177 protein-coding genes, 4 tRNA genes and 1 CRISPR repeat array (1 of these 182 cut by a window edge) are annotated in these 230686 nt (G+C 60.2%); of the genes, 79 read left to right on the top strand and 102 right to left on the bottom strand.

Annotation, left to right across the window (positions count from 1 at the left end; all coding sequences use genetic code 11):
* Nucleotides 1-252: 252 nt before the first annotated feature.
* The 4 genes from M2103_RS03235 to M2103_RS03250 form a co-directional block, all read right to left on the bottom strand.
* Nucleotides 253-993, bottom strand: a complete 741-nt coding sequence (locus M2103_RS03235) for an energy transducer TonB (RefSeq protein WP_277508718.1) — start codon at nt 991-993, stop codon at nt 253-255.
* A 64-nt stretch (nt 994-1057) separates the two neighbouring features.
* Complete coding sequence (locus M2103_RS03240; RefSeq protein WP_277508719.1) at nt 1058-11242, bottom strand: InlB B-repeat-containing protein; 10185 nt, start codon at nt 11240-11242, stop codon at nt 1058-1060.
* Nucleotides 11243-11341: 99 nt separating this feature from the next.
* Complete coding sequence (locus M2103_RS03245; RefSeq protein ID WP_277508720.1) at nt 11342-17626, bottom strand: calcineurin-like phosphoesterase C-terminal domain-containing protein; 6285 nt, start codon at nt 17624-17626, stop codon at nt 11342-11344.
* Between the two features lie 129 nt (nt 17627-17755).
* Nucleotides 17756-18883: an SGNH/GDSL hydrolase family protein gene (locus tag M2103_RS03250; RefSeq protein WP_277508721.1), complete on the bottom strand. Its 1128-nt coding sequence runs from the start codon at nt 18881-18883 to the stop codon at nt 17756-17758.
* 267 nt (nt 18884-19150) lie between these two features.
* Here M2103_RS03250 and M2103_RS03255 point away from each other — a divergent pair, with 267 nt between their 5' ends.
* From M2103_RS03255 to M2103_RS03265, 3 genes are all read left to right on the top strand, one after another.
* Nucleotides 19151-19525 (top strand): NADH-quinone oxidoreductase subunit A, encoded by a 375-nt coding sequence (locus tag M2103_RS03255; RefSeq protein ID WP_277508722.1) that lies wholly within the window; start codon nt 19151-19153, stop codon nt 19523-19525.
* A gap of 42 nt (nt 19526-19567) precedes the next feature.
* Nucleotides 19568-20929, top strand: coding sequence for a PTS sugar transporter subunit IIA (locus M2103_RS03260; protein ID WP_277508723.1), 1362 nt, complete (start codon nt 19568-19570; stop codon nt 20927-20929).
* Between the two features lie 286 nt (nt 20930-21215).
* A complete protein-coding gene (locus tag M2103_RS03265) occupies nt 21216-24077 on the top strand; it encodes a type IA DNA topoisomerase (protein WP_277508724.1) in 2862 nt (953 codons plus the stop codon).
* A gap of 229 nt (nt 24078-24306) precedes the next feature.
* Here M2103_RS03265 and M2103_RS03270 read toward each other — a convergent pair.
* Nucleotides 24307-24383, bottom strand: a tRNA-Asp gene (locus M2103_RS03270).
* A 108-nt stretch (nt 24384-24491) separates the two neighbouring features.
* On the opposite strand from M2103_RS03270, the gene M2103_RS03275 reads away from it, so the two are divergent.
* From M2103_RS03275 to M2103_RS03285, 3 genes are all read left to right on the top strand, one after another.
* Nucleotides 24492-24568, top strand: a tRNA-Arg gene (locus M2103_RS03275).
* A 36-nt stretch (nt 24569-24604) separates the two neighbouring features.
* A complete protein-coding gene (locus M2103_RS03280; RefSeq protein WP_277508725.1) occupies nt 24605-25015 on the top strand; it encodes an OsmC family protein in 411 nt (136 codons plus the stop codon).
* Nucleotides 25016-25038: 23 nt separating this feature from the next.
* Nucleotides 25039-25677, top strand: coding sequence for a phosphopantothenoylcysteine decarboxylase (locus M2103_RS03285; protein WP_277508726.1), 639 nt, complete (start codon nt 25039-25041; stop codon nt 25675-25677).
* Between the two features lie 68 nt (nt 25678-25745).
* Here the strand turns inward: M2103_RS03285 and M2103_RS03290 are convergent, their stop codons facing one another.
* On the bottom strand, nt 25746-26198 hold the full coding sequence (locus tag M2103_RS03290; RefSeq protein ID WP_277508727.1) for a DoxX family protein: 453 nt from the start codon (nt 26196-26198) through the stop codon (nt 25746-25748).
* 83 nt (nt 26199-26281) lie between these two features.
* Nucleotides 26282-26734, bottom strand: coding sequence for a MarR family transcriptional regulator (locus M2103_RS03295; protein WP_277508728.1), 453 nt, complete (start codon nt 26732-26734; stop codon nt 26282-26284).
* 209 nt (nt 26735-26943) lie between these two features.
* Here M2103_RS03295 and asnS point away from each other — a divergent pair, with 209 nt between their 5' ends.
* On the top strand, nt 26944-28332 hold the full coding sequence (asnS, locus tag M2103_RS03300; RefSeq protein WP_277508729.1) for an asparagine--tRNA ligase: 1389 nt from the start codon (nt 26944-26946) through the stop codon (nt 28330-28332).
* On the opposite strand, the gene M2103_RS03305 is transcribed toward asnS, so the two are convergent.
* The 3 genes from M2103_RS03305 to M2103_RS03315 all read right to left on the bottom strand — a co-directional run bounded on the left by M2103_RS03305 (nt 28329) and on the right by M2103_RS03315 (nt 30267).
* Nucleotides 28329-28652, bottom strand: coding sequence for a Smr/MutS family protein (locus M2103_RS03305; protein WP_277508730.1), 324 nt, complete (start codon nt 28650-28652; stop codon nt 28329-28331). The genes asnS and M2103_RS03305 overlap by 4 nt on opposite strands.
* Before the next feature lie 2 nt (nt 28653-28654).
* On the bottom strand, nt 28655-29257 hold the full coding sequence (locus M2103_RS03310) for a twin-arginine translocase TatA/TatE family subunit (protein WP_277508731.1): 603 nt from the start codon (nt 29255-29257) through the stop codon (nt 28655-28657).
* A gap of 83 nt (nt 29258-29340) precedes the next feature.
* The gene (locus tag M2103_RS03315) at nt 29341-30267 is read right to left on the bottom strand and encodes an aldose epimerase (RefSeq protein ID WP_277508732.1); all 927 of its coding nucleotides are present in this window, start codon (nt 30265-30267) and stop codon (nt 29341-29343) included.
* 134 nt (nt 30268-30401) lie between these two features.
* Here M2103_RS03315 and M2103_RS03320 point away from each other — a divergent pair, with 134 nt between their 5' ends.
* From M2103_RS03320 to M2103_RS03335, 4 genes are all read left to right on the top strand, one after another.
* Complete coding sequence (locus M2103_RS03320; protein ID WP_277508733.1) at nt 30402-31895, top strand: hypothetical protein; 1494 nt, start codon at nt 30402-30404, stop codon at nt 31893-31895.
* Nucleotides 31892-32359, top strand: a complete 468-nt coding sequence (locus M2103_RS03325; RefSeq protein ID WP_277508734.1) for an NfeD family protein — start codon at nt 31892-31894, stop codon at nt 32357-32359. The genes M2103_RS03320 and M2103_RS03325 overlap by 4 nt, the downstream gene beginning before the upstream one ends.
* A 9-nt stretch (nt 32360-32368) precedes the next feature.
* Entirely contained in the window at nt 32369-33376 is a 1008-nt protein-coding gene (floA, locus tag M2103_RS03330; RefSeq protein WP_108825995.1) for a flotillin-like protein FloA, read from the top strand.
* 120 nt (nt 33377-33496) lie between these two features.
* Nucleotides 33497-34084 carry a hypothetical protein gene (locus M2103_RS03335; protein WP_277508735.1) on the top strand — a complete coding sequence of 196 codons (588 nt, stop codon included), beginning with the start codon at nt 33497-33499 and terminating at the stop codon, nt 34082-34084.
* Nucleotides 34085-34121: 37 nt separating this feature from the next.
* Here M2103_RS03335 and M2103_RS03340 read toward each other — a convergent pair whose 3' ends face one another.
* Genes M2103_RS03340 through M2103_RS03350 form a run of 3 tightly spaced genes read right to left on the bottom strand, consistent with a single transcriptional unit; the run spans nt 34122 to nt 36408 of the window.
* Nucleotides 34122-34679 carry an NUDIX hydrolase gene (locus tag M2103_RS03340; protein ID WP_277508736.1) on the bottom strand — a complete coding sequence of 186 codons (558 nt, stop codon included), beginning with the start codon at nt 34677-34679 and terminating at the stop codon, nt 34122-34124.
* 26 nt (nt 34680-34705) lie between these two features.
* Nucleotides 34706-35293, bottom strand: coding sequence for a TIGR00730 family Rossman fold protein (locus M2103_RS03345; protein ID WP_277508738.1), 588 nt, complete (start codon nt 35291-35293; stop codon nt 34706-34708).
* A 50-nt stretch (nt 35294-35343) separates the two neighbouring features.
* On the bottom strand, nt 35344-36408 hold the full coding sequence (locus M2103_RS03350) for a DUF481 domain-containing protein (RefSeq protein WP_277508740.1): 1065 nt from the start codon (nt 36406-36408) through the stop codon (nt 35344-35346).
* Between the two features lie 248 nt (nt 36409-36656).
* On the opposite strand from M2103_RS03350, the gene M2103_RS03355 reads away from it, so the two are divergent.
* Entirely contained in the window at nt 36657-36965 is a 309-nt protein-coding gene (locus M2103_RS03355; protein ID WP_108826003.1) for a YbaB/EbfC family nucleoid-associated protein, read from the top strand.
* A 57-nt stretch (nt 36966-37022) separates the two neighbouring features.
* Nucleotides 37023-37640, top strand: a complete 618-nt coding sequence (recR, locus tag M2103_RS03360) for a recombination mediator RecR (protein WP_277508742.1) — start codon at nt 37023-37025, stop codon at nt 37638-37640.
* 26 nt (nt 37641-37666) lie between these two features.
* Here recR and M2103_RS03365 read toward each other — a convergent pair whose 3' ends face one another.
* Nucleotides 37667-38173, bottom strand: a complete 507-nt coding sequence (locus tag M2103_RS03365) for a hypothetical protein (protein ID WP_277508743.1) — start codon at nt 38171-38173, stop codon at nt 37667-37669.
* 176 nt (nt 38174-38349) lie between these two features.
* Between M2103_RS03365 and sucC the strand changes: the two genes are divergently transcribed.
* The 8 genes from sucC to M2103_RS03405 all read left to right on the top strand — a co-directional run bounded on the left by sucC (nt 38350) and on the right by M2103_RS03405 (nt 46189).
* Nucleotides 38350-39537: an ADP-forming succinate--CoA ligase subunit beta gene (sucC, locus tag M2103_RS03370; protein ID WP_277508744.1), complete on the top strand. Its 1188-nt coding sequence runs from the start codon at nt 38350-38352 to the stop codon at nt 39535-39537.
* A gap of 12 nt (nt 39538-39549) precedes the next feature.
* Entirely contained in the window at nt 39550-39933 is a 384-nt protein-coding gene (locus tag M2103_RS03375) for a VOC family protein (protein ID WP_277508745.1), read from the top strand.
* Between the two features lie 114 nt (nt 39934-40047).
* Nucleotides 40048-40971 (top strand): succinate--CoA ligase subunit alpha, encoded by a 924-nt coding sequence (sucD, locus tag M2103_RS03380; RefSeq protein WP_277508746.1) that lies wholly within the window; start codon nt 40048-40050, stop codon nt 40969-40971.
* A 138-nt stretch (nt 40972-41109) separates the two neighbouring features.
* Nucleotides 41110-42003: a TIM barrel protein gene (locus M2103_RS03385; protein ID WP_277508747.1), complete on the top strand. Its 894-nt coding sequence runs from the start codon at nt 41110-41112 to the stop codon at nt 42001-42003.
* Between the two features lie 70 nt (nt 42004-42073).
* The gene (locus M2103_RS03390) at nt 42074-42946 is read left to right on the top strand and encodes a sugar phosphate isomerase/epimerase (protein ID WP_277508748.1); all 873 of its coding nucleotides are present in this window, start codon (nt 42074-42076) and stop codon (nt 42944-42946) included.
* A 159-nt stretch (nt 42947-43105) separates the two neighbouring features.
* Nucleotides 43106-44011 carry a TIM barrel protein gene (locus M2103_RS03395; RefSeq protein WP_277508749.1) on the top strand — a complete coding sequence of 302 codons (906 nt, stop codon included), beginning with the start codon at nt 43106-43108 and terminating at the stop codon, nt 44009-44011.
* A 322-nt stretch (nt 44012-44333) separates the two neighbouring features.
* Nucleotides 44334-45491 carry an RsmB/NOP family class I SAM-dependent RNA methyltransferase gene (locus M2103_RS03400; RefSeq protein WP_277508751.1) on the top strand — a complete coding sequence of 386 codons (1158 nt, stop codon included), beginning with the start codon at nt 44334-44336 and terminating at the stop codon, nt 45489-45491.
* A gap of 116 nt (nt 45492-45607) precedes the next feature.
* The gene (locus M2103_RS03405; RefSeq protein WP_236919046.1) at nt 45608-46189 is read left to right on the top strand and encodes a YqgE/AlgH family protein; all 582 of its coding nucleotides are present in this window, start codon (nt 45608-45610) and stop codon (nt 46187-46189) included.
* 50 nt (nt 46190-46239) lie between these two features.
* On the opposite strand, the gene M2103_RS03410 is transcribed toward M2103_RS03405, so the two are convergent.
* Together M2103_RS03410 and M2103_RS03415 are read right to left on the bottom strand one after the other, a co-directional pair.
* Entirely contained in the window at nt 46240-47145 is a 906-nt protein-coding gene (locus tag M2103_RS03410; protein ID WP_277508752.1) for an alpha/beta hydrolase, read from the bottom strand.
* 24 nt (nt 47146-47169) lie between these two features.
* Nucleotides 47170-47703, bottom strand: coding sequence for a DUF5069 domain-containing protein (locus tag M2103_RS03415; protein ID WP_277508753.1), 534 nt, complete (start codon nt 47701-47703; stop codon nt 47170-47172).
* 149 nt (nt 47704-47852) lie between these two features.
* Between M2103_RS03415 and M2103_RS03420 the strand changes: the two genes are divergently transcribed.
* Nucleotides 47853-49031: a DNA polymerase IV gene (locus M2103_RS03420; RefSeq protein ID WP_277508754.1), complete on the top strand. Its 1179-nt coding sequence runs from the start codon at nt 47853-47855 to the stop codon at nt 49029-49031.
* A 42-nt stretch (nt 49032-49073) separates the two neighbouring features.
* On the opposite strand, the gene M2103_RS03425 is transcribed toward M2103_RS03420, so the two are convergent.
* The 6 genes from M2103_RS03425 to M2103_RS03450 all read right to left on the bottom strand — a co-directional run bounded on the left by M2103_RS03425 (nt 49074) and on the right by M2103_RS03450 (nt 54707).
* Nucleotides 49074-49748: an exopolysaccharide biosynthesis protein gene (locus tag M2103_RS03425; protein WP_277508757.1), complete on the bottom strand. Its 675-nt coding sequence runs from the start codon at nt 49746-49748 to the stop codon at nt 49074-49076.
* 61 nt (nt 49749-49809) lie between these two features.
* Nucleotides 49810-50625 carry a 3-deoxy-8-phosphooctulonate synthase gene (kdsA, locus tag M2103_RS03430; RefSeq protein ID WP_277508758.1) on the bottom strand — a complete coding sequence of 272 codons (816 nt, stop codon included), beginning with the start codon at nt 50623-50625 and terminating at the stop codon, nt 49810-49812.
* Nucleotides 50626-50759: 134 nt separating this feature from the next.
* A complete protein-coding gene (gene cysK, locus M2103_RS03435) occupies nt 50760-51743 on the bottom strand; it encodes a cysteine synthase A (RefSeq protein ID WP_277508759.1) in 984 nt (327 codons plus the stop codon).
* Nucleotides 51744-51778: 35 nt separating this feature from the next.
* Complete coding sequence (locus M2103_RS03440; protein ID WP_277508760.1) at nt 51779-53278, bottom strand: porin; 1500 nt, start codon at nt 53276-53278, stop codon at nt 51779-51781.
* 45 nt (nt 53279-53323) lie between these two features.
* Nucleotides 53324-54106 (bottom strand): MBL fold metallo-hydrolase, encoded by a 783-nt coding sequence (locus tag M2103_RS03445; RefSeq protein WP_277508761.1) that lies wholly within the window; start codon nt 54104-54106, stop codon nt 53324-53326.
* Nucleotides 54107-54173: 67 nt separating this feature from the next.
* Nucleotides 54174-54707: a dihydrofolate reductase family protein gene (locus tag M2103_RS03450; RefSeq protein WP_277508762.1), complete on the bottom strand. Its 534-nt coding sequence runs from the start codon at nt 54705-54707 to the stop codon at nt 54174-54176.
* A gap of 129 nt (nt 54708-54836) precedes the next feature.
* On the opposite strand from M2103_RS03450, the gene M2103_RS03455 reads away from it, so the two are divergent.
* From M2103_RS03455 to M2103_RS03465, 3 genes are all read left to right on the top strand, one after another.
* Nucleotides 54837-55487, top strand: coding sequence for a LysM peptidoglycan-binding domain-containing protein (locus tag M2103_RS03455; protein WP_277508763.1), 651 nt, complete (start codon nt 54837-54839; stop codon nt 55485-55487).
* A 30-nt stretch (nt 55488-55517) separates the two neighbouring features.
* The gene (locus M2103_RS03460) at nt 55518-56468 is read left to right on the top strand and encodes a ParB/RepB/Spo0J family partition protein (RefSeq protein WP_277508765.1); all 951 of its coding nucleotides are present in this window, start codon (nt 55518-55520) and stop codon (nt 56466-56468) included.
* Between the two features lie 126 nt (nt 56469-56594).
* Entirely contained in the window at nt 56595-58487 is a 1893-nt protein-coding gene (locus M2103_RS03465; RefSeq protein ID WP_277508766.1) for a SulP family inorganic anion transporter, read from the top strand.
* Nucleotides 58488-58494: 7 nt separating this feature from the next.
* On the opposite strand, the gene M2103_RS03470 is transcribed toward M2103_RS03465, so the two are convergent.
* The 3 genes from M2103_RS03470 to M2103_RS03480 form a co-directional block, all read right to left on the bottom strand.
* Nucleotides 58495-58968: a rhodanese-like domain-containing protein gene (locus M2103_RS03470; RefSeq protein WP_345783535.1), complete on the bottom strand. Its 474-nt coding sequence runs from the start codon at nt 58966-58968 to the stop codon at nt 58495-58497.
* Between the two features lie 172 nt (nt 58969-59140).
* Nucleotides 59141-59455, bottom strand: a complete 315-nt coding sequence (locus M2103_RS03475; RefSeq protein WP_277508769.1) for an AzlD domain-containing protein — start codon at nt 59453-59455, stop codon at nt 59141-59143.
* 2 nt (nt 59456-59457) lie between these two features.
* Nucleotides 59458-60135, bottom strand: coding sequence for an AzlC family ABC transporter permease (locus M2103_RS03480; RefSeq protein ID WP_277508771.1), 678 nt, complete (start codon nt 60133-60135; stop codon nt 59458-59460).
* A gap of 323 nt (nt 60136-60458) precedes the next feature.
* Here M2103_RS03480 and M2103_RS03485 point away from each other — a divergent pair, with 323 nt between their 5' ends.
* The 10 genes from M2103_RS03485 to ilvN all read left to right on the top strand — a co-directional run bounded on the left by M2103_RS03485 (nt 60459) and on the right by ilvN (nt 73510).
* Nucleotides 60459-61634 carry an efflux RND transporter periplasmic adaptor subunit gene (locus M2103_RS03485; RefSeq protein WP_277508772.1) on the top strand — a complete coding sequence of 392 codons (1176 nt, stop codon included), beginning with the start codon at nt 60459-60461 and terminating at the stop codon, nt 61632-61634.
* Nucleotides 61635-61788: 154 nt separating this feature from the next.
* On the top strand, nt 61789-64953 hold the full coding sequence (locus M2103_RS03490) for an efflux RND transporter permease subunit (RefSeq protein ID WP_277508773.1): 3165 nt from the start codon (nt 61789-61791) through the stop codon (nt 64951-64953).
* A 119-nt stretch (nt 64954-65072) separates the two neighbouring features.
* Complete coding sequence (locus M2103_RS03495; RefSeq protein WP_277508774.1) at nt 65073-66134, top strand: glycosyltransferase family 9 protein; 1062 nt, start codon at nt 65073-65075, stop codon at nt 66132-66134.
* Nucleotides 66131-67219, top strand: coding sequence for a glycosyltransferase family 9 protein (locus tag M2103_RS03500; protein WP_277508775.1), 1089 nt, complete (start codon nt 66131-66133; stop codon nt 67217-67219). The genes M2103_RS03495 and M2103_RS03500 overlap by 4 nt, the downstream gene beginning before the upstream one ends.
* Nucleotides 67220-67295: 76 nt before the next feature.
* Complete coding sequence (locus M2103_RS03505; RefSeq protein ID WP_277508776.1) at nt 67296-68036, top strand: glycosyltransferase family 25 protein; 741 nt, start codon at nt 67296-67298, stop codon at nt 68034-68036.
* A 64-nt stretch (nt 68037-68100) separates the two neighbouring features.
* Entirely contained in the window at nt 68101-69069 is a 969-nt protein-coding gene (locus M2103_RS03510) for a glycosyltransferase family 8 protein (protein ID WP_277508777.1), read from the top strand.
* 33 nt (nt 69070-69102) lie between these two features.
* A complete protein-coding gene (locus M2103_RS03515) occupies nt 69103-70284 on the top strand; it encodes a glycosyltransferase family 4 protein (RefSeq protein ID WP_277508778.1) in 1182 nt (393 codons plus the stop codon).
* A 107-nt stretch (nt 70285-70391) separates the two neighbouring features.
* On the top strand, nt 70392-71153 hold the full coding sequence (locus M2103_RS03520) for a glycosyltransferase family 25 protein (protein ID WP_277508779.1): 762 nt from the start codon (nt 70392-70394) through the stop codon (nt 71151-71153).
* 254 nt (nt 71154-71407) lie between these two features.
* On the top strand, nt 71408-73147 hold the full coding sequence (ilvB, locus tag M2103_RS03525) for a biosynthetic-type acetolactate synthase large subunit (protein ID WP_277508780.1): 1740 nt from the start codon (nt 71408-71410) through the stop codon (nt 73145-73147).
* 84 nt (nt 73148-73231) lie between these two features.
* Complete coding sequence (gene ilvN, locus M2103_RS03530; protein ID WP_345783536.1) at nt 73232-73510, top strand: acetolactate synthase small subunit; 279 nt, start codon at nt 73232-73234, stop codon at nt 73508-73510.
* A gap of 55 nt (nt 73511-73565) precedes the next feature.
* Here the strand turns inward: ilvN and M2103_RS03535 are convergent, their stop codons facing one another.
* On the bottom strand, nt 73566-74633 hold the full coding sequence (locus tag M2103_RS03535; RefSeq protein WP_277508782.1) for a hypothetical protein: 1068 nt from the start codon (nt 74631-74633) through the stop codon (nt 73566-73568).
* A 189-nt stretch (nt 74634-74822) separates the two neighbouring features.
* Here M2103_RS03535 and fabG point away from each other — a divergent pair, with 189 nt between their 5' ends.
* From fabG to M2103_RS03575, 8 genes are all read left to right on the top strand, one after another.
* Nucleotides 74823-75563, top strand: coding sequence for a 3-oxoacyl-[acyl-carrier-protein] reductase (fabG, locus tag M2103_RS03540; protein ID WP_277508783.1), 741 nt, complete (start codon nt 74823-74825; stop codon nt 75561-75563).
* 31 nt (nt 75564-75594) lie between these two features.
* Nucleotides 75595-75855, top strand: a complete 261-nt coding sequence (gene acpP / locus M2103_RS03545) for an acyl carrier protein (RefSeq protein WP_108826084.1) — start codon at nt 75595-75597, stop codon at nt 75853-75855.
* A 158-nt stretch (nt 75856-76013) separates the two neighbouring features.
* On the top strand, nt 76014-77558 hold the full coding sequence (locus M2103_RS03550) for a radical SAM protein (protein WP_277508785.1): 1545 nt from the start codon (nt 76014-76016) through the stop codon (nt 77556-77558).
* A gap of 92 nt (nt 77559-77650) precedes the next feature.
* Nucleotides 77651-77735 (top strand) — tRNA-Leu (locus tag M2103_RS03555).
* A gap of 213 nt (nt 77736-77948) precedes the next feature.
* On the top strand, nt 77949-78299 hold the full coding sequence (gene cutA / locus M2103_RS03560; protein ID WP_277508786.1) for a divalent-cation tolerance protein CutA: 351 nt from the start codon (nt 77949-77951) through the stop codon (nt 78297-78299).
* A gap of 27 nt (nt 78300-78326) precedes the next feature.
* Nucleotides 78327-78482 carry a small basic protein gene (locus M2103_RS03565; protein ID WP_108826087.1) on the top strand — a complete coding sequence of 52 codons (156 nt, stop codon included), beginning with the start codon at nt 78327-78329 and terminating at the stop codon, nt 78480-78482.
* A gap of 142 nt (nt 78483-78624) precedes the next feature.
* Nucleotides 78625-79278, top strand: coding sequence for a YqaA family protein (locus tag M2103_RS03570; RefSeq protein ID WP_277508787.1), 654 nt, complete (start codon nt 78625-78627; stop codon nt 79276-79278).
* An 85-nt stretch (nt 79279-79363) separates the two neighbouring features.
* On the top strand, nt 79364-80374 hold the full coding sequence (locus M2103_RS03575) for an SAM-dependent methyltransferase (RefSeq protein WP_277508788.1): 1011 nt from the start codon (nt 79364-79366) through the stop codon (nt 80372-80374).
* Nucleotides 80375-80397: 23 nt separating this feature from the next.
* Here M2103_RS03575 and M2103_RS03580 read toward each other — a convergent pair whose 3' ends face one another.
* From M2103_RS03580 to M2103_RS03660, 17 genes are all read right to left on the bottom strand, one after another.
* Nucleotides 80398-81102, bottom strand: a complete 705-nt coding sequence (locus tag M2103_RS03580; protein WP_108826091.1) for a response regulator transcription factor — start codon at nt 81100-81102, stop codon at nt 80398-80400.
* A 10-nt stretch (nt 81103-81112) separates the two neighbouring features.
* Nucleotides 81113-82336 carry a serpin family protein gene (locus tag M2103_RS03585; RefSeq protein ID WP_277508789.1) on the bottom strand — a complete coding sequence of 408 codons (1224 nt, stop codon included), beginning with the start codon at nt 82334-82336 and terminating at the stop codon, nt 81113-81115.
* Entirely contained in the window at nt 82333-83457 is a 1125-nt protein-coding gene (locus tag M2103_RS03590) for an FAD-binding protein (RefSeq protein ID WP_277508790.1), read from the bottom strand. Before M2103_RS03590 ends, M2103_RS03585 begins: the two co-directional genes overlap by 4 nt.
* 27 nt (nt 83458-83484) lie before the next feature.
* Nucleotides 83485-85611, bottom strand: a complete 2127-nt coding sequence (locus M2103_RS03595; protein WP_277508791.1) for a HAMP domain-containing sensor histidine kinase — start codon at nt 85609-85611, stop codon at nt 83485-83487.
* A 166-nt stretch (nt 85612-85777) separates the two neighbouring features.
* Nucleotides 85778-87208 (bottom strand): VWA domain-containing protein, encoded by a 1431-nt coding sequence (locus M2103_RS03600; RefSeq protein WP_277508793.1) that lies wholly within the window; start codon nt 87206-87208, stop codon nt 85778-85780.
* 124 nt (nt 87209-87332) lie between these two features.
* The gene (locus M2103_RS03605; RefSeq protein ID WP_277508794.1) at nt 87333-87728 is read right to left on the bottom strand and encodes a hypothetical protein; all 396 of its coding nucleotides are present in this window, start codon (nt 87726-87728) and stop codon (nt 87333-87335) included.
* 134 nt (nt 87729-87862) lie between these two features.
* Nucleotides 87863-89332 carry a two-component system sensor histidine kinase CreC gene (creC, locus tag M2103_RS03610; protein WP_277508795.1) on the bottom strand — a complete coding sequence of 490 codons (1470 nt, stop codon included), beginning with the start codon at nt 89330-89332 and terminating at the stop codon, nt 87863-87865.
* Nucleotides 89333-89339: 7 nt separating this feature from the next.
* Nucleotides 89340-90071: a two-component system response regulator CreB gene (gene creB / locus M2103_RS03615; protein ID WP_277508797.1), complete on the bottom strand. Its 732-nt coding sequence runs from the start codon at nt 90069-90071 to the stop codon at nt 89340-89342.
* A 71-nt stretch (nt 90072-90142) separates the two neighbouring features.
* Nucleotides 90143-90724 carry a phosphoribosylglycinamide formyltransferase gene (gene purN / locus M2103_RS03620; protein ID WP_277508799.1) on the bottom strand — a complete coding sequence of 194 codons (582 nt, stop codon included), beginning with the start codon at nt 90722-90724 and terminating at the stop codon, nt 90143-90145.
* 46 nt (nt 90725-90770) lie between these two features.
* Entirely contained in the window at nt 90771-93353 is a 2583-nt protein-coding gene (locus tag M2103_RS03625) for a DUF3516 domain-containing protein (RefSeq protein WP_345783537.1), read from the bottom strand.
* Between the two features lie 167 nt (nt 93354-93520).
* Nucleotides 93521-94645: an aminopeptidase gene (locus M2103_RS03630; RefSeq protein WP_277508801.1), complete on the bottom strand. Its 1125-nt coding sequence runs from the start codon at nt 94643-94645 to the stop codon at nt 93521-93523.
* A gap of 163 nt (nt 94646-94808) precedes the next feature.
* Nucleotides 94809-95759 (bottom strand): ketose-bisphosphate aldolase, encoded by a 951-nt coding sequence (locus M2103_RS03635; protein ID WP_277508802.1) that lies wholly within the window; start codon nt 95757-95759, stop codon nt 94809-94811.
* A 195-nt stretch (nt 95760-95954) separates the two neighbouring features.
* Nucleotides 95955-100668: a CRISPR direct-repeat array (repeat unit 37 nt; unit sequence GCTTTGCCTTGATTCCAAAACCTCGGTGGAGAATATC).
* A 39-nt stretch (nt 100669-100707) separates the two neighbouring features.
* Nucleotides 100708-101043 carry a CRISPR-associated endonuclease Cas2 gene (cas2, locus tag M2103_RS03640; RefSeq protein WP_277508804.1) on the bottom strand — a complete coding sequence of 112 codons (336 nt, stop codon included), beginning with the start codon at nt 101041-101043 and terminating at the stop codon, nt 100708-100710.
* The gene (gene cas1 / locus M2103_RS03645; protein ID WP_277508805.1) at nt 101004-101927 is read right to left on the bottom strand and encodes a type II CRISPR-associated endonuclease Cas1; all 924 of its coding nucleotides are present in this window, start codon (nt 101925-101927) and stop codon (nt 101004-101006) included. Before cas1 ends, cas2 begins: the two co-directional genes overlap by 40 nt.
* A 17-nt stretch (nt 101928-101944) precedes the next feature.
* Nucleotides 101945-105250, bottom strand: coding sequence for a type II CRISPR RNA-guided endonuclease Cas9 (cas9, locus tag M2103_RS03650; RefSeq protein WP_277508806.1), 3306 nt, complete (start codon nt 105248-105250; stop codon nt 101945-101947).
* Between the two features lie 166 nt (nt 105251-105416).
* A complete protein-coding gene (tsaD, locus tag M2103_RS03655) occupies nt 105417-106466 on the bottom strand; it encodes a tRNA (adenosine(37)-N6)-threonylcarbamoyltransferase complex transferase subunit TsaD (protein WP_277508807.1) in 1050 nt (349 codons plus the stop codon).
* Complete coding sequence (locus M2103_RS03660; protein WP_277508810.1) at nt 106463-106660, bottom strand: hypothetical protein; 198 nt, start codon at nt 106658-106660, stop codon at nt 106463-106465. Before M2103_RS03660 ends, tsaD begins: the two co-directional genes overlap by 4 nt.
* On the opposite strand from M2103_RS03660, the gene M2103_RS03665 reads away from it, so the two are divergent.
* A complete protein-coding gene (locus M2103_RS03665) occupies nt 106659-108815 on the top strand; it encodes a DUF6259 domain-containing protein (RefSeq protein ID WP_277508811.1) in 2157 nt (718 codons plus the stop codon). The genes M2103_RS03660 and M2103_RS03665 overlap by 2 nt on opposite strands.
* A gap of 38 nt (nt 108816-108853) precedes the next feature.
* Nucleotides 108854-109819, top strand: a complete 966-nt coding sequence (locus M2103_RS03670; protein WP_277508812.1) for a hypothetical protein — start codon at nt 108854-108856, stop codon at nt 109817-109819.
* A gap of 96 nt (nt 109820-109915) precedes the next feature.
* Here M2103_RS03670 and M2103_RS03675 read toward each other — a convergent pair whose 3' ends face one another.
* Together M2103_RS03675 and M2103_RS03680 are read right to left on the bottom strand one after the other, a co-directional pair.
* Nucleotides 109916-110305, bottom strand: a complete 390-nt coding sequence (locus M2103_RS03675) for an Hsp20/alpha crystallin family protein (protein WP_277508813.1) — start codon at nt 110303-110305, stop codon at nt 109916-109918.
* A gap of 48 nt (nt 110306-110353) precedes the next feature.
* Entirely contained in the window at nt 110354-110809 is a 456-nt protein-coding gene (locus M2103_RS03680) for an Hsp20/alpha crystallin family protein (RefSeq protein ID WP_277508814.1), read from the bottom strand.
* Between the two features lie 269 nt (nt 110810-111078).
* Here M2103_RS03680 and pdxA point away from each other — a divergent pair, with 269 nt between their 5' ends.
* The 6 genes from pdxA (at nt 111079) to M2103_RS03710 (ending at nt 116326) form a co-directional block, all read left to right on the top strand.
* Complete coding sequence (gene pdxA, locus M2103_RS03685) at nt 111079-112020, top strand: 4-hydroxythreonine-4-phosphate dehydrogenase PdxA (protein WP_277508816.1); 942 nt, start codon at nt 111079-111081, stop codon at nt 112018-112020.
* A gap of 165 nt (nt 112021-112185) precedes the next feature.
* Entirely contained in the window at nt 112186-114141 is a 1956-nt protein-coding gene (locus M2103_RS03690) for a M48 family metallopeptidase (RefSeq protein WP_277508817.1), read from the top strand.
* A gap of 66 nt (nt 114142-114207) precedes the next feature.
* The gene (locus M2103_RS03695) at nt 114208-114768 is read left to right on the top strand and encodes a hypothetical protein (protein ID WP_277508818.1); all 561 of its coding nucleotides are present in this window, start codon (nt 114208-114210) and stop codon (nt 114766-114768) included.
* Between the two features lie 90 nt (nt 114769-114858).
* The gene (locus tag M2103_RS03700; protein ID WP_277508819.1) at nt 114859-115182 is read left to right on the top strand and encodes a hypothetical protein; all 324 of its coding nucleotides are present in this window, start codon (nt 114859-114861) and stop codon (nt 115180-115182) included.
* A gap of 146 nt (nt 115183-115328) precedes the next feature.
* Nucleotides 115329-115805, top strand: a complete 477-nt coding sequence (locus M2103_RS03705; RefSeq protein WP_277508821.1) for a DUF6714 family protein — start codon at nt 115329-115331, stop codon at nt 115803-115805.
* Nucleotides 115805-116326 carry a hypothetical protein gene (locus M2103_RS03710; RefSeq protein WP_277508824.1) on the top strand — a complete coding sequence of 174 codons (522 nt, stop codon included), beginning with the start codon at nt 115805-115807 and terminating at the stop codon, nt 116324-116326. The genes M2103_RS03705 and M2103_RS03710 overlap by 1 nt, the downstream gene beginning before the upstream one ends.
* Here M2103_RS03710 and M2103_RS03715 read toward each other — a convergent pair.
* From M2103_RS03715 to rnhC, 4 genes are all read right to left on the bottom strand, one after another.
* Nucleotides 116295-117314, bottom strand: coding sequence for an L-threonylcarbamoyladenylate synthase (locus tag M2103_RS03715; protein ID WP_277508826.1), 1020 nt, complete (start codon nt 117312-117314; stop codon nt 116295-116297). The genes M2103_RS03710 and M2103_RS03715 overlap by 32 nt on opposite strands.
* 191 nt (nt 117315-117505) lie before the next feature.
* The gene (gene rpsR, locus M2103_RS03720) at nt 117506-117712 is read right to left on the bottom strand and encodes a 30S ribosomal protein S18 (RefSeq protein WP_108825708.1); all 207 of its coding nucleotides are present in this window, start codon (nt 117710-117712) and stop codon (nt 117506-117508) included.
* A gap of 270 nt (nt 117713-117982) precedes the next feature.
* Complete coding sequence (locus M2103_RS03725; RefSeq protein ID WP_277508827.1) at nt 117983-118708, bottom strand: hypothetical protein; 726 nt, start codon at nt 118706-118708, stop codon at nt 117983-117985.
* Nucleotides 118709-118800: 92 nt separating this feature from the next.
* On the bottom strand, nt 118801-119814 hold the full coding sequence (gene rnhC, locus M2103_RS03730) for a ribonuclease HIII (protein WP_277508828.1): 1014 nt from the start codon (nt 119812-119814) through the stop codon (nt 118801-118803).
* A 139-nt stretch (nt 119815-119953) separates the two neighbouring features.
* Between rnhC and glmM the strand changes: the two genes are divergently transcribed.
* Together glmM and M2103_RS03740 are read left to right on the top strand one after the other, a co-directional pair.
* Nucleotides 119954-121327 (top strand): phosphoglucosamine mutase, encoded by a 1374-nt coding sequence (gene glmM, locus M2103_RS03735; protein ID WP_277508829.1) that lies wholly within the window; start codon nt 119954-119956, stop codon nt 121325-121327.
* 95 nt (nt 121328-121422) lie between these two features.
* Nucleotides 121423-122184 (top strand): sulfite exporter TauE/SafE family protein, encoded by a 762-nt coding sequence (locus tag M2103_RS03740; RefSeq protein ID WP_277508830.1) that lies wholly within the window; start codon nt 121423-121425, stop codon nt 122182-122184.
* Nucleotides 122185-122243: 59 nt separating this feature from the next.
* Here M2103_RS03740 and M2103_RS03745 read toward each other — a convergent pair whose 3' ends face one another.
* The gene (locus tag M2103_RS03745) at nt 122244-122729 is read right to left on the bottom strand and encodes a hypothetical protein (RefSeq protein ID WP_277508831.1); all 486 of its coding nucleotides are present in this window, start codon (nt 122727-122729) and stop codon (nt 122244-122246) included.
* Between the two features lie 66 nt (nt 122730-122795).
* Nucleotides 122796-124148 (bottom strand): MFS transporter, encoded by a 1353-nt coding sequence (locus M2103_RS03750; RefSeq protein ID WP_277508832.1) that lies wholly within the window; start codon nt 124146-124148, stop codon nt 122796-122798.
* Between the two features lie 313 nt (nt 124149-124461).
* Between M2103_RS03750 and M2103_RS03755 the strand changes: the two genes are divergently transcribed.
* Complete coding sequence (locus M2103_RS03755) at nt 124462-125196, top strand: sigma-70 family RNA polymerase sigma factor (protein ID WP_277508833.1); 735 nt, start codon at nt 124462-124464, stop codon at nt 125194-125196.
* A 70-nt stretch (nt 125197-125266) separates the two neighbouring features.
* The gene (locus M2103_RS03760) at nt 125267-128500 is read left to right on the top strand and encodes a protein kinase (RefSeq protein WP_277508834.1); all 3234 of its coding nucleotides are present in this window, start codon (nt 125267-125269) and stop codon (nt 128498-128500) included.
* Nucleotides 128501-128512: 12 nt separating this feature from the next.
* On the opposite strand, the gene M2103_RS03765 is transcribed toward M2103_RS03760, so the two are convergent.
* Entirely contained in the window at nt 128513-128851 is a 339-nt protein-coding gene (locus tag M2103_RS03765) for a P-II family nitrogen regulator (protein WP_277508835.1), read from the bottom strand.
* A 179-nt stretch (nt 128852-129030) separates the two neighbouring features.
* On the bottom strand, nt 129031-129369 hold the full coding sequence (locus M2103_RS03770) for a P-II family nitrogen regulator (protein ID WP_108825702.1): 339 nt from the start codon (nt 129367-129369) through the stop codon (nt 129031-129033).
* Nucleotides 129370-130022: 653 nt separating this feature from the next.
* On the opposite strand from M2103_RS03770, the gene M2103_RS03775 reads away from it, so the two are divergent.
* From M2103_RS03775 to M2103_RS03785, 3 genes are all read left to right on the top strand, one after another.
* Nucleotides 130023-131594, top strand: a complete 1572-nt coding sequence (locus M2103_RS03775) for an MFS transporter (protein WP_277508836.1) — start codon at nt 130023-130025, stop codon at nt 131592-131594.
* A 53-nt stretch (nt 131595-131647) separates the two neighbouring features.
* The gene (locus M2103_RS03780) at nt 131648-133159 is read left to right on the top strand and encodes an MFS transporter (RefSeq protein WP_277508839.1); all 1512 of its coding nucleotides are present in this window, start codon (nt 131648-131650) and stop codon (nt 133157-133159) included.
* A 62-nt stretch (nt 133160-133221) separates the two neighbouring features.
* The gene (locus M2103_RS03785) at nt 133222-133527 is read left to right on the top strand and encodes a GNAT family N-acetyltransferase (RefSeq protein WP_277508840.1); all 306 of its coding nucleotides are present in this window, start codon (nt 133222-133224) and stop codon (nt 133525-133527) included.
* 257 nt (nt 133528-133784) lie between these two features.
* On the opposite strand, the gene M2103_RS03790 is transcribed toward M2103_RS03785, so the two are convergent.
* The gene (locus M2103_RS03790) at nt 133785-134474 is read right to left on the bottom strand and encodes a hypothetical protein (RefSeq protein ID WP_277508841.1); all 690 of its coding nucleotides are present in this window, start codon (nt 134472-134474) and stop codon (nt 133785-133787) included.
* Nucleotides 134475-135435: 961 nt separating this feature from the next.
* Here M2103_RS03790 and surE point away from each other — a divergent pair.
* Nucleotides 135436-136227: a 5'/3'-nucleotidase SurE gene (gene surE / locus M2103_RS03795; RefSeq protein ID WP_277508842.1), complete on the top strand. Its 792-nt coding sequence runs from the start codon at nt 135436-135438 to the stop codon at nt 136225-136227.
* Nucleotides 136228-136321: 94 nt separating this feature from the next.
* On the opposite strand, the gene M2103_RS03800 is transcribed toward surE, so the two are convergent.
* The 13 genes from M2103_RS03800 to M2103_RS03860 form a co-directional block, all read right to left on the bottom strand.
* Nucleotides 136322-136579 carry a hypothetical protein gene (locus M2103_RS03800; RefSeq protein ID WP_277508843.1) on the bottom strand — a complete coding sequence of 86 codons (258 nt, stop codon included), beginning with the start codon at nt 136577-136579 and terminating at the stop codon, nt 136322-136324.
* Between the two features lie 12 nt (nt 136580-136591).
* Entirely contained in the window at nt 136592-138253 is a 1662-nt protein-coding gene (locus tag M2103_RS03805; protein WP_277508844.1) for a sodium ion-translocating decarboxylase subunit beta, read from the bottom strand.
* 64 nt (nt 138254-138317) lie between these two features.
* On the bottom strand, nt 138318-138443 hold the full coding sequence (locus M2103_RS03810) for a hypothetical protein (protein WP_277508845.1): 126 nt from the start codon (nt 138441-138443) through the stop codon (nt 138318-138320).
* Nucleotides 138444-138959: 516 nt separating this feature from the next.
* Nucleotides 138960-140522, bottom strand: a complete 1563-nt coding sequence (locus M2103_RS03815; protein ID WP_277508846.1) for a sulfatase — start codon at nt 140520-140522, stop codon at nt 138960-138962.
* A gap of 105 nt (nt 140523-140627) precedes the next feature.
* A complete protein-coding gene (locus M2103_RS03820) occupies nt 140628-142106 on the bottom strand; it encodes a sulfatase-like hydrolase/transferase (RefSeq protein WP_277508847.1) in 1479 nt (492 codons plus the stop codon).
* A gap of 22 nt (nt 142107-142128) precedes the next feature.
* Nucleotides 142129-143679: an arylsulfatase gene (locus tag M2103_RS03825; protein ID WP_277508848.1), complete on the bottom strand. Its 1551-nt coding sequence runs from the start codon at nt 143677-143679 to the stop codon at nt 142129-142131.
* 204 nt (nt 143680-143883) lie between these two features.
* Nucleotides 143884-144936 carry a metallophosphoesterase gene (locus M2103_RS03830; protein WP_277508850.1) on the bottom strand — a complete coding sequence of 351 codons (1053 nt, stop codon included), beginning with the start codon at nt 144934-144936 and terminating at the stop codon, nt 143884-143886.
* A 54-nt stretch (nt 144937-144990) separates the two neighbouring features.
* Entirely contained in the window at nt 144991-145920 is a 930-nt protein-coding gene (locus M2103_RS03835) for an endonuclease/exonuclease/phosphatase family protein (RefSeq protein WP_277508851.1), read from the bottom strand.
* 135 nt (nt 145921-146055) lie between these two features.
* Nucleotides 146056-146976 (bottom strand): endonuclease/exonuclease/phosphatase family protein, encoded by a 921-nt coding sequence (locus tag M2103_RS03840; RefSeq protein WP_277508852.1) that lies wholly within the window; start codon nt 146974-146976, stop codon nt 146056-146058.
* 133 nt (nt 146977-147109) lie between these two features.
* Nucleotides 147110-148033, bottom strand: coding sequence for an endonuclease/exonuclease/phosphatase family protein (locus tag M2103_RS03845; protein WP_277508853.1), 924 nt, complete (start codon nt 148031-148033; stop codon nt 147110-147112).
* Nucleotides 148034-148167: 134 nt separating this feature from the next.
* Nucleotides 148168-149094, bottom strand: coding sequence for an endonuclease/exonuclease/phosphatase family protein (locus M2103_RS03850; protein WP_277508854.1), 927 nt, complete (start codon nt 149092-149094; stop codon nt 148168-148170).
* A 134-nt stretch (nt 149095-149228) separates the two neighbouring features.
* On the bottom strand, nt 149229-152570 hold the full coding sequence (locus M2103_RS03855; RefSeq protein WP_277508855.1) for a family 78 glycoside hydrolase catalytic domain: 3342 nt from the start codon (nt 152568-152570) through the stop codon (nt 149229-149231).
* Nucleotides 152571-152766: 196 nt separating this feature from the next.
* Nucleotides 152767-153933: an aldose epimerase family protein gene (locus tag M2103_RS03860; protein WP_277508856.1), complete on the bottom strand. Its 1167-nt coding sequence runs from the start codon at nt 153931-153933 to the stop codon at nt 152767-152769.
* A gap of 401 nt (nt 153934-154334) precedes the next feature.
* On the opposite strand from M2103_RS03860, the gene M2103_RS03865 reads away from it, so the two are divergent.
* Both M2103_RS03865 and M2103_RS03870 read left to right on the top strand, forming a co-directional pair.
* Nucleotides 154335-155840, top strand: coding sequence for a Gfo/Idh/MocA family oxidoreductase (locus M2103_RS03865; protein WP_345783538.1), 1506 nt, complete (start codon nt 154335-154337; stop codon nt 155838-155840).
* 60 nt (nt 155841-155900) lie between these two features.
* Nucleotides 155901-156380, top strand: a complete 480-nt coding sequence (locus M2103_RS03870; RefSeq protein ID WP_277508858.1) for a hypothetical protein — start codon at nt 155901-155903, stop codon at nt 156378-156380.
* Between the two features lie 67 nt (nt 156381-156447).
* On the opposite strand, the gene M2103_RS03875 is transcribed toward M2103_RS03870, so the two are convergent.
* Complete coding sequence (locus M2103_RS03875) at nt 156448-158358, bottom strand: S9 family peptidase (RefSeq protein ID WP_277508860.1); 1911 nt, start codon at nt 158356-158358, stop codon at nt 156448-156450.
* A gap of 164 nt (nt 158359-158522) precedes the next feature.
* Nucleotides 158523-161324 (bottom strand): TonB-dependent receptor, encoded by a 2802-nt coding sequence (locus M2103_RS03880; RefSeq protein ID WP_277508861.1) that lies wholly within the window; start codon nt 161322-161324, stop codon nt 158523-158525.
* Nucleotides 161325-161640: 316 nt separating this feature from the next.
* Here M2103_RS03880 and M2103_RS03885 point away from each other — a divergent pair, with 316 nt between their 5' ends.
* Nucleotides 161641-162240, top strand: coding sequence for a hypothetical protein (locus tag M2103_RS03885; protein WP_277508862.1), 600 nt, complete (start codon nt 161641-161643; stop codon nt 162238-162240).
* 104 nt (nt 162241-162344) lie between these two features.
* The gene (locus M2103_RS03890) at nt 162345-163739 is read left to right on the top strand and encodes a hypothetical protein (protein WP_277508863.1); all 1395 of its coding nucleotides are present in this window, start codon (nt 162345-162347) and stop codon (nt 163737-163739) included.
* A gap of 115 nt (nt 163740-163854) precedes the next feature.
* On the opposite strand, the gene M2103_RS03895 is transcribed toward M2103_RS03890, so the two are convergent.
* Nucleotides 163855-165288, bottom strand: coding sequence for a nitronate monooxygenase (locus tag M2103_RS03895; RefSeq protein ID WP_277508864.1), 1434 nt, complete (start codon nt 165286-165288; stop codon nt 163855-163857).
* A 237-nt stretch (nt 165289-165525) separates the two neighbouring features.
* On the opposite strand from M2103_RS03895, the gene M2103_RS03900 reads away from it, so the two are divergent.
* A complete protein-coding gene (locus M2103_RS03900; protein ID WP_345783539.1) occupies nt 165526-166515 on the top strand; it encodes a tRNA-dihydrouridine synthase family protein in 990 nt (329 codons plus the stop codon).
* Nucleotides 166516-166533: 18 nt separating this feature from the next.
* Here M2103_RS03900 and M2103_RS03905 read toward each other — a convergent pair whose 3' ends face one another.
* Nucleotides 166534-167058 carry a hypothetical protein gene (locus M2103_RS03905; RefSeq protein ID WP_277508867.1) on the bottom strand — a complete coding sequence of 175 codons (525 nt, stop codon included), beginning with the start codon at nt 167056-167058 and terminating at the stop codon, nt 166534-166536.
* A 131-nt stretch (nt 167059-167189) separates the two neighbouring features.
* On the opposite strand from M2103_RS03905, the gene M2103_RS03910 reads away from it, so the two are divergent.
* The 5 genes from M2103_RS03910 to M2103_RS03930 all read left to right on the top strand — a co-directional run bounded on the left by M2103_RS03910 (nt 167190) and on the right by M2103_RS03930 (nt 172619).
* Nucleotides 167190-167690, top strand: coding sequence for a YhcH/YjgK/YiaL family protein (locus M2103_RS03910; protein WP_277508868.1), 501 nt, complete (start codon nt 167190-167192; stop codon nt 167688-167690).
* A 57-nt stretch (nt 167691-167747) separates the two neighbouring features.
* Nucleotides 167748-168608 (top strand): 23S rRNA (adenine(2030)-N(6))-methyltransferase RlmJ, encoded by an 861-nt coding sequence (gene rlmJ / locus M2103_RS03915; protein WP_277508870.1) that lies wholly within the window; start codon nt 167748-167750, stop codon nt 168606-168608.
* Between the two features lie 196 nt (nt 168609-168804).
* Entirely contained in the window at nt 168805-169677 is an 873-nt protein-coding gene (locus M2103_RS03920; RefSeq protein WP_277508871.1) for a hypothetical protein, read from the top strand.
* A gap of 61 nt (nt 169678-169738) precedes the next feature.
* Complete coding sequence (locus tag M2103_RS03925) at nt 169739-171715, top strand: metallophosphoesterase (RefSeq protein ID WP_277508872.1); 1977 nt, start codon at nt 169739-169741, stop codon at nt 171713-171715.
* A 97-nt stretch (nt 171716-171812) separates the two neighbouring features.
* The gene (locus M2103_RS03930) at nt 171813-172619 is read left to right on the top strand and encodes a Cof-type HAD-IIB family hydrolase (protein ID WP_277508873.1); all 807 of its coding nucleotides are present in this window, start codon (nt 171813-171815) and stop codon (nt 172617-172619) included.
* 119 nt (nt 172620-172738) lie between these two features.
* On the opposite strand, the gene M2103_RS03935 is transcribed toward M2103_RS03930, so the two are convergent.
* Nucleotides 172739-173674: a DMT family transporter gene (locus M2103_RS03935; RefSeq protein ID WP_277508874.1), complete on the bottom strand. Its 936-nt coding sequence runs from the start codon at nt 173672-173674 to the stop codon at nt 172739-172741.
* 151 nt (nt 173675-173825) lie between these two features.
* Nucleotides 173826-175601 (bottom strand): proline--tRNA ligase, encoded by a 1776-nt coding sequence (locus M2103_RS03940; protein ID WP_277508875.1) that lies wholly within the window; start codon nt 175599-175601, stop codon nt 173826-173828.
* A gap of 222 nt (nt 175602-175823) precedes the next feature.
* On the opposite strand from M2103_RS03940, the gene nrfH reads away from it, so the two are divergent.
* The 4 genes from nrfH to ccsA are packed head-to-tail and all read left to right on the top strand — an operon-like array spanning nt 175824 to nt 180150.
* The gene (gene nrfH / locus M2103_RS03945; protein ID WP_277508876.1) at nt 175824-176480 is read left to right on the top strand and encodes a cytochrome c nitrite reductase small subunit; all 657 of its coding nucleotides are present in this window, start codon (nt 175824-175826) and stop codon (nt 176478-176480) included.
* Nucleotides 176481-176484: 4 nt separating this feature from the next.
* Nucleotides 176485-177993 carry an ammonia-forming cytochrome c nitrite reductase gene (gene nrfA / locus M2103_RS03950; RefSeq protein WP_277508878.1) on the top strand — a complete coding sequence of 503 codons (1509 nt, stop codon included), beginning with the start codon at nt 176485-176487 and terminating at the stop codon, nt 177991-177993.
* A gap of 43 nt (nt 177994-178036) precedes the next feature.
* Complete coding sequence (locus M2103_RS03955) at nt 178037-179335, top strand: cytochrome c biogenesis protein ResB (RefSeq protein WP_277508880.1); 1299 nt, start codon at nt 178037-178039, stop codon at nt 179333-179335.
* On the top strand, nt 179332-180150 hold the full coding sequence (gene ccsA, locus M2103_RS03960) for a cytochrome c biogenesis protein CcsA (protein WP_277508882.1): 819 nt from the start codon (nt 179332-179334) through the stop codon (nt 180148-180150). The genes M2103_RS03955 and ccsA overlap by 4 nt, the downstream gene beginning before the upstream one ends.
* Before the next feature lie 57 nt (nt 180151-180207).
* Here the strand turns inward: ccsA and M2103_RS03965 are convergent, their stop codons facing one another.
* Complete coding sequence (locus tag M2103_RS03965) at nt 180208-181605, bottom strand: acetylxylan esterase (RefSeq protein ID WP_277508884.1); 1398 nt, start codon at nt 181603-181605, stop codon at nt 180208-180210.
* 194 nt (nt 181606-181799) lie between these two features.
* Between M2103_RS03965 and M2103_RS03970 the strand changes: the two genes are divergently transcribed.
* On the top strand, nt 181800-183653 hold the full coding sequence (locus tag M2103_RS03970; protein WP_277508886.1) for a hypothetical protein: 1854 nt from the start codon (nt 181800-181802) through the stop codon (nt 183651-183653).
* A gap of 150 nt (nt 183654-183803) precedes the next feature.
* A complete protein-coding gene (locus M2103_RS03975; RefSeq protein ID WP_277508887.1) occupies nt 183804-184379 on the top strand; it encodes an RsmD family RNA methyltransferase in 576 nt (191 codons plus the stop codon).
* Nucleotides 184380-184398: 19 nt separating this feature from the next.
* On the opposite strand, the gene M2103_RS03980 is transcribed toward M2103_RS03975, so the two are convergent.
* Nucleotides 184399-186087 (bottom strand): tetratricopeptide repeat protein, encoded by a 1689-nt coding sequence (locus M2103_RS03980; RefSeq protein WP_277508888.1) that lies wholly within the window; start codon nt 186085-186087, stop codon nt 184399-184401.
* A gap of 149 nt (nt 186088-186236) precedes the next feature.
* On the bottom strand, nt 186237-188672 hold the full coding sequence (locus tag M2103_RS03985) for a hypothetical protein (protein WP_277508889.1): 2436 nt from the start codon (nt 188670-188672) through the stop codon (nt 186237-186239).
* Nucleotides 188673-189437: 765 nt separating this feature from the next.
* On the opposite strand from M2103_RS03985, the gene M2103_RS03990 reads away from it, so the two are divergent.
* Nucleotides 189438-190763, top strand: coding sequence for a class I SAM-dependent RNA methyltransferase (locus tag M2103_RS03990; protein ID WP_277508892.1), 1326 nt, complete (start codon nt 189438-189440; stop codon nt 190761-190763).
* Between the two features lie 145 nt (nt 190764-190908).
* Nucleotides 190909-192549: a peptide chain release factor 3 gene (locus tag M2103_RS03995; protein ID WP_277508894.1), complete on the top strand. Its 1641-nt coding sequence runs from the start codon at nt 190909-190911 to the stop codon at nt 192547-192549.
* 124 nt (nt 192550-192673) lie between these two features.
* On the opposite strand, the gene M2103_RS04000 is transcribed toward M2103_RS03995, so the two are convergent.
* The 4 genes from M2103_RS04000 to M2103_RS04015 all read right to left on the bottom strand — a co-directional run bounded on the left by M2103_RS04000 (nt 192674) and on the right by M2103_RS04015 (nt 196272).
* Entirely contained in the window at nt 192674-193210 is a 537-nt protein-coding gene (locus M2103_RS04000; RefSeq protein WP_277508895.1) for a bifunctional adenosylcobinamide kinase/adenosylcobinamide-phosphate guanylyltransferase, read from the bottom strand.
* Between the two features lie 127 nt (nt 193211-193337).
* Nucleotides 193338-194387 carry an adenosylcobinamide-phosphate synthase CbiB gene (cbiB, locus tag M2103_RS04005; RefSeq protein WP_345783540.1) on the bottom strand — a complete coding sequence of 350 codons (1050 nt, stop codon included), beginning with the start codon at nt 194385-194387 and terminating at the stop codon, nt 193338-193340.
* A gap of 80 nt (nt 194388-194467) precedes the next feature.
* Complete coding sequence (locus M2103_RS04010) at nt 194468-195493, bottom strand: aminotransferase class I/II-fold pyridoxal phosphate-dependent enzyme (protein WP_277508896.1); 1026 nt, start codon at nt 195491-195493, stop codon at nt 194468-194470.
* Between the two features lie 512 nt (nt 195494-196005).
* Nucleotides 196006-196272 carry a GlsB/YeaQ/YmgE family stress response membrane protein gene (locus M2103_RS04015; RefSeq protein WP_277508897.1) on the bottom strand — a complete coding sequence of 89 codons (267 nt, stop codon included), beginning with the start codon at nt 196270-196272 and terminating at the stop codon, nt 196006-196008.
* Nucleotides 196273-196481: 209 nt separating this feature from the next.
* Here M2103_RS04015 and M2103_RS04020 point away from each other — a divergent pair.
* A tRNA-Ser gene (locus M2103_RS04020) sits at nt 196482-196571 on the top strand.
* 161 nt (nt 196572-196732) lie between these two features.
* Nucleotides 196733-197800 (top strand): LacI family DNA-binding transcriptional regulator, encoded by a 1068-nt coding sequence (locus M2103_RS04025; RefSeq protein WP_277508898.1) that lies wholly within the window; start codon nt 196733-196735, stop codon nt 197798-197800.
* Between the two features lie 108 nt (nt 197801-197908).
* Here M2103_RS04025 and M2103_RS04030 read toward each other — a convergent pair whose 3' ends face one another.
* From M2103_RS04030 to M2103_RS04135, 22 genes are all read right to left on the bottom strand, one after another.
* Complete coding sequence (locus M2103_RS04030; RefSeq protein ID WP_277508899.1) at nt 197909-200158, bottom strand: sialate O-acetylesterase; 2250 nt, start codon at nt 200156-200158, stop codon at nt 197909-197911.
* A 96-nt stretch (nt 200159-200254) separates the two neighbouring features.
* Entirely contained in the window at nt 200255-201595 is a 1341-nt protein-coding gene (gene xseA, locus M2103_RS04035) for an exodeoxyribonuclease VII large subunit (protein WP_277508901.1), read from the bottom strand.
* Nucleotides 201588-202358, bottom strand: coding sequence for a VTT domain-containing protein (locus tag M2103_RS04040; RefSeq protein ID WP_277508902.1), 771 nt, complete (start codon nt 202356-202358; stop codon nt 201588-201590). The genes xseA and M2103_RS04040 overlap by 8 nt, the downstream gene beginning before the upstream one ends.
* A gap of 144 nt (nt 202359-202502) precedes the next feature.
* On the bottom strand, nt 202503-203216 hold the full coding sequence (locus M2103_RS04045; protein WP_277508904.1) for an HAD family hydrolase: 714 nt from the start codon (nt 203214-203216) through the stop codon (nt 202503-202505).
* 92 nt (nt 203217-203308) lie between these two features.
* Nucleotides 203309-205159, bottom strand: coding sequence for a YgiQ family radical SAM protein (locus tag M2103_RS04050; RefSeq protein ID WP_277508905.1), 1851 nt, complete (start codon nt 205157-205159; stop codon nt 203309-203311).
* Nucleotides 205160-205372: 213 nt separating this feature from the next.
* Nucleotides 205373-208153: a hypothetical protein gene (locus tag M2103_RS04055; protein WP_277508906.1), complete on the bottom strand. Its 2781-nt coding sequence runs from the start codon at nt 208151-208153 to the stop codon at nt 205373-205375.
* Nucleotides 208154-208281: 128 nt separating this feature from the next.
* Nucleotides 208282-209622, bottom strand: coding sequence for an MFS transporter (locus tag M2103_RS04060; protein ID WP_277508907.1), 1341 nt, complete (start codon nt 209620-209622; stop codon nt 208282-208284).
* Nucleotides 209623-209813: 191 nt separating this feature from the next.
* Nucleotides 209814-210680 (bottom strand): hypothetical protein, encoded by an 867-nt coding sequence (locus M2103_RS04065; RefSeq protein ID WP_277508908.1) that lies wholly within the window; start codon nt 210678-210680, stop codon nt 209814-209816.
* Nucleotides 210681-210783: 103 nt separating this feature from the next.
* A complete protein-coding gene (locus M2103_RS04070) occupies nt 210784-211644 on the bottom strand; it encodes a hypothetical protein (RefSeq protein WP_277508910.1) in 861 nt (286 codons plus the stop codon).
* Nucleotides 211645-212031: 387 nt separating this feature from the next.
* A complete protein-coding gene (locus M2103_RS04075; RefSeq protein ID WP_277508912.1) occupies nt 212032-213369 on the bottom strand; it encodes a sn-glycerol-1-phosphate dehydrogenase in 1338 nt (445 codons plus the stop codon).
* Nucleotides 213370-213559: 190 nt separating this feature from the next.
* Complete coding sequence (locus M2103_RS04080) at nt 213560-214813, bottom strand: MBL fold metallo-hydrolase (RefSeq protein WP_277508913.1); 1254 nt, start codon at nt 214811-214813, stop codon at nt 213560-213562.
* Nucleotides 214814-214846: 33 nt separating this feature from the next.
* The gene (locus M2103_RS04085; RefSeq protein WP_277508914.1) at nt 214847-216196 is read right to left on the bottom strand and encodes a hypothetical protein; all 1350 of its coding nucleotides are present in this window, start codon (nt 216194-216196) and stop codon (nt 214847-214849) included.
* Nucleotides 216197-216246: 50 nt separating this feature from the next.
* On the bottom strand, nt 216247-217500 hold the full coding sequence (locus tag M2103_RS04090; protein WP_277508915.1) for an MBL fold metallo-hydrolase: 1254 nt from the start codon (nt 217498-217500) through the stop codon (nt 216247-216249).
* A 347-nt stretch (nt 217501-217847) separates the two neighbouring features.
* Entirely contained in the window at nt 217848-219107 is a 1260-nt protein-coding gene (locus tag M2103_RS04095; protein WP_277508916.1) for an MBL fold metallo-hydrolase, read from the bottom strand.
* Nucleotides 219108-219147: 40 nt separating this feature from the next.
* A complete protein-coding gene (locus M2103_RS04100) occupies nt 219148-220389 on the bottom strand; it encodes an MBL fold metallo-hydrolase (protein ID WP_277508917.1) in 1242 nt (413 codons plus the stop codon).
* A 151-nt stretch (nt 220390-220540) separates the two neighbouring features.
* On the bottom strand, nt 220541-222502 hold the full coding sequence (locus M2103_RS04105) for an FAD-dependent oxidoreductase (protein WP_277508918.1): 1962 nt from the start codon (nt 222500-222502) through the stop codon (nt 220541-220543).
* 39 nt (nt 222503-222541) lie between these two features.
* Complete coding sequence (locus M2103_RS04110; protein ID WP_277508919.1) at nt 222542-224107, bottom strand: calcineurin-like phosphoesterase family protein; 1566 nt, start codon at nt 224105-224107, stop codon at nt 222542-222544.
* Nucleotides 224108-224156: 49 nt separating this feature from the next.
* Nucleotides 224157-225704 carry a calcineurin-like phosphoesterase family protein gene (locus tag M2103_RS04115; protein WP_277508920.1) on the bottom strand — a complete coding sequence of 516 codons (1548 nt, stop codon included), beginning with the start codon at nt 225702-225704 and terminating at the stop codon, nt 224157-224159.
* Between the two features lie 49 nt (nt 225705-225753).
* Nucleotides 225754-227295 carry a calcineurin-like phosphoesterase family protein gene (locus M2103_RS04120; protein WP_277508921.1) on the bottom strand — a complete coding sequence of 514 codons (1542 nt, stop codon included), beginning with the start codon at nt 227293-227295 and terminating at the stop codon, nt 225754-225756.
* A 20-nt stretch (nt 227296-227315) separates the two neighbouring features.
* Nucleotides 227316-228872 carry a calcineurin-like phosphoesterase family protein gene (locus M2103_RS04125; RefSeq protein ID WP_277508922.1) on the bottom strand — a complete coding sequence of 519 codons (1557 nt, stop codon included), beginning with the start codon at nt 228870-228872 and terminating at the stop codon, nt 227316-227318.
* Between the two features lie 338 nt (nt 228873-229210).
* Nucleotides 229211-230281, bottom strand: coding sequence for a hypothetical protein (locus M2103_RS04130; RefSeq protein WP_277508924.1), 1071 nt, complete (start codon nt 230279-230281; stop codon nt 229211-229213).
* A gap of 193 nt (nt 230282-230474) precedes the next feature.
* A protein-coding gene (locus M2103_RS04135; protein WP_277508925.1) for a glycerophosphodiester phosphodiesterase family protein crosses the window boundary here: on the bottom strand, nt 230475-230686 show its 3' end. Its footprint extends 1555 nt past the window's final position; only the last 212 of its 1767 coding nucleotides appear in the window; the start codon falls outside the window, past its right edge; the stop codon is at nt 230475-230477.

Below are 230686 nucleotides of genomic sequence, written 5' to 3' on the forward strand. Positions count from 1 at the left end.
GAGCCGCGCTGCGGCCCGCCAAGCCGGGCCTACGCGCGGCTCTCAACCCTCACGAAAGAACCAACAACAAAACAACACATAACCTTCCTCCGCCGGCTATATGCTTTTTAAAATGTGCGAAACTTGACGGACACTACCCAACCGAACACGCATTTAACCGTTTGTATATATTTGCTTGAGTTCGATGCGTTGGAAGAACAGGCCAGTGTCGTTAAAAGACGGACGATGCAAGAACTGCATACAGTCAATCACTTATTGCGAAATATGATTAAAATAAATAGGATCTGATATCATTCTGCAACATACTGGTTTTCCGTTTATTTTTCCCGGTGAAAACTTCCATTGGGAAACTGCGTCCATGGCCGCCTTGGCAAATTCGTTGTTTGTTGCTTCCATTACCTGTGTCTTCACAACATTGCCTTCTATATCCACTACATATGCGATCATGGCATGTCCTGATATTCCGAGTTTTTTCATCTCGTGAGGATATTGAGGTTTTGCTTTTTTACCTTTGGACTTTGGCCTGTCTTCCAGATGTTCCGCATCCACAATCACAGAGGCTTCGGGAGTGGGGTATAATGGAAGGTTGAAATATGCGGGTTCTGCCAGCATTCTGAAATTTACAGGCTTCCCCTTTATTTTCCCTGGTGAAAACCGCCACTGTGAAACCGCTACCATGGTAGCCTTAGCAAATTCGAGGTGTGTGGCCTCAAGTATTTGCGCGTCGACAACCTTACCTTTTGTATTCACCACAACTGCTATTACAACGTGCCCCGCCTCCCCTCGCACCTTCATCTCATGGGGATATACTGGCATGCCAAGTATGCCTTTGGGTCGCGGTATTTTGTCCAGAGCTTCTACATCAAAAATTTCGGAAGAAGATATATCAGCAGTATTGGCAGATGAAGAGGAGGACTGCTTTGCGGCCCGACTGTCAATCGAAGTAAAAAAGACTAATGCTATCAGCACTGTCAGATGTAGGATATTTTTCATGATATTTTTTGATATGAAAACGTGGCTTTGTCACTAATGACGCTGACAAGCTAATGTTCAGTATTCACTCCCAAGGGATGTTCTTTTTTCGCTTTATGGCAAACATCAGAATGAGAACCGGAACGAGGAACAAGGAGGGCGCGCCGCCTCCACCGCCGCCGGAGCTCGCGTCGTTGACCGTGAGCGTGGCGGGGTTGCTGGTTTTGGAACCGGCGGGATTGGTAACGACAACGGTGTAGTTGCCGGCGTCGGATTTTTGGGCGTTGGTTACCACCAGGTTCGCATTGGTCGCGCCGGGAATATCCGTTCCGTTTTTCTTCCATTGGTAAGTCAGCCCGACGCCGGTCGCCGTGACTGAGAAGGTCGTGCTGTCGCCCACTTTGATTGTCTTTGACGCGGGTTGCGTTGTGATAACCGGCGCGGTGAGCTCGCCCACTGTCACCGTGAACGCGCCGGAGGTCACGATTTCGCCCGTGGCAGCCATCAATGCCACGGCATACGTTCCGGCGTGCGTTTCCTTGTCCGCGCTGGTCACTGCGTAGCTGGCGGAGGTCGCGCCCGCGATGGCGAAGTTGTCGCGATACCATTGCCATGCGTCGGGTGTGAATCCGGTTGCGTTTGCCGTGAGCGTGAAGCCGCCCATCGCGGGCACATTGGCGCTGACGCTGGTTGTGCCCGAGCCGACGCCGGTCACGGTTGCGCTGATTGCGACGGTGCCGTTGAACGCGGGAGGCGTCACCGAGCCTTGGCCCGCGGTGTTGCCGGCGTTCGCCGCGATGAGGGTCGCAAGCGTGTCGACGGGAGTGATGACGTGCGAATACGCGGGGACAAACACATCGTCGTCGCCAGTCGCGGTCGTGCCGGTGGTCGTGGTCGTGTCATTGCCCGAGGCGTGCAGCTTGCCGGTGGGCTCTGTGGTGAGCGGGTTGTTGGTGCCTTCGTAGAGGTTGTTGACCGAGAGGATTTGCGCGCCCGCGCCGGCGACGGTCGCGGTGGTGTTGCCCGTCGCGGTGATGTGGTTGTTGAACATGTAAACCTGCGCGTTGGTTACGCGTGGCATGTCGGATTTGAGTCCGTCGCCCCACAGGTTGTTGTGCAGGAGGATGCCGGTGGAAGCGCCGGCGTTGGCGATGGTCATTGCCGAGCCGCTGCCACCAGACGTTGCGGTGAATTCATTCCAGGCGAAGGCGACGTTGTCGGCGTTGCCGGTGATGGCGACGGGCGTGTCGGCGAAGGTGCAATGCGTGACCTCCACGTCGTTCGCACCGTCGATTGTCAGCGTGCCGCCGGTGAAGTTGACGCCGAGGATGACGGTGCCGCTCGCACTTTCCGGGATGGTGAGGTTGCCGGTAATAGTTGAGGTGTCGTCCGCACCGACGATCGTCTTGCCGGGAGCGAGGGTCGCGCCGCCGACCAGCGAGAGGTCAACCGTGCCGTTTATGGTGACGGTTTCCGTGCTGGGCGATTCGAGCTGGTTTTTGAGGGCTTGCGCATCAGCGAATGCCTGACTGGTGACGGTGAGTGTGGCGACGGTGCTGATGGCGTTCGGGCTGATGCCGTTGGTGGCAACGCAGCGGTATTGCGTGCCGTTTTGCGCGGTGGTGGCGGCGGGGACGGTCAGCGTAGTGGAGGTTTCGCCGGAGATGGGTGCCCAAGAGCCGCCTACGGGCAACGATTGCCACTGGAGAGTCGGCGTCGGGTTTCCGGTGACCGCGATGCTGAAGGTGGCGTTCTGGCCTTCGATGACACTTTGATTGGAGGGCTGCGTGGTGATGGCGGGCGCTTGGTTGACAGTGAGCGTGGCGGCGGCGCTGTTCACGAAACCTTGGGAGTTTGTGACAACGCAGCGGTATTTCATGCCGTTTTGCGCAAGGGTGGCGGCATCGAATGTTAGTGTAGCGGAGGTCGCGCCTTCGATGGGCGTCCATGTGTCGGTGCCATCGGGAGCGGATTGCCATTGGTAGGTTGGCGCGGGGTTGCCGGTGGCGGCGACGGTGAAGGTTGCGGCCGTTCCGGCAAGAACAGTCAGGTTGGAAGGTGGCGTGGTTATTGTCGGCGCCTCAAGCGGGATGATGCCCGCGAGCGCGGTGGGGGCGCTGATGATTGTGCCGGCGGCGTTGGTGATGATGACGCGGTAGTGTTTGCCGTTGTCGACGGAATCGAGGCCGGTGAGCGCAAGGCTCGACGCGGTCGCGCCGGAGACGTCGATCCAGTTCGCGCCGGAATCGGTTGAGACTTGCCACTGGTAGGCGCAGGGCAGCCCGTCGGTCATGGTGACGGAGAGCGTGGTGGCATTGCCGTCCACGTTGGTGGTCGCGGGGAGGTCGTTGCCGGACGGGATGGCGGGAATCAGGGAGGTGAGAACGAGGTGGATGCCGTCGGCGCGGCGTTCGGGGGTGTAGATGGCCGTGCCGAAATTGAGCGCGCCGGGCAGGACGAGCGCGTTGGCGGCCATGGCGCCGGTGGCGTCGCGGATGATGTGGATGTCGGCCTGGCCAAAGACGGCGGGCGAGATGGACTCGATGGTGAGTTTGCCGGAGCCGGTGATGCCCTTGGCCAGGACAATGCTGTCGGCGGTGGCGTCGGCGATGGCGAGGACGGAGCCGGCGTTGGTGATGGCAAGGGTGCCGGAGATGGCTGCCTTGCCGCGCACGCGCAGGGTGTCGCCGGCGTGGGCGACGTTGCCCGCGATGTTGGCGGCGGCGGAGCAGGCCTGGATTTCGAGCGTGGCGTTGCCGTTGACGGCGATGTCGCCCGCAAGGGTGTCGCCGCCGTCACTGACAATCGCGAGCGTGGTGTTTTCGTTGAGCGAGATGCCGCCGCTGACGGCGGAGGTCTCATCCAGGGTGACAGTGGCGGATGCGTCGCCGTCAAGGGTGATGCCGCCGAGGATCGAGGAGCCTTCGAGGAGGGTGATGCCGGCGGTGGCGGCATCGGCAAGGGCAAGCGCGCTGGCGACGGTGGCGCGAGTGTGGCGGGCGACGAGCCCGGAATCGCCGGTGAGAATGTAGTGCCCGTTGATGGAGCTGTCGGTGAACGTGGCATTGATGAAGCCGCGGTTCACGATGGCGATGTTGCCACTGATGGTGGAGCCGTTGAGCATGATGATGGCGTCGTGGGGATGGAGCGCGGCGGGGGAGCCGTCGATGTGGACGCCGCCGTTGAGCGTGGCGCCCGCGCCGGTGAGTTCGAGGGTCGCGCCGGTGGTGGAGGGGAACGCGCCGCCGGGGAGGCCGGCGGTCATTTTAACAGGGCCGTCGAGCGTGGTGTCCCGGAGGCGGATGCGGATGTTTTCGGCGTAGGGGGCGTTGAGGGCTCCGGCGGCGGCGATGCGGATGGAGCCGAGCGCGCCGGAGACGCGGGAGTTGGCGAGGTGAATCTCGTAGGCGCCGCCCGCGCCGGCGGGTTTTGGCAGCACGGCCTGATTGTCCGGCATGCCGACGCTCGAATAGTTTTCCTGAAAATTCCAGTCAATGCCCGCGCTGTAGGCGGCGTTGATGGTGATGTTCTCAAGGAAGGCGTTGATGTCGGTCCGGCCGTTGTTGGCATTGCCTGAGAGGAAAAGCACTCCGGGCGAGAACAGGCCCCCGGTGGTGATGGAGCCGCCGGAGTAAGCGAGGGTGGCCAGGCCGCCGTGGATTTGCAGGCCGGGCGCGCGACTTTCGGACGTGGTCGCGATGGCGACGTCCTCGAGTGTGACGGCGCGATTGACGGAGCCGCTGTTGACGAGGAACGCGGGCACGCCGATGCCGTCAACGGTGGTGTTTTCGGAGAGGATTTCGCCGCGCTTGAGCGTGAAGGATGCCTGCCCGCCGCCAATCGTGACGGCCTTGGAACGGGAGTCGCGGGCGAGAATGGAAAGGTCTTCGCCGTGGAACAGCGCGGGCGCTCCCGTGGCGCTGCCGTTGAGGAGGACGGTTTCGGACGCGCCGCCACCGGTGCGCGAGAGCGAGCCGCCGTAGAGATAAACGCCGGCGTCATTGCCCGCGGCGACGGCTTGGAGGGAATCCTGATTGCCGGAAAGCGTGACGCTGACGCTGACGTTTTTGCCGACAAAGGTGACGGGGTGCGCGCCGGCGGGGGATTCGCCAAGGGCAAGGATGCCCGCGCCATCGGCGGCGGAAAGGCCGCCCTGCGCGATGAGGAAGCGGGTGTCTGCGTAGGACCAAACGCCCGAACGGGCCGCAGCAGCGGCGAGCGCGGGGTCGGCGCTGGTGTTGTGGAATTGATAGGCAATGGTCTCGCCGCCGGTGATGATTTGGCGGATTCCCGGCTCGGGATAGAATGTGCCGCTGGTGGCAACGCTTTCGACCGCGCCGGTGTGCGCCGCGGCGGACGCCGTCCATTTGGCGTAAAGCGTGTGGCTGACGGCCGCGGGGGCGACGAGGGTGGCCGCGGTGACTTGATCGCCCGTGCCGCCGGGGTTTGCAAACCAGCCGGCGAAGAGATGGCCGGCGCGCGACGCAACCGGCAGCGAGCCGTAGGCCGCGCCTTGCGCGACCGTTTTGCCCGCCGCGGAAACTTCGCCGCCTTGCGGATCAAACGTCACGGTGATGTTTTCGGCGGAGCCGCCGCCGCCAATCGAGCCGTCCCCGGCCCACTTGGCGTGGAGGGTTTGGTTGGTGGCGCCGGACGGGACGATGGTCGCCGCGGAGATTTGCGAGCCGGTGCCGCCCGCGCCCGTCCACCATCCGGCAAAGGCGTATCCGGCGCGCGCGGGCACGGGCCACGAGCCGTCCGCTCCGTAAGCGGCACCTTTCGCGGCGGTTTTGGTCGAGGGCGATACGGTGCCGTCGCCGGCGTTGAATGTGATGGTGATTGTCTGCGGGGCCGTGCCAACGGGGGCGGTGGAGCCGGAGAGGATTTGGCTGGCGACGGAGCCGATGCGCGCGCTGGTGCCGGTGGTGGTCACGGCGCCGGTGGCGAGGTTGATTTTGCGAACGACGGCGTTGCCCGTGTCGGCCACGTAAAGGGTGCCGCTGGCGAGGGCGAGCGCGGTGGGCGTGTTGAAGCGGGCCGTCGTGCCGGCGCCGTCGGCCGCGTAGAGTTTGGGCGTGGCGGGAACGACATACGTGTTCGCGCCGGTGATCGTGGTGGTTGCGTAGGTGATCGCCCGCGTGTCGGGATTTCCGGCGACGAGTGTCAGGGAGCCGGTGGCAAGGGCGAGCGCGCGGATGGCATCACATCCCGTGTCCGCGATGTAGAGCGTGCCGGAGCCGAGGGCGAGACCGGCGGGCGCGGTGAGAGGCGCGGCGCCGGCGGCGGCGGGATAAATCGTGGTCACCGCGCCGGTGTCGAGGACGAGTTTGCGGATGGCGTTGTTGCCGGTGTCGGCGATGTAGAGGGCGCCGGCGGCGTCGTGGGCAAGCGCGCGGGGCGCGTTGAAGCGGGCCGCGGAGCCGGCGGCGTCAACGAGGCCGGAGGCGCCCGGATTTCCGGCGAGCGTGGTCACCGCGCCGGCGGGGGTGATTTTGTAGATGGCGTGGGTGCCGGCGTCGGCGACATAGGTGTTGCCCTCGGCGTCGGTGGCAATGCCGGAGGGTGCGGCGCCGAGCGTGGCGAACGTGGATGCGGCCGCGCCGGAGGTGAGTTTGCGAATGGCGGCGTTGGCGGAGTCGGCGACATGGAGCGTGCCGTTTGCGAAGGCGAGGCCGAGCGGGGTGTCGAACCGGGCGGCGGCGCCGGTGCCGTTGATCAGGCCGGAGGCGGAACCGGTGCCGCCCGCGAAAACGGAGGCTGCGGCGGTGGAGGCGAGGGCGGCGGCGCGGATGTTGTGGTTTTCCGAATCGGAGATGAACAGGGTGCCGCTGTTGATGGCGAGGCCGGAGGGCGCGGCAAAGGGCGTCTGGTCGATGGCCACGAGATTTGCGGGCGCGGGCGAGGTGTCGCCCGCAAAGGAAATGTCGGCGGAGACGAAGTAGTGGTCGCTGGGATAGCGTTTGACGCCCTCGACGGTTTTGTAATCGCGGATGATTTCGGAGGAGTGGGTGACAACGGCGCCGCGGGCGAAGATGAAGTCGATCTTTGTGTTGCTGGAGGTGTTGAGATCGTGACCGGAGAACCCGTGATGGGTGTTGCCCGGGTTGGCCTCGGGGTTGACACGGGCAAAGGTGTCATACCATCCGGCCTGATAGATTTGGGTGATGGCGATGTCGGTGTAGCCGACATTAAAATCGCCGAAGAGGAGCTGGGGCGTGTCGGGGTGATGGAGCGAGGCGGCCTGGAGAACGAGGCGGATTTCGTGGAGGCGGGCCTCGTTGTTTCCGGTGGGGCCGTATTCGGCGGGGTTGTGCTGAAGGTGGGTGTTCCAGACCACAAACTCGCGCCCGGTTTTTTTATCGCGGAGCTTGACCCAGCTTGCGTCGCGATGGGAGTTGATGGTCGGGTAGAGTCCCGGCGTCCTGGGATGTTTGTTCGACCAGAAATGATCCTTGTCGAGAAGCTCGAATTTCTCGGTGGAATAAAGAATGCCGTTGCCCTGGGTGAAGGTGCTGGGGGAGGTGTTGTTTATGGGATATTTGAAGGCGGCGTAGCCGGGCATGACGGCGAGAAGATCATCGAGTTGTTCCCATGTGACCTCCTGGCAGCAAACGATGTCGGCGTTTAGGGCGAGGATGGTTTCGCGGAGAACGGCGCGACGGGGATAGAGGTTTCTTGTATAGGGCGTGTTTTCGCCGTGATAGATGGAAGCCTCGCCTCTCCACCAGATATCCTTGGTTTTGCTCGGCTCGGCGTCGCCTCCGGCGTTGCCGCGGAGGTTGGCGCTGACGACACGGTAGACGCCGGGGGCGTTGGGCACGGGGCGGACGTGAATTTCAGCCTCGGGGGATGGGGTGACGGACGTGGTTGCCCAGCGCGCGTAAAGAATGTGGTCGGTGGAGGCCGCCGGGACATTGGTGGCGGCGGTGACTTGCGTGCCGCCGCTGGGCGCGGTGAACCAGCCGGAGAAGGTGGCTCCGGCGCGGGTCGGCGCGGGCAGCTCGCCGTAGGCGGTGTTTTGGTGAACGGTTTTTTCAAGCGGGGAAACGGCGCCACCTTGCGGACTGAACGTGACGGTGAGGGCGGCGGTGGAGGGTTGTGCGCCGGAGGATATCCAGCGCGCGTAGAGGGTGTGCGCGATGGAGTTGGTGACAATGGTGTCGGGCGAGACGAGCGAGCCGCCGCCACCGGAGCCCGTCCACCAACCGGAGAAAACGTAGCCGGCGCGCGAAGGGCGCGGGAGCGGGCCGTAGGGCTGGCTTGGCGGGACGGCCTTGGAGGCGGGCTGGCCGTTGAGCGCGCCGCCTTGCGCGTCGAAGGTCACGGCGATGGTGGCGTTGGAGACGGAGACGCCGCCATCGGGTTGCTGGGTGAAGGAGTGGGTCTCGCCGTTGTAGGTGAAATTGCCGGTGAAAATGGCGTTATTGACGCCTTGGACGGTGATGAGGTTTGCGAGCAGCTCGGGGGCGAGGGGGCCGGTTTGCGAGCCGTCGATGGTGATGTGAACGCCCTGCGCGCCGGAGGCGTTGCCGCGAATGACGAGGCGGTCGCCAATGCCGGAGGAGGGGTTGATGGCGAGGCGGATGACACCGGAACCGGCGAGGGACGCGGCCTCGGCGGTGTGGTAGCCGCCGGCGGCGCCGCCGCCGAGGTCGAGGGTGGCGTTGTTGACGAGATTGCCGAGGGCAACGGACGGCGTGGCGACGCGCAGCGTGCCGGACTCGATGGTGGTGTCACCAGTGCGGGTGCCGGCGGCGGCGAGGACGAGGGTGCCGGGGCCTTTTTTGGCGAGTGATTTTCCGTCCCAGCCCGTGGCGAGCGCGGCGGCATCGGCGCGGTTGGCGAGCGGCGTGTCGATTGTGAAAGTCTTGCCGGAGGCGATGGTGAAAGTGCCGTGGGCGTTGGCGGCGGGAGCGCGCCACGCGAGGAGATGGCCGATGTGGTATTCGGTGGCGTTGAGGATGTTTTTACCGTGGAAAATGTAATCAGGCATGCCGTTGGTTCCCGTGAGCGCGGTGGCGGTCGTGACACTGGCAAAGTTTCCCTTGATGCCGCCGGTGGCGCGCAGGATGACGGCGGAAGGCAAATCGGAGGCCTTGGTTGCGGAGGCCGCCGTGGCGTAGCCGGTCATGTTTTCAAGGCCGTCGACACGGAGCGCGCCGTCGAGCGCGGCGGCGGATGAAACCGTGACGCAGGGCGTGTCGCGCGAGCCGCCGAGTGTGACGGCGAGCGAGGATTGCGCGTTTTGCGAGTAGTCTCCCCCGACAATGACGGAGCCGGTGGGGGCGACGTGGATGTGCGCGTCGCCAAGCTGCCCGAGAATAAGTTTTCCGGTGATATTAAGGAGTCCCGCGACGCTGGCGGTGCCGGTGGAGGTGACGCCGGCGGCGGTGTTTTTGCCAGCATTCGCATCAGCGGCGGCGATGAAATTCCCCCCAACGGTGACAATGCCGGTGGGGAGGATATTGAGGATGCCGGTTCCGCTGGAGGTGACGTCGACGGTGGGGTTTCGGCCAAGATAGAAGTGCGTGGTGTTGGCCCAGATGCCAGCGACATTGGCGGTGCCGTGGCTGTTGTTTGTGCTGCCGAGCGCGGAATAGGTTTTCACAATGACTGCTCCGGTTTCGGAAATATCGAGCGTTCCCTTCCCTCCATAGCCCGTCTGGAATGACCCGCGAAGGTCGAAGAGACCATCGACTTTCATGGTGCCGCTGCCTGCGGCATTTCTCCCGAGGTGGACATAGCCGTTGGATCCGTTGAGCCCGGTGACGATGGTGCCTGTTTGCGCGATGTGGACGTTGGCTGTGCCGACGCCCATGTAGAAATGGTCGCCAATACCCATGTAACCGCGAATGATCGCCGTGCCGCTGCTTTTGGTGCCTTGGGCGATGCTGATGTAAGTGCCGGCGAGGAGGGTGCCGCTTTCGAGCACCTCAACATAGCCGTTGGCGCTGTTGCCGATATTTATGTGGGCGGATCCCGACCAAAGGCCGGCAAGTCGGAGTGTGCCGCGTCCAGTGGGCTGATTGTAGGTGGGCGAAGCAGTGCTGGAATCCAACTGGTCGCCGATCTGGCTGTAGGTTCCAACATGGACGGCGGCGCCGGGAGCGACAGTCATTTCAGCGGAGCCCTGCCGTCCAAGAAGAAAATAGGAGCCGGTGACGAAGAGCGCGCCGGGCTCCATGTTGACGGTGGCGTTTGCACCGGCGACATAGGCAAGGTAGGTGCGCCGCGCGCCAACGGTGTTGTTGAGAAGGGTGCCGGAGATTTTAAGCGTTCCATTTGCAGCGTTGGCGTTGGAGACGCGGATATCGCCCGAGACCGACATGAAACCTTCGACATTGAGTGTGCCTGTGGATTGGGCGACATGGGCGATGGAGGTTGTCGCCGCGGAATTGGTGCCGATGAATGTGCCTGTGGGCTGGATGTTGAAGACGCCCGTGCCGCTGGCACCGACACGCAAGATGTCCCCGGCGCTTTCCCAGTATCCGCCGAGGTTGGCGGTGCCGCTGGCGCCACCGTGGTCGCCAACGTAGATGTTGTTATTTTTTATGGTGCCGGTGGTGGTTACATCCATGCGCCCCTTGCCGTCAAAACCGACGGCGATGGTGCGACTGAGTCCGGAGACCATGCCCTCTATGCGAGCAATGCCATTGCCTGCGCCCTTGATAAAATTAGGATTGGGGTTGGGGTCGGAAGTGGCGGAATTGTAACCGCCCACGCGAAACGACGACTGGAGATAAAGCGTGCCAGTTTGCCCGACAATGAGCGTGCCGTCACCGACACCGCCAACATAGAGCATGCCAACACGATTGTTGAGGTAGCCGTCAACAATGACCGTGCCCGACGAGGTGGTATCCTTCGCGGCAATTTGCAGGTAGTTGGTGTTTGCCACGCCACCTTGGTCGATTTTAAGCACGCCCGTGCCTTCGTAACCAATGTAGGTGTTATTACTGGTGGTATTCGTCCATACGCCGCCACCGGCAATGGCGAGCGTGCCGGACGCCCCTGCGCCGTAACCGATGAAGGATGAACCACTGACAGCGGTAATGCCGTTACTGATGGCAATGTTGCCATCGGTAACGAAGGCGGCGTCGTTCTCAGTGGGAGCATTTTGCGCGGCCCCAGAAGGCGAACCAGTGCGCCAGCCATTAGGCGTAAACCAAGAACCACTAACGCCGGTATCCCAATAGACATCGGTGGCGCGGATCGCGGGCGCGAAGGAGATCGCGAGGATGAAGGCAATGAGCAGTGTTAGGGTGGATTTCATTGACAGTATATTTTTAAAATTCTCGCAGGAAGAGGAGGAAATCGATCGGAGGTGATGCGAAAGATCGTTTCTTTTCGTGGTGCGGCGGAAGGCGGCGGGTTATTGTTTTCGGCGCTGCCGGAGGCCTCGCCCTGCCAGAAGAATCAGTAGGGAGGAGAGAAGGAATAGCGAAGGCGCGCCACCTCCGCCTCCACCGCCGCCGGAGCTCGCGTCGTTGACAGTGAGCGTGGCGGGATTGCTGGTTTTGGAACCGGCGGGGTTTGTCACGACAACGGTGTAGTTGCCGGCGTCGGATTTTTGGGCGTTGGTTACCACAAGGTTCGCATTGGTCGCGCCGGGAATATCCGTTCCGTTTTTCTTCCATTGGTAGGTCAGTCCGGCGCCTGTCGCCGTGACCGTGAAGGTTGCGCTGCCGCCGACGGTGATTGTTTGCGCCGAGGGATGTTTCGTGATGACCGGCGCGGCGAGTTCGCCCACCGTCACCGTAAACGCACCGGAGGTCACGATTTCGCCCGTGGTGGCCGTCAATGCCACTGCATACGTTCCGGCGTGCGTTTCCTTATCCGCGTTGGTCACGACGTAGGTCTCAGCGGTCGCACCCGCGATGGCGAAGTTGTCGAGATACCATTGCCGCGATTCGGGAGTGAAACCGGTTGCGTTCGCCGTGAGCGTGAACCCTCCCAGTGCGGGGACATGGGCGCTGCTTGCGGTCGTGCCCGAACCGGCGCCGGTCACGGTTGCGCTGATGCTGGCGGTGCCGTTGGTTTGCGCGGGCGGGACGGAGTTTTTGCCATCGGTGTTGCCCGCGTTTGCCGTGATGAGGAGAGCAAGCGTGTCGGCGGAGGTGATGACGCGCGAATACGAGGGGACAAACACCTCGTCGTCGCCAGTCGCGGTCGTGCCGGTGGTCGTGCTCGTGTCATTGCCCGACGCATGCAGCTTGCCGGTGGATTGTGTGGTGAGCGGATTGTTGGTGCCCTCGTAGAGGTTGTTGACCGAGAGGATTTGCGCGCCTTCGCCAGCAACGGTCGCAGTGGTGTTACCCGTCGCAGTGAAGTAATTGTTATACATGTAAACCTGCGCGTTGGTCACGCTCGGCATGTCGGACTTCAGTCCGTCGCCCCACAGGTTGTTGTGCAGGAGGACGCCGGTGTCCTTGCCCGCGTTGGAGATAGTCATCGCCGAGCCGCTGCCGCCGGATGTTGCGGTGAATTTATTCCACGAGAAGGCGATGTTGTCGGCGTTGCCGGTAATGGAGACGGGGGCGTCGGCGAAGGTGCAATGGGAAACGTCCACGTCACTCGCGCCGTTGATGGTCAGCGTGCCCTCCGTGAAATTGACACCGGTGATGACGGTGCCGCTCGCACTTTCCGGAATGGTAAGGTTGCCGGTGATGGTGGAGGTGGCACCCGCGCCGACGATGGTATTGCCGGGGGCGAGGGTTGCTCCGCCAACCAGCGAGAGGTCAACCGTGCCGCTCACCGTGATGGTTCCGATGTCGGGCGTTTCGATCTGGGTTTTGAGGGCTTGCGCATCGGCGACCGCCTGGCTGGTGACGGTGAGCGTGGCGGCGGCGCTGGTGGCGTTCGGGTTGATGCCGTTAGAGGCGACGCAGCGGTATTGCATGCCGTTCTGCGCGGTGGTGGCGGGAACGGTGTAGGCGGCGGAAGTCGCGCCGGAGATGTCGCCCCATGTGGTGCTGCCGGCGGGCGCGGACTGCCATTGGTATTGAGGCACGGGGTTTCCGGTGGCGGTGACGGTGAAGGTGGCGTTCTGGCCTTCGATGACACTTTGATTGGAGGGATGAGTGGTGATGGTGGGAGCTTGGTTGACGGTGAGCGTGACGGCGGCGCTGGTGGCATTGCCGCGCGCATTGGTTGCAACAAAGCGATATTGCACGCCGTCCATCGGGACGGCGGCAGTGAGTGTGAGCGCGGCGGCGCTGGCTGCGGGGACATCGGTCCAAGTGGCGCCATCGCCGGAGGACTGCCATTTGAACCAAGGGGCCGGGGCGCCGCCGGCGGCGGCAGTGAAGGTAACAGACTGGCCGACATTCGCATTGGCGTTCGCCGGTTGCACGGTGATTTCGGGCGAGGCGAAGTTGGCGGGGAACTCGTCGAGGTCGGTGGTGAAGTCGGACAGGGTGTAGGTTTTCCCGAAGCGGTCGGTGGCGCGGATCTCAACCTGGGCGTCGGACTTCTTCAATGTGTGGATATAGAGGTGCTTGTTATTGTTGGAACTGTAACTGGATGAGGTGCCTCCGCGGACGCCCTTGTGGTAACCGTTAGCGTAGGCGTCCGGCATCGCGGGGATTTTGCTCACCGCACCGGCGGCGACGCCGTTTTCGTAAGCGATGATTTCCCAGTTGGAGTCGGAGTTCCAAGCATCAACGACAATGTCGTTTGCGGTTTTATTATAGGAAAAGCTGCCACTGAAGACGACATTTCCGCGATACATGCGCATTTGGTAGGTGTCGCTGTAGCCGGTGGGCTTGTAATACCAGTCGGCGAGCTTGGTGCCGGAGACGGTGAAGACGCCGTAGCCGTTTGGCGCGCCGTCGGTGTTGACCAAGGAATTCCACCACGCGCCGCAGGCTCCGCCGTGAATGTGCTCGTAGGCGGTGATGTTTTTGGTGGAGCCGCTGATGGTAAAGGTGATGTTTTCCTGGTAATGGGTGTGGCCGGAGAAGAAATGCACGTCGGCGTAGTCCTTGAGAAGGTTGTAGAGGTTGTGCGCGTTTTGGTAGTTGTAGTTGTAACCGCGCAACGGGATGTGGAAGGCGACGATGATGGTTTTTGTCTTGGGGACAAAACTGAGGTCCTGACGGACCCACTCGAGGATTTCGTTGGTAAGACCGGCGACATATTTTTGGTTGCCGTTGTAGAGGATGTCGTCGAGGCCAATGATGTGGACGTCGCCGCGGTTGAAGGAGTAGTTGGCCGGGCCGTATGTTTCCTCGTATTGCGCGCTGGCGTTGTGGTCGTTGCTAATAGTCTGATCGTGGTCGTGGTTTCCGATGACGCCAAAGTGGGGGATACCCGCGAGATTGGTGGCATCGCGGATGGATCCGAGCAAGGGCAGGCTGTCGTAGCAAATATCGCCGAGGAGGATGGCGTAGGCCGGCAGGGTGGCGGTCTTGGCGAATTGGGCCATGTCGGCGACAGTTTCGTTTTTGTAGCGAGCGAGATTGCCGGTATTTTTCACCTGGGGATCGCCGACTGCGAGGAGGATGAAGTCTTTTTCGGGCGCGGGGAGTCTCACGAGGTCGAAGTCATAGCGCTGTTGGCTGGTGAGTTTTGCGTGAAACATGGCCATGCCGGGCTTGCCAAATGCGTCCATCGTGTTGATGGCGAAATTTTCCGGCGTGGAATAATAGACCATGCGGGCCTTGGCGTTGCGTTTCATTTGGTAAACGCCGTTGGCATCGGTTAGCACGCATTGGAATCCATCGCTCACAACAACACCCGCGACGGGCGCGCCGGTTTCATCCATGATGGAGCCGTAGAGATCGTTTCCGACTTCGGGGATGATGTCTTGGTGCCCGGTTTTCCAACGTGCGTGGAGAATGTGGCTGGTTGCGTCGGAAGCGACCATGGTGGCCGAGGTGACTTGCGTGCCTCCGGTGGGAGCGGTCCACCAGCCGTCGAAGACGGTGCTGCCGCGCACGGGTGTCGGGAGCGCGCCATAGGCGGTGTTTCGCTGGATGGCCTTGCTGGCGGGGGAAACGGTGCCGCCTTGCGGGTTGAATGTAACGGCGAGGCCGGCGGGGACGCCGGTGCCGTCGAAAGTGGCGGTGTTGCTGCCCGCGACAGTGATGCGGGCGGCGATTTGAGCGGGGGTGGCGGCAACGGGCGCGGCGCCATTGATGGAGACATAAGTGGCATGCGTGCCGGAGGCGTCGCCATTGATGATGAGTTTGTCGCCGGCGGCGCCGGGGGCGGCGCTTTCGAGGGCGAGGATGATGGTGCCGGAGCCAACGAGAGTGAGGGCTTCCGCGGTGTGATAACCGCCGACGGTGGAGCCACCGAGGTCAAGGACGGCGGTGTTGATGAGGTTGCCAAGGGATACGGCGGGGGTGGCGACACGGAGCGTGCCGGACTCGATGGTGGTGTCGCCGGTGCGCGTGTCAGCCGCGGCGAGAACGAGCGTGCCGGCACCGCGTTTGACGAGCGATTTTCCATCCCAGCCCGAAGTGAAGCGGGCCACGCCAGTGCGGTCGGCAAGCGGAGTGTCGATGGTAAAGCTCTTGCCTGCGTCAATGGTGAATGTGCCATGGGTGCCCTCGGCGGCGGCATGCCATGTGAGAATGAGACCGACACGATAGTCGGTGGCATCGACAATGTTTTTCCCGAGGGAGATGTAATCAGGCAGGACGGTGCCGGAGAGGATGGGCGTGGGGGCGGTGATGTTTGTAAAATCGCCGGCGAAACCACCGGCTGCGCGTATGACGGTGGCGGCGGGCAGATCGCCGGACTTGACGATGGTGTCAGCGGTGACGAAGCCGGGCATGCTTTCAAGGTCCGTTACTTGGAGTGTGCCGGAGAGCGTGGCTCCACCGGCGACGTCAATGAAAGGACTTACTCTCGTGGCCCCGACTGTAACGGCGAGCGTGGAATTCGCATTCTGGGAATAGTTGCCGCCGCCGGTGACGTTGCTGGTATTCGCCAGATTAAGATAGCCGATGTTCATTGAGTAAACGCCCAGTGTTATGTCGGTGCCCACATCGAGACGGCCATCGATATTGGCGGTGCCGGAGGAAGCGATGCTGGCGTTTTCACTAACGGCAAAATAAGTATCGGTTTTGATTGTGCCGGAAGCGGCGAGGTTGAGCACGCCGGTGAGCCTGTTGGCAACCCTGAGGTAGGTGCCGGCTTCCATGTAGCCGAACACATCCACAGTGCCGCTGGCCGTGAGAGGATTTGTCACCCCGCCGTCGGCGGTGTCGCCCTGTCCGATGGATATGTAGCCGCCAGCTTTGACCCTGCCAGTGGCACCGACACGCATGTAACTGTCCCCGTAATGGGCAACTATGATGTAAGCGGTGCCTGCCGCCTCCATATAACCGTCAACATTGACATAGGCGGTGGAATCGGGGTGGGTATAGGTGATACGAATGCCTGTGGCGCGGGCGATGACAGTGCCAGTTGTGGCAATATCGAGTATGGAATGGCCGGTGTTGTTGCCTAAAACAAAATATCCACCAGTGTCCCATACGCCGGCGACATAAGCTTTGTTGGTGCCGCTAACCAAGCTGGTGGACTTGCTGTAATTTCTGGCAAACCAAGTGTTGGCGGTGGTCTCCAAGTAGCCTCCATCGTTAATAATAAGGGTGTTATCGTTGGTGCTATTATTGCCAACATAAAAGGTGTTCACATTTAATACGCTCCCACTTATGACCGCCGTGCCGCTGGCGCTATTGGCATCACCAAGATAAAGGTTCTTATTGTTAAAATACAATGTGCCGCCTTGCTGAACCTCAAGATAACCGGTGGAAGTGCCGGACGTGCCGACGGTCATGCCGCCTCCAAGGGATAAGTGCCCCCCATCTTCTATAATAAGCGTTCCCTTGCCCGCGCTACCAACCCGGGTGTATGAGGCGGAGGCGCTGGACCAGTCGCCTTTGATGATCGCCGTGCCAATGGAGCCGGCACTCATGCCAATGCTGAGATAACCAGTGACGGCCGTGCCGGTGGCCCCAAGAATAAATGAGCTGTTGGCCGTGCCGTTTTTCCCGACGGGTTGGTAGGTGGTGCCATTGTTGCCGGAGCGAAAATAACCGTCAATGATCGCTGTGCCGCTGCCCGCGATGCGCTCGCCGAGATAAAGCGACGCGCCGGCGGCGATAGTGAGCGTCCCCCCGGTTTCAACATGGAGACGCCCGGTGCCATGGTTGCCCGTATAGATGCCCCCGTAGCTTTCCCAAGAGCCGCCGTTTTTAATGATCACGGTGCCGCTGGAACCGAGTTGGCCGCCAATTTGGTTGGCGTAGATATATCCCCCGGTTTGAAGTTTGCCGCCGGTTCGAATTTCCATGTAGCCATCACCGGAATCGCCAATGGCGAAGACTGTGTTGGACGTGACCAATTGTCCGCCGTTTTCGATGATTAAGGATGAGGACAGCCCCGCGGTGAGGCCGATGGCCGTGGTGCCGGCGGTTGCCAAGGTGCCGCTGACGCCGGCCGTGATACCATTGGCAATGGTGATGGTGCCGGAATCCACCAAGACGTTGTCGTCAGCGGCAGGAAGAATGCCTCCGATCCAATTGCCAGTGTTGTCCCAACTACCGGCGGAACCGGCTTGCCAAAAGACGTCGGCGGCGCGGGTCGCGGGCGCGAGTGCGAGCGCGAGGATGGAGGCAATGAGCAGTGCGGGGGTGTTTTTCATGGGATAGTGTGGGTTGGGTGTGGGCGGGCGCGCCTTGCGGGCGCCTTGATGGGTTTGTGAAAGACTGTTTGCGCGCGTTTGCCTTGGGAACACGCGCGAGAGGGCGCGTGCGGGGCGCGCCCGTTCGGTTCATTTCCCCAATGTCCGCTTGAGCACGGGCAGGAGGATTTCGGCCTGGCGATACATGCCGAGGTCGGAGGGGTGCGAGCTGTCAACGGTGCCTTCGTCGTCGTCGCCGAGCAACTGGCCGCCGGTGACGTAGGTGATGCCCTTCACGCCTTCGGCAGTGAGGCTGTCATAAACGGAGCGCACCGCGGCGCGGGCGGTTTCGTTTTTCTTGAACTGCCGGGGGATTATCCACGCGTTCGCGTAGCTGCGGTCCTCCATCAATATGATCGGGGTCTGCGGGTGTTTTTTGCGGATGGCGCGGATGCAATTTTCCGTGCGCTTGATGATTTCGGACGGGGCGAGCGCGCTCATGTTGGGCAGGCAGTCGAGCACAAAAACAGCGGCGTCGATTTCCGCGAAGAGCTCGGCCATGGCCGGTTCCATTTTGCCGTTGCCCGAGAAGCCGAGATTGATGACGGGCATGTCGAGTTTGCGGCCGAGTATTGCCGGCGTGGTCATGCCGGGGCGCGACGCGGAGCAGCCGTGCGCGATGGAGGTGCCGTAATAAGCGATTGGCTTCGCCGGGGGCGGCGCGACGGGCTCGAATCCGCTGCCCTCGGGGATGCCGATTTCGACCGAGGTGGTGTTGTTATAGAGCGGCAGGTAGAGCATGTAATCGCGCCATTCGGGGGTCGCGCCGTTGAGGATTTTTTCCTCGTGGATTTTGTTCTTGGGTTTCGACGAGCCCGCCCAGCGCCACTGGCCGTTCGGGGCGCGCGCATACAGGTCGAGGCCGCTGACGCCGGTCGCGCTCATGTGCGGCTTGGCCAGCTCGCCCGAGACTTCGTGACGCGTGTGGATTACCGGCGCGTTTGTCCTGAAATAGACAACGAGGCCCGCCGAGTTGCGCGAGAGTCGCCAGACGGACTTGGTGACCTTGCCCTCGGCGCGTTGAGGGAGGCGCGAGTAGTGCGAGGGCGTGTCGTCCCAGGCGCGGCCGCCTGGTTTCCACTGCGCGGCGTCGTGCCACACGATTTCCTTTTGAGGCGCTTTTTTGGGCGCGTCCGCGGCGAAAAGTCCGGCGGCGGAAAACAGCAGCAATGCCAAAAATACGGGCAGCGCGCTCATGGAATGGAATAAGCGAGGCATGGGTCTAGGGTTTTGCATAGGGCGGCTAAAAGGGGGAGAAGGTGATTGGATAGAAATCCAAAGCCCAAGACTCAAGAATGAAAACTCATATTATTTTTACGCCCTCCTGATTTGGCGGCATCCCGGGCAGGCCATCATCTTGCGCGAATGGCCTTTAGCGGCACTTAACGGCGCCAACACGCAACCATCCAAAAAATCCCTTGTCTCCACGGCTGTTCTGCGGCCATGTAACAGGCTGCGTTTTTCGCTTCTCAAATTTATCTCACCATGTCCTCCGCGGCTTATTTTCCCATCCTCGTCCAAATCTGCCTCGCCATCGCGCTCACGGCGGGCGTGCTCCTCACCTCGCAGTTGCTGGGACAGCGCGCGCGCAGAAACGCCATCAAGGACACCCCCTACGAGTGCGGCGTCAAGTCGGACGGCAACCCGCACACGCGTTTTTCGGTGAAGTTTTACGTCACCGTGATGCTGTTCATCCTTTTCGACATCGAGGTCGTTTTTCTCATCCCCTGGGCGTTCATCTATCGCGATTTCCTCGCCAACAACATTGAAATTGTCGCGCCGATCCTGGTTTTCATCGGCGTGATCGTGCTCGGCCTTTTCTACGAGGTGAAAAAGGGCGCGCTTAAATGGGAAAAGTAACACGGCCCGTCCGCCCTCCCCTTCCCCCACTAGATTCCTTCCATGCGGCTAGAAAAAATCATCGCCCGGAGCAGAATTGTTGAACTCGGCAGCCCCGACATCACCAGCGCGCTGGAGGAGTTGCTCGAGGTTTCCATCAACCGGTTTCCCAACCTGAAGCAGGACGTTCTGCTCAAGGGCCTGCTCCAGCGCGAGAGCACGATGACCACCTATCTCGGCAACGGTGTCGCGCTCCCGCACGTGCGTGTGAAACTCGGAGGCGAGCGCCGCTACATTCTCGCCGTGGGCCGCAGCGTCGCGGGCATACGTCACGACGGCACGAAGGCCGACGAGGCGATCAACCTGATTTTCATGCTCCTGGCGGACGACCGCGCGCGCGATTACCTGCAAGTGCTCGCCGCCTTGGCGCGCATCATTGACGACGCGGATTTCGTAAAAACGCTGCTCACCGCGCCCAAGCTCGATGATGTTTACGAACGCCTCTACTCGGCCTTCGGCGGCATGACCGCGCGCCCCGTGCAAGTGCAGCAAAACAGCATGAACCGCACGATGATCGCCGAGGCGGAGCGCGTTGCGAAAGGCACGGCTTGCGGCATGATCATGGTGTTCGGCGACACGTTCAACAGCGGCGTCGAGCTCGGGCATTGGTCCTCCAAGGTCAAATCGCTGCTTGTGACTCGCAACTTGGTCGACTCCTCGCAGGCGCAGGGAAAATTTGCCGAGGTCATACAAGTGCGCTCCTTTTCGAGCCAGCGGCTCGCGCAACTGCGCAGCGCGATCGTCGTCGGCCTGACTCGCGGCATTATTTCATTCGACGACCGCATCTGCTGCCTCGCCGGGCTGACCGGCAACAACCAGTTCGACACCATCGTGGTTGTCGATGTGGGACGCGAATTCCAAACGCTGCTCACGCAAAACACCGACCTGCTGCCCGATGACGTGAAACCCGAGGTGTTTGAGCGCGTGATCGCCGTCGCGAGCGAGCTCGCCATCGAGGGGCGCGAGGGCAAGCCCGTGGGCAGCCTCTTCGTCCTCGGTGACAACGCGCACGTGGAAAAACTTACCAAGCCGCTCGTGTTGAATCCATTCTATGGATACAAGGAGGAAGATCGCAACATCCTCAATCCGTTCATGGACGAAACCATCAAGGAGTTTTCGTCGATCGACGGCGCGTTCGTGATCCGCGGCGACGGCGTGGTGATCTCCGCCGGAAGCCTGATTCAGGCGGCGGACAGCCATGCGCTCCCCGGCGGACTTGGCGCGCGCCATTCGGCAGCCGCGGCGATTTCGGTCGCCACCAACTGCATTTCAATCGCGATTTCGTCGAGCACCGGCCAGGTGACACTCTTTCGCCGCGGCGTCATGCTCACGTTGATGGAAAAAGGCAAGATGGCCAAGGTGTGAGGCCGCCCATCGCACGCCGTCAAGAGCCGGGCTGCCACCAGGCGGACGGCGCGGCGGTTTTGCCGTTCCGCGCACGGCGACGTTCTGCAAACCGCCGCGCCCGGCCCTCGGAAAAAAATTATTGCCGGAATATTCGCCCATCGAACGGCGGCCATTTTGCATGCGCATCCCATTGCAATTTCGTGACTTTGCGCTTTGTCAAAAATCCGTGTTTTTCACACCCCCCAAAAAACAAAACCTTGAAATCCTTGCGCCACCCCCATAACCGCTCGCCTCTTAAAACATCATGAAGTCACTCATCATCGCGGAAAAGCCCTCCGTCGCCGCCGACCTCGCGCGCGCCCTCGGCAAGGTGCCCAAAAAGGGCGATCATTACGAAAACGACCAATACGTCATCGCCTCCGCCGTCGGCCACCTTGTGGAACTTCAGATGCCCGAGGACATTGATAAAAAGAAATACGGCTTCTGGCGCCTCGAAACCCTCCCCATCATTCCCAACCGCTTCGAACTCAAACCCATCGACAAAACCAAGGACCGTTTCGGCGCCCTCAAAAAACTCCTCGCCCGCAAGGACATCGACGAGGTCATCAACGCCTGCGACGCCGGTCGCGAGGGCGAGCTCATCTTCACTTATATATACCAGCTCGCGAAATCCAAACTCCCCGTCCGCCGCGCCTGGATGCAAACCATGACGCCCGCGGGCATCCGCGCCGCCTTTGAGGAAAACCACCTGCGCACCGCCGGGCAAATGTCCGGCCTCGCCGACGCCGCCCGCTGCCGCTCCGAGGCCGACTGGCTCATCGGCATCAACGGCACCCGCGCCCTCACCAAGCGCATGTTTGGCAAACGCGCCGGCAATGTCGCCAGCGTCGGACGCGTGCAAACCCCCACCCTCGCCCTCGTCGTCGCCCGCGAGCTCGAAATCCGCAACTTCGTCTCCCGCGACTACTGGCGCATCACCGCGCAATTCGGCATCGCCAACGGCTCCTACGAAGGCGTTTACCAGCGCCCCGGTTACAAGAAAAACGACGCCGATCCGCACGACCGCATCGACCGCCTCTGGGACAAGGCCGACGCCGAGGCCGTCCTCGCCGACTGCCGGGGCAACCCGCCCGCCGCCGTCACCGAGGAGAAAAAAGCCGCCACGCAAATCGCCCCGCGCCTCTACGACCTCACCACCCTCCAGCGCGAGGCCAACAACCGCCTCGGCCTCTCCGCGCGCCGCACGCTCCAAATCGCGCAGGCGCTCTACGAGAAGCACAAAATGATCACCTACCCCCGCACCGATTCGCGCGCGCTCCCCGAGGACTACATCCCCACCTGCAAAACCACGCTCCAAGCCCTTGAGGGCAACCTCGCCCCGCACGCCCAAAAAGCCCTCGCCGAGGGTTACGTGCGCCCGAACAAACGCATCTTCAACAACGCGCAAATCTCGGACCACTTTGCGATCATCCCCACCGGCTCCGAATACAAAAATCTCGACGACATGGAGGCCAGGGTCTTCGACATGATTGCCCGCCGCTTCGTCGCCGCCTTCTATCCCGTCGCCGAATACGACGTCACCACGCGCATCAGCACCATCGCGCAAAAGCACAACTTCAAAACCGAGGGCAAAGTCCTCACCAACCCCGGCTGGCTCGCCGTCTACGGCCGCACCAGCATCGACGAGGAAAACGCGTCCACCTCCGACTCCCAATCCAAAATCCAAAATCCAAAATCCAAAATCGCGCCCCCTCTCCCCGCGCTCACGCCTTCGGATAATAACCAGGCCAAAACGATTTCCACACAACTCCACGCCGAAGCCACCAAGCCGCCCCCGCGCTACACCGAGGCCACGCTCCTCTCCGCGATGGAAAGCGCCGGCAAACTCGTTGACGACGAGGACATGGCCGACGCAATGAAAGAACGCGGCCTCGGCACCCCCGCCACCCGCGCCGACACGATCGACGGCCTCATTTACCAAAAATACATGGAACGCAACGGCCGCGAACTCTCCCCCACCCCGAAAGCCGAGGGCCTCCTTGAGTTTCTCTCCGTCGTCGGCGCCGAGGCGCTCACCAAACCCGACATGACCGGCGAGTGGGAATACAAGCTCCGCCTCATGGAGCACAACAATTACACACGCGACAAATTCATGCGCGAAATCGTCGATGTCACCAAGGGCGTCGTCGAACGCACAAAAAACTTCGAGGAGGACGAAACCACCGCGCGTGTCACCGACATCATCTCCCCGACCGACAACCAGCCGATGAAAGAAACGCTCCGCGCCTACAAGTCGCAGGACGGCGCGCTCGCCATCTACAAAGTCATCACCGGCCGCAAAATCGAGGAGGACGAAATCCGCCAGCTCGTCGCCGCCGGCGAAATCGGCCCGCTCGACGGCTTTGTTTCGCCCCGCACCGGCAACCGCTTCCCGTCGAAACTCCGCATCATCGACGACCCGAAAAACGAAGGCCAAAAAAAGGTCGAGCTCGATTTCGGCAACAAAGTCGATCTCTCCGCGCTCACGCCCGTCTGGACCGACCCGAAAACCGGCGAAGAACTCTGCGAAGCGCCCACCAACTACATCCTCCGACGCCGCAACGAAAAAGCCGACGGCGGCTGGGAGCAGACCTTCTCGGTCGGACGCCTCATGTGCCAAAAGCCCATCGAACTCGACCAAGCCATCAAGCTCGTCACCGAAGGCAAAACCGACCTCATCCAAGCCTTCATATCGAAACGCGGACGCCCCTTCGACGCGTATCTCCTGCGCAAAGGCGCGCGCATTGCATGGGAGTTCCCGCCCCGCGCCCCTAAAGTCGGCAAGGACGGCAAACCCGTGGCCCGCAAAACCAAGGCTGCGCCCGACCTCACCAAGGCGACCAAAATCGGCGACAGCAAGGCGCACGAAGGCGGCACGCTCTACGAGACGGCGGACAGCTACATCGTGGCCAAACCCGGCGCGAACGACGAACCCCGCATCGTGTTTGAGTGCAAAAAGAGCATCTGCCAAAAAGACATCGCCCTTAACGACGTTCAGCAAATGCTCGCCGACGGCAAAAGCCCCTTAATTGAGGGTTTCGTAAGCAAGCGCGGCAGCCAGTTCAACGCCTATCTGGTATTGTCCAAGGACAAGAAAAAAGCCGATTTCGAGTTCCCGCCGCGGTGATGCGCAAATCGCAAAACCGGGGCGAAGAAACCCCGTCCGTTTTTTAAAGCCCCCTTTGGGGAGAAACAGTGTTTCTTTTTTGCGTCACCGAGGGCCGCGTTTTTACGCGGCTCTCTTGTTTTGCGGACAGCCCTTTAAGCCAGTGCAAAAACCCCATTGGAAAAGCCCTAAACCGGGAGTTCATCGAAACGGGGAAAAAAAAGAACTCCCTGTTGCCAAGGAGTTTAAATGGCGGGATGGACGGGACTCGAACCCGCGGCCTTCTGCGTGACAGGCAGACGCTCTAACCAACTGAGCTACCACCCCAAAAAGTGGGAAAGGTCGCAAAAGCTACGTTCCGCGGCAGTCATGTCAAGCGTCTGTTTTTACCCTTGTCGAAAAAAGTTTTCCGCGCATATCAATCTTCCGTTCCACGCGGTGGTAGCTCAGCTGGATAGAGCATCGGTTTTCTAAACCGACGGTCGTGGGTTCGAGTCCCGCCCACCGTGCCATTTTTTATTTCTCCGCACCTCAGCCAATTTTTTATCATGGTCAAAATCACCGGCGAATACCAAGGCGAGCTCCATTGCGTCGCAAAACATGAACAGTCGGGCAACACGCTCGTCACCGACGCCCCGCGCGACAACAACGGCCGCGGCGAGGCGTTCTCACCCACGGATCTCGCCGCCACCGCGCTGGGCACCTGCATGCTCACCATCATGGCCATGGCCGCGCGCAAGCATGGCGTCGAATTGAAGGGCACGCGCTTCGAGGTCGTGAAGGAAATGTCCACGAACCTGCCCCGCCGCATCGCCTCCGTGGACACAAAATTCTGGGTGCCGTTCCGCAAAGACGCGCTGCCCGGGGGCACGCTTGAGCGCGCCGCGGAAAGCTGCCCCGTTCATCAGAGCTTGCATCCGGATATCAAAAAACAAATCACGTTTTATTGGGCCGAATAACATCCGGCGGAAAAACGAACCTCATGACGCGCTGCCTGATCACCGCCGGCCCCACCCGGGAGCACATCGATCCGGTGCGCTACCTGAGCAACGGCTCCAGCGGGCGCATGGGCTATGAAATCGCGGCCGCGGCCGCGGCGCTCGGCTGGGAGGTCGATCTGGTTAGCGGCCCCGTTTCGCTCGACACTCCCAAGGGCGTGCGCGTGACGCGCGTGGTGTCGGCAGCGGAGATGTTTGCCGCATGCGAACCGCTTTTCACCGGATGCGATGTGTTCATCGCGGTCGCGGCGGTCTGCGATTACAAACCGCGCGTGGTTTCCGCCGAGAAGACAAAAAAAACGATGGACGAAAGCGCGGGCATGACGCTCGAATTGGTGCGCACCGTTGATATTTTGAAAACGCTCGCGGCGCGAAAAACAGCGAGTCAATGCGTGGTCGGGTTTGCGGCGGAGACGCGCGATGTCGAAATTTATGCGCGAAAAAAACTCGCCGAAAAAAATCTCGATTGGATTGTCGCCAACGACGTCGGAAAACCCGGCATCGGCATGGATGCGGCGGATAACGCGGTCATCATGATTTCACGTGATGGCGCGCGGTTTGAGTTTGGCCCCGCGCCAAAACGCGATGTGGCCGGGTTTATTTTGACGCGGCTTGAACATTAAAAGCCGCGCTCCCTTGCGGGGTTGGCGCGGCTGGTATGGAGAAAAAATGTTTGCGACTTTGCCCGGGCTCACCCCGCGTTTGATTTGCGAGCGATGAGCGAGTCGGCTGAAAAGGCGCCTCCACCGCTGATCACCAACGCAAACGAGGCGAGCATAAGCACGAGGGCATATTCCATTCCGTTGTTCGCGAGAAAGAACGCGCTGTTGTGCACCGTGTAAATGGCGGTCGCCATGATGATGGTCGTCACAAGGCCAAAGAAGCGCGTGGCGAGGCCGAGCAGGATGGCGACACCGCCAAAAAACTCGCCGCCCGCCGCAAGCGAGGCCCACAAAATTCCGGGCTTCATGTGAAGCGTGCCCTCCAAAAAGCCCGCCGTGCCCTGCAGTCCATGCCCGCCCCAGGCGCCGAAAAGCTTTTGGGCTCCGTGCGCAAGAAACACGCCGCCCGCGGCGAGACGAATGGGCAGGGCCGCCCAGTTGGACGAATTGGTCGAGAAGACTTTTCGAATGAGTTTGTTCATAATGTGGTGTTTGGATGAAATAATTAATTTAATATTAAAGTATTATTAGGGCCGGCATCCCCTCTTGCGGAGAGTCGAGCTTCTCAGTCCGCCGTATTTTGGAGGCCGATCTTTTTGCAGATTTCCGCGAGCATGGTTTGCTCGCCGGGAGTGAGGACCGAGAATTCCCTGCCGACCGAGGCGGCGATTTTCGGGAAAAGGCCGGCGATGTATTTGGAGCCCTGGGGCGTGAGGCTGACGCGGATGCGCCGCCGGTCAGTGGCCTCGCGCGTGCGCCTCACATGCCCATCCCGCTCCAGATTGTCGACCACCATGGTGAGATTTCCCGCGCTCTTGAGAACCTTGGCGGCGATTTCGGACTGGATCATCGGCCCCTTGTGGTGAAGCGCCTCAAGAACGCCGAACTGCGCAATGGTCAAACCGGCGGGCAAAACCGTGTGGACACGCGCGGTCACGGTCTCGGCGGCGCGCACGAGCTTCACATAGGCTCGGAGTGCGTTTTTTTCCGCGTTGGCTGTTTTGCGTCGGGTGGTCATGGCTCGTCGGTTGTTTTTTATTGTTCAACATCAAAGCGCTTATTATTTTAATGTCGAATTAGTTTCGGGCTTCCGGGCCATTTTAACAGGGTTGTTACAAGCAACGCGAGCCGGCGCGCGGCCGCCACTCTGGATTTGCCAAACGGGCGGCATGTCTGTGATTTGGGCGCAAATCAAAACACCAACTTCAACCCACACGACTCCAAGCCATGCAACGCACTCTCGTCAAAGACGCCCACAATTCCACCGAACCTCGCGACTCGATCCTGCTCCAGGGATGGGTGCGCACGAGGCGGGATTCAAAAACATTTTCGTTCGTGGAGCTCAACGATGGCTCGTGCCTCAAGGGCATGCAGATTATCGTGCAAAACACGCTGCCGGATTATGAGGCGCTCATGCACAAGGCGGGCACCGGCGCATCGATTTCCGTGGGCGGCAAACTCGTCGCCTCGCAAGGCGCGGGTCAAAAGTGGGAGGTGCTGGCGGACACATTCGAAATCATCGGCGAGGCGGATGCCTCGTATCCGCTGCAGAAGAAGGGGCACACACTTGAGTTTTTGCGGGAGATCGCGCACCTGCGCCCGCGCTCGAATCTTTTCGGCGCGGTGTTTCGCGTGCGCAGCCGGCTCGCCTATGCGATTCATCAATTCTTTCAGGAACGCGGCTATTTTTACGTGCACACACCGATCATCACGGCGAGCGATTGCGAGGGCGCGGGTGAGATGTTTAGGGTCTCAACACTCGACGCGGACAAACCGCCGCGCGCGGAGGACGGAAGCGTTGATTTCGCGAGTGATTTTTTTGCAAGGCAGAGTTTTCTGACCGTGTCGGGGCAACTGGAGGCGGAGACATTTGCGTGCGCGCTGTCGAATGTCTACACGTTCGGGCCGACGTTTCGCGCGGAGAACTCGAACACCTCGCGGCACGCGGCGGAGTTTTGGATGATCGAGCCGGAGTCGGCGTTCCTCGATCTTTTCGGCAACATGGACCTGGCGGAATCGTTCGTGAAATACCTCGTGGCCGACGCTCGCGAGCATTGCGCGGCGGACCTGGAGTTTTTCGGCAAGTTCGTGGACAAGGAACTGAATGCGCGGCTCGACTTCGTGCTGCAGCGGCCGTTCCAGCGGTGCAGCTACACGGAGGCGATTGAGATTTTGGAAAAGAGCGGCCGCAAGTGGGAGCATCCCGTGAAATGGGGCGACAACATGCAATCGGAGCACGAGCGTTTTCTCGCCGAGGAGCATTTCAAGTGCCCGGTGACGGTTTACGACTACCCGAAAACACTGAAGCCATTTTACATGCGCGTGAACGATGATGGCAAAACGGTGCGCGCGATGGATGTGCTCGTGCCGGGCATCGGCGAAATCATCGGCGGCAGCCAGCGCGAGGAACGGCTCAATGTGCTTCGCGAAAACATGGCCGCGCACGGACTCGCCGAGAAGGATTACTGGTGGTATCTCGACCTGCGCAAATACGGCACGGTGCCGCACAGCGGTTTCGGAATGGGCTTCGAACGCATGCTGATGTTCGTGACGGGCGTCGCCAACATTCGCGACGTGATCCCGTTCGCGCGCACGCCGGGCAGCGCTGATTTTTAAACCTTTTTCAGCCGTGCCAGCGTCGCGCCCCAGCCGCCGCTGGTTTCATCGCCGAGGCGAAAACTTTCCACGCACGGATGTTTGCGCAAATGCGCGCGCACCGTTTCGCGCAGCGCGCCCGTGCCTTTGCCGTGTATAATGCGCACGGTGCGAATGTCGCGATCAAGGCAGGCATCTATGTAGGCGTCGATCACCCGCGCGGTTTCGCGCGGCAGAAATGTGTGCAGGTCAAGTTCGCCATTAATCGGGATTTGCACCGGCTCGGCCCCGGCGGATTCGTGCGTGGCTGAACCATCGCGCGTGTCGCGGTTGTCGCTCACGGTTAGATTCCGCCGCCGTCCGCGGCCTGTTCGCCTGCGTCAGGTTGTTTCTTTGCCGGCGGAGCGTCATCAGGAGTTTCGGGAGCGGATGCCTCCGCCGCCGGCTCGGATTCTTGCGCGGCATCGGCGTCCGCCTCGGATTCAACACCATGGGCAAGCGCGTCAGATTCCGCGGTGCCTCCGATGTATTCATCCTCATAGGGATCGACCTCATAATCGTCCTCGATTTCGAGGTCGTCGGCATTTTCGGTTTCGTCGGACTCGGACGCGCCGCCATCATCCGGGGCATCTTCGCCCCCGGTTGCGGCGGCGGTTGTCGCGGCACCGGCGGCTTCATCATAAACGCTCGTGTCTTCGGGCGTGGTTGTGGCGGAGTCCGCCTTCATGCGTTTTTTGGCGGGCGCGGGCTCTTCCTCAAGCGCGCGCTTGATCTGGTCCTCGACTCCCTCGCGGGCGCGCTTGAAATCGCGCAGCGACTTGCCCAGTCCGCGCGCGAGTTCGGGCATGCGTTTGCCGCCGAACAGAACCAGTATCAGCACGAAGATGAGAAGCATCTCCGGGCCGCCTACATCGAGAAACGCAAGGACTGGTGTTAAATTGGGCATGGTTAGGTAAAATGGAAACATGGCATTCATGTCGGGCGCTTGTAACGAAAAACAAATGCCCGGTTCGCGAAGTGCCGGGAAAATCAGCCCACGTCAACCTCGACAACAAAACTTTGCGTCTGGCCCGGCATGACCCAGTGCATGCCCACGCCATGCGTCGGCGCATTCGGCGGCCCCATCCACGGCTCGACGCAGAAGTAGGGCGCCTTGTCATCGAGAGTCCATGTCACAAAAAGCGCGTCGGGCTCGGGCACTTTGCCCGTGCCGAGTTTCACGCTGATCCGCCCCGGTTGTTTTTTGGGGCCAAACGTCACCGTGTTGCCTGTCAGCGCGGTGTGAAACGTGTCGAGCAGCATCGGGTTCGCCATCGATTCCTCCGCCTTGAACTTGGGGCCGGGCTCGATGAGTTTTCCATCCGTGAAATTCTGCTTCATCGTTTTTCCAGCGGGAATGCGAATCGCATAATCCTCGCGCTCGAGCCCCTCGTTCCAGGGGAGCGTAAAATAGAAATGGTGCCCGGCGCTCCATGGAAGCGGCTGCGTGTCGAGGTTGCGCAGCGTGTATTCGCAGGAAAGCTTGAGCGGCTCGAATCGATAGGTGACGACAAACTCGTAGTCGAACGGATAGCTCGCGCGGTTTTCGTCATCAAGGATGAGCTGCGCGGCGAATCCGCGCTCATCGCAACGCAGCACGTCAAATTTGCCCTGGCGCGCGATGCCGTGGATGGGCATTGGCCGGCGCACGCCATCGGCGGCCTTCCAGAAATGGATGTCGCCGCTCTCAAAAGTGCGCCCGCAAAACGGAAAGAGCACGGGATTGCCGCCCTTCACGACCGCGAAGTCCTTGAGGTCGTTCATCTCGGGCCAGTAAAGCACGTCGCGCACCGTGCCGTCGCCAAGGGTAACGTGCCAGTTCATGAGGCGCGCGCCCATTTCGGGCATGCCGAGAAACGTCGAGTTGCCAACCTGCCAGCGCGTGAGTTCTTTGCCGAGATAGGGGACTTTTTCCATGGGCGTATTTGTTACGCCCCCGGCACGACGGCTGGCAAAATATTTCTGTAAAAAAAACCTTTCTGTCCGACCACAAATATGCGGCACGGGGCTTGCGTTGTGCTGCGCGGCCACACAACATCCGCGGCACGTTCATGCTTCGCACCCTGCTCACAGCTCTCCTCGCAACACTGGCGCTCGCAACCGCCTGCCCCGCGCTCACAAACCGGTCGTCGAAACCCGCGACGCCCGCGACGAGATCCCAGCCGGTCGCCACACCCGCCGCCGACGGCGGAAAAATTCGCGCGATGGTGATCGAGGTTCGGGACGTGATCGACGCACCGGTGCTCTACATATTGCGCCGCGGACTCAAGGAGGCCGAGGAAAACAAAACCCAAGTCGTCGTGCTCAACATGAAAACGCCCGGCGGCGCGGCCGGTGTTGCGATGGAAATGATGGAGGCGCTGTCAAAGTTTTCCGGCGAAACAATCACCTACGTGAACGACGAGGCCATCTCCGCGGGCGCGTTTATTTCCGCCGCGACGGACGAAATCTGGTTCGCTCCCGGCGGCGTCATCGGCGCGGCCGCCGCCGTCAACTCCGACGGGCAGGACATTCCCGAGACGATGCGCCTCAAGATAAACAGTTTCTTCCGCGCCAAAATCCGCGCCGCAACGGAGGCGCATTCCTATCGCGGCGAAGTCATCTCGGCGATGATCGACAAGGACTACGAGCTCATCATCGACGGACAAACCCTCAAGGCCAGGGGCGAGCTCCTCTCGCTCACCGCCACCGAGGCGATGAAACGCTACGGCAATCCGTCCGAGCCGCTTCTCGGCGCGGGCATCGCCAAGAGCATCGAGGACCTGCTCCAGCAAAAATACGGCTCGTCCAATTTCAGCATCACCCACCTCGAAGTCACCTGGTCGGAGCGCCTCGCGCAATGGCTCAGCATGGTCAAGCCGCTCCTCCTCGGCCTTGGAATGCTCGCGCTGTTCATCGAATTCAAAACACCCGGCTTTGGTTTCTTCGGCATCGCGGGAATTGTGCTCCTGGCGGTTGTGTTTCTCAGCAGCTATGCCGCGGGACTTTCCGGATACGAACCCATGATCGTGTTTTTGATCGGCTTTGCGCTTGTTATATTTGAACTGATCTTTTTTCCCGGAGTCATTGTGCCCATGGTCACCGGCCTGCTCATGATGATGGGCTCGCTTGTTTGGGCCATGGCCGACTTCTGGCCGGGCGACCCGATCTCGGTCGCGTGGACAACCGACGCGCTCGTCGCCCCGCTCGTCAATCTCGGCATCGGCCTTGCCATCGGCGGCGTCCTGATTCTCGCGCTTTTGCGCTACATGCCCAAAAGCTGGTTCTGGGACCGCATCGAACTTGCCAGCGAAATCTCAGGGGCCGCGCAAATCGCCGGCCTTGATCCCGAGGCCGCCGGCGTGCTCGGCGCGCTCGTGGGCCGGCGCGCGCGAGTCACCACGCCGCTGCGCCCGTTTGGGCAAATCGAAATTGACGGAAAAATCTACGAGGCGCGGCTCCCGCTAGGCTCCGCCGAACGCGACACCGCCGTCATCGTGCGCGGACACAATGACTTTTCGCTCGATGTTGAATCCGTCGATAAACCAGGGGGAGGCAACGCATGACGCTCATCGTCACCCTCTTTCTAATCGGATTGGTTTGCCTGTGCTTTGAAGTCATCACGCCCGGGGGAATACTCGGCGCGATCGGCGGCATCTTCATGCTCATCGGCTGCGTGCTCGTCTGGAGCACCTATGGCGCGACCGCCGGCCTGACCGCAATTGTCTCCGTGCTCATTCTGGCCGGCATTCTTGTTTACATCGAAATCTTCGTGCTTCCAAAAACGCGCATTGGCCGCGGCATTTTTAACAACGCGGCAATCACAGGCGCGAGCCAGCCCCCGCCCGCCAGCGAGAAGGATGTCGTCGGTCGCGAATGCGTCGCCCTCACCACGCTCGCCCCCACCGGCTATGTGCTCCTCGACGGCAAACGCTACGAGGCGCGCAGCCTCAGCGGCTACATCGAAAAAGACGCGACCCTGGTCGTTTCCTCACTCGACACTTTCACACTGCAAGTAACCAAAAAATAAACACACACAATGCAATCCATCGGTATTCCCATCCTCATTGTCCTGATCGTAATTGGCATCATCCTGATCGCCATTATCGGCTCATTCTTCTCCGTGTGGCTGCGCGCCCTCCTTGCCAAGGCGCCCGTCAAAATGTTCGGCGACCTCGTCGCCATGCGCCTGCGCCGCGTGCCCTACGCGCTCATTGTTGACGCCCGCATCACTGCCAAGAAGGCCGAAATCGAGATTCCCGTTTCCGACATCGAGGCGCACTACCTCGCGGGCGGCAACGTCGTCCCCACTGTGCAGGCTCTCATTGCCGCGCAAAAGGCCAACATCAAGCTCGACTGGCGCCGCGCCTGCGCCATCGACCTCGCAACCAAGGGCTCCGGCAAATCCGTCGTCGAAGCCGTGCGCACTTCCGTTGACCCCAAGGTCATCGACTGCCCCAATCCCGACCAGGGCCGCGTCACCATCGACGGCGTCGCCAAGGACGGCATTCAGGTGAAAGTCCGCGCGCGCGTGACCGTGCGCACCAACCTCGACCGCTTCGTCGGCGGCGCGAAGGAGGAGACGATCATCGCCCGCGTCGGCGAGGGCATCGTCAACACCATCGGCTCGGCGGAATCCTACAAGGCCGTGCTCGAATCGCCCGACTCCATTTCCAAAAACGTGCTCGCCCGCGGTCTCGACGTCGGCACCGCGTTCGAAATCCTCTCCATCGACATCGCCGACGTGGACATTGGCGAAAACATCGGCGCCAAGCTTCAGGAGGCGCAGGCCATGGCCAATAAATCCATCGCGCAAGCGCAGGCCGAAATCCGCCGCGCCGCCGCCGTCGCGCTCGAACAGGAAATGAAAGCCAAAGTGCAGGAGATGCAGGCCAAGGTCGTCGAGGCGCAAGCCGAAGTCCCGCTCGCCATGGCCGACGCCTTCCGCAAAGGCAACCTCGGCGTGATGGACTACTACCGCATGCAAAACGTCCAAGCCGACACCGACATGCGCTCCACCATCGCGAAACCCGAACAGAAGAAGTGATCGAATTTTGGATTTTGGATTTTCGATTTTGGATTGCGCGCTTCCGCGCGATGCCAAAATCGAAACAGGAGCGTAAATTCTCCAATCCAAAATCCAGAATCGAAAATCCAAAATACCCACATGCTCGACTGGCTCCTTAAAAATCCGCAGATCGTAATCTTCCTCCTTTTCGGTGTGATCGCGCTCTTTGGACGCGTTGCGCAGATGCAGAAAGAGGCAAAGGAAAAACGCGAACGCCAGATGCGCTCCGGCAGGCAGCCGCCGGAGCAGTCGCGCTCGCGCGATGATGTCGCGGAGGAAGCCGAGCGCACGCGCCGGCTTCAGGAGGAAATCCGGCGCAAAATCCTCGCCCGCATGGACCGCGCCCAACCCCCGCAATCCATGCCGCAAGACTCGGCGCCGCCCCTCTTCCCGCAAGAGAGGCAACCCGCCGCAACCAGACCGCCGCCCATTCCCTCCGCGCCCGCCCAACCGGCATTCAGCGAATCGGCCGGCGCCTATCAATCCGCGATGGACAGGCTCGCGGAAATGCAGGCAACCTCCGCCGCCGCCAGCGCAAACATGGAGGAGATTTCCGCATCGCAGGAAACAAACCGCGTCACATCGCCGGCGGTCAGCGAGGCACTCGCCTCCCTGCGCGACACAAACTCCCTGCGCAAGGCCTTCATCCTCCGCGATATTTTGGACAAACCCGTAGGGCTGAGGTGAGGAAGCCGGGGGCGGACGGCTGGCCTCACGCAATTTTTTAGCACCCGCCGCGCGCGCCCTGCCCCGCCGGTGTTTTTCGCACCATACGCAGCATCGACTCGTCGGGGTTGAGCCGCGCCACATCCGCGAGATCGACCCACGCCAGTTCCTTCGACTCGCTCGTTATCACAAGCGGCTCGTCCGGATCGCCCTCGACCAGAAAACGCACATCGTAATGCCAGTGCTCCGGCTCCGCGCCGCGGCCGGGAATGCGATGCCGGTCCACGTCGAAAATTTTCACCGCGCCGTCCGCGTCCGTGACGAGTTGCAATTTTGACAGCCCCGATTCCTCGCGCGCCTCGCGCATCGCGACCGAGGCAAGGTCAAGCTCGCCGTCGGCGTGCCCGCCAAGCTGCAACCACATGCCGAGCTTGCGGTGATGGGTGAGCAAGGTGCGTCGCCTCGCCGCATCCACAATCCACGCCGAGCCGGTCAAATGGCCAATGAGCAACGAGCGCTCCGCGCAATTCTCGCGCGTCTCGACAAACCGGATCATGTCAGCCGCCATCGCAGCCTCGTGCGCGTCGATTCCAGTGGACGCATGGGCTCCGAGCATTTTCAAAATCGGCGCGCGCTTCATCGTCAGCTTTTTTTGTCGTTGGTCCAAAGACTCTCCGCCTCGAACGCCGGCGCGTTTGCAATCAGCGGCCAGATTTCATCGGCCGAGTTTGCCACCGAATAAAGCGTGCTCATTCCCGGACGCTTGAAATTTTCCCGCACCATGCGCTCAAAGAAGCGGAGCAGGTCGTCATAAAATCCGTCCTGGTTAAAAATCACGACGGGCTTTTGCGACAGGTTCAAGTAGCGCTCCGTGAGCACCTCGCTCAGCTCCTCCAGCGTGCCGATGCCGCCGGGCAGCGCGAGAAACGCATCCGCGCGCCCGGCCATGATGCGTTTGCGCTCGCGCATCGTCTTCACAACCACGAGCTCGTCGGCCTCGCGATAGGCGAGTTCGCGCTCGATCATAAAATCCGGAATGATGCCGACGACGCGCCCGCCGTCACCCTTCACCGCGCGCGCCACCGAGCCCATGAGCCCGGCGTTGCCGCCTCCATAAATCAAATCCCATCCCTCGGCCGCCATCGCATGCCCGATTTGCCCGGCGGCGGCATAATACTTCGGGTCAAGTTTTGTGCTCGAGGCGCAATACACACAGAGGAGTTTGGACATGGCGTCGGACATGCTTGCGAAGGAAACCCGCCGGCGGCGCGCCCCGCAAATCAAAATATGTAGCCAAGCGTCGTCGTGATGCGCTGGAAGTAACGAAGGTCGCTTGCGAGCAATTTGTTGTATTCCAGCTCAACGCGCGTGGTGATGTTGAATGTGTTCGTTATTTTCCCCGTCAGCCCCGCGTTAAAATTGTATTTCTGGTCATTGGTGTCGTTGGTGTTCAGCACGGCGACAAAATCCTGCGTCAGGGAAAACCGCCGGTTGATAGTCCAGCTTACGTCCTGAAATACATTTATCACCGCCGAGGTGTCAGTGGGAGTTTTGGCGGCGCCACTACTCGGGCTCATGTATTCCCTGTGTCGCATGGCCGCGTCCAGGCCCGAGGCGATCACGAGCTGCTTGCCCGAAAGCACATTGTAACCCATGCCAACGCCCTGCTCCACATCGCTGCCAACAAGCGTTATCCGGTTTCGATCATAGCGGGTGTTGCTCTGGAAAAAGAGCCGGCCCGAAAGCGTGCGGCGGAAACGGAGGTTGGATGAAATCGAATCGGCGGTGCGCTCGTCATTCGTTTCTCCATAGGTGTAGCGATTCAGGAAACGCGTTTCCGTCTTGGGCGTGCGCCGGTTGTTTTCAGTGCGCAAATAGATGTCCAGCTTGTCAACGCGCCCGGTCTGGCTGGTCAGCCCGAACTCGATGCGATTGACCCAGCCGGTATCGTCAACCTTGGTGCTGCGAGTTTTTTTTGCCGCGTTACGCATGTCCCTGAAATCGATGGCGTCGAATTTGGCCGCCGTCTTGTCGATTTTCGGTTTCTTTTTGGCTGTTTCCGCCGCCTTCTTTGCGTCCTCCGCGGCCTTGGCCTCGGCGAGGCGTTTTTCCTCGGCGGCCTTGGCGGCAAGCGCAGCCTGCTGCTCGGGCGTCAACTCAACCTCCACACTGGCCTTGGTCGTCGGCACTATGATTTCGCCGAGAATGTCCGACTTGAACGTGATCATGCCGTCAAGGTTCTTGATGAGTTTGCCCTTGAGCTTGTCGCCGTTTGCCAGAGTCAGGATGTCCGCGCGCACGACCGCGCCCGTTGTGCAAAACAGGACGGCAAAAATGGCCAGCATGCGCGAAAAAGAAACCATGTCGTTCGTGTGACAATGCTTCGAGGTGAATGTTTGAAAAATCTCCACGTCTTGGAAGCAACGTCAAGCGCGACGGCTGAAATATTTGCGCGCGCACAAACCCAAAGCATCTCGCGCCGAATACACAAGCGCGCCTCCGGCGAACTTGAAGCTTGAAGAGGGCGGACGATTCCGCGCACTTTTGACGCTCATCAACATCCTTTCAACGACAACAAACACACTCACCCACTATGGCAGGTCTCGGAAAATTCCTTAAACAAGCACAGAAAATGCAGCGCCAAATGGAGTCGCTCCAGGCGCAGCTCGAAGCGAAGGAACTCGATTTCACGCACGGCGGGGGCGCGATCAAAATCAAGGTCAACGGCGCGGGCAAATTTCTCGCGCTCGATCTCGACCCCGAATTCCTGAAGGAGGACGCCAAGTTCGTCGCCGACACAATCCTCGCCGCCGTGCAAGACGCCGCCAAGCAGGCAAAGGATTTTAACGACGAGGAGGTGAAAAAAATCACCGCCGCAATCCAGATGCCCGGAATGATGTAATGCCGCGCCGCCGCCGCTCGCCGCGGCCGACGGGTTCACCAGCGCAAAGCGCGTGTCATGACTCCCGCATTTGAAAAATTGCAAAGGCAGCTCAAGCAACTGCCCGGGCTCGGATTCCGGTCGGCGGAACGGATTGCGCTGCACCTGCTCGTTGAAAAACCGGGGCAACTGCCCGGGCTCGTGGGCGCGCTCGAGGAGGCCTCGCGCTCGGTAAGGCGCTGCGCGCGTTGCGGCAATCTCGCCGAGGGTGCCGGCGACGAGGCGCTGTGTCCGATCTGCGCCGACGACCGCCGCGACCATTCAGTGGTGTGCGTGGTCGAGCATGTTCCCGACCTCGTGGCGATGGAGCGCTCGGGCGCGTATCGCGGTGTGTATCACGTGCTCCACGGGAAACTCTCGCCAATCTCCGGCGTGGGCCCCAAGCAACTCAATTTCGCGCCGCTGCTTGAGCGCGTAAAAAACGGCGAGGCGCGCGAACTGATCCTGGCATTGTCAAACGATGTCGAGGGCGAGGCGACGTGCCACTACATCACGCAGCATTTGCCCGCGACCGATGGCGCGGAAACCGTAAAAACAACACGCATCGGTTTTGGCCTGCCAAGCGGCGGCGGCGTTTTGTATGCGGACTCGATAACGCTCAAAAGCGCGCTCGAAGGCCGTCGCGAGTATTTGTGAACCCGCCCCGCCCGGGTTTTTGGGCGTTAGGCGGATGGTTTTTTCTCCGCGGGGTCCTCCCTGAAATGCCCCTTTTCAGCGGCACGCACAAACCCCTCCGTCACACTTTTTAAGCCCTCCCAGCGCCTGCGGATGTTTTTTGCCTCGGCCAGGCTCACCTGCAAATCGGCCGACGCGCTCGCGATTTCATACAACATGTCGGCGAATTCCTGCACAATCGCGTTGGTTGCGGGAATGAGATTCGTCCCCTGCCCCTGGGGAAGCGTCGGGGCGTTTTTAATGAAAAACCCGCCCGCCTGCTCACACACCCATTGCGCGATGCGCATGTCGCCATGCGGCGCGGATTGACTGCGCGTCGCCGCCAAAAGCTGCGCCACACGATCCAGCGGATTATTTGACGAATTGGTGTTCGCCCCTTGCGGCACGGTCTCCGTCCAACGATAAATCAATGAAAGCGACAGCCCCATGTCTGCGGCAATCTGCTTGGCACTCGTTGTTTTCAGGATTTCTTTGAGGACTTCGTAGGACTGCATGGAAATTATGTAAAAATGAGATTTTTGCAAGATTGGGCAACATTTGAGTCATCTCAAACGTAAATTTTTTATAATAGGTCAAAATGTGCGCGTATTTTGCCCCAAAGTGCGCGCCGATTTCTCACTTTTGGCGTGCGTCCTCTTTTTACAATCGATAGCTTCAGTTACTTTTTTTCATGAACATCCACGAATACCAAGCAAAAGCCCTTTTTGAAAAGTTCGGCGTTTACGTTCCCAAAGGCGTCGCCGCCAAATCCGCCGCCGAGTTTGACTCCGCGCTCGCCCAGCTTCCCGAGGGCAAAATCGTCGTCAAATCGCAAATCCACGCCGGCGGCCGCGGCAAAGGCACCTTCACCGACGGCTTCAAGGGCGGCGTAAAACTCTGCCAGTCGCGCGCCGAGGCGAAGGAAATCGCCGGCAAAATGCTCGGCAACACACTCGTCACCCTCCAAACCGGCCCCGCCGGACGCAAGGTGCAGACCGTTTATTTCACCGGCGCCGACTCCATCAAAAAGGAATACTACCTCGCCATCCTCCTCGACCGCGCCACCTCGCGCCCCGTCATCGTCGCCTCCACCGAGGGCGGCATGGAAATCGAAAAAGTCGCGCACGAAACGCCCGACAAAATCTTCAAGGTCTTCATCGACCCCGCCTACGGCCTCGCCGACTACCAAGTGCGCGAACTCTGCTTCGGCCTCGGCTTCAACCCCGCCGAAATGAAAAACGCCTCCAAGCTCATCCGCCAGCTCTACACGATGTTCTGGGAGTGCGACGCCTCGATGGTCGAGATCAACCCCCTCATCAGCACGCCCTCCGACGAAGTTTACCCGCTCGACGCCAAAGTCTCCTTCGACGACAACTCCCTCTACCGCCACCCCGAGATCACCGCCCTGCGCGACCTCAACGAGGAGGACCCCAAGGAAATCAAGGCCTCCGAGCACAACCTCAGCTACATCGCGCTCGACGGCAACATCGCCTGCCTCGTCAACGGCGCCGGCCTCGCCATGAGCACGATGGACATCATCAAGCACTACGGCGGCAACCCCGCCAACTTCCTCGACGTCGGCGGCGGCGCCTCCAAGGAGCAAGTCATGGCCGCCTTCGAAATCATCCTCACCGACCCGAACGTGAAAGGCATCCTCGTGAACATCTTCGGCGGCATCATGGACTGCGACGTCATCGCGCACGGCGTGGTCGCCGCGGCCAGGGAAATCGGCCTCAAGCTCCCGCTCGTCGTCCGCCTCGAAGGCAACAACGCCGACGCCGGCAAGGCCACCCTCGCCGCCTCCGGCCTCACCATCACCTCCGGCACCACCATGGCCGACGCCGCCCAAAAGATCGTCGCCCTCGTATCCGGGAAATAACCACGCGCCGCCATGCTTAAAATCTCCGACATCGCCTTCACCGGCACACCCGTCACCGACATGAAAGCGGCCCGCGCCTTTTACGAAGGCGTGCTCGGCCTCGCCCCCTCCCACGTCTTCGAGTGGGACGGCAAATCGTGGATCGAATACGACATCGGCCCCGGCAAAAACACGCTCGCCATCACCGACAGCGCGCCCGACTGGAAACCCTCCGCCGCCGGCACCGTGGTCGCGCTCGAAGTCGCCGACTTCGACGCCGCCATCGCGCACCTCAAGGCGAACAACGTCACCATCCACGGCGAGCCCTTCGAAACGCCCGTCTGCCGCATGGCGCACATCGCCGATCCCTCCGGCAACACCATCACCCTCCACCACTGCAAAAAAGGACATCACTGATATTAAATGCGGAATTCGGAATACGGGGTGTGGAAATAAAAAACACGCACACGAATCCACGCCTCCGCGCACCGCATTTCACCATTCACACTTCACCCTTCACTCTTTCCAAAAATGGCTATCCTCATCAAACCCGACACCAAAATCCTCATCCAAGGCATCACTGGCTCCTTCGGCGGAAAACACGCCAAGCTCTCGATCGACTACGGCACGCAAGTCGTCGCCGGCGTCACACCCGGCAAAGGCGGGCAAGTCTTCGAGCACAACGGCCACAAAGTGCCCGTCTTCAACACCGTCGCCGAGGCCGCGGCTAAAACCGGCGCGACCGTCTCCGCGGTGTTCGTGCCGCCGCCCTTCGCGGCCGACGCCATCCTCGAATGCGCCGACGCCGGGCTCGACCTCGTCGTCGTCATCACCGAAGGCATTCCAATCAAGGACATGGTCCGCGTTAAACGCGCCATCGCCGGAAAGAAAACCCGCCTCGTCGGCCCCAACTGTCCCGGCCTTGTCTGCCCCGGCCCCGGCGAGCAATCGCACGGCGGCTGCCGCATCGGCATCGCCCCCGGCTACATCAACAAACAAGGCCACGTCGGCGTCGTCTCCCGCTCCGGCACCCTCACCTACGAGGCGGTTTACCAGCTCACCGAAAAAAACATCGGCCAAAGCACGACCGTCGGCATCGGCGGCGACCCGGTCAACGGCACCTCGCATCTCGACGTCATCAAAATGTTCGCCGCCGACCCCGACACGCACGGCATCATCATGATCGGTGAAATCGGCGGCAACGCCGAAGTCGAGGCCGCCCGCTGGATCAAGGCCAACTGCGACAAACCCGTCGCCGGCTTCATCGCCGGGGCGACCGCGCCCGCCGGACGCCGCATGGGCCACGCCGGCGCGATTGTCGGCGGAGCCGAGGACACCGCCGCGGCCAAGATCGCGGTCTTCAAGGAATGCGGCATCGAAGTCGCGGAAACCCCCAGCGACATGGCCGACGCCCTCCTCCGCGCCGCCAAGGCAAAGGGAGTGACGCTGAGCTGACGCGCAACTCTCAAGAACAACCACTCACCAAACCCGGAACGCTTTTGTGCTTCCGGTTTTTTTGCGTCGCCCCCGCGCGCAATTCACCTCACATTCCGCCCCATTGTTTTCAATTCAGCACTCCCGATTTCACATCCCATGAACCGACGCCAAGCCCTCAAAACCATAGCGACAACCGGCGCACTCGCCGCGCTTTCCCGCGTGATGCCCTCCGCCCGAGCCGGCGCGGCATCTGAAAATTCAAACCCGAAACCCGACATGTCCCCCGCCCTCCGCCACTCCGTCTGCGCCTGGTGTTACATCAAAAAAATTCCGCTTCCCGAATTCGCCCCCGCCGCAAAAAAAGTCGGCATCGAATCCATCGAGCTCCTCAACCCCGACCAATGGCCCGTCGTCCAAAAACACGGTCTCGCGTGCGCCGTCGCCAACGGCCCAAAATCCAGCTCGATCAAGCGCGGCTTCAACCGTCGCGAACACCACTCCAACCTCGTTCCCGATTTCCTCGCGCGCATCAAGGAATGCGCCGCCGCCGGCATCCCCAACCTCATCTGTTTCTCCGGAAACCGCGACGGACAATCCGACGAGGAGGGTCTCGAAATCTGCGCCGAGGGCTTGAAAAAAATCGTCTCCGCCGCCGAGAAGGCGCGCATCACGATCATCATGGAGCTCCTCAACAGCAAGGTGAACCACAAGGACTACCAATGCGATCACACCGCCTGGGGCGTTGAGCTGGTCAAGCGCGTCGGCTCCGAGCGCTTCAAGCTCCTCTACGACATCTATCACATGCAAATCATGGAGGGCGACGTGATCCGCAACATCCGCGAAAACGCGCAATACATCGCCCACTACCACACCGCCGGAAATCCCGGCCGCAACGAGTTCGAGCCAACCGATACGCAAGAACTCAACTACCCCGCCATCATGCGCGCCATCCGCGACACCGGCTACCGCGGCTACATCGGCCAGGAGTTTCTCCCCAAGCGCGATCCGTTAACATCCCTCGCCGCCGCGGTGAAAATTTGCACCGTGTAATAAAACAACTCCGCGCTCGCGCCCATTAATTCTCCATTAATAACCAATAGTTCATTCCACCAAACACATCATGAAAAAAATCCTCATCCTCCTTTGCGCCATGACTCTCGCCGCCGTGCACACAAACGCCGCCGAAAAAAACATCGGCCTCCAAATGTATTCCCTTCGCACCGAGATCGCCAAGGACTTCAGCAACATCGACACCATCATCGCCGCCATCGCCAAGGCCGGTTACAAATACGTCGAAACCGCCAACTACAGCGGCGACGGCAAGATATACGGCATGGAGCCCGCCGTCTTCGCCGAAAAACTCCGCGCCCACGGCCTCCACGCGCTCTCCTGCCACGTCCAAAAACGTTTCAAAAAGACGCCCACCCGCGCCGAGCTCGACGAAGCACTCCCGTGGTGGGACAAGTGCATCGCCGACCACAAGGCCGCCGGCATGAAATACGTCATCATGCCCTCCATGCCCCGTCTCACCAAGGTCGAGGACATCCAGGCCTTCTGCGAATACCTCAACAAAATCGGCGACAAGTGCAACGCCGCCGGGCTCAAGTTCGGCTACCACAACCACGCCTTCGAATTCGAAACCAAGCTCCCCGGCAAGCTCACCAAGTATGAATACATGCTCCAAAACACCGACCCCGGAAAAGTCTTTTTCGAAATGGACGTCTACTGGACGGTCATGGGTCGCTTTTCCCCCGTCGAACTTTTTAAGAAATACCCGGGCCGCTTTCTCGTCCTGCACATCAAGGACCAAAAGGAACTCGGCCAAAGCGGCATGGTCGGCTTCGAGGCCATATTCAAGAACATCGGCGCCTCCGGCGCCAAATACCTGATTGTGGAAGTTGAAAAATACAACATGCCCCCCATCGAGTCCGTCACCGCCAGCCTCAAATACCTCAACGACGCCCCCTACGTTAAGGCCGACTACTCAAAGTAATTAAAACCCGCCCCGGGAACGCTTCGGCGTTCCCGGCTCCACGTTTCTTATTTGCCACAACAAAAACCCACGCGGAACATATTCCCCGCATCCACCACCCACAATCTCCCGCATTTTCAGCCCTTCAGTCCTTCAGCCTTTCAGCCCTTCCCTTCCACCATGACCCGACGCCAAGCAATCAAAACCATCGCCGCCACCGGCGCTCTCACCGCCCTCTCCCGCATCGCGCCGCAAGCCCGCGCCGCCACCACCCTTCCCACCCGGAATTCCTTCCACCACTCCGTATGCCCCGGCCCCTACCTCAAGAAAAACGCGGATGATAAACGCCCCGGACGCCTGCCGCTGCCCGAGTTTGCCCAAGCCGCGAAAAAACTCGGCATCGAGTCCATCGAGCTCACCGGCCCCGAACAATGGCCCGTCATCCAAAAAGCCGGACTCACCTGCGCCGTCTCAACCTTCCCCAGAAAAGTCACCTCGTTGATGCGCGGACTCAATCGCCGCGAGCATCACATCGAAATCGTTCCGGCCTACCTCCAGCGCATCCGCGAATGCGCCGATGCCGGCATTCCCAACCTCATCTGTTTCTCCGGACGCCGCGATGGACAATCCGACGAGGAGGGCCTTGAAATCTGCGCCGAGGGTTTGAAAAAAATACTTCCCGCCGCCGAAAAGGCCCGCGTCACACTCATCATGGAGCTGCTCAACAGCAGGACCAAGGGACACGTTGACTATCAATGCGACCACACCGCCTGGGGCGTCGAGCTGGTCAAGCGCGTGGGCTCCGAGCGCTTCAAGCTCCTCTACGATATTTACCACATGCAAATGATGGAGGGTAACATCATCCAAACCATCCGCGAAAACCACCAATACATCGCCCACTACCACACCGCCGGAAATCCCGGTCGCAACGAATTCGAGCCCGGCGACATGCAGGAACTCAACTATCCGGCCATCATGCGCGCCATCCACGACACCGGTTTCCGCGGCTACGTCGGTCAGGAGTTCTCCCCCAAGCGCGACCCGCTCACCTCCCTCGCCGCCGCAGTAAAAATTTGCACGGTGTAAATTGCTCGGAGAAAGTGAATATCCTTTTGAGATACATACTATTCATAGCACCAATTCTCACTGGATTTTTGATTGGGTTGTTTTTTGCCGACATTCTTGAAAATGGACATTATGACAATTCAACCATTGATCTCCTAATCAACATCTTACATTTGCCTGCCTCTATATTATTTTGTGCATGCGTGATATGTGGAATTGGGCCGAATGGAGATGCTGGATGGATAATGCTTCCCTTATGCATGATTGCCCAATGGACAATCACAGGAGTTTTAATCGCGATAATTTTATTACGACACCACAAGAAGAAAAAGAGCACAAACGCATGACCAAATCCGCCAACACGCCTGACCGCGCCACTGCCTCCGCCATTTCGCACACTGCGCGCGTGCTCGATTCCCTCCGTCCCGGGCTCCACGCCGACACCGCGCTCCGCAATTATTTCGCCTACTGGCACCGCCTCGGTCCGCGCGAAAAACGCGCCATCAGCCGCGCCACCTTCGCCTATTTTCGATGGTTCGGCTGGCTCGACCGCAAGGATTCTCCGCAAAAACAAATCGCCGGGGCCCTTGATCTCCAATCCCGCTTCGACAACAACCCCGCGTCGATCAAAACCGAGGCCATCGCCGCGCGCGCCATTCCCGAATGGTCGCGTGACGAGGTCGCATGGCCCGCCGAAACCCTCCGGCTTCTCCAGCACGATCCCGTCCTCTGGCTCCGCGCAAAAACATCCGGCATCGACACGCTCGCCGCGCAACTCGGCGACTGCGAGCCCGCCTCAAACACGCCCGTTCCCGCGCCCGACGCGCTTCGTTACACCGGCAGGCAGGATCTTTTCCGCACACCGCAATTTCACGAGGGCCTTTTCGAAATCCAGGACCTCGCATCACAACTCACCGGTCACGCCTGCGCGCCAAAACCCGGCCAAACTTGGTGGGACGCCTGCGCTGGCGAAGGCGGCAAGACGCTCCACCTCGCCGAGCTCATGCAAAACAAGGGCATGCTCTGGGCGAGCGACCGCTCCTTCCGGCGCCTGCAATCACTCAAGCGCCGCGCCGCGCGCGCAAAGGTTTTTAACTACCGCGCCGCCGCGTGGGACGGCTCCGCCAAGCTTCCCACCAAGGCCAAGTTCGACGGCATCCTGCTCGACGCCCCTTGCAGCGGACTCGGCACCTGGCAGCGCAACCCGCACGCGCGCTGGACAACCACGCCCGACGACGTCCGCGAACTCGCCGCCGTGCAAACGCAGCTCCTCGCCAATGTCGCGGGTTCGCTGAAACCGGGCGGACGCCTCATCTACGCCGTCTGCACGCTCACGCGCAGCGAAACGACCGCCGTCGCCGACGCCTTCACCACCGCGCACGCCGATTTTGAGCCCGCGTCCGTTTTTGCCGCCTCCGGAAATCCGTCCGCGCAAACCACCCTCTGGCCGCACGAGCACGACTGCAACGGCATGTTCATCGCCGCATGGCGAAGGAAATAATTTTCCCCGCGCGTTCCCCAAAACACCGGCATCCTTCGCACGCATCCACGCGCATTTCCACAAAGTGTGTTATGTGATTGCGCCGGATTAAAACAGAATCGTTTAATTGCGCCACAATGAGCCGGGAAGGCAAAATCACGTCCGATGAAAAACGTCCGCTGGCAGGATCGCTTCTGCTGGCGCATCCGTCGTTGAACGACGGCATTTTCAGGCGCTCCGTGATTCTGCTCCCCGCGCACGATGAAAACGGCTCCATGGGCATCGTGCTCAATCACCCGCTGCGCAAACGCATGGCGGACATCAGCAACGACCTGGCGTTCAGCCCGCTGGCCGATGTGCCCGTTTACCAGGGCGGCCCGGTGGCGAGCGACAAGCTGCTCATCTGCGCATGGCGCATGCACCCGCAAGGGCTGGGATTTCAACTGATGTTCGGCATCGAGCCGGACAACGCGATCAAGCTCCGCGAGGAACAGGGCATGGAATTGCGCGCGTATTACGGTTACGCGGGCTGGTCGGCCGGACAACTGGAAGGCGAGTTGCGGCGCGACACCTGGGTTGTCACTCCGCTCCTGCCGCACCTGCTGGTCAACGAGGACGGCGGCGAATACGACGAGAGCATGTGGCGAAAAATCCTTGGCGACATGGGCGACGAATGGCGTCTCGCCGCCGGCGAGCCCGACGACCCCGCGTTGAATTGAACACGCGGGGGGACGCCGCTTGCGCCGCCCCGCGCGAACGCAACATGTCCTCACTTGCCGGCTGCCACCAAGTGCGTCGAAAGAAACGCGGCGATCTCGTTCATGAGTTCCTCATTGGAAAATCCGCGCAATCCATGACCCGCGTCCTGAACCCGCCGCAATACCGTTGGAACGCCGGCCGACTTCAAGGCGTCGTTGAGACGTTCGCTTTGCGAAATGGGCACGCGTGTGTCCTTCGTGCCATGGCAGATTAAAAAGGGCGCGGCTCCCGTGCCCGCATGCGTGACGGGGCTCGCGGCAACCGCCACATCCCGTTTTTCCGCCAGGCTGCCTCCGAGCAGTTTCACGCGGGTGTCGTAAGCAGGCTCCCACATTTCTTTCGCAGTGAAATCCGCGGGGCCATAAAAATCCACCACCGCTTGAACACGACTGGAGGTTTGCAGGTTTTCGCCAACGTCAAATTTCCGAACATGCCCGGTCACTCCGAGCAGGGCTGCGAGGTGCCCGCCCGCCGAGCTTCCCCATGCGGCAAAACGATTGGGATCGAGATTATATTCCCCGGCACGGGAGCGCAGCCAGCGCACCGCCGCCTTGCAGTCCTCGATTTGGGCGGGAAAGGGCGCGGACGAGGTGTAGCGATAATTGATGCTGGCGATTGCGTATCCCCGTTTCGCGAAATCCATCCGCAGGGGAAAGCATGATGTCTTGCTCCCCTTTTCCCAGCCGCCGCCGTGAATCCAAATGATCAGGGGAAACGGTTTTTTCGCGCCGGCATTTTTCGGAACATAGAGATCGAGTGTCTGGCGTTTGCCGCCCCCGGTCACGTAAGGCATGTCTCGATAAGCGGTGACATCGGGCGGTGTCGCGCCAGCCTTTTGCGCGGACAACCCGGCGGGGGCGCATATTCCCGCGATCAATGCCGCGGCGATTACAGGGACGGCTCGTTTCGATTTCATGGGGATCGGGGTAACGCCGATGGTTTACGCGCCCGTGTTACCGCGCGCCGCGACCCAGTCGATGATCATCCTGTCGTTGTCGCCCGCGCGCCAGACGAGGCCCAGGAATTCCTGCGGCAAAATATCGTGCTGCATGAAAAACCGGCGGTCGCCGCCGCAGCAATACATGAGCGATGACGGCAGCTCGCCGCGCAGCTTCGCGCGCGCTTTCGGCATCAGGCGCGGCAGCCATTCAATTCCGTCGACGGCGTCGGTTTTCGCGGGCATCGAGTCCATGTCGAGCACGACCGTCGACGGCTTGCCGCCCTGCGCGTTCAGGAAGTAGTCGCGCCGCACGAGTTCGATGCCGAGCGCGATGTCGTAGCCGGGCTGTCCGTCGTAGTTGTTATGATCCTCCGCGTAGTCATACATGTTTTGCGCCGTGATTCCGCTGGCGGAAAGAAACGCAATCTCATCGCCGGAAAAAAACGCATCCGCTCCGCGCCGGCCCTCCGCGTAGAGCGAAACCGCCTTGTCGTAAATCGCGCGAAATTGTTTGGGGAAGTCGTAGTGTTTCATGGGAGTCTGGATAAATTGTTTACCGAAAAACAAAAGACAAACCAAACGATGCCTCCCTTGTCTTGGATTTTGCCACGGGCGCCGGGTTTGTCAGCCGGCCCGGGACAGATGTGTTGCGGATTTTCGATTCGCGTTTTCAGATTTTGAAAATGCCGCCGCTCCCCACAATCGTCCACCTCGATGCCGATGCGTTTTTCGTGTCGGTAGAGCAGGCGCTTGACCCGACGCTCAAGGGAAAAAAAGTCGCGGTCGGCGGGCGCGAGCGCGGCATCATTTCATCGGCAAGCTACGAGGCGCGGGCATGCGGCGTCTACACGCCGATGCCAACGGCGCGCGCGCTAAATGTCTGCCCCGATTTGATTCTTGTGCGCGGCTGCGGCAGATACGGCGAGTTCTCGCGGCGGCTTTTTGACCTGTGCGAGGAACTCACGCCGCTGGTCGAGCGCCGCTCAATCGACGAGGGTTACATTGACCTGACTCCGTGCGGTTTCAAAACGCGGGAGGCCGTCGTCGCGGCGGTGCGTGGATTGCAAAAAAAAATCACCGACACGATTGATGTGCCGGTGTCGTTCGGCCTGGCGACAAACAAGCTCGTCTCGGCCCTTGCGAGCAAACTTTACAAACCGCGCGGTTTCATCGTCGTGGACCCGGGCGACGAGGCGGCGTTTGTCGCGCCTCTCGCCATCGGCAAGCTGCCGGGCATCGGCCCGAAGACGGAAAAGGCGCTCAAGGAGCAGGGCATCGCGCGCGTATCCGACGTGCTGGCCCTGCCGGAGGGACGGTTGCAGGCGATCTTCGGCGACGGATGGCGCGACATGCTCGCGACGTGCCGCGGCGAGGACGACAGTCCGGTCGTCACGGAATTCGAGGACGCGAAATCCTACTCCCAGCAAGAAACCTTCGCGCGCGACATCGGAGATTTTGCCGAGATCGAACGCGTCGCCAAGGGAATGATCGACGCGCTCATGCGCGAGATTCGCGCCGACGGCAAACGCGTGCGAACAATCACCGTGAAGGTGCGCCATCCGAATTTCGAGCAGGCCTCGGCGGGCCACTCGCTGCCGCAATCGACCAACCTGGAGCAACCGTTCTACCCGTGGGTCGCGCCACTGTTGAAACAGGCGTGGCAGAAACGCCGCGCGCCCTTGCGCCTGGTGAGCGTGAAGCTGTCCGGCGTGGACAACGGCCCCGAGCAGATGGATTTGTTCGGGGCGCAAACCGACGAAAAACGCCAGCGCCTCGCCGGAGTCGTCGACGCGCTCAACGCCGCCACGCGCCGCCACGGCACACCGGCTGTGATTCACGGCAGCCAGCTGAAAAAACCGTGACCGCGGGCTTCGCGACGCCGCTTCCGCGCGGCGCTCCCCTCATCAAAACAGCCCCGTAATCCAATCCCACAACTGGTTCATCACAACGGCCATCGTCGCGCCGAGAAACACAAGATAAAACACGCCCGCCACGAGCACCGCGTGCCCCAGCATGACAAACACGCCGTCGCGCCCGATGAGCCCGCTCGCCACAAACATGATCGCCCACGCCGGAAATGTGTTCGAAAACGGCACCGGCAGCGGCAGCAGCAAATACACCCCCGCGAGCAACAACCCGAACACATGAAGCCGCTCGCGCGCCGGCGTGGCGAGGATCACCGCGGCGCGCCCCGGATGCAGCCAGCGCTCAATGCCCTTTGATATTCGCGCCGAAAAACGCACGAGCTTGTCGTGCACCGACGGCGAAAAACGGGCGTTGAGAATTTTTTCCGAGAACCGCGGCTCGCGCCCGCGCAAGAGCGAAATCGCGACCACCACAATCGCGAACCCAAATGGCGCCGACACGGGAATCGGATTGGGAACGGTAAAAAGCAGTGCGAGCAAAATGATGAGCAGCAGCGGCGCATGCGCGCCAAGCACGCCGACCATGTCTCGAAACAACATTGGCTTGCCCGCAAACACATTGTGCAGGTAGGCCAGTTGCTCGGACAACTTGGCGTCCTTCGGAAACGGCGGATGCGGCGCAGCCTGCGGTTGTTCTGCGGATGCCTCGCTCATGCCGTGGCCATCGAATGCGCGCCAAAAAAAAACGCGCGCGCCTGTTGTGTGAGGTGTGTTTTCACGCGTTGCCGCGCGCGACACGCCAGATTGCAAGGCAGCGGTCGAGCAAGGCCGCCAGTTCGCCCAATGGCACCATGTTGGGACCGTCGCTGATCGCCTCGTCGGGATTCGGATGCGTTTCGAGGAACAGTCCGTCCGCGCCGGCGGCGAGCGCCGCGAGCGCAAGCGGCCGCACAAACTCGCGCTGCCCCCCGCTTTTGCCCCCGCCGGCGCCGGGCAGCTGCACGCTGTGCGTGGCGTCAAAAATCGCGGGCAGCCCGTTGGCCTTCATGATCGCAAACGAGCGCATGTCCACGACGAGGTTTTGATAACCGAATGTCGTGCCGCGCTCCGTCTGCCAGATTTCGCGCCCGGGATGTTGCGCGCTTTTTTCGCCGCGCAGCTTTGCAACCACATGAGCCATTTCCTGCGGCGAAAGAAACTGCCCCTTTTTCACATTCACAACGCGCCCCGTTTCGGCGGCGGCTGCGAGCAAGTCGGTCTGGCGGCAGAGAAACGCCGGTATCTGCAACACGTCGCACACCTCCGCCACGGGCCGCGCCTGTTCGCGCTCGTGGATGTCGGTGAGCACGGGAAAACCGTATTCGCGTTTGATGAGCGCGAGCAAACGCAATCCCTCGTCCATGCCGGTGCCTCGCGGACCGGAAATCGACGTGCGGTTGGCCTTGTCGAACGACCCCTTGAACACGATCCGCAAATCGGGCCGCGTCTTTTGCATGCGGGCCAACTCCTCCGCGACCGCGCGGCAAACGCCCTCGCTCTCAAGCGAGCACGGTCCGGCAATGAGCAATAGTTTTTCAGGATCAAAAATCATGACCACAAACCTCGGAGCAACTTGGGAAAAAACGCAAGAGCCGAGCCGCGGCGGTCGCGCGGATGCGCCTTTTCGAGCGTTGGCGACAATCCGCCAACCACCCCGCCCTTCGCACCACTTCGCGGAAAAGCGCGCTACCAGCCGGCGCGCAGCAAGTCGTCAATGTTGTCCGACTCGGCGGTGATGTCCGTGAACAACCATGTCGAAAGGTAACGCTCGCTGCACGAGGGCACGATCACGACGATCAGTTTGCCTTTGTTTTCAGGGCGTTTCGCGACTTCCAGCGCCGCCCAAATCGCCGCTCCCGATGAAATGCCCACGGGGATGCCATCGGTGGTGTTCACCTCCTTCGAGATGGGCGCGGAATCGGTGTCCTTCACGCGAATGATTTCGTCGTAAACTTTTGTGTTGAGCACCGAAGGCACAAACCCCGCGCCCAAACCTTGCAGCTTGTGCGGGCCGGGCTGGCCGCCGGACAAAACAGGCGACGCATCCGGCTCGACCGCGATTATCTTCACGCCGGGTTTGCGCGACTTGAGCGTCTCGCCGATGCCGGTGATCGTGCCGCCGGTGCCGATGCCCGCCACGACAATATCGACCGCGCCATCCGTGTCGCGCCAGATTTCCGCCGCGGTCGTTTTGCGATGAATTTCCGGATTCGATGGATTGGAAAATTGCTGGAGAATCACGCTGTTTGGAATCTTCGACGCGAGCTCCTCTGCCTTTGCAATCGCGCCCTTCATTCCCTTCGGCCCCTCGGTGAGCACCACGCGCGCGCCAAGCACTTTCAACAGCTTGCGGCGTTCGAGCGACATTGTCTCGGGCATCGTGAGAATGAGCTTCAGGCCCTTGGCGGCGGCGACAAACGCGAGCGCGATGCCGGTGTTGCCCGAGGTCGGCTCGATGAGCACGCTGTCCTTGTTGATGCGCCCGCTCTTGAGCGCGTCGTCGATCATCGCAAACCCGATGCGGTCCTTGACGCTGGCAAGCGGATTAAAAAATTCGAGCTTGAGCACGATGTCCGCAAGCGCGCCATGCGCCGCCGCCGTCCGGTTGAGGCGGACGAGCGGAGTGTTTCCAATGGTCTCGGTGATATCGTTGTGTATTTTTTTTGCCATGAGTATGTTTTCCAGAACAGCCGATCATCCTACACTCAAAACGTGATTTGCGCGCGCGTCAGGATCACTTTTTCCCCTTTTTTAAGAACGGTGCCGGTGGGCGCGGCGAGGCCGCTGTCCTTGGGATCGGTCTGGTTGTAGTCGACCGAAAAGCGCACGGCCCTTGTCAGATACCAATTAAGCCCCACGCCCCACGACGACGCCTCCGTGGCGCTTTCCGCGGGGTTGGCGAGAATCGGAAAAACATCGTTGTCGACATCGATGTGATCATAGCGCGCAACCAGCTCGAACGCGCCCCATGTGCCGCGATCCACGCTGAACGGACGCGCGGGAGTGACGCCGTCGTAGCCGGCATTTTCCCCCGTGAGCACCCAGCCCGACGTGACCTGCCAGGCCTTGTTTGTGATTCGCATGGCGTCCTGCCCGGCGCCGGGACGGATGTGCGTCGTGGATGTCACATACTCAGCGAGAAGCCCGAACGGGCCGTAATAATAATACGCCTGCGGCGAAACGCGCCAAATTTCGCCGGTGTGCGTTGGAAGCGACGTGTCGTAATTGCCCGCCCCGTTGTCCGACGCATACATGAAAAGCGTCTGCAGCCCGCTGGTGCGGTATCCGGCGGTGAGGCCCTGCCTGGTATTCTGCCGCCCGTGGCTGCCCGCGATGCCAATGCCGAGCCCCGCAAGCGGCGAGTCTTTTAACGATTTAAACGGATGCGCAAAAATCCGCGCGTAGACATCCTTGTCGTCATCGGAATCCGTGTTGTCCTGATTGCTGCGCCCGTCGCCAACTCCATTAAAAACGCCCACTTGATAATCAAGCGCGCCGCCAAAAAAACTGCCGCCGAGCTGCACGCCGATGTCGCGGCTCGGCGCGATCTGCGCGATAAACGACGGCTCGGTGAGCGCAGCCCACGAGTCGGACTGCAACCGTGCGAGGCCGAAAGGCGCCTTGAATTTACCGATCTTCAATTGAGCGGCGCGGGCGAAATCCACACTCACGTTCGCATCCATCAAAGTGAAAGTGCTGCCGCCGTATTCCGGGACGAACTGGAACCGGAAAATATTGGAAAATTGCCCCTCGAGCATGACACGCGCGCGCCGCAGCACAAAACTGTCGCGCCCCTTCGCGCCGCCGTCGCCATACCAGCGCGAATCGGCCTGCATGAGCCCGCGCAAACGCAGGCGATTGGAATCGTCCGCCGACGCCAGCGTGAACCCCTTGTCGTCCACAATGACCTTCGCCTTTGCCGCGGACTCGGCGGCGGGTTGTGCGGGAGCTGCTTGCGAAGCCGCGGCCGGTTGCGCGGCGACTTGTTGTGTTGCCGCAGCCTCCTCCTTGCGCAATGCCTGCTCGCGCTCTAGCACCTGCAACTTTTGGTCGAGCGCGTTGATCATCGCCCGCAGTTGCTTGATTTCCTCGTCGCGCGAATCCGCGAACGCTTGCGAAGGCCCAAAAACGGCAACTGCAAAAAATGCGAGCGCCAACGCGCACGGCATGCCAAAAACCGATTGTTTTCTGAGGGAGGTAATCATTTTTGTGATAAAACGAACTTAGTTTGATGGGGAATGGTAACGATGTCACAACACCACCCGCAAGCCATCGTGCGCGGGGGCGACGTTTTTCGGCAACTGCGACGCCAACTCTTCGTGACCGACCAGATGCGTAAGATGCGTCAGGTAAGTTTGCGGCGCGCCGATTTGCCGCGCCACGGCGACGGCCTCGGCGGTCGTCATGTGCGAGGGATGCGGACACGGACGCAACCCGTCCAGCACCACCACGCCGGCGCCGCGCGCCAGTTCAATCGCCGCCGCCGGCACCTCCTTGCAATCCGTGTAATAAACAAACTTCCGTCCGCTGCTGCGCTCCGTAAAAACCAGGCCGAGCGTGTTCAGCGCGCCATGGGGCAGCGGCACGCTTTCGATCACTCCTTGAGGCAATTCCATCCTCGCGGGCATTTCCCTTAAATCGAAGGCGGCATAACCAACGGCGGCGGGACGGTCGCCGATTGCATAGGGGAAAATGCTGCGTATCCGCGCCATCCCGTCCTCGCGCGTCGTGTAAACCGGCAGCGCCGTGCCGCCGCGCAAATCACAAAACCTCCGCAAATCATCCATGCCGGCGATGTGGTCGGCGTGGCCGTGCGTAAGGATGAAAAAATCCATCCGGTTGATATTTTCCCTCAGGCACTGCACGCGAAATTCCGGCGACGCGTCCACCTGCACATGCAACCCGTCCATGACCACATGAATGCTTGAGCGCGCGCGCCGGTCTCGCGGATCGTCCGACGCGCAAACCTTGCAATCGCACGCGATCATCGGAACCCCCTGCGAGGTGCCTGTGCCTAGAAAAATGACTTCCATTCGCTCAACGCAGTTCGCCAACCCGAAAACAGTCAAGCCTCCGCGCGACGGCCCGCCCCAAAAAGAATCACGTCACTTTATATTTCAGCAACAGCGTGTCGGACGAAAGCCGCTCGCAATCCAGCAAGGCCAGCTTCACATCCACCGCCTGCGTTGTCAGTGGCACGCCCGCGCCAAAAATCCTCGGCTCCACGGTCAGCCAAACTTCGTCAACAACGCCCGCGGCCAAAAACGCGCCGTAGATTTGTCCGCCTCCGAGCAGCGCGCATCGCGTCTTTCCCCGCGCTTTCAGCCCCGCGATGATTTTTTCCGGCGACTCGCGGGAAAACTCCAGCACGCCTGAAACGCTCTCCCGCGGGTCTGTCGCGCCCGACCGCCGGGTCATGATTATTTGCAGGCGGCCGTCGTCCTTGCGCCCGCGTATTGCCTTTTCGGACACACGAAAGGTCTCCCCGCCCATCACGCTGCAATCAAACCCGCGCAACACCTCGCGAAAATACCGCCGATCCGCCGACGAGGCAAACGTCGCCCCTTTCACATCATGAAAAGTGATGCGCCCGTCCAGCGACTGCGCCGCGATTAAAATGACCCTCAAAGACATGCCCGCAACGCTGCCGCCTCGCGCGCTTTTGCACAAGCGCGCGTTTTCGGAGCCCGCTTTTCGCCGCCAAAAACACTTTTACCTCCCCTCTTGTTTTCCACCGCGTTTTTTCCCAACATGTGCGCAATCATGTTTCAACCGACCAAACTCATCCGCGCCGGACTCCTGCTCGCGGCCGCCATTTTTGCGATCAATTTCGCGCCCGCGCAAAGCCTCAACGTCGAAGTCGCCAACATGCGCCAGGAACTCATCCGCCTCCGCGAGCAGGTCGGCGAACTCCAGCTCGAAGTCGAGTCGCTCCGGCGCGAAGTCAGCGAAACGCGCGCCTCGGCCGCCGCCGGCAAACAAAGCTACGCCACCGTCAACCAGCTCCACGACGCCATCGCCGAGATCAACCGCCTCATCAAGGACTCCGGCGTCGCGACCAAGGCCGACACACTCCGCACCGTCAGCTCGCAAATGGACAAGCTCGTCAAGCAAACCAACGACGCGCTCAACACCATGGCCAAAAACATCAACAGCGGGCGGCGCGGCGGCAACACCGCATCCGCCACCGTGCCCACCTTCTCCGACAACTATCCCAAGGACGGCATCAGCTACACCGTCCAGCCCGGCGACAACCTGAGCGTCATCGCAAGAAAAACCGGCGCCAAGACCGGCGACATCATCAACGCAAACCGCATCGCCGACCCCACCAAACTCATGCCCGGCCAGAAGCTTTTCATTCCCGGCGCCAAGGAACCCGCCCCGCCCTCCCCCGTCGCCCCCGCGGCCAACTAAAACACATTTCGCAACCCAACTCACTTTAACATGGCAGCATCAAAATCACGTTTAGGCCGCGGACTCGGCGGACTCATTGCCAAGGCCGCCCCGAAAAATCCGCCCGCCACAACCGCGGCGGCAAAAACCTCCGCGCCGGCAACCGCCGCGCCCGCCGCGCAACACCAAGGCATTCCCGGCTTCATCGAAATCGCCGTCAGCAGCGTCGTCCCCAGCCCCACGCAAGCCCGCCAGGACATCACGCCAAACGAATTGCAGGAACTCGCCGACAGCATCCGCGCCGAGGGGCTCCTCCAGCCAATCGTCGTGCGCAAGCAAGGCGACAAATACCAGCTCATCGCCGGCGAGCGCCGCTGGCGCGCGTTCCAGGTTCTCAAGCTCAAAACCATTCCCGCGCGACTCACCACCGCGAGCGACACCTCCGCCGCCGTCCTCGGCCTCATCGAAAACCTCCAGCGCGAGGGCCTCAACCCGATCGACGAGGCGCAAGGTTACGCCAGCCTCATTCGCGACTTCAAACTCACCGCGGAAATCGTGGCCGACCGCGTCGGCAAAAAACGCCCCACAATCGCAAACGCGCTCCGGCTCCTCCAACTCGACGCCGAGCTGCAGGGCTATGTCGCCACCAACCGCCTCAGCGTCGGACACGCCAAGGTGCTGCTCGGCGTTGACGACGCCGCGCAACGCTCCCTGCTCGCCCGCCGCGTCATCGCGGAGGCGCTCAACGTCCGCGACACCGAGCTACTCGTTCAAAAACACAAGCACGCCGCCGCCGCGACCGGCAAGGGCTCGGCCGCCGCCAAAAACAAAACCGCGCCCGCCGACGCCGCCACCGTCGCCACCATCGAGCGCAAGCTCACCTCGCATTTCGGCTCGCGCGTCGCCGTCCACCACACAGCCAAAAAAGGAAAAATCGTGATCGAATACGCCGGCAACAGCGACCTCCAGCGCATCCTCGAAAAACTCGGCGTGGAAGCCTGAAAATTAAGAATTAAGATTTGTGAATTAAGAAATTCAAACCCACGCATTCCGACACGCTCCACAGCTGCGGCGCGCGATGACGCGCCCTGATCTCACTTCTTAATTCTCAACTCTTAATTTTATTCCATGCCTGACGCGCCCGACACACTTCTCGAAGCCACGCAGGCATACGGCGCCAAGGTGTTCAAACTGCGCCTGCCCTTTGTCGGCGAACTGCGCAAGTATTCGCTCGCCAAGTTCAAGCGCGACCTGATCGCGGGCGCCACGCTCACGCTTGTTTCAATCCCGCAGGCAATCGGTTTCGCGCTCATACTCGGACTGCCGCCCGGCCCCGTCATCACCTCCGTTGTCATCGGCGGTTTCGTCGGCTCGCTTTTTTTCACGTCACGCTACCACGTTTTCGGCCCCACGAGTTCGATCAGCCTTATCACCGCCGCGACCATCACGACCGTCATCGCCGCGAATCCGGGGCTGGAACTTTCCGCCATCCAGCTCGCCGTGCTGATGGCGTTCATGATCGGTGTGATTCAGTTTCTTGCGGGGCTGTTTCAGTTTGGCGAGGTCACTCGATTCATTTCGCTCGCCGTCGTCGTCGCCTATGGCACCGGCATCGGCCTGCTCCTCATGTCGAGCCAGCTGCATCATCTCTTCGGACTTCCCTCGGCGCGGGGCGGCACCTTCGGCGCCAACATTTGGGGCGTGGTCAAGGGCATCGCCCAGGGGCATGCGTCATGGATTCCGCTCGCCGTGGGACTCGCCACATGGCTCGTCTTTGAAATCCTGAGCCGATTGAAACCCAAATGGCCCGAGGCGCTGTTTGGCCTCGTGATAATGGGTTTCGCCGGCTGGATATTCTCGCGCGCAATGATCATCGTGCCCTTCGCCCTCATCAGCGGCGAGGGCGCGCTCGCCGCTCAACTCCCCGCCTTTGCCGGGCTGCATATTTCCGCGGCGGAGGTTTCCGTCATGCCATCGCTCTTCGGCACCTGCGTCGCCATCGCGATCCTCGGCATGCTCGAGGCCACGTCGATCACCAAGAACCTCGCGGCCAAAAGCGGCCAGTCCGTCGAACCGCGACAGGAACTCGCCGGCATGGGCGCGGCCAACATCGCCTGCGCGCTCTTCAGCGGGGTGCCGGGCTCGTCGTCGTTCGCCCGATCCGCAACCAACTACCAGAGCGGCGCGGCCACGCAGCTGGCCTCCATGTTCAGCAGCGTCATTGTGATCGTCATCGTGCTCTTCATCACGCCCGCGTTCGGATACATCCCCGTCGCCGCGCTTGCCGCGCACCTCATTCGCGTCGGCCTCAAAATGATCAATCCCTCGCAAATCCGCATTGCGTTTCGCTCCACCCGCGCCGACGCGATCGTGTTCGCGCTCACGCTCCTTTCCTGCCTCTTCCTCCAACTCGACACGGCAATCTACATCGGCATCGGCGTTTCGCTCGCGCTCTTCCTTCGCAAGGCCAGCGCCCCCTCGCTCGTCGAATACACCTTCACCGAGGAGGGCGCGCTCACCCAGCTCGAGGAGGGCGAAAAACGGCGCAACGACGCCATCTCCATCGTGCACGTCGAGGGCGAGCTCTTCTTCGGCGCCGCCGACCTCTTTCAGGAGCAAGTGCGCCTCATGTCCGCCGACAGCAACATCCGCGTCGTCATCCTGCGCATGAAAAACGCGCGCCACCTCGACGCCACCTCGGTCATGTCGCTCCTCCAGCTCCACGAGTATCTGCAAAAAACGCACCGCCACCTCATCGTCAGCGGCATCAACCCCGACGTGGAGGACGTCCTGGTTTCGAGCGGCGCAATCAAGGAAATCGGCCGTGAAAACGTCTTTCCCGCCGAGGCCAACCTCACCGCCAGCACCAAGAAGGCGCTTCTGCGCGCCTCGCACCTCCTGCAAACCACTTCCCCCGACCTGCGTCTCTTCTACGACAAGCGCCGCGAGCAACTCAAGGCCGCCGGCACGCCCAACGCCCCCGCAAACGGCTCTTCGCCGACAAGCGATTATTCGATTTAAAATCGCATCAGCGGTTGTTCCACGGCATTCGAGCGAGCAGGATGCCCATCCCGCACGTGTCGGTGATTCCCGCAAAAATCAGCCCCGCGCCAACAAACACCGGCAGCGCAATCCACGCCGGATGGACAAAATACCCAAGCACCGCGCCGATGAACACCAGCGCGCCCGCGGCAATCCGCACCTGCCGCTCCAGCGAAATCGCCTTGCGCCCGCGAACGAGCGGCAGTCCGGCCGACTCCCAAGCCGCAACGCCTCCGTCGAGAACGCAGGTTGCCGCGAATCCGTTCGCCGCCAGTTTTTCAGCCGCCTTCCGCGCCCGTCCTCCTGAGCGACAAATCAACACGCACGTATCCTTGCCCTCGGCAAGTCTCGCGATGATTTCGGCATCCAGTGAGGAAAGCGGACTCAGGATTGAGCCCTCGATATGCGCCTGATCAAATTCGGCGGGCGTGCGCACATCGAGGAGAAGCGATGTTGTCAGTTGGACGTCATTCGGCGCGACGGCCCGCGAGCCGGATGCGCTTGACGCCGAATTGGCGAAAAAAGCTTTCATGGGCCGCAGGGTGAAACTTGGTTGCGATATGTTCAATCAAACCGATGCAAACAAATTATAAAAAAACTCAATACTTTCACCAAATAGCAAAGCTTCGAAATCACATCACCCGTATCAAAATCATATACAACGCGGTGCCGGTGAATATGCTGATGAGCGGATTGCGTTTCCAGAAATGCAGCGCGGCGGTCACGACCACACCCACGACCACTGGGATCGCGCGCGCGATGTCATGCCACTCGACATCCTTCAGGCAATACGCGACGAGAATCACCATTGTCATCGGCGGAATGTAGCGCTGCAGATACGCGATTCCGGGAGAGGGCGGCCGGTTTCGGAAAAATAGAAACGGCACGAGCCGCGTGAAGAGCGTCACCCCGGCGGCCACAAAGGTCGCAATAATGACTTGGGTCATGTTCAGCATGGCTCAACCCGCTTTCTGAAAATCATGATGCCCGCAACCGCCAGCACGAACGCGAGGATAAGCATGTGCCGCGGCCCGGCGATGAGGATCGCGGCAACCGCGCACACGGCGGCGATTAGAAACGGCAGTTTGTTGGCGCAATGTTTCCATTGCTCGACGAGCAACACCGTGAACAACGAGGTGAGCGCAAAATCGACGCCCTCAAAATCAAACGGAATCGCCGCGCCGATGAAGTAGCCCGCCAGCCCGCCGAGAATCCAATAGAGCTGGTCGAGGAGCGTGATGTAGAAATACGTCTTTGGCCGGTCGAGCGACGCGGGCACGTTGACGGTGCTGAGCAATCCGAAAGTTTCGTCCGTGAGCCCGAAAATCAAGTAGGGCGTGTAGGGTTTGGCGCCCTTGAATTTTTCAAGCAGCGAAAACCCGTAAACCATGTGGCGTGAATTGATGAGAAACATGGCGATGGCGATATCGAGATAGCCGGCGCCGGCGGCGAACATGCCGGCGATGGCGTATTGCGCCGCGCCCGCGTAGATCAACACGCTTGTGAGCAGCACGACATACCACGGATACCCGCAATTGTGCACAATCAACCCGAACGCGCAGCCAATCGTGGAATAGCCGAGCAGGATCGGAATGGTGGTTTTTGCGGCAAAGGATTTTTCGGACATTGAGTGAAAACATCCATGTCCTCCAAATCGCGGCGAAAATTCAAACATCAAAATTATTCCGCATCAAAACTCGGAACCGCGAAGCCCGCATGCCGCGATTTTCGATTCTTCAAATATTGCACGTCGCGTTCGCCGTGATGCGCGTGAAAATTTACACATTTTTTCGGTTCGTGACATCCGCGAATGCAGTTTGCCGACGGGCTGAAAACTCCGCTTGTTTTCTTCAAACAAAAAAGCAACTTTTCATGCCGCTTCCCGTCTTGCCGCTATTCGCATTTTTCACACGCATGAATATGCGATCTCATTTTGCGTAATTTATTCCAATGTCCCTCAATCGTTATCTCACTCGTTACAAAGCAGTTATATTTAGCGTCGCGGTCGCCGTGATGTTTACCCTTGCCGGGTGCGGCGGGAAAACCAAACAGGAGGGGGCGACAAAATCGGGAGCCAAGGGAGGCGGCCAAACCCGGGTGCAACCCGTCGAGGTCGCAAAAATCCAACGGCGCGACCTTGTCGAGACGCTCAACCTCGTCGGCTCGCTCGCGGCCAACGAAACCGCGCAAATACGCGCCGAGATCGCCGGCCAGATCCGCGAGGTGCTTTTTGACGAGGGCCAGTTTGTGAAACAGGGACAGTTGCTCGTGAGGGTGGACGACGCCGAACTGCGCGCCCAGCTCGCCCAGTCCGAGGCCAAGCGCGCCCTCGCCTCGCAAAACCTCAAGCGCATCCAGAGCCTCGTCGCCCAGCAACTCATCTCCGAGGCCGACGCCGACCAGGCCCGCTCCGACTTTGACGCCGCAACCGCCGAGGCCGAATACCTGCGCGTGCGCGTCAGCAAAATGGAAATCAAGGCGCCCTTCGACGGCATCGCCGGCGCGCGCACCGTTTCACCGGGCGATTACGTGACCGCGTCGGTCACCGCCACGGCAATCACCACAATCGACGACTTGAGCCGCCTGAAAATCGAGTTTCAAGTGCCCGAGCGCTACAGCTTGCGCGTAAAACCCGGCACTAAATTCCGCGTGCGCGCTCGCACGACCGAGGGCGAGGCGCAGGCGGATGGCGAGGTGTATTTCGCATCGGTCATCATCGACCGCGCCACGCGTTCCACGCAGGTCAAGGGCTACCTCGACCAGATGATCGATGGCCTCCGCCCGGGCATGTTCGTCAATATCGAGCTCGAGCTTTCCACGCACAAAAACGTGCTCGTCGTGCCCGAGGGCGCCATCCTTGTCACCGCGTCCACCGGCCCGCAAATCGTCGTCGTGCGCGAGCGCGGCGGTGAATATTTCGCCGACTTCGTGCCCGTCGAGATCGGCCTGCGCACCCGCGGCCTCGTTGAGATCAACATAATCAAGGAGGGCAACAACAAGGCGCCCGTCGATGAGAGCTCCCGCGTCGTCGCCTCGGGCGTGGGCGCGTTGATTCTTTATCAGGACGGCAGGCTCGATCCCCGTCCGTTGCGCAAGGAATTCACGCTCGGAGGGGACGAACTGTGATCATTTTGGATTTTCGATTTTCGATTTTTGATTGGGAGCGACTGCTCCATGTTGCGAATCCGGAATCGCGCGGTAGCGCGCAATCGAGAATCGAGAATCGAGAATCGAAAATCGAAAATTTAAGCCGCAATCAGCCCGCGTCACCGCATTACCAATGATCATTTCCGACACATCCATCAAGCGCCCGGTCGTCAGCCTGGTCGCCTCAATTTTTGTCGTGCTGCTCGGCGTGCTCAGCTTCGTGAGCCTGCCCGTGCGCGAATACCCGATGACCGACACCGCCGTCATCTCGGTGCGCACAAGTTACCGCGGCGCGTCCGCCGAGGTCGTCGAGACCAAGATCACCGAGCCCATCGAAAAGGAGCTGGCGAGCATCGACGGCATCCGAAACATCCAGTCCACCTCGCAGGAGGAAAGCTCGCGAATCACCATCGAGTTCAACCTGGACCGCAATATAGACGAGGCCGCCAACGACGTGCGCGACCGCATGAGCCGCGCGCGCCGCCGCCTGCCCGACGACATCGACGAGCCGGTCATCACCAAGGCCGACCCCGACGCCACGCCCGTCATCACGCTCTCCTTCAACTCCGACCGCTATTCGCGCCTCGAGCTCGTCGAGCTCGTCGAGCAGCTCGCCATCCAGCGCATCCAGACCGTGCCCGGCGTCGGCTCCGTGACCGTGCGCGGCCCGCGTTTCGCGATGCGCATGTGGATTGATTCCGACCGGCTCGCCGCCTACGAGCTCACCGTCGCCGATGTGGAGGCGGCGCTGCGCGCGCAAAACGTCGAGGTGCCCAGCGGACGCATCGAGTCGAGCGCGCGCGAGTTCCCCCTGCGCATGGAGGGCCGCATGCAGGAGGTCGTGGATTTTGAGAACCTCGTCCTCGTCACGCGCGGCGATTACCAGGTCAAGTTTTCCGACATCGGCCGCGTCGAGCTCGGCCCCGAGGACTACCGCTCCGAGACTTATTTCAAGGGGCACCTGACCGTGAGCGTCGCCGTCGTGCGCCAGCCCAACGCCAATCTGCTCGACGTCGTCAACGGCGTGAAGGCCGTGATCCCCGCCGTGCGCACCGACCTGCCGCCCGGCGTGAACGTGCAGGTGGCGTTCGACAACTCCACCTTTGTCGAGCGCTCCGTGAAGGAGGTTTACAAGACGATCCTCGAGGCCTCCGCGCTCGTCATCCTGATCATCTTCCTCTTCCTGCGAAACTGGCGCGCCACGCTCGTGCCCCTCGTCGCGATTCCCGTCTCGATCATCGGCACGTTCACCGTGATGTCCATCCTAGGCTTCTCGATCAACATCCTCACGCTGCTCGCGCTCGTGCTGGCGGTCGGCCTCGTGGTGGACGACGCCATCGTGGTGCTTGAAAATATTTACCGGCGCATGGAGCACGGGGAGAACGCGATCCACGCGGCGATCTTCGGCACGCGCCAGGTGGCGTTCGCCGTCATCGCCACCACGCTCACACTCGCCGCGGTGTTCCTGCCCGTCGCGTTCCAGTCCGGCCAGACGGGGCGTTTGTTTTACGAGTTCGGCATCACGCTCGCCGTCGCCGTGCTCGTGTCGGCGTTCGTCGCGCTCACGCTAACGCCCATGCTTTGCTCGCGGGTGCTGCACCCCGTGAAAGTCGTCAACGGCGTCAAGAAACACGGCTGGCTCTACGACAAAACCGAGCCGTTCTTCGTCTGGTTCAACAAATGCTACGAGCGGCTCCTGCGCGTTGCCACGAACAACAAGACGCTCGTGCTCCTCGCCGCGCTCGCCTTCTCCTGCGCGGGATTCTGGCTTTACACAAAACTCCAGCGCGAACTCACGCCCGCCGAGGATCGCGGCGTGTTCACCGCGCGGCTCATTTCCCCTGTCGGCTCCACCGCCGAATACCTGCGCCTCTACTCCTACGACATGGAGCAAATGGTCCTCAAGGTTCCCGAAATCGACCGCACCTATCACCGCACGGGCGACGGCGGGCGCGCGTGGATCTACACCACGCTCGTGCCCTGGGAGGATCGCAAACGCAAGACGCAGGATGTCAGCGCCGACCTGCGCCGGCAGTTCGCCCGCGAAGTCACCGGCGGCCAGGCCATCGTCAGCGCCGTGCGCTCCTTTGGCGGCGGGCGCGGCGCGGCGGGCGTGACCATGGTTCTGCTCGGGAGCGAATTCAACGAGCTGCAACGCCTCGGCGCGCTGTTCGTGAAGGACATGCTGGAAAGCGGGCATTTTGTGCAGCCGCGCGTGGACCCCTCGCCGACCAAACCCCAGCTCCAGTTGCGCATTGACCGCGCCAAGGCGGCCGACATGCGCGTGAAAGTGAGCGACATCGCGACGACGCTCGAATCGCTCCTCGGCAGCCGCCGTGTCACCGAATTCCAGCGCGGCAACCAGCAGTATTACGTTGTTGTGCAAATCGAGGACGCCAAGCGCGCCACGCCCTCCGACCTCGCGCGCCTCTATGTGCGCTCGACCGAGGGCAACCTTGTCCAGTTGAGCAACCTCGTCAGCTGGACCGAGGACACCGTCGCGGAAAGCTACCGCCACTTCGACCGCATGCGCTCGGTGGTCATATCCTCTCAACTCTCCCCGGGCTTCACAATCGGCGACGCGGTTGATTACCTCAACGCAAGGGGCGTCGATCTCCTCACGCCCGGCTACACCATCGCGTGGGACGGCGAGACGCGCGAATACATCGAGAGCGGAAACGACACCTACATGCTCTTCGGCCTCGCGCTCCTGTTCACGTTCCTGATTCTCGCCGCGCAATTCGAGTCGTGGATCCACCCCATCACAATCTTCAGCGGCGTCGTGCTCGCCATCGCGGGCGGGCTGATGGTGCTCTGGTCAACGCGCTTCTGGTTCGCCACCCCGATGACGGACAACCTCTTCTCGCGCTTCGGCCTCATCATGTTGATCGGCCTCGTGGCGAAAAACGGCATTCTCATCGTCGAGTTCGCCAACCAGCTCCAGATTGAGGGCAAGGACGCGTTCACGGCGGCGTTCCAATCGGCCACGATCCGCTTTCGCCCGATTCTGATGACCTCGATCGCAACGATCCTCGGCGCGGTGCCGATCGCGTTTGCGACCGGCGCGGGCGCGGAGACGCGCAACCCGATGGGCATCGTGGTCGTGGGCGGGCTTACGCTTTCGACGGTGATCACGCTCTTCGTGATTCCCGTGCTCTACATTTTGCTGGATCGCATCTGCGTGAAAGTCACCGGCAAATCGAGCGCCTACGGCCTCAAGCGAGCCGAGGAAATCGACCGCGAAACCCGCTCGCTCGAGTCCGGCGTCCACGAGTTCGAGCACGCCGACAAGCAGTAAACCCAAAAGCGAAAGCATGTTTTCGTTTTTGAACAAGGGGGCGCAACACACGCCCCTTCTTGTCGATTGATGCGACCTTGCACAAACGCGGCGCTTGTGAAATGAACGCCTGTTTTCAAATGACCGATTCTGGCGACACACCTGATGCAAAACCAACCGGCCCGGCCGGCGATCCTCGGCCCAAAACCGTGGTGCTGCAGCAATATGCGGGCATCGGCGACCTGATCTGGCACATTCCCTATTTTCGCGAAATCGCGCGGCAAAGCCGCGGTGGCAAGGTATCCGTCATCTCCCAGCCATCCTCGCTCGCGCGCGAAATCCTGTCCGTCGAACCGTGGCTTGACGAGGTGATCTATTATGATCACCGCCGCCGCAAAAACGACCGCGCAACCAAGCGCAAACATGGCGGACTCTCCGGCATGTGGAAAATGGCGCGCGAACTTCGTGAGCGGCACTTTGACCGAGCAATGCTTTTCACGCACAGGCCGAATCGAGCCATCATCGCCTGGCTCGCCCGCATCCCGCGACGCACTGCCTATGGTTTCGGCTGGCTGCAGCGCCTCTTTCTCAACGAAGGCCCATACATCAAACCCTACAAGGGGCCGTCGCTCGAAGTATATAAAAACGCCACCGCATTTGCCGTCGCGCATGGCGTGTGCGACGGACCGATCGTGCCGCGCATGACCATCCCCAACGAACTGGTGGAAAAGGCGCGCGAAGTCGTCGCGCGACTGCCGCGGACATTCTACGCATTCTCAATCGGAACATCGGAACCCGACAAACAATGGGGCAAGGACAACTTTGCCGCGCTCGCCACTGAGATCGCCAGGCGCGGCCAGGGTGTGCTGCTCTCCGGCGGACCAAATGAGGATGCCTTTGCGCGCGCAATTATCGAAGCCGTGCCGGAAACGCTTCGCGGAAACATCATGCAACTCACGCATGCGCCCATTTTGGAAAGCGCCGCGGCATTGAGTTTGGCGCGCGCATGCATCGGCAACGACACAGGCGCCGTCAACATGGCCGCCGCCTGTGGGCGTCCGGCAATTGTCGTGCTCGGCGCCCGCAAACGGATCGACCACGATCCCTTGGTGCGCATGCTCGCCGCGCCAACGGTGGCGGACATTTCGGTGGCCGACGTTCTCGCACAAATGGAAAAACTTGAATCGGAACAAACCAAGTGACCTCCCCCGCAACCAACACCCGGCCAGATGCCGCGCCCGGCTCGGTCTGCATCGTCCGGCTCTCGGCGCTGGGTGATGTCGTAATGGTCGCGCCGCTGATAAAAATGATCCGTCGCGAATGGCCATCGACGTCAATCACATGGATCATCGGCAAGGCCGCCCACCCCGCCGTGGCCTCGCTGGAGCGATTGGGCGTCGAGTTTGTTGTCATCGAAAAACCGCGCGGCATCGGCGACTACCTCGCACTTCGCAGGCAAATGAAGGGACGCTGTTTCGACGCGCTGTTTTGCCTGCAAGCAAGCTGGCGCGCCAATTTCATTTACCCGTGCATTCGCGCGCGCCGCAAAATCGGCCACGGCAAAGGCTCCAGGGACATGCACTCGCTCTTCGTCCGCGAAAGCGTGCCCGAGCCGTCCGAGCCTTCGCATATCGCGGATCGCTTTTTACAATTCGCCGGGGCGCTCGGCGGCAACCTCAACGACGCGGACACCAAAGGTTCGTGGGGATTGGAGCCGCCGCCGGACGCGGTAGTATGGGCGCAAGCCGCGCTCCCGGCCGGACGCTGGCTCGCCGTTTCGCCCTGCTCCAGCAAGGCCGAGCGCGACTGGCCCGCCGAATCCTACGCGGAAGTCGTCAACGCCACATGGCGCGCGCACGGCCTGCCCGCGGTTTTGCTGGGCGGCCCCTCCGCGCGCGATCGCGCCATGGCGGACGCCATCCGCGAAAAACTCTCTCCTGAAACACGCGTGCTCGACCTGACCGGGCAAACAACCGTGCCGCAGCTGCTCGCGGCGCTCAGCCGTTGCGCGGCCCTGCTCGCCCCCGACACTGGCGCGGTGCATATCGCGCGCGCCTTTGCCCGGCCTGTTGTCGGCCTGTATGCGGTGGCTCCCGCGAGCCGCACGGGTCCGTATCGCGCCGCGGAGTTTTGCGTGGACAAGTTCGCCGAGGCCGCGCGCCTCGTGCATGGTCGCGATCCCGAAACCTTGTCGCGAAGCGCGCGCGTGCACGACCCGCGCGCCATGAAGCTCATCACCCCGCAGGAAGTGCTGCGCCAAATTGACCGCGCGCTGGCTCAGGTTTGAACTCGCGCCCGCGCTCCATGCTTCCAAAATAAACACGATAAACTCTGCATCCTCATCCAATACTCACATAAAAATCATGAGAATCTTTGTGGTAAACCTTCCCCACCGCACAGACAAGCGCGCCGAAATACTCGCGCAAGGCGAAAAATACAACCTGCCCCTTGAAATCTTCGATGCAGTGAACGGAAACGCCATTCCCGACGAGGAGATCAAAAAAATCGTTTATGATTACCCGGCCTGTTACATGACCAAGGGCGTCATCGGCTGCTCGCTCAGCCACCTGAAAATATACAAAAAAATGTGCGACGAGAACATCGACCTCGCACTTGTGCTGGAGGACGACGCCCTGCTCACGGACGACCTTCCGCTCATTCTCGGCGAATTGGAGAAAATCGACAAAAACGAAGTTCCGAAAATCTACTTTGTCTCCTCGCAATATTACAAACAGTCATCCGGTCAAAAAATTGCCGGTGGCTACGCCATCCGGGATTACATAGACGGCGGAAACAGCCACGCCTATGTGGTGAACAGAAAGGCGGCCGAGTCGCTCCACGCAAACCTGTGGCCCATCAAGTGGGAGGCCGACAAATGGTATTATTTTCAGGAAATGGGACTGGTTTCGTTTTCCTGCGTCGTCCCCCATGTGGTCGGCGTCGATGGCGTGCCGGAAAAATCCGACCTCTACACCGAGCGCGCGCTGACAAACAGAAAACGCCGCCACTATTTGAACGGATTAAAGCATGTGGTTCGCCGCCGCCGCCGCCTTGTCAAAATACTTTGGAAAATATTCAGAAAACCGTTTGTGAAAAAAAGTTAATGTAGTTTTTACAGTTGCGGAGTTCCGTCGCAGGCAAGCGTAAGATAAAAATCAAAAACAGATTATGACATCCTCCATTCCGTGTTTTCTGGCAATCAATGACGCGTATGTCAGGCACGCCTGTGTCATGATCGCCTCGGCGGCGTGCAATTCCAAATCCCTTCTCAAATTTTATATATTAAACGCCTCGCTGTCCGCCGAATCAAAAAGCGAAATCGAATCAGTCCGGAAAATCCACAACTTCGAGGTTGAATACGTCCGGATAGACAAGCGTCTCATTGAGGACGTGCAGATAAGGGATGAGCATATAACCATCGAGACATGCTACCGTCTTTTGATCCCGACCATATTTCCCGAAATGGAGAAGGCTATATACTTGGACGCGGACATGGTGGTGCGGCACGATCTGGCGGAGTTATGGGCGGAGGATGTCGGGGATTCTTACGCGGGCGTCGTGGAGGATTTCATTCATGTTAAAATAAAAAACTACGACTCCATCTTTCCGTCGCGGCGCTATTTCAACGCCGGTGTTCTCCTGCTCAACCTGCGGAAAATACGGGAGGATATTCCCTTTGCCCGGTTTGTCGCAATTGAAAGCCGCCACCGGGATTCGCTCAGGCACCAGGACCAGGATGTGCTGAACATCGCGCTCGGAAACAATGTCAAATACCTCCCGTTGAAATGGAATGTCACGTTTCTCTACTTCAATCCGCGCCGCAGATTCCCCAAAACACTCGGCTTCACAAAGACGGAAGTCGTCGCGGCCCGGGAGGATCCGGCGATCGTGCACTATATCGGTTCCTTGAAACCATGGCGCGTGCCTTGCGGGTTCATGGCGCCGCCTTATGTGAAGGAGTATTTCAAGTATTTGGACATGGTCACGGGACGAAAAAATTACTCAGAGGCCGTTAAAAAATTCCCCCGCGTGCGCGACTTTTTTTCATACTGGTGGCGGCATCCGTTTTTTTTCATGCGCCCCAAAACCTACGCCCTCATGAGGGCGCGACGGAAGTTTCCCATTGAAAGTGTTTAAAATCCCGGCATATCCGGCATGCCTCCATTGCACATGAATTCAAAAAAAACAATCCGACTGGCTCTCCTCGTTGACGAGTATTTTGGCGCCCTTGGCACCGCCTTTGGCGGCTACGGGTTTCTAGCCCGGCGTTATGTGGCCAAATACCTGCCCTGCGAGGATATTCATGTGGACGTTTTGATACGGCGAAAAAAGAGCCTGCTATTCGCAAAAAAAGATGTCGTTGACGGCGTGAATGTCTGGCATCTTCCCCGCTATGCCTGGCTGGCGAGGCGCTGGTTGAAAAAACAGAACTACGATGTTTATTTGAGCATAGAACTCACATCGGCCTCCGCCCGGATAATGAAGATCGCCCCCGATGGAAAACTGATTCTTTGGATTCAGGATCCCCGGCCCAAAGCCAGGTGGGATGATGAAATCGGCACGATGAGCATGATCAAGGATCCATGTTTTTATGACAGTCGCATCGCGCCACTGGTCAACCGCCTGAACAACGAAAACCGGCTTGTTTGGATTTCGCAAGGACGCTCGCTTGTGCCGCTCGCAAAGGAGCTTTATGAAATCGAACAGGATTTTAATGCGCGCTATCTTCCCAATCCAATCGAAATTGACTGGGACTTCGATCTCGAACGCTGCCCCAAGAAAAACAATATAGTGTTTTTGGGACGTCTGGAGGCTCAAAAAAGAGTCTGGCTCGTCTGCGAGGTGGCGAAGCGGATGCCTCAATATAATTTTTATATACTGGGGCGGTTTTTCCGCCACAGGGAAGAAAACGAGGCGACCGTGGAAAAATACAAGCGCGAGGAAATCCCAAATTTGCACTGGGCCGGTCATTTGGATGGCGACGAAAAAAATGAGCTTCTGCGGACAAGCAAAATTCTCATCAACACCTCCATTTGGGAGGGCATTCCAATCTCGTGGCTGGAGGCCCTGTCCTACGGAACGCTGCTCGTGAGCAACCTCGACAATGAAAATCTGGTCAGCCGTTTCGGCGTCTGCTCGGGACAAAACCTCGGCGACGGCTTTGACGGCATCGACGCCTATGTTTCATCCATTGAAAAAATAATGACCGACGACGCTTTTCGTCATGAACGAGCCGCCGCCGCGATCACCTATGTCAGGGAAACACACAGCGTCGAACGCTTTGTGCGTGACATGAGGGAAGTTGTTTCTTCATCGGCACGTGAACGTGAAGAATCTATTCCGTCCGGTTAGAAGATGTCCGCCTCAGCCCTAAGTCCGCAGTCACGAGCATCCGCCATGACTCCGCCCATGTGCAAAATGGCGCAAATTTATTATATAAAGGCAACGCATTCCTCAATATGACCCAGACCAATCTTCCATTCGTCACGTATGTGATAAACCTGGACCGCTATCCGGAACGGTTTGAGACCATGTCGGAAGCGCTGAAACGGGAGCAAATCCCCTGTGAGCGCATCCAGGCCATTGATGGGCGCACCCGTGTTTTTACCAAGGACGAAATCGACCTCAAGGCATACGAAAAAAACCACGGCAGGCCGCCGGGCATCGGCGTCGCCGCCTGCTACATGAGTCACCTTTCGACCTACAAGGCGCTTCTGAACTCTTCGTATGAGTTCGCCCTGATATTCGAGGACGACATGCTCATCCACCCCGGACTCAGGCAACTGGTAATCGATTCCATCAAGATCAAGGACTCATGGGATGTGTTGCGGTTTGCGGGATTTCACTCTGGCTGTCCGGTGCGCCGGAAGATGATCAACGCCACCCATTCAATGTGCTATAACTTCACATCAAGAACAGGCGGCGGTTGTTATATGATAAATAGAAAGGCGGCAAAAAGTTACCTGGAAAAGATGCTGCCCATCACTGTGCATATCGACCATGAATACCCCAAGTCGTGGAAATACAATCTTCGCATATTTTCCATTTACCCCGCCCCGTGCGTCGATGCCGGATTGCCGACATCCATTGAATACGCGGCCGCTAAAAAGCTAAAAAGGCCGTGGTATAAAAAATTTCCCACCTTGTTTTACAGGGCGAGAATCGCCACGCGCCAAATCTGGCACGGCATCAGCCACGGTTACTGTTTTCCAAGGAAATAAACCCAAGCTCGCGCTTGACAACACGCCAACCAGGCGCATCTCTCAACCACGTTCACCAATGACTCCCTTCGCCAACAACGCTCTCGCCAATCTCGTCGCCCTCGTGGTCGTCGTAGTAGTCGTGCGTTGCGCACGCCGAGAGGGCCGTTGGTAAACACAACCACTTTTGCCCCCTCTGGCGTGATCGCCGGAGGGGGCTTTTTTTGGCTCCGCGACGGTGAAACGAACAGGGGCGGGTTTCTTTCTCCAACCAAATGAAACCAAGCACACCGCTCACCACCATGACCAAAAAGAAATACACAGGCGCCACGCTCCTGACCGCGTTGCTGGAACGCCAGGAAATCCGCCAAATGCCCGGCATCCCCGGCGGCGCAATTCTGCCGTTCTACGACGCGCTCCACACAAGCCCCATCCGGCATATTCTCGCCCGCCACGAGCAGGGCGCCGGCTTCATTGCGCAGGGAATGGCGCGCGTCACCGGCCGCGCCGCGACCTGCGTCGCCACTTCCGGCCCCGGCGCCACCAACCTCATCACCGCCATCGCCGACGCGCGCCTCGACTCGATTCCGCTCGTCGCCATCACCGGCCAGGTCGCGCAATCGCTCATTGGCACCGACGCCTTTCAGGAAGTCGATTTCTACGGGCTCACCGTCCCCATAACAAAACACAATTACCTCGTGCGCAACGTCCGCGAACTTCTCCACATCGTCCCCGAGGCGTTCACACTCGCCGAATCAGGGCGTCCCGGCCCCGTCGTGATCGACGTTCCCAAGGATGTGCAAACCGCTTCCATCGAACTCTCCGATGACGAGCTCCCCGCGCCCGGCGGATGCCGCCCCACCCCGCCGGCAAAGGACGCCGAAATCGACGCGCTCGCGCGCATGCTCGCCAAGGCGCAACGGCCCGTGCTTTACCTCGGCGGCGGCATCATCGCGGCCAATGCCTCCGAACCCGCGCACGAACTCGCCAAACGCCTCGCCTCGCCCGTCGTCAGCACGCTCAACGCCCTCGGCGCAATCCCCGCCGCCAGCCCGCACCACATGGGCATGCTCGGCATGCACGGCACGCGCGCCACCCACACACTCCTTGATGAATGCGACCTGCTCATCGCCATCGGCGCGCGTTTCGACGACCGCGCCACGGGCAAAGTCGCCGAGTTTTGCCCGCGCGCCGCCATCGCGCACATTGACATCGACCGCGCCGAGTTCGGCAAAATCAAGCGCCCGCACCTCTCCATCGAGGCCGACGCCGCCGACGTCCTCCACCGCCTGCTCAACCACTCCGTCTTTCACTCTTCACCAGCCATCATTAACAATTCCAAATGGCTCGCCCGCGCCACCGCGCTCCGCGACGCGCATCCGCTCCGCCATCCCTCGCGCGAAACCGCGCCGTTGCATCCGGTGAACATTTGCCGGTTCCTCGCAAAAACGCTTCCGGGCGATGCGATCATCGCAACCGACGTCGGCCAGCATCAAATGTGGGTTGCGCAAGCCTACCCTTTCCGCTCGCCGCGCACGCTGCTCACCTCCGGCGGACTCGGCACGATGGGCTTTGGCCTGCCAACCGCCATCGGCGCGGCCTTTGCCGCCCCCGGAAAACGCATCGCCTGCGTCAGCGGCGACGGCTCGCTGCTCATGAACATTCAGGAGCTTGCCACGCTCGCCGACCACAACCTGCCCGTTGCCGTTCTTGTTTTTAACAACGCCCACCTCGGCCTCGTGCGCCAGCAGCAGGAGCTTTTTTACGGGCGCCGTTACGAGGCGTCGCGCTTTGAGACCACGCCCGATTTCGCCGCGCTCGCGCGCGCCTTTGGCATTCGCGGGCACAGCATCGCCGCCAACTCAGCCGATCCGCTTGGCGACATCGCCGCCGCGCTCGCCCAGCCCGGCCCCTGCCTGGTCGACATCCCGGTCATCGCCACCGAAAACGTGCTTCCCATGGTTCCTCCCGGCGCTGCCAACAACCAGTCGATCGAGCACGCCGGGGCAATGTAAGCGCCCCCTAAGGGTTGACCTTTTCGCAAACAGCAAACCCATCGTTGAAAACATCCAGTCGCAATTAACATGAACACTTCCACCATCGAACAAACACACATCATCGACCTTCGCGTCCGCAATCATCCCGGAGTCATGTCGCACATCACAGGCCTCTTCGCTCGCCGCGCATTCAACCTCGAGGCGATTCTTTGCGTGCCCGTCTCCGGAAACGACGAAAGCCGCATGCTCCTCCTAGTAAACGACACGCCCAAGCTCGAACAAATCGAGCGCCAGCTCGCCAAGCTCCACGACGTGCTCGCCGTGCGCCAGCGCACCGATCTGCCGTCCGATTATTTCGAGCGCCTTGGAAAAAGCATCTGAGGCAGACGCCTCAATTTCCTCCGCGCGCGACCGCAAGGGCGGAACGGCTTTCCCGTCACAGTTCCAGCGTGAAATCGTGCGCGGGCTCGTCGAGCCACATGTCATACCAGGGCGAGTAAGTTTTGACGGCGACGGTTTTGCGGTCGGCGTTGAAGTGCACAAGCCGGAGGAACCCGCCGCCACCGTAGCCGCGGGACGGCTTCACCCCGCCCTGGTAGTTGGCGAGCAACTGGTGCACCATGCGACCGCCCTTGCCGGGCGTGCTGAGGCGTCCGGCCCCGCCGTGCAACACATGGCCGCTGAAAACAAAACGGATGTTTTCGTGTTGTGATATGAAGCCGTCCCACATCTCGGTCGCGTCGGTCACGCTTCCTGGCGTCGCCGCGAGCGAGTATGAATGAGGGTTCCAGCGCTGCTTTTTACCCTTCTTCGCCCAATCGTAACGCGTGCCGTCGGAATAGATAAACGCATGGGTGACCACAATCGTGTCCAAGTCCTTGTTTTCGGACACAATCTTGTTCGCCCATTCGAGCACCTCGGGGCGCGGCCCGAACTCAAGCGATACCACGAGTAATTCGCCATGCGGCGTGACGACCTTGTGCCAGCTGTTTTCAAGGTGCAGTTTTTCAAACAGGCCGTGGGCCTTGCTGTTGCGATAATCGCGCCCGGAAAAGTGCTCGTTGAGCAACGTCGAGCGGTCATCGCTCCGGCCCCACCGCCCGATGTCGTGGTTGCCGGTTGCCAGGCTGTAGGGGACGCGCGCGCGGTTCAGCTCGCTCATCGCCTGCCTCGCCACGAGCCATTCCGCATGCACGTTGTTGTCCACGATGTCGCCCTCGTGGGCAACGAAACAAAGCTTGAGCCGCGCCTTGTTGGCCGCGAGCCACTGGGTCTGGCGGACAAACACCTCGGGATGGTTGATCGTGTAGGTCTGGGTGTCGGGCAGCAGCGCGATGGTCCAGCCATCGGCAAAAATATCCGGCAGCCGCGTCTCGGGCACCGCAACCACGGGCGCGGGCGGCGTCCATTTTTTATCATTCGGGGCGGCCGCGAGAAATTTCGGCGCAAGCGCGGTTCCCGCGGCGGCAACGGTCAAGGTGTGGATAAATTGTTTTCGGTTCATGGGCTGGAGTTGGGTTAGTGAGTGGAAACAAACGCGCCTGTGAACTAAAAGCCGCGTTAGCGTCCTGTCCAGCATCCTAACGCGGAACGCCGGAAAGCGCCGCGCATTTCTGTCTTCTATTTTTCCTCACGACCCGTCAGCGTTTGCCTTTCACATCCAGTATTCCGCAATTAAAACTCCGTATTCCAAATGACCTTTAACAACCGCATCGCACTCGTCACCGGCGCAGGCCGCGGCATCGGCAAAGCCATCGCCGAAATGCTCGCCAAGAACGGCGTCACCGTCATCTGCGTCTCCAAGTCGCCCGAAAGCTGCGGCGGCGTCGCCGCAGCCATCACCGCCGCCGGCGGCAAGGCCGAGGCCGTGCCCGTTGATGTGTCCGACGGCCCCGCCGTCGCCAAGGCAGCCGAGGCGCTCCTCGCCAAATACGGCAAAATCGACATCCTCATCAACAACGCCGGCATCACCCGCGACGGCCTCATAGCCCGCATGTCCGAGGACGACTGGAACGCCGTCATCCAGACCAACCTCTCCAGCTGCTTCCACTGGTGCAAGGCCATCGGCTGGCCCATGTGCCGCGCCCGCCATGGTCGCATCGTCAACATCGCCTCGGTCGTCGGGCTCATCGGCAACGCCGGCCAGGCCAACTACGCCGCGGCCAAGGGCGGCATGATCGCCATGACCAAGTCGCTCGCCCGCGAATTCGCCAAGCGCAATGTCACCGTCAACGCCGTCGCGCCCGGTTTCATCCAAACCGACATGACCGCCGCCCTAAGCGAGGAAGTTCAAAAAGTCGCCGTCGCCCAAGTTCCCATGCAGCGCATGGGCACCCCCGAGGACGTCGCCAATGTCGTCGCGTTCCTCTCCAGCGAAGAAACTGGCTACATAACGGGCCAAGTTTTTACGGTTGACGGCGGCATGGCAATGTGACCCTTTACCAAACCTCAGTAATCTAACTAACATGGCCGATCAAAAAACCATCGAACAACGCGTTAAGGAAATTATCGTTAACCAGCTTAACGTTAATGAAGAGCAGATCACTCCGCAGGCATCCTTCTTGGATGACCTCGGTGCCGATTCCCTCGACACAGTCGAGCTCATCATGGCATTCGAAGAAGAGTTCAAGGATGAGATTAAGGGCGAAATCCCTGAATCCGACGCCGAGAAGCTCCAGACAGTCGGTCAAGTGATCGACTATATCAAGAGCAAGGCCGGAGCATAAATCCTTCGCAATCAGCAAATTATAACTAAATCGACGTTTTGCCGGAACCTCACAAGTTCCGGCAAAACGTTTTTTGCATACCCCGAAAACCGCAAAAACGCACTTTCCCTGCATTTTTGATTTCCCCGTCGCGCCCCAACGCCCACACTCACGGCTCCATGCGAATCACCCTCGTCCATCCCGCCGGCTTTAATTTTGTCCCCGGCCAGCCCGATATCACCACGCTTGCCAACCGCATGGCGCCCATAGGCATCCTTTCGCTTGCCGCCTGGCTCGAAAAACACGGCCACAACGCCACCGTGCACGACTGCCTCGGCCCCCGCGCGCCGCGCACCCTCGAGGCCAACGCCGACGCCATCCTCGCCACAAATCCCGACATGGTGGGGTTTTCCGCAACCACCGCCGGATTCATGGATGCCGCCGATATCGCCGCCATCATCAAATCCCGCCGCCCCGAAATCAAAACCATCTTCGGCAACGTCCACGCCTCCGCCATCGGCCCCAAGCTCCTCAAATATTTCCCCGAAATCGACTACCTCTGCGTCGGCGAAGGAGAAGGCCTCATGCTCGACCTCGTCGAAGGCCGCGCCCTCGCTGAAATCCCCAACCTCGCCTACCGCGACACCTCCGCCCCCGACGGCATCCGCTTCAACCTCCGACGCTCCCGTATCCAGGACCTCGACTCGCTCCCCTTCCCCGCCTACGAAAAACTCGACGGCTTCCCCTCCGGTTACCACCTGCCGCTCTTTTCCTACATAAAGCGTTGGGGCGCAACAATGATAACCTCGCGCGGCTGCCCCTACACCTGCTCGTTTTGCGACCGCACCGTCTTTGAGCGACTCCACCGCTACAACTCCGCCGCCTATATTTACGAACACATGCGGCACCTCCGCGATCACTTCGGCGTTTATCATATCAACATTTACGACGACCTTTTCACCGCGCACAAAAAACGCGTTTACGAACTCTGCGAGCTCCTCATCAACAAACCCCTCGGCGTCGGCTTCAACTGCGCCATCCGCACCGGCCACGACGACCTCGAAATGCTGAAACTGCTCAAGCGCGCCGGCGCGCTCATGGTTTCGCTTGGCGTGGAGTCCGCCGATCCCGAAATGATGCGTCGTCACAAAGCCGGAGTCACCCTCGACGCCGTCCGCGAAACCGTTGACCGCATTCACACCGCCGGCCTTCGGGCCAAAGGCCTCTTCATTTTCGGCCTCCCCGGCGAAACCCCCGACACCGTCCGCGCCACCAGCGACTTCATCCTCTCGCTCGATCTCGATGAGATGAACATGACCAAGTTCAGCCCCCTCTACGGCGCGCCCATCTGGGACGAATGCGCGAGCGGCGCCGAAGGCGCGTTCACCGAGGACTGGCGGCTGCTCAACTGCCTCAACTTCACCTTTATTCCGAAAGGCTTTTCGAGCCGCGAGGAAATGGACGCACTCTACAACTGGCACATCCAGCGCTACTACAACAGCAAACCCTACCGCCGCCGCTTCGCGAAACACATCTGGCAGCACCGCTGGAGTCTCTGGCACCTCGTCACCCACCTGCCCCGCACCGTGCAAGCCGCCCGCTATTTTTACGCAAACCGCGAAAAACTCGAGGCGATGAAAAAGGATTTTCCCCTTCACCCGCGCCAGCCGGTCAACCTCCGCGCCACACTCGGCCCCGAGTTGCAGGCGGACTTGAACGCCTGATTTTTCGACGCGGTGAAAAAAATTTTATTTCCAAGCTTTACAACGCCCCAACGCTTTCTCTTACTTCGCGGCTCTTCACTACTGGAAACAACGCTCAGGTGGTGGAATTGGTAGACACACACGTTTGAGGGGCGTGTGCCGTGAGGCGTGCAGGTTCGAGTCCTGTCCTGAGCACCAGTTGAAAATTGAAAACACCGCTTAACCAAGCGGTTTTTTTGTGCCCGCACTCGGCGCCGTCATGTATGCCGCGCGCAATCTCCGCAACGGATCTCGCGCCGGACGGAACGCTTCCGAACGAAAATAAATTTCCAAAAATTCAAATTTAAAACCTGAAATTCTTTGAAACCGGACGCGGCGGGGTATCTTCTTCCCTCAAACACATCCGCGCACATGCCTCCCGCGTCCTCCGAATCCACCACTCTCATGATCGGCACAACCACGGTCGCCACGCGCGATGAGGCCGACGCCCTTGCGCGCGGCCTCGTCGAGTCGCGTCTCGCCGCGTGCGCGCAAATCGACGGCCCCGTGACTTCCGTCTATCACTGGCAGGGCAAACTCGAAACCACCGCCGAATATCGCCTCACAATCAAGTTCCTCGACTCCAACGCCAACGCGCTCGAAACATGGCTCCGCGCCCATCATCCCTATGAAACGCCGGAGTGGGTCGCGGTGCGCGCTGAAATCGTTGCAGAAAAATACTTGTCATGGGCGCGCTCGAACTCCACCTTCTTGCCTCTTTAACAACTCTCAAGCACTTTTCATAACGTCATGTCACAGCACAAAAGTCTCCAAGGTTCCAGCGGTATCGTTGTCAAGCGCAACGTGTTAAAGCGTTTTGAGCGCGTCGAGCTGCTCAAGAAGCGCGGTCAGTGGAAGGAAGGCGACCGCGTTCAAGGTCTCCGCAAAACCAAGCCCGACGTCTGATCACAGACTCGATTTTTTATTTCTGCACTTTCCGAGGCAGGCGACAAACATCGTCTGCCTTTTTTGCAAACCAGACCCGTTTTTTGGCGGCATCACCACCGTAAAACCCCTTTCCACGCAACCAATCCAGTCCGCGCATATCGTGAACACCGACACCTCAGCAGTCGCAGCCGAACCCACCGGCGGCCCCGCCAAAAAGCCCAATATCGTCAAGCGCCTCTACAACTGGGTGCTGCACTGGGCCGACACCAAATACGGACTGCCCGCGTTGTGCGCGATCTCGTTTGTCGAGTCGTCGTTTTTCCCGATCCCGCCCGACGTGCTGCTGATCGCCCTGTGCATGGGCGCGCCCAAACGCGCGTTCAAGTTTGTCTTTTATTGCGCGCTTTTTTCGGTGCTCGGTGGAATCCTCGGCTACTACATCGGCTACGCTCTCTACGAGGAAGTGGGGCGGCGCATCATCGACTTTTTCCACTACCAGGAAGCCTACGCCTACGTGGGGAAACTCTACGGTGACAATGCGTTTCTCTCCATCCTCACCGCCGGCTTCACTCCCCTGCCCTACAAGGTCTTCACCATCGCCGCGGGCGTGTTTCATGAACAAGTAGGCCTGATGACGCTCGTCACCGCATCCGCGCTCGGACGCACCGGGCGCTTCCTCCTCGTCGGCGCTGCGATCTATTTCTTCGGCCCCCCCGTGAAACGCCTCCTCGACAAGTATCTGGAAATTTTCTGCGTGATTTTCATGGTGCTGCTCATCGGCAGTTTCTTCATCGTGAAGTGGCTCGCCAAATAAACCGCCGCGACCAAACCCTTGGCCCGGAGCCAACGATACGCGCGGGATGCCATTCCGTGAATCTTGTTAATCCTGTTTTCCAAAAATGATCCTCCGTTGCCAGCCCGGTTATGAACTCCTGCTCGAACGCGAATTGCGCCCCCATGGCCTCGCGATGGGCGCAAACGGCGGCGGATGGATTGCAACGGCAAACACTCAGGAAACTGAAAACGCATGCCCTGATCTCTGCTTCGCCCATTCCGCGCTTCTCGCCCCGAGGGAAATCACCGGTGAATCCGTCAACGCACTCGCCGCCCGTATCGCGGAATATTTTCTCGAATCCGCGCGCACCGAACGCTTCGACGCGCAATGGCCGCTCGCCTTCGATTGCGCCGCAAACCTCGACGGACTCGGGCGCCGCGCCGACGCCGTCGAAAAAGCATTCAACGAGCTCCTGCGCAAACGCATGTCGCGCGTCGCAAAACTCGCCGCACCGCCCGCCCGGCTCTCCCCTTTCAGCCCTTCCCCGCTTCGCGGCCTCTTTGTGTATTTCACCGACTTCCAGCGCGCGCACGTCGCCCGAGAAAACATCAGCTACGGCCAGCGCCGCATGGCCGATGATCCGCTCGCGCCCTCGCGCTCCTACCTGAAAGTCGAGGAGGCCTACGGCGTCATCGGACGCGAACCCGCGCCCGGAGAAACCGTCGTCGATCTCGGTGCAGCGCCCGGCGGCTGGAGTTACAGCGCGGCCAGGCGCGGCGCGCGCGTCGTTGCCGTTGACAACGGCCCGCTCAAAGCCGGCGCGCTCAACAACCCGCTCATCACGCACCTGCAGCAAGACGCGTTTCATTTCGATCCGACCCAGTCGGACGCAACCTCAAATGCCCCCGCCGACTGGCTGTTTTGCGATCTTGTCGAGGATCCCCGCCATGTGCTCGAAAACATTCTTCTCCCCTGGGTTGAACGCCGCTGGTGCAAACACTACATCGTAAACCTCAAGTTTGGCCGCACCGACCCCGTCGCGCTTTTGAGCGAGGTGCGCGCGCGCATCCCCGCCGCGCGCATCCGCCACCTCTATCACGATCGCGAGGAGTTCACACTCGTCGCATCCCTGTAGAGGCGCATCGCGCGTGCGCGCCCCTATGGCTCATACCGATATCCCACGCCGTGCACGGTGATGATCGCCACCGGCTCGTCGGGTTTGCGCTCCACTTTTTTGCGCAACTGCGCCACATGCTGGTCGAGCGTGCGCGTGGTGCCGTAATACTCGACGCCCCACACCGCGTTCAGCAGCGCGTCGCGCGCGAGCACCTCGCCGGGATGCGCCGCGAATATCTCCGCGAGTTTCATTTCGCGCGCAGTGAGCGACTCCTCGTTTTTTCCGAGCGTCACCGTGAATTTTTTCCGGTCAACAAGCGCATCGCCGAGCTTGAACACGGCGGGCAAATCGGCCGCGGCGTCCACCGTCGCCGAATCCAGCCGCGCACGCCGCAGCAACGCCTCCACGCGCGCGATCAGTTCGTGCACGCCGAACGGCTTTGTCATGTAATCGTCCGCGCCGAGCTTGAGCCCGACGACCTTGTCGATCTCCTCGCCCTTGGCCGATAAAAACAGCACGGGCACGCGGGCGTCCTTGGCGCGGATTTCGCGGCACACATCGTAGCCGCTCATCTTGGGCATCATGATGTCGAGGATGACGAGATCGTATTTGCCCTGCGGATACAACTTGAGCGCCTGCGCGCCGTCGCCGGCCGCGGTCACGTCGTGCCCCTCGCTTTCAAGCGTGGTCATCAGCCCGAGGCGGATATTCGGATCATCTTCAGCAATGAGTATTTTTGCTTTCATAGATAACAATTCACTCCTTCGGATTCACCACCCGCCCCATGAACAAAATGCATCCGGTCGCATTATCCTGAATCAAAAATATGAATGGATGATCTGCGCGGAAAACAGGTGGCCCCGCGCGACTATCGATACCTAAAAGAACGACATCCAAGCCACTGCTTGCCGCCGCTTCCGTGCCCTCTTCGCTAACATCCACAAAAGCCGATTGAACAATATCGGAAATGAAAATTTCTTTTGTCCCATTCATTCCACTGAAATCAGCGGCTCTGGAATTGAACGGATCTCGCAATCCAATGCTTTTCAGTGGTTTAACAAGCGAACTCGGGCCAAAGTTCATTTTAAATCGAGGCATAAGCAACCGCACTTTTTGTTCTTTCACTTGCCTTCGCCACTCCATTATTTGCGCTGACGAAAGCTTCTCTTCGATTTCAGCCAATCCTTGTTTTGATTTATCAATGGGTAAAACGATCAGCATCGACATTGTCCTGCCGCGGTAACGAAGTTCGATTATTTGAGAATCCTTGGTTCTCACGTATCTGAAAGTATCAGTTTGCCGCATCAGCGGCACCTGGGCGTCGGCATCATTCCACGTATAAAATGGTTCGTTCCTTGTGTCTGCCGCCTCAAACGGATTCCTCCATTTCCCTTTAAAATAAACGGCGTTGCTAAGCACCAATCGGGTATGCGGCGGCAGCGGATTATTTATGATATTGGTTATTTTTCCATTTGTCGCGTTATCCACCCATTGATTGATCCGCGCGCGCGCATTCGGCTCCTCATTCACAAAATCCACAGGCGTGATTTCCACACCATAGTTTTTTCTCACGAGCGAAAGATAATCCACAAGCAGCGGTGTGCCTTTTTGCGGCCATAGGGAATTGGCGATGTTCAGTTGCACGTTCCTCGAGGCATTTACACCGTCGAAATGTTTCAGCAAAGCCGCGAACGCCGAATGGGGTTCCGCCTGCGACTCGGGGAAGCGCAGCACTTTTTGCATTTGCGCGGCGGTGTCGCCTTTTGCGCCGGCATAAGTCATGGCCAGCGCCGACGAAACGCTAAACGGCGAGAAGAACAAATTACCCTCGGTGCTCTTCAACTGCGCGTAAAGATCGCACGCAAAATCATTGCCGGAGAACGCAAGCGCCGCAGCGGATTGCGGCAGCCTCTCCGCGGACACTGCAAGCGTCAGCGTAAAACCAACGGCGATGTTGAGAATCAAATTGTGGAGTTTCATGGGGATTTTGATGTTATCTGGTTGTTGTTTTTTTGCGCGACGGCCATGTCGATGCTGCAGATTCCGGTCGCCATGACCAGCCAGCGCAATGGCTTGAAATACATGAAAGGGATTTTCACGTTTTTAAGAAAAAGCCTCACGCGGATCGGCAGCGTTCGCAAAAAATAACTCCGGTTCGGCGCGCGTTTCTTTTCATTGAGAATTTTGCTCAGTGTGAGCGCGCTACCCATCGCGTGGCTGATGCCTTCCAGCGAACTCGGGCTGATGAATCCCGCGGCCTCGCCGATCAGGAATCCGCCGTTTTTTCCGGCGCGACAGTCGAACAATCCCGAAGGCCGCAACACCATGCACGCCTCCGTTTTCAGGGGCTCGCCAAAGTGAAAGCCAAATTGTTTCGAGCGTTCCTTCAGTTGCTCGAAACGCTCGCGACAACGCTTCTGCGGAAACGCGCCGCCGAATATGAAATGCTCATTTTTGGAAAGTCCCCACGCGTAACAATCGGTCGTGTCCGGGTCGAAGATGCACGAATAAAACGGCTCCGCGTGCTCGTCGCGAAACCATTGCTGGATCGCAACGTAGTGCCGGATGTTTTGCCTCGCGCCATACAATGCGCTCCGCACGGCGGATGACGCGCCATCGGCCCCCACGACATAAGCTGCGTCGGCCGTGAAATCCACACCGCCTTGATGAAAAGTGACGCGATATCCTGCTCCGTTTTTGACGATCGATTTGAAACTGGCGCCCTTTCGCACCTCGACGCGCGCCGGAATCAAACCGACCAGCCATTGGTCGAAACGATGACGATCGAGATTGAGATAAAACCGCTGGTAGTAGCGGGTCTGGCGCGTGTCCGTGTCGATGGTTTTGACCGCAAAAATCTGCGGGCTGACGAGCACATGCGACGGCAGCGTGAGCCCGAAGCGTGCGAGGACATTTTGCGCATCAGGCGCGAGAAGTCCGCCGCAAGGTTTTTTGAAACTCCGGTCCTCGTCGTCCGTTTTTTTGTCGATTGCAAGAACCCTCAAATGCGGCCCCAACAATCGCGCCAGCGTCGCCCCCGCCGGACCGAGGCCGACGATAATGATGTCGTAGTGTGACGATGGTGTTTCGCGCCGGCTCATTCTACATTATACATTTTTCATTCTGCATTAGCTCGCGCGCAGCGTGAGCGTAAACTCGCTTCCGCCGCCTTTGCGCGGGGAACAAGTAAGGTCGCCGCCGAGGCCGCGAGCGAGCTGGCGGGCTATGCTCAAGCCGAGACCCGAGCCGCCTTGCGACGCGGTGAGCGTGTCGTCAACGCGGTGGAACTTGTCGAAGATTTTTTCGCGGTGCGACGACGGGATTCCCGGGCCGCGATCGGCGACGGTTATGCTTAAGGCGGCATGGGCATCCCGCCCATGTTTTGCCGCCCCGGTCACGGGCTGGAAACCCTGGCTACTCACCAGCACCTCGCCACCGCCCGCGGCGTATTTGCAGGCGTTGTCGAGCAGGTTGATGACGATTTGCTCGACGGCATCCAGGTCGGTTTTCACCATGCATGGTTCGGCGGAGATTTCCCGCTCCAACTTTATGCCCGCCTCGGCGAGTCGCGGCGCGTGCCGGTCGAGGAGGCGGTTGAGCTCGGTGTTCAAATCGTGCTCCGCGAGATCAAATTTTTTGCGCCCCTGCTCAAGGCGCGAGAAGTCGAGCACGTTGTTGACGAGTCGGGCGAGGCGCTGCGTTTCGCGCGAGATGGTTTGCAGCGACTCGGCGCGCCTGTCCTCGTCGCGGATGCGGCCTTGTTCGAGCAGCTCGGAGTAGAGGCGAATCGTGGTGAGCGGCGTTTTGAATTCGTGCGACACATTGGCGACGAACGATGTCTTTTGCGCCGACTCCGCCGCGCTGAGTCGCGCCTGCCGCATGAGAAGCGAGCCGCCGCCGATGATTGTGAGGATGAAAAAGCCGATCAACAACGCGCTCGCGAGCAGAAACGCGCTTGTGTTCAGGCTGCCCAGTTCGCCGGCCACCGTAAAACCCGCAACGCGCCAGCCGGGCAGCATGAGCGGTTGCGAGTAGGCTTGCTCCGCCGTGGTGTCGGCGTTCATGCCGACCTGCGCAATCCGCGCCCCGGTGTCCTTGAACAGCACATAGGCCTCGTCCGGCTCGATGACTTGGGGCAAAATTTCCCGCAAGCGCGACGCGATGGCCTCAAGGTTGACCTCGACAACCAGCACAGTGCCCTGCGTGGTGAACCTCCAGCCGAACAGGTGCAACACGCCCGCCTCGTCACGCCATGGAGCCCAGCCGGTGAGTTCGGGAGGCGGCGTGGTCGCGTCGAAAACCGCCGGGATTTGCATGTCTGTTTTTTTTGATTTGAGCATGGCGGCATCGCGCGAGGTCGTCGGAACCGGCGCAACGGATTTCGCGGACTTGGACTGCGGCCTGGCGGCGCTGCTGACGCTGTTGGTGCGAGTGGCGCGGGCGCGTTTGTCCGCCGCAACAGGCGGTGCGATTATTTTTTCATCCGCCATCACTGACATGCTTTTTTCGACTTGGATTTCCTCAAGCGCCTCCACTTCGGAAATGGCGGACAGCGGCGGCGGTGCCGGATCAATCCGTTTTGCGACGTTCACGTTGTAATTTGCCATGCTTTGCATGGCGACGCGCGCGGTTTGATAACTGCTGGCATTGTCTTGCAGTTTTCCCTCGGAAATTGGAACGGGCGCGGCGTCCTTTGCAATGGAAGCGCCCCAGACATTGGTTTCTTTTTTTGTGACGGAAAACTGTTCCATTGAGATCGGCGAATCCATGTAGGAATCCCCCGCGACTGTCATCGCCGGTTGTGATTCCGCCGCGATGCGCGATTGCGTTGTTTGCCGCGGGCTTGGCTGCGCAACCGAGACGCGCCAGGGCGTGGTGGCGAGCCACGCGACGATGGAATCGTTCCGCGCGCCCCAGCGAAGGGCGCCGCCGCTGTTCGCGTAATACACATCGTGCACGAGCGGGTTTGTGCGGCGCCAGTTGTCGAGGTAGTTGCCGGCGTTCGACGGGGGCGCGTCGAGCAGGGTTGTCATGAGGCCGCTTTGCACATCGCCCAGGACCAGGTCGATGTTTTCCGCGATGAGGCGCGTGCGCGCCTGCACCGCCGACTGGCGCGCCGCCACGGCTGCGGAAGCCTGCTCCCGAATGTGAACCTGCTCGCGCCCGAGAAGCCAGAGCGCCGCCGCGCCCACAACCAGCGTGGAAATGATGAGAAGCAGCCAGTAGATAAAAATGCGTCGTGTGGAGGCGGTCATGGGGACGGGCGCGATTGCGACTGGTCGTTCATGCTGGTGAAAGGCGATGCATTGAAAAGGATGAATATCATTCGTTGGCGTCGGCGTGGCGCGGATTGCGGGCGGCGTTTGCGGGTGAGCCGGGAATGTTCCGGCTCACCGGGACGGTTCGCCCTACCAAAACATATCACTTCGAATCTCTCGGCTTGGGCGCGTTTGTGCCGGTGCTGGAAACGCTGTTGCTCGCATTTGCCTGCTGCATTATCACAGCGTTGTTATCGGCGCGGTAGTTTTTGCGGTCAAAATTGCTGATGCCTTGGGCTTTAATCTTGGCAGCAGCTCCCCAATTCTCACGCGCAAGACTATGAACTCCTGCATTGTTGTAAACGACACTGTATTGATCCATCATAACAGCTTCGTCGTTCAAAAGCTGCGAAGCCTCGTTGATTTTCCCGGCGTCAGCAAAAGCGATCGCCTTCTCCTTGGCCTCCGCAAAGCGATTGGCGGCATACTCCGTTTGCAAACGGTGGTTGGCCGACTTCACAACCACGGCCTCGTCGTCGCTGAAACGCGCGCGGGTGGCCGCCGTGAGCGTGGCGGGTTTGTTGGCGACGGCATCCTCGAAGGCGATGCGCGCGCGGGCGATTTCGCGCTCGGCTCCGGCGCGGGCGCGGGGCGTTTCGATTTCGACAAGCGCGTATTTCTCCTGTCCGCCGTAAATCTGGTTGAGCGTGAGCTCGGCGTTTTGTCCGCGAATGCTGCCCTCGCGCCCGACAAAGCGAATCGGGCGCACGCCCTCGGGAAACTCGATTGTGACGACGGCCTTGCGCGCCACGATGCTGAGCACGTCGCCGAGCTCGGCGTCGAAGATTTTGGCCAGGTCGCGCGCGTTCTCGGCGAAGTAGGTGTTGCCGTCGCTCTTGAGCGCGAGGCGCGCCATGAGGTCCTCGTCGTAACCGAGACCGAGTCCGATCGTGGTCACGGAAATGCCCTCCTTCACGAGCGCGGCGCCGAGGCGGCCGAGCTCCTCGGGCGTGCGCGGGCCGGAGTTTGCCTGTCCGTCAGAGAGCAGGATGATGCGGTGCACGTAGCGCGAGTCCTCGATGTTGCGGCGGATTTCCGACGCGCCCTGGCTCACGCCGGCGAAGAGCGCAGTGGTGCCGCGAACATTTATCTGGCGGATGCGACGCTCAAGTTCGGAGCGATTGGAGCCGACGCGCACGGCGGGGATGAGCGTCTCGACCCTGCTGTCGAAAGTGACGAGTGAAAAGATGTCGCCGTTGTCGAGATGGTTGAGCGCCTCGATCGCAGCGGCCTTGGCCTGCTGGATTTTTTCGCCGCCCATGGAGCCGGAGCGGTCGAGCACGATGGAGAGGTTGACCGGCGGGCGCTCGCCGGTGCGCGGCAGGCGGCAGCCGTCGATTGCGATTTTGACGATGGCGCGGTCGGCGGTGTCGGCGGGAAGAACGGAGCGGTCGAGTTCGACGCGAAATTTTATCGGCTCAGAGGACGGAGCCGAAAGGGCTGAAGGACTGAAGGGCTGAAAAGCTGAAACGAACAGCGCGAGAGCGACGGCTGTGATGGCGAATGGTGATTTGTGTGTGGCGGGTGTTTTCATGACGCCGCAAGAAAACCACAAATCGCGCCCGCGTGTGTCAGCGGAGCGTCAGGAAATTGTCAGGGATTTGTCATGAAAACCAAAACACGCATCAAAAAATGACACTGGGGTTGGCATGTGCGAATCACGCCGCGGGGGCGGGATCGGGTTTCACCGTCTTGGGTTTGGCGGGCGATCGGTAGAGCCAGAGGCCGGCGATGAGAAGCAGGACGATGGAAGCCCACGCCAGCACACTATTGACCGCGCCGACAAACGGGGCGCTCGTTGTCACCTGCCCGGTTCCGAGCGGCACCACGGTGCCGTCTTTCACGACGAGTTGCGTGCCCTCGGCGGCGCTCAAATTGTGCACGGTGATGACTTTCCCAAGCGTCTCGGTCCTCGTGGTGGTGGTGCCGTCTGGCGCCACGGTCACGGTTGTGCGGGTGGAGGCTGGTTGCAGTGAAAACGCCATGGCGGCGATTTTCCAGACCAGCGAAACCGAGGCCACGGCGAGACAGAGAATGGCGATGAACTTTTTCATAAATGTTTTCAGATTGATTTTGGACGAGGGAAACTCGTCGCGCACCCGATCAAACCGGTGTCAGGCGCTCCGGGTCCCAACATGCGCATAATAAGACAGACTGCACGAAAAATATCGAAAGCCATCCGCTTGCGTCACAACAACCGTCCCTGCGAAAACCTCAATTTCGCGCGAGTGCCGCGTTCGCCATCCTTGCGATTTGCGATTGTTGCGACGCCGCCGTGCAAATGCGCGATTTCACGCACCAAGCTGAGGCCCAGTCCCGTGCTCTTCACTCCCGAGCGCGGACGCGCGAGCGAATAGAATTTTTCGAACAATCGCCCCACCGCGTAATCCGGAATGCCACTGCCGTTGTCCTCAACGATTGCGACGATTTCGTGCGTTTTGGCATCCGTTTCCACGCGCAACACCACACGGCCGCCCGCCGGCGTAAACTCGATCGCGTTTTGCAACAGGTTGCCAAGCGCCTGCGCGAGCAGGGCGCGGTCGCCCTTCATCGGCGCGGGCGCGGGTGCGTCAATCAAAAGCTCCACCCCTCCGGTCTGCGCCGCGGGTTGAAACACGGCGAATGTCTCGCGCGCAACCGATGCCAGGTCGAGCGCGACCATTTTGGCGTGAGCCTTGCGCGCCTCGAGCGACGCGAGTTGCAGGAGTTGGTCCACGATGCGCTGGATGCGTCCGGCCTCGGTGTTGATGTTGCCGATGAAACGCGCGCGCTCCGCCTCGGGCGGATTTTCGCCCAGGATTTCCGCCGCGCCACGGATGGCGGAAAGCGGCGATTTGATTTCGTGCGTGAGCGTTTGCACGTAGCGCTCGACGTAGGCTTTGCCTTCGATCGCGGCGCGCATTTCCTCGAACGCCTTCCGGAGTTCGCGCACTTCGCGGCCCTCAAAATTGGCGAGTTTCGGCATTTTTGCGGAGCGGCCATCGCGCACGGCTCGCGCATATTGGGTGAGGCGCGTGATCGGCGCCGTCACCCACATCGAAAACGCGATGCCGAGCAGCAAAATCATGCCGCCGCCCGCCAGCCCGGCAAGAACCACGCGTTTGCGAGCGGCGCTCACCAGTTCATTAATGCTGTCGGCGGGCTTGCCGAGCGACACAATGCCGATGAGCCGCGAGCCGTCCCTCGACCGGATGGGCGCGGCCATGTAGAGCATGAGCGAATGCGGATCACCCTTCACCTCGTGCGTGGCGCGCGCGCCGTATTCGCCGCGCAGGGTCAGGATCACATCGCGCCATTCGTTGCGGTAGCTTTTCCCCTCGTCGCGCCCCTCGCGCGAATCGTAGAGCACGATGCCGTCGGCGTCGGTCACGTAAACACGGGCGTTCACTTGCGTCTTGTTGAGCGAATAAATCAGCGCGTTGAACCGGCGGCGAAACGCGCCGTCGAACATCGTTTTTATTTTCGCGGGATCAAGCGTGTCGTCCCTCGTTTCGCTTTCAATGACGGACGCGAGTATGTTGACGCTGTCCACAAGCGCCTCCTCCATCGACTCAAGATAACGCGGCGCAAGCTCCGAAAGGTTGCGGTTGATCAGATAATAAAACCCGCCTCCCACAACGAGCAGATACGCGAGGAGAATGTAGGTGCGGATCGTCATGACGCCGTCATACCCTCAACGAATACCCCATGCCGCGATGCGTCTGGATCGGATCGATTTCAGGCGCGGCCGCGCGCAATTTTGCGCGCAGGGTTTTGATGTGCGCATCGACCGTGCGGTCGAGACTCGCGCCGGGGTCTTCCCACGCGCGTGTCATGAGTTCGTCGCGCGAAAACACGCGCCCCGGACGCGAGAGCAGTGTTTTGAGCAAACGATATTCGTAGCGAGTCAGGTCGAGTCGCGCGCCGTTGTAACGGATTTCGCAACGCTCGCTGTCGTGCGCAAAACCGGTTTCACGCCGTTCGGCCTGCTGGAACGGCGCCGCGCTTGATGACGGCGTCGATGAAACCGGCGCGGGAGCCGCCATGTTTGCGCGCCGCAAAATGGCCTTCACGCGCGCGCTCACTTCGCGCGGACTGAACGGCTTGGTGACATAATCGTCGCCGCCGATTTCGAGCCCCACGATGCGATCAACCTCCGAGCTGCGCGCCGTCAAAAACAGCACCGGCATTCGCGGCGAGCGCAGCCGGATGATTTTGCAAAGTTCAAACCCGTTCGCATCCGGCAGCCCCACGTCGAGAATCACGAGGGCAAACATTCGGGAGCCGAGTTCCTCAAGCGCCTCGCTTCCCGTTGCGCGCCACACCGGCTCGAAGCCCTCCGTGCGCAACGCATACACAAGCGTGTCGGCGATGGCCGGCTCGTCCTCGACAATCAAAATATTGGCGGGAGGCTGCATGTTTCTTGCAATGGGGCTGTCGCAAAAAACGCGGGAATCATCGTCCCCCGCGTTTCTCGCGCCTCGCGCGGTTATATTTTTGCCTCCTCGCTCAAGCGCGCCACGACCGCGGGCAGCAGCGCGTGCTCCGCGGCGTGCACCCTGGCCTCCAGCGACTCAAGCGTATCCGTTTTTTCAATACGCACAGCCGCCTGGTCAATGATCGGGCCGCCATCGACCTCCGCGGTCACGTAATGAACCGTGCAGCCGGTGATCTTCACCCCGCGCCGCCATGCCTGCCCGATGCCGTCGAGCCCGGGAAAACTCGGCAGCAGGCTCGGATGCAGGTTGATAATCCTGTTCGCGAACGCGTCGATGAACCGCGGCTTCAAAATGCGCATGAACCCCGCGAGCACGATCAAGTCGGGCTCGCATGCGTTGATGGCCTCGATGTAACGGGCCTCGCCCTCATCGTCGAATTTCGTCTTGAACGGACCGGGATCTAAAAATGAGGCGGGCACGCCGTATTTGGCTCCGTGCGCGAGGATGCCCGCGTCCGGCTTGTCCGAAAAAATCCGCACGACTTCGGCGCGGCCGAGCTGCTTTTGTTGCAGGGCGTTGAGAATGGCCTCGGCATTGCTGCCCCGGCCCGAACCTAAAATGACGACTCGCATGTTGCCGCGCAGTGAAACAGATGCCGCGCGGGCGACAAAGCGTTTTTTATGAAATCGCTCCCACGCCGTCGAAGCGGAGCACGACGCGTGATTCGCGGCGCGTGGCTTCGCGGTCGAGAGTGAATCGCGCCTCCCAGTCGTTTTGCTCGTCGGTGTCGGCGAGCACTTGCGCAATGCTCGCGCCGTCGTCGCCGAAATACGTGTGCTTCGCGGCGCGGCCCTCGGGATCGAGACGGAAGCGTCCGCGCGCGTCGAAATACGGGGCGAATTGCCGCTCGATGAAACGCGCTTGTGAAGGTGGCACAGACATTCCTGTCTGTGCGGTTTGGAAAGTTTGCGCGAGGGTTGTTTCGCCGTCGGCACAGGCGGGAATGTCCGCGCCGCCTTGCCATGCCATTCGTTCCGCCGCCGCCTCGTAATCGCGCGCGGCCACATCCTGCAAAAAGCCGAGGATCGTCGCGCGCACCAAACGCCGCAGCGCGGCCGCGTCTCTCGTGATGTCGTAGCTCGACGGGCGCGCGGGTTTGCCGTCCTTGTCAGCCGCGTCCGCAACCGCGAAATTCGGATCGCGCATCTTTTCCCATTCCTCAAGCAGACTGCTGTCGATGCCGCGGATCAGCTCATGAAAATACGTTTCCATTTCGCGGACATCCTCGTTCTTGGCGGAGTCGGGCACGGTTTGCGCGAGCACTTTATACACTTGCGAAAGGTGCCGCAGCAGCAGGCCCTCGCTGCGCTCGATGCCGTATTCGCGCACGTATTCGGCGAACGACTGGTAGCGCTCATACATCTCGCGCGCGATGGACTTGGGGCGCACGTTTTCGTTTTCCACCCACGGGTGCGCGGCGGCGAAGGCGTTGAATGTGTCGTATAAAAATTCGCGCAACGGCTTCGGGTATTCGAGTTCGTCGAGTTTCGCCATGCGCTCGTCGTAGGGAATGTCGGCGGCCTTCATGCGCGCGAGTTCGTCGGTTTTTATCCGGTCGAGTTGACGGCGCAAAATGATCTCCGGATTCTCCACGATGCTTTCGCAGAGCGTGAGCACGTCGAACGCGTAGTCGGGCGATTCGCGGTCGAGCAGCGGCAGCGTGTCGAGCAGGTAGAGCGAGAGCGGCTGGTGCAGCGAAAAATCGTCCTGCAAATCGACGTTCACGCGCAGTTTTTTTCCATTCGCAGGGCGCGCATCCTCCGGAATCCACTCGATGATTTTGCGCTCGAGCAGCGCGCGAAACAACTGCCACGCGCGGCGGCGGTGCGCTTTTTTGCGCACGTCGGGCTCGTGCGAGTCGTCGATGAGCTGGCGCATCACGCGGCAGCCGTCGGCGTCGCGGCTGAGAACGTGCAGCAGCATGCCGTGCGAAACGGCGAAGCGCGATTGCAGGCCCTCGGGCGGCGCGGTCATGAGTTTTTCAAACGTCCCGGCGTCCCAGCCCGGCGTGCCCTCGGGCGCTTTTTGCTTTGGCGCGTTTTTCTTTTTGCCGCTGGATTTCGCCGCTTTTTCGGCGGCGACTTTGTTGGCGATCACATGCTCGGGCGCCTGCACGATCACGTGGCCGGTGTCGTCAAAACCCTTGCGCCCGGCGCGGCCCGCGATCTGGCGGAAATCGCGCACGTTGAGGATGGCGGCTTTTTGCCCGTCGTATTTCCAGAGCTTGGTGAAGAGGACCGTGCGGATGGGCACGTTGATGCCGACGCCGAGCGTGTCGGTGCCGCAGATGAGTTTCAGCAGGCCGCGCTGCGCGAGCTGCTCGACGAGGATGCGGTAGCGCGGCAGCAGGCCCGCGTGATGCACGCCTATGCCGGCGCGCAGCCAGCGTTTCATGTCGCGCCCGTAGGGGCTGTTGAAGCGGACGTTTTCAAGCGCGGCGGCGAGCGCGGCCTTTTCATCGCGCGTGCAAATGTTGGCGAGGCTCGTCAGGTCCTGCGCGGCTTCGGACGCCTCGCGTTGCGTGAAATGCACGAGGTAAATCGGCGCGCGTTTCAGCGCGAGCAGATCGGCGACGCGCTCGGTGAGCGGCGTTTCGGAATACTCGAATTGCAACGGCACCGGGCGGCTGTCGCTGCGAACCGTGACCGCCGGCGCGCCCGTGAGTTTCACCAGCGCGCGCTCGATCGACTCGGTATTGCCGAGCGTCGCCGACATGAGCAGGAAGCGCGCGCGCGGCATCAGGAGCAGCGGCGTTTGCCAGGCGACGCCGCGCTCGTTGTCCGAGTAATAATGAAACTCGTCCATGATAACGGCGGCGACCGACTCCGCGCGTTCGCCGCCGGCGAGCGCGATGTTGGCGAGGATTTCAGCTGTGCAGCAGAGCACGGGCGCGGACGGGTTCACGCTCGCGTCGCCCGTCATCATGCCGACGTTTTCGGGGCCGAAGTCGCGGCAGAGCGCGAGGAATTTTTCGTTCACAAGCGCCTTGATCGGGCAGGTGTAAACCGAGCGGCGCGGCGCGGCGTGCGCGTGCGCGCAGAGCTCCTTGAAATGCAGCGCGGCGGCGACGAGCGACTTGCCGGAGCCGGTGGGCGTGGCGAGGATGACGTTGTTGCCGGCGAACAATTCCAGAATCGCCTCCTCCTGCTCCGGGTAAAGCGTCATGCCGCGCGCGGACATGGCGTCGAGAAACCGCTCCATGACGGCGTCGTTGGAGCTGTGCGGCGGAAGTGGCGTGAGCGGTGCGTTTGACAAAACGGGAAAAACAAAGACGCCGCGCGCCGCCGCGCGCAACGCCGCGTTTCACGCAACGGATGCCACGAGGGGCGCCGCGTGTTCTTGCGACGCCCCTGCGCGACGAGATGACCTCACTTGCCCTTGCCGAGCAGGTAGGCAGGGTTGAGTTTGTGCAGCGACTTGGGAACAAACATGCCGTCCTTGCGGATCAACTTGCCGTCGAACCAAATCTCGCCGCCGCCGTATTCGGGGCGCTGCATGCACACCATGTCCCAGTGAACTTGGGACTTGTTGCCATTGCCGCAGTCCTCGTAGGCGTTGCCCGGTGTGAAGTGGAAGGAGCCCGCGATTTTCTCGTCGAAAAGAATGTCGCTCATCGGGTTCAGGATGTGCGGATTGAAGCCGAGCGCAAACTCGCCGATGTAACGCGCGCCCGCGTCGCTATTGAGAATTTCGTTCAGGCGCTTGGTGTTGGTCGATGTGGCCTCGACGATTTTGCCCTTGCTGAAAACAAGGCGCACCTTGTCGAACGAACAGCCGAGGTAAACCGTGGGCACGTTGTATTGAATGACGCCCTCGACGCTGTCCTTGACCGGGCACGAATACACCTCGCCGTCGGGGATGTTGCGCAGACCGCCGCAGGGCACCGCGCCGATGCCCTTGATCGAAAACTTCAAGTCGGTGCCGGGGCCCTTGATGTGCACGCGGTCGGTGTTTGTCATGAGTTTCACGAGCGCGCTCATGCCCGGAATCATGCGCGCATAGTCGAGCGTGCAGACGCGGAAATAAAAATCCTCGAACGCCTCGGTGCTCATGCCCGCCTGTTGCGCCATCGCGGAAGTGGGCCAGCGGAGCACGACCCATTTGGTGTTGTTCACTCGATGCTGGAGCACGGGACGCATGAGCCGGGCGACCAGTTGCGCGCGCTCGGGGCGCACATCGGAGGCCTCGAAAATATTGTCGGAACCGCGCAGCGCGATGTAGGCGTCCATTTTTTTCATGCGCGCGAGCTCGACCTCGGCGTGCGCGGCATACTGGGATTCCTCGGCGCCGAGCGTGAGCTCGCGCGTGATGCGGGCGCGGTTGATATTAACGTAGGGATGAGCCCCCCTGGCCTTCGCCGCGCGGATGAGCTCGATCACCATTCCGTCGGGAATATCGAAGGCGTCGATGAGCACCCGCTCGCCCTTTTTGAGCGAGCAGGAGAAATTAATAAGACCTTGGGCGAGTTTTGTGAAGCGAGGATCGGTAAGCATTGTGTGGAAATTATATCAGCGACGGAACGAACCCGCGCAAGAGGGAAACTCGCAGGCGCGCCCGGCATTGTCGCGACACGGAGCGGAGCGTCCCCGTCGAAAAAAAACGCGACCCCGTTGCCGGAGTCGCGTGAGATGTTTCAAAGAAATGCGTTGGTTTTGCTTATTTCTTGAGGCTGGCGCGAACGGCGTCGAGTTGTCCTGCGCTGCCGAGGAGCTCGTTGCGGCTGGCGATGAACTTCGCGTATTCCTCGATGTAAACCTTGCCGGGGGCGCGGAAGTCGAAATCAGCCGGCTTGTCGCGGAAGAATTCGCGGTGAACGCGCGTCCAGACGAGGCGTCCGTCGGTGTCGATGTTGATCTTGGTGACGCCGAGTTTCGCGGCGGGCAGGTATTCGTTCACGTTGACACCGGCGCTGTCCTTGATCTGGCCGCCGGCGGCGTTGATGCGCGCGACCTCGTCCTGCGGGACGGACGAGGAGCCGTGCATGACGAGCGGGAAGTTGGGGAGGAGTGCCTTGATTTTTTCGAGCACATCGAAGTGGAGCGATTGTTTGCCCTTGAACTTGAAGGCGCCGTGCGAGGTGCCGATGGCGCAGGCGAGCGAGTCACAGCCGGTGAGCTCGACGAATTTCTTGGCTTCCTCGGGATCGGTGAGCGTGGCCGCGCCGTCCTCGACCTTCACATCCTCCTCGACGCCTCCGAGCATGCCGAGCTCGGCCTCGACGGAGATGCCCTTCTTGTGGGCGGCCTCGACGACGCGCTTGGTGATCTCGACGTTTTTCTCGAACGGATCGTGCGAGGCGTCGATCATGACGGAGCTGTAGAAGCCGGAGTTGATGCAATCGTAGCAGGTTTCCTCGTCACCGTGGTCGAGGTGAACGGCGAAGATGGCGTCCGGGAAAATGGTGTCGGCGGAGCGGATCATGCCCTCAAGCATGAGCTTGTCGGTGTATTTGCGCGCACCCTTGGAAATCTGGATGATGAAAGGCGCCTTCGAGGCCATGCAGCCTTTGAACAGACCCATGGTCTGCTCGGCGTTATTGATATTGTAGGCGCCGATGGCGTATTTGCCGTAGGCGTGTTTGAAGAGTTCTGCGGTTGTAACGATCATGATGAGTGCGTTGGTGGTTTTGATTTGGCCGAAGCCTGTTTAACTTGACGAAGTTTTAGAAGTTAAGCCCCCGCGCCCGTGCGACAAGGGTTTTTTTGCATATAGCCACCTCCTCCTGTGTGCCGAAATGGTAAAACTGTTGCAGTTGAAGGTATTTTTTAAAATCCCAGCATAAAGAGCGTGGACAACACTGAAGCTTTGCCTTGATTCCAAAACCTCGGTGGAGAATATCACGCGCATTCTCGACGCCCAAGGCAATGTTGCTTTGCCTTGATTCCAAAACCTCGGTGGAGAATATCCTGGCTTGGTGTTGCTCGTCATCGCCGGAAGCTTTGCCTTGATTCCAAAACCTCGGTGGAGAATATCCTCCATGTAGCCGTAGAGGCGATACCAGACGCTTTGCCTTGATTCCAAAACCTCGGTGGAGAATATCCTGGCTTGGTGTTGCTCGTCATCGCCGGAGGCTTTGCCTTGATTCCAAAACCTCGGTGGAGAATATCCCAACGCGCTTGTAGAGCTTGACGGGGAGAGCTTTGCCTTGATTCCAAAACCTCGGTGGAGAATATCACGCGCATTCTCGACGCCCAAGGCAATGTTGCTTTGCCTTGATTCCAAAACCTCGGTGGAGAATATCTGCCGCCATGCACTGGAGCCACGATGCTCCGCTTTGCCTTGATTCCAAAACCTCGGTGGAGAATATCAGGCGGCCCCGGCATCGCAGGGGCAGGACGCTTTGCCTTGATTCCAAAACCTCGGTGGAGAATATCGGAAACACACAATGCCAGCGGACATAAAACGCTTTGCCTTGATTCCAAAACCTCGGTGGAGAATATCCGTGCAGGGCTGGAACGAGCATCGGTTGTCGCTTTGCCTTGATTCCAAAACCTCGGTGGAGAATATCAAAAAGCGATTGGTGCACCACGTTTTCACGGCTTTGCCTTGATTCCAAAACCTCGGTGGAGAATATCCAAGCCCGGCGACATTCTCAAGCTCACCGGCTTTGCCTTGATTCCAAAACCTCGGTGGAGAATATCTAAAGACGACTGTTGGTGAATTCTTCACGAGCTTTGCCTTGATTCCAAAACCTCGGTGGAGAATATCGCGCTCTTCGATTAACGCAATCAGTTCCTTGCTTTGCCTTGATTCCAAAACCTCGGTGGAGAATATCGCTTTTGCGCACGTTATTCGTCCGCGCGCTGCTTTGCCTTGATTCCAAAACCTCGGTGGAGAATATCAAAAACCGAGAGTTGGCCAATCGCATCGCTGCTTTGCCTTGATTCCAAAACCTCGGTGGAGAATATCAGTCAGGATGGTTACATGCTTGAGTCCAACGCTTTGCCTTGATTCCAAAACCTCGGTGGAGAATATCTTGAGCGCATCAAAAGTTTCGTCGCGCTACGCTTTGCCTTGATTCCAAAACCTCGGTGGAGAATATCATTTTCAGCAACATAATGGAGGGAGAGACGCTTTGCCTTGATTCCAAAACCTCGGTGGAGAATATCATCGTCGCTGATCTCCATTTCTTCTCCAATGCTTTGCCTTGATTCCAAAACCTCGGTGGAGAATATCGCTGGCAGCTCTCCAGTGCGGGGAGGCGGTGCTTTGCCTTGATTCCAAAACCTCGGTGGAGAATATCGTTTGCGTCCCCCAATTGTTGTGATCGTGTGCTTTGCCTTGATTCCAAAACCTCGGTGGAGAATATCATTTTCCGCCGGGGCCGGTGTAGCCGCCGGCTTTGCCTTGATTCCAAAACCTCGGTGGAGAATATCGGTGCCGCCGGCGCGGACTATGCCGTTAATGCTTTGCCTTGATTCCAAAACCTCGGTGGAGAATATCAAACGATGGCTTCGGTGACGTCGGGGACGGGCTTTGCCTTGATTCCAAAACCTCGGTGGAGAATATCCCAAGTTTTCAAATCAATCGACAACGCCACGCTTTGCCTTGATTCCAAAACCTCGGTGGAGAATATCAATTAAACCATAACACAAAAGTCAAAATCAGCTTTGCCTTGATTCCAAAACCTCGGTGGAGAATATCTGCCGCCCCCGTCGCCCCCGAGGTCACCATGCTTTGCCTTGATTCCAAAACCTCGGTGGAGAATATCGAGGCGATTAAGGATGCAATCGGCGAGCATGCTTTGCCTTGATTCCAAAACCTCGGTGGAGAATATCTCGGACTCGGTCTGGCCGCAATCTACGTCAGCTTTGCCTTGATTCCAAAACCTCGGTGGAGAATATCCGGAACCGCCGTCCGGCGCGCTTGCCGAATGCTTTGCCTTGATTCCAAAACCTCGGTGGAGAATATCGCCGAACTTGTCCGCGTGTCAATTTCCGTTGCTTTGCCTTGATTCCAAAACCTCGGTGGAGAATATCTTTGTGGCAGATTTCCGAAAAGAGTTTCCCGCTTTGCCTTGATTCCAAAACCTCGGTGGAGAATATCCATTCGCGCGCGGCTTCGACCGCGTTATCAGCTTTGCCTTGATTCCAAAACCTCGGTGGAGAATATCGGTGGCAAGGGAACAGGCAAACGAGGTTTTGCTTTGCCTTGATTCCAAAACCTCGGTGGAGAATATCCGGCCTCGCCCGTCATGTCGATGCAATCCGCTTTGCCTTGATTCCAAAACCTCGGTGGAGAATATCGTAGAAGTATTTCGGAGCAACCTTCGCCTCGCTTTGCCTTGATTCCAAAACCTCGGTGGAGAATATCCCGTCCCTGCTTCGGGACGTTGTATTCCCAGCTTTGCCTTGATTCCAAAACCTCGGTGGAGAATATCATGTGCAGGCCGTGCAATGCGCGCTCAAGGCTTTGCCTTGATTCCAAAACCTCGGTGGAGAATATCACGGCGACCCGGAGTTTAACTCCCTCATCCGCTTTGCCTTGATTCCAAAACCTCGGTGGAGAATATCCAAAATCCGGTTTGTGATGGCGAACCCATCGCTTTGCCTTGATTCCAAAACCTCGGTGGAGAATATCGGGCTTGGATGAAATGCCAAGCGGAAAAGGCTTTGCCTTGATTCCAAAACCTCGGTGGAGAATATCGCGTTCATGGCGACGCCGAGATTGTCCATGCTTTGCCTTGATTCCAAAACCTCGGTGGAGAATATCACTTGCGCGACATGATCGCCGCGTTCCTCGGCTTTGCCTTGATTCCAAAACCTCGGTGGAGAATATCGCGCAGCGGGCGAGCAAGTTCGGCCCGGTGGCTTTGCCTTGATTCCAAAACCTCGGTGGAGAATATCGCATGGCACTCCACACCACGATTCTACTCAGCTTTGCCTTGATTCCAAAACCTCGGTGGAGAATATCGCGCGGACTTGGGCGGCGATGTCCGGGATGCTTTGCCTTGATTCCAAAACCTCGGTGGAGAATATCAAATCGGTCGAGAGGCCGGCCTTACTCTACGCTTTGCCTTGATTCCAAAACCTCGGTGGAGAATATCAGTCTTCGCGCTTTGGCCTGTTGCTCGCTTGCTTTGCCTTGATTCCAAAACCTCGGTGGAGAATATCGCGCACGCATTCCATTAGACAGAACGCGCGGCTTTGCCTTGATTCCAAAACCTCGGTGGAGAATATCATTTTTTTGAGGCAATAACGTGCAACGTAGCTTTGCCTTGATTCCAAAACCTCGGTGGAGAATATCGTCTGCGTTTTTCTCCCGTCAATAATGGCGGCTTTGCCTTGATTCCAAAACCTCGGTGGAGAATATCGAGTTCCGCAGCCTCCGCCGGCGAACGGGGCTTTGCCTTGATTCCAAAACCTCGGTGGAGAATATCGCACGCTCGGCACCATCAGCCTCTCCCACGCTTTGCCTTGATTCCAAAACCTCGGTGGAGAATATCTTCCAACGACGAAATTATTTCCGTTCCATGCTTTGCCTTGATTCCAAAACCTCGGTGGAGAATATCGTGTTTCCGTAACGCCGCAATTCGTCTTTAGCTTTGCCTTGATTCCAAAACCTCGGTGGAGAATATCAACAAACACGGTCAATCCGCCCTTTCTTGGGCTTTGCCTTGATTCCAAAACCTCGGTGGAGAATATCATGGAGGATGGCTCCATCAACATGGCGGACGCTTTGCCTTGATTCCAAAACCTCGGTGGAGAATATCCGGCTGGCATGGCTAACGTTGCGAAGATAAGCTTTGCCTTGATTCCAAAACCTCGGTGGAGAATATCGTTCCGAAACTTCGAGAGGATGAATTTGATGCTTTGCCTTGATTCCAAAACCTCGGTGGAGAATATCCCGAGGCCACCGCCGGCTACCACTACGTCGGCTTTGCCTTGATTCCAAAACCTCGGTGGAGAATATCGCCGCCAAAACGCACATCCAGCTTTTCAGCGCTTTGCCTTGATTCCAAAACCTCGGTGGAGAATATCACACAACCTCAGTTTCACCTCGATCACGCTGCTTTGCCTTGATTCCAAAACCTCGGTGGAGAATATCACGGAGGACGAACAACGCCAGCGCTCCATGCTTTGCCTTGATTCCAAAACCTCGGTGGAGAATATCTGGTCTCATCGTGAGGATGCTGCTGTGCTCGCTTTGCCTTGATTCCAAAACCTCGGTGGAGAATATCGGCTCTAATTATAACTATTCAAAAAGGATTCGCTTTGCCTTGATTCCAAAACCTCGGTGGAGAATATCAAACCTGCTCGCCATGCGCAGCGAGATATTGCTTTGCCTTGATTCCAAAACCTCGGTGGAGAATATCTACTGGACGGGGCGTTACTCCCTTGAGCGCGCTTTGCCTTGATTCCAAAACCTCGGTGGAGAATATCATCAGCCTCAGCCACATGGGGAATTATACAGCTTTGCCTTGATTCCAAAACCTCGGTGGAGAATATCTGAGGTATCAAAGTTGCGATGCAAAGAGCTGCTTTGCCTTGATTCCAAAACCTCGGTGGAGAATATCCGCTGCGGATAAGACCCTCTTAATGAGGGTCTTATTTGTTTACCAAAGTTGAATTTGTTCCGGCATTTTCTCCGCCGAAGCCTCTTTTGCCGGAGATCCGTGAATTACATACGCCCGTTCCCATTGCGAACGCGTAAGAAAAAAAGCCCGCACCTTGCCTTCCGGCGGCGTGACATTTTTGATCCGGGCCAGATGGGTTTCCTGCCTTGCAAAACTAACGCACGGCCTTGCGTATACGCTGAATTGAATCATTTGGAAGCCATCATCGAGCAAGAAATCGCGAAATGCGGTGGCCGCCTTCCGTTGCGCCTTGGAGAGCACGGGCAGATCGAATGCTACGACGAGCCACCCCATTTTGAATTTTTCCACATCCATGGCCGATAATGGCGCACAGTTTCATGCAAAACGGACTGCCGGAAACCACGCACAACGCCCTCGATCACACCGCGTATATCAAGATCAAGGCCGAGATAATCCACCTGTTCCAACGAAAAGCCGGTAACCCAGCGTCGGAATTCGGTTGTCACGGCAAATGCCTCTTCATGCGAACGGTCTTTTATCCATTGATACACACGCCAGTCCACGCATGGGCGAAACGGCTCCATGAGATCATAGGCGAGCGGCGAACTGCGTTCACGAATGGCGTGCGAAATGCCGACTGTCGGATCAAGACCGAAACCGTAAAGCTTTTGAAGAACCGTCGAAAGCAGCACGGCATATCCGTAATTGAGCAAATCGTTCAGCCCCCCAAGTTTTCGGCCACGAGCAAACCCCTCGATCCGCAAACCTTCCGCAAAAATTTCCCAGAAAATTTTTGCGCAACCACCCTCTTTGCGAGCGGAACGGGCGCGGCTGGCACGTTCGAGGTTTTTGGTGGCATTGGAGTCCGGTGCGATGAGCCGGGCAAGCGCAAGTTGATTGGCGCATTTGGCATCTATGGTTTTGTTCCAAAGTCTTGCGCGCACGGCAGGTGACAATGTGAGGTGTTTGCGCGTAAGTAGAGTGTCGGTGGATCGGCATGCGGGAAGCAATAGACTGACCGGCTGAAATCGTTCGCATATGATCAATGCGACGCCTTGTTTTGCCGACTCAAGAAACAGATGACTGTGTATGCGCGCCGAAAAACTCGTGATGACAATGGCCGCTATATCTTCGAGGGGAAGCTGCCTGGTGCCTGTTTTGGTGCTGCAAACAAGTTGTCCATTGCGACATGTCAGGTCGGCCTCCGGAGCATCGATGCTGACGATATGGTAGGACATCGCGCTTCGAGTATCTGCTACTCAGAATGTGTTGCTACAGCAATTGACTGTCCAACCAAGCCTGTATTCAAAATTTCAATACCATCGCGAAGCAACGTTTTCAGCGATACGTTACGCTTACAGTCATTGCGTCCAGATGCCGCATAATTTATTCGATCCGGAAAACTCATGTCCAAGCATTGCCCGATTTTGGCATCATTTTTAACTCCCCGAACCATCCATACACCTTCATATTTTCCTTTAGGCACCCGAATGAGCATTCCTATCCGCAATAATCTGGGCCTTTCATGGTCATTTCGTTTGGCAAGTTCATCCATGCGATGCCATACTTTGTGCCATGGGATAACGATACATTTATCCTCGCCTTCGGGGGCGTGATCAAGAATCGCCACGCCAAAATTATCCGTAATGACACGCACGCCTTTTTGAGGGCGTAGTTTACCTTCGCCCTTTGTCGGAGCAAGTCCGACAGTTTTTGCCACTGGTTCTGTCGTTTCCTTCACGCTAATAGCGCCTGTTTTTATATCGCGTGTCCGCTGGCGTAAATGAACACGTCCATCCTCCACGCGAACGACACCACGCGTATTTTCCTCAACATGCATGCCACCCATGTCAGCGGGCACATGCTGGACGACACGCTTTTCAGCAAGTCGCTGGCGAATTTCCTCGCGATATTCCTTGCGCAACTCGCGCAAACCGAAACGGCCTTGGGCATCGAAATCAAAACAACCAGTCGCACGGAGTCTGGCTCGATCCGATTCATTCGGATTGCGCTTGAGCATCAATTCCCACAATCCCCCGTCGCGAGGCAGGAGCACTGACGCATAGGCAAGCGCGCAAGCATCGAGCGCATGGTGCAGATGCGTGATGTTGCGAATGTCCTTTTTGATTTTCAGCGCGCCGTCCTTGTCACGAATATCTGGCGCGGCAAGTTCGAGGCAGCCGAGCAGGCTCCATGATTTGCGAACCTCGCCTGTAACGGATCCCGGAATGGACACAACGGGTGGCGATTTTGGTAAATCCGCAAAACTCTTTGCAAGGAGTTGAGCACCCAGACGAACAAGCTGAGATGTTGCTGTGAGGTCGCCGGGCAAAAAGGTCTTTTCCTTCTCTTCGTAACGGGAAAGTAATAAAAGCGCTTTGCGGTTTTTTTTGCGACGCTTGTCGTCCGTGTGGCCTTTGTATGCCTCAAGATTCTCAACCCACTCTTTGTATTTATTCAGCGGGCGTATGGATAATTGCGGCATCCCGGGAACAGGGTTCCCCTGCTCTTCTTCAATGAACTGCCAAGCCGTGCGAGCGCCTTTCCATTTGTTAATTTCCGAATACGTGACAACAAGCGAGTCAAGCGAGTCGGATGGGCGCTGTGAACGCGGTATGATGTGGTCTTTGTCAACTCGTCGCGTAACGAGGTCGATCGGTTCAAATATTTGCCCTGTGTAAGGGCATTGCCAATCGAGATCATCGGCAATGCGCGCCTTGCGAATGAGCCCGGCGGTGATCTCAACAGGTTTGCCCTCAAACGTCTGGCCATCAAATGCTGCTTCGAGCCGTTTGGAAACCTTGTCGTGATTCGAAAGGCGCAAACCAAGTTCCTGTTCAATTTGTTTGGCTGTCTTTCCGGACATTTCTCGCAAATCGCGATTCACTTCGATCGTGAGGCGTGCAACACGGCTGCGATCACCATTTGCAAACTGCGGATCTGCGATCAGATCGCGCAGAAGCCTTTCGAGAATGAGCAGGCGATGCCGGACAAGGTGATTGTTGATTTGCTCCTCAATACTGCGGTTGAGTTGGGCGCGACGCGCTTCTTCACCGAGATAAAGACAACCGCCTTCTTCCTTCGGATGCCTGCCTTGCATAACTTCCTCGGATGCGCGAACAAGAAGCGAACGGGCAAAAGCCGCGCGTCCGGAGATTTTTTTGACGCTGGTTTTCTCGACGAGCAGTGTTTCACGGGTGAGCACCAAATCTTTTTTGCGCTTGCGAGTATTGGATGCATCGAGAATGGACGCCAGCGCTTCATCAAATGGCGCGACGGGGTCGCCGACTTTTTCAACAAGCGCGCGAAGGTCGGCAATGGATAGCAATTTGCCGCGTTGCCACGAATCTCTCGCTCGTTTCTGCACACGTGGCGACATGGTGGGCCAGAGTTTTTCAAGTCGACCTGTGCGCGTAAGTTTAGTCACAGGATCAAGCTCAAGCGCGTCATCCGCATCCGGGTGCATAAGCAACATGTCGAGATTATCTCGCTGAATACCGGGCAATGAGCGAACGGCATCCTTGAGCTCTTTCTTGGTAAGGCGGCCCGCTTTACGCATCACCTCGTCGAGGACAAGTCGTTCGGGTGGAGAAAGCGGACGGAGCGCATTTTCCCCCACAGCTGCAACACGAATGTTCGCCAGCTGCATGGCCCAGCGAAATCGGAAGAACTCAGGGCAATTACGCGAAGGAACCTTTTCGCCACTGATGGGACATTTGGAAATAATGCGGTTGTCAAAGCGTGGAACAAGCTGCCCGAACAAAAGCCCCCCTTCATAACGCGCAGGCAGCACAATGCCGGCGGCGGCCAATTGTCCGCGATCATCCTTGGTAAGCCTGTCTGTCATTAACAGGCGAATGAACACATCGTCCAATTTGGGCAGTTTGCCGGAGTGAGCCTCGAGTATACGACGAACTTCATACTCCACAGTTTTTCGAGGGAATGCGGCATTTTTTGCCTTGAAGCGAATACGTGATGATTTTTTTGCCCCCTGCGGATCAAGTTCAAGCACGCGAACAATAGTTTCGGCCATTGTTTGGGTGCCGTATTGTTGCATGAGTGAAATCGCATTGGATTCCTTTTCTGTGTCCTCCTTTGAATCAGCATCGGCGGCATCGTTTGACCAACGTCGGTTGCCATCGTAACCACGGTTGTGCGCATACCAGCGCAACACATCCCACAACTGCACCCACGTGAGCAATGCGGAGGCCTCGCCATCCTTTGGCGCAAGCACACGCGCCGCAAGAAGCCAGGGCGCCGGGTCACCACCTGCTTGTCGATGCTTGGCCTGGAGATCAGCGGCAGAAAGCACGTCTATATGCGCCAGCAATTTTTCCATGCGCGCCACACGCTGGCGCGTGGAACGCACGTGTCGGCGCTGGCGGCGATAATCACGACGCTTACTCGCTAGACAATCATCAGAGCCGAAAATAACAACCCCGGTGCCAAGAAGGCGGAGTTTATTTTCTCGCGCCTGTGTCTGCAAAACAGCCCAGCCAATCGAACTGTGTCCGACATCAAACGCGAACTGCAGATCCTGCAAATTAGGGGTTGCGCTCATGCACACATCTTTTCAGCGTTTGCCTCGGAATCAAGACAAAGTCTGAAGTGCAAACCGTGTCCCTGTTCGCCGCGCGAACACACCGTGTTCAAAAGCACTTTTTAAAACCAGCATGCTGTAAAGCCTGCTGGTTTTTCCATTATTATGAAGTAATCGTCATTCACACTCACGCCAACTCCAAACCGGGCTCGATGGCGAGGGTTGGGATTGCGACGGGCTTCGCGCCGGGGTCGGCCCAGGCGGCGAAAGCGATCATTGAGGCGTTGTCGCCGGTGTGGCGCGGCTCGGCCATGAGAAACGGAATGCGGTGCTTTTTTGCGATGCACTCGAACGCGCCGCGGAGCGTTTTGTTGTTCGCCACGCCCCCGGACAGGCCGATGCTCGCATAGCGGTCGGCGGTGGAGGCGCGGTTTTGCGCGAGGGCGTTGGTGGTTTTGCGCACGAGCGCGTCGATCACCGCCTGCTGGTAACTCGCGCACAGGTCGGGCATGCGCGCGGTGATTATGTCGGGCGCCATTTTTTCGAGCGTGTAGCGGAGCGCGGTTTTCAGGCCCGAAAAACTAAAGTCGAGATCGCTGCGCGGTCCGATGCCGCGCGGAAAATCAAAGGCGTCAACCTTGCCTTCGGCGGCGAGTTTTTCGACGAGCGGGCCGCCGGGATAACCGAGGCCGAGGAGTTTTGCGCCCTTGTCGAGCGCCTCGCCCGCGGCGTCGTCGCGCGTGGTCGAGATGACTTTGACACGCCGGTCCCGGTCAATGCGGAAGAGAATCGTATTGCCGCCCGAGACGATGAGGCCGAGATGCGGCAGCAGCGCGGCGAAATTTTCGCCGAACTTTTCCGGGGCCGACGCGTGCAGCGCGATGAAGGGCGAAAACGCATGTCCGCGCAGATGGTTGATTCCGACGAGGGGAACGCCGAGCGCGAGCGCGAGCGATTTTGCCGCGGCGACACCGATGGCAAGGCATCCGGCGAGTCCCGGCCCGTGCGTGACGGCGATTTGCGCGACGCCCGAAAAACCGTCCGACGCATCACGCGCGCGTTCGAGCAGCGGCGCGATGGTGCGCAGGTGTTCGCGCGTGGCGAGGTCGGGCACGACGCCGCCGTAGCGTCCGTGCAGCGCGATTTGCGAATGCACCCATTCATGCGCGATGCCGCGCGCCGGGTCAAATAGTGCGGCGGCGGTTTCATCGCAGGATGTTTCGATGGCAAGAATCATGGTGGCGGTTGCGCTCCAAGGCCAAACATTCCGCCTTCGCCGGTCAATGTCGCAAAATAGAAATGCTTTGCCGCAAAAGGCTGTTTGCCGCGCGCGTTTGCGCCAGCAGCATCGACGTCCGTTGCCTCCCTTCCCCGCCCTTTTTTTGTTTCCGCAAAAATAATAAACCTCAAAAAAACCACACACACATCCATGCACCCGAACAGATGGAAGATGCCCGCCCTGAAAAAATTAACGCGCGCGTTTGCCGCATTCGCCCTGCTCGCCGCGATGGCCGGGACCGCCGCCGCCTCGCAACTCCACACGCTCGCAAATGACAAGCTCCAGGTGTCGATCACCGGCAGGGGCGAACTCGCCAGCCTCAAGAATCTCGCGACCGGGCAGAACTACGCCGGCGGCGGGCATTTGTGGCGCCTCTATTACGACACGCCGAAATACAAGGAGCTGCAGGTGACGGCGGACTCGCAGGCGCCCAAGGTTTCGCGGAAGGACGGCGTCATAACAATCAGCTACGACAAGCTGGTTCTCGACGGACGCGCGCTGAACATGCAGGTGCGCTTCGACATCTGGCTCGAGGACGACTTTGTGCGCTTCTCCTCGGAAGTGAAAAACAACGAGCCGCACACCGTCATCCGCGAGCTGCATTATCCGCTCGTCGCAAACATGCCGCTGCCAAAAGACCACAAGCTGCTCATAACCGACACCGGCGGCCAGGTCTTCAGCGACGTGCGCCGGGAGATCATGCGAAGGGGCAACACCGCCGCCCCATACCGCAGCCCCGCGCAGTATTTCCGGCAATGGGACGTCAGGTATCCCGCCCGTTTCGTGACCACCTGCGCGTCGAATTGCTTCGCGTTTTTCAGCGACACCCAGGGCCTTTATTTCGGAAGCCACGACCCCTCGTTTCAGGACACCTGGCACGGCTTGCGCCTTTATCCCGACAAGGCGGGCGCGTTCACGCAACTCGAGGCCGGCTTCTACAAATACCCGCAATGCGTCAACGGCCAGACATGGAAGTGCGACGCAAACGTCATCGGCCCCTACTCGGGCACATGGCACCAGACCTCGAAACTCTACCGCCGCTGGGCCGACACCTGGTGGGAGCACCGCGACCCGCCCGCGTGGGTCAAGCGCATGAAAAGCTGGCAGCGGATAATCCTGCGCCATCAATACGGCGAGCAGTTTTTCAAATACACCGACCTTCCGGGCCGCATCAAAAGCGTGGGCGAAAGCGTGGGCGCCGACGCCGTGTTTGCCTTCGGCTGGTGGGAAACCGGCATGGACAACGGCAACCCGCACTACGACGCCGACCCCGCGCAGGGCGGCGACGCGGGTTGGAAAAAAGCAATCGCCGACTACAAAAAAGACGGCGGACGGTTGCTGCTCTATTTCAACGGCAAGCTCATCGACCGCGAAAGCGAGTTCTACAAAAACGGCCCCGGAAAGGAAATCTGCTACAAGGACAACACCGGCGCGGAACTCACCGAGCAATATCGCTTCACGGGCATGGCCACGTTTCTGGGCAACTACAACGCGCGCACCTTTGTGGTTGCCGACACACGCGACCCGCGCTGGCAGAAAATGCTCCTCGAATGGGCGGCCCGCGCTTACGACTACGGCGCCGACAGCGTCTTCTACGACCAGCTCGGCTACGTTGAGCGCACGACCAACTGGGACATCAGCGGCGAGTTCCCGATTCCCCACCACCGCGTGCTCGCCGACAAGGCCGCCGTGCTAAAAAAGATACGCGCGCAAAACATGAAAAAGGATCCGCAGTTCGCCCTGGGCACCGAATGGCTCACCGACGCCACCGCGCAGTATTGCGACTACATACACATCTACACAACGACGGCGGGCCCGAACAGCTTCATAGACTGGTTCCGTTACACATTTCCCGAAGTCATCGTCTCCGACCGCGAAATCCGCGACGACACCGACATCGAGCGCCGCGTCAACAACACCGTCCTGAAAGGCCTGGTCAACGACATCGAAATCTACCGCTGCCGCGACCTCATCGACAAAACGCCCACCTACCAAGCCTACCTCGCGAAAATCAACGAGATCAAGGAACGCTACATCGACCTGATCGTGGCCGGCACCTATCGCGACACCGAAGGTTTCACGAACTCCAACCCGCAAGTCGAGGCCCGCGCCTACACCAACGGCAACGGCATGGCCGTTGTGGTGACGCAAACCGTCGAGGCTCCGCAAACCACCGCGATCACCGTCCCCGGCTACAAATACAAGGAATCCAGAACGGCCAACGGCGCCACCGTCTCGAAGGACGGCGGCAAAGTCTCGCTCGGCCAGCACGCCCTCGCCGTGCTCGTTTACGAAAAAAACATGTAGGGGCGCACCTCGCGTGCGCCCTCGCGCCCGCCCGCTTTGTGAAACCGTCAGCAAACACACACTCGCCCACAAGGGCGCACGCAAGGTGCGCCCCTACGCCGACTGATTTTCCCGTCGCGCGCATCTCCGCCAACGGCGTCCAGGCCGAAATCTGCCTGCCGGATTCCGACGCGGGCTACTACCGCGGCACGCGCTTCGACTGGGCGGGCGTGATTCGCGACCTGCGCTGGCGCGGACACCGCTACTTCGGCGAATGGTTTCCCGCGCACGACCCGTTGCGTCACGACGGCATCTGCGGCCCGGTCGATGAGTTCACACAATCCGGTTACGAGGACGCCGCCGCGGGAGACGAGTTCCTGAAAATCGGCGTGGGCGCGTTGCGCAAAACCACCGACGCCCCCTACGACCGTTTCCAAACCTACCCGATCTCAAACAAAGGCAAACGGCAAACCGGCATAAGCGCCGACCGCGTGGATTTCCAGCACACGCTAACCAGCGGCGACCTCGCCTACGACTACCGAAAAACGCTGCAACTCACCACCGACAAACCCGGCTTGCGACTGGAATACGCACTCAAAAACACGGGCGCGAAACCGCTGGAGGGACAAGTTTACAACCACAACTTTTTCACCATCGACGGCATGACCACGGGCCCGGACACCGAGATCCGCCTCCCCTTCCGCCCCCAAGGCGACTGGCGCGAGGCGTATGACAGCGTGGCGCTAACCGACACCGGCATAAATTTTTCGCGCGAATTAAACGCTAGCGAAAAAGTTTTCATGGGCAACCTCCACGGTTACGATCCCGCGCAAACCGGCTACGCCTTCGAGTTATGCAACCGCAACTCGGGTGCCGGAGTGCGCGCCAAGGGCAGCGGACACCTCTCGCACATCGTCTTCTGGGCCTGCCCCGCAACCGCCTGCATCGAGCCCTACACCACACTCCAAGTCCACCCCGGCCAAACCGCACGATGGACAATCGAGTATGAATTTTTCGAGCGCTAATCGCGGCGTCGCCACGTCGCAAAAACTAAGCCCCCGCCACTCGCGCGGCGGGGACTTTGGCATGATCGTATCTTTCCAAAAAACCGGCGGCGCCGGTTAATTGATTTCGATTTTGCGAGGCTTGAGCGCCTCGGCTTTCGGAAGCGTGACGGTCAACACGCCGTCGGCAAACTCGGCATGGATTTTTTCCACGTCGATCCGGCCCTCGTGCTGGAACGAAAGCGCAAACGCCTCGTCGCCGGTTTCGCGATGGAGCGTGATCCACTCCTCCGGGCTTTTCCACGCGCGCTCACCGCGAATGCCCAACACCCCGTTTTCATCGGTGATGGAGAGGTCCTTCTTGGCGACGCCCGGCAGGAACGCTTTCAGCGTCCACGATGTGTCGTTGGCGACAATATCGTAGCGGGGCCGCACTACGGCGGTCGTGTTGTGGTTCGCGGACTCGGCGCGATTTGCAGCCGGGAATATGGATTTGATGAGTGACATGATGTGTTTTCCTTTCTGTTTGAAATGCGGGTTAATGTTCATTCGCGGTCAGTTGACGGAGATTGTCAGCTTGCGCGGTTTCGCCTGCTCCTGTTTTGGAAGCGTGATCGTGAGGATGCCGTTCTCGCTCGCGGCGCTGATTTTGTCGGCCTGCGTGTTCTCGGGGAGAAGGACGCTGCGCTTGAGCGTGACGGTTTGCGAATTGTCGCCGTCGCCCGTCTTGCGCGCCGCGGAAATCTCCAGCGAGCCATCGACCACCTCGACCGTGATGTCGCCGCGGGCGATGCCGGGAAGCTCGGCGCGGACATAGCTGTTGTCCTTGTCCTCGTAGATATCGAGAGGGAAGAATTCGCCGTTGCAGGAGTTGCCCTTGCCACCCCAGAACAAGCCGAACAAATCCTCGAATTGTGTATCGAAATCACCCGCCATCCTGCGCGCCAGTTCGGTGCCGAACGCGGAGGCCGGGCGGAGTGTGCAAGGATATGCGTAACGTGTCATTTTCATGGTTGTTGCCTTTCTGTTTTTGGTTGTTGGTGAAAAGTTGTTCATGTGATGAATGGCCCCGTGGCCGTGATGCCTCCTTGTTAAGCTGAAACGGTGCCGAATGCGCGAAACGCGCAACACGCGCACTTTCAAAGACTTGATTTTCGAGCGCTGGGACACCTGTGAAAAGTTGTCCGCCCGGATGTCACACGCATCGGGAAATTTCGGCACGCCCCGCGCTTTTCCTTTTGCGGCGGCGACGGAGGGCGTGCAAAAATCCGCCAACAACAATGAGCGCGAAACTTGCCTTCACATGCGGAGACCCGGCGGGCGTCGGCCCGGAAATCATAGCGGCGTGGCTTGCCGCGCATCCAGCACGGGCGCGCGATGTCGCCGTGATCGGCCCCGCGCAATGGCTGCGCGCCCTGCCCTCGCACACACCCGCCGCGAAGGATGCGACGCTCGTAAGCGCGGACTCCGGACAATTCGAAATGACGCCGGGCCGCCCATCCGTGGAAGGCGCGCGCATCGCGCTCGCCGCCATGGAGCGCGCCGCCGAGGGTGTGCGAAGTGGCGAGTTCTCAGGCGTCGTCACCGGCCCCGTCAGCAAAAGCTGGCTGCAAAAAGCGGGCTACCCGTTTCCCGGGCAGACGGAGTTTTTCGCGGCGCGCTGGGGCGGTGTTCCGACGATGGCGTTTTGCGGAGGCCGGCTGCGCGTTGTGTTGCTGACATGGCACATCCCGCTGCGCGAAGTGCCGGAACATTTGACGCCGGGGGAAATCTCGCGCGCCGTGCGCGCCGCGGACGAACTCGCGCGCGCCGACGGCATCGCCGCGCCGCGCATCGGCGTGTGCGGACTCAACCCGCACGCGGGCGAAGGCGGCATGCTCGGCGCCGAGGAACGCGACACAATCGACCCATTGCTCGACACACTGCGCGCCGGCGATTTCCCGAAACTCTCGCACTGCGAACCGAGCGACACGATTTTCGGACGCGCATTGCGCGGCGAATTCGACGTGATCGTCGCCCTCTACCACGACCAGGGGCTCGCCCCGTTGAAAACAATCGACTTCGACGAGGCGGTGAACGTCACCCTCGGCCTGCCGCACGTGCGCACCAGCCCCGACCATGGCACCGCCTTCGGCATCGCGGGCAAAGGCGAGGCAAACCCGAGAAGTTTCACCAACGCCGTGACCGTCGCACAGCGGTTGATCGCGCTGCGGGCAGGATGATTAAATACGAGCACGGCACCAAGGGCGCCGCACAACGTAGTCCGCGGGTTGCGACGCGTGCGCGGGCGGGCGAAACTCTCGTTGCGCAGGGGTCTCGCAAGCAACGCGCACAACCCATGAAATTTTCGCCCCAACAATTCTTGGATTGCCCGCGCAAACCTATCCATGCTCGCTTTCATCACCATGGACTTCTTTCAGGCTCAGGATAACGCGCGCAAAAAATCGGCGCGACTCGTGTTTTTCTACATCGCGGCGGTAATCGCGATCATCGCCACGATTTATTTCGCCATAGTATTCGGCATGCGCCTGCTCATCTCGGAGAGCAACAATCCCGATTTGTATTTTCCAATCTGGCAGCCGGAAGTATTTATTGGCACCGCGGGCATCACCATCGCCGTGATCGGGCTCGGCAGCCTTTTTAAAACGCTGTCGCTGCGCTCGGGCGGGGGCGTCGTCGCGCGCTCGCTGGGCGGGCAGCTTGTCTCTCCAAACACAAGCGATCCGCAACGCCGCCGGCTCGTCAACATCGTCGAGGAAATGTCCATCGCCGCCGGCGTGCGCATGCCGGAAGTTTACGTGCTGCCGGAGGAGGGCATCAACGCGTTTGCCGCCGGCTACTCGCCGGATGACGCCGCGGTGGCCGTCACGCAAGGCGCGCTCGACTCGCTCTCGCGCGACGAATTGCAGGGAGTGGTCGCGCACGAGTTCAGCCACATCCTCAACGGCGACATGAGGCTCAACATCCGCCTGATCGGATTGCTCTTCGGCATCCTGCTCCTGACGATCATCGGGCGCGTCATTGTGCGAATCGGTTTCTCGTCGGGGGGACGCTCGTCAAAAAACAAAAGCGGCGGCGTGGTCGTGATGGCGTTGCTCGGCCTCGCGCTCATCATCATCGGTTACATCGGCGTGATTTTCGGGCGCCTGATTCAGGCGGCGGTTTCGCGCCAGCGGGAATTCCTGGCCGACGCGTCCGCCGTCCAGTTCACACGCAATCCGGACGGCATCGCGGGAGCCCTGAAAAAAATCGGCGCCGCGACATCGGGCTCGCGCATCGAAAGTCCGCACGCCACCGAGACCAGCCACATGTATTTTGCGAGCGCGCTGCGCTCATCGTTCGGCGGCGCCTTTGCCACGCACCCGCCGCTCGACGCGCGCATCAAGGCCATTGATCCCTCGTTCGACGGAAACTTCAAAGCGGCAAAAAAAACATCCATCGCAACCGAGGCGGCGCAAACTCGCGCCAGCGCAAACGCATCGCACCCGCCGCGCGTTCCCGGCACGCCCCCGCCATTGCCCGCGGCAGTCGGCGCGGCGGCGTTTCTGGCGGCAATCGCCTCCGCCGAGGCTCCCGACGCGCAGAAAGGCGCGGAAATACTGGCGGCAATCCCGGAGGATTTCCGCGAAGCCGCGCGCGATCCCGAACGCGCGCGCGCAGTGCTACTGGCGACGTTGTATGACAAGACCAACGCCGAGGCAGCCGCCAAGCAGGACGCCGCGGTCGCGCGCGCGCTGAGCACGACGGAACGCGTGGCGTTCATTGAACTGGTGGCGCGCATCGAAACCGTTCCCTCATGGACGCGCATCGCACTCGGCGACCTTGCGCTCTCGGCGATCCGCCACGTGGACGCGCGCCTGATCAACGCCACGATCGACGCGGTGGACGCCTTCATCGAAGCCGACGGCGAGGTGAGCCTGCACGAATACGCCCTGCGCAAGGTAATCCACCGCAACCTGCGCCCGCCCGGAAACCCCGGCGTGCTCATCAAAGCGTGCGCGGCCGTCGCGGACGAAATCGCGCTCATATTGAGCGCGGCGGCGCGCGCCGGAAGCTCGGCGGAAACCTCGCAACAACACGCATTTGAAACAGGCGCGTCCGCCATCCGCGAAACGCAACCGGACATCGCGCTCTCAATGGCAAGCGCAACCGGCATGAGCGCCAAAACCCTGACCCGCGCGCTCGACCGCCTCGACATCTGCACGCCCGCCGTAAAACGCACCGTGATCAACGCGCTCGTGCGAACCATCTCCGACGACGGAAAAATCGAGGTGGAAGAGCAAAACCTCCTCCGTGCCATCGCCGCCGCGCTGAACTGCCCCGCACCGGTGCTGGTGGAGTGATCGAAAGCTGACACTTTGAGTTTGCGCGGTCATGCGCCCCATTGTTTTGTTTTTATTAAAATAATAATGTTACCAAAATTTCAGTCTCTTGAACAAACATCCTCAGATGGCAATTTCGATTATGGCCAAGTGTTTTTTCGGGAAAAGACATCTGGCGCAGATCGTCTGGTCATCGGAAGCAAAGACGGACATATTAATTTGATGGAGTCATTGTGCAGTGACTGGCCTGATGGGTGGTATGTGCTTTATGTATTGTTCGTTCCACGAACAGGCAGAAAAGAAGGGAGATATCAGTCACGTCTTTTCACCAATTTTACAGAACTTCAGGTTTTCAATGGCACGCACCAAGCCTTCCTTGAAGGAGACGGGCGTCACCATTATTGGATTGGGACGCCATCCAATGCCGGCCTGCTTGTATATGATCAACACAACGTGATTTTCGCCTATGGCGACTTGAATCATTACACAAGTATTCTGCGGGTCAGGGGATTTAAGGAACAGGAATTTTGGTTTCCCTCACCGCATAAACATCATTACCACATGACCAACGATCAACTAGAAGATGAATTGTTTGCCGCTGATGATTGGGCGTTTCACCCATTACAGAAACAAGATCAATGGGATTAAAAAGAGTGGATGAGGCTTTGACTAATCTTGGACGTTAAGAAAAACATGTGGCGCATCACCATAATCCTTAATGTAGTAATACTTGGCATCATGAGCCTTGGCGCTTCCGCATTTCAGATGCGTCTTCGGAATAATTATCTTCATCATCCGGATGATTCTCGTCCCATGGATTTGCTTCCGCAGATAAGCCATCTGGCACTCAAGGGATATTGGCTGATTTATACGCTGCCGTTGGTCTGGCTCATTGTTAGCGTCCTGCTCATTTCGGCTCTAAAGAAAAATCCGGAAAAGAGAGACGATTGGATTCAACTCCATACATCCGCCACGCTGTTTATTGGCGCCGGAATTTTGCTCTTTTTCGTGACGGCTGGGATGCTTCCTTTCACAAGCGCCCATCTCTATCTTTCAAAATAAAAACATTGGGACACAAACTCCGAGGTGCTTAAGAACGACACAATTTCAAACCGCAGAGGCAGAGTAGCGCACGATCTCGAAACGAAAAAATTCTTCATTTTGAAACTTGGCAGACTGTTTTCCCAAAATCCTGAATATTAAGCATCATGCGTTCCAAGCAGACAAGGCTTCTTGACTCAATTTCGGATGCGTTTCCTGTGTGCGCAACACATGCAACACTTTCCTTGCGACAGGGCGACGAGATTGACTCATATAACACACCTCCCCCGGATATCGTGCCAGCTGACTGGCGTAATATTCCTGATGGCGATCTGGAGGCCTACCATTGGGGATTCACGCATCTCGACACCGATTCTTGGCGATTCTATTTGCCTGCTTTCCTTGCATATTCAATTCGACACATGTCCTGCGGCGAATCGCTCGTGATTCATGCCTGTCTCGGCAATCTTCGGCCACCAGACAGGATTCCAGCGCGTTTCAACACGCTCAACGACCAGCAACGGCGAACTGTGGTCGGCGTGTTGGAGTTTCTGGCGTTTGACTGCGAATCGGGTTTCGCGGCTGCCGCCTGTCAGGTCTTGGAGGAATATTGGATCAAGAACCCGTTTAACTCGGATACCTGATGCGTATTTCTTTCGATATTGATGACACTTTGGTCATCCACGCCCCGAACACGCCGACGGAACCCCGACGCTTTCCAGTCTTCGTTCACCGTTGGTTTGGCGAGCCTCTTCGTCGAGGCACTTGTTCACTGATGGCCGGGCTGCGCCGTCGCGGATGTAGCATTTGGATTTATACTTCATCAGGCCGCACACCATTTGGCATTCGCTTGTGGATGTTTTTGTATGGCATTCGAATTGATGGAGTGATCAACGACGAACGACATCGGCGCAATTTGAGCAAACACCGGTTTATTCGCATGCCATCAAAGTTCCCGCCTGCATTTGGCATAGATTTGCACATTGATGATTCCGAAGGCGTTTTGATGGAGGGACGGGATCACGGCTTTCGCGTGATTGTCGTCAGCCCGCATGATGAGCGGTGGACAAAAAAGGTGCTGGACGCAGTAGATGCCGTGGATTCGGACATTCTTCCAAAGACTCCGGTCACCCCTACGCCGCCGCGCGGGTCAGGCGGTCGTTGAGGGCGGCGGCGAGGGCGCGGTCTTTTGACGCGGGGCTGGCAGGGGCGAGCTCGGCGTGGATTCTTTTCCAGGTTTTTTCCGGGCAGTCGAGGGCTCGCAGGGCGGCGAAGAGGTTGTGCGCGGCTTCGCCCAAGTCTTGTTTCTCCGAGAGCGGAAAGATGTTTTCGCCCCGGAGTTTTTTGGAGGCGAAGAGCGGGAGAACAGCTTCGTTCTTGGGGATGCGAGCGATCAGCGCGGGCGTGATGCGGGCGTGCAGCACAACAGGGGTTTTCGGGCTGTAGTGTTTGCTCAACATTCCCGGGGCGAGTTCGGCGCGGGCGGTTGTGGCGGGGCGTTTTTTTGCCGCTGCGGTCACGGGCACGCGAAGGACGCGGGTGATTTCAGCGGCGCCGATTTTTCCGGGGCGCAGGATTTTCGGGCGGCGCGGATCGCGCAGGTCGACAATTGTCGATTCGAGCCCGATGTCGCAATCGCCGCCGTTGAGGATGTGGCGAATTTTTCCACTCAAGCCGTCGCGCACATGCGCCGCGCAGGTGGGGCTGATGTAGCCGAAGGGGTTTGCGCTCGGGGCGACGAGCGGCAGGCCGCACTTTTTGAGGAGCGCGCGGAAGAGCGGATGCGCGGGCATGCGAACGGCAACGCTCGGCAGTCCGGAGGTGGCGAGGTCGGGCACGGTGTCCTTTTTCGGGAGGACGAGCGTGAGCGGGCCGGGCCAGAAGGCGCGGGCGAGTTTTTCCACGGCGGGATTGCGGTGCGCGAGTTGATCGAGTTGCGCGAGATCGTGGATGTGAACAATGAGGGGATCGTTTGCGGGGCGGCCCTTGGCGCGAAAAATGGCGGCGCAGGCATCAGTGGAGAACGCATTGCCCGCGAGCCCGTAAACCGTTTCGGTGGGCACGGCGACGAGCTCGCCGCGTTGAAGAGCCGACGCAAGCATGGCAAGGTTGCGCGGCGTGCCGCGATAGATGCGGGTTTTGAGGAAAGGCATCGGGGAAAAGTTTAGGGTTTAAGTTTAAGAGTGGCTGACTGTCGCTTCGCTCGAAACCGGCACTCCGGCCCTTGGTTTTCTGATTTTCAGCCTTCAGGCTTTCAGCTCTTCTGTTCTTCCCACCAGCGGGCACAAAAAAGGCCGGAAGCATCCGGCCTTGGAAAGGTTGTTGCGCGGAACGATGGCCTGCCTTACTGGGCGAGGAGCATGTTGCGCGAGCGCTTGATGGTCTTCGTGATGCGGCGCTGCTGCTTGGCGGTGAGGTGCGTCCACTTGCGCGGGAGAATCTTGCCCGTGTCGGAGACAAAGCGGTTCATAAGCTGCGGCGCGGTGAAGGGAAAGTTCTCCGGCGTGAGGCTCTGTTGTTGTGGTGCGTCGGGCTGTTCTGTCGTGCTCATTTGAAAAAGAATGTGAATAGATAGGCGCTGAATCCCCGCTGTCAACAGGCGATTTTAAGCGTTTTTTTGGCAGGCGACGGTCAACTCATCTCAAAATTTTCGATTGATGAGACGTTGCTTCCAAACCAAGCGGCGGTTGGCGGGCTGCCGGCCTCCGGTCTCGAAACCAGGTCACGGGGACGAGGCGCAGCGCGTCCCGCATGTCTTTACGCCTTTGGTTTTCGTGTCGGGTTGATCACAGGGGCGGTTTCCTTGGCGTGTATTCGGGTGTCAATTCCGGTAACGGTGGCGATTGAGCGCTTTATCAATAATCTCATTGTATCTGTCCTCAAAATACGCATGCGTGGCGAGCTCCACATGTGTGAGCTGTTGCTGGTCGCGCCAGATTGCCAAAGTCACATGAAAAAAGCCGCATCTTCCATATGCGGAATACGAGCCACTGCGATTGTTCACCGGAGTCAATGCAATGCCCCGCGACTGAAAATATGCCCGCATTTTGGAAACAACCGCATCGCGCGTTTCATCCGTCGTATAGATGCAAGACTCAGCGCGAATCATTGGATGCGATACCGTTTGCTCATAGATGACATTCTCCCTTCGCACCTTGTCCCCTGGCAGCGGCGCGTTCGCGATCAAATCGGAAAATGTATAAAATGCCCCCGACATCGGCTCGCCGTGGCGAACCGTGCGAACCCATCTGGAGCCCGCTCTTTCACCGTAACTAAAACCGCATGTCGTGCAGGCAAGCGCCTCATTGCCCTTGCCCGCGCCGGCGGCAACCACGGTCTCATGCCCAAACGCGCATGACGTTGGAGGGCCAAAGTCGCAAAGCGGCAGATAGTCATCGTTGTGAAGCGCAACGGGAATAACCGTGACTCGCACCGGAACCGTGCGCGTGTATAACGCAAACGCGGCGATCACAAAAATGTAGGTGATCCAGCGGAACCTCGATATTTTGCGAAGAAAAGGGCTTTTTTCAGAAGATGGAGCGGTCATGGAATCAATGTGGTTGCACGCAATTAACACGCGCAACTCGGGGGAATATTAATGACCAAAAGCGGCCGCCCGAAAAAACTGCGGTTCTTCCCTCATTCCCGCACGAATTTATCCTTCGGCACCGGCAGGGACAGTTCGTTCAGTTTCCCCGCGGCGGAGACAACTTCGTAGGCTGTGCGGAAGTGCAGCTTGCCGAACTCGCCCAAGGCGCGCGCGCCGAAACGCTCGATGATTTCCGCCGCCTGTTTTTTCACAAGGGGGCCCGCGCCTTTTTGCAGTTTTGCGCCGAAACGCTTTGAAAGTTTTTGCATCTGCCGCACGTATTCCGCGCGCGCGCAAATCGACGCGGCGGCGACGACCGGGTCCTCCTCCGCCTTCGTGCGCATGCGCAGTTCGAAGCCTTTCACGTCCTTCTTTTTCAATTCGCGTTGCACGAGCGGCTGCTCGCTGAACTGGTCGAGCAAACCCCACGGCACTTTTTTCTTAGCAAGCGCGGCAATCAAGCCCCGCGCGTGCTGCCAGGCGAGAAGCAGGTTCAGGTTCGCGCGGGGACGCATCATGAGCTCGTTGTATTTTGTCATGTATTCCCACGCGAACACCTCCACGACCACGCCCGGCGTTTTGCGGATCAGTTCGTCGAGTTTGACGATTTTTGTGTCGGCAACTTTTTTAGAATCTCGCACGCCCTCCTTGATCCATGACTCGATGGCCGCCTTGTCGGCAATGACCGTCGCAGTGATCACGGGGCCGAAAAAGTCGCCCTTGCCGCTCTCGTCGAGGCCGGCGTGAGGTTCGAACCAGTCGGGGTGCAGCACCTCGTCGTAGCCGAGCTTGGCCGCGCCGGTGATTTCCGGCTCGATCACGTCGCGCACAAAATCCTCCGTGCCCTTCCCCGCAATGACGACCTTGCCGCTCGTGTAGGCGGTGACGTTGAGTTTCAGGTGGTCGGCCTTGTAGGCAAAACGTGAATACGCGACCTCGAACGACAGCCACAGGCGGCGCTCGCAGTAGGCGCGCAGTTTTTCCATCTGCGCGTCGTCGAGCTTGATTGTGTAACTGCTGAGTTTCTTCGGTTCCTCGTCTTTTGAGGGTTTCTTTTTTGCCATGAACAATACGCCGCAAAATTCCCGCAAAATCACGAGCAGAAAAATCAATTTGCAGTCGCGGGTAAACGCACCCTGACGCGGACGCACCGCAAGATTATGCTTTTCGCATGAGCAACTTTTCACTTTTGATCCACCGCTTATGTCGCAAATCCAGCGCCAATATTTCGGCACCGACGGAGTTCGCGGCCCCTTCGGCGGGCCGGTGATCAACGAAATCTTTGCCGCGCGCCTTGGCATCGCCGCCGCGCGCTTCGCAAAAACCGGAAGGGTGCTCATCGGACGCGACACGCGCGAGTCGGGTCCGCCGCTGCAGAAAGCCGTCGCCGCCGGACTCGCCTCGGCGGGCATGGAACCGGTCATTCTCGATGTCATCCCCACCCCCGCGCTTGCGATGGCCGTCGTCGCCGAGGGTGCCTCGCTCGGCATCATGGTCACGGCCTCGCACAACCCCGCCACGGACAACGGCATTAAATTTTTCAACGCCTCCGGCCTCAAACTCACCGATGCGCAGGAAATCGAAATCGAATCACTGCTCGGCGACGAATCCACCGCCCGCGACGCCCTGGCCCGTTTCGCATCGCGGCAAGGCACCCCGCAAACACAACCACATCCCGCCATCGGGGAACTGCGCGCGTATTTGGACAAAATGACGTCGGTCCTTCCCGCGCGCGCGCTCGACGGATGGTCCATCGTCCTCGACGCCGCCAATGGCGCGACCTGCGTCACCAGCCCGCGCATACTCGCCTCGCTGGGCGCAAAGCTCACATTGCTGGGAAACGAGCCCGACGGCCGAAACATCAACGCCGGCGTCGGCAGCGAGCATCCGCAACCACTCGCCGCGCGCGTGCGCGAGACCGGCGCGCGGCTCGGCATCGCGCACGACGGCGACGGCGACCGCTGCGTCCTCTGCGACGAGCGCGGGGAGGTTTTGGACGGCGACGAAATCCTCACGCTGCTCGCCCTCCACGCGCTCCGGCAGGGCAAGCTCGCCGCCGACACGCTTGTCGTCACCGTGCACAGCAACCTCGGCGTCGACGCCGCCGTCCGCGCCGCCGGGGGCAAAGTCGCGCGCTCCAATGTCGGCGACCGCTACGTGGCGGAAAAAATGCGGGAAACCGGCGCCACGCTCGGCGGCGAGTCGTCCGGCCATATTATTTATTCCGAAATTTCCTCGACCGGCGACGGGCTGCTCGCCGCGCTCAAAGTCCTCGAGGTAATGCTCGCCACAGGCAAACCGCTTTCCGAACTGCGCCAAGGGTTGAAAAAATTTCCGCAAGCGACAATCAACCTTCGCGTGCGCGAAAAAATCCCGCTCGCCCGGCTCCCAAAACTTTCAGCCGCCATCGGCGCGCTTGAGCACGAACTCGGGGACAGGGGCCGCGTGCTCGTCCGCTACTCCGGCACCGAGGCCAAACTGCGCCTCCTCGTCGAAGGCCCGTCGGACGCGATTGTGCGCGCCGGCGCGGAAACGCTCGAGGCCGCCGCGCGAAGCGAACTGGAAACAACGGCGTAAGGCTCGCGCACGCGTTCCGCGGCTGCCATGTTTTCCAGGGGCGAACTTGCCAACCGCGCGATGAGCCCCGCTTTATTTCCTCACTTTTTGCATCCATGACACTCGATCTTTGGCAATGGCTCGCGGTTGTTTTTGCCGCGCTCCTCGTTGGTTTCTCCAAGACCGGAATCGCCGGGCTCGGCATTTTGTTTGTCGCGATTTTTGCGAGCGTGCTGCCGAGCACCAAACAGGCGTCGGGAATCGTGCTGCCGCTGCTTATCATCGGCGACACCATCGCCGTGATCGCATACCGGAGGCACATGCGCTGGACGCATTTCTGGAAACTTTTTCCATGGGCCGCGCTCGGCGTGTTTGCCGGCTGGCTCGCGATGGGACGCATCGACGACGCACAGGCGCGCCTGCTCACGGGCGCGATCATCGTCGCGCTCACGGCAATGCACATCTGGCGGCGACGGCAGGCGTCGCGGCGCTCGGCGGCGGGCATCACCGATGAGCCCGCCCTGCCCGTCTGGTTTGCGCCGATGATCGGCGTGCTCGCCGGATTCACCACGCTCATCGCCAACGCCGCCGGTCCGCTCGCCGTGATTTATTTTCTGACGATGCGCCTGCCCAAGATGGAATTTGTCGGCACCCACGCCGTGTTTTTTATGATCCTGAACTGGTTCAAGGTGCCCTTCATGGTGTCGCTCGGACTGATTAATTTTGATTCGCTCAAGTTCAACGCCGTGCTCATCCCCGCGGTGCTGGCCGGCGCCGTGGCGGGCCGGTGGATGCTTGGCCGCATCAACCAAAAGATTTTCGAGAACGCGACTCTCGCGCTCGGCGCGCTCGCCGGGCTGAACCTGCTGTTGCGATAGGGCGATCCTCCGCCGACCGGGGGCATCGCGCCCTCCGGGAAACAGCCCGCTCGCAGTTCCTACGAAAGCCTGTCCGAGCCGAACATCACGAACAAATTGCCCAAATCGTTTTTCACGAACTCCGCGCGATAGCGTTTCTCGAGCTGGCCCTCGCGGGTGAGCTGGCGTTCGAGCGCCTCATCGGGATTTTCCGGCACCAACGACGGATTGCGCAATTGCTCGCGCTCGGCGTCGCGCTCGGCGAGCCGCGAAATCAGCTCGTCCCAAAAAATGGCGTTCTCATATTGTTCGAGCGTCGTCGCCGCCGGCGAATCCGCCTCGAGGTCCATTGACGGGTGATAAAAATCTTCCACCTCCTCATCCGCCTCCACATAGTTCGGACAGGCACCTTTTTGCGCGGCGAGTTTGTAAATTTTTTGAACAAGCTCGCCGTAACGCCCGCCGCCCGCCCCGGCATTATCACCAGCCTCGAGCACAACATTTTCGCCCATGTAAACGAGTTCGACCAACCGCCTGAATTCCTTGCGGGTAAGAGTGATGTTCATGCCCCGAGCATTTTGCGAAACCCTCGCGCGTCAATCCCGAGTAACGCCCCGCGGCGCGGCTTCGCGCTATGGCCGCCCGCCTGCATCGTCCGCATTTTGATTATTTGCGGCGGAGCGCTCATCGGCGGCGCTCGCGAGGCGGTTCAGAAGCGTGCCCGCGCCCATCACGACGGGTCCCTTGTGCTGCCCCGGCCGCGCGGCCCACGGTGCGGCGGAGGCCAGGCGTCGCGCCAGCAAGTAGGTGACGCCCATGAAAAACACCGACATGATGCCGACATACGAATACCCGACGAGGCGACCCGTCTCCGGGTCGCTCGAAACAAGCAATCCCGCGCACATCGTCGCGAGTCCGCCGCCCGCCTGCTGCACCGCCGCGTTCACGCTCATGAAACCTCCGCGATAGCGCGCCTCGACGGCGTTGGCGATCATCGCCATCGTCGGGCCGAAGCGCGACGACATCGTCGTTGTGAAAAACGTCGCCGCCATCAACGCCGGCACCAGCGACACGCGCGGCAGGTTCGTGAGAAGCACCACCGCGCAGATGGCGATGGCCGAAAAAACCCCAATCAGCCGCACCTTGTCGCAACGATCCGTCCAGCGGCCGATGAGCGGCGTGGTCATGAACGTCACCGCGCCGCCGCACAGGTAGATGAGAAACAAGTCGTCCTCGGGGATGCCGGCATTGGCCACCATCGCGGGAGCCATGAGCGGGATCACCGACGCGCCGCCAAAAACCAGCGCGATCGTCAGCACGAAACAGCGCCTGTGAACCGGGTGCGTGACGATGTCGCGCATTTGCCCCCACGGATTCGACGCCGGCGCAAACGCCTGGATCGACGGCAGGGTTTTCACACCCACGCCAAACACGATCGCGCTCATCCCCACGAGCATGAAAAACGGCGCGTGCCACTCAAACGCCCCCGTGAGCTTGAGGCCGAGCGGAATGCCCATGATCGACGCCAGCGGAAACGCCGCGCCCACAATGGCCATCGCGCGCCCGCGCTGCTCCGGCGGTATGATGTCGCCCACCATCGCCACGACCACCGAGCTCGCCACGCCGCCAAAGGCGCCCGCCGCGCAACGCGCCGCAAGCAGCGCCCAATACGTCGGCGCCAGCGCGCAGCACAACGTGGACAGCGCAAACCCGCCGTAAAGCGTGAGCAGCGCGTGCTTGCGATTCACACGATCGAGCACAAAACCCGCCAGAAACCCCGAGACCGCCGCCGCGAGCCCGTAAACGGCGACCAGTCTCGTGAACTGCCCCGGCGTGATTGAAAACACCGCCATCAGCCGCGAGCCGAGCGGCTGCATGATCATAAAATCGAGGATGTGCGTGAACTGCACCGCCGCCAGCACGAACAACGTGAGACGTTCGTTAATGGGTTTTCCGTTCGGAAGCGTTGCGGGCGTGAAGCTCATAAATAAACCGCGAACCATGCCCCCGCGCCCCCAAAACTGCTAGCCATTATTTTCCCATCCGCCGAAAAACAACGCGCGCAAGCGCGCTTCCGGCCGGCGCTCCGTAACGCGCATGGCGACATCGCGGAATGACATGCCGCGAGAACAACAGCGGAGGGGGCAAACAAAGCGGCGCGCCTGAAAAATGTTTTCGAACCGCGGATGCGGACGCGAGCCGTCCGCCATATTTATATTTTTTGCGAAAATAGCTTTCATGAAACAACTCACTCCCGTAACAAATGCGCTGTTACATAAAAATAATCTTTGCGACTTCATGCAATCACCTCACTCAAACAACCCCACTTGCGCAGTTTTCGCCACGACCCAGTGGAATGTTGTTTACGCCGCCGCGCAATCACAGCAACCCGGCGCGCGCGACGCGCTCACGCAACTCTGCCGCAACTACTGGACACCCCTCTACGCCTTCGCGCGCCGCCAGGGACTCGAACCGCACAGCGCGCGCGACCTCGTCCAAGGTTTCTTTGAGTCACTCCTCGCCAACCGCACCTACGCAAACGCCACGCCCACGCGCGGAAAATTCCGCACCTTTCTCATCGGCGGATTAAAACATTACCAAAACGGCCTGCGCGACCGCGCCAACGCCCAAAAACGCGGCGGCGGCGCGCCCATGCTTTCGCTCGACGAAAACATCGCCGAAACCCACTACGCCGCGGACTCCACCACGCTCACCCCCGAAAAAATCTACGAACGCCAGTGGGCGCTCGCCGTCATCGACCACGCGCTCGCCAATCTGCGCGCCGAGTTCGCCGGGACCGGCGACGGCGCGGCATTCGACATCATGGCGCCGTTCCTCACCGGCGACAGCGCGCAGTCCTACGACGACGCCAGCGCCGCGCTTGGCATCACCGCCTCGGCCTTCAAGGCGCAACTGCACCGCCTCCGCGTAAAGTTCCGCGCGCACCTGCGACGCGAAATCGCCGGCACCGTCGGCACACCGCTCGAAATCGACGAGGAAATGCGCAACCTGCGCCAGGCCCTCGTTTCCTGACTCCAAAACAAAACCGCAACCATCCGGGGAAAAATCCCAATATCCCCGGTGAACCAGCCACACTCCCCCCTTGGACTTTACACCCGCCAGCACCTGCCCGCGTTGCCATAACCCGATGCCGCCCCCCGTCGGCGGCATGCCGCCCCTATGCCGCGTCTGCCTGCTCGACGCCGCGCTCGACATCACCGACGAAACCGTCGACACCCAGTCCCCCTTCGCCCTTCCCTCGCCCGCCGAACAGGGCAACTTCGGACACTTCGTGATGGAGGAGGAAATCGGACACGGCGGCATGAGCATCGTATATCGCGCGCGCGAGTGCGAATCGAACCGCATCGTCGCGCTCAAGATGCTCCAGCTCTTTCTGCTGCGGACCCCGGAAATGCTCCGCCGATTCGAGATCGAAGTGCGCGCCATCGCCAACCTCGACCACCCGAACATCATGCCAATGTATGAGGTGGGCCAACACGAAGGCATCCCCTACTTCAGCATGAAACTCGCCGAGCGCGGCTCGCTCGCGAAAAATATGGACGCCTATCGCGGCAAACCCCGCGACACCGCCCGGCTCGTCGCCAAACTCGCGCGCGCCGTGTTTTACGCCCACCAGCGCGGCGTCATCCACCGCGACCTCAAGCCGGGCAACATACTTCTCGACGCCAACGGCGAACCCTACATCGCCGACTTCGGCATCGCGAAATTCATGAACGCCGACGGCGACGACGCATGCCACACCACGGCCATCGGCACGCCAAACTACCTCGCGCCCGAGCTCGTCAAGGGCACCTCCGGCGAGATCACCCTCGCCGCCGACATCTACGGCCTCGGCGCAATTCTCTACGAACTGCTCACCGGCCGCCCGCCCGCCATCGGCAAGACCCCGCTTGATGTCATCGACAACCTCTCCAAAGGCCCGCCTCCCCAGCCCCGCACGCTCAATCCCGCCATCCCCCGCGACCTCGGCACGCTCTGCATGAAGTGCCTCGCGCACAACCCCGCCGAGCGCTACAACAGCGCCGCCGATCTCGCCGACGACCTCGGCAACTACCTCGCGGGCCGCCCCGTGATGGCCAGCCCGCCCAACCTCGCCGGCCAGTTCTGGCGCTTCTGCCGCCGCCAGCCCGTCGTCACCTCGCTCACCGCCGGCATCATCCTCCTGCTCGCCACCATTGCCATCAGCAGCGTGCGTTACGCCATTGACATTACCGCGCAACGCGACCGGGCCCTCCACGCCGAGGAATCCGCCCAGAACCAGCTTCACAATTCGCTCCTCATGCAAATGCGCCTCGGGCGGCAAACGGGAAAGGCGGGCCACCGCTTCGACGGCCTCGACGTCCTCCGGCAGGCCGCCGCCATACGCATCACCGACGAGCTCCGCAACGAAGCCGCCGCGCTCCTCGCCCTCACCGACATCCGCGTCGAGCGCACCCTCGAGGCGCGCCCCTCGCAAGCCTACGCCATCGCCTTCGCCCCCTCGCTCGAATACTACGCCGTCTGCACCGCCAGCCGGGAGGTCTCGCTCCGAAGCACCGCCGACAACTCCGAGCTCGCGCGTTTTCCCGGCACGGGCCAGTCCATCATCTCGCTCTCGGAATTTTCACCCGACGGGCGCCACACCGCGTCGCGCCATTACAGCGGCCACATTCGCGTGTGGGACGCGCGCGAGCGCCGGCTCGCGTTTGAGCTCGAAAACCGCACCCCGCGCAGCCGCCCCTACATGAGCTCGCGATTCTGGTTTGGCTGCGCGTTTTCGCACGACGGGAAAACCGCCGCCATCGAATTGCCCGACGGCGGCTACACGTTGCACGACATAAACGACGCCGGGCGCGAAACCGCGCGCCTCCCCCTCCCCCGCGGCCCGCTCGCCCTCGCCTTCGACTCCTCCGACAAACGCCTCGCCGTCTCCAACCGCAGCACATCGACCGCCGAGATTCGCGACACCGCCACCGGAAAAGTCCTGCATGCGTTTCAACATCCCGCGCGGGTCATTTCACTCGCATGGGAGCCCGACGGCTCGCGCCTCGCCGTGGCCTGCCTCGACACAAACATCTACCTCTGGAACACCGCCACCGGCGAATGCGACCGCGTTCTCGGCGGCCACCGGGACCGCGTCCACCACGTGGCCTACTCGCCCGACGGACGCCTCCTCGCGTCCACCTCGGTTGACAAGACCATCATCCTCTGGGATTCCGAGCGCGGCACGCGCCTCGTCACCCTGGCCGGCCACGGCGACGAACCCGTTCTGCGCTTCTCGAACGACGGCGCGCGCCTTGCCACGGGCGATTTCAGCGCAACGGTGTCCATCCTCGAAATCGCAACCGGCGATGACATCTGTCTCACCTTCACCCCGCCGGGCAACGCCAGCATGTCCGTCATCACCGCCGGCGTCGATTTTTCGCCCGACTCGCGCTGGCTCGTCACCTCGACGCGCGAGGCGGTTCACCTTTGGAACCTGCAACGCAACCGTCTCGCCGCGGTCCTGCGCCCCGGCCCCGAAACCGAAACCTCGGCGCTCTTCACGCCCGATGGGCGCTCGATGCTCGTGGCCAGCCGCAACACCGGCCTGACAAGTTATCCCTTTGACACAAACGCTGCGGACAATCCCCTCGGCGCCCCTGTCAAGCTCATGACGGAAAAAGGATTCACCCTCAGCGACTTTGGCTCCAGCGCGCAACACGCCATCCTCACGCATCGCAGCCAGGGAATCGCCTTGCTCTGGCCGCTCTCGCCCGCGGCGGGCAAACCCCGCCGCATCCGGGTGCAAACCGAGGCGTGGGACGCCGCGCTCTCCGCCGACCGCAAAACGCTCGTCACCACCTGCGCCGCGCAAGGCGACCGGCCGGACTCGAAACGCCTTCAACTCTGGAACGTCGAAACCGGAACGCAAATCACCGAACTCGAAGGCGGACAAGGCGGCCTCGTGCGATTCTCGCACGATGGGAAACGCATCTTTTCATCGAGCCGCGGCGCGCGCGGTTTTCACATCTGGGATTTTCAGTCGCTCGAACCGGTTTCCACCGCGCCCGTTTTTTCCGGACTCTTCGCCTACAACCTCTCCGCGGACGGACGCTATCTTTGCGTCCCCGTGCAGCGCGACATATGGCTGTATCAAGGCGTCAACTACGAAACACCCGTCATCAAGCTCACACCGCCCGGCGGGCCGAGCCAGATTCCCAAGATGGCCTTCAACCACGACGGGGGCCTGCTGGCGATCCACGAAAGCGACGGCGTCGTCCACCTCTGGAATCTGCGCAACCTGCGCGCCGCGCTCGCCAAATACAACCTCGACTGGGGCGATCCGGCGCAGTGAGCGCGCGGCAAATCACAAGGCCGCGTCGCCTTGCTCCCCGGTGCGGATGCGTGTGATTTGCCCGACAGGCAGCACGAAGATTTTTCCATCGCCGATCTTGCCGGTCTTGGCCGAGGCCTCGATGGTTTTGACAACCTTGGCGGCCATGTCGTCGCTGACGGCGACCTCGATTTTCGCCTTGGGCAGAAAATCGACCGTGTATTCGCTGCCGCGATAGATTTCGGTGTGCCCTTTCTGACGCCCGAAGCCCTTGGCCTCGATGACCGTCATGCCGTCAACGCCAATGTCGGCGAGCGCGGTCTTAACATCCTCCAGTTTGAAGGGTTTGATGATTGCGATGATGTATTTCATTTTTGTGCGGGTTTGTGCTGGCAATCCACCGTGCGGGGATGCGGGAAAAAGGGATTTTGCGCCATGCTCCCTCGCGCGCAAAGCATTATTGATGCCAGCTTTCGCCAGTTCGCAAAAAACAAAAAAGGCGCGCGCGGAAATATCCGGGCGCGCCGCAAAAAATGAATAGGGGCCCAGAATCAGACCGCCGCGTCGCCGCGCTCGTCGGTGCGGATGCGCACGACTTCATCGACGGGAAGGACAAACACCTTGCCGTCGCCGATTTTGCCGGTCTTGGCCGCCTTTTGGATGGTGGCGACAACCTTGTCCTTGATCTCATCAGTGACCACGATCTCGACTTTCACCTTGGGCAGAAAATCGACCGTGTATTCACTTCCGCGGTAGATTTCGGTGTGGCCTTTTTGGCGCCCGAAACCCTTGACCTCGGTGACGGTCATGCCCTCGACGCCGATTTCGGCGAGCGCATCCTTAACTTCCTCCAGCTTGAACGGTTTAATAATCGCAATAATGAGTTTCATAATGGTGAATGGTCTAGTTTTGCTGCGAACAGATATTGAATGGAATCACACGAGCCAACCAGCGCAAGCACGCAGACCTCAAAAACGGGATTTTTTCGCCTGTTTTGCAAACCGCCCCCAAATAACAACCCCTCCGGTATGCGCCGGAGGGGCGGATCGAAGAGGGCTGTGAGTGCGATTTCGCACGTTTTGAATTCGCGAGGTTCGGCTGCCTATCACTGTATCTCTGCATGTGTGTGCTGTCCGTTTGCGCCGGCCGGGGATTCCTGAACCTTGACCTCTCTGCCTTCCAGCCCGGCGTTTTGTCTTTCAACCAACCTGTCTGCTTCCGACCACTATCGGCAATCGATCTTCGCGCTGTTTGTGCCTTTTGCTTCAACCGAAATGTTAGACTCGAAAAACCGGAATTGGTTTCGAATTTTGCCCCGCCAAATAGTTGTTTTCAGGGAAGTGCGCGATTCCGTCTCGCCGCCTAAATTTCCCCGGTTTGCAAAACCGTTCCGGTCACACCGGGCTCACCCCGCGCGCACGACCACTTTTTCAGTCAAACAATCGTTCTTGGGCAATGCTTTCGCGGATTCTTTCCCTTGCCCATGCCGGATTGGTTCGCCACGGTCTTGCGCTTTAAAAGACCAACCTCAACCCAAGCCAGCATGTCCTCCACAAATGCGGAGCCGTCCGCCCCGTCCGCCCCCGCCCACGACCTCCCCCAAAAACGCAAGCGATTCCCAGGCACGTTCTGGCTCCTCAACACGATTGAGATGGGCGAGCGCCTCGCCTACTACAACCTGCGCGTCGTCGCGCCGATCTACATCATGCAAGCCGACAATCCCGGCGGCCTGCACCTGACCGCCGCCGACAAGGGCACCATTTACGCATGGTGGGCGATATTCCAATCGCTGCTGCCCATCGTCACCGGCGGACTCGCCGACCGTTTTGGCTACAAAAAAACACTCTTCGGTGCGATTACCACAATGATGATCGGCTATCTGCTGATCGCCTTCATGCGCGACATCAATTTTGTCAGCAATTACACCGCCTTCTTCTGGTCGATCATGGTGCTGGCCACCGGCACGGCGTTCTTCAAGCCCGGCATCCAGGGCGCGCTCGCAAACACCCTCACCAAGGAAAATTCATCGATCGGCTGGAGCCTTTTTTATTGGGTCGTCAATGTCGGCGCGCTCATCGGGCACTTTATTCCGACGGTCCTCCTCGTCATGGGAGGAAACTCCGCCGAGGCGTGGCGCAACGTCTTCCTCGCGTCCGCGGTTTTCACCGGCTTCAACCTCGTTTTACTCACCCGCCTCAAGGACGTGCCCACCGGCGCATCGCAAACCGAGCCGATTCTCAGCGTGCTCTGGCGCACGCTCAAAAACGTCTTCGAGCCGCGCCTCCTGTGCTGGCTCGCGATCATGTCCGGTTTCTGGCTGATGATGTATCAGCTCTGGGATCTGCAGCCCAATGTCATCGCCGACTGGGTGGACAGCTCGGCGCAGGCCCGCTGGATACAGGAAAACGCGCCCGCGTTCATTCACGGCAACCTCATTGAGGAAACCGCGCGCGGCCCGCAAATCCCCCAGCAAATCCTTCTCGGGCTCAACTCCCTTTCAATCATCTGCGGCGTTGTTCTTGTCGGCTACCTCACCCGCCGCATGCGCACGCTCTCCGCCATGCTCATCGGCATGGCGATGGTGGTCGTGGGCCTCCTGGTCGCCGGATGGACAATGAGCCTCTGGATGCTGCTCTTCGGCATTGTGTTTTTCTCGCTCGGCGAAATGACCGTCGGCCCCAAGAAAAGCGAATACCTCGCGCTCATCGCCCCGCCCGGCAAAAAAGGCCTCTACCTCGGCTATGTTAACATCCCCACCGGCATCGGCATTTTTGTCGGTTCAAAGCTGGCCGGTTACGTTTACGGGCACTACGGCGAAAAAGCCATGCTCGCGCTCCGCTACATCGCCGAAAAAACACCATTCGGCTCCGGCAAAAACTGGAACGGCGACGTGATGGTGCTGGAGGAAACACTCGGCATTGCCCGCCCCGAGGCGATGGCAAAATTGCAGGAACTCACCGGCCTTGACGCCGCCACCGCCACGCGCCTGCTCTGGGACACCTACTCGCCAAACGTCAACGTCTGGATTCCCTTCGCCGCGGTTGGCGCGGTTTCCGTGATCGCCCTTGCCATCTTCGCCCGCATGGCCCGCCGCTGGTCGGACATGAACGCATAAAAAATTCCTCCCCCCCTCCCCTCGCACCCACTCCTCCACTTCCGCTCCAAATCATGCTCAAGAAATTCCCCGGCACCTTCTGGCTGCTCAACGTCATCGAAATGGGCGAACGCCTCGCGTTCTACAACCTGCGCGTCGTCGCCCCGATTTACATTATGCAGGCCGACAATCCCGGCGGCCTGCATCTCACCGCCGCCGACAAGGGCGCCATCTATGGCATCTGGGCTCTCTTTCAATCCCTGCTCCCCATCCTCACCGGCGGCATCGCGGATCGTTTTGGTTACAAAAAAACCCTGTCGTTCGCCATCACCATGATGATGGTCGGCTACCTCATGATCGGCTTCATGCGCGATGTCGGCTTTGTCAGCAACTACACCGCGTTTTTGGTCTCCATCATAGTGCTCGCCAGCGGCACCGCGTTTTTTAAGCCCGGCATCCAGGGCGCGCTCGCAAACACCCTCACCAAGGAAACCTCCTCGGTCGGATGGAGCCTCTTCTACTGGGTCGTGAACATAGGCGCGTTTGTCGCCCACTTCATCCCCACCATCATCCTCGTGGCCGGCAACAACTCCGCCGAAGCCTGGCGCAATGTGTTCCTCACCTCCGCCGCGTTCACCGGCCTCAACCTCATCCTCCTCGTCAAGCTCAAGGACGTCCCCTCCGGCGCGTCGAAGACCGAGTCCGTCGTCTCCGTCCTCAAGCGCACCATCGCCAACATTTTCGAGCCGCGCCTCATTTGCTGGATGCTCCTCATGTCCGGGTTCTGGGCGATGATGATGCAACTCTGGGATCTCCAGCCCAACGTCATCGCAGACTGGGTCGACGGCTCCGCCCAGGCGGCATGGCTGCAGGCCAACCTGCCCGATTTCATCCAAAGCAAACTCATCGAGCAAACGGCGCGCGGCCCGCAGATCCCCCAGCAAATCATCCTCGGGCTCAACTCGTTCTCGATCATCTGCGGCGTTGTTCTCGTCGGCTACCTCACCCGCCGCATGCGCACCCTCAGTGCCATGCTCATGGGCATGGTCGTGCTCACCATCGGCCTCCTGGTCGCCGGCTCGACCATGAGTCTCTGGACGCTCCTCATCGGCATCCTCTTCTTCTCCTTCGGCGAAATGACCGTCGGCCCCAAGCAAAACGAATACCTCGCCCTCATCGCCCCGCCCGGCAAAAAAGGCCTCTACCTCGGTTACAACAACATCCCCGCCGGCATCGGCACCTGGGCCGGCTCGATCATGGCCGGTTATGTTTACGGTCACTATGGCGAAAAAGCCATGCTCGCCCTCCGCTACATCGCGGAAAAAACACCGTTCGGCGAAGGCAAAAACTGGGACGGCGATGTGACAAACCTCTCGGAGACCCTCGGCATCGCCCGCACGGACGCGATGGCCAAGTTGCAAGAACTCACCGGCCTCGACGCCCCCGCCGCCACGCGCATGCTGTGGGAGACCTATTCGCCAAACATCCACGTCTGGGTGCCCTTCGCCATCCTCGGCGTGGTCTCCGCCATCGGCCTATTCATCTTCGCCCGCATGGCCCGCCGCTGGGCGGACATGGATGCGTGACACGATCCGTTTATTGATCTGCGCATTTGCGAATGCCGCAAGTGCGTGGCAAGTTTTGAGCCATGAATGACACCAATGCTCATGAACCGGTAAGGCACAACGCGGCCAAGTCCCGCTACGAACTGACGCCGCCAAACGCGGGCGAGCCATCCGTGCTCGAATATGTGCTGGAGCCGCAAACCAACCGGATGATCTTCACGCACACGTTCGTGCCGCCCGAAATGCGAGGCAAGGGCGTGGCGGAAAAATTGGTGCGCGCCGCCCTGGCCGACGCACGTGCGCAAGGCCGCCGTGTCAAGCCCCAGTGCTCATATGTGGCAAAATTCATCGAACTGCACCACGCGGAGTTCGGCGATTTGCTGGCGTAGGACGCAGCGGTCACGGAGGATAACGCCAGGAGTCTTATAGCGTTGGCCCACCGGCGAACCGCATTCGCTCACGTTGCGGTTGATGAGGAAAATCAACAAAATCTCCGCCCTTTCCCTTTTTCATCTCCTTCCGTCCAATTTCAAGTTTTTGTTAACAAGTCTCGGATTGACCCGTTTTTGACTTCCTCTTGCACGAGGAGCCTGGCTCGGCGTTTCCCATAAAATAGCTCCTGGCCAAAATCTTGGCACACTCGTTGCTATTGGTTGCCACATTTGCACCTTGCTTTCTTAAACAGAAGTAAAGCACCGATACCAATTATTGGTATAACAATACATATTACAAATATAATTTTATTTGATTTTATATATTGATTGTCCTGTTTTTCAATCATGCTCTTACTGAAATTCCAAATTTCTGGATTTTCTATATACTCTTCAATCTGCTTGCGATTTAAATAAAATGATATGACATATTCGTTATTGGGATTAATACCTGCTTTTAGGCGGATATATAAATAATCATCAACCGTTTCTTTCTTTGCCATTAATGATGTTAAGTAGAGATTTGCATTATCTGATCTAGTTGACATGTCCTCCGGGGCTGTTTTTAAAGTTTCTCGCTGAATGGATTCATTTAATATATGGCGATATTTTTCGACCAATGCAAGAGATCCGTCAGGATCGTTTTTTTCTGTCATAACAGCAAGCAAGGGCACTGAAAAATTTCTTTTAAGAAATACTACAGCATATTCACCATCTAACATATCTGACACATGCCTATTAACCTCTTTGGCATTTTCCATGACATAATTTCTTCCGCTAATAACTAGAGCGGAAGGCTTTTGATAATCATAAAGACATAGATTACCAGTCAACGCCGCCATTGCGGCAATTTCCACAGTCCATGTTTCCTTAGCCCTGCAAACCTGAAGAGAAATCAAGGACATGGATATATATATTATTGCTTTGTGTAACATAAATTAAATTAGTAATCATCAACAAGAGTGTTTCCTGTTTTTGAATCTATAGCATAACAGCGGGCGGACTTTTGACGGTGCAAGGGGGAATGCTCAGAAAGATTGCGCCGTCCGCAGTCATTGACAAGCGCAACTTCTGGAGTGCCCCGCGACCTTTTCGCCCCTCCCTCTGACAATCCTCAAAAATCAACAAAACTCGGCCCGGCCACTTTTGCCCCTCCCGTGAATATCAATTCGACCCGCAATAACTTTCATTTATAACGATTTCGCAACACCCAAGAGTTGGCAGCAAAGAAAAAAAGCGATGAGTATATGGCCTAATATTATAACCCAATACCATATTGGGCGGTTATTTTTACCAATTTTCCAATTATTCTCAACATCAATTAATGCGTTAAGTTTTTTGTTTTTTAGCAATTTCTTGCTCGATCTACCCACAGGAAAATATCCACGATTGAAACCTGTGCATATTATACTAATACAATACACAAGAAACGATAAATATGCTATAAATTTTATTATTAAAATCAATATTTGAGTGTAACAAGGTTGAAAAATATTTCAAATCGCTGGGGCTTGGAATAGTGCCCAATCAAAAAGTCATTCAAGGTCGCAACCGCAGTTTTAAGAATATCTGCAGTAGGGGCAAAAAACAGGGCAATCCGAGACTTGTTAATTTTTCATCATTGCTCATTGCGACAGCGAGACATTCCTTTATGAAAACAACAAACCTTCAGCACATCGTGGTTTTGCGAAGCGCGCATAGCGGGCGGATTTTTGACGGTGCAAGAGGGCATGCACAGAAAGATTGCGCCGTCCGCAGCCATTGACAAGCGCAACCTCTGGAGTGTCCCGCGACCTTTTCGCCCTCACGAACGCGGAGGAAACTCCAGCCTTCTTTTTTGCAAAAACACGCTTTAGCTTTGGCACCATGCGTTTTCTTCTCACCAACGACGACAGTCTCGACTGCCCTTTTCTTCATGTCATCGCGCACGCCTTGCGCGAGGCGGGTCACGACCTCTGGGTTGTCGCCCCGAAAACCGAGCAGAGCTGGATCGGCGCGTCGAAATCCCGGCATCGCCCGGTCACGCTCGAGCAGGCGGATCGCGGCCTGGGATGCCCGACGTGGACGGTCACCGGCACGCCGAGCGATTGCGTGAATATCGCGCTCGCGCACATACTGCCGGAATATCCTGACGCGGTGATCAGCGGCTTTAACGTCGGGTTCAACGCATCGCTCGGCTTCATCCTCGCGAGCGGCACCATAGGCGGCGCGTGGGAGGGCGCGTTGCACGGTTTGCCGGGAATCGCGATTTCGCAAGATTTGCCCTTCGAGGTTTTCGACAAGATCAAGGAGCCCGGCACCCCGCCCGAGCCCGAGGTCGGGGAAACACTAAAACACTCCGCGGCCCATGCCGCGCGGATGATTCCCGAGCTCGCGCGCGACACGCCGTCGCGCAGTTTTATCGTGCACAACCTGAACTTCCCCTACCCTTGCCGCCCGCACACCGAGGTGAAACGCACCGTGCCCGCGCGCGTGATTGTGCCCGAGATTTTCAGCCCGCAGGCGGACGATGGCACGCATCGTTTTCTGTTCACCCTCGGCGAAATAATCGACCCGCCCGGCGGCCCGCTCACGGATCGCGCCGCGCTCGCCGCGAAGCAGATCAGCCACACCGTGCTTGATTACACGAAGATCGGGCGGATGCCGGAAAAGGCGTAGTTGCGAGCCTGGCGCGCGCCTTCCGCGCCCGCCCGCTTTGCGGTTGCGCATGCAGATCGTCCTTCGAATACGAGGGCGCACGCAAGGTGCGCCCCTACGGGGAATCGTCCGGTTTTTCTGAATCGGATTTGGTTTCCGCGCCGTTTTCCACGCTTTGCGCCCACACGCGCTGGCGCACACCGAAGGCGATCACGACAAGCCCGCCGAGCGCGACGATGTGCCCGATCGATCCGAGTATCGCGGAGGGTTTTGCGTCAAATTGTGGAGCCACCAGACGGACAATCGCCACGCCCGCGAGGGATGTGGCGATTCCGATTATCCAGTAAAGCGCCGTTTTGGTGCGGCGGGTCATTCGCAATCAGCCTCAGAGTTTTTCGAGGATGGGAATCAGCGTCACGTAGATGCCGGTGATGATCGCCGAGGTGATAACGCCGGAGATATTGGCACCGAGCGCCTCGGGCAGAATGATCGAGTTCGGATTGACCTTGGAGACTTCCTTTTGCGCGACCTTCGCGGTCGTGGGCACGCAACTGACACCCGAGATGCCGATCACCGGGTTGATTTTGCGACCGCTCACGATGTAGAGGATGTAACCGCCGCAGATGCCGCCGACGCCGGAGAGCAACAGCGCGAGGATGCCGAGCACGAGGAGCATCACGACTTTCGGGTTGAGAATCGTCGAGGCTTCGCAAAGCACGCCGAGCAACAGGCCCAGGAACATGGTCGCGCCGTAGAGGAACACGTTTTCAATCATGACCGTGAACACTTTCAGGCCCGCCTCGCGGACGGCGACGCCGAGGAAGAGCGAGAGGAAAAGCGGAGCGGCCGAGGGAAACAGCAGGCAGAGCACGCCGCAACCGGCCACCGCGAAGGCGAGTTTTTCACCCGCGGTGATTTTCACGACGGGACGCTGCGGGAGCTTGATCCCGCGCAGCTTGGCAGGCACGAGCAAGCGGATCAGGTAGGGATATCCGCCGTAGGCCAGGCCGAGATACAGATAAGCGACGACCGTGATCGGCACAAACATGTGCTTGGCAAGATTGAGTGATGCGAAGAGCACCATGGGGCCGTCCGCGCAGCCGACGAGCGCGATTGATGCGGCCTCGCCGAAGGAAAAGCCGAGCGCCTTGGCGATTGGAAAGGTGATGATCGTGCCAAACTCGCACGCCAGCGCGATGAACATGCTCAAAAACGGACGAGCCAGAAGGAAGCCCACGTCGAGCAACACGCCAATGCCCATGAACACGAGACACGCGATCAGGCTGTTGCCAAACGCGAACGTGTAGATCGGCTGCAGCGCCGTGATCTGCTGCATGTCCATCAATTCCTTCGGCTGCTGCACAAGCGGCGCAATCATGAGGTTGCCCGGCATTTCGCCGGACTGCGCCTTGTCCATGTCGGCGAGATATTGCACTCGGCCGGCATGCATGGTCTCGAGCTGCTTGAACGCCTCGCCTCCGTTCGCGCCGGTAAAGGCAAGCTCAACCCGCTCGCGCGGCTGCTGGCCGATGGGCGCCGAGGGCTCCAACCCCTGGCGATTCGCGCCGATCGGGGAGCTTTCGATTGCGGTGCCGGCGCTCTTGCCCGTTGTGAAAAGTTTCCCGTTGATCGAGTAGGTGACGTCGACTCCGTTGGCCGCGCTCTTTTTGTCCGGGCGCGAGAGAAACGCGAGATTGTGCGCGGCCGCGGCGGCCTCGGGACCGGTCACGATCACCTTTCCGTCCTCCGTGTAGGCCGCCTCGACATTGGTCGTGATGGAAATGTATTCGGCGACGTTTGACTCGAGCGAGCCGCGGGTGACGGTTTCCGCCATCTGACTGGGCATGAAAAGCACGCCCGCATTGACGGCGACCATGCCGAGCCCCATCGGAATCATGAGCAACGGCTCGAGCGTGCCCTTTTTGCCCAAATAAACGAGCACCCCGCCGATTAGAATCAGCCCGATGCGGCCGATCATGATGTGCGAGGGCGAGTCGAAGAGCGTCGTGATGCCTTGGAAGATGTTGAGAATATCTGAAAATTGCATTGTCTAAAAAATGAAAACTATTGGCGGGTCATAATGGGTTATTGGCGCGGATGCGTGCGGTAAATCAGCCTTTCTTTTTTCCCGTAAAAATACGTAAAGCGCGAAATGACACGCTAATAAGCACAGCCACAAGCATGGCTATGACTGCTGCAATTCCATAAATAATGGCGGCATAGATGACTGGTTGCATAAAAAACGGTGTTTAAAAAGAGGTTTGGGAGGTCAAAATTTGAGAAAATTAGAGAAAGTTATGACCTATTCTTTTACGAGATGAAATGGGAAAATGCATTTTTTCCCATGGAAAACAGCGAGGTATTACCAATTGTGTTGGAAGCGTTGATTTTTGCTACTGACACGCGCGGGCGTCACGCCAGGGCAATTTGCCGCGTTATCTGGCAGTGAACGCCCTCGCTACGCAAAGTGGCAAATCCGCGTCACGGCCATCTTGCATTCATGCGAACACAATCCCGGCACGCTCCCGAACCATGGTTGGGTTTCGCCACAAAGGAGAGGCGTTCGCAACGGAGTTGGGTCGCCATGAGTCACTGAAGCTCGGCGACGCATCCCAATTTTTAGAGTTTTTTAGGTTTATCCTGTCGCATTTGAGGCAGGGCGAACCGTCCCGGTGAGCCGCAACATTACCGGCTCACCGGGGACGGTTCGCCCTACCCAACGCGGATACAGCCTCAGCTTTATTTAAACTGATCTAATACGTGCCTTTGTTTCGATGGTCGGCATGGGGGCGCACGGTGCGCTTTAGCGGGATTGACATGCCGCCGGTCGATTCGAGCCAGTCGTAGAGTTCCCCCGTGAGCTGCTTGATGAGCGCCTGGTGCTCGGGAGCGGCGATCAGGTTGCGCATTTCGTCGGGGTCGTTTTGCAGGTCGTAAAACTCGTTGCAGTCCCAGATGCCGTAATAGCGCACGAGTTTGTATCTGTCGGTGCGCACGCCGTGCATTGTCGGGGTTTCGGGATGATTATACTCCCAGTAGTATTCGTAAAAGATGCGGTCGCGCCATGGCGTTTGTTTGCCTTTTAGCAGGGGCACGAATGAGGAGCCCACCATGTGCCCCGGTTTTTGCAGGCCGGCGAGTTCAAGGATGGTCGGGGCGATGTCGGTGTTTTGGATCATGTTTTCAACAACCTGTCCGTCACGGAACAACTCGGGGCAGGTGGCGAGCATGGGAACGCGCACGGATTCCTCGTAAAAGTGGCGCTTGTCGATAACGCCGTGCTCGCCCCAGGAGAATCCGTTGTCGCCCATGTAGATCACAAGCGTCGATTCATACAGGCCGGCTTCCTTAAGGTATGCGATCACACTGCCGATGCTGTCATCCAGGGCGCGCAGGGTTTCGCAATAGCGAACAACCTCGTCCTTCCACGGATGTCTGCCGTGATACGCGTAATCCACGCCGTGATGGCTTTCGCGCTGCGCTTTCAACCAGTCGGGATGCATGGTCTCGCCGTAATAAGCCGCGCCGCCGGCGGGCGCGCCGGTTTTGGCGTCCGTGCTGGGGAGCGCGGGCGTGCCATAATTGGGGGTCTTATACGAGCGGGGAAGCGGCACCTCCTTGCCGGCATAACAACCGGCGTGACGCGCGGCGGGGGAAAAATTGCTGTGCACCGCCTTGTGGGAGAGATAAACAAAAAACGGACGCCCGCTGTTTTGCTGTTCCTTCATCCAATTGATTGCGTGCTCGGTCAGCAGGTCCGTGGTGTATGTTTTGTCATCATACTTGGTCGGTTTGCCGTTAATGTTGAGCGTGACGCCGTAATACTTCCCCTGTCCGCGAAAACTTTCCCAGTGGTCGAAGCCCGGGCGGGGCGCGGCGGTGGCTTTTCCCATGTGCCATTTGCCAAAAAAGGCAGTCCGGTATCCGGCTTTTTGCAGGTATTGCGGGAAAAACACGAGGTTCCCGGGCACGGGCGCGGCGTTGTCCACGACGGTGTGCTGGTGCGAATACATGCCGGTGAGAATCGAGGCGCGGCTTGGCGAGCAGAGCGAGGTGGTGACAAAGGCGTTTCGCAAATGCGCCCCTTCGCGCGCCATGCGATCCATGTTGGGCGTCTCAAGCCAGGGGAGGCGTTTCATGAAGCCCATGAAATCGTGCCGGTGGTCGTCGCTTAATATAAAAACAACATTTCGCGGAGTCCCCGCGTTGGGAATGCGCGGCAGGTCGAGCGATTGCGGCTGGCTTTTGAGCGGTTGCGCGCCGACGGATGCCAGCAAGGGCAGAAGGCCAAGGTATTTGAGGCGGCTGAGGTTCATGCAGAGGGAAGCGATGTGGATTGTTTACGATACCATGGGTAGGGCGAGCCGTCCCGGTGAGCCGTTCACTGTCTCGGCTCACCCGGAGGGTTCGCCCTACCAAAATCAAAAGGCGAAACCTTTCCAGAAATCCATTTTTTCATCGCCCGCCGGACGGGCGGCGAGCAGGTGGTCGCGCATGGTTTTCACCTTGCCGGCGTATTCGGGTTTGCCGGCGAGGTTTTCCATTTCGAGCGGGTCCGCGGTGATTTCGAAGAGCTGCGTGGTTCGTGTGTTTTTGACGTTGTATTCGATCAGCTTGTATTTCCCGTCGGAATACGCGCGCTGGAACTGGCGGAACGCGAAATACATGCCGCCGCGGTGCGCCCGCGCCGGATTCGCGAGGGTCTTGGCAAAACTTTCCGTCTGCACGGAGGAGGGAATCGTGAAGCCGAGTTTTTCACAGAGGGTCGGATACACGTCCATGAGGTAGCAGCGCGCCTCGCTTTTGGCGTTTTTGGCGATGCCGGGGCCGGCCCAGATCATGGGGATTCCGATGCTGTGCTCATACAGGCTTTGCTTGCCCATCAGCCCGTGTTGCCCGACGGCCAGGCCGTTGTCCGCGGAGAACACGATGATGGTGTTCTCATACTGGCCGCTTTTTTTCAGGGCCTCAATAATGCGGCCCACTTGCGCGTCGAGGTGGCTGATCGTGGCGTAATAGTCGCGGATTTCGGCGCGCACGGCGCGCTTGCCGCGCGGCCATCCGAGCAGGCGTTCGTCGCGGCCCGTCATGTGCCCGTTGTCGAAGGGGTGCTCGGGCAGGAAGTTTTTCGGGAGTTTCGCCGCGTCCTTGCCGTCATACATCGCGTAGTATTTTTGCGGCACCTGCCTCGGGTCGTGCGGCGTGGTGAACGCGACATACATGAAGAACGGCCGGCTGGCGGCCTCGTTGCTTTTTATAAAGTCAACCGCGGCGTCGGCGAATATCTCGGCCGAGTGGCGGTTGCTGTAAACGTGGTCGCAAACTTGCCTGCGGTCCCGCGCCCATTCGAATTTGTCGTATTTGCCCGTCTTGTCGTAATGCGCGAGGGGGATTTCAAACTGGTTGTAGGTCATGCCGCCGAACAATATTTCGGCGCCGCCGGCGAAGGAGCGGTTGAAGGACGCGGTGCCGTTGTGCCACTTGCCGATGCCGTGGGTGGCGTAGCCGTTTTTGGCAAAAACCTCGCCGAGCAGCGTGTGCTGTTTGTTGATGGTCTGGCCGTTGCCGTCGAGTCCGAACATGGTTCTGCCGGTCATGAGCATGGCGCGGCTGGGCATGCACACCGCGCCGGTCAGTCCGCCCATGTTGTAGGCGCGGGTGAACGCCACGCCGGCCTCGGCGAGTGCGTCGAGGTTGGGCGTTATGAGCTCGGGGTGCCCGAGCGCGCGAATGGTTCCCGCGCGCATGTCGTCGGCGAGAAGCACAATCACGTTTGGTCGGGGGGCGGCGGCGCGGGTTTGCTGGGGCGCGGCGGAGGCCTGCGACGCGGCGGCGCACGCGAGCGAGAGGGACAGCGCCACGCCGGCGGCGGGCGAGTTGGGGAGGTTTGCCATGTTCATTTTGTTGTTTTGGGTCGGGTTGTTATTTTTGGGTTTTTGACTGTGACTTTTTGGGCTTGGGCGCCAGCGCCGGCACGTTGAGGAATTTGGGGTTGATAAACTCCCATTCGCGCAATGTCGGCTGCCAGTGCTCGTTTGTTATTATTTGTTCGAAACGGTTTATCATTTCGGAATGGCGCGCGGAGAGGTCGGTTTGCTCTTCACGATCCTGATGCAGGTCGAAAATCTCCCACGTGCCGGGGCCTTCGTGCATGTTGCTTTTCACGCCTTTCCAGCGCCCGTCCTTGATGATGGCGATTTGCCCCGTTTTTTCCGTGAACTCGAAGTAGAGGTATTCGCGCGGCGTTTGTTTTTCGCGCGCGCCGAGCAGTGTCGGCAAAATGGAAATCCCGTCGGTTTCCCAATCACCCCGCGCGCCGGTCAATTCGCCCAGCGTGGCAAGCATGTCGTATTGCGCGGAGACGAGGTCGCACACGGAGCCTTTCGCAACCTTGCCGGGCCAGCGCACGATAAAGGGAATGCGAATGCCGCCTTCGTAGAGGTCGCGTTTTCGTCCGCGCAGGCCGCCGGTGGAATCGAAGAATTCGGTTTGCGCGCCGCCCTGGTTCGCGGTGGCGCCGTTGTCGCTGCTGATCATGACGATTGTGTTTTCGTCCAGGCCAAGCTCCTTCAACAGCGCGAGTATTTTGCCCACTTGTTTGTCGGCGTGGGTGATCATCGCCGCGTAGGTGGAGAGCGGATGTTTGCTGGGCACGTAGTTGCCTTTCAGATACGGCGTCTCCTCCGGGAATTGTCCGATGTATTCGGCGATCGCCTCTTTTTTGCACTGCAACGAAACGTGCGGCGGCGTGTAGGGCAGGTAGAGGAAAAAGGGGCGGTCCTTGTTGGCTTTTATGTAGCCGAGGGTTTTGTCCACCATCCGGTCGAGCGAATAATCCTCGCCGGTGAAGGCGTCGAAATCGGAGTCGGGCGCGTTCGGGGGCAGGTTGAATTTTGAGTGCAGGCGGATGGGTTTGTTTTTGAGCGGCACGCGGTTTCCGTTTTCCCAGAGGTGCGTCGGGTAATGATTCTGCGCCTGCTTCTGGTCGTAATAACCATAAAAATAATCGAAGCCGTGGCGGAGCGGATCGCCGCTGGTGTTCCTGAATCCGAGGCCCCACTTGCCAATCGCGGCGGTGGCGTAACCGGCCTGCTTCATGACGCGTGCAATGGTCATCGAGCCCTCGGGCAGGGGCATGTTGCCGCCTTCCTCATCGTCGGTGTGTCCGCCGAATTCGTAGTTGCCCCGGACATGCGCGTGCCCCGAATGCCGCCCCGTCATCAACCCGCAGCGGGCGGGCGCGCTCACTGGGAATGTCGTGTAGTGACGGGTGAAACGCATTCCCTCGGCGGCGACCCGGTCGATGTTCGGCGTGCGAATTTTTTCCTGCCCGTAGCATCCCAGCTCGCCGTATCCCAGGTCGTCGAAATAGATATAAATGACGTTCGGCTTTTGGGGACTTGCCGCGCCCGCGGCCAAGGCGCCGGCGCACAAGGAGAGCGCGGCGGCGGTTGCGAGTTTCTTTTTGTTCATGGGATTTGGGATGGTTATTTTGCGGCGGCGGTTTGTTTCACAGAATGGTTAACAAGAATAGCCGCAAAGAGGCACAAGAAGCGCAAAGGATTTGAAGTGAGTTTGCTTCGAGTTAGCTAGGGCGCGCTCGCCGACCGCGCCGAAGATTACGGAGGATAAACGCGGCGGCCTCGGCGAGGCCGCCCTACCCTTGATGAGATGTTATTATTTCACCGCAATCGATTCGCGGAGGGTGATGGTGTATTGCTGGTCGGCGTCCTCGAGCCATTGGTCGAAGAAGGGGGAGTAGCTGGCGACTTTGATCGTTTTTCCGTCGGGCTGGAACTCGAGCAGGCGAAGGAATCCGGCGCCGCCATGGCCGCGGTCGGGGACGGTGCCGGGCTGGTAGTTGACCATCATCTGGTGCACGTCGTTGCCGTGCTCGCCCTTGCTCACGAGGTAGCCTGTGCCGTCGCCGAGGACGTGGCCGCTGATCACGAAGAGGAAATTGGGGTGCTTGGAGACGAGTTTTTTCCACATGTCCTCGCCGTCGTTGGAGCCGTCGGGGTGCTTGTTGGTTTCGTAGCCGGTGACGGGGGCGACGCGCTTGACGGCCTTGTCGGTGGCGCGGTCGTAGCGGCTGTCGTCGTGGTAGAGGTAGGCGTGCGTGAGGAGGATGACTTTGTGGTCGGGAAATTTTTCAACGATGGTGTTGGCCCAGTCGATGACGGCGTTGCGCGGGAAAAACTCAAGCGCCAGCACGAGAAACGAGCCCCACGGGGTGTTGAAGGTTTGATAGGTGTTTTCCATGTGGTGGGGCTCGAAGTAACCGCGCTTGACCGAATACTTGTAGTCGGCGGAGAGGAAGTAGCCGTTCATGAGCGTGTCGCGTTTGTGGTTGGGCACTTTCTTGGACGCGCCCCAGACGCCGACGTCGTGGTTGCCGGGCACGAGCACGAAGGGGACCTTGGCCTTGAAGAGCACATCCATCGAATGGCGCGCGGCGAGCCATTGCGGGTGGGTGTTGCGGTTGGTGATGTCGCCGGCTTGAAGGACGAACTTGATGTTGCGCGCGTCGCGGTTGGCGGCGATCCAGCGTGTCTGGCACGTGAACACATCCGGAAAGCCGTCGGTGTAACCTTGCGTGTCGGGAAGCACGGCAAGCGTCCACGCGCCGGCGGGGGCGGGCGAGCGGTAGTTGGAGGAAAAGGCTGAAAGGCTGAAGGGCTGAAGGCTGAATGTCACGAGGAGCGCGACGAGGGAGATGATGCGTTTCATGGTATATGATGTGTGTGTGTGTTGTGTGTGTTTGTGTTGGTTGATGCGTAAATACTACGGGCGCTTTTTGGCGTATTCGAATTCGGCGGAGAGAAAATAGTGGTCGCTGGGGTAGCGGCGGACGCCGTCGGTGACGCGGCTGTCCTTTATGATTTCAGTGACGGTCGGGCGGAGGCTGGCGTTGCTGAAAATGAAATCGATTTTGCCGCTCGTTTTGCCGTAGGCGTGGCCGAGAAATTTGTGATAGGTGTAGCCGGGATCAGCGGGGCCGTGAAGCGCCGTGTGGGTGTCGGTGAATCCGGCGGATTTAATCGACTTGTAGGCGTTGTATTTGGCGGTGCAGTTAAAATCGCCTGTCACGATTTGCGGAATGGCGGCGGGTTGTTTTTTCAGGAAGTCAGCGAGCACTCCGGCTTGGGCGTCGCGCGCGGGCTGGCGCTTGCCGCCGGCGGAAAAGTGCGTGTTCCAAATCATCAGCTCGCGTCCGGTGAGTCGGTCTTTGAGGTGAAGGCGGTTGAAGTGGCGCGCGGTGCGCGGTGCGTTGGGAAATGTGGAGAGATAAACCTCGGGTGTCGGCGAAAGAAACGCGCCGGTGTGCGCGATTTTTTCAAAGCGTTTTTTGGAGTAGAAAATCATGTTGGCCATCTGGCCGTCGTCGCCGTCAACAAAACCGGCTCCGCCGTAATCGGGGAAAAAATTTTTGAGGAAGTCGAGGTGCGCCTTGCGAAATTCCTGGAAGCAGATGATGTCCGCGTCCTGCGCGAGAAGCACATCGCGCGCGAGTTCCTTGCGGCGGGCCCATTCGTTGCCGGTGCCGTCGTCCTCGGGGACGAGGAAGCGGATGTTTGCCGAGACGACGCGGACGGCATCGGGCGACTGGCGTTTGCGCTGGGGGATGTCGGAGCCGGGCGCCGCCGCGAAGGCGAGGTTGGCCGCGAGCGCGAGTGACAGGATTGGGAGGAGGATGCGTTGGAGTGATTTCATGGGCGTTTTTTGTAGGGGCGCACCTTGCGTGCGGCCTCGTTTACGAAAGACTGTTGGCGCGGGTAGTCACAACGCGGGCGGGCGCGAGGGCGCACGCGAGGTGCGCCCCTACGGGGGCAGTTGTTTGTGCGCGTTTCATTTTTTGGTTTTCGCGTATTCAAATTCCGCGGAGAGGAAATAGTGGTCGCTCGGGTAGCGGCGGACGCCGTCGATGGAGCGGCTGTCCTTGATGATTTCGGCGGCGGCGGGGCGGAGCGCGTCGTTGCAAAACACGAAGTCGATTTTGCCCCTGGGTCTGCCGTAATCGAGGCCCTTGAAACCGTGATAGGTGTAGCCGGGCTCGCCGGGGCCGTGGATGGCGGTGTGGCTGTCGGTGAATCCTGCGGCCTTGATGGTTTTAATGGCCTCGGTTTCGGCGGGGCAGTTGAGATCGCCGGCGACAATTTGCGGAATGCCGGCGGGTTGTTTTTTCAGGAAATCGACGAGCACGGCGGACTGTTTGTCGCGGGCGACCTGGCTTTTGTGGTCGAAGTGCGTGTTCCAGAGCAGCAGTTCGCGCCCGGTCAGGCGGTCCTTGAGATGGATGCGGACGAAGTGGCGCACATGCGAGGACTCGGGAACCTTGGAGCGGTAAACATCGGGCGTCGGCGAAAGAAACGCGCCGCCCTCCGAGATTTTTTCAAAGCGCTTGGCGGAATAAAAGACCGTGTTGACTTTCCGCCCCTCGTCGGTGTCCACAAACCCGTAGGCGTGATAATCGGGGAAGGATTTTTTGAGTTCGTCGAAATAGCTCGGGTGAAATTCCTGGAAACAAATGATGTCGGCGTCCTGCGCGAGAAGCACGTCGCGAAGGAGTTCCTTGCGCTTGTCCCAGTCGTTGCCGCTTTTTTTGTCAACTGCGATGGGCATGCGAATGTTTGCCGAGACGACACGGACGGCGTCGGGCGACTGGCGTTTGCGTTGAGGGATGTCGGAGTCGGGCGCCGCCGCAAATGCGAAGTTGGCCGCGAGTGCGAGCGACAGGATCGGGAGGAGGATGCGTTGGGTGGATTTCATGGGTGTTTTTGTGGGGGCGCACCTTGCGTGCGCCCTCGTTTACGAAAGACTGTTGGCGCGGGTAGTCACAAAGCGGGCGAGCGCGAGGGCGTCGCAAGCGACGCCCCTACGGGGACAGTTGTTTGTGCGAGTTTCATTTTTTGGGTTTCGCGTATTCGAATTCGGCGGAGACAAAATAGTGGTCGCTCGGATAGCGGCGGACGCCGTCGATGACGCGGCTGTCCTTGATGATTTCAGCGACTGTCGGGCGGAGCGTGTCGTTGCAAAACACGAAGTCGATTTTGCCGTGAGTCTTGCCGTAACTGTGTCCCTTGAAACCGTGGAAGGTGTAACCGGGGTCGGCGGGGCCGTGAAGCGCGGTGTAAGTGTCGATGAAACCGCCCGCCTTGATGGTTTTGATCGCCTCGGTTTTCTGGGTGCAATTGAGGTCGCCGGTGATGATGTGCCCGATGTTCGGGGAATATTTTTTTGCCAGCTCGACGAGCACGGCGGCCTGCTTGGTGCGGGCGGGGCTGCTGCGGTGGTCGAAGTGGGTGTTCCAGATCATCAGCTCGCGTCCGGTCGCGCGGTCGCGGAGGTGCAGGCGGGTGACGATGCGCACTTGGGAGGACTCCTCGAATTTGGAGCGGTAAACATCGGGCGTCGCGGAAAGAAACGCGCCGTCAGCCGCGATTGTTTCGAAGCGTTTTTTGGAATAGAAAACCGTGTTCAGTTTTCGTCCGTCCTCCTTTCGCTCAACAAAGCCGAACGCCTCGTAGTCGGGAAACTGGCCCTTGAGATAATCGTAATGCGGATTGTTGAATTCCTGAAAACAGATGATGTCGGCGTCTTGCGCACGGAGCACGTCGCGCGCGAATTCCTTGCGCTTGTCCCAATTGTCGCCGGTGGCGATGTCGGCCTTGGCGAGGTAGCGGATGTTTGCCGAGACGACACGGACGGCGTCGGGCGACTGGCGTTTGCGCTGCGGAATGTCGGAGTCAGGCGCCGCCGCGAAGGCGAAGTTGGCCGCGAGTGCGAGCGACAGGATTGGGAGGAGGATGCGTTGGGTGGATTTCATGGGCGTGTTTGTAGGGGCGCACCTTGTGTGCGCCCTCGTTTACGAAAGACTGTTGGCGCGGGTAATCACAAAGCGGGCGGGCGCGAGGGCGCACGCAAGGTGCGCCCCTACGGTGTTAGCTGTTTGATGAAATTTCATTTTTTGGTTTTCGCGTATTCGAATTCGGCGGAGATGAAATAGTGGTCGCTGGGGTAGCGGCGGACGCCGTCAACGGTGCGGTTGTCGCGGATGATTTCGGTGACAGTCGGGCGGAGCGCGTCGTTGCAAAATACAAAGTCGATTTTGCCGTAAGTCTTGCCGTAGTTGTGTCCCTTGAAGTTGTGGTAGGTGTAGCCGGGATCGGCGGAGCCGTGGAGCGCCGTGTAAGTGTCGATGAAGCCGCCGGCCTTGATGGTTTTGATGGCTTGGGTTTTGGCGGGGCAGTTAAAATCGCCGGTGATGATTTGGGGAATATCGGCGGGGTGTTTTTTAATTTGCTCGACGAGTGCGGCGGCCTGCTTGTCGCGACCGGCCTGATATTTGTGGTCGAAATGCGTGTTCCAAATCATCAGCTCGCGTCCGGTCTTGCGGTCGCGGAGGTGCAGGCGGGTGACGTTGCGCACGCTGGCGGACTCCTCGAATTTGGAGCGATACACTTCGGGCGTCGGCGAGAGAAACACTCCGTCCTCGGCAATTTTTTCGAAGCGTTTTTTGGAGTAGAAAACCATGTTGGCCTTCCGCTCGTCGGGTCCGTCCACAAAGCCGGCGTGGTCGTGGCCGGGGAAATAATCCTTGAGAAATTCGAGGTGCTGTTTGCGGAATTCCTGAAAGCAAATGATGTCGGCGTCCTGCGCGAGGAGCACGTCGCGGGCGAGTTCCTTGCGCAGTTGCCACTCGTTGCCGGTGCCGTTGTCGGTGTCGAGCGGGAAGCGGATGTTTGCGGAAAGAACGCGGACGACTTCCGGCGACTGGCGTTTGCGTTGCGGGATGTCTGAGTCGGATGTGTTCGCCGCGAAAGCGAGGTTCGCCGCGAGCGCGCAGAGAAAAAACGCAAGGATGCGACTGAGGGGGAGTTTTTTCATGGGTGTTTTTGTGGGGGCGCACCTTGCGTGCGCCCTGATTTACGAAAGACTGTTGGCGTGGATATTGGCGAAGGTATCCACAAAGCGGGCGGGCGCGAGGGCGCACGCAAGGTGCGCCCCCACGGCAGCCGCGCTCACGGGCGCACTTCGAAGCGATACACGCCGGAGCCGGTTTCGCAGACAACCTCGCCCGCGGTTTCGGAGGCGATCACGCGCACGCCGGGGGCGGATGCGAGGGGACGTCCGCTTTCGGTGACGGCGGTCGCGGCCTTGGCGGGCAGGTGGATTTTCGCGCGCGAGCCGACGGGAATCGTCACGTCGAGCGCGAGTCCGCCGCCGGGCAGGATTTTCCAGCCGCTTTCGATGCGGCCGGTCGCAGCCTCGTAGGCGGCGCGCGCGTGCGTGAGTCCGCCGCCGGGGATGGGACGAATCACGATGTCGCGGAAGCCGGGTGTGGCGGTTTCGATGCCGGCGACGTGGCGGTAGAGCGATTCGCCGACCGCGCCGAATGCGTAGTGGTTGAACGAGTTCATCGTGACCGCCTGGAAACCTTCGTTGGGCGTCCAGCCGTCCCAGCGTTCCCACATGGTGGTCGCGCCGAGTTTCACTTGGTAGAGCCACGACGGGTAGGTGTCCTGCATGAGCACGCGCCACGCGGTTTCGTTGAGTCCGGCCTCGAACAATCCGGGCATGAGGCGCGGCGTGCCGATGAAGCCGGTGGCGAGGTGCCAGTCGAACGCCTTGATTGAGTCGTTGAATTTTTCCGCCGTCTTTTTGCGAAGTTTCGGCGGCACGAGGTCCATCGTGAACGCGAGCGCGTAGCCGGTCTGGCTGCTTTCGAGAATGGAGCCGTCGGCGAGCAGGAACTCGCGCTCGAAGGCGGCGCGCACTTCGTTGCGCAGGGCCTTGTAGCGGGCGGCGTCGGTGGTGCGGCCAATGGCCTCCGCCATTTGCGCCATGAGGTCGCAAAGATACGCGTAGTAGGCGGTGTCCATGACCTCGGTCTTGGCGGTGCCGCCCTTGTGGAGCCAGTCGCCGTAGCCGCCGACAAACACGATGCCGTCGCGCGCGCGGCGCTCCAGCCAGCCGATGTAGCGCGCGAGCGCGTCGAAGTGGCGCTCGATCTGGCGCGTCTCGCCGTATTGCTGCCAGAGCACGTGCGTGACGATGATCGAGGCGTCGCCCCACGCCGTCGAGGGGCGCACATGGTAGCCGGGGAAGTTCGGCGCGACGCCGGGGAAAACGCCCTCGGCATTTTGCGAGTCGCAGATGGCCTCGATCCAGCGTTCGAGAAACGCGCGCGTGTCGTAATTGTAGGAGGCGGTGCGGGCGAAGAATTGCGTGTCGCCGCTCCAGCCGAGGCGCTCGTCGCGCTGCGGGCAGTCGGTCGGGATTTCGAGATAGTTGCCGCGCTGTCCCCAGATGATGTTGGAGAAAAGCTGGTTCAACGCCGGGTCGGAACTCTCGAACCAGCCTGTGCGTTTCATCGGGCTGTGGACAACAACGCCGGTGAAATCGGCCGCGGTCGGCGCTTGCGCGAGGCCGCGCACTTCGAGGTAGCGGAATCCGTGGAACGTGAAACGCGGCTCGAGCGTTTGCTCGCCGTCGCGCATCCAGAACTCATCGACACCGGACGCGCCGCGCAGGTTGGACGTGTGGATGGAGCCGTTGGGGTTGAGGATTTCGCCGTGGCGGAAAACAACGTGCGTGCCGGCGGCGCCGCGTGTTTTCAGGCGCGCCCAGCCGACAAAGTTTTGCCCGAAGTCAACCAGCCACACGCCGGGCTCGACCTCGCGCACGGTGCGCGCGGGAAGCGTCTCGGTGATGCGCACGCCGTCGAGCGTCGCGCCCTCGACCACGGTTTGCGCAAGCGTGTAGGCGGACTCGTCGGGAATCGAACGGCGGCCCGAGGCGGCGCGTGTCCATTTCGAGTCGTTGAAATCGGCGCGCGACCAGCCGGGGATTTCGAGACGCGCGTCGTAGCCGCAACCCTGCATGAGGTCGGCGTAGCGAATGGGGCCGAACGCGGCCTTCCACGAGCGGTCGGTGGGGACGCGCGTGACGGTGCCGTCGTCGTGCTCGATCACGAGCAGCGCGCGGGCGCGCGGGTAGCCGTTGTAAACATGGCGCTTGCCGCCGAAGCCCATGATGCCGGCGAACCAGCCGTCGGCGAGCGTGATGCCGATGGCGTTTGCGCCGCCGTTGACTTGCGCGGTGACGTCATAGGTTTGCGTGTGGACGCGGCGGCGGTATTCGGTGCAGCCGGGCGCGAAGAAGTCGTTGCCGACGCGCGCGCCGTTGATCTCGACCTCGTAAAGGCCGGTGGCGGTGGCGACGAGCGTGGCGCGCTTGACGGGTTTCTTGACGGAAAACTTTTTGCGAAGCATCGCGACGGGCGCGTAGTAGTGCGTGACGTTTTCAGGCGTGCTCCAAGTGGGGCGCGAGTCGGCCTTCGGTTTTTTCCAGGCGCCGGCGGCGGCGAGCGCGGGAGCGTCGGGCGTTTTCGCGGCGGACTCGGCGGCGAGCCAGCTCGCGTCGATGGGCACGCGCTTCGTGGCGGTGTTGATTGTGGAGGGGAAAAGCTCGATCTCGCCCGTGACGGCGGGCGCGTAGCCGTCGTTTTGCGTGACGCGCAACATGGCGCGATTCTCGCCCTCGCGGAGATGGGGCGTGAGGTCGATTTGTTTCGTGATTTCCCAGCGCGCGGACGTGCCGACGCGTTTGCCGTTGAACCAGATTTCGCACTCCATGTCGGGCACGACCCAAATGACGGCGCGGTCGATCGCGGCCTTGCTCTCAACGCTGAAGGTTTTCGAGAACCACGCGGTGAGCGGTTTGCCGGCGGGCATGTCGGTGTCGGTGGGCGGCGCGACGACCTTGGCGTCGAACGCGGGCGTGGGGCGTTTTTTGATGCCGCTCATCACGGCCTTGACCCATTTCAACTGGCGCGTGCGCGCGCGGTGGCGCTGGTCGTCGGTGAGGTTTTCGGTGCGCTGCGCGTCGGTCGGGTCGAGGCCGATCCAGTCGCCGGGCCAGTCCTTGAGGTTGACGGTCTCCTCAAGGCCGCGCGACCAGGTGGCGGGCGCGCTCCAGTCGGAGGGCGCGCCGGCGCCGTCCCACACGCGCACCTTCCACCAGACCTGCTGGAGGGCGTCGAGTTTGCGCCCGGCGAAAACCGCGCGCGTATCCGTGTTTTGGATACGGCCGGAATCCCACACGTCGCCCTCGTTTGCGGCGAGTTTTTCGGGCGTGGAGGCGACGAGCACCCGCCACGCGCTTTGCACGAGGCCGCGGTCGGCGGCGTTGACGGCCTCAAGCCGCCAGGTGAGGCGCGGCCAGACTTCGCGAAGGCCGAGCGGGTTGTCGCGATGCTCGCATCGCGGCTCGGTCGGGCGGATGGTGCCGGCGGAGGCGGCGAGGGTGAGAACGGAAAGACCGGCAAGCATGGCGGTCCGTATGAGGGTGCGGAGTTTCATTGAGGCGTTGTTTCGGGTTTGGGTTGGGTTGTTGAAGCGTTGTTTTGGGGGGGAAGGGGTGCCGAGAATTGGTGTTCCTTGGGGTTTTGCGCCGTAGGGGCGTCGCTTGCGACGCCCGGGTTTTCAAAATCCCACCTGCCAGGGCAAGGGCGTCGCAAGCGACGCCCCTACGGGCGGTGAGTTGGCGGCGCCGGCGTCACTCGACGAGGGTTTTGTAGACGCAAATGTGGCGGTAGGTTTCGCCGGGGCGGAGCACGGTGGAGGGAAACGCGGGCTGGTTGGGGCTGTCCGGGAAGCGCTGCGTTTCGAGGACGATGGCGCTGCGGTGGCCGTAGGTTTTGCCCTGCTTGCCCTTGAAGGTGTCGTTGAGGAAATTGCCGCCGTAGAACTGGATGCCGGGCTGGTCGGTGCGCACTTCGAGCACGCGACCGCTGCGGGGCTCGACGACGCGCGCGGCGAGGAAGAGCTTGCCGGTGCCCGCGTCGGTGGCGGGACGGTCGAGCACCCAGTTGTGATCGTAACCGGCGCCGTTTTTAAGCTGCTCGAAATCCTGGTCCAGGCGCGAGCCGACGACCGTGGGCTTGCGGAAATCCATCGGCGTGCCATCGACGGACGCGATCTGGCCGGTGGGGATGAGGACGTCGCTCACGGGTGTGTAGCGGCTGGCGTTGAGGGTGAGCAGGTGGTCGTTGATGCTGCCGTTGCCCGCGCCGAGGAGATTGAAGAAGGAGTGGTGCGTGAGGTTGAGGACGGTGGGTTTGTCGGTCATGGCCTCGTAGGTGATTTTGAGCTCGTTGTCGTCGGTGAGCGTGTAGACCATTTTCACGTCGAGGTTGCCGGGGAAGCCCTGGTCGCCGTCGGGGGAGAGGAGGTTGAACTCAAGCGTGCGCGAATCGGGCTGGCGGGTATTCCAGACGACGGCCTGAAAACCCTTGGTGCCGCCGTGGAGGGCGTTGGGCTCGTTGTTGATGGGAACGGTGTAGTCCTTGCCGTCGAGCGTGAACTTGCCCTTGGCGATGCGGTTGCCGAAGCGTCCGATGGCGGCGCCGAAATACGGCTCGTTGGAGTCGATGTAACCCTGGACGTTGTCGTAGCCGAGCACGATGTCCTCCATCTTGCCGTCGCGGCCGGGCACAAGCCAGGAGACGACGCGCGCGCCGTAGCTGGTGACGCAGATTTCAACGCCCTTGGCGTTGGTCAGGACGAACAAGTCGGACTGTTTTCCGTCGATGACTTTTTGGAAGCGCTCGCGGTGCAAGCCGGATTTGGTGGGCGCGCTGGTTTCGTTGCGCTTGGAGCAGGCGGTGACGCCGAGCAGTGCGGACGCAAGCAACAAGGTTGCGATGACGAGTGTGTGTTTCATGGGTTTGGGTTTTATGCGTGATTTAGAGTAAAAGGGGGAGCTGCCTAAAAAACATTTTCTGACGCGAAGCGCGATTTTTTGCAGAGGAAACGCAAAGTGGCGAGCGTGATAATTATTCAATTTCGACGCGTCCCACGTCCGCGGTGCATTCTTGATAAAAGCGGCGTTGTCCCCCGCCCTGCCCCGCCCCACGTCCGTCAATCCCACACGCATCCGCAAAAAGGATGCCCTCAATATCCGCTTCCCATTCATCGGCAATCCCGCTAGCTGTGATCGCGTTTAGCTTCAACGCGACGCCAAAAAATCTTATGTATATGCCCCGCGCGTTCGCGGCGCGGAGGATTCCCCCCAAAAAAACATTCTCCCAAATACAGCACACCCACGACATGCCAAAAAACCTCATGAATAATCAAAACCCCATCCGTCTCCCCGAACTCGCCTCCGCCAGCCTGCCCCGCCGCGCCTTTCTCAAGGGCATCCTCGCCGCCGGAGCCGTCTCCGCCATCGCTCCCGGCGTCATTCTCGCGGCGAAAGGCTCCGGAGGAAAAGGCAAACCCAAGGACGGCAAAAAAACCTCGCGCAAATACACCGGTGAAAAAGTGAACCTCGCCTGCGTGGGCATCGGCAACCGCGGCGCCCAAATCATCAGGGCTTTTCACAAAACCGGCCTCGCCAACATCGTCGCCTTTTGTGACACCGACATGGGCGCACCGCACACCGAGTCCATCTTGAAACAATTTCCCGACGTGCCGCGTTTTCAGGACTTCAGGCAAATGTTCGACAAAATGGGCAAACAAATCGAAGCCGTCTGCGTCGGCACGCCCGACTTCTCGCACTTCCCCATCACCATCCTCGCCATGTCGCTCGGCAAGCACGTCTATGTCGAAAAACCCATGGCGCACAGCTTCCGCCAGATCGAACTGCTCATGGCCGCCGAAAAGAAATACAATGTCGCCGCGCAAATGGGCAACCAGGGCCATTCCGACGCGAATTATTTTCAGTTCAAGGCATGGACCGGGGCCGGCATTATCAAAAACGTCACCCGCATCACCGCCTACATGAACAGCGGACGCCGCTGGCACGACACTCCAAAATTCGCCTACAGCAAACTCACCGATTACCTCCCCGAACAACCCGTCCCCGACACGCTCGACTGGGACGGCTGGCTCGCCACCGCGCAAGCGCACAAATACAACAACGGCTACATGAACGGCGAATGGCGCTCATGGTATGACTTTGGCAACGGCGCGCTCGGCGACTGGGGCGCGCACATCTTCGACACCGCGCACGAATTCCTCGACCTTGGCCTCCCCGAGGAAGTCGATCCGGTGATGCTCGAGGGACACAATCATTTCGTATTCCCGCAAGCCTCCACGCTCGCATTCCGCTTCCCGAAACGCGGCGCCATGCCCCCGCTCGAGCTCACTTGGTATGACGGTGTCAAAAACATTCCCGCGCTCCCCGGCGACATGGGCGACCCTGTTGGCGGCACCGACATCCCGCCGCCATCGTCCGGCAAGATTGAGACAAAAAAGCTCCCGCCCGGAAAAATCATCTATGGCGAAGGCCTCACCTTCAAGGGCGGCTCGCACAGTTCGACGTTAAAAATCATCCCCGAGTCAAAGGCTGCCGACATGGCCTCGCACCTGCCCGAGGTGCCGCGGAGCCCGTCGAACCACTTCGCCAACTTCCTGCTCGCCTGCAAAGGGCGCGAGAAGTGTCGCTCGTCGTTTGCCGTGGCCGGCCCGCTTTGCCAGATGATGGGCATGGGCGTGATCGCGCAACGCCTTAACACCAGGCTCAAGTTCGACCGCGGCGCGAAACAATTCACCAACAGCAAAGCCGCCAACGAACTCCTCCTCGGCGCCCCCCCGCGCAAGGACTGGGAGCAGTATTATAAACTGTGAGGCAAACTCCCGAAAAACGAGGCTTGTCGCGGGAAAACAAAAAAACATTTATAAAAAAACATGCGAAACACTATCAATGCCCTGTTAATTTCATCCGTCCTCTTTGCGCTGGCCGGATGCCAAAGTTCGTCATCCAAACCCACGCCCGTCACGCTGGCGACCAACCCCAAGGCTCCCAACGACCTGATACAAATGTTCTACGGCGGCGCGCAATGGAATAGAATCAAGGACATGCAATATGACGGCTTCGTTGTAATGAGAGGGATTATAGCGGACAACAGAACCATTCCAAATCCGCGTATTGTAAAATCCTTTCCCGATGATTCACGCAATGAACGGGCGCTGGAATTTGCCAAGGAAATCCGCCTCACCCCGGTTACAGTGGGAGGCAGGGTAAGGGGCGCCGGAGAGATACATGTTTATTTTTACGAAACCAAGATTCCACCACGCGAAGCGCTTGTCATAGCCAAGCAACAGGACACAGTCGGCCCGACGGCCTCGGCTGGCGGAACCTTTTATTTGGTAACCGTATCCTATTAAAAAGCTAATTATATAAAAAAGACGCGAAAACATTTTCGCGTCTTTTTTGAACCAATTATTCGGAAAACTACTTCATATATTTCGCCAGGAATCGCTCCAAGGTCGTATAATAATCGCGGTTGTTTTCCTGGAGCACAAAGCCATGCCCCTCGTTGTTTTTTAGCATCAGCTCCACGGGAATCCCGCGGGAGCGCAATTTGGAGACAAATCGAGTGGCGTGCTTGACATCAACACGCTCGTCGAGCTCGCCGTAGGCGAAAAACACGGGCACGCGAACTTTGTCGGCATGCTCCAGCGGAGAGGTCGCCTTGAGACGCTCGCGATCCTTCAAGATGTCTCCCGCCTTGAGTTCCAGCTCCTCGCGAGCCGGCTCCCAATGCTTGGGTATCGTTTTCAACAATAACGCAATGTCGGTAACCCCGACATAATTTATGCCGCAGCAATACAGCTCGGGAGTGAACGTCAGCCCGGCCATTGTTGCAAAGCCGCCATAACTCGCGCCATAAATCGCAATGCGCTTGGGATCGGCGTAGCCTTGGTCTATCACCCATTTCACGCCATCAGTGATGTCGTCCTGCATGGCGAGACCCCACTGGCCGTAACCGGCCTCCAACAGTTTGCCACCGTAACCGGTGGAACCGCGGAAGTTCATCTGAAGCACGGCATAACCGCGGCTGGCAAGGAACTGAATCTCATAATTGAACCCCCAACTGTCGCGCGCCCACGGACCGCCGTGCGGATTGACAATGAGCGGCAGGTTGCGAGGTTCCTTCCCCGCGGGAAGCGTCAGGTAGCCGTGGATTGTCATGCCATCGCGCGCCGTGTATGAAATCGGGCGCACCTCGGACATTTGTTTCGGATTAATCCATTCCCGGGGACTGAAGACTTTTTCCATCGTCAGTTCCTTGGTGTTAAAAAGATAATAGGTGCCCGGATCGCGATCGCTGAACGCCCGGACAATCGTCCACGCGCCGTCCGTGCTCATGCTCGAAAAATAGTTGACCGTATCCGGCAATTCTTGGTCGAGCAGCGATTGAAGCGCCTTCAGCCGCTTGTCCTCCCACACCCATGTGGGGCGAGCCCCATCATATGCATAACCCAGAAGCCGGTGATCATCACGGGCGAGCACGACATCCTCAACATCATAGGTGTCGCTCGCGAACAGCTCTTTCACATCGACACCCTTTTCAGGGTCGAAAAGCCGGATGGATGCCGTGTCGCGGCCCACATTGCTGCTCACGTAAAGCATCCTGTTGTCCTGGTCGAAAGCCAGTGGATGAATTCCGCCCTCGGTGACTTTCCAGCGTTTGATTTCACGCCACTTGCCATTTGCCGTGTCGCGATAGAGGAAGAAGCGCTCGAGCCCTTTTTGTCCAAAAGCCGCGCGCACCGCACCCTTGTGATCCGCCACCCAGTATTGGACCCCGCCGGGATTGGTGGCGACCACCCTTTTGATTCCTGTGCGGACATTCATGCGATAAACATCCGGCTCAAGCGCGCGACGCTGGTTGCTGCGAACCAATATCTCATCCGTGGAATCCCCGTAATAACTAAGAAAATTAACCCCGCGATATCCCCCGCCCTTTTTTCCTTTTTGGGTCGCGCTTTCATTAAGCACTGTGGGATTTTTGCCATCAGCATCGATTGCAAACAACCCGCCGTTCGCACTCTTTCCTCCCCATATTATCTCCTCAACTCCGGTGAAAATCAGCCGGTTGTTTCCCACCCATCGAACATTGACGACATCCATGGTCGGCGGAGCGGTGAGGATTTTTCGCTCCTTGGTTTTCAGGTCGATAACCGACAGCGCGAGTTTTTCCTTCCATCGCGCCGTCACGGCAACCTTGCTTCCGTCAGGGGATATTCTGATTTCGCTAAAATCAGGCTCCTTCAAAAAGTCGTCGAGCGGGATTTCCGCGCAAAGCGCTGTGGCAGTAAACAGGGCGGTTAAGAAAACAAGGAGTCGTTTAGGATGCATCGTGAGTAATATTTTTGGTATGGGTTTGTTTTAAAACGCAAAAAACGCAAATGCCAAAGGAAAAACGTCTCCCCAAGCATCTGCGTTTTTAATATTAAATCAAAAAATAAAAACCGGCCCGCATTCGGCGGAAAGCGGACCGGTTCGTGAAACACTATTTCATATTAGAAGTCGCGCGAAACACGCACATACCAGAGCGCGGGCGAGGGATCGTTGATGCCGGCGGTGGTGCCCGTGCCGTCATAGGGATCGACGGGGGCGGTCTGGTTGAAGATGTTGGTCGCGCCAACAGTAATCTTCATTTGGCGGAAACCGGAATAGGTGACGGAGGCGTTTGTCCGAAGCTGCTTCTTAACAGTGTATACAAGGTAGAGCGGATCCACCTCGGGGTCGGTGTTATAACCCAGATACATTTTGCGGTCGCGATCACCAAGATAGGTTTCATAGACATTGAACGACCAGTCGCGGTAGGCCCAGTTGAACTCGACCACGGCATTGAAGCGCGGTGTCAGCCAGGTGCCAACAATGTTGTCGCCGTCGATCTTGTCACTGATGAGATAAGTGCCCGCGGCCTTGACTTGGAACTTGCCCCACTTGTCGGTGTTCCAGCGATAGCTGGCCTCGAAATCGATGCCCTTGTATTTGCGGCTGGAGATGTTGGTGTAGTCATCCCTGATGTAGAGGAGGGTGTTGTCGGGAGCGCGCACAACCATCGGCGCAAACAACGGGTTGCCCAAGTTGGCCTGCTCGAGGAAGTAGTTGTAGGCGTAAAAATCGGTCAGCTGCGCGAGCAAATCCTTCTGTTTGTAATAGAAGAAATCGACCGATGCCACGAAGCCCTTGAGCCATCCGGACTGCGGCTCGATGACGACGCCACCGTAGTAGGTGTCGGTTGTCTCAGGCTTGAGGTCGGGATTGCCACCCACGCGGATTTGCAGCTGGTCGCTGTTTCCGGTGACCGGATCCACGTAGTTGCCGGACGTGAACGTGGTCGTTCCCTTGGTGTAGAGATACGCCAGATCAGGAGCCTTGAACGACTCACTGTAGGATGTGCGGAGAACGAGCCAGGGCAAGGGCTTGAACTTAAGGCCAACCTTGGGGCGAACCTTGCTCTTGATGCCGTCGTCGCTGTAGTCTTCCCAACGACCGGCAACTTGTGCCTCAAACCAGCTGGTGAAAGGAAGGGAAACCTCGGCGTAAATGGCGTTCACATCGCGCTGACCGCCAAAGCTCGTGCCTTGTGAACCGCCAATAATGTTGCCGGTTTGGTTAAGGTCTGTCTGCGAGCTCGACAGTTTTTCAGTGCGACGCTCTGCGCCCACCGCTATGCCCGCCATGCCGCCGGGCAGTGAGATAAGCGAACCACTGGCCTTGACGTCATAATTCCAGAACTGGATCGCGGCCCTGACAGGATTTTCAATCGAGAGAAAATCGACAAATGCCTGCTCATTGAGTCCAAACCAATTAAAATACTCACGGTCGACGATCGCGGTGGTCGGATCCCATGTGAGACTGCCATCACCCATGCGGGTCAGACCCATGAGTGCCTGCTGCATCTTGTAATCAGCAACCGAACCCAAGTTACGGTTGGTGACGGTGTTCTTTGAGTAAAGCGCGCCCGCTTCCCAAGTCCAATCACCAGTAATGGTGCCTCCAAGGCCAACGAGTATGCGCGGCGTGTCGGATGTGACATCATTGACACGGTTGCCGACTTCAACAAGACGGCGGCGCCCGCTGGCAATATCCACGCCCCAAGGATTGTATGCGTTATAGGAGGGAATATACATCGCCTCGTCCACGGTCAGCCCATTTTCCCCCGCAAGGTTAACCGGAGTGGGAGCGGCATCAATTTGTGTTTCAGAACGGGAAAACGAGAGCTCGGCAAACCCATACAACCAAGGTGTGAAATCGTGCTTCATGCGCGTGTAGAACGAAAAACGGCGGATGTCGGGGAAAAGCCCGGCAACTTCTTGAAAGTTATAGAGATGGGATCCCGTCACTGCATCTCCAACAGTCGGGGTATCCGTGGCTTCGGCAAAAGTCTTATTTGAGCCACCCACAGACACATAACCGGGATATCCCATTGAGGAACGTCCATCAAACAAACCCAAATAATCCACATCGGCAGGATTGTCAGGAAGGCCGAAATCACTGATAGGAACCGGGGATTCCCAGCGGGGATCGGCTTTGCTTGCAAGGGATGTTTTGTCCGCATTTTTGGAGCGACCGAGATCGCGCGCATAGACGGACTTCTGGTCGTGCCAGTTTGCGGCAAACATAATGTGCGTCTTGGCCGTGACAACACCGCCGGTGAGAGAGGCTTTCTTAACCAAACCATCGGTGACGATATGATTTCCCGCCTGAACGGTCGTGTTAACACCCACATAGTCGTTTTTCAGCTTGAAATCGATAACACCGGCAACGGCATCCGAACCGTAGATCGCGGAACCGCCGTCCTTCAAAATCGACATGGATTCGATCGCGGCATCGGGGATGCTGTTGATATCGAACACTGTCATGAACCCATTAAAGCCAGGGGAGGCGTAGGGCGTGGTCCGACGGCCGTTGAGAAGCACGAGTGTGTTGTTACTGCCGAGACCGCGAAGGTTGAACGAGTTCACGCCCGGCGTGAAGCTGGTTCCGGCATCAACGGGAGTAAGCGCCTGTCCGTTCATAAAGGGAAGCGAACGGACGACGTCGGCCATGCTCACGTAGCCGGATGCCTCAATCTGATCGGCGGTGAAAATTTGCACAGGGCTCGCTGTTTCAATATCCACGCGTTTGATGCGGGTGCCGAGCACCTCATGTTTTTCAAGATGCACTACGTCATCTTTTGTTTCATTTGCTGGCTTTGTCGCCTGGCCAAAAGCCAGCGTCGTTGAAAGGAGCATGGCGGCTCCGGCAATTAACAATTTACGCGAGTGCGCACATGCGCCCCCGACTTGGGAGTCATTCTTGGTCTTCATTTGGCTTGTTTGGCTTGGTTGGATTTTGCGCAGCCAAGAGTTCATCCATCCGAAAATGGGGGACGCTAGGGAGCACAAAGATTCACATGGGTGCGTAATTTCGAAAAAAAGCGCAAGTCAGTTTTTTAATTTTTTTACAGCAAACCGCGGCGCTTCTGCCCGCCCGGGCATATCGCACATTACTTTCATATCCGTGTGCGCACTAAAAATTTGAATCTTTTGGCAGGACGCGCGTCCATCTGGTTGTGTTTGCGCAAAAGGGTTGGCAACAAGGCCGCCCTTTGTTTTCATTCACACCAGTCCCCCCCTTCACCCCATGCCTCACTTATCCAGCATACCCTTGGAGCATTCCACCCCGCCGGCGCATCCCGGCCCGTTGTGCACGTTTGTGTCCGGACCGCGCGACTCGGGAAAAACCCGTCATATTCTCGAACACTTGCGCCGGACCGTGGCGACCTCGCACACACCCGAGGGAACGGTGGCCGTGCTGCTTGCCGAGGCGGGGCGCACGCGCGCGGAAACCCTCTCGGCCGCATTTCCGGGGTTGATTTTGCGCAGGCTTTTTCTGCCATGCCAATGCTGCCCGGAACTGGCGCGCCTGCCCGCCGCGCTTCGGGCGACCAAGGAGGCCAATCCGCGCCTCGAACAGGTTTTCATCGAAGTGCCGGATATCGCCGCACTGCGGTTTCTCGATGAATTTGACGCCGTGGTGGGCTGGCCGCGCAACGTGGTGTTGTGCCTGAGCGCGGCATGGGCCAAGGCGCGGCGTCTCGACATGCTGCTGCCGTTTCAAAGCGCGTTGATCGAAAGGGCGGACACAATCATCGAGCACGAAGGCAATCCGCTGGCGCAACAGCTCCTGCGCACCGACAACTCGCCGACAACCGCCCCTTTCGACCTGACGCTGCCGCGGTAGGAATTGGGAAAACAAGGCGGCGCTCAAGGCAACACGCGCGCATGCGAAAAGGCCGTTGTTGCCAGCGCGCGTTTTTTTGCGCTGGTTAATGCCACGCATCACCAATGTCCGCCTCCGCCCTTCCATACGAAACCATCCGCGACGCGCTGCGCGCCCAGCCGCTCTTCGAAGACAAGACCTGGCGGCTCTCGCCGTCCGCGTGGCCGCTCACGCCGGATCAACTCGCGCAACTCAACGACATCGGCGACGCCTGCCTCGAATTTCACCAGGCGCTCGAAACCCTCTACCTCCGCTCCGTTGCGGGCAAAAATCTCCTCCGCAACAAACCCCTCGTCGCCCCGTGGGTCGCCGATTACCTCGACCGCGGCAAACCCGCCTCCGTCATCGCCCACACCCGCGACCCGAAAAACCGCGGCGCGTTTCCCAACGTCCTTCGCCCCGACCTGCTCCTCACCGACGACGGTTTCGCGCTCACCGAGCTCGACTCCGTCCCCGGCGGCATCGGCCTGACCGCGTTCCTCAACCGCCTCTACGCGTCCGACCGCGCGCCCGGCGCGAACGACGCCATGCTCCGCGTCTTCCACGATTCGCTCGCCGCGCTGCGCCCCGACCAGCGCAACCCGCTCATCGCGCTCGTTGTCAGCGACGAAGCCGCCACCTACCGTCCCGAAATGCGCTGGCTCGCCGAGCAACTCCAGCGCCTCGGCAAGCGCGTTTTCTGCCTCGATCCCGACGATGTTTTTCCACTCGGCAACACGCTCTGTTTCGACATCGAGGGCGACCCTGAAAAAATCGACATCATCTACCGATTCTTCGAACTCTTCGACCTGGAAAACATCCGCACCGCGCCCTACATCATCGAATCGTGGCAGGCGGGCGAGGTCGCCATCACGCCGCCCATGCGCCATTTTCAGGAGGAAAAACTCGGCCTTGCGCTCTTCCATCATCACCTCCTCGCCGACTATTGGGGCGAGGCGCTCAGCTCGCGCGCGCACAAACTCCTCAAGCAACTCATCCCAAAATCCTGGGTCATCGACCCCGTCCCGCTTCCGCCCGGCGCCGTGTTCGACGGCCCGCGCGTCGCCAACCGCGCCCTCACCGACTGGCGCCAGCTCGCCGCCGCCTCGCAAAAGGAACGCGACCTCATCATAAAAATTTCCGGCTACCACGAAACCGCCTGGGGCGCGCGCAGCGTCGTGCTCGGCAGCGATTGTTCGCGCGAGGAATGGCGGAACGGCATCGACATCGCCATCGCCGACGCGCCGCGCAACCTCCACATTTTGCAGGAATACAAAAAGCCAAAACGCGTCCGTCACGCCCTCTACGACCGCGACCACCAGCCGAGGGAAACCGACGGACGCCTCCGCCTCTGCCCCTATTATTTTATCGTCAACGGAAAACCCCGGCTCGGCGGCGCGCTGGCGACCTTCTGCCCACCCGACAAAAAAATAATCCACGGCATGCAAGACGCCGCGCTGCTGCCGTGCGTGTGCGTTTAGCAACGTGGCGGGAAATTCCCGGGAGCGCGGGCATCTTGCCCGCAGGTTTGGATGTTTGTGCGGCGCGCCGCGCCGTCTTGCGGGCAGGATGCCCGCGTTCCCGGGTGCGCAATCCTCACGCCGCGCCGCACTCGGGCGCGAGCGGGCCGAGAATGGCCTCAATCACATCGCGCGCGCTGTAGTTGTCGGAGCCTTCCTTGATGTAGCGCACGATGTCGGCCAGCGAATCGCCCGCCGTCGCAACCATCGTTTCGACAAGGCCGCCGCGGTTTTGCCCCAGCCCGGCCGAGGCCAGCAATCCGTTGCACAAACACATGCGCTTGCACGTCTCCGCGAGCGCGCCGCCCTTTGCGACATACGCCGCGATGGATTCGGCGGCGCAACGGAAACCGATGCCGCCATCCGGCTTGCGGTGGGCGGTGCGCAGGAGGCCGATGTCGCACACGCGTTCGCGTTGCCCGTAGAGCGCCTCGTCCGAAAGCGTGCCCTCCGCCTCCACGATTTTGAAGGGAAAGCCGGTGGGCGAGGCGCGCGGGTCGGTGAACACGCGCGCGAGTTTTTCCCGCGCACGGGTGATGATGCTGTTTTTCAACGAGGCGATCATGCCCGATTCGTTGCAAAAGGCGAAAGGCGTGCCGACCTGTATTCCGGCGGCCCCGGAGGCCGTGGCCGAGGCGAGCCCCTCGGGTGTGGCGAATCCGCCCGCCATCCAGAACGGAAGGCCGAGGGCGGCGATTTTGCCCAACTCGGGTTCGTCGCGCGGCCCGTAAACGGGCTGGCCGGACGCGTCGAGTTGCAGCAGGCCGCGCGGCGGCGCGTTGTGTCCGCCCGCGATGGAGGTCTCCACGACAAAACCGTCCACCTTGCCGCTGGATTTTTTTGCGAGCGAAAGCGCGAGCGTCGCCGAGCTGATGATCGCAAGAAATTTCGGGCGCGCGAGTTTGCGCGCGAAACCGTCCGCGACGCAGGCGGGATCAAACGCGAGCTCCGAGTCGGCCTCGCCCGCGACCTCATACTTCACCGAGGCGGGCAAGCCGTCTGCAAACCTGTCGAGCACGCCGGGCACATGGCGCGGAATGCCCGCGCCCATGAGCACGTAATCGACACCCGCCAGCATCGCCCCGTAGAGCGAGGGCAGTTGCGGCATGCGCACCTTGTCGAGGAGATTGATGCCGATGCGGGCCTTGATGTTGCCGGCGCGGGCCAGCGCGACCTCGGCGTAACTGGACAGGATCGTGAGGTCGAAGAGCGCCCTGTTGGGCTTGTCGCCGGCGAGAGGGATATTTTTATACGGCGCGCCCTCCGCCCGGCCCCCCGGCGAAAACCAACGCTCAAGAACGCGCTGCACCACGTCGGGAAACGGAAAGGTTTTGTAAACATTGCGAAGAAGCCCGCCCTCGTCGCCATCCTGAAGGATGCGGGCGTGGACCGTGTCGATGGCCGTGCCGGAGACGACGCCGAGGTGTCCCATCCCGGCGACAGCGCGGGCGAGCCGCCAGTTGGAAATGGCGATACCCATACCGCCTTGGATGATTTTGGGGAGTTGCATGAATGGAGATGGGTGCACGCTGGGCGCGACGCCTCCATTAAGAAAGAACTAAATGCAAAATAAAAAAATCCCGCCCGCCGCCGTTCCCGCGCGAATCGGCTGGAAATATGGGTTTTGAAATTTTTGTTTTGGACTTTGAACAATAGAAACCCAGTAACAGGCCGCGTGACATCCGCCATCACATCGCTGAAAACAAATCCCGCCGACGCCGGCCAGCCGCTCACGGCGCTCGCGCCGATGCAGGACGTCACCGGCCTCGCCTTCATGCGCGTCATCGCGCGCTACGGCGCGCCCGACTACTTCGTCACCGAGTTCTTCCGCGTCCACGCGCAATCGCGCCTCGAAAAACACATCCTGCGCTCCATCGACGAAAACACCACCGGTCGCCCCGTGTTCGCCCAGCTCATCGGCGAAAACATCCATCACCTCACGCGCGCCGTCGCCGAGCTCCTGCGCCACCGAGTCGCCGGCATCGACCTCAACCTCGGCTGCCCCGCGCCCAAGGTTTACAAGAAAAACGTCGGCGGCGGGCTGTTGCGCGAACCGGCCAAAATCGCCGAAATTCTCGCCGCCCTCCGCGCGCAAATTCCCGGCCTGCTCACGGTGAAAATGCGCATCGGCTTCGAGGACACCCGCCACTACGAGCAAATCCTCGACCTGATCAACGAGCACCGCGTGGACCTGCTCAGCGTGCACGGGCGCACCGTGCGCGAACTCTACCGCGGCGATGTGCACTACGACGAAATCGCGCGCGCCGTCGCCCGCGTGCGCTGCCCCGTGCTCGCCAACGGCAACATCACCTCCGCCGCAAAAGCCGTCTCCGTGCTCGGCGAAACCCGCGCCGCCGGCGTGATGATCGGCCGCCACGCCATCCGCAACCCGTGGATATTTCGTCAATGCCGCGAACGCTTCGCGGGCAAACCCGTCGCGCCGGTCACGTTCGCCGACGTGCGCGACTACATCCAGCGCCTCTGCGAAGCCGCGCAACGCGACGCCACGACCGACGCGCCCATTCCCGAAGCCGCGCATATTGGGCGCATGAAAAAATTCCTCAATTTCATCGGCCCGTCCGTCGATCCCGAAGGCGCGTTCCTGCGCGACATGCGCCGCGCCATGACCGCCGCCGAGCTCTTCGGTGTTTGCGACCGCCACCTCCTCGCCGAGCCGACGCGCGTCTTTTCCGACGAACCCCACCCCGGCATCATCGCCCGCCCGAATTGCGAGTGAGCGGTTGAAACGGGATGTTTAAAACGGCCACGAAAACGACCTTTGCCGTCTTGCGCCGTAGCGTTTCGCATCGAACTCCGCCTGCTCGATTCGCACGATGTGCCACGACCACGGAAACGAATCGCCCTGCTTCAAGCGAAGCACAAACGGCTCGGTTAATCCATTAACCTGCCGCGCGGCGTCGCTCACGTAACCGTGGCCGCTCGCGGTCATTTTCACCCGCACCGAAACCTCCGCATCCCGCCCGGTGCGCGTGACCGAGACATCGTGCAGCGCGAGTTCGAGTTTTTCAAACGAAGCCATCATGCGCCGCAAATCCACCGACAGCGTTTGCTGCGTGTATCCCCACGAGTCGGAATAATCGTCGGCCAGGCAGTCCGCGGTCGAGCCCGCGTCGAGCGATTCGATGCTCGCGATGAAGCCCGTCCACGCGCTGTCGAGACGTTTGTCCGCATCGAGCAGGCCCCTGAACACAAGCCCGCCGACAATCAACAGCAACCCGACGCCCGCCCCGATCAATATGCGCTTGTGTGAGACTTTCATGATGGCGCCCATCTTGCGCGAATTCCGCGCGGATGGGGAGAACGAAAAAACGCGTCCCGTTCCACTGGCTCCCCGCGTCCACCGCATAAATAACATTGCCCAACAACCCGCCGAAACACGAAACTTCGGGCATGGCAATTTTTGGCTCCCTAAAAACCGTCCGCGCCCAAACCACAGGCCGAAACGAAAACTACAAGACCGCGTTCGACTACATCGACGACTGCCTCAAGCCCGGCACCGACGCGCATAAACTCATCCACAGTCTCGCCGCCGGCGACAGCGACCGCGTGGAACTCGGCAACGGTGCCTTCGCGCTCCCCCAAGTCTACCTGAGCAAGGCGCCGCGCGAGACCGGTTTCTTCGAATCACACCTCGCCTATGTCGATGTGCAGGCGATCATTTCCGGGGAGGAAATTGTCGAGGTCACCGACGTCGCCAACCTCAAGGTAAAGGAAGACCGCACTCCCGCGCAGGACGCCATCATTTACGAAATGTATGACGAAGCCTCGCCCGTCCGCCTGCGCGCCGGTGAAGTCGCCGTGCTCGATCCGGTCGACGGCCACATGCCCTGCATCGCCGTCAAGGAACCCGCGCTCATCCGCAAAATCGTGGTCAAAATTCCGGTCGCCTGAACCGCATCGAAATTGAATTACAGGCATCATTACCACGCGGGCAATTTTGCCGATGTCATGAAGCACGCCGTGCTCGTGCAGCTCGTGCGCGGCATGCAGCGAAAGGAAAAGGGATTCCTCTACCTCGACACGCACGCCGGGCGCGGCGCGTATGACCTCGCCGCCGCCGACCACGGCGACACCCTCGAACGCAAACCCGAACACCCCGACGGCATCGGACGCCTGCTCGGCGAAAAAACCGACGCGCAAAACAACCCGTCCGGCGACGCCACACAGGAAACCGATCCGCTTCGCGAATACATCCAACTCGTCCGCGCATTCGACCGCCGCTGTGGAAATCTCGAACCGGGCGCCCTTCGTTTTTATCCCGGCTCGCCCTCGCTCGTTCGCGCCCTGATGCGTCCGCAGGATCGCATGGCGCTCTGCGAAAAACATCCCGACGAGTTCGCATCCCTGCGCGGCAAATTTCAAAGGGAGCCCCGCGTCTCCGTGCACGAAATCGACGGCTACACGGCCATCCGCGCCATGCTTCCCCCGCCCGAAAAACGCGCGCTCGTCCTGATCGACCCTCCTTTTGAAGCGCAGGACGAATACGAGGCAATCACCCGCGCCCTTCGCGAAGGCCTGCGCCGCATGCCCGCGGCGACCTTCGCCGTTTGGTATCCGCTCACCGAGCGCGCCCGCGCGGACGATTTTTTGAACCGGCTCGCCATGCTCGGCCCGCCGCCGACCTTTGCCGCCGAGCTCACAATCGTCGGCGAAACGTCGTCATTAAAAATGCGCGGTTGCGGCATGGCAGTCATAAACCCGCCGTGGCAAATCGACCGAACACTCGCGCCCATGCTCGACACGCTTTCTCAAACCCTCGCCCAATCCCCCGGCGGCAAAGCCACTCTCGACTGGATCGTGCGCGAGTAGTTTCTCCCGTTTCAAAACGCGCCGAAACCGCAACGCAGGGACACGGCGTGAGCGCACCCACAAAACGCGCTTCCGAAAAAGATTTAACATTGTCCTGACGCCCTTTCTTGCGACATCACTTGGGGCGTAGTTTTCGAGTCCCGCCGGCCGCCCTTCCCCGCCCTGCAAAATATCAAAACACCCTGCCACGTTTTCCATGAGCCTCCACCGCATCCGCAGTCTCCTTTCGATTCTTCTCATCTGCCTGTGCGCCGACCTCCCCGCGCAAACCAAAACCGTCCAGACCGCCGCCCTCACATACGATTTCCCGGGCAGATACGAGAACCAGGCCGCGCAGGGCATGGCCATCTATGACGAGGTCGCACTCTTGTTCAACAACGGCGGCCGCTGCCGAATCTACAACTTGAAAACAAAAAAGAAACTCATTGAGTTCGACCTCGCGTGCGCGGCCGAAACCACCCACGCCAACAGCGCCAGTTTCGGCATTGAGCAACCGAAGGGCGCCTATTTTCCGGCGCTCTATGTTTCCGAGTGCTTCGGCGAGGGCAACCGGCGCTGCTTCGTCGAAAGCGTCACGCCGCGCGGCTCGCGCATCATCCAAACATTGGAAATCAAAACCGGCGGCACCGAGGAACGCAGCAACAACTGGATGGTTGATCGCGAAAACAAAGTCATCTACTCGATCGCCTCGTTCAGGAAAGACTCAAAGCTATACGGCCTGTTCACCAAGTGGCCGCTGCCCCCGCTCGGCAAAAAGAAGATCGTCTTCAAAAAATCCGACATTCTCGACCAGTTCACAGTCCCCTTCCCGAATATTTACGTCCAGGACACATGCATCCGCAACGGCTACCTCTACCATGCGTTCGGCAATCGCGCCGCCGCCGAAGGATCGGACGAGCACAAGAGCAGGGAGATCCACATCATCAACCTGAAAACCAAAAAGACCGAAAAAATAATAGACATCAACGACAGCTGCCCGCTCGAGCCGGAGGGGCTCGATTTTTACGGCAACACCCTGTTTTTATTTTGCAACGGCAACGGCGGCCTCTGGCGAATCCCCGGTGTCTGAACCGCGCGCCTGCTTTTTGCAAACGATGCCAAACCCAACTTTAATCCCGCCCATAACATCCATGAAAAAATCGCTCCTCGCCTTCCGCATTCTTCCGGCCCTCGCCCTTCTGGCTTTCATTTTTTCCACCGACGCCCAGGCCGGCATCATCGTCAATGCCGATTTCGAAAACGGCGTTCCGCCCGAAATCAAAAGCTTCCAATCCAGCGTCGCGCTCGACACCACCCGGGCTCGTTCCGGAAACGCCTCCCTGCGCGTCACCAAGAAAGACAAGACGACTTGGGGCACCGCCTTTTTCAATCTCGACGGCCTCATGAACTTCCCCGACGGCTGCGAGTTCTCACTCTGGGTTTATGGCGAGCACGGCTCCAAGATTTCCGCCTACATCTCCGCCGCCGACCCCGGCAAATCCGGCCGCTACACCGCCGTCAGCGCCATCGGCACAATCAAAAACGGCCAATGGAGCAAACTCAGGGGGAAAATCTACCCCGGCGATCTCGACCGTGGTGAGCGCGACGTGCGCCTCATCATCCGCACACATGGCACATGCTGGATTGACGACGTCAGGCTCACCTCCGGTTCCAGCACCGCCTCGCCCGCCCAAGCCTGGCCGGAAGTCGAGACCGCCATGCGCAAGGCCGCCAGCCGCCGCGTCACCGCAATCAAACCCGGCGACGCCATCACGCTCGATGCGCGCAACGCCGCGCTCGTCCCCGACACCGCCCTCGCCCAAACCACACTCCCCAAGGATACCGCCGTGGCCATTCCCGCCGAGGGCATCCTCGTTTTCGCCATCGAGGCCAAGGACGACATCACCCTCGCCGGCACTCTCCAGCTTGAGCCCGACGCCGACCTGCGCCCCGGTCTCCGCGCAACGGTTCTCGCCAACAACACCGTCATCGCCGCCCCCGCCGTGAAAGCCGACGCCCCGTGGCGGGATGTCCGCACCGAGGATCGCCCCGGCGCGCTTCCCAACATCACCGGACAGCGCCCGTCCCCCGCCGTCACCCTCGCGCCCGTCCACCTCCCCAAGGGTCGCCACTATATCACCGTGGCCGGTCCGCACATCCGCCCCGGCGGCACGCTCACCCGTCTCGAACTCACCGCCAAATCCGCCGAAAAACCGCTCTACGCCTTCGGCTTTTTCTCCGACACCCACCTCGGCTACGGACGCCCCGTGTGGATGAACACCAAACTCAACACCCGCGCCGCCAGCGCGCTCGAAACCGCGCTCCGCCAGCTCAAGCAGGAAAAAGCCTCTTTCGCCATCATCGGAGGCGACATGACCGACGGCGGCAGACCCAGCCAGTATGAGGCGCTCGCCGGCGCCGTCCGTCGCGCAGGGCTCCCCGTTTACGGCTGCCTCGGCAACCACGACACTCTCGTTGACGCCCGCAAGTCCATAGCCGCCACCATCCCCGAGCTCTTTCCCAAGGGCGCCGAAAACACCGACTACGACTTCACCCGTTCTCCCGTGCGTTTCATCGTCCTCAACGGCTCCAACTGGCTCGGCAAAGGCGGCGCCATTCAATCCTACCGGGGCAATAAAGACGACCGGATCACTTATCGCGCAAACATCACCGATTGGCTTCGCAACACCCTCGCCAAGGACACCGCCACTCCCACCATCGTCGTCTCCCACTATCAGTTTTATCTCAAACGCGGCGTCTCCGACACCACCGGCTACAACCTCGGCGACGGCCCGGCGATGGACAAAAAGATCATGCCTGTCCTCGACGCCGCGCCCAACGTCGTCGCCACCCTGAACGGCCACCTGCACCACAACACTGTTTCCAACTACCACGGCATCGCCACCATTCAAAACCCCGCCTTCGCCGAGTGGCCCAACGCCTACCGCGTGTGCCGCGTTTATCCCGACCGCATGGAATGGGAAGTGCGCCAGTTCTCCAATCGCGGGCTCATCCGCGAAGGCGTTGTCCACGAAAAAGCCCTCCTCTGGATGCTCTCCACCAGCGAAGGCGACCTCTCCGGCACCGTCAACTTCGCCCGCCGCCAAACGGAGCGCGACCAGCCGTGACAGATTAATGCCGGACCGCCGGCGCCGCCATTTTCAGGCCCGACAGTATTTAAAACATTGTCCTGCCCTCCCACTTTGCGGCATCAATTGACGCGCAATGCCAAGAAAATTTCGCCTCGCAGCAATCGACATCGACGGGACGCTCATCCACAACCCCTCGCTCATCATCAGCGAAGCCAATCGCAACGCCATCGCCCGCATGCAGGACGCCGGCATCGAAATCGCGCTCGCCTCCGGACGCCATCACGCATCGATGCTCCCCTTCGTCGCCCAGCTCTCAGGCCTCCGCTGGATGGTCTCGTCGCAAGGCTGCGAAGTCTCCGACATCTCCCGTCGCGAAGTGCTCGAAAAAGTCTTCATCCCCGCGTCCGTCGCGCAACAAGCCATCACTCTCGGACGCTCCCTTGGTTACGCCATCGCCGTGTATGCCGACGATGGAATCTACCGGCTCGACGCCCCGGAAAAAATCGAGGCCTACGCCGGGCTCGACGGCGGCAAAATCACTGAAATCACCGACGCCCAAGCCCTCGAAAAACCACTCCTGAAAGTCATGTGGACGGGCGACGAAAACAGCATGACCGGCATCGAAACCATGCCCGAACTCGCCACGCTCGACGCCACCCACGTGCGCACGCACACCTACCTTTACGAATTCCTCCCCAGCGGCGTCACCAAGGGAACGGGCGTGGCGAGGCTTGCCGCCCACCTCGGCATCAGCGCCGACGAAACAATCGCCTTCGGCGACGCCGAAAACGACATCCCCCTTTTCCAATGGGCGGGCTTTTCCGTGGCCATGCCGAGCCGGTGGCCCGCCGCACGCGCCGCCGCCACCATCACCGCCCCCGACGGCCCGCCCGAAACCGCCTTCGCCCGCAGCGTGGAGAGGGCAGTCGATTTTTCGTGACACCAAATCGAAGCCGCGTCGCGTCGCCCGCCGCCCATTGAACACGTCCAAAAAATCCGCGCCAAAAGTGTAGCCGAAAAGGTTACACTTTTCAGAACCGGGCGCGATTGCGGCGTGTGTCAGGATTTCTTTTTTGGCTCCTTCACATACGTCACCAGAAAAATCCCCGCGCACACGCAAACCAGCGCCACGAGGTTTTTCCATTCCAGTAGTTTCTCGCCCAAAAACATGGCTGAAAGCGCCGCGCCGAAAATTGGCACAGTGAACTGGAAAATCGAAAACAGGCTCACCGGATTATGCTTCAGCAATGTCGCCATGATCGCAAACGCGGCCGACGAAAGCAGCGCCATGTAACAAAGCAACGCCGTCGATGCCGGCGTGAAGCCCGCCAGCGAGCCGCCCATCGCGTAACCGAGCACAATGAGCAACACGCCGCCGATGCTCAGCTGCCACGCGGTCATCACCACGCTGTCCATCCCTTGCGAAATGACCTTTCCGTAGATGCTCGACACCGCCAGCACCAGCGCGGCGATCACCAGAAAGCCCTCGCCCGTGAACGTGAAATGCAGATCGAGCAAATCGCGGCTGAAATTGACAAAAATCACACCAAGAAACCCAATCACGCACCCGGCCACCACGCGCGCGGTCAACCGCTCGGCCTTGAAGACAAAATGCGCGGCGATCACGCTGAAAAACGTCGTCGTGCCGTTCATGATCGCGCCTTTCACGCCCGTCGTGTGGGAAAGCCCGATATAAAAAAAGATATACTGCAACGTCGTCATCCCCACCCCGAGCAAGGCGAGCCGCCCGAACAAACCCGCGCCGATGTCGAATGCCTTCCGCCCCGTCGCCGCGCAAAATCCAATCAAAAACAAACCCGCCGCGAAAAAGCGGTAGCCCGCGAAAAGAAATTTTCCAGCGGTGTCATCCGGCCCGATCGAGAACAACGAATAACCGGTTTTGATCGCCGGATACGCGCTGCCCCAAAGCAGGCACGCCAGCAACGACAAGCTGCAAACCACGCGCTTGTCCGTGATCCATGCCCGTCCTTTCATGCCGGCGCCAAACTTTCTGATGATTTCGAGTTGAACACAATAATGCCGAGGAAAAGACAAACGGCGGCATCCTCAAGTTGCCATTCCATGAATTATGTTCGTTCAGTCAGAAGCGTCTCCGATCTGAACGAACAAAAAGAATTGTCGCGAATCAGGCCTTGGGCGCGGCGTCGTTTGCCGCCTTCACCGCCGCCGAGACACGCTCAAGCGCTTCCGCGACCGGAATCTTCGCAACGTCTTTTTCGTGACGCCACTTCATTTCGATCACGCCCTCCTTGAGGCCTTTTCCACCGATCGTTATGCGCAACGGCACGCCGATCAAATCGGCGTCCTTGAACTTCACGCCCGGGCGCTCGGCGCGGTCGTCGACGAGCACATCCGCGCCCGCTTGCTCGGCGGCCTCCGCAACCTTGCGCGCCATTTCGGCGGCATCGGCGGCTTGCGGATCAAGCAGGCAAACGAGCACTTGGAACGGCGCCACCGGCCACGGCCAGATGATGCCGTCGGCATCGTGCCCCTGTTCGATGATCGCCTGCATCGTGCGGCTGATGCCGATGCCGTAGCTGCCCATCACCATAAGGTGCTGCTGCTTTTGGTCGTCGGTGTAAACCGCGCCGTATTTTTCCGAATACTTCGTGCCGAGCTTGAAAATGTGGCCGACCTCGATGCCCCGGCGCACCTTCAGCGGCTTGCCCGAAACCGGACAAGGCTCGCCCGGACGCACGCGGCGGAAATCGCCAAACTTCGTGATCGCGAGATCGCGCGCCACGTTGACATTGCGCAAATGGAAACCGTCCTTGTTCGCCCCCGTGGTTCCGTTGCCGACGAGCTGGATCGCCCGGTCGGCAAAAATACCCGCGAGCGCGCCGGGATCTTTGATCGTGCCCTTGACCGCGCCAAGACTGCCGGGTTTCGCGCCGAGCACCGGCTCGATTTCCTCGGGCGTGGCGGGGCGGCACAACGCAAAACCGAGCGAGCCGAGCTTCGCCTCCTCAAGCTCGTCATTGCCGCGCAAAATCACGATGAACGGCTTTCCGTCGCCGATGTAAACGAGTGTCTTGAATTGTTTGTCGGCGGCCACGTTGTAAGGCGCGGCCTCGAGCTGCGCGATGGTCGTCACGCCCGGCGTCGCGAATTCCTCAACCGTTCCGGCAGGCGCGGCCCCGGCCAGGTCCTTCGGCACAATGGCGCTGGTGGCTTTTTCGCGATTGGCAGCATAGCCGCTTTCCTCGCAGTAAATGATGTCGTCGTCGCCCACCTCGGCGGGCACCATGAACTCGTGCGAAAAACTGCCGCCCATCACGCCCGTGTCGGCCTCGACGGCAATCGCCTGCACGCCGAGCCTGCGGAAAAACGCCTCGTAGGCGGCCTTCATTGCCAGGTAGCTCCTGGTCGCGCTCTCGTCGTTCGCATCAAACGAATACGCGTCCATCATGATGAACTCGCGCGCGCGCATGAGCCCGTAGCGGGGACGGATCTCGTTGCGAAATTTCGTGGCGATTTGATAAAAGTTTTTCGGCAGGTCGCGATAGCTTGTGATCTCGGCCTTGACGATCGGCGTGATGATTTCCTCGTGCGTGGGTCCGAGCACGAACTCCGGCTCCTTGGCCGCGCCCTGTGTCGCGCTCGCGCTGTCGGCGCGGAACATGATTTCGCGCGCCGCCGCCCAGCGCGGGCCGTTCGTCCAGCTCTCGGCGGGATGCACATGGGGCATCCAAAGCTCGATGCCGCCGCCGCGGTCGATTTCCTCGCGGCAGATTTGCGTGATCTTGTGAATGGCCCGCAGCCCGAACGGCATGTAGGTGTAAAGGCCGCCGCCCAATTTGCGCACGATGCCCGCGCGCACGAGCAGTTTGTGCGAGGGGATTTCAGCGTCGGCGGGGCTTTCCTTGAGTGTCGGGATGAAGAACTTGGACCAGTATTTCATAAAAATTAAGCCGCACAGGGAAACAGCGCCCGCGCCATGAGACAAGTGGCAAAGTGAAATTTCAGGGACGGCGCGCCACCAAAAATTTTGCGGAGGCGCCTCACCGCCGCGAACTCATCGCCGGGCGCCGGCCCAATTGCTCAAATTTTGTTTTTTTACCGCAAAAACGCTCTTGGGCATTGCGTGCGCGGCGTCGTTCACTTTCATACCCCCGAAAATGTGATGAGCCCCGAGCCGCGACAAAACCCCGTTGACTCCAAGATCCGACGCTTGCTGGCGCGCGTCAAAATCCCGCCGTGCATCGCCGCGATTCTCGGGGTGTTTTGCGGACTGGGCCTGTTCGTCACCGTGAAATCCAACGCGCTTTCCTACATGTCCGACGATCCGGGGGCGTGCGTGAACTGCCACATCATGGGCTCGTATTACGCCAGCCACGCGCACAGTTCGCACGCGCGCGTCGCCACGTGCAACGACTGCCATGTGCCGCATCAGAACTTCGTCGCGAAATACGCATTCAAGGCGCAGGACGGGCTTTACCACGCGAGCGTTTTCACCCTGCGAGGCGAGCCGCAGGCCATGCGAATCAAGGAGGCCGGCGCCAACGTCGTCCAGGCCAACTGCGTGCGCTGCCACGGCCAGCTCAACGAAATCGTGCAGCCCTCGACGATCACCCTCGTCGGCAAGGAGCACGGCGAGGGCCACCTTTGCTGGGACTGCCATCGCGACGTCCCGCACGGCACGCGCCGCAGCATTTCCTCCGCGCCCAACGCCCTCGTCCCGTATCCCGACACGACCGGCGCCGCCGACCTCATGCCCGCGTGGTTGAAGGCGCAAACGCACCCGGAAAACATTTCTCAAAAGGACACTTCCAAAAAATAACGCCATGAAATCCAAGACTCCCATCGTCTTTCTCATCGCCCTCGCCGCCACGTTTGCGCTCGGCCTGCTCGCCTCGTCCATCATGGAGCGGCGCGCCGAGGCGCGTCATGTCAACGCCACCGTCGCCCCGCGCCCGACCTCCGGCTACGAGTCGCGCAACTCCCAATGGGCCGCCGCCTACCCGCGCCAATACGAAACGCTGCGCGACACGCGGGACATGAGCTTCACGCCCCCGCTCGTCGGCGCGCACGGCCTCGACGCGCTCCGGGAAAATCCGCGCCAGGTCATCCTCTGGGCCGGCTACGCGTTTTCGAAGGATTACAACCACCCGCGCGGCCACGCCTACGCGGTCGAGGATGTCCGCGCCACGCTCCGCACCGGCGCGCCGATGAAAGCCGGCGAGGGCCCGCAACCCGCCAGTTGCTGGGTGTGCAAGTCGCCCGACGTGCCCCGCCTCATGAGCGCGATGGGCGTGGACGAGTTTTATAAAAAACAATGGTCCGACCTCGGCGGCGAAATCACCAACCACATCGGTTGCGCCGATTGCCACGAGCCGAAAACCATGCAGCTCACCATCACGCGCCCGCACCTCGTCGCCGCCTACAAGGCCGCCACGGGCCGCGACATCACCACCGCCTCTCACCAGGAAATGCGCTCGCTCGTCTGCGCGCAGTGCCACGTCGAGTATTATTTCGACAAGAAAACCGTGCCCGGCGGCCAGGTCGTCACGCTGCCGTGGAAACACGGATTCTCCATCGAGGACGCCGAGAAATATTACGACGGCATCGGGTTCACCGACTACGTGAACACCATCAGCAAAACGCCCATCCTCAAGGCGCAGCATCCCGACTACGAACTCTGGCGCATGGGCATCCACGGGCAGCGCGGCGTTTCGTGCGCCGACTGCCACATGCCCTACACCGCCGACGGCTCGCAAAAATTCTCCAGCCACCACGTGCAAAGCCCGCTCGCCGACACCAGCAAATCGTGCCAGGTCTGCCACCGGCAAAACGCCGACGAGCTCGTCAAAAACGTGACCGACCGCCAGCGCGCCATCCTCGGCATGATGGAGCGCATCGAAACCGAGCTCGTCCACGCGCACTTCGAGGCCAGGGCCGCGTGGGACGCCGGCGCGAGCGAATCCGAAATGGCGCCCATCCTCCAGCTCATCCGCCAGGCGCAATGGCGCTGGGATTATGTCGCCGCCTCGCACGGCGCCGGCTTCCACGCCCCGCTCGAATGCGCGCGCATCCTCGACGCCGGACTCGGCCGCGCCGCGAGCGCGCGCCTGCAACTCGCCCGCGTGCTCGCCGCGCACGGCAAAAACGCGCCCGTCGCCCTGCCCGATATTTCGACAAAGGAATCCGCGCAAAAATACCTCGGCATCGACATCGCAAAAGAGCGCGCCGCCAAGGCGGAGTTCATAAAAACCGTCGTCCCCCAGTGGCTCGAAAACGCGCGGTCAAAGGGCACGCTCGACGAGGCGCCCTCGGCGCAAAACAAAAGATTCTGATACAGGGGCGCGCCTCGCGTGCGCCCTCGCTCACACCCGCGTCATGGATGCGCACGCCGACAATCTTTCGCCCGCGAGGGCGCACGCCAAGTGCGCCCCCGCATACGCCAGCGCCTTCGCCGCCGCGCTCGGCGTTTACATCGCGGGAGTCTCCGTGCAACTCGTCAGCGGCGCGCGCGCCATTCCCGAGCCCGCGTGGCCCGCCAACATCATTATCCTCGCCGCGTTTGTGATTCTGCTGATCGCCGCGCACGTCTTCGCCGGAAAAACCGCGCCCGTCCGATTCCTCCGTTCCGTGCCCGTCGCCATCAGCGCCATCGCGCTCGTCCTCGCGCAAGCCGTGTTCATGGGCTCAATACGCCAGTCGTCGGGCGCGGGACTTTTCGGCGACATTCTGCATAGCTGGCCGTTCGCGCTGACGATGCTGTATTTCCTCACCAACCTCGGGCTCGCCGCGCTTGGCCGCGTTTATCCCTTCCGCGCCGGAAACATCGGCTTCCTGCTCAACCACCTCGGCCTCTGGATCGCGCTCGCCGCGGGGCTGCTCGGCTCGGGCGACCTCGCTCGCCTGCGCATGCAACTCGCGCCAGGCCACCCCGAATGGCGCGCGCTCGATTCCTCGCACGGCGACCACGCGCACGTCGTCGAAATGCCCTTCGCGTTTGAACTGAAACAATTCGAGATGGACGTTTTTCCCGCAAAAATCGCCCTGCTCGACACCGCCACAAACAAACTCGCATCACCCCTGGAAATCCCCGCGCCCGGCGCCACGTTCACGCTCGGCGACTGGAACGTCACGATTGAGCAAAACCTTTCCGAGTCCTCATATTTTTCCGACGCCTACCACACCATGCCCGGCGAAACCGGCACCGTGCCCGCCGCGCGCGTCTCCGCAAAGCGCAATGCGGGTAGGGACGGCTCGCCGAGCCGTCCGCCAAACGACGCGACCGGCGCTTTCGGCGAAAGCGCCCTACCTGAAAACATTGTGGGCGGCTGGATCAGTTGCGGCAATTTCGCCAATCCGCCCGCGATTCTCGAACTCGGCGAAGGTCTCGCGCTCGCCATGCCCGAGCCCGAGGCGAAACGCTACGCCTCGCGCGTCGAGGTTTTCACCGACGCGCAGGAGCGCTTTTCCGCGACCATCGAGGTCAACAAACCGCTCTCGTTGCGCGGCTGGAAAATCTACCAGCTCAGCTACGACGAGCGCCGCGGACGCTGGTCGCAAATCAGCATCGTCGAGCTTGTCCGCGACCCGTGGCTGCCCGCCGTTTACACCGGCGTCTTCATGATGATGGCGGGCGCGGTTTTCACGATGGCGCGCATGAGAAAGGCAAACGCATGAACGCCGCGCTTTCCGCCTCGCACTGGCTCCAGTTTCCGCTTTTCGCGGGCGCCGCGCTCGCGTGCTGGGCGCTCGCGATTGCGCTGCAACTCATCCCCGCCACGCGCAACCGCGCGCCGCTCCAATCCGCGCTCGCCGCGCTCGGCGCGTGCGCGCTCCTCGCCTTCGCCGGCGCGCTCTGGCACGCGCTCGAACGCCCGCCGATGCGCACGCTCGGCGAGACGCGCCTCTGGTATGCGATCTTCACGCCGCTCATCGGCGCGTGCGCGCACGCCGCGTTTCGCCAGCGCTGGCTGCTCGCGTATTCGCTCGGCATGGGCGCGCTCTTTGTCGTCATCAACCTGCTGCGTCCGGAAACCCACAACAAGGCGCTCATGCCCGCGCTCCAAAGCATCTGGTTCGTGCCGCACGTGCTCGTTTATATTTTTGCCTACGCGATCTTCGCCGCCTCCTCGGCAGTTGCCGTGCGCGGATTGTGGCTGGCCTATCGAACGCCCGCCCGCGACACCGGCGTCGCGCTCGCGAGCCGGCTTGTTTATCTCGGTTTCGGATTCCTCACGCTCGGCCTCCTCTTCGGCGCGCTCTGGGCAAAGGAGGCGTGGGGTCACTACTGGACTTGGGACCCGAAGGAAACTTGGGCGCTGCTCACCTGGCTCGGTTACCTCGCCTACATGCACATCCGTTATCGTCATCCGGAGGCGGTGCGCCCCGCGCTTTGGGTGCTCGCACTGTCATTCGTGCTGTTGCTCATCTGCTGGTTCGGCGTCAACTACCTCCCCTCCGCCGCGCAAAGCGTGCATACTTACACTCGATAAAAAAAACGCGGGGACGCCGCAAACGACGACCCCGCGTGCTTCGCTCGATATCAATTATTAAAGATTTGCCGCCGGCAGTTTCAGAAAATCAACAATCCATGCGTTCACCGCGTCGGTTGCCTCGGGGATGATCGGGTGGCCCGCGATCAACGCCAGGTCGAGCACCTTCGGCGCCTTGATTTGGTTGTAGGCCGCGTGCATCGACGTGGGCGGGCAGGTCTCGTCGTTGTAGCCCCAATAATAATGCCCCGGCGCCTTGATGCGCTTGGCGAAATTCACCGCGTCGTAATAACTCGTCGTCTCGATCTTGAGCGGGTTTTCGGCGTGGAAGTTTTTGCCCGTTTTCGAGTCCGGCCTGAACATGTGCGGCCAGCCGCCGGCGCGTCCGTGCAGGTAACCGGTCACGTCGCAATACGCGGGGAATTGCGCGGCGCAGCCCGTCACGCGCAGATCGAGCCCCGACGTCACGATCGTGAGTTGTCCGCCTTGCGAACCGCCCGTCACGACGAGGTCCTTGCCGTTCCAGTTGGGCAGCGATGTCAGGTAGTCGTTCGCGCGCACGCAGCTCAGGTAAACGCGGCGGTAATAATACGCGTTCTTGTCGTCCAAGTTATACAGATGATAACCGCGCAGCGTGCTGCTGCGCATCTGGTCATAGGCTTCCGGAATCAGGTTCACGGGAAAGCCGTGGATGCCCACGTTGAGCGTGATCGCGCCGCGCTCGGCGAGGCTTGTGTTCACCGGCACGTAGGGGCGCACGCCCGCGCCCGGCACGCGCAAAATCGCGGGATATTTGCCCGGCGCCTTCGGCTCGCAAAGAATCCCGTAGAAGCGGCTCTGGTAACGCCCGCCCGCCGAGCCCACCGTGCGAAAACTCACATGATAAACATTCACCGTCGAGGTGCAGTATTCCGGCAGCAGCGTGCGCTTCGCATCGAGCGGAATCTTTGCGAGCTCGGCCTTGCCCTCGTTCCAAAACGCGTCGAAGTCCTTCGGCTCGGTCTGGGTCGGCTTGATTTTTTCCGGCTCAAATCCCGCCGTCGCCAAACCGCGGTAGTTTTTCCCGCCCACGTTTGCCGTCACCACGCAACGCAGGAAACCCGGCGTCTTCATCGTGCCGCCGTCGATCACGAGGCCGTTCGCGGACACGACCGCCTTCACCTCCTCGGCGGGCATCATGTCGGGAGCCACGCGATAAGCGACGCGCACGCCCTCCAGCAGCTCGTTGTCAGCCATCACCCTCACGGTGAATTTCACCTTCTCGCCGACCTTGTAAGACCAATCCTGATGATCGGGCGAAACGATAATCTGCACGCTCGCCACGCGCTTCTGCGCCACGGCGGGCACCGGCGCGATCTCGTTCGTGTCCGGCGCGGCCAGCGCCATCGCGCCCGACAAAACCGCCAGCGCCGCGCAAGAACCAATAAAACGGGTAAACCTATTTTTAGTAAGCATAGTGCCGTCCCTTTTAGCCGTGAGCGCCGTGGAAACAAGCGCGTAAAAATTCGTCCCGTAAAAATCTCCAAGAAATAAGTCTCGGCAAACCCCGCGCGATTTGGGATGCCTTGCGCGTCGTCAGTTTTACAAATTTAGCAAACGACCCAGCCAATTTCACTCCGCACCCGTCACTCTTCACACTTTTCACACACATGGCCCTCTGGGAATACAAAGTCATCACAAGCGGCATCCACGGATTCGCCACGCCCGCGCTCCTCGAAACCTATCTCAACAACCTCGGCAAGGACGAATGGGAAATCGTCAACTACCAGCCCTCGCCGACCAACTCGCTCGCCTTCACCGGCCTCGTCCGCCGCCCCACGCAACGCGACTGGACACCGCCCGCCGCGCTCGTCCCGGTCACGCCGCCACCCGCCCCCGCCGACGTAACGCAGACTGCCAAGTCTGCCCCATCCGCCCCCGCCGCCGAGGCGTCGCAAGCGACGCCCGACGCGCCTCCGTCAACCGACGCGGCGACCGACACCGCGCCTGCTCCCGCCGCCACCCTCCGCCCCGTCCGCGACACCGAGCGCGACCACGACCCCGAGGCCCTCGCCGAGGATGACGCCGCCGACACGGACGACGAATGGGACGACCTCGACTTCGACGACGACCTCCCGACCTTCTTCGACGCGCTCAAGCCCCACATGCGCAACAACCAAAAAGGCCCCGGCCAGTCCGTCGCCGTCGATTACCTCGTCAAACGCTGGCAACTCCCCGAGCGCGACATCACCGGCGCGCTCAAGGAATGCGGACTCACCATCCCCGAGACCGAGGACGCCGAGCCCGAGTATTTCGAATTCGAGGACGACCTCTACTGGGTGAACCGCAACAACCGCGGACAACTCTTCATCAACACCCGCGAAAAACCGCAGCCCAAGTTCCGCACCGTCCCCGCCACTCCGCTCTCGCCCGACGACCCCGCCTACGCGGAACTCGCCGCCGAGCGCGCCGAGGAAAAAGCCCGCGTCGAAAAACGAAACGCCGAGCGCGCCGCCCGCGCCGAGGAAGCCGCCAAACGCCGCGCCGAACGGCAGGAAGCATCCGCAAAAGCAGCCGCCTCGGAGGAAACCGCCCCTGACGACGAGGGGACCGCACGCGTCTCGCGTGCTGACAGCGTCGTCCCCGACGCCGCCCAAACCATCCTCGACCGCATCCGCCCAAAAATGCGCCGCAACCGTCACGGCCCTGGCATCTCCGGCAGCGTCGGCTTCCTGGCCCGCGCGCTCGAAACCACCGACGAGGAACTCACCGCCGCGCTCACCGGCCTCGGCCTCCAAGTCCCCGCCGCGCCCAACGAAAAACCCACCTTCGTCGAAATCGGCGCCTCGCTCTACTGGCTCAACAAGGACAACCGCGGCAACATCTGGATCAACGCCCGCGACAACAAAAACGGCACCAAAAAAACCACCCCTCCCGCCGACGCCGACGGTGCGCAAACCGCCAAGTCCGCCTCAACTGATCCCGTAGGGGCGTCGCTTGCGACGCCCGACGCGCCCCCCCCCGCACCGGACGCACCGATTGACGAAGACGTCGCAAGCGACGCCCCCGACGAGGGGACCGCACGCGTCCCGCGCGCCGACAGCGTCGTCCCCGGCGAAGGGACCGCACGCGTCCCGCGTGCCGACAGCGTCGCCCCCGACGCTGCCCCCATTCCGCATTCGCCCCTCGACGCGGTCCGCCCGCTGCTCAAACCCAACAAACGCGGAAGCGGCGTATCCGGCGAAGTCGGCTATCTGGCGCGCGCGCTAGACCAGGGCGAAACCGAGTTTGTCGCCGGGCTGACCGACGCCGGGCTGGTCGTGCCGCCCGACGCCGACACAAAGCCCACCTTTGTCGAGCACAACGGCGAGATATTCTGGTTCGGCCTCTTTGAAAAAGCCGGCGAAACCTCGGTCTGGCTCAACGCCAAACCCGCCAAGGCAAAACGCAAAACCGCCGGAGCCCCCCGCGCCCGCAAACCCAAGGCCAAAGCCAAGCCGGACGCCGATCAACCCGCCAAGTGAGAATGCAATCACCGCAAATTCGAAAAAACGCCCCCGTAGGGGCGCACCTTGCGTGCGCCCTCGCTTGCGAAGCTCTGTTTGCATGTGCATCCCCAAAACGGGCGCAACCAAGGGCGCACGCGAGGTGCGCCCCTACAACCTGAAACCGTCATGCGCATAAGCGGAGGCAAAGCACGAGGAATCCCGCTCACCGTCCCCAAAGGCGACGCCGTCCGGCCCGCGACCGACGGACTCCGCCAATCCGTTTTCTCCAGCATCGCCTCGCGCATACCCGGCGCGCATTTCCTCGACCTCTGCGCCGGCAGCGGCTCCTACGGACTCGAAGCCATCAGCCGCGGCGCGGCGAGCGGTTGCTTTGTCGAAAAAAACGCAAAAGCCGCGTCCTGCCTCCGCGCCAACATTGCCGCCGTCTGTAAAAGCGCCGCGCACGACCCGCGCACGCTCCACGTCTCCCAATGTGATCTCGCCGCCTGGACGCCCCCCGCCGGCTCGCCCCCGCCCGAACTCGTCTTCATCGACCCGCCCTACGAAATAATAGGCAACCTCGCCCCCGTCTTCTTTGCCAAAACCGCCGAATGGCTCGCCGCGAGCATCGACCCCGTGATCGTCTTCGAAATGCCCGGCGAACTTACGCTCGCCACACCTCCCGCTTGGACCCTCGCCAAACGCCTCGGCGGCAAAAGCCCCCGCCAACCCACCGTCTGCTTCTACCTGCGTGGTTCTTGACCACGGCATCCATCGCGCGCTATCGCACTGTCCACAAAAAGGAATTCTGGCATTGCATGTTCTGCTCCAGCAGGAGACGCGGAAATTCCACTTCGTAGTTCATGCGCCTCGCCCAGTGAAAAAACGCCTCACGCCGCGCCGGAAAGCGCCACCCAAACGCACAAAACAACACCCGTTTCACCTTCGGGGTATACTGGCTCTGTATATACACAGCGGGATTCGCGTCCCCAGTTTGTTCTATTGACTCGGCTGTCCATCTCGGCCCCTTCATGCCACGCTTCATTTTTTCAAGCGCCAGTGTGAAGTATTGTTCCGCAGCCACTGTGTCTCCGTGCTCACAGGCGACAATATACAACAACAGCCAGTTGTAAAAGTTATCCGCCATCGATTTGTCCAGAACGGCGCGCGCCTGCCGGTGGTCGCCCCTGATCAATGCCCGGTTGAACATAACCCAGGGGGTCTCTGCGATTCGTTGCAAATTGTGGACGTAGCCATTCGAGTCTCCCTTGCCATAACAATACGCCGCCTCCAGCACGGCAACAGCATCCATGCGATGCCGGTATGAGACTTCCACGTCAGGCGCCAATTCGTATCCGTTTATGGCAGCATCCTTTTCCTCCTCGCTTCCACCGCAATAGCCCAGCAGATGCATGTATTTCGCCATTGCGAAAAAATCGAAGGGATTTTCATTGCGCAGGCGTTTTACTGTTTCCAAGGCCTCGTCTTTGCGTCCGAGCGCCAGCAACAGCGCGATCCGATCCACACCCGCGCCGGTTGTATCCACATTGGACTGCTCGGCTTTTTCCAGACGAACGAGAGCCAGGTCGAAATCCAGCAAATCCTCCGCCTCGCTCGCCAGTGCCAGCCATGCACTGGCGCATGGTTTTTTTGCGCGCAGGGCTTTTCTGTATAACTCGCCCACCTCGTAGTTGTCCCTGCGGTCGATTCCTCGCGCAATGACATAGAGCAACGCGCCGTCATCCAGATCGGCACCGGCGAGCAGCGGGCGGTAATGACTGTCCATAGTGTTGCTCGGGGGCTGCGAGCGCAGGTAATTTTGGTAGCTTTCATGCCAGGGCACTTGCACGGGGCGGGTGTCGAGGTGCATTTTGAAAAACCGCTCCGCCTCGGCGGGCGTCAGGTAGTGCGCGGCGCACATGCTCACGTGCCTGTCGGACGGATTCAGTCGGCCAAGCCGGTTGAGATAGGCAACCGCGTCGGAGCGTTTGGTTACGCCTTCTATATAAGCAACCATGGATGCCGGCGGCAGGCGCAGCATGTCAACGTGCGAGCGCCAGCCCGTCCACGAACTCGCCATGTCCGGCTTGTCGGAAAAATAATAGTCGGCAACGGGCACTTGGATTATATCCTCGCCGACATGCACCGTGGACTTGTCGTCATACACATACTGGGCGTCGGGGGTTCCTGCTTTGGATATTCCTATTTTTGCGTATAAAATGACAGCCGTGCGGTCGGGGTTGATTATGGTGGCGCTTTTATTAAACAGGCCGCCCAGGAGCGAGCCCCCGTCAATTTCAAATTCGCCCTTGTAATCGACCGCGCCGCCCGGCGCCTCAATTGAGGCGCGCACGGTATGTTTCCCCGATGGAAACGACAGGTGCAGCACGCCCGCGCCTTCCTCGAAGACATGGGGTTTGCCGTCAATATACACAGTGTAGGGACGCCCGATTCCATTGACAATGGTCACCGTGTTATTCTTTCCCAATGGGGCGGCGTTTGCGATGATTCCGAAAGCGAAAGCGACGAGAACGCATGCAAATTTCGCCGCTGGCGAAAGCCAACGGAGCGCCGCGTGGCGGTTGAAAACGGAAATGGTGGGTTGTTTTTCCATCGGTTTCAGGGATGTGTGGCGCTTGATGTTGCGGTCGATTTCGACTGGATGCGCTTTAGTATAACATCCAACAACTCTTCCTCGATCGGTTTCCAATCCGCGGGTCGCGGGTCGGCGGTATTTTCAACCGTCGGTATTTCGAGCAGTTCGCGGCGCAGATTTTGCAATAATAGGTATGAGTTGACGGACGTGTAGGCCTTTTGCGCCTCCAATTGCACCAGCGCCGTCTTGAATGCCTCGCGATCCTCACGATAATAGGCGGTATAGGCGCTATTTTCCAAGAGAAAGACGGGGGGCTCTCTGTTAAAGAGCAACGCAGCTTCATCTCCACTGAGATTGAGCCGGCGCGCGAACAGCCACAGAATTTCGGACCCCAGGGGTTTTTCTTGCTTTGCATAATTCATAAGCAGCGCGCGCCGCCCTTCGCCTATACTATTTCCCGACAGTCCGCGCCAAAGCTCTATCAAGTCCGGAACGACAGTCTGCCAGGACAGGTCGCTCGGCATATCAATCTGCCTGTCCTTGCACAATTTTTCCAAAGCATTGACGTTTCCAAACATGAGCGCGTAGTGGAGCTCAATCCATCGGTAAGTGATTGGGCCGGCATTCATTCTGCCAGTGATCTCGCGCGCGGAGGCGCCATCATTTTCATACAAAGCGATAATATACGGGCCGTTCGCAACATTATTGGCGTAATCAGCGTGATGGAACACTTCGCCGGCGAGTCGCTTGTGTAAGCGTTTGATGTCATCTATCGCATTGGCGCGCTGGTATTGCGCAAACGCCTCGCCCACAAGGCCCGGCACAGCCACGCCCTGCCAGTAGATTCGTTCGATGTGTTGCGCTCGCTCAAAAGACGGCATGCCCTCGGTCTGCTCATTACATAGAACCCATATCCATGGCATGTAGCTCGGCTGAATGTCCCTCGCAAAGCGTTTTCGCAAATCATCAATATCCGGGATTCGTGCCATGATGGCGGTATTGACGGGGTTTGTGATCACAGTGAGCGCGCCATAATCCATGAGAGGGCCGCCTTCATCGGCAAGCCTGTGCAAAAAAGCCGACATCTGTTTCGGGTCGGCATTGCCCGCGGCGACGCCCCAGAAACTCCACGTCAAATGCTCGCGCATGAGCCAGCTTCGCTGTGCCATGATGGCGGCGCGTTGCGGATTAACCTGGCCGAACCTCGGAAACACGCCGAACGAGGCATCGAAATCCGCCGACAACTGGTAGCCCGCCACCTCCACGCGTTGCAACCGGTTGATGTTGCTGATGCGCGGCAAATTTGAGTCCCATTTGTCTTTGTGAAGAAACACACCAAACTCGGGGAAAAGTCCCAGCAGCCTGCCTAAGAAGGCCGCCGGCTCGGGACTATTTTCGGAGGCTGATTGCATGAAGTGATAACGTTGCGCGAAGGCGATGCCGAAAAACTCCCATCCATGGTTAAGTAAATCACGGGCAGTGACCGTTGCCACCGGCGCAAGCGTGCCGGAGCCTTGGTGATACCCCGCGCGAACAAGCTCCGCCGCCTCGCGGAACCCCACAAGAAACGCGTCGGTTTTTTCCTTTGAAAGATCATTCGCACTTGGTGCGGACGCTTTTTCGAGCGCAGCAAACACGCCCGGAATCGCCCCGATCTCCTTCTCACCGCATGAGTGCAAGGCCGCCAGCCATTCTCTCCTCGCTGAATGAAACCATGCCAGTGTATCCCAATTGAATCTCCATATTGCGCGTTCCTGAATTTCGGCCACGTAATCGTGAGCCGCCTCATACTCGATGTCGGCAACGAGCTTCAGGCATCTGGCAAAGGAAAGGACATCACTTGTCTCCGGCACGCTGCTGTAAAGCATGGCAACACCCCACGCCGGCGAATCAATACGCCCTGCTTGCAAGCGCGCTTCGCGCGGCGTATGCGGACTGAATATAAACCTCCACCAGTCGATTGCGACATTCGCGGACTGATTTTCGACAGCCTCGTCGGTTGATACGGCGGCGGGCTGCGTTGTTTTGCCGCCCGCCCCGTGCCCGTGCCAGACCTCGCGGGCCTGATTTTGGCGGCGCGCAAGCCAGAGCACGGACGCCCACGGGCGTTCCGCCCCGGCCTCACTGCCGACTGCGCTTTGCGCGAGCGCGAACCACGCCGCCCCGCGCGCGGCAAGCGTCGAATCGAGCGTGACCATCCGGGTCATGCCCGGCAGCGCGCAAACGAGCAAGTGTCCGCCCTGGCGCGCCGCCGCCGCCGCGTCGCCAGTGCGATGCAACGCAGACTCCTCCGCCTTGGCGGCGCGCACAGTTGCAAGACGCGACATCCCCAAGCAATCCTGCCCCTCCCAGAAAGCGTTCTCGATCTCCCCGGTTTGCGCCGATTCAAACGGCGCCCAGCGTGCCTGCAAAAACTGGCGCGTCACCTCCCGGTAAAATTGAGCCCCGTTGCGCAACAACGGAGCCTCGTAGCGAATTTGCGCCTCGCGCCATGTCTCTCCGCGCGCGTCGATCCAGCGAAACGTCCACTCGGCGGAGCCTCCGCTCGCACAATTCACGCTGTATTTAATTTCGGTGATGTCCGCGTTTGCCGCGATGTTTTCGCGCCAGGCCAGCACCCGCGCCAGCTCGACGGGAAAAACACGCTGCACGGGATCATGGAAAAAAGTTTCCGGCGCGTAACTCTGCGCCCGGGCAACGCTTCCGCCTGCGATAAGAAAAGCGGCCAAAATCGCAAGTGAAGGCGGTAGTTTTCGCAAAACCTGAAACCAATAGGGCAACATGATTAAAACAGGATTTGAAAAAGGCGGAACCTTTCGGTAAATACGAGAAAAATTACAGCAGCCCATTTTTCATGATGACAATTTGTAATTATGCCAGAATCGCAATTGCGCATTGAAGTGCGGCAAAAACCCCCGCCAACCCACCGTCTGCTTCTACCTGCGCACAAAGTAGAGCGAGCCGGGAAGAAGTATATTCACAACGGAGACACGGAGGATCACGGAGTCCGGAGGAAGAAGAAAAAGAATCCAGAACACAGGAGTCAGCGCATCAGTCATTCTGATCAACTGGCACTCTCGTTCTCTGGCTTTCTGGCCCTCTGATCTTCTGATCTCCGTGCCTCTCCGTGTCCTCCGTGGTTAATAATCTTCTGATCTACTCGCTACTGCGCTTCGGGCCTTTTTGCACTTGAGGCTCAAGCCACCACGCGGCCTTCTTCACCCGTGGCCAAAAAACGCTTCAACGACCATCCCTTTCCCTATCACGCGGAAATCGAACTCGAAATCCACACGCTGACCAACCGCGGCGTCGGACTCGGACGCGTCGTGCTGCCAGCCGAGGACGCCCCCACCCTGCCCGACGCGGCCGCGCCGGCATCATCCGGCTGGGTCGTGATGGTTCCCTTCACACTGCCCGGCGAACGCGTTCGCGCGCGCGTCTTCCGCAACCACAAGAACTACTCCGAGGCCGATCTCCTCGAAGTCCTCACCCAGTCCCCGCACCGCATCACGCCGCGCTGCCCCCTCTTCGGACGCTGCGGCGGATGCCAGTATCAGAATTTTGAATACAGCGAGCAGCTCGCATGGAAACGCCGCCAAGTCGAGGAACTGCTCCGGCACATGGCCGGCATCGAGTTCCCCGTCTCGCCGGTCATCGCCTCCCCGCAACAATACGGCTACCGCTCCAAAATCACGCCTCACTTCAATAATCCGTTGACGCGGGGAGCGCACGCGTCCCGCGTGCTGACAGCGTCGTCCCCGACGCTGTCCCAAGATTCTGGATTTCCCATCGGCTTTCTCCGCCAGGGCACGCGCCACGAACTGCTCGACGTCCCGCGCTGCGACATCGCAACCGACGCCATCAACACCCGCCTCCCCGAGCTCCGCGCCGACATCCGCGCCCGCGCCGCCGCGGGTGAGTTCAAGCGCGGAGCCACGCTTCTCCTCCGCGATGCCGGCGGCGAAGTCACCACCGATTACGACCGCATCATCAACGAGCGCGTCAGCGACATCACGCTGCACTTTCTCGCGCGCGATTTTTTCCAGAACAACCCGTTCATTCTTCCCGCCTTCACCGGCTACGTCCGCGAGCAGGCGGCGGCCTCGGGCGCGCGCCATCTCGTTGACGCGTATTGCGGCAGCGGGCTCTTTGCGCTCACCGCCGCGCGCGCGTTTGAACGCGTCACCGGCATCGAGATCAGTGAAAGCTCCGTTCAATTCGCCAGGGAAAACGCCGCGGCAAACAACATCGCCAACGCCACCTTCCGTGCTGGCGACGCCTCCGCGATTTTCGCCGGACTCGATTTTCCGCCGAGCGACACCGTTGTGATCATCGACCCGCCGCGCAAAGGCTGCGATGAGAACTTCCTCTCGCAACTCTTCACCTACGCGCCGCGCGCGGTGGTTTACGTGAGCTGCGACCCCGCCACGCAAATGCGCGACCTCACCCACTTCACCGCCCGCGGCTACAAACTCACCGCCGTCCAGCCCTTCGACCTCTTCCCCCAAACGCGCCACCTGGAATGCGTGATCACATTGCAAGCGCCATAGAGGACGGAGTGACACGATAAGAGCAATCCGCCTCGAGGAGAATTCCCGCCCGCAAAGATTTTCCTTGTTGGCACCCGCACCCGCCCCGCTACGTTTGGCGGTTTTCTCATTCCGCACTCCGCATTCCGAACTCCGCATTCACACGATGTCTCCCGCCGCTGAAATCGCACGCCGACGCACCTTTGCCATCATCTCGCATCCCGACGCGGGCAAAACCACGCTCACCGAAAAATTCCTCCTCTACGGAAACGCCATCCACCTCGCCGGCACCGTCACCGCGCGCAAAAACCAGCGCGCCACCACCTCCGACTGGATGGAACTCGAAAAACAGCGCGGCATCTCCGTCTCCTCAACCGTCCTCCAATTCGACTACAACGGCTGCGCCGTCAACCTCCTCGACACCCCCGGCCACAAGGACTTTTCCGAGGACACCTACCGCGTGCTCACCGCCGTTGACGCCGCGCTCATGGTCATCGACGCGGGCAAGGGCGTTGAGCCGCAAACCCGCAAACTCTTCGAGGTGTGCCGCCGCCGCGGCATCCCCATCTTCACTTTCATGAACAAGTGCGACCGGCCCACGCTCGACCCGCTCGCGCTCATCGACGAACTCGAAAGCGTGCTCGGTATCGCCGCCTCGCCCATCGTCTGGCCGCTCGGCAGCGGCCCCTCGTTTCGCGGCGTGTTCGACCGCACCGAGCGCGCCGTGCACCTCTTCGAGCGCGTGCCCAACGGCGCCTACGAAGCGCCCGTCAACATCACCGGCCTCGACGACCCCGCCGTGCGCGGCAAGCTCGACGACCACACCTTCAACGAGTCCACCGAGCAACTCGCCATGCTCGACGGCGCCGGGCATCCCCTCGACCTCGCCGCCATCCACGCCGGACAGCAAACGCCCGTCTATTTTGGCAGCGCGATCAACAACTTCGGCATCCAGCTCCTCCTCGACGGCTTCCTCAAGCACTCCGTGCCGCCCGCCCCGCGCCGCTCCGTCTCGATCACCGTGCCCGGCGCGCCCGCGCCCACCGAGGCGCGCGAAGTCCCTGTCGATTACGAAAAGTTCTCCGGCTTCATTTTCAAAATCCAGGCCAACATGGACCCGAAGCACCGCGACCGCATCGCATTCCTGCGCGTGTGCTCGGGCCGGTTCACGCGCGACATGGTCGTCGCGCACCAGCGCACCGGCAAGCAAGTGCGCCTCTCCTCCTCGCACAAACTCTTCGGCCAGGAACGCGAAACCGTCAACGAAGCCTGGCCCGGCGACGTGATCGGCCTCGTCGGCCACGACGCCTTCGGCATCGGCGACACGCTCACCGAGGACCGCGCCATCGCCTACGACGAAATCCCGCGCTTCCCGCCCGAAGTGTTCGCCTACCTCTCGAACCCGACCAGCTCCGACGCGAAAAAATACCGCGCCGGCCTTGAGCAACTCCTGCAGGAAGGCGTCGTGCAATCCTTCACCCCGCGCAACGCCCCGCCCGGCGCGACGCTCCTCGCCGCCGTCGGCCCGCTGCAATTTGAAGTCGTGCAATGGCGCCTGAAAAGCGAATACAACGCCGAGTCGCGCCTGGAGCCGACCAACTGGACGCTGCTCAAATGGCTGGAGCCGCACCCCTCGCTCGCAAACCCGTCCGCGCTCGTCGTGGCGAGCGGCGTGAGTTTCGGCGCCGACAAATTCGACAACCCCGTCGTGCTCTTCCCGAACGACTGGACGATGCGCTACTTCATGGAAAAAAATCCCGGCCTAAAACTGCACGACATGCCGATAGAGCAGGTAAACGCGAAATAGAGCATTTTTATAAATAGTGCGGCCATTTGCCTGAAACGCCGTTCCGCGCGCAAGGAGATTACGCCAACCGCCGCGTTTGTCTTTCGCAATTCTCTGCGCGCGCCGGACGCGCCCCTGCTTCGCTTTATTTGAGCCGGAGCGCCTGGCCCACGGCGCAGAGGTAAGCCTCGTCGGCGGCTTCCGCGGTGAGTTGGCCAAGCGTGCCGATGAGGTCGCGAAAGCGGCGCATGATCGGCTGCGCGGGCACGGGCGCCCAACCGATTTCATTGCTCACGATGACAACCGGATACGCGGCCTCGCGAAAGTGCGAGAGCAGCTTCTCCCAGTCGGCGATAATCTCGCCATCCTCGCGATCCAACCGGTCCGAAACCCAAAGCGTCAGGCAATCGAGCACAACACCCGCTGGCGGCGGCGCGAGCGCATCGAGGGCGGCGGCGATGTCTTGCGGCGCTTCCAGCACGCGCCACGCGGGGCGGTCATCACGATGACGCCGGATGCGCTCGGCCATTTCGGAATCGAGCGGCGCGCCGTCAGCCCCGCGCACCGGCGGGCGACAGGTGGCGACGAAAACGGTCCCCATCCCCCATCCGGTTGCGAGCGCAACCGCGCGACGACTTTTGCCGCTGCGAACGGGGCCTGTGAAAAATGTTATTTTAGCCATGAGGTTTGATGATTTTTTTGAACCGCGAATGGACGCGAATAGACGCGAAATAAACCGCCGCAACCGAAGCATTCGCGTTCACTGGCGTCCATTCGCTGTTCATATTTATTTGAAAGAGCATCGGGATTCAGAGGGAAAACGGGGGCGGCGGGAAAACGCGCGCCGCGATTACCAGCGCGACCGTGAACGCGAGCACGACATGGTTAAGGCGAATGGCGCGTGTGATTTCATCGGCGCGGATGGCGCGGGGATTCTCGCCGATGAAAGGTTTTCCGATGCGCTCGCTGTCGTAGTCGTGCGGGCCGCCGAAGCGCGCATCGAGCGCGCCCGCGAGCGCGGCCTCGGGATAACCGGAGTTGGGGCTGGCGTGCGCGCGTCCGTAGCGGACGATGAAACGAAAAGCGCGCCCGCTGCGAGAGGCGGCGGCGAGCAGGAGCGCGGTGAGCCGCGCCGGAAAGTAGTTGGCGGCGTCATCAAGGCGCGCGGCGGCTTTGCCGAAAAATTCATAACGCCCGTCGCGGTGGCCGATCATCGAGTCGAGCGTGTTGACCATTTTGCACGCCATCATCGCGGGCACGCCGCCGAGCGCATACCAGAAGAGCGGCGCGACCACGCCGTCGGAGAGATTCTCGGAAAGCGTCTCGAGCGTTGCCGCGCGGATTTGTTGCGCGTCGAGGCGCGCGGTGTCGCGCCCGACGATGCGCGAGAGCTGGCGGCGCGCGGCGGCGAGGCGCCCGGCATCGTTGTCGCGCGAGCCGTCGCCGAGCGCGCGAAACACCGCGCGGCATTCCGCGACGAGCGTCCGGTGCGAGAGCGCCGTGAAAACACCAAACGTCGCAATCGTCACTGCGACGGCGCCATGCCAGCGCGCGGCGAGCGCGAGGATCGCGGCCCACGCGAGCCAAGTCGCGAAAACAAGCGCGAGAGCGAGCGTCGCGCCCTTGAGAAAACGCGCGCGGTGCGAGCCGCGATTGAGGCGGCGCTCGCCCGCCGCGATGGCGCGCCCGTATCCAACAATTGGATGCGGAAGCCAGCGCGGATCGCCGAGCGCGAGGTCAAGCGCGACACCGGCGACAAGCGGAAAAAGGATGATTTGAAGCGACGGGTTGATAATGAAAAAGGAGCTGGCGGTTGGTGATCGCGACGGGTTGCCGCCGTTTTGTCCGGCGGGGTTCAGCCCTCCGGATGTTGAAGGATTTTATAAATGCGGAGTGCGGATTTCGGAATGCGGAATGAACGGACGCAAGCGGCGGACTGTCACGGCCGCCATGCGCGCAACGCCTCGGCGAGCCGGTGGTTTTGCCACGGCGTGCGCGTTGCGATGCGGATGTGTTGCGGCGTGAGTCCGCGGAAGTTCGAGGCGTCGCGAATGAGTATGCCGTGGCCCTTGACGAGGTGTTGCTTGAGCGCCTTGGCGTTGCCCTTGGCGAGCTCGACCAGGAAAAAATTGGTGGCGGTGGGCTTTGGCGCGCAGCAGGGGATTTCCGAGATGGATTTGGAGAGGGCGCGGGTGTTTGCGAGGAGGTCGTCGAGCGGCAGGGCGAACTCGTGCGCGCGCGCCGCGTAGTAGGCGCCGGCCTCGAGCGCGAGCGCGTTGACCGACCACGGTTGCATGCCGCCGGCGATTCGTGAAATCAATTTGGGCGACGACAAAATCGCGCCGAGTCGCAAGCCGGGAATGCCGAGGATTTTTGTGAACGAATGGAGGAGGATCAGGTTTTCGCGACCGGCGATGTCGGAGGCGCGGAGTTGCGGCGCGGCGCAAAACCCGGCGTAGGATTGGTCGATGACAAAAACGGTTTCGGGGCGCGCGTCGATGAGCGCGAGGAGTTGTTCGCGAGGGAGGATTTCCCCGGAGGGATTGTTGGGTTCGCAGAGCCAGACAAGATCGGCCGCGAAGGAGCCGTCCCCGGTTTGCCGGAGCTCCGCGCGCGGCGCGAAATCGAGCGCGTGCTCATGGATGCGCGCGGCGTCCTCGTATTCGGAAAACGTCGGCGTGACGATGAGCGAGCGTTTGCGGCGAAACGTCTGCGCGACGAGGTAAATGCCCGCGGTGGCCCCGGCGGTGACGAGCAGTTGTCCGGGCGCGATGCGGTTGATCGCGGCGAGTTTGGCGGCGAGCTCGCGCGCGCCGGCGTCGGGATAATGCGCGACCGCGTCGATGCGCGTGCGCAGGTGGCCGAGAAGCCCGGCGGGCGGGCCGTCGGGGCGGATGTTGGAACTGAAGTCGTCGCCGATGGGGCGCGACTGGAAACGGGCGTCGTCGCCGTGTCCGTATAGCATGATTTGGATGTCTCTCTTGTTAATGGTAAGAGCAGACGGGCCTCCATCACGCGGGTTTTCGCTTGGGAATGAAAACCGCCCGATTCGATGCGTCACACTGCTCCCACGCTTCATTTTTGCGATGAAGTTTTTCGTGCATGGCGCGCGCAAAAGTTTCGCGCCACACGCGTGAGCGTCCCGGGTCGGATATTCGGACTCCGCATGTGTCGCGGCGCGCAAAAAAAGAGCGAGCCGCCGCCTGGCCTTCTCCTTCGCCGGCGAGTGGACGCCGACTGGATTTTTCGCGCGGCCGTTGGAATGGACGCGCGAACCGAAGGTTTGGACTGATGCGTTACCGCAGCGCAACTGTAGCCGGTTTTCACGGCTTTTCCCGTTGCCTGGGACTATGCTGCAAAGAACGCCGGAACTGTGAGTCGCCGAAGCGCGGAAGGGCAACGATTATTTGAAATTTATCGGGAGCCCATGGCTGCGCGCAAAAACGCGCCGGGCGCAAACGCATCCGCCGACCGGGCTCACTTAATTATTTTGCGGAAAATTCCGAGCACAACGAGCAAGATGATCGCGCCAACCATGGCGTAAATGACAAGATCGACGAGCGGGGAAACGATATTTTGAATTTTGAGAACGCTGGCAAAAAGCCATGTGCCGATGAACGCGCCGGCTACGCCGACAATGATATTGCCGATAATGCCAAACCCGAAACCGCGAATGATAACGCCCGCAAGCCATCCGACAAACGCGCCGACCATGATGAAGATGATGAGAGAGGTGGTGTCCATGAGTTTGCCAGTAAACAGGGATGCGCCATGAAATCAAGCGGCACGATGTCCTATTGCGCGCCTATTGGCGGAGCCTCCCCCCTCCGGGAATCAAGGTCGGATGGGCGCTCGAAAACCTTTTTCGCCACCCTAAAATTTCAAAACCGGAAACTTTCTGCTTCCGTTTTGCGAATCAACCCGTAGCGTCGCGTGTTTCGTCATAAAGTCACGGAGAGGTGGCAGAGTGGTCGAATGCGCCTGACTCGAAATCAGGTGAGCCGGCAACGGTTCCGGGGGTTCGAATCCCTCCCTCTCCGCCAGTTCACCCCGGCTGTCTTTCATGGCGCCGCATCGTCCGATCCGGCTTGAAAACAATTCCGGCGACCCGCGCAAACGGACAATTGTCTTTTTTTTAAACACAGATGACCGGGTTTGACATGAGGGACGTGTCATTGATCATGCGGCGAACCTTTTTGTTACAGTGAAAAGCAAACACACCGAACCCAAAACCGTCACCCGCCCCATTCGCTCCACGACAGAATTTGCCCGCCATGTCGGGCTTGCGCGCACCACCGTCTCCCGCGTGCTTAACGGACAGCCCGGACTCAAAAAAAAGACGATTGACCGCGTAAACCGGGCGATCGAGGAAACCGGTTTTGTGCCCAACGCCTACGCGCTGCATCTGAAGGGCAAGCGCACGCAAACCGTCGGCGTGTGCGTGCAAAATCTTTCGTTCCCAATTCTCGTGAACAAGCTCGCCTCGTTGCAGGCCAAGCTCCGCGACAGGGAAATCACCACATTCATCGAGGTGGTCGATGGCGACAGCTGCGAGGGCGCGGTGCGCAATTTTCTTTCGCTGAGAGTGGAGGCGATGGTGTTTCTGGGCTATTTCGACGAGAAAAAAATCGAGCGCCAGCTCCAGGGACTCGCGAACAATGGCACGCCGAGCCTGGTGATCGACCATTTTGGCATCAAGGGCGCCAACACGGTGACGCTTGACCGCGCGCGCGGCATGGTGGCGATCACGGAGCACCTGCTCGATCTCGGGCACCGGCGTTTCGGGCTGCTCGGCTACTCGGAAAGTTTCCGCAGCACGCACGAGCGCACACGGGGCATCCGCGAGGCGCTTGAGGAGCGCGGGCTCGACTTCGACAAATGCACGGAAAACATCGACGACCAGATTGTCCGCACGAGCGATTTTGAATTCGGGCGCGCGCTCGTGCGCACGTTCATCGAGCGCGGCAAGCCGCCGACCGCGTTCATCGCGCTCAACGACGTCCTGGCCGCCGGCGCGATCCACGGAGTGAGGGACATGGGCTTTCGAGTGCCCGAGGATTTTTCGGTGAGCGGCTTCAACAACCAGGATATTTGCTCGATGGTCGTGCCCAACATCACGAGCGTCGACCAGCGCGTGGACAAGACGGTCCAGGTCGCGGTTGATTTTGTGATCGCCCAGATGGGAAAACCGCTGCGCGCAAAACCCGTCGTAAAAATGATCGACCCATTGCTCATTGTGCGCGGATCAACCGGTCCCGCGCGGAGCCGGTGACCCTGCGCATAAAAAACGGCCCGCTGTCTTAAAGCGGGCCGCGGGCGAAGTGGTTGCCGGGATTGAGCGCGGGCAATTTGCCCCAAATCACCCGGCGACAAAAGGCGCTCACTCGGCCAGGACGAGCACCAGCAGGCGGGCTGACTGGAGGCGGCTGCCGGATTTGGAAAAGGTCCAGTCGGGGTTTTTATTGCCGCCGCCGGGCTGGTTGCCGATGCCGATGTCGCAGTTCTTGCCATCGCTCCACTTGTTGTAGGCGATGATGGTTTGTTTTTCGGCGGTGTTGTGGATTTGCATGGAGCCGTAGCCGGGCGAGCGTCCGGTGCTCATGGCGTCGCCGAAATCATAGAGCTGGTCGCTGGCGCCGGAAACCTTGGCGGCGTTGGCGCCGGAGTAGTTGCAGTCCCAGAACTCGATGTTGCCGCGCGCGAAGCTGCCGGTTTTCACGCCGCGGACGTTGGAGCGCACGACGAGGTTGGTGACGTTTTGCTGGAAGCGCGCGCCGGAGTTTTTGGTGGGCACGCCGAGTTTTTTCGCGTCCTGCGCAAAGGCGTCGAACGAGACGACGGCGTGGGTGTTCTTGTCGTTATGGTCGGTGAGGGAAAGGAAGTAGGCGACGCGCTTGATTTTTTTGTCGGCAAACTTGGCGGCGTTGTTGACGTTGTAGGTGACTTCGTGGCCCTTGGAGGCGAGAGGGTTGAGGTCGTAGAGGACTTGGAAGCCCTTGGCTTCGTCGCCGAGTTTTGCGATTTCGGCGGGCAGGGGGATTTCGCCATGTGTGAATGCGCCGACTTGGAGGCCGGTGGCGGCGTCGCGGAGGTTGGGCTCGGCGGTGCCGGACCAGGCGTAGCGGACGGCGGCGGGCTGCGTGACGCCCTCGGCGCGAACGGTGACGGCGTTGTCCTTGATCGTGGCGCCGGCCTTGTGCCAGCCGGAGGCGTCGGCGATTTCAAACCAGTCGGGCGCGGCGTTGTCGCGTGTGGCGAGCTTGGCGGTGTTGCCAAAGGTGATGACGGCGGAGTCGCGCTCAAAGCGGATTTCCGACGGCGCCGGCGAGTCGCATTTCACCTGGGTGATGCCGTAGGTTTTGTTGAGGGCGAGGAGGGCGAGGCGCGCGCCGACAGTGAGTTTGTTTATCGGGTGGATGTCCTGAATGTTGCCAATGTCGTTGATGATGGCGATGCCGGAGTGTTTGTCGTCGCGGGCGAAGCGCTCTTGGGCGGCCCAGATTTTGGGCAGGGTGACGGTGTCGTTGTATTTGTAGGGAGCGAGCTGGACAATGTGCAGGGGCAGCCTGGGGTTTTCAAACTCCGCGCGCCAGGAGGCGATGAGGGCGTTGAGTTTGTCGTAGTAGAGGGCGCCGTCGGCGCGGTTGGCCTCGCCCTGATACCAGATGGCGCCCTGGATGGCGAAGGGGACGAAGGGGGCGATCATGGCGTTGTAGAGGACGGTGGGGTTTTGATGGCGGCTGGCCATGTCGGCGCTCAAGGGGCGAAGCGCCTTGGGAAACTCGGGCGGCGGCGCGACGACTTTGCCGGCGGCGGTGGCGGCGCGGGCGGCGGAGAGCCAGGCTTCCTGCGCGTCGAGGGCTTGCGCGGTGAGGGTCTTGTTGGCCTCGGTGCCGGGCTGGACGGATTGCACGCGGGTGTTTATTTCGGCGAGCGCGGGGATGGCGGCGAAACCGGCGGGGCTGGTCCACGGCTCAATGCGCGTGCCGCCCCAACTGGCGTTGATGAGGCCGACGGGGATGTTGTTCTTGAAGGCGTTCATGAGGGCGCGTCCGAAGTAGTAGCCGACGGCGGAAAACTTCGGCGTGGTGCCGGGCGCGGCGGCGGCCCAGGCCCAGGAGTTTTCGAGGGGCACGTCGTCGCGCGGCGTGTCGCTCCAGGTTTTCTTAACGTGGAAGAGGCGGAGGTTGGGGTGGTTGGATTCGGCGATGGCTGCGTCGCCGTTTTCCGATTTTTGAAGCGTCCATTCCATGTTGGACTGGCCGGAGCAGAGCCACACGACGCCGATGAGCACGTTGTTAAAACGCAGGGTGTTTTTGCCGGCGATGGTGAGTTCGCGGGGCGTGGGTTTCGGGTCGGCATGAAGCGGGTCGAGATTCACGCGCCACTTGCCGCCGGCATCGGCGACGGCGGTCTTGGTCTGGCCGGCGAAGGTGACGGTGACTTTTTCACCGGGCGCGGCGCTGCCCCATACGGGGACGGGCCGGCCAAGCTGGATCACCATGTTGTCGCCAAAAATGGCGGGAACCTTGACGTCGGCGTTGAGCGCGATGCCGGCGACGGCAAACACGAGCGCAAAAAAGAGGGCGCAAAGGCCGCGAAACGGACGGGAGTATGTTTTGATATCCATGGGATTGTGATTTGTGGTTTTGGGTTACGGAATGCGCAGTTCAGCCGTTTGCCCGGCGGATTGCGAGATTGTCTTTCGACGGCGGGTGAGATTGCCCTAACGGCCGAGCTCCGGCTCCGTCGCACTCATGCGCACTTCCCCGTCGGCAAATTCCGCGACCATTGGCCGGCCGGCCTTCACTTCCGCGCGGCGCGCGAGCGGCCGCCCCTCATCATCGCGCATGATAACAAAACCGCGATTCAACACCGATCCGGGACTCGCCGCCTGCAAACGCTTCCAAAGGCCGAGCAATTGTTGCGACGCCATCTGCACACGCGTCTCCGGCGAGCGCGCCGCAAAGGTCGATCGCGCGGCGGTGAGTTGCTGCCGCTTCAACAATGTCGCGTGTTGAAACGCGGACGCGAGCCGTCCGGCCATGTCATCGAGCCGCAAATGCCCCTGCTCGATCCGGGCCGACGGCGAGAGCAGCCGCAAGTGCGCGCGGAGACTGTCGAGTTGGCCGCGCGCGCGTTCGATGCGCTCGCCCAACAATTTTCCGAGCGCTTCTGCCGCGCGCGTCATGCGGTCCGCGCAATGCACAAACTGGCTCGAAATCAGTTCCGCCGCGCCGCTCGGTGTTTCCGCGCGCAAATCCGCCGCGAAATCGCACAGCGTAAAATCAATCTCGTGCCCCACCGCCGAAATGACGGGCACCCGGCACGCCGCGACCGCGCGGACAAGCGTTTCCTCGTTGAACGCCCACAAATCCTCCAGGCTCCCGCCGCCGCGGCCAATCACGAGCAGGTCGAAAATTCCCAGTGTTTCGGCGGCGCGCAGCATCGCGGCCATTTCCTCCGCAGCGCCCTCGCCCTGCACTTTGGCCGGCAGCACGACGAGCCGTCCGCGCCAGCCGCGCCGCTTGAGTATCCGGATGAAATCCTGCACCGCCGCGCCCGTTGGCGAAGTCACAAAACCAAGCGTCGCCGGCATCGGCGGGATGGAGGTTTTGCGCGCATTGTCGAAAAGTCCCTCGGCGGCGAGCCGCCGCTTGAGCGCCTCGAACTCCCGCTGCAACCGCCCCTCCCCGTCCTCAACCACCGCGCGCACGATAATCTGATACTGCCCGCGCGCCTCGTAAACGCTCACCTGCCCGAACACGAGCACCTGCAATCCATCGCGCAAGGCGACCGACTGGCGCGCCGCGTCACCGCGGAAAAGCACCGCGGCAACCTGCGCCCCCGCGTCTTTCAGGACGAAATACACATGGCCGCTTGCCTGCGCGCGCAAATTGGAAATCTCCCCGCGCACCCAGCACGGGCGGATTGATTGCGCGAGCGCGTCCTTCACGCGGCGCGTGAACTCCGTCACACTGAACGCGCGCTGGGTTTCGTCCGCGGACGGATTGCCGTGCTCGATGGCGCGCCGTCCGAACAAGCCTCCGTCACCCTCGTCACTCATGACTGCCGCCTTCCCCGGCACCAGCGGACTTGTCGCTTTTCATCGCCGTTTTTTTTGTGATTCGCCTGCGCACGACACGGGTGGCAACGATCAGCAGGGCAATAAAAACCACGGCGACAAAAATTCCCTTGAAGGAACCGCTCTCCTTGAAAGTGTCGAAATTCTTCCCGAGAAAAATCATGGCGAAGGCCCACCCGTATTGTCCTAGAAACGAGACGACCATGTAGGGCAAAAAGCGCACTTTCGCGAGCCCCAGAATGTAGGATTGTATGACATACGGCGGCCCCGGAACAACACGCAGAAACAAGCACGCCGTGATGTGCTCGTCACTCGGAATCACGGGCAGTTTGTAGCCGAGTTTTTTGATCAGCCGCTCAATCACGGGACGCATCGCATACCGGGCCAGCCAGTAGGAAATCGCATTGGCGCACATCAGGCTCAGCGCGGCAAAAAGACTCGTCCAGAAAATGCCCAGCTTGGGAACGAAAACCAGGCCGGCGGTAATGTTAAAAAGCGATATGGGCATGCCAATCGCGGGGCCAATTCCATACGCGGCAAAAAACCAACCGCTGCCGGCGGCGCCAATCGTCTCCACAAAATCAGCAAGGAATGCGCCCGTTTGCTGCATCAGCACCTTCACCTGCGGCCAGAACCCGACGGCCAATGCGCCACCGACCAGGGCGCACGCCACAAACGCAATGATGAGTTCGCGTTTATAACGCTTGTGCAAGGGCCGCGGCTGGGAATCGGTATTGTCGGACATCAGTTGAAAATTCGCAAAAGTCTTGGTGAAAAAGCCAAGCAACCACCCCGGCCATCCCGTGGCAAGTGGGTTTATGAAAAGGGCTGAAATGCTGAAGGACTGAAAATGAGGAAGCCTGAGAGTCAGAAACTAGGGAACCGAATTTCAGAGCCCCGCCCTTTTGGCCAGCTCGGGCAAATCCGCATGGACCTCGATCGCGCCCGCCTCGCGCAACGCCTCCGCCGTGTGCGTGCCGGTTGTCACGCAATAGCACGGGAAACCGCCGTTCACCCCCGTCTGCGCGTCGTAAATCGAATCGCCGACCAGGCACACGCCCGGCACGCCGCCGGCATTTCCCACGCGCGCGGCGGCATCGGATTTTCCGAGCGCGTTGAGCGCGTGCGCAGTGAACTCGTTTTGCGGCTTGAGCCATGGGGTGTCCGCCGCGCCGAAAATCCCCTTGAGCAAATGCGCCACGCCCAGGTGCTCGCACACCTTGCGCGACGACGGGCCGTGCTTGTTGGTCAGCACCGCGCAACAAACGCCGGCGCGGTTCAACGTCTCAAGCAATTCGCGCGCGCCCGCCAGCAAACGCACGCCGTCGAGCATGTTTTCGTCCCAAAATTCCTTGTAAACCGGCAGCGCCTGCGAAACCAAATCCGGCCTGTCGTGCGCAAAAATTCGCGTCACCGCCACATCCACACCCGCCCCCACCGCGCGATGCACCTCGTCCATCGACGGCTCGCTCAAGCCAAAATGCTTCCGCGTATGACAATGCGCGCGGTGGATCGCCTCAAAATGATCCAGCAGCGTGCCGTCCAAATCGAAAAAAATTGTGTGAAAACGCATCATGTCGCCGGACAGCATTATGAATCGCATCACCCGAGAACAGATGAAAGTGCGCCTTTTTTCACCAGCCGGGCCGTCCCTCCCGCCGGACAAGGCTCCGGCGGAATCGCGAAGGCGTCCCCCTATCTCCGTTTTGCGCCCGGCCTTTTCCACGCGGGGCCCTGTTTGCGGGCGTCGAAAAAATACGACCGCTGTTTCAATTTTTCCTCCGGCGTGCGCGCCACGTAGGCGGGCTTGCCGGTGTAAGGATCGAAACCGCTGTAATAAATCGCCGAGTCGAGCGTCATCGGCGTCGGCGTGAAATCCTGCACCTGCTCCAGGCGAAAACCCAGCCGCTTCAAATCGCCTTGCAGCGCGCGCATGTCGCGCTCCTCGCAATACGGCAGGCTCGAAATAAAATACGGCACCAATTGCTCGCGCAATCCCTCGCGCTCGTTGAGCTCGTCGAACGCCGCCTTGAAAACCTCGAACAACTTGAACGACGGTTTTCGAATGTGGCCGAGCACCTGCGGCGCGCTGTGCTCCGGCGCGACTTTCAGGCGTCCCGACACATGATGCCGCACCAGTTGCCCGAAATACTCCCCGCCGTCCTTCGAGCGGAATCCGTTTTCATCGAGAAAAATATCGTAGCGAATCCCGCTGCCCACAAACGCGCGCTTCACCTTCGGATGCTCGAGCACCTTGCGATAGAGCGCGGTCAGGCGCGACAAATCCGTGTTCAAATTGCGGCACACGCGCGGATGCAAGCACGACGCGCGACGGCATTGCGCGCAAATCGACTCGTCCTTCCCGCGCAATCCATACATGTTTGCCGACGGCCCGCCGAGATCGCTGATGTTGCCCGCGAAATCGGGCATCCGCGCGACATTTTCCACCTCGCGCAAAATCGACGCCTCCGTGCGCTCCGAAATAAATTTCCCCTGGTGCGCCGAAATCGTGCAAAAACTGCATCCGCCAAAACACCCGCGGTGCATCGTGATCGAATGCCTGATCATCTCGTAGGCGGGAATGCGCTTTCCGCGATAACGCGGATGCGGCAGCCGCGTGTAAGGCAGGTCGAACGACGCGTCCGTCTCCGCCGTCGTCAGGCACGGCCAGGGCGGATTCGCCACGATCGCGCGCTCATCGCCGCCCCCCATCGGCTCGACAATCGTCGCCGCGCGCACGCGATTCGACTCCTCCTCGATCACACGGAAATTCTCCGCGAACTTGCGCCGGTCCGCCACGCATTCCGCAAACGAATGGAGCGCGCGGCCCCCTGTGGCGCCGGGCTCCCGCCCGCAATTCTCACCGCGCTCCACCCGCGCCGTCTGCCGGACATCCCGCAACTCCCCCGCCCTCTCGCCCCGCGCGAGCCGCTCCGCGATTTCCACAATCGGCTTCTCTCCCAGCCCATACACGAGCAAATCCGCGCCGCTTTCCATCAGCACGCCCGGCTTCAGCGCATCCGACCAATAATCATAATGCGCAAACCGTCGCAGCGACGCCTCGATTCCGCCGAGCACCACGGGCACATCCGGCCAGAGTTGTTTTAAAATTTTTGAATAAACCGTGACCGCGTAATCGGGCCGCTGCCCCGCGCGCCCGTCCGCCGTGTAGGCGTCGTCGCTGCGCAGACGCTTGTTCGCCGTGTAGTGGTTGACCATGCTGTCCATGCAACCGCCCGACACGCCGAAAAACAAACGGGGCCGCCCCAGCTTTTTGAAATCGCGCAAATCGTCGCGCCAGTTTGGCTGCGGCACGATCGCCACGCGATACCCGCGCGCCTCCAAAACCCGCCCGATCACCGCCGCGCCAAACGACGGATGATCCACATAGGCATCACCGCTGAACACAATAACATCCGCGCAATCCCATCCGCGCGCCTCCATTTCCTTCCGCGAAGTCGGCAGCCACGCGTCGGGTTTGAACTGCGATTGCAGATTGGGAACCCGTCGCGGTTGCTGCTGCGAATGTTGAGTGTGCGAAGTCATTGATGTTTGTCAGCCGCGACAAGGCGGGCATGCGGCCAATCAAACGCAAAATGCGGCGCCTTGAGAAGCATTTATGGATCGCGCAAATGCAGGGCGAAGGGGGGCCGGCGGCGGCGCGAAAAAATTTAATATTTTGGCCGGGCAAAATCCGTCTGATGCGCTGTTGGGGGTGCTCCTCTTTTTGCGCCGGCCCGATGTGCGCGAGATCGCCCGTCACATCGGCAGCGTGAGGGAGCAGGTATACATGCGGCCGAGCGGGGAGCCGGTGCGGTAGCCGGAGACGGTGTCGGCGTAGAGCGGCTCGACGTCGAAGCAGTTCGCTATGCCCACGCCAATGCGGAGGCGTCGGCCAAATTTTCCGATGATCGGTTTTTGGAACTGATAGCTCAGGTCGAAGTTCATCGTCGTGTAACTGGGGTTGCCCGGGTCGTCGATGGGCGCGTTCATGCGCGGGCCGGTGTGGTTCACACGAATAACCGTGTTCCAGCCTTTGTGGTTCCACGAGGCCTGGCCCTGAAATGTCCATTCGGGCGGGTTGTTGCCGCTGGTGCTCCGGTAGGTGTAGTCAACGCCGGGGAACACTTGGTAGTCCGAGTCGATCACGTGCGTGGCGTAGGCGCGCAGCATGATGCGTCCGTATTGCTGCCTGGGCAGGCGGTATTCGAGCGAGAAGCGCAGGTCGCGAACCTCGGCCTCGCCGGTGTTGCCGGGCGTGGTGTCGATCCGGGTGATGCGGCCGGGGTGGCCATTCGCGATGTCCGCCGGCGTGGGGTCGTCGCGGATGACGCGGCCGGGGAACGAGCTTTCGTTGTTGATGATTTCCTGCGCGCTGAAACTGCTTTGGTAGATGCGGTGGCGCTGGCGGATGTTGTGCGTGGCGGAAAAGCGCAGGCCTTTCAGGAAGGTCGGCTCGAGGGTGAATCCGAGGGTTTGCGTTTCGCTTTTCGAGGTCACGGCGGAGATGGATCCGCGTGTGAAAACGGTGACGTCGGTGACGGTTTCGTCGTCGCGGGCGCGGTCGATGAAGGTTTCGGTGACGAGCGACTCGGAGCCGGCGAAGGTCGATTTGGCGGGTTTGTTTTCGTAAACCGAGTAGCGGGCGCGGAGGAGCAGCGAGCGCGCCGGCGACCAGACGAGGCCGCCGGCGTAGCTGCGGCGGCGGTTGCCCTGGCTTTGCATGTTTTGCCAGTAGGAGGCGCTGGTTTCGAGGCGGCGCAGGAGGGGCGCGGTGTTTGTCCTTCCGAAAAGGGGCACGTTGAGCGAGGCGGAGCCGGCGCCGGAGTCGTTGGTTTTTTCCGTCCTGGCGGGGTTGCCGGAGGTCGCGTTTGTGTTTTCGCGGTCGCGGTCCTGGTGGTGATAGGCGGCGGCGAGCGCGAGGCGGAGCGGGCCGCCGGGGAGGATGACGAGCGGGCCGTTGGCGGCGGCGTTGTAGCGGACGTTGGTGATGTCGTCGAGGCGCGTGCGATAGACGGTGAGGCCGGGGTAAAGGTGCGCGTTGACGGGGCCGAGGGCGGGATCGCCGAAGGGGTTGAAGCGCAGGGCGGGATCATCGGACGCGAGCGAGGCGGTGAACGCGTCCTTGTCGAGGTCGGTGGCGATGGTGCGCGAGCGGTAGCGTTGATAACCGATGCTGCTGCTCCAGTTCCACGCGGTGCTGTGCTGGCCGGGAGCCGGCGGGGTGATGTCGCCGATTTTGCCGCTCATCTTGAGGCCGAATTGCGCGTTGCGGGTGCGCGCGGTTTGGCGCGTGGGGCCGAATTCCGTGTGGACGAGGCCGACATAGACGTCCTGCCCGAAGGGGTTGTGGGCGGCGGGCACGAGCGTCTTGGAGGACGCGGCGGTGACGGGCGGCGCGCCGATGCGCTCGACCTTGGTCTCGGTGTAGTTTCCGCTGAGGCTGATGCGGAAGCGGTCGCCGCGCTTGTAGGTGACGGAGCCGTTCAGGTTGTGGCGCCGCGTGGGGGCGATGAGCATGCGATACTCGGATGTGTTGAAGCGGCGCTGTCCGTAGGCGGTGGCGGAGAGCGCGGTGTCGCCGGCCAGAAAATCGGAGGCGGTGAGCGAGAGGCCGTTTTGGTTTTCGGGCACAAGCGCGGAGGCGACGGGATTGCCGCCGGAATCGACAATGCCGGCGAGGTTGCCGCTGGCGGCTTGCACGACGCCGGGGGTGCCCCAGGCGAGGCGCATGTCGGTGCCGTCGCGATAGGTGTGGTCCTGGTTGCGCGAGAGTTCGCGGCTGGAGGCGAGCAGTTCGTTGGTCTTCCAATAAACGCCGCTGAGAAAATAGCTCCAGCGGCGCTTGGTGACGTTCATGGAGAATTTTGTGTATTGGTGAAATCCGCCGCCTGCCGCCGCGACGCGGATGCGCTCGCCGATGTCGCCGCCGACGTAGTCTTTTTTGAGGATGATGTTGATGACCTTGCCTTGCGCGTAGGCGCCGAGCTCGGGGATGGAGCCGTAGAGGCTGACTTGCACGCGCTCGATCATGTCGAGCGGAATGGTTTCGGGGTCGATGTGCGCGGGCTGTCCGTCGATGAGGATGAGCACTTCGTCGCCGTCCTCGGCGGGAGGCAGGTCCTCAAGAAAGTCCTCCATGCTGAACGCGCCGGAATCGCTGATTTGCGCGGAGTCGTAGGTCTGGACGGGTTGCGGGCCCTCGGTGACGACGCCGCCCTCGCGCGAGGCTTTCACGGTGTAGGTGTCGAGCACGATGGTATTTTCCGCGGCGGCGGCGGGAGTCGAGGAGGACGTGGAGGAGGAGTTGTCCCCCGAGCCTTTTTTCCCCTGGTTGGAGGTTTCCGTGGCGGCGGCGAGCGTGACGGGGACGGTCTTGCCGTTGGTCTCGGCGGGGGTCTCGGTGGACGTGCCCGCTTTTTGTCCGAAGCCGTGGGAGGCGCCGCCCAAAAAAAGCACCAGCAACAAGATTTTGCCTGAACGGTGGAATTGCGAAAACGGGGAGCGGCGGGCTTTGTCGGGAAATAAGAACACGGACACGATTTTTGAGAGTGAAAAGAGGGCGGGCTTTGGATTTTTGCGAGACGGTGATACCGGGCAAAAGTTGCGGGCATTTTTAGTCAGGCAAAAACCCGACAAAAATGCCCGCCTAAAGTTTCCTTTTTCGGTTATTGTTTTTCGGCGCTTTCCTCCTCGTAGGCGTCGCGTTTCGTGTTCCACAGGCAGAGGAAGGCGATGAGGCCGATGACGCCCGCGCCGCACAGCACGCCGATGGCGGGCGCCCAGCCGTAGTTTTGCGCCACCAGGCCGAGTCCCCAGCCGGAGAGCACCGTGCTGGCGTAGGAGAACAGCGAGGTGAAGCCGATCGCCGTCGCCGCGCCGCGACGCGTGACGATGTTGGCCGTGATCACGCCGGTGAGCGCCTGCGGGCCGTAGATGAAAAATCCCGCGGCCATGAGCACCGGAACCAGCGCCAGGGTCGGCAGCGGCACCAGCCAGAAGATGACCAGGATGACCGTCACGAACGCCATGCAGAGCACGCACACGCGGGCGGCGCGTCCCTTGAAGAAGCGGTCGGTCGCCCAGCCCGCGACGAGCATGCCGGCGATGGCGGCGATCTCAAAGCCGGCGACCATCCACGTGGATTTTGTGATCGAGATGTGTTTCCACTCGCCGAGCATGGTCGGGCCCCAGTCGAGGATGGCGTAGCGGATGGTGTAGATGAAAAAGTTGGCGAAGCCGCAGAGCCAGACGATCGGGTTGAGAAAGACTTTTTTGCGGAGGAATTTTTTGAACTCGGCGCGGTCGGCCTCGGTGTCCGTTGTTTCGGATTTCTTTTCGGTGCCCGGCAATTCCGGCAGTCCGACGGACGAGGGCGTGTCGCGCAGCGTGAGCCAGAGCAAGCCCGCGCCGACGATGGTGATCATGGAGGGAACCCAGAAGCACCAGCGCCAGCCGAGCATCACGAGGTAGCCGCAGAGCACGACGACGAAGCCGGCGCCGATGGAGTGCGAGGCGTTCCAGATGGACATCTTGAACGCGAGCTCGGAGGGCGGCACCCAGTGGGTGATGAGCCGCGCGCAGGGAGGAAATCCGGTGCCCTGGAAAAAGCCGTTGAGCATCCAGATCACGCCGAGCGTGACGACGAGTATGGCGGTGAATTTCTCGCCCGTGTTCGAGCCGGCGAAGAACGCGGCGATTGTCGGGCCGGAGGCGAAGGCGAGGCCGCACAACGAAACGGCGAGCAACCCGAAGACCATGAAGGCGCGCGCGTTCACGCGGTCGCCGATGATGCCGTTGACGAATTTAGACACGCCGTAGATGAGGCCGTGCGCGGTGAGGAAGATGCCGAGCTGGGCCTTCGTGATGCCAAACTCCGCCTGCAGGCCGGGCATGGCCACGCTGAGGTTTTTTCGGATGAAATAAAACAGCGAGTAGCCGACCATCGTCGCGATGATGGTGCGCCATTGCCAGTAGTGAAAGCTCTTGGTGGTTTTTTGTTTTTCCATGTTGTTTCGTGTGTGTGTTTCCGTGTGAAAGTGTTGTTTGGGAGTTAGCTCGATTTAGGATTTTTTTGATTTTTATTAACCACGGATTACACGGATTTACACGGATGCGGACTCCGTCGCTTTTGTATTTATCCGTGTAAATCCGTGTAATCCGTGGTCATGTATTATTCAGAAATAAGTCATCGGGATGTTTAGAGTCCGTTGACGCGCCACAGGCCGCCTGCTTGTCCGCAATACACCAGCAGCGTGTCGCCGTGGAACGCGGCATCCTCCGGCTCGACATGGATGTCGTCGCTGAGGTCGATGGTTTTCTCGATTTGTTTTGTCCCCAGGTTGACGACCATCACGGCGCGGTCGCGCGTGTCTTTTTTCTTCCCGTGGGGCTTGTGGCGGCCGAGCGGCAGGTAGAGGCGCTCGCCGCGAATCGTGCCGCCCTGGTGCAGGTTGCGGAAGCGGATGGTGAACTGCTCGATGATGTCCTTCCTTGCAAAAATGACGTTGCCCTCGCCCAGCGCGGGCAGGCGGAGTTTTGTGACAAGGGCCTCCTTCATGCCGCCCGCATCCGAGACGAGCGTGAGGGCGTAGAGGAATTTTTTCTCGCGATCCACGATCCAGTCGTAGGGCAACTCCTCGGGGCCGCCGGATTTAAGCTCCAGCGTTTGCAGCAATTTCGAGCCGGCCTCGTTGATGCTTTCCACAAGGCAGCGGCGTTTTCCAAAACACTCGGAGATATAAATCGCCGGGTAGGTGTCGTTGTCAGCGGGATACTCCACGCCGAAATCGGCGCAGTTGGCATGGTTCTCCGGCGCGGCGCCGGCGAGTTTGAACGCGTTGAGGAGCGCGCCCGTCTTGAGGTTATACACGCGGCAGCCTCCCGTGTTGTTAAACAGGAAGGCGGTGTCCTTGTGAATGGTCATGCCTTGCGCGGACTCCCCCTTGTATTGGCCCGGGAAGGGATGCTCGAGCGTGGCGCCCGCGCAAAATGCGGTGGAGGCGGCGGCTAAAAACGCGGCTGCCGCAAACGCGCGCCGGACGCCGGCAATGACGGTGTTTTTCATGAGGGTTGTTTTTGTGATTTTGGTGGGGCGGCTTTGGTAGGGCGAACCCTCCGGGTGAGCCGTTCGCAATTCCGGCTCACCCGGAGGGTTCGCCCTACCTGAATCAGAATCCCGTGATGTGCCACAGGCCGCCGGACTGGCCGCAATACATCAGCAGTTTGTCGCCGTGGAACGCGACGTCCTCCGGCTCGACGGCGAGCTGGTTGAGCTCAAGCGTTTTTTCGATTTGTTTCGTCTTCAGGTTCACGACGAGCAGGCCGCGATCCTTCCGGTCTTTCTTGGGGTCGGAGGGTTTCGGATGGCCGACGGGCATGTAGAGATAATCGCCGCGGATGGTGCCGCCCTGGCTCAACTGGGAGAACTTGATGGTGAACTGCTCGATGACGTCGGCCTTGGTGAAGTTGACATCACCGGCGCTCAACGCGGGCAGGCGGTATTTTGAGAGACGATACTCCCTCATGCCTTTGTCGTCCGCGACGATGGCGATTGAATACAGGAATTTTTTCTCGCGATCCACATACCAGTCAAACGGACGGTCGTCCTTGCCGCCGGTTTTTACCGCCAGGGTTTGTATCAACTTCGCGCCGGACGCGTTGATGCTCTCCACGAAGCAGCGCCTTTTTCCGTAGCACTCGGAAACGTAGATCGCCGGATAGGAGTGGTTGCCCGCGGGATACTCCACGCCAAAGTCGGCGCAGTTGGAATGGTTTTCCGGCGCGAGCGTGTCGAGTTCGAACGAGGTGATGAATTCGCCGGTCTTGAGATTATACATGCGGCAGATGCCCGTGTTGTTGAACAGGAACGCGGTGTCCTTGTGGATGGCCATGCCTTGCGCGGCCTCGCGTTTGTAGGTGCCGACAAAGGGATATTCGAGCGTGGCGTTTCCGCAAAAAGCGGTCGCGGCGGCGAGGAACAAGGCGCCCGCGAGCAGGCGACGGATTGTGGTAACGAGGTTTGTTTTCATGATGTGTTTGTTGTTTTTTGGGTTGAAAATCTTCTCAAAATAAAAGGGCCGTTGAATGAAGCCCAACGGGCTTCCGTCCCATGGCCCAGGGTTGCGAGCGCGGCGAGCTACCCTGGGAATGATAAACACAATAAACAACCCCAACGGGGTTGTGGCCTGTTTGTCCGCCGTGCGTTTTCAGAGGACGCAACCCTTTCAGGGTTGTGCGTTCCCTTTCATCGCACCCGGGGTAGGCGCTCGCAACTCGCGCCAACCCCGGGCTATGGGACGCATCCCCGTTGGGGATGGGCGGGTGACCTTTTCGTGTTTTCATGCCAGTATTATTTTTCACTCCTTAATAATGTGCGAATGTGTGATTAATTTTCCCGAAACGCGGCGCGGCGCGGGTCAGATTTCCCAGCGCCCGCTCTTTCCGAAAAGGCCGTCGATGCAGGTGTCGAACAGCCCGGTGTAGTGGGCGAGGTCGAGCACGGTGACGCGGTTGCGCAACATCGGGGCGACGGTCAGCGCGCGGCGTAATTGCGCGCGGCTCGCGCCGACATCCTCCGGCTCCGCGGGCGCGCCCGCAAGCCGCAGCAGGCGCTGCGCCTCGGCAACGGGAAGCAGTTGTTTTTCCAGGCGCGGCTTGAGCGCGGCCCAGTTTTGTTTCACCAGGGCGAGCTTGGCGGCGAGCTGCTCCTTGTTGATGTATTTCGCGCGGCTCTCGGAAAGCACGCGGTCGCGAAACACCGTGCCGCCAAACTCGGACATCGCGTCCGACTCCACCTTGGCGAGCTCCGGCCACGCTGCGCAACAGCGCTCGATGTCGAGCGCGGCGAGATCGTGCTTAAAGAGCTGCTCGTAAAACGCGAGGATGGCGACGGTGCCGACGGCGACTTGAAAACCGTGCGACACGCCGTGGCCGCGATAACGGTGCCCCTCCATGTCCCAGAGGTGGCTGATGTAATGCTCCGCGCCGGACGCGGGACGGCTGATGCGCGAGTATTGCATGGCGAAGCCGGCAAGCATCAAGCCCTCGACGAGTTTTCCGAGAGCGACGGCATCGCCCGAGCGCACGCCGGCGGGATCGCCGAGCGCGTCGGCGAGGCCGCCCTGCACGATGTCCCACGCGCGCGGAATGATCGGCTCCACGGCGAGCATGTCGGCCACGAGCCAGTCGCCGCCGGCGGTGACTTTTGAAAACAAATCGGCGTATCCGGCGGCGGTCATGTCAGCCGGCGCGCGCGCAAAAATGTCGAGGTCGGCGAGCACGGCGCGCGGCGCGGGGCAGTTGAAGGTTTGCTTCGCGCCGTCGGCGGTGATGGACGCGCCGAACGAGGTGTAGCCGTCCATCGAGGCGGCGGTGCCGACGATCATGTAGGGCCGCTCCACGAGGTGCGCGGCGAGTTTGCAAAGGTCGTTCACGGTGCCGGAGCCGACGGCGACGGGAATCGCGTCGGTGGCGCGCAGGCGCTCCGCGAGCGCCTCGACGTGACGGTATTCGGCGTGCAGTTCCGGTTCGGAAAACACAAACGCCTCGTCCTGCGGCACGCCGCCCTGGCGCAAAAATTCCGACACATCGCGCCCGGCGATGCCGAACGTGGTGGTGTCTGCGACAATGAGCGCGCGTTTGTCGCCGAACTGTTCCTTGAACAGCGGCGCGGCCTCGCGCAGAACACCGCGCCCGACCAAGAGCGCCTTGGTGTCGGTTGCGGCCTTTAGTGCATTTTCAACATTGGGTGTCATGGGAAGTATAATAAAATTTGCGGAATTGGAATTGTAGGGGCGCACCTTGCGTGCGCCCTCGTTTGCGAAAGACTGTTTGCAAACGCATTCACAAAGCGGGCGGACGCGAGGGCGCACGCAAGGTGCGCCCCTACGGGGAAAATGCGGACGCGCTCGTTTTGAAATTTCATGCCGGTGCGGTGTTTGTTTCTCAGCGCGATTTGTAGGGGCCGTAAACGGCCTTCACGCGGCCGCTCTCGTTGGTCTCGTCGAGAACATACACGTTATACTCGGCCCCGCCCGGCTTGACGCGGATGACGACATGGCCGGGAGGCGGCACTTTCGGGTCAAGCCGCTTGGACAGTTGCATGGCCTCCGGCTGGTTGGTGATAAAAATATCGCGCGCGCCGGGCCAGATCGCCTTGGACTGCATACGGCGATAGGTGCCGAGAGCCACATGCGAGGTGAACCATGTGGCCACGACAATCACCCTCGGACGCAGCGAGCCGAGGAAAAACGCGCTGTTCGCATCGTAGTAGGCGTGATGGTTGGCCTTCATCACATCGACGGGGCCGGTGACGAGCGCGACGGGCCGCTCGATGTCCTTCCAGCGGTCGGCTTCCGAGGCGGTGTCCGTTCCGTTCACGCTGAGGTCGCCGCCGGAAAAATAGTCGAACGCGCCGTAGGACAAACGAAAGGCGATGCTGCACGCGTTCTCGATAATCGCGCCCGGCGGCACGTCCTTCGGATCGGGGAAATGGTTTTGCGTGTCCGAGCCGAAACCCGTCCAGACAACGCCGTTGGCGGCGAGGTTGCGTATCTCGAAGTTCGGATACTTCGCGGGGTTGTTGCGCATCACGAGCTGGTCATTCACGCCGGCGTTGAAGCGCTCGGCCTTCACGCCTTTGTTCGCAATTTGCCAGTCCAGGAATTTTCGGTAGTTGGCGACCACGGCGCCTTTTTGCGGCGCGGGAAAGTCGTAATCGGGCCAGCCGCGGTCGAGTATTTTTTCAAACGAAACATGCTCGGCAAGCTCGGTGAGGCCGATGCGCTTGTAGGCGCCGGAGGCGGCAAGCGGCGTGTGTTTTTTGGGGCTTCCGATGTGGTCGCCGTGCAGGTGCGAAACCAGCACGTAATTGAGCGCGTCGCCCGGCGCATTCTTCGTCGCGCGCTTGACGTAGCGCGCGATCCACTCGCCCGCCTGGCGCGTGCCGTCGGGCAGCGTGGCGAGGCGGTTGGCGTCCGGGTTGCCATGGTCGCCGGCGTCCACGAGCAGCGTCGTGCCGTCGGGCATGATGATGAGTGACGACTCGCCGGCGCCGATGTTGATGTAGTGGATGTCGAGATGGCCCTCGCTCCACAAGGGCAGTTGGTCGCCAACCTTGGCGTCCGCCGCGCGGGCGGCGGGGATGATGGCGGCGGAAAAAACGAGGAGCGCGACGATGCTGCGGGTAAATGTTTTCATGATCTTTTTTGGGTATGAAATTTTATTTTTTCCTTAGCGCGATTTGTAGGGGCCGCGGACGGATTTCACGCGGCCGCTTTCGTTGGTTTCCTCAAGGACATAAACATAATACTCGTCGCCGCCCGGCTTCACGCGAATGACGACATGCCCCGGGGGCGGGCCTTTCGGGTCGAGGCGCGAGGCCAGTTTCATGGCCTCGGGCTGGTTGGTAATGAAGATGTCGCGCGCGCCGGGCCAGATCGCCTTGGACTGCATCCGGCGGTAGGTGCCGAGATCCACATGAGAGGTGAACCAAGTGGCCACGACGATCACTCGCGGGCGCAGCGACTTGAGGAAAAACGCGCTGTTCGCGTCGTAATAGGCGTGGTGGTTGGCCTTCATCACATCAACCGGTCCGGTGACGAGCGCGACGGGCCGCTCGATGTCCTTCCACATGTCGCCGACCGAGCCGGTGTCGGTTCCATTCACGCTGAGATCGCCGCCGGAAAAATAATCAAACGCGCCATAGGACAGGCGAAATGCGATGCTGCAATTGTTCTCGATAATCGCGCCCTTTGCCACGTCCTTCGGATCGGGCAAATGGTTGCGCGTATTCGCGCCGACGCCCGTCCAGACAACGCCGTTGGAGGCAAGGTTGCGAATCTCGAAGTTCGGATATTTCGCGGGGTTGTTGCGCATCACGAGCTGGTCGTTCACGCCGACGTTGAAGCGCTCGGCCTTCACGCCCTTGTTTGCAATCTGCCAGTCGAGGAACTTGCGGTAGTTTGTGACCACGCCGGTTTTCACCGGCGCGGGGAAATCGTAATCGGGCCAGCCGCGGTCGAGTATTTTTTCAAACGAAACATGCTCCGCAAGCTCGGTGAGGCCGATGCGCTTGTAGGCGCCGGAGGCGGCAAGCGGCGTGTGTTTTTTTGGGCTTCCGAGATGGTCGCCGTGCAGGTGCGAAACCAGCACGTAATTGAGCGCGTCGCCCGGCGCGTTCTTCGTCGCGCGCTTGACGTAGCGCGCGATCCACTCGCCCGCCTGGCGCGTGCCGTCGGGCAGCGTGGCGAGATGGTAGGCGTCCTTGTTGCCGTGGTCGCCGGCGTCCACGAGCAGCGTCGTGCCGTCGGGCATGATGATGAGCGACGATTCACCCGAGCCGATGTTGATGAAGTGGATGTCGAGATGACCCTCGCTCCACAACGGCAGTTGGTCGCCAACCTTGGCGTCCGTCGCGCGAGCGGGGGAAATCCCAAATCCCAAAATCACAAATCCCAAAAAAATCCCAAATTTCGAAATCACGAAATTCCAAAGGGCGAGGCTGCGCCTCGTCAGGCAGACTTGGCAGTCTGCGTTACGTCCGGCATCGTATGCTGCTTGTATTTTTTGAGATTTTGTCATTTGGATTTTCGGGATTTTTTTGGGATTTGTGATTTTGTAATTTGGGATTTTTACCGTGATTTGTAGGGGCCGTGGACGGATTTCACGCGGCCGCTCTCGTTGGTTTCCTCGAGGACATAAACGTAATACTCGTCGCCGCCCGGTTTCACGCGGATGACTATGTGGCCGGGGGGCGGGCCTTTTTTGTCAATTTGCGTGACCAGCCTGGTGGCCTCGGGCTGGTTGGTGATGAAAATATCGCGCGGGCCGGGCCAGGTTTTTCCGGACTTCATGAGGCGGTAGATGTTGATGGACGGCTGGGCGATGTGCCACGTATCAATGACGATAACCCGGGGGCGCAGCGTGCCGAGGAAGAACGCGCTGCCCGCGTCGCGGTAGCCGTGGTGGCCGGCTTTCATCACATCGACGGGGCCGGTGACAAGCGCGACCGGACGCTCAATATCCAGCCACGGCTCGGCGCTTGAGGGAAATTCCATTCCGGCCACGCTGAGGTCGCCGCCTGAAAAATAGTCGAACTCCCCGTAGGAAAGACGGAAGGCGATGCTGCAATTGTTTTCAATGATTGCGCCCTTAGCCACGTCCTTCGGGTCGGGAAAATGATTGCGCGTGTTCGTGCCCGCGCCCGTCCAGACAACGCCGTTGGCCGCGATGTTGCGGATTTCAAAGCTGGGATATTTCGCGGGATTCTTGCGCAACACAATCTGGTCTTTCACGCCGACGTTGAAGCGCTCCGCTTTCGCGCCCTTGTTCGCGATCTGCCAGTCCACGAACTTGCGGTAGTTTGCCATCATCGCGCCCTTGAGCGGCTCGGGGAAATTGTAATCGGGCCAGCCGCGGTCGATGATTTTTTCAAACGCGACATGCTCGGCAACCTCGGTGAGCCCGGCGAGTTTGTAGTCCCCGGCGGACGAATCCCTGGAGGTTTTCGTCAGTTTGCCCATGTGGTCGGAATGAAAATGGGTGAGCAGCACGTAATTGAGCGCGCGGCCCGGCGTGCCGGCGGTCGCGCGGCTGATGTAGCGGGCGATCCACTCGCCCGGCAGGCGCGAGTCATCGGGCAGCGCGTCGAGGAGGCTGCCGCCCTTGGCGGCGATGTCGCCGGCGTCCACAAGCATCGTCGTGCCGTCGGGCATGATGATGAGCGACGACTCGCCCTTGCCGGTGTTGATGTGGTGGATGTCGAGGCAGCCCTCGCTCCACAAGGGAAGCGTGTCGCCAGCCTTGACGGCGTCGGCGCGCGCGGAAGGGATTGAGACGGCGGCAAAAGTGAAAAGCGCGATGATGCTGCGGGTGAGTGTTCTCATGATTTTTTTGGGGATGAAATTTTTGTTTTAATTAAGGCGTGTGAAATAAAAGGGACATTGAATGAAGCCCAACGGGCTTCTGTCCATTAGCCCAGGGTTGCGAGCTTCGCGAGCTACCCTGGGAATAACGAACACAACAAACAACCCCAACGGGGTTGTGGCCTGTGTGTCCGGCATGCGTTTTCAGAGGGTGCAACCCCTTCAGGGTTGTGGGTTCTTTTTCATGGCACCCGGGGTAGGCGCTCGCAGCTCGCGCCAACCCCGGGCTAATGGATGCATCCCCGTTGGGGATGGGAAAACGGCAATTCCGTGTTTTCATGTCGGTATTACTATGCACTCCCTAATAATTATCGTGATTTGTAAGGGCCGTGGACGGATTTCACGCGGCCGCTCTCGTTGGTTTCCTCGATGACATAAACGCTGTATTCGGCGCCGCCCGGTTTCACGCGAATGACGACGTGGCCGGGGGGCGGGCCTTTTTTGTCGAGGCGCGTGGCAAGTTGAGCGGCCTCGGGCTGACTGAGGAGAAACAAGTCGCGCGCGCCGGGCCACGTCTTCTTTGACTGCATTCGGCGGTAGGTGTTGATGGACGGCTGCGCGACGTTCCAGATGGGGATGACGACCACGCGCGGGCGCAGCACGCCGAGGAAGAACGGGCTGTTCGAATCGCGGTAGGCGTGGTGGTTGGCCTTCATCACATCGACGGGACCGGTGACGAGCGCGACGGGACGCTCGATGTCGATCCACTGCTCGGCGGTCGAGGCGGTTTCCAAGTCGAGCACGCTGAGATCGCCCCCGGAAAAATAATCAAACGCGCCGTAGGAAAGGCGGAAGGCGGCGCTGCAATTGTTCTCGATGATCGCGCCCTTCGCCACGTCCTTCGGGTCGGGAAAATGGTTGCGCGTGTTTGTGCCGACGCCCGTCCAGACGACGCCGTTGACGGCGAGGTTGCGGATCTCGAAGTTCGGGTATTTCGATGGATTGTGGCGCGGCGCGAGCTGGTCGGTCACGCCGGCGTTGAAGCGCTCCACTTTCACGCCCTTGTTCGCTATCTGCCAGTCAAGGAACTTGCGGTAGTTGGCGACCATCGCGCCCGGCGCGCCTTTCTGTGGCGCGGGGAAATCGTATTCGGGCCAGCCGCGGTCGATAATTTTTTCGATCGCCACATGCTCGGCGACCTCGGTGACGCCGGCGAGTTTGTAGCCGCCGGGCTCGGTGATTTTTGAGTTCTTCGACGGGTCGCCCAAGTGGTCGGAGTGAAAATGCGTGACGAGCATGTAATTGAGCGCGCGCGACGGCGTGCCCGCGCCCGCCCGCTTGATGTAGCGCGCGATCCACTCGCCGGGCTCGCGCGTCTCGTCGGGCAGCGTGCCGATGATGTAGGGTTTCTTCGCGTTGCTCACGCCGGCATCCACGAGCAGCGTCGTGCCGTCGGGCATGATGATAAACGACGACTCGCCGCGTCCGGTGTTGATGTGGTGGATGTCGAGGCAGCCCTCGCTCCACGGCGGCAGCGTGTCGCCGGCCTTGACGGCGTCGGCGCGGGCGGGGGAAAAACAGGCTGCGAAAACTAAAAGGGTGATGATGCTGCGCAACAGTGTCTTCATGGTTTTGGGGAATGTGGTGATACCAGTGTGATGCTATTTTCTATCGTGAGTGATAGGGGCCGTGGACGGACTGGACGCGGCCGCTCTCGTCGGTGTCGGTCACGCGATAAACAAAATATTTTTCGCCGCCGGGGCTGACGCGGACGACGACATGGCTGTGGATGCTTACCTTTTCGGGCTTTTCGTTCATGGCCAGCGCGGTCGCCTCCATGAGATTTGTCGCAAAGACATCCGGGCGTTCGGGAAAGAGAGCCTTGTCGCGCAGGCGGCGCCACACGTTCATGGACGGCTGGCTGGCGCCGAGGGTGTCGATGATTACCACCCGAGGGCTGAGGGCGCGCATGAAGTCGGGGCCGTTGGCGTCGTAATTGCCGTGATGGTTTGCCTTGATGACATCCACGCGGCCTGAGGCCCTGGCGACTTCCGCCTCGATGTTGACGCCGCCGGTTTCCACGCCCCTGCAATCGAGGTCGCCGCCGCTGAAATACTTGAACTTTCCGTAGGCCAGGCGAAAGGCGATGCTGCATTTGTTTCCGCTGGTCGTGTGCTCACCGAGGGCGTCGCGCGTTTCCGCGCCCGTGCCCGTCCAGACAATGCCGTCGTTGGAGAGGTTGCGGATTTCGAAGTTGGGATAGTTCGCGGGGTTGTTGACGAGGGTGATCTGGTTGTTGACGCCGACCTTGAAACGCTCCGCCTTCATGCCCTTGTTCGCAATCTGCCAGTCCACAAATTTGCGGTAGTTTTTCATCTTCGCGTCATTCCACGGGCCGCCGCGCCCCTTGTAGTCGGGCCATGCGCGGTCGATGATTTTTTCAAAGGGAACGAAGTCCGCGACCTCGGTGATGCCGCTGGCCTTGTAGGGGCCGGTGCGCGAGTCGGGCGTGTTTTTTGACAGCGCGCCCATGTGGTCGATGTGGAAGTGCGAAAGCATCGCGTAGCTGACGGTTTTTTTCGGGGTCGCGCGCATGGCGCGCGCGATGTAGCGGGCGATCCACTCGCCGGGTGCGCGCGAGGCGTCGGGACGAGCCTCGGGGCTCCAGCGCGGTTTCTCGGCGACGGCGCCGGCGTCCACGAGCATCGTCGTGCCGTCGGGCATGATGATAAACGAGGATTCGCCGCGTCCGGTGTTGATGTGGTGGATGTCGAGGCAGCCTTCGCTCCACGGCGGCAGCGGGTCGCCGACCTTGACGGACTCGGCGCGCGCGAAAGGGATGGCGGCGACGGCAAAAACGAGAAGGGCGAGAACGCGGGGAAGCAGTGTGTTTTTGGCGTTGGGTTTCATTGGGGGAATGGGTTTGTGGGGGCGCGCCTTGCGCGCGCCCTCGTTTGCGAAAGACTGCTTGCGCACGAAGCCCCAAAGCGGGCGGACGCGAGGGCGCACGCAAGGTGCGCCCCTACATTGGTTGTTTCATGCGCGCGCGCGGTTTTCATAATCACGCAACCTCGAAGCTGAAGACGTGCGCGTCGGTTTTCGCGCCCCAGGTGGAGATGATTTTCAGGCGGGCGGCGGTGCCGTTGACCGCGGGGAATTTCACGCGCCAGAAGCGCCGACGGTTGTCCTTTTCGCGGGCGACTTCCACCCATTGGCCGTCCTTGAGGATTTCGAGCGCGAACTCCCTGGCGAGCATCGCGGGCAGTTCCTTGTAATCGGTCGTCCCCTCCAGTTTTCGCATGCGTTTGCCGCGGAAGGAAAGCTCGGTGTCGAACACGGCGCGGGCGGAGGATATCCTCACGGACGCGGGCCATTCGTAGCGGGCGGTCTCGCCTTGCTTGAGCCAGACGCCGGTCTCGATTTGCTTGTCCTGCCACTTGTATTTGGTGCCGCCGGTGCCGCTGCCGGCCCCGGTGCCCCACTCGCCTTTTTCAATGTTGCGGTCGTGCCCGGCGCGCAGCGCCTCGAATTGCGCCGTCGCTTGCAAGGTCAGCGGGGCGACTTTGCGGCGCAGGTGCGGAATCATCTGGTCGTCGTCGAGGAGGGTCGCCTGCAGTTCGGCGATGTGGTTTTTATAAATGTCGCGCGGCATGCAGCCGTGTTTTCGCGTCAGCGCCGCGGCGGTGCCGACGGCCTGGCCCATGACGGCGCAGGTGGCCATGACGCGTATCGTGCTCAGCGCGGCGTGCGTGCAGGAGACGTTTCTTCCCGCGAAAAACAGGTTGTCGATGTTTTTGGAATACAGGCTGCGGTAGGGAATGCCGAAGGGCACGGGCGGGTAGTCGAACTTGGACGGTTCGCCGTCGTGATGAATGCCGCCGGGATGATGGTCGTCGAGCACCCAGCCGCCGTGGGCGACGCTGTCGGGGAAGCGCCCGGCGTCCATGACGTGGCGCTGGTTGAGGATGACATCGCCGACGAGGCGCGCGCTCTCGCGTTTGCCGGGAAGCGAGCCGACCCAGTCCATCTCGTAATTTTTGCAGCGCCCGTCGGGGTGGTTTTTCATGTAGGCCCAGAGGCCGTGGACGACGCGCTTGAGTTCGAATTGGATTTCGTTGGCGTCGCCGATGGTGTCGATCAATCCGCCGTATTCGATGAACCAAAAGTTATTGTCATCGGCGCGCAGCTTGCGGTGTTTCGGGGCGTTTGCGTCGGTGTAGCGATGCGCCCATGCCGGCGGGATGAAGGGGCGGTGCTCCTTGCATTCGCGCAACTGCATGAGGATGGAGTTGCCCATTGTGTGCGCGTCGGCCCGGGGCTGCGCAAAGCTCTCGTCGAATTCGTCCGTCGCCTCGCGCCCCGTGCGAAACTCCGCGCCGGAGAGCCGCAGGACGCTGTCGCCCGAGCAGTCCGCAAACACGCGCCCGCTCACGGTGTATTCGCAATACTCGTGAAGATTCCAGCCTGTGACGCTTTTGATAACATTGTTCCGCGTCTCGACCGAGTGGACGCTCGTGTTGAGCAGCAGTGTGATTTTTTCGGCGAGGACGGCGGAGAGCATGATGTCGTCCCAGAGCGTGTAGCGCATCAGCGGGTTTCGATAAATGTTCTCAAGCTGCAACTCCTCAAGGATTCCGGTTTCCTTGTTGTTGTGGCCGTGCGCGCCCATGATGCCCATGCGGATTTCGCTGGAGGCGTTGCCGCCGAGCATGGGGCGGTCCTGCATCAACACGACCGACGCGCCGTGCCGCGCCGCCGCGATGGCCGCGCACACGCCGGAGAGTCCGCCGCCGACAACGACAAGGTCGGCGGAGAGCTCGCGGCGTATGACCACCGGGCTGTTCGCATGCGTGCGCATGCCCTTGCGCGGACGGCGGGGCTTGGACGCGACGGGCGGGGGCGGTTTCAGGACGGCGGGAGCCGCGCCGAGGATTCCGGAGGGCATCGCGAGGAGGAGGCCGGTGGCGGACGCGCCTTTGAGAAAATCGCGGCGCGTGGTGCGTGTTTTTTTTGGGAGTGACATGGCGGGGAGGCGGGTGAGTCGATTCGGGAGCGTGAATGCTTAGCGCGGATACTCTCCGGCGCGGGAGAGGTCGGTGGTGAGCTCGCGCCCGACGTAGGTGATTCCGAAACGGTCTGTCGCGCGGATTTCGACGCGGGCGTTGGGGTCTCTCTTTGTGTGCACGTAGAGGTGCGTGTTCGATCCCTCGCCATTTTGGCCGTAGTGCGAGCCCGTCATTCCGAGCGAGCCCACATGATAGCCGACCGAGTAGGCGTCGATCATCCGGGAAAGTTTTCGCACCGGGCCGACCGCGACGCCGTTTTCGTAGGCGATGATTTTCCAATCGTCGTCGGCATTCCAAACATCGACGACGATGTCGTTCGGACCTTGTTTGTAAGTGTATTTTCCGGACAATCCACCGAAGCTCGCGTTGCCGGGATACAGCCGCATTTGATAACCGCGCCCGTAGCCGGTGGCCTTGAAATACCAGTCGGCGACCTTGTTGCCGTTGAAGGTGTAGACGCCGTAGCCGTTTGGCGCACCGTCGTTGTTGAGGATCGACTTCCACCACGCGCCGCAGGCGGTGGCATGGATGTGCTCGTAGGCCTTGATCGGTTTTTTGACGATAAAGTTTCGGTGATTGTGTGTGTGGCCGGCCATGAGATGAACCTCGGCGTAGCCCTCAAAAAGTTTCATCAACTTCGCGCGATTCTGGGCCTCGCCCTCGTAGAGCGGGGCGTGATAGGCGAGGACGATGATTTTGTCCTTGGGGACAAAACTCAGGTCCTGGCGCAGCCATTCGACCTGCTCGTCGGTGAAGCCGCTTTTGTAGTCCTGCCTGCCGTTGTAGAGGATGTCGTCCATGCCGATAATGTGCACGTCGCCGCGGTTGAAGGTGAAGTTTACCGGGCCGAAAACCGACTCGAAACCCTCGGTGGATTTATGGTCGTCGGTGATCGCCTGGTCGTGGTCGTGGTTTCCGATGGCCGCGAAGAAGGGGACTTGCGAGAGGCCGGTGTAGTCGCGCATGGTGCGATGGTATTCCGGGGCGTCGCTGCAAACATCGCCGAGCAGAATCGCGTAGCAGGGCAGCTTGGAGGTCTTTTTAAACATGAAGAGGTCGGCGACGGTCTCGTTTTTGTAGCGCTCGATGTTGGTGTCGTTCGAGGTCTGCGGATCACCCACGCAGATGAGCGTGAACAGCTTTTCCGGCGCGGGGAGTTTCTTGAGGTCAAAGTTAAAGCGTTTTTGTTTTCCGCGCCTGTCGAGTTTTGCATGAAACACCGCCGAGGAGCCCTTGCCTTTTTTAACGGCTGTGGCCTGCGTGTGAATTTCGTATTCCGAGGGCGTCGAGTAATACACCATGCGCGCCTTCGGGTTGCGCTTCATCTGGTAAACGCCCCGGGCGTCCGTGGCCACGCACTGGAATCCGTCGCTCACGACAACGCCGACAACTGGCGCGCCGGTTTCGTCGATGATGCTGCCGTAAAGATCCATGCCCGCGTCGGGCTTGATGTCGGGATGCTTTGCGCTCGCGAAGACCGTGCCAACGGCCAGAACGAGAAATGCGGCGACGATGCGCGCAAGGAATCGCGCGCGCGGAAATGTCGGATGATGTGTGTGCATGTCGTGTTTTGGGTTGAGGCTCGATTAAATAGGAGAAGCGGCGCGCGCGTTAGCGCGGATATTTTCCGGCGCGGGAGAGGTCGGTGGTCATTTCGCGCACGACGTAGGTGACGCCGAAGCGGTCGGTCGCGCGGATTTCGACGCGGGCGTCGGGATTGTTTTTCGTGTGCACGTAGAGGTGCTGGTTCGCTTTTGTGGCGTAGTTTTCGCGCTTTGCCCCGAGCTGGCCCACGTGATAACCGGCGGCGTAAGCATCGACCATGCGGGGAAGTTTCCGCAGCGGGCCAACCTCGACGCCGTTTTCGTAGGCGATGACTTTCCAGTCGGGGTCGGCGTTCCATACATCGACGACGACGTCGTTCGGCCCCTGTTTGTAGGAGAATCCGCCGCCAAAGTCCATGTCTCCGGGATACATCCGCATCTGGTAGCCGCGTCCGTAACCGGTGGCCTTGAAATACCAGTCCGCGACCTTGTTTCCGTTGAAGGTGTAGACGCCGTAGCCGTTTGGCGCGCCGTCCTTGTTGAGTGTCGAGCGCCACCATGCGCCGCAGGCGGTGCCGTGGATGTGCTCGTAGGCTTCGATCGGTTTTTTGACGATGTAGTTTCGGTGGTCGTGCGTGTGCCCCGCCATGAGGTGGACGTCGGCGTAGCCTTCAAAGAGCTTCATCAACTTTACCCGATTCTGCGCGTCGCTCTCGTAAAGCGGAGCGTGGTAGGCGAGGACGATGATTTTGTCTTTCGGCACAAAGCTCAGGTCCTGGCGCAGCCATTCGACCTGGTCCTCGGTGAAGCCGCTTTTATAATCAGTCCTGCCGTTGTAAAGAATGTCGTCCATGCCGATGATGTGGACGTCGCCTCGGTTGAAGGAGAAGTTGACCGGGCCGAAAACATCCTCGAAAGGCGCCGCGGATTTGTAATCGTCGGTGATGGCCTGCTCGTGGTCGTGGTTTCCGATGACGGCGAAATAAGGTATTTCGGTGAGGCCGGTGTATTCGCGCATGGTGCGATGATATTGCGGGGAGTCGCCGCAAATGTCGCCGAGCAGAATCGCGTAGCAGGGCAGCTTGGATGTTTTGTTAAACATGAAGAGATCGACGACGGTCTCGTTTCGGTAGCGCACGATGTTGTTGTCGTCCGTCGTCTGCGGGTCGCCGACGCAGATGAGCGTGAACAGCTTCTCGGGCGCGGGGAGTTTCCTGAGGTCGAAGTTAAAGCGTTTCTGTTTTCCGCGCTTGTCCAGTTTCGCGTAAAACACCGCCGAGGTGCCCTTGCCTTTTTTGACGGAGGTGGCCTGCGTGTTGATCGCGTATTCCGAGGGCGTCGAATAATACACCATGCGCGCCTTTGGGTTGCGCTTCATCTGGTAAACGCCCTTGGCGTCGGTGGCGACGCATTGGAAGCCGTCGCTCACGACAACGCCGGCAACGGGCGCGCCGGTTTCGTCGAGGATGCTGCCGTAGAGGTCGATGCCGGCGGCGGGCTTGATGTCGGGGTGCGTGACTTTCGCGAAGGCCGTGCCAACGGCCAGAACGAGAAATGCGGCGACGATGCGCGCAAGGAATCGCGCGCGCGGAAATGTCGGATGATGTGTGTGCATGTCGTGTTTTGGGTTGAGGCTCGATTAAATAGGGGAAGCGGCGCGCGCGTCAACGCGGCGGCGCGGCGTCGGAGAGGTCGGTGGTGTATTTGTCCAGCGTGTAGGTTTTTCCGAAACGATCGGTCGCGCGGATTTCGACGCGGGCGTCGGGGTCCTTTTTGGTGTGCAGGTAGAGGTGCTGGTTCGTGCCGGGAGGAACATGCCCGTAGCCCGGCCTTTGGTTGTTGAGCACGCCCGCGTGATAGCCGGCGGCGTAGGCGTCAACCATGCGGGGGAGTTTTTTCAGCGCGCCGGCTTTGACGCCGTTTTCGTAGGCGACGAGTTTCCACTTGCGGTCGGCGTTCCAGACATCGACGACGACGTCGTTCGCGGTTTTGCCGTAGGAGAACATGCCGCCGGGGCCGCCAAAGCTCGCGTCGCCGCGATACATCCGCATCTGGTAATCGCGCCCGCGTCCGTTGGCCTTGTAGAACCAGTCGGCGACTTTGTTTCCGTTGAAGGTGAAGACGCCGTAGCCGTTGGGCGTGCCGTCGGTGTTGAGCACCGAGCGCCACCACGCGCCGCACGCGGTGCCGGTGACGTGCTCGTAGGCGGCGATCGGTTTTTTAATGATGGTGTTTCTGTGGTTGTGCGAATGGCCGGCCATGAGGTGGACCTCGGCGTAACCCTCGAAGAGTTTCATGAGGTTCTCGCGGTTTTGCGCGTTGCCGTGTCCGAGCGGGGCGTGATAGGCGAGGACAATGATTTTGTCCTTCGGCACGAAGCTCAGGTTCTGGCGCAGCCATTCGACCTGCTCGTCGGTGAAGCCGCTTTTGTAGTTTTTGCTGCCGTTGTAGAGAATGTTGTCCATGCCGATGATGTGGACGCCGCCGCGGTTGAGGGAAAAGTTGAGCGGGCCGAAAACCGACTCGAAGGGCGCGCCGGCATTGTGGTCGTCGTTCTTGACGGACGCGTCGTGATCGTGATTTCCGATGACGGCGAAAAACGGGATGCCGGCCAGGGCGGTGGCGTCGCGCATGGGGAGGTGCAGGTCCATGGCGTCGCCGCAAACATCGCCGAGGAGGATGGCGTAGCAGGGCGAACTGGAGGCGCGGGCGAACGCGCGGAGGTCGTCGATGGTTTCCTTTTTGTAGCGCACGATCTGCTCGTCACGTTTCGTTTGCGGATCGCCGATGCAGACAAGCGTGAACTCCCCCTCGGGCGCGGGAAGGCGCGCGAGGTCGAAGTTGTGGCGTTGTTGCCCGTCGCGTTTGTCGAGCTTCGCGTAAAACGCGGCCGGGCCGCCTTTGTCGCCGGGCTTGGCGAGCGTGTTGACAACGTAATCGGACGGCGTGGAGTAATACACCATGCGCGCCTTCGGATTGCGTTTCATTTGATAAACGCCCTTCGCGTCCGTGGCGACGCACTGGTAGCCGTCGCTCACGACAACGCCGGCGACGGGCGCGCCGGTTTCGTCGATGATGCTGCCGTAAAGGTCGATGCCCGCGGCGGGCGTGATGTCGGGGTGCGCGACCTTCGCGAAGGCCGTGCCAGCGACCAGGATGAGAAAGGCGGCGGCGATGCGCGTGAATGCGTGCATTGTGCGTTGCATGGTCATCGGGATGATGCGCCTCAGCGCGCCGCGGGCGGCGCGGCGTCGGCGACGTCGGTGGTGAGTTCGCTCTCGGCGTAGGTTTTTCCGAAGCGGTCCGTCGCGCGGATTTCGACGCGGGCGTTTGGATCCTTTTTGGTGTGGAGATAGAGGTGCCGGTTTGTGCCTTTGCCGTCGCCGCCGGCGCCATAGCTTTTGAGCGAGCGCTGGACCACGCCCACATGGTAGCCGGCCGAGTAGGCGTCGATCATGCGCGGGAGTTTTTTCAACGGACCGACCTCGACGCCGTTTTCGTAGGCGACGATTTTCCACGCGGGATCGGCGTTCCAGACATCGACGACGATGTCGTTCGCGGTTTTGCCGTAGGAGAATTTGCCGCCGGGGCCGCCGTATTTCATGTCGCCGGGATAGAGCCGCATCTGGAAGCCGACCGGGTGGCCGACGGCCTTGAAATACCAGTCGGAGACCTTGTTTCCGTTAAAGGTGAAGACACCGAAGCCGTTCGGCGCGCCGTCGGCGTTGAGCGTGGAGCGCCACCACGCGCCGCAGGCGGTGGCGAGGATGTGCTCGTAGGCCTTGATCGGTTTTTTGATGATGTAGTTTTCGTGATAGTGGGTGTGGCCGGCCATGATGTGAACCTCCGCGTAACCCTCGAAGAGCTTCATCAACTTCTCGCGGTTTTGGGAGCCGCTTTCGCGCAACGGGGCGTGGTAGGCGAGGACGATGATTTTGTCCTTCGGCACAAAGCTCAGGCTCTGGCGCAACCACTCGATCTGCTCGTCGGTGATGCCGCTCTTGTAGTTGAGCCTCCCGTTGTAGATGATGTCGTCCATGCCGATGATGTGCACGCCGCCGCGGTTGAAGGAAAAATTGAGCGGGCCGAAAACCGCCTCAAAACCCGCGCCGGCCTCGTGGTCGTTGGTGAAGGCTTCGTCGTGGTCGTGGTTGCCGATGACGGCGAAGTAGGGAATCCCGGCGCGGTCGCTGATTTCGCGCATGGGCTGGAGGTAGTGCATGGTGTCGAAACCGATGTCGCCGAGAAGAATCGCGTAGCAGGGCAGGCGCGAGGCCTTGGCAAACTCGCGGAGATCGGCGACGGTCTCGTCCTTGTAACGCCCGAGGTCGGAGAAGTAGCGCACCTGCGGATCGCCGACGCCGATGAGCGTGAACTCCGTCTCGGGCGCGGGCAGCCGCGCGAGGTCGAAGTTGTAGCGCTGGGCCTTGCCGAGTTTTGCGTAAAACTGCCCCAGGCCGCCCTTGCCGGGCTTGCCGGTGGTGTTGATGACGTATTCCGCCGGCGTGGAGTAATACACCATGCGCGCCTTCGGGTTGCGCTTCATCTGGTAAACGCCCCGGGCGTCCGTGGCGACGCACTGGAAGCCGTCACTCACAACAACACCCGCGACGGGCGCGCCGACGTCGTCGAGAATCGTGCCGTAAAGGTCGATGCCCGCTGCGGGCGTGATGTCGGGATGCGTGACTTTCGCGAACGCCGTGCCAACGGCCAGGACGAGAAATGCGGCGGCGATGCGCGCAAGAAAACGCGCGTGTGAAATTTTCGGGTGAGGATTATTCATATTGGGTTTTATTTGTTAATTTTCTCGAAATAAAAGGGACATTAATGAAGCCCAACGGGCTTCCGTCTCCTTGCCCAGGGTTGCGAGCATTGCGAGCTACCCTGGGTATAATGAATACAATAAACAACCCCAACGGGGTTGCGGCCTGCATGCGTTGCGTGCGTTTTCAGAGGGCGCAACCCCTTCAGGGTTGTGTTTTCTTTTTCATGGCACCCAGGGTAGGCGCTCGCAACTCGCGCCAACCCCGGGCTAGGAGCCCCATCCCCGTTGGGGATGCACAAACGGCTATTTCGTGTTTTCATGCCGATATTGTTTTGCGCTCCTTAATAAAAGCTCTCTCAGCGCTTCTCGGCGACAAACGCCTCCCACGGGATGTTCGCGGGCTTGTTGTCGATGAGCACCTCGCCGAGGTGGGCGATGAGCGGGTATTCGGCGAGGTCAACCTTGCCTTGAGCGGCCCAGGCGCGGAGCGCCTTCACGATGCGCACGACGATGACGTTGCCCTCGAGCGTGATGCCCTCGAGCTCCTTCAGCGCGGCATCGAGCGGCAGGCCGCGTCCGAGCAATTTGCCGAGCAGGCGGTTGCGTCCGCCGAAGACGGTGACATACAAATCGCCGATGCCGACGGCGAGCGCCTCGTCGTTGCTGGAGCCGAGGAGGCGCATGAGTTTTTGCATTTCGAGCATGGACTGCCCGAACGCGCCGGCTTGAGAGTTGTAGTGCGGGATGCTGTCGATGCCGTAAACGCGCTCGCAGGCGCCGACCGTGATGCACACGCCGTAGGCGTAGGCGTTCTTGAGCGCGACGGCGGTTTCGACGCCCATGACGTCGGTCGAAACGGCGATGTGATAATACGGGCGCTGCATCAGGCCTTTCATCCAGCGGAGCGTCTCGATGTCCTCGCCGCAGAACGTCACCACGGTCTGGTCTTGCGCGACGAGTTCGTAGCTGGTGCACGGGCCGCCGATGGCGTTGAGGCGCAGCTTGCGCGGCGCGGCGCGGCGCGCCCAATACTCGGGATACGAAATGAGCTGGCCGGTGCCGTCGTCGATGAGTCCCTTCGTGACCGAGACGACGGGCAGCGTTTCGGGGATGCGCGGGAGCATGTATTCGGCAAACCAATCGACGCCGAAGCTGCTGATGCCGCAGACGAGCAGGTCGGCGCCGTCCATGGCCTTGTCGAGCTCCTCAATCTTGTAATATTCCACGCCCGCCGGGAAATCCTTCACGAACTTCGGATGGCGCCCGGTCTTGCGGCAGGCGTCGATGATTTCGCCGTCGAGCGGCGAACCGACGAGGCGCACGGTGTGGCCGTTTTCCCTCGCGGGGAAGACAAGCGCGGAACCCATCATGCCGGAGCCAACGATGGTGATTATGGTTTGTTTTGCGGGAGTTTCGCTAGTGCTCATATATGTGTGTGGTGTGGTGAATGTTGGTTGGTTTGAGAAAATGGGTTTCCTTTTTTGGAGTGCGGCGGCAGAGGGCGAAGCCCGGCGACGCCGCTTTCGCATACAAATCAATTTCGCATATCGCTCAAAGCGGTGTCGCCGCTTCGCTCTGCCACCGCACTCCAAAATGATTTCAGTTTTTTCGTAATAATCATCATTTCTTCGTGCGTTTTCTGGAGAGGTTTGCGAAGTCGGCGGGATAGTCCGTCTCGATGATGTCGGGGTTGCTCGCGAGTTCCTTTTTGTAGGCCTCGATGCGCGCCTCGAACGGCTTGACCTTGTCGGAGGTGGGCGCGATGGCGGTCATGCACATCACGCCGTGACTGCGGAGCAGGTCGTAGACTTTCTGGTGCTCGGGGTCCATTT

It is taken from the genome of Ereboglobus sp. PH5-5 (assembly GCF_029504805.1).
GTDB lineage: Bacteria > Verrucomicrobiota > Verrucomicrobiia > Opitutales > Opitutaceae > Ereboglobus.

Excerpts from the sequence above, each read along its gene's own strand:
- M2103_RS03235 (WP_277508718.1), bottom strand. The coding sequence starts at position 993 with ATGAAAAATATCCTACATCTGACAGTGCTGATAGCATTAGTCTTTTTT.
- M2103_RS03240 (WP_277508719.1), bottom strand. The coding sequence starts at position 11,242 with ATGAAATCCACCCTAACACTGCTCATTGCCTTCATCCTCGCGATCTCC.
- M2103_RS03245 (WP_277508720.1), bottom strand. The coding sequence starts at position 17,626 with ATGAAAAACACCCCCGCACTGCTCATTGCCTCCATCCTCGCGCTCGCA.
- M2103_RS03250 (WP_277508721.1), bottom strand. The coding sequence starts at position 18,883 with ATGCCTCGCTTATTCCATTCCATGAGCGCGCTGCCCGTATTTTTGGCA.
- M2103_RS03255 (WP_277508722.1), top strand. The coding sequence starts at position 19,151 with ATGTCCTCCGCGGCTTATTTTCCCATCCTCGTCCAAATCTGCCTCGCC.
- M2103_RS03260 (WP_277508723.1), top strand. The coding sequence starts at position 19,568 with ATGCGGCTAGAAAAAATCATCGCCCGGAGCAGAATTGTTGAACTCGGC.
- M2103_RS03265 (WP_277508724.1), top strand. The coding sequence starts at position 21,216 with ATGAAGTCACTCATCATCGCGGAAAAGCCCTCCGTCGCCGCCGACCTC.
- M2103_RS03280 (WP_277508725.1), top strand. The coding sequence starts at position 24,605 with ATGGTCAAAATCACCGGCGAATACCAAGGCGAGCTCCATTGCGTCGCA.
- M2103_RS03285 (WP_277508726.1), top strand. The coding sequence starts at position 25,039 with ATGACGCGCTGCCTGATCACCGCCGGCCCCACCCGGGAGCACATCGAT.
- M2103_RS03290 (WP_277508727.1), bottom strand. The coding sequence starts at position 26,198 with ATGAACAAACTCATTCGAAAAGTCTTCTCGACCAATTCGTCCAACTGG.
- M2103_RS03295 (WP_277508728.1), bottom strand. The coding sequence starts at position 26,734 with ATGACCACCCGACGCAAAACAGCCAACGCGGAAAAAAACGCACTCCGA.
- asnS (WP_277508729.1), top strand. The coding sequence starts at position 26,944 with ATGCAACGCACTCTCGTCAAAGACGCCCACAATTCCACCGAACCTCGC.
- M2103_RS03310 (WP_277508731.1), bottom strand. The coding sequence starts at position 29,257 with ATGCCCAATTTAACACCAGTCCTTGCGTTTCTCGATGTAGGCGGCCCG.
- M2103_RS03315 (WP_277508732.1), bottom strand. The coding sequence starts at position 30,267 with ATGGAAAAAGTCCCCTATCTCGGCAAAGAACTCACGCGCTGGCAGGTT.
- M2103_RS03320 (WP_277508733.1), top strand. The coding sequence starts at position 30,402 with ATGCTTCGCACCCTGCTCACAGCTCTCCTCGCAACACTGGCGCTCGCA.
- M2103_RS03325 (WP_277508734.1), top strand. The coding sequence starts at position 31,892 with ATGACGCTCATCGTCACCCTCTTTCTAATCGGATTGGTTTGCCTGTGC.
- floA (WP_108825995.1), top strand. The coding sequence starts at position 32,369 with ATGCAATCCATCGGTATTCCCATCCTCATTGTCCTGATCGTAATTGGC.
- M2103_RS03335 (WP_277508735.1), top strand. The coding sequence starts at position 33,497 with ATGCTCGACTGGCTCCTTAAAAATCCGCAGATCGTAATCTTCCTCCTT.
- M2103_RS03340 (WP_277508736.1), bottom strand. The coding sequence starts at position 34,679 with ATGCTCGGAGCCCATGCGTCCACTGGAATCGACGCGCACGAGGCTGCG.
- M2103_RS03345 (WP_277508738.1), bottom strand. The coding sequence starts at position 35,293 with ATGTCCAAACTCCTCTGTGTGTATTGCGCCTCGAGCACAAAACTTGAC.
- M2103_RS03350 (WP_277508740.1), bottom strand. The coding sequence starts at position 36,408 with ATGCTGGCCATTTTTGCCGTCCTGTTTTGCACAACGGGCGCGGTCGTG.
- M2103_RS03355 (WP_108826003.1), top strand. The coding sequence starts at position 36,657 with ATGGCAGGTCTCGGAAAATTCCTTAAACAAGCACAGAAAATGCAGCGC.
- recR (WP_277508742.1), top strand. The coding sequence starts at position 37,023 with ATGACTCCCGCATTTGAAAAATTGCAAAGGCAGCTCAAGCAACTGCCC.
- M2103_RS03365 (WP_277508743.1), bottom strand. The coding sequence starts at position 38,173 with ATGCAGTCCTACGAAGTCCTCAAAGAAATCCTGAAAACAACGAGTGCC.
- sucC (WP_277508744.1), top strand. The coding sequence starts at position 38,350 with ATGAACATCCACGAATACCAAGCAAAAGCCCTTTTTGAAAAGTTCGGC.
- M2103_RS03375 (WP_277508745.1), top strand. The coding sequence starts at position 39,550 with ATGCTTAAAATCTCCGACATCGCCTTCACCGGCACACCCGTCACCGAC.
- sucD (WP_277508746.1), top strand. The coding sequence starts at position 40,048 with ATGGCTATCCTCATCAAACCCGACACCAAAATCCTCATCCAAGGCATC.
- M2103_RS03385 (WP_277508747.1), top strand. The coding sequence starts at position 41,110 with ATGAACCGACGCCAAGCCCTCAAAACCATAGCGACAACCGGCGCACTC.
- M2103_RS03390 (WP_277508748.1), top strand. The coding sequence starts at position 42,074 with ATGAAAAAAATCCTCATCCTCCTTTGCGCCATGACTCTCGCCGCCGTG.
- M2103_RS03395 (WP_277508749.1), top strand. The coding sequence starts at position 43,106 with ATGACCCGACGCCAAGCAATCAAAACCATCGCCGCCACCGGCGCTCTC.
- M2103_RS03400 (WP_277508751.1), top strand. The coding sequence starts at position 44,334 with ATGACCAAATCCGCCAACACGCCTGACCGCGCCACTGCCTCCGCCATT.
- M2103_RS03405 (WP_236919046.1), top strand. The coding sequence starts at position 45,608 with ATGAGCCGGGAAGGCAAAATCACGTCCGATGAAAAACGTCCGCTGGCA.
- M2103_RS03410 (WP_277508752.1), bottom strand. The coding sequence starts at position 47,145 with ATGAAATCGAAACGAGCCGTCCCTGTAATCGCCGCGGCATTGATCGCG.
- M2103_RS03415 (WP_277508753.1), bottom strand. The coding sequence starts at position 47,703 with ATGAAACACTACGACTTCCCCAAACAATTTCGCGCGATTTACGACAAG.
- M2103_RS03420 (WP_277508754.1), top strand. The coding sequence starts at position 47,853 with ATGCCGCCGCTCCCCACAATCGTCCACCTCGATGCCGATGCGTTTTTC.
- M2103_RS03425 (WP_277508757.1), bottom strand. The coding sequence starts at position 49,748 with ATGAGCGAGGCATCCGCAGAACAACCGCAGGCTGCGCCGCATCCGCCG.
- kdsA (WP_277508758.1), bottom strand. The coding sequence starts at position 50,625 with ATGATTTTTGATCCTGAAAAACTATTGCTCATTGCCGGACCGTGCTCG.
- cysK (WP_277508759.1), bottom strand. The coding sequence starts at position 51,743 with ATGGCAAAAAAAATACACAACGATATCACCGAGACCATTGGAAACACT.
- M2103_RS03440 (WP_277508760.1), bottom strand. The coding sequence starts at position 53,278 with ATGATTACCTCCCTCAGAAAACAATCGGTTTTTGGCATGCCGTGCGCG.
- M2103_RS03445 (WP_277508761.1), bottom strand. The coding sequence starts at position 54,106 with ATGGAAGTCATTTTTCTAGGCACAGGCACCTCGCAGGGGGTTCCGATG.
- M2103_RS03450 (WP_277508762.1), bottom strand. The coding sequence starts at position 54,707 with ATGTCTTTGAGGGTCATTTTAATCGCGGCGCAGTCGCTGGACGGGCGC.
- M2103_RS03455 (WP_277508763.1), top strand. The coding sequence starts at position 54,837 with ATGTTTCAACCGACCAAACTCATCCGCGCCGGACTCCTGCTCGCGGCC.
- M2103_RS03460 (WP_277508765.1), top strand. The coding sequence starts at position 55,518 with ATGGCAGCATCAAAATCACGTTTAGGCCGCGGACTCGGCGGACTCATT.
- M2103_RS03465 (WP_277508766.1), top strand. The coding sequence starts at position 56,595 with ATGCCTGACGCGCCCGACACACTTCTCGAAGCCACGCAGGCATACGGC.
- M2103_RS03475 (WP_277508769.1), bottom strand. The coding sequence starts at position 59,455 with ATGACCCAAGTCATTATTGCGACCTTTGTGGCCGCCGGGGTGACGCTC.
- M2103_RS03480 (WP_277508771.1), bottom strand. The coding sequence starts at position 60,135 with ATGTCCGAAAAATCCTTTGCCGCAAAAACCACCATTCCGATCCTGCTC.
- M2103_RS03485 (WP_277508772.1), top strand. The coding sequence starts at position 60,459 with ATGTCCCTCAATCGTTATCTCACTCGTTACAAAGCAGTTATATTTAGC.
- M2103_RS03490 (WP_277508773.1), top strand. The coding sequence starts at position 61,789 with ATGATCATTTCCGACACATCCATCAAGCGCCCGGTCGTCAGCCTGGTC.
- M2103_RS03495 (WP_277508774.1), top strand. The coding sequence starts at position 65,073 with ATGACCGATTCTGGCGACACACCTGATGCAAAACCAACCGGCCCGGCC.
- M2103_RS03505 (WP_277508776.1), top strand. The coding sequence starts at position 67,296 with ATGAGAATCTTTGTGGTAAACCTTCCCCACCGCACAGACAAGCGCGCC.
- M2103_RS03510 (WP_277508777.1), top strand. The coding sequence starts at position 68,101 with ATGACATCCTCCATTCCGTGTTTTCTGGCAATCAATGACGCGTATGTC.
- M2103_RS03515 (WP_277508778.1), top strand. The coding sequence starts at position 69,103 with ATGAATTCAAAAAAAACAATCCGACTGGCTCTCCTCGTTGACGAGTAT.
- M2103_RS03520 (WP_277508779.1), top strand. The coding sequence starts at position 70,392 with ATGACCCAGACCAATCTTCCATTCGTCACGTATGTGATAAACCTGGAC.
- ilvB (WP_277508780.1), top strand. The coding sequence starts at position 71,408 with ATGAAACCAAGCACACCGCTCACCACCATGACCAAAAAGAAATACACA.
- M2103_RS03535 (WP_277508782.1), bottom strand. The coding sequence starts at position 74,633 with ATGAACCGAAAACAATTTATCCACACCTTGACCGTTGCCGCCGCGGGA.
- fabG (WP_277508783.1), top strand. The coding sequence starts at position 74,823 with ATGACCTTTAACAACCGCATCGCACTCGTCACCGGCGCAGGCCGCGGC.
- acpP (WP_108826084.1), top strand. The coding sequence starts at position 75,595 with ATGGCCGATCAAAAAACCATCGAACAACGCGTTAAGGAAATTATCGTT.
- M2103_RS03550 (WP_277508785.1), top strand. The coding sequence starts at position 76,014 with ATGCGAATCACCCTCGTCCATCCCGCCGGCTTTAATTTTGTCCCCGGC.
- cutA (WP_277508786.1), top strand. The coding sequence starts at position 77,949 with ATGCCTCCCGCGTCCTCCGAATCCACCACTCTCATGATCGGCACAACC.
- M2103_RS03565 (WP_108826087.1), top strand. The coding sequence starts at position 78,327 with ATGTCACAGCACAAAAGTCTCCAAGGTTCCAGCGGTATCGTTGTCAAG.
- M2103_RS03575 (WP_277508788.1), top strand. The coding sequence starts at position 79,364 with ATGATCCTCCGTTGCCAGCCCGGTTATGAACTCCTGCTCGAACGCGAA.
- M2103_RS03580 (WP_108826091.1), bottom strand. The coding sequence starts at position 81,102 with ATGAAAGCAAAAATACTCATTGCTGAAGATGATCCGAATATCCGCCTC.
- M2103_RS03585 (WP_277508789.1), bottom strand. The coding sequence starts at position 82,336 with ATGAAACTCCACAATTTGATTCTCAACATCGCCGTTGGTTTTACGCTG.
- M2103_RS03590 (WP_277508790.1), bottom strand. The coding sequence starts at position 83,457 with ATGAGCCGGCGCGAAACACCATCGTCACACTACGACATCATTATCGTC.
- M2103_RS03595 (WP_277508791.1), bottom strand. The coding sequence starts at position 85,611 with ATGACCGCCTCCACACGACGCATTTTTATCTACTGGCTGCTTCTCATC.
- M2103_RS03600 (WP_277508793.1), bottom strand. The coding sequence starts at position 87,208 with ATGAAAACACCCGCCACACACAAATCACCATTCGCCATCACAGCCGTC.
- M2103_RS03605 (WP_277508794.1), bottom strand. The coding sequence starts at position 87,728 with ATGAAAAAGTTCATCGCCATTCTCTGTCTCGCCGTGGCCTCGGTTTCG.
- creC (WP_277508795.1), bottom strand. The coding sequence starts at position 89,332 with ATGACGATCCGCACCTACATTCTCCTCGCGTATCTGCTCGTTGTGGGA.
- creB (WP_277508797.1), bottom strand. The coding sequence starts at position 90,071 with ATGCAGCCTCCCGCCAATATTTTGATTGTCGAGGACGAGCCGGCCATC.
- purN (WP_277508799.1), bottom strand. The coding sequence starts at position 90,724 with ATGCGAGTCGTCATTTTAGGTTCGGGCCGGGGCAGCAATGCCGAGGCC.
- M2103_RS03625 (WP_345783537.1), bottom strand. The coding sequence starts at position 93,353 with ATGGAGCGGTTTCTCGACGCCATGTCCGCGCGCGGCATGACGCTTTAC.
- M2103_RS03630 (WP_277508801.1), bottom strand. The coding sequence starts at position 94,645 with ATGCTTACCGATCCTCGCTTCACAAAACTCGCCCAAGGTCTTATTAAT.
- M2103_RS03635 (WP_277508802.1), bottom strand. The coding sequence starts at position 95,759 with ATGATCGTTACAACCGCAGAACTCTTCAAACACGCCTACGGCAAATAC.
- cas2 (WP_277508804.1), bottom strand. The coding sequence starts at position 101,043 with ATGGATGTGGAAAAATTCAAAATGGGGTGGCTCGTCGTAGCATTCGAT.
- cas1 (WP_277508805.1), bottom strand. The coding sequence starts at position 101,927 with ATGTCCTACCATATCGTCAGCATCGATGCTCCGGAGGCCGACCTGACA.
- cas9 (WP_277508806.1), bottom strand. The coding sequence starts at position 105,250 with ATGAGCGCAACCCCTAATTTGCAGGATCTGCAGTTCGCGTTTGATGTC.
- tsaD (WP_277508807.1), bottom strand. The coding sequence starts at position 106,466 with ATGATTCTTGCCATCGAAACATCCTGCGATGAAACCGCCGCCGCACTA.
- M2103_RS03665 (WP_277508811.1), top strand. The coding sequence starts at position 106,659 with ATGCACCCGAACAGATGGAAGATGCCCGCCCTGAAAAAATTAACGCGC.
- M2103_RS03660 (WP_277508810.1), bottom strand. The coding sequence starts at position 106,660 with ATGGATGTGTGTGTGGTTTTTTTGAGGTTTATTATTTTTGCGGAAACA.
- M2103_RS03675 (WP_277508813.1), bottom strand. The coding sequence starts at position 110,305 with ATGTCACTCATCAAATCCATATTCCCGGCTGCAAATCGCGCCGAGTCC.
- M2103_RS03680 (WP_277508814.1), bottom strand. The coding sequence starts at position 110,809 with ATGAAAATGACACGTTACGCATATCCTTGCACACTCCGCCCGGCCTCC.
- pdxA (WP_277508816.1), top strand. The coding sequence starts at position 111,079 with ATGAGCGCGAAACTTGCCTTCACATGCGGAGACCCGGCGGGCGTCGGC.
- M2103_RS03690 (WP_277508817.1), top strand. The coding sequence starts at position 112,186 with ATGCTCGCTTTCATCACCATGGACTTCTTTCAGGCTCAGGATAACGCG.
- M2103_RS03695 (WP_277508818.1), top strand. The coding sequence starts at position 114,208 with ATGTTACCAAAATTTCAGTCTCTTGAACAAACATCCTCAGATGGCAAT.
- M2103_RS03700 (WP_277508819.1), top strand. The coding sequence starts at position 114,859 with ATGAGCCTTGGCGCTTCCGCATTTCAGATGCGTCTTCGGAATAATTAT.
- M2103_RS03705 (WP_277508821.1), top strand. The coding sequence starts at position 115,329 with ATGCGTTCCAAGCAGACAAGGCTTCTTGACTCAATTTCGGATGCGTTT.
- M2103_RS03710 (WP_277508824.1), top strand. The coding sequence starts at position 115,805 with ATGCGTATTTCTTTCGATATTGATGACACTTTGGTCATCCACGCCCCG.
- M2103_RS03715 (WP_277508826.1), bottom strand. The coding sequence starts at position 117,314 with ATGCCTTTCCTCAAAACCCGCATCTATCGCGGCACGCCGCGCAACCTT.
- rpsR (WP_108825708.1), bottom strand. The coding sequence starts at position 117,712 with ATGAGCACGACAGAACAGCCCGACGCACCACAACAACAGAGCCTCACG.
- M2103_RS03725 (WP_277508827.1), bottom strand. The coding sequence starts at position 118,708 with ATGACCGCTCCATCTTCTGAAAAAAGCCCTTTTCTTCGCAAAATATCG.
- rnhC (WP_277508828.1), bottom strand. The coding sequence starts at position 119,814 with ATGGCAAAAAAGAAACCCTCAAAAGACGAGGAACCGAAGAAACTCAGC.
- glmM (WP_277508829.1), top strand. The coding sequence starts at position 119,954 with ATGTCGCAAATCCAGCGCCAATATTTCGGCACCGACGGAGTTCGCGGC.
- M2103_RS03740 (WP_277508830.1), top strand. The coding sequence starts at position 121,423 with ATGACACTCGATCTTTGGCAATGGCTCGCGGTTGTTTTTGCCGCGCTC.
- M2103_RS03745 (WP_277508831.1), bottom strand. The coding sequence starts at position 122,729 with ATGAACATCACTCTTACCCGCAAGGAATTCAGGCGGTTGGTCGAACTC.
- M2103_RS03750 (WP_277508832.1), bottom strand. The coding sequence starts at position 124,148 with ATGAGCTTCACGCCCGCAACGCTTCCGAACGGAAAACCCATTAACGAA.
- M2103_RS03755 (WP_277508833.1), top strand. The coding sequence starts at position 124,462 with ATGCAATCACCTCACTCAAACAACCCCACTTGCGCAGTTTTCGCCACG.
- M2103_RS03765 (WP_277508835.1), bottom strand. The coding sequence starts at position 128,851 with ATGAAATACATCATCGCAATCATCAAACCCTTCAAACTGGAGGATGTT.
- M2103_RS03770 (WP_108825702.1), bottom strand. The coding sequence starts at position 129,369 with ATGAAACTCATTATTGCGATTATTAAACCGTTCAAGCTGGAGGAAGTT.
- M2103_RS03775 (WP_277508836.1), top strand. The coding sequence starts at position 130,023 with ATGTCCTCCACAAATGCGGAGCCGTCCGCCCCGTCCGCCCCCGCCCAC.
- M2103_RS03780 (WP_277508839.1), top strand. The coding sequence starts at position 131,648 with ATGCTCAAGAAATTCCCCGGCACCTTCTGGCTGCTCAACGTCATCGAA.
- M2103_RS03785 (WP_277508840.1), top strand. The coding sequence starts at position 133,222 with ATGAATGACACCAATGCTCATGAACCGGTAAGGCACAACGCGGCCAAG.
- M2103_RS03790 (WP_277508841.1), bottom strand. The coding sequence starts at position 134,474 with ATGTCCTTGATTTCTCTTCAGGTTTGCAGGGCTAAGGAAACATGGACT.
- surE (WP_277508842.1), top strand. The coding sequence starts at position 135,436 with ATGCGTTTTCTTCTCACCAACGACGACAGTCTCGACTGCCCTTTTCTT.
- M2103_RS03800 (WP_277508843.1), bottom strand. The coding sequence starts at position 136,579 with ATGACCCGCCGCACCAAAACGGCGCTTTACTGGATAATCGGAATCGCC.
- M2103_RS03805 (WP_277508844.1), bottom strand. The coding sequence starts at position 138,253 with ATGCAATTTTCAGATATTCTCAACATCTTCCAAGGCATCACGACGCTC.
- M2103_RS03810 (WP_277508845.1), bottom strand. The coding sequence starts at position 138,443 with ATGCAACCAGTCATCTATGCCGCCATTATTTATGGAATTGCAGCAGTC.
- M2103_RS03815 (WP_277508846.1), bottom strand. The coding sequence starts at position 140,522 with ATGAACCTCAGCCGCCTCAAATACCTTGGCCTTCTGCCCTTGCTGGCA.
- M2103_RS03820 (WP_277508847.1), bottom strand. The coding sequence starts at position 142,106 with ATGAACATGGCAAACCTCCCCAACTCGCCCGCCGCCGGCGTGGCGCTG.
- M2103_RS03825 (WP_277508848.1), bottom strand. The coding sequence starts at position 143,679 with ATGAACAAAAAGAAACTCGCAACCGCCGCCGCGCTCTCCTTGTGCGCC.
- M2103_RS03830 (WP_277508850.1), bottom strand. The coding sequence starts at position 144,936 with ATGAAACGCATCATCTCCCTCGTCGCGCTCCTCGTGACATTCAGCCTT.
- M2103_RS03835 (WP_277508851.1), bottom strand. The coding sequence starts at position 145,920 with ATGAAATCACTCCAACGCATCCTCCTCCCAATCCTGTCACTCGCGCTC.
- M2103_RS03840 (WP_277508852.1), bottom strand. The coding sequence starts at position 146,976 with ATGAAATCCACCCAACGCATCCTCCTCCCGATCCTGTCGCTCGCACTC.
- M2103_RS03845 (WP_277508853.1), bottom strand. The coding sequence starts at position 148,033 with ATGAAATCCACCCAACGCATCCTCCTCCCAATCCTGTCGCTCGCACTC.
- M2103_RS03850 (WP_277508854.1), bottom strand. The coding sequence starts at position 149,094 with ATGAAAAAACTCCCCCTCAGTCGCATCCTTGCGTTTTTTCTCTGCGCG.
- M2103_RS03855 (WP_277508855.1), bottom strand. The coding sequence starts at position 152,570 with ATGAAACTCCGCACCCTCATACGGACCGCCATGCTTGCCGGTCTTTCC.
- M2103_RS03860 (WP_277508856.1), bottom strand. The coding sequence starts at position 153,933 with ATGAAACACACACTCGTCATCGCAACCTTGTTGCTTGCGTCCGCACTG.
- M2103_RS03865 (WP_345783538.1), top strand. The coding sequence starts at position 154,335 with ATGAATAATCAAAACCCCATCCGTCTCCCCGAACTCGCCTCCGCCAGC.
- M2103_RS03870 (WP_277508858.1), top strand. The coding sequence starts at position 155,901 with ATGCGAAACACTATCAATGCCCTGTTAATTTCATCCGTCCTCTTTGCG.
- M2103_RS03875 (WP_277508860.1), bottom strand. The coding sequence starts at position 158,358 with ATGCATCCTAAACGACTCCTTGTTTTCTTAACCGCCCTGTTTACTGCC.
- M2103_RS03880 (WP_277508861.1), bottom strand. The coding sequence starts at position 161,324 with ATGAAGACCAAGAATGACTCCCAAGTCGGGGGCGCATGTGCGCACTCG.
- M2103_RS03885 (WP_277508862.1), top strand. The coding sequence starts at position 161,641 with ATGCCTCACTTATCCAGCATACCCTTGGAGCATTCCACCCCGCCGGCG.
- M2103_RS03890 (WP_277508863.1), top strand. The coding sequence starts at position 162,345 with ATGTCCGCCTCCGCCCTTCCATACGAAACCATCCGCGACGCGCTGCGC.
- M2103_RS03895 (WP_277508864.1), bottom strand. The coding sequence starts at position 165,288 with ATGCAACTCCCCAAAATCATCCAAGGCGGTATGGGTATCGCCATTTCC.
- M2103_RS03900 (WP_345783539.1), top strand. The coding sequence starts at position 165,526 with ATGCAGGACGTCACCGGCCTCGCCTTCATGCGCGTCATCGCGCGCTAC.
- M2103_RS03905 (WP_277508867.1), bottom strand. The coding sequence starts at position 167,058 with ATGAAAGTCTCACACAAGCGCATATTGATCGGGGCGGGCGTCGGGTTG.
- M2103_RS03910 (WP_277508868.1), top strand. The coding sequence starts at position 167,190 with ATGGCAATTTTTGGCTCCCTAAAAACCGTCCGCGCCCAAACCACAGGC.
- rlmJ (WP_277508870.1), top strand. The coding sequence starts at position 167,748 with ATGAAGCACGCCGTGCTCGTGCAGCTCGTGCGCGGCATGCAGCGAAAG.
- M2103_RS03920 (WP_277508871.1), top strand. The coding sequence starts at position 168,805 with ATGAGCCTCCACCGCATCCGCAGTCTCCTTTCGATTCTTCTCATCTGC.
- M2103_RS03925 (WP_277508872.1), top strand. The coding sequence starts at position 169,739 with ATGAAAAAATCGCTCCTCGCCTTCCGCATTCTTCCGGCCCTCGCCCTT.
- M2103_RS03930 (WP_277508873.1), top strand. The coding sequence starts at position 171,813 with ATGCCAAGAAAATTTCGCCTCGCAGCAATCGACATCGACGGGACGCTC.
- M2103_RS03935 (WP_277508874.1), bottom strand. The coding sequence starts at position 173,674 with ATGAAAGGACGGGCATGGATCACGGACAAGCGCGTGGTTTGCAGCTTG.
- M2103_RS03940 (WP_277508875.1), bottom strand. The coding sequence starts at position 175,601 with ATGAAATACTGGTCCAAGTTCTTCATCCCGACACTCAAGGAAAGCCCC.
- nrfH (WP_277508876.1), top strand. The coding sequence starts at position 175,824 with ATGAGCCCCGAGCCGCGACAAAACCCCGTTGACTCCAAGATCCGACGC.
- nrfA (WP_277508878.1), top strand. The coding sequence starts at position 176,485 with ATGAAATCCAAGACTCCCATCGTCTTTCTCATCGCCCTCGCCGCCACG.
- M2103_RS03955 (WP_277508880.1), top strand. The coding sequence starts at position 178,037 with ATGGATGCGCACGCCGACAATCTTTCGCCCGCGAGGGCGCACGCCAAG.
- ccsA (WP_277508882.1), top strand. The coding sequence starts at position 179,332 with ATGAACGCCGCGCTTTCCGCCTCGCACTGGCTCCAGTTTCCGCTTTTC.
- M2103_RS03965 (WP_277508884.1), bottom strand. The coding sequence starts at position 181,605 with ATGCTTACTAAAAATAGGTTTACCCGTTTTATTGGTTCTTGCGCGGCG.
- M2103_RS03970 (WP_277508886.1), top strand. The coding sequence starts at position 181,800 with ATGGCCCTCTGGGAATACAAAGTCATCACAAGCGGCATCCACGGATTC.
- M2103_RS03975 (WP_277508887.1), top strand. The coding sequence starts at position 183,804 with ATGCGCATAAGCGGAGGCAAAGCACGAGGAATCCCGCTCACCGTCCCC.
- M2103_RS03995 (WP_277508894.1), top strand. The coding sequence starts at position 190,909 with ATGTCTCCCGCCGCTGAAATCGCACGCCGACGCACCTTTGCCATCATC.
- M2103_RS04000 (WP_277508895.1), bottom strand. The coding sequence starts at position 193,210 with ATGGCTAAAATAACATTTTTCACAGGCCCCGTTCGCAGCGGCAAAAGT.
- M2103_RS04010 (WP_277508896.1), bottom strand. The coding sequence starts at position 195,493 with ATGCTATACGGACACGGCGACGACGCCCGTTTCCAGTCGCGCCCCATC.
- M2103_RS04015 (WP_277508897.1), bottom strand. The coding sequence starts at position 196,272 with ATGGACACCACCTCTCTCATCATCTTCATCATGGTCGGCGCGTTTGTC.
- M2103_RS04030 (WP_277508899.1), bottom strand. The coding sequence starts at position 200,158 with ATGGATATCAAAACATACTCCCGTCCGTTTCGCGGCCTTTGCGCCCTC.
- xseA (WP_277508901.1), bottom strand. The coding sequence starts at position 201,595 with ATGAGTGACGAGGGTGACGGAGGCTTGTTCGGACGGCGCGCCATCGAG.
- M2103_RS04040 (WP_277508902.1), bottom strand. The coding sequence starts at position 202,358 with ATGTCCGACAATACCGATTCCCAGCCGCGGCCCTTGCACAAGCGTTAT.
- M2103_RS04045 (WP_277508904.1), bottom strand. The coding sequence starts at position 203,216 with ATGCGATTCATAATGCTGTCCGGCGACATGATGCGTTTTCACACAATT.
- M2103_RS04050 (WP_277508905.1), bottom strand. The coding sequence starts at position 205,159 with ATGACTTCGCACACTCAACATTCGCAGCAGCAACCGCGACGGGTTCCC.
- M2103_RS04060 (WP_277508907.1), bottom strand. The coding sequence starts at position 209,622 with ATGGAAAAACAAAAAACCACCAAGAGCTTTCACTACTGGCAATGGCGC.
- M2103_RS04065 (WP_277508908.1), bottom strand. The coding sequence starts at position 210,680 with ATGAAAAACACCGTCATTGCCGGCGTCCGGCGCGCGTTTGCGGCAGCC.
- M2103_RS04070 (WP_277508910.1), bottom strand. The coding sequence starts at position 211,644 with ATGAAAACAAACCTCGTTACCACAATCCGTCGCCTGCTCGCGGGCGCC.
- M2103_RS04075 (WP_277508912.1), bottom strand. The coding sequence starts at position 213,369 with ATGACACCCAATGTTGAAAATGCACTAAAGGCCGCAACCGACACCAAG.
- M2103_RS04080 (WP_277508913.1), bottom strand. The coding sequence starts at position 214,813 with ATGAAAACATTTACCCGCAGCATCGTCGCGCTCCTCGTTTTTTCCGCC.
- M2103_RS04085 (WP_277508914.1), bottom strand. The coding sequence starts at position 216,196 with ATGACAAAATCTCAAAAAATACAAGCAGCATACGATGCCGGACGTAAC.
- M2103_RS04090 (WP_277508915.1), bottom strand. The coding sequence starts at position 217,500 with ATGAGAACACTCACCCGCAGCATCATCGCGCTTTTCACTTTTGCCGCC.
- M2103_RS04095 (WP_277508916.1), bottom strand. The coding sequence starts at position 219,107 with ATGAAGACACTGTTGCGCAGCATCATCACCCTTTTAGTTTTCGCAGCC.
- M2103_RS04100 (WP_277508917.1), bottom strand. The coding sequence starts at position 220,389 with ATGAAACCCAACGCCAAAAACACACTGCTTCCCCGCGTTCTCGCCCTT.
- M2103_RS04105 (WP_277508918.1), bottom strand. The coding sequence starts at position 222,502 with ATGTCACTCCCAAAAAAAACACGCACCACGCGCCGCGATTTTCTCAAA.
- M2103_RS04110 (WP_277508919.1), bottom strand. The coding sequence starts at position 224,107 with ATGCACACACATCATCCGACATTTCCGCGCGCGCGATTCCTTGCGCGC.
- M2103_RS04115 (WP_277508920.1), bottom strand. The coding sequence starts at position 225,704 with ATGCACACACATCATCCGACATTTCCGCGCGCGCGATTCCTTGCGCGC.
- M2103_RS04120 (WP_277508921.1), bottom strand. The coding sequence starts at position 227,295 with ATGCAACGCACAATGCACGCATTCACGCGCATCGCCGCCGCCTTTCTC.
- M2103_RS04125 (WP_277508922.1), bottom strand. The coding sequence starts at position 228,872 with ATGAATAATCCTCACCCGAAAATTTCACACGCGCGTTTTCTTGCGCGC.
- M2103_RS04130 (WP_277508924.1), bottom strand. The coding sequence starts at position 230,281 with ATGAGCACTAGCGAAACTCCCGCAAAACAAACCATAATCACCATCGTT.